Source organism: Plantibacter sp. T3 (assembly GCF_902506515.1).
Taxonomy (GTDB): domain Bacteria; phylum Actinomycetota; class Actinomycetes; order Actinomycetales; family Microbacteriaceae; genus Plantibacter; species Plantibacter auratus.
Genome location: NZ_LR733286.1, coordinates 1464383 through 1694303, shown reverse-complemented (window position 1 = coordinate 1694303; position 229921 = coordinate 1464383). Strand labels below are relative to the sequence as shown.

Below are 229921 nucleotides of genomic sequence, written 5' to 3'. Positions count from 1 at the left end.
GAGCGACGACGGGCGATCACGAGCGCCAGACCACCGACGAGGAGCAGTGCGGCGAGCGCCGCGTTCCCCCACGGCTCGGCACCGGTCTTGCTCAGGCTGCCGTCCTGGCTGCCGCCGGCCGTTCCCGAACCGGTCCCGCCGCCCGCGCCGGGCTGGGTGCCCGGGTCGGTGCCGGGGTCGACCGCCGCAGCCTGCACGACGATGTCCTGCCAGCCGATGACGTTGCCGTCGGCGTCCTGGACGACGAGGCGGTGAGCACCGACCGGGGCGTCCTCAGGAACCGTGACCTGCACGTTGCCGTCCGCGTCGACCTGCACGAGGCCGTCGCTGACGAGGATCGGGTCGGAGTGCAGCCAGACGCTGACCCAGGTGCCGGCGTACTCCTTGCCGACGTGGATCGTGGCGAGCTTGCCGATGATGAAGTCGGTGATCGCCTTGATCAGGTCCTTGAGCGCCTGGATGAGCGCGGACTCCGGCGCGGGCGTCGGCGGCGTGACCACCGGCGGCGTCGCGACCGTGAGCGGCACCGTCAGCGTCGTCCCCGACTCGAGTGCCGTGAGGCGCACCGTCGCCGCGCCGTCAGCGGTACCCGCCGGGACGGTGAAGGACACCGTCGCGGCCCCCGCGGTGACCGGGACCGTCCCGATCGGCGAGCCGTTGAGTTCGATCGCCAGCGAGGTGTTCACCGGGCTGCCGGTCGAGGTGAGGTCGAGCTTCGCGACGTCGAACGAGACCGTCTTCCCAGCGGCGACCGCTGCGGTCGGCGCGTTCGTGACCTGCACGCTCTGCCGGGCGAAGTCCGGGGACACCGGGCTGTTCGCCGTCAGGTAGGCGATCCACGCGTCGCGGTCGACGAGACCGGAGTCGCGCGTGTCCGTGCCGTTCGCGAACTCACGGAAGTTGTCGCCACCCTGCAGCAGGAAGCTGAAGGAGCCGATCCGGTAGCTCTTGCTCGGGTCGATCGGCGCACCGTTCACCGTGATGCTCGTGATCCGCTGTCCCTGGGCCTTCGTGGGGTCGAACGTGTACTGCACGTTCGACGACAGTCCGAGCTGCAGGTACGGACGGGACGGGACGTTCCCGGCCGCGTCGAGCTGCCACTGCTGCTCGAGCACGGTCTTGAACTGTGCACCCGTGAGCGAGGTCGTCCACAGGTTGTTGAGGAACGGCAGCACCGCGTTCGCCTCGGCGTACGTGATGTCGCCCGCGAGGATCTCCTCACGCATGCCACCCGGGTTGACGATGCCGATGTCGGCTCCGCCCCGGTCGGCACTCGAGAGCGAGGCGCGGAGCGAGTCGGCGACGAGCGCACCGAGCGTCGACTCGGCGCCGCGGTCGTCCTTCACCCCGTTGTTGAACGCGCGGGTGATGTCGGCCTTCGCCTCACCGATCTTCTGGTTGCCGATCTCCGCCGCGACCGCGAGGGCCTTGTCGGTGATCGTCTTGACCGTCGCGACCGCGGGGAACTGCTTGACCAGGTCGGCTTCGGCCACCGTGGTGCGTGCGACGTTCTTCGCGGTGTAGGCGGTGACGTCACCCGACGCGCGGTCGACGGTCAGCGTGATCTGACCGATGAACTCGCCGTAGCTGCCGGTCTGGAGCACCGGGCGGGTCTTGCCGGTCACGCCGGGGATCGGAGCGTCCCACGCGTACTGCTTGTGCGTGTGGCCGGTGAAGATGGCGTCGACGTCCGCGCTCGTCGTGGTGACGATCTCGGTGAAGGCGCTCTGTTCGGCGAGCTCCTGCTCGAGGGTCGCGCCGTCCGGCGTGCCGGCTCCAGCACCCTCGTGGTACTCCGCGACGATGACGTCCGCCTCACCGTTGGACTCGTCGCCGTCGGTCAGCTGAGCCGCGACGCGGTTCACGGCCTCGACCGGGTCACCGAAGTCGAGGTCGGCGATGCCGGCGGGCGACACGAGCGTCGGCGTCTCCTGCGTGATGGCGCCGACGACGGCGACCTTCACCCCGTCGATGTCGAGGATCGTGTACTCCTGGAGCGCGGGCTGCTTCGTGCCCTTCTCGTAGACGTTGGCACCGAGGTACGGCCAGGCCGCGTTCTTCCCGTCGGCCATGACGCGGTCGACGAGGTCGCCGTAGCCCTGGTCGAACTCGTGGTTGCCCACCGCGGAGGCCTTCAGACCGAGCGCGTTCAGCACGTCGATCGTCGGCTGGTCCTGCTGCGCCGACGAGGCGAAGAGCGAGGCGCCGATGTTGTCACCAGCGGAGATGAACGCCGTCTGGTCGGGCGCGAACATCGCCTTGAGCTGCTCGATCGTGCCCGCGAACTTCGTCGTGTTGGCGTCGATCCGACCGTGGAAGTCGTTGATGTTGAGCAGGTTGACGGTCGCGGACTCGCTCGCGTCGGCGCTGATGCCGACGATCACGGGGTCGTGGTCGCTCGAGCGGAACATGTCCGGCACGTTGAAGTCGGTCACGTTCGCGTTGTAGCGAGAGTACTCGAGGGCGATCGACTCGACGGAGTTGATGTTCCACACGTCGGCACCGGTGACGCTCTGGTCGGCTTCCGGCGACGCGAAGATGTGGTCGAGGGATCCGACCGCGCCTTCGTATGCGTAGGTGTACTCGCCGGTCTTGGCCTCCTGGCTGATGTAGCCGGCGTCGCGGAGCACGTCCAGCGGGTCCTCGGCGTCGTAGGAGTTGAAGTCTCCGACGAGGAAGACCTTCTTCGTGCCGACATCCTTCGAGACCGTGTCCGCGAAGGTCACGAGGGCCTTGGCCTGACGCGTGCGGTCGCCGGTGAAGGCGCCCTGCCCGGTGTTGGCGTTGTCACCGGTGGCCGCTGCCGAGGTGCTCTTCGACTTGAAGTGGTTGGCGATCACGAGGAACGTCGCGGCGTCGTCCGCACCCTTGGGCTTGAACGCCTGCGCGTCGGGCTCACGGGCGTTGTCGAAGGCGGGCGAGTCGAGCAGGATGCGCGATTCACCGACGGTCTCGACGGTGGCGGACTTGTAGATGAAGGCCGTGCGGATGACGTCCTCGTCCGTGGGGACCTTCGCGGGCGAGGGGACGAACGTCCAGGTGCCTGCACCGGCATCGGCGTTGAGCGCCGCGGTCAGCGTCTTGACGGCGTCGTCGCGGTCGAGCCCGATCGAGGCGGAGTTCTGGATCTCCTCGAGCGAGACGACGTCGGCGTCCAGGGCGTTGATCGCGGAGACGATCTTCGCCTGCTGACGGGCGAGGCTCTCGGCCGTCGCCGCGCCCCGGACGCCACAACCGGCGGCGTCGGAGTTGTTCACCGTGGTCTTGCCGCCCTGACGGTCGGTGTAGAAGGTGCACCCGGTCCGGGAGTCACCGGTGGTGGCGAAGTAGTTGAGGACGTTGAAGGTCGCGAGGGACACGTCGCCGCCGACACCGCGAGGCGAGGTGGAGCGCGTGTTCTCGAACGTGGCCGGCTGCACGGTCGCCGTGTTGGCACCGGTCAGCTGCTGCGTGGGCTGGAACTTCCAGTTGCTGTTGCGGAAGTCGAAGACGACCGGAGCGGTGAAGTCGACGGCGGCACCGACCCGGACGGGCGCGGTGGTCGAGACGTACGGGAGCGGGATGCCCGTGTTCTCCGCCTTCGAGAAGTCGACGGTAGAGCCGTCGTCGAGGACGACCTTCTCCGCCGGCACACGGGCCGCGGCTGCGAGCGCCTCAGCGGAACCGGGCTTGCCGAGGACCGTCGGCGTGACGAACGGCGTCGTCGATGCCGCGAGTGCGATCTCGCCGTAGCGGTTCGTGCTGTAGGTGTCGGTGACCGTGTAGTCGCCGGCGGGGGCGAGCAGCATGCCCTCGAGGCGCTCGCGCTCCTCGTCGGTCGCCGGGAAGGCGACACTGGCGGCGGTCGGCGCGGCGACGCCGGTGGCGTCGAGTGCCGTGACGGCGGCCGCGTCCGTGACCTTCAGCTGCGTCAGTCCGTAGTACTCGTCCACGACGCCGGTGACCTGCAGGTACTGGCCGACGGTGACGGAGCCGACGGTGGCCGGCGAGTAGACGAAGACACCGTCGGACGCGAGGTGCGTCGCGGGGTCGATCGCTCCGCCGGTGCCCGCGGTCTGCAGGTAGTAGCCGTTGAAGCCGCCGGTCGGGAAGCTCGCGGTGACGAAGCCCGTGGTGGTGACCGTCTGGCCGACCATCGTGCTCGCGGCACCGGTGCCCTGGATTTCCGCGATCGTCGCCGTACCGGGCTCGACCGGGGTGGTCGGGTCGGTGGGCTCGGGGGTCGGCTCCGGCGTGGGCTCGGGGTCGACCGGGGTGTCGCCGGCGCTGTTCTGCGGCGTGACCGTGTCGCTGAGCGTGAAGTCGGCGGCGTTGCTGTCGGTGTCGGCGAAGGTGGTGCGCACGATCGACTGCGGAACGGTGTTGCCCGACGGGGACGGCGACGCGGCCGTCTCGAAGGTGTTCGACGTGCCGTAGCCGAGGAGGTCGACGACAGCCGGGTCGCCGACGACGGAGCCGGGCGTGAGCGTGACCGCAGTGGTCGAGGCGACGAGCGCGAGCGTGCCGTTCTGGCCCTGGGGGCTGAGGGTGCTCGTGACGTCGGGGGTCGGCAGGGCGACGCCGTTGGCGCCGTTCGAGGAGCCGGAGACGAGGTAGTAGCCGCCGGCCGCGATGGAGCCGGTGAGTGGCACGACGGTGGACGAGGCGCCGACGCCGTCGAGCTTGCGGTACTGGATCGACCAGCCGCTGACGTCGACCACCGCGTCGCTCGGGTTGTAGAGCTCGACGAACTTATTCAGGTAGGGCGCGTTCGCGCTCCCGCCCGAGAGGTAGGCCTCGTTGATGACGACACCGAGGCCGTCGGTCGAGGCGACGGCTGGTGTCGCCACGAGGGGCGCGGCGACGAGCCCGGCAAGGGCGGCGAAGGCGGACAGCCTCCACGGGTGTTTGAACGACATGTGGCTCCGAATCGAGGGCCGTCCTCGTTCGGAGCGCGCGACAACGCACCCCCATTCGAGGCACAGACGATGGGTAGTGCCTCACAAGCTAACCGACATGCGTGACGGAAGACCACCGCGAATGTGAACGGCACGTAAATCCGGGCCTGCTCATCTGAGCACGGGCTTCGCGCTGGAAACGAAGGAAAGCGCTGATCAGCGCGGCATTGTGAACGGTCTCATCGGTCACTCCGACGAGCACCAACCTTCAAGCTGTGGTTCAGAGCAGCTTGAGCATCCGCGTGTTACCGAGCGTATTCGGCTTGACCCGCGCGAGGTCGAGGAACTCCGCGACACCTTCGTCCGAGGAGCGCACGAGCTGTGCGTAGACCTCGGGTGGGACGATCTCCTCGCCGATCTCCTGATAGCCGTGCCTCGTGAAGAAGCCGGTTTCGAAGGTCAGGCAGAACAGGCGACGCAGACCGAGCTCGACCGCGTCGTGCTCGAGGCGCTCGACGAGCGCGTGGCCGACCCCGGTGCCGAGGTGGTCTGCGGAGACGGCGAGCGTGCGGACCTCACCGAGGTCCTCCCAGATGACGTGCAGCGCGCCGCAGCCGATGAGTTCGCCGTCGGGTGTCTCGGCGACGCGGAACTCCTGGACCGCTTCGTAGAACACGACGTCGTCCTTGCCGAGGAGGATGCGCTGCTGCACGAGTGGTTCGACGAGCGCCTGGATGCGGCGGACGTCGCTCGTGCGGGCGCGACGGACCACATACCCCTGCTGAGCCTGCTCGACCATCCCGCCTCCTCCTGTCAGAACCTCCGAGAAGTCTACTGACGGCAGCGCGGTGCTCCCGACCGAGCGCGGATTGGTGGGCGCCAGCGCGGTGCGCTCGAGCGAGCGCTGCCGAAGCGGCGTGAGCGCTACCCAGCCGCGCGAGCGCGGGCCTCCGGAGGGGCGCGCTCGGTCCGGTGGGGCGCGCTCACGTCAGCGCACCGCGCTGGCTCCGGACACCGGAGTGACGGCACCGGATCACGAGGGGCGGATCAGTGCCAGGACCTCGGGCCCGCGGTGCCGGCCGGGTAGGTGTCGATGGACACCTCGTCCTTGCGCCACGCCTTGAGCACGGGCGCGACGATCCGCCAGCATTGCTCGGCCACGTCACCGCGCACCGACAGGGTCGGGTCTCCCTCGAGGATGCTCGACAGGACCTCGCCGTAGGCGCTGAGCTGCCCCGCCTGGAGTTCTGCGTGGAGGGCGACCGGGTCCAGTTCGAAGGGGTCGTCCTCGCCGTTGATCATCAGGTCGAGGTCGAGCGACGCCGGCTTCAGGCCGATACGGAGCCGCGCCGGGGTCTTCATGCCGTGCAGGCCGGACGGGAGGTGCGGCACCGGCTTGAAGGTGAAGACGATCTCCTGACGGGTGTCCGCCAGCGCCTTCCCGGACCGCAGCACGAACGGGACACCGGCCCAACGCCAGTTGTCGATCGCGAGGGTCATCTCGGCGAGCGTCTCCGTGTGGTGCGACGGGTCCACGCCCTGCTCGTCGATGTAGGCGGGCAGCTTGCGGTCGCCGATCGTCCCGGCGCCGTAGCGTGCACGACGACTCTCCGTGCCGTTCGCCTTCCACGGACGGGTCGCCCGCAGCACCTGGGCCATCCCGCCGCGCAGATCCTCGGCGTCGACGCTCGCAGGTGGCTCCATGGCGGCGAACGCGAGGACGAGGAGCAGGTGACTCTGGATCATGTCGATCAGGGCGCCCGCACGGTCGTAGTATCCGGCGCGACCCTCGAGGGCCAGCTGCTCGTCGAAGACGATGTCGACGCGTTCGACGTTGTCGGCGGAGAGGAGCGGTTCGAAGATGCGGTTCGCGAAGCGGAGGCCGAGCAGGTTGAGGACCGTCGACTTGCCGAGGAAGTGGTCGACGCGGAACACCTGCTCCTCCGGCACCAGGTGCTGGAGCAGGCGGTTGAGCGAGCGGGCGGAGGCGTAGTCGGTGCCGAACGGCTTTTCGAGGGCGAGCATGATGCCCTTGGGGAGCTCCAGCTTCCGCAGCGCCTTGCACGCGAGCAGGGTGATGGCGGGCGGCAGGGCGAAGTAGAGCGCGACGTTCGGTCCGGCTGCCGCGAGGACGCGTTCGAGCGACGCCGGGTCGGAGACGTCGGCCTGCACGTAGGTGGTCTCGGCGACGATCGTCTCGGCGAGCTTCGACGGGGCGTCGGCGAACGCGTTCCCGACGCGCTTCCGCCAGGCCTCGTCGCTCGACTCGGACCGGTCGACTCCGATGAGGCGCACCGCCTCGCCGCGCGGGGAGCCGAGGAGCGACGCGAGTCCGGGCAGCAGGAGCCTGGCCGTGAGATCGCCCCCGGCACCGAGGATCACGAGGGTTCGAGGGGCGGAGGATTCCGAGGTGGCGGCGGTCATGCGGCGATCCTACGCGGTGCGCCGACGAGGTCGCGCGGCCTTGCACCCTCCCGAGGTCCGCCCCACCCCGGCTCAGTGCGGTGCGCTGACGCGAGCGCGAGGGTGTGGGCGTCAGCGCGGTGCGCTGACGCGAGTGGCGCGGTATAGGCCTCGCCGCGGGTCAGGGACGTGGGAGCGACCCTCCGGAGACCCGCGCTCACGCGCTGGACCCGCGCTCACGTCAGCGCACCGCGCTGGCGACCGACCACAGCACACCCAGGCAGGCAGGCAGTACTGTGAGCGCATGCGACTCGGAGTCCTCGACGTGGGATCGAACACCGTCCACCTGCTCATCGTCGACGCCCACCCGGGAGCCCGGCCGATCCCCCAGTCGTCGCACAAGTCGGTGCTGCGACTCATGCGATACCTCACGCCGGATGGATCGATCAGCGATGAGGGCGTCGCGGTCATCCTCGAGTCGATCGGTGCAGCCGCAGCGATCGCCCGCGAGAGCGGCCTCGACGAGCTCCTTTCCATGGCGACCTCGGCCATCCGTGAGGCGACGAACGGGCCGGAGGTCCTCGCCCTCGTCGAGGAGCGGACCGGCATCGCCCTGCAGGTCCTGTCCGGCGACGACGAGGCGAAGCTCACCTTCCTCGCCGTCCGCCGCTGGTACGGCTGGTCGGCCGGCGAGATGCTCCTCCTCGACATCGGCGGCGGCTCACTCGAGATCGCGGCCGGCGGCGACGAGTACCCCGATGTCGCGATCTCCCTCCCGCTCGGCGCCGGACGCTCCACCGTCGGCTTCCTCCACGACGACCCACCGACCGCCGCACAGCAGGAGGCGCTCCGCCTGCACGCCCGCGAGGTGCTCGCCGCGGCACTCCCCGCGTTCGCCGAGGAGCCCGACGCCCATCACGTCGTCGGGTCGTCCAAGACCATCCGCTCCCTCGCACGCCTCGCAGGATCGGTGGCAGACGGGATCGGTGGCACCGAACGATCGCTGCTCCGGCGCAGCCAGCTCGACGACTGGATCCCCCGGCTCGCCCGCATTCCGGCTGAGGCCCGCCCCGCGCTCCCCGGGATCACCGCCGACCGCACGTTCCAGATCGTCGCCGGCGGCATCGTCCTGTCCGAGGCGATGGCCGCCTTCCGCGTCCGCGAGCTCGACGTCTCCCCCTGGGCGCTCCGCGAGGGCATCATCCTCCGGTACCTCGACCGCCTCGGCTGACCGCCACCGTTCGCTCGCCCAGGTTCGGGCGCTCCAGTGCTCGCGCGCCCGGAGATGGGCGAACGAACACCCCTGACACGACGAAGGCCCCCACTCCGCGGAGTGGGGGCCTTCGGTGACTCGGGACTACTCGCCCGTGATGGCGAGGTCCGGCGTGGCCGAACCCGTACCGAGCGACGCCTGCGCGTTGACGCCGGCACCGACCGACTCACCACGAGCCGAGGTCGTGAAGGCGAACGCGCCGTTCACGAAGTCGACGTGCACGTGGTCGCCGGCGTTGAGCTCGCCGTGGAGGATCTGCTCGCTGAGCTGGTCCTCGACCTCGCGCTGCATCGCACGACGCAGCGGACGAGCACCGAGGGTCGGGTCGAAGCCGACCTCGATGAGGCGCTCCTTCGCCGGCAGCGTGAGCTCGATCGTCATGTCGCGGTCGAGCAGACGCTCCGAGAGACGCTTCGTGAACAGGTCCACGATCTGCAGCAGCTCCGGCTTCGACAGCTGCGGGAACACGATGATGTCGTCGACACGGTTCAGGAACTCGGGCTTGAAGTGCTTCTTCAGCTCCTCGTTCACCTTGCCGCGCATGATGTCGTACCCGGTCGAGGCGTTGCCCTCGATCTGGAAGCCGACCGGACCACCGGCGATGTCACGAGCACCGAGGTTGGTGGTCATGATGATGACGGTGTTCTTGAAGTCGACGACGCGACCCTGACCATCCGTCAACCGGCCCTCTTCCAGGATCTGGAGGAGCGAGTTGAAGATGTCGGGGTGGGCCTTCTCGATCTCGTCGAAGAGCACGACGCTGAACGGCTTGCGACGCACCTTCTCGGTGAGCTGGCCGCCCTCTTCGAAGCCGACGAACCCGGGAGGAGCACCGAACAGTCGCGAGACCGTGTGCTTCTCGCCGTACTCCGACATGTCGAGGGAGATCAGCGCGCCTTCGTCGTCGAACAGGAACTCGGCGAGCGCCTTCGCGAGCTCGGTCTTACCGACACCCGTGGGGCCGGCGAAGATGAACGAGCCCGAGGGACGCTTCGGGTCCTTGAGGCCGGCACGCGTGCGGCGGATGGTCTTGGAAAGCGCCGAGATGGCCTCCTCCTGACCGATGACCCGCTGGTGCAGCGCCTTCTCCATGAAGACGAGTCGCGAGGACTCCTCTTCCGTGAGCTTGAAGACGGGGATGCCGGTCGCCTGGGCGAGGACCTCGGCGATCAGACCCTCGTCGACCTCGGCGGTCGTCTTGACGTCGCCCGAGCGCCACTGCTTCTCGAGGCGCAGACGCTCGCCGAGGAGGTTCTTCTCCTCGTCGCGGAGCGACGCCGCCTTCTCGAAGTCCTGCTCCTCGATGGCCGTCTCCTTGGCCTCGCGGACGCCGGCGATCTTGTCGTCGAACTCGCGCAGCTCCGGGGGGCTCGAGAGGATCGACAGACGCAGGCGTGCACCGGCCTCGTCGATCAGGTCGATGGCCTTGTCGGGCAGGAAGCGGTCGGAGATGTACCGGTCGGCGAGGTTCGCCGCCGAGACGAGCGCGCCGTCGGTGATGGACACCTTGTGGTGTGCCTCGTACCGGTCGCGCAGCCCCTTGAGGATGTTGATCGTGTGGGGCAGCGACGGCTCCATGACCTGGATCGGCTGGAAGCGACGCTCGAGTGCGGCGTCCTTCTCGAAGTGCTTGCGGTACTCGTCGAGCGTGGTGGCACCGATGGTCTGGAGCTCACCGCGAGCGAGCAGCGGCTTGAGGATGGAGGCCGCGTCGATCGCGCCTTCGGCGGCACCGGCACCCACGAGGGTGTGGATCTCGTCGATGAAGACGATGATGTCGCCGCGGGTGCGGATCTCCTTGGTGACCTTCTTCAGGCGCTCCTCGAAGTCACCGCGGTAGCGGCTGCCGGCGATGAGCGAGCCAAGGTCGAGCGAGTACAGCTGCTTGTCCTTCAGCGTCTCCGGGACATCGCCCTTGACGATCGCCTGGGCGAGACCCTCGACGACGGCGGTCTTGCCGACGCCGGGCTCACCGATGAGGACCGGGTTGTTCTTCGAGCGACGGGAGAGGATCTGCATGACCCGCTCCATCTCCTTGTCGCGACCGATGACCGGGTCGAGCTTGTTGTCGCGCGCGGCCTGCGTGAGGTTACGGCCGAACTGGTCGAGGATCTGCGACCCGCCCTGTGCCTGCTGCTCACTCTGGTTGCCGCCGACCGGGGCTGCTTCCTTGCCCTGGTAGCCGGACAGCAGCTGGATGACCTGCTGGCGCACGCGGTTGAGGTCGGCACCCAGCTTCACGAGGACCTGGGCTGCGACGCCCTCGCCCTCGCGGATGAGGCCGAGCAGGATGTGCTCCGTGCCGATGTAGTTGTGGCCGAGCTGCAGCGCTTCGCGCAGGCTCAGCTCCAGCACCTTCTTGGCGCGCGGCGTGAACGGGATGTGTCCCGTCGGCTGCTGCTGGCCGGTGCCGATGATGTCGGTGACCTGCTCGCGCACGGCATCGAGGGAGATCCCGAGGGACTCGAGCGCCTTGGCGGCGACTCCTTCTCCCTCGTGGATGAGGCCGAGCAGGATGTGCTCGGTCCCGATGTAGTTGTGGTTGAGCATCTTGGCCTCTTCCTGGGCCAGGACGACGACACGACGCGCACGGTCGGTGAATCTCTCGAACATGATCACTCTCCTCCGGCACCGGGCAGGGTGGTGATGCCGTTAGTAGGAGCGTAACGACCGCCGCAGCTCTCTTCGCCCCTGTTCGCCGTGGGCGTGATGCGCGGCCACCGGGAACGCCACAGCGCACGTGCACCGGGCACGTGCGCTGCGGGTGTCGGAGGATCGCGGCTCGGTCAGACCGGGAACCGGACGGTCGCCGCGAGGGCGCCCCCGCCGGGGACGTCGTCGGCGCGGACGGCGAGGATCCGAGCGTCGGAGAGCAGCGCCCGGCGGAGGATCTCGTCGATCACGCCGTAGTTCGTCGCGTCGGCGTCGTCGGCGAGCGTGACGACACCGGTGGTCTCGTCGACCGTGCCCGGCAGGTTGCTGTCGATGTCGACGAACAGGGTGTCGACCGCGTTCGCCGTCGCGGCGCGTGCCACGTCGCCGAGGTCGGTCACGGCACGGCCGTTCGACGCGCGGGTGCCGAACTCCTCGCACAGTGCGTGCAGTTCGGCGGCGTACAGCTCGTCGAGGATCGGGCGGGCCGCCGCGGCGAGCTGCTCGTCCGAGCGCTCCTGCTGATTGCCCTCGATCTCGGGCTTCACCAACTGCTTCGAGGTGCACACCGATCGGAAGATCCCGGTCATCGGCTCGGCTCCGGCGAGGATCAACGGCTCCTTCGAATTCGCGAGGATAGGGGCGAGCGCCTTGTCGATCACCTGTGCATACTCCTGCATCCGGATCTTCTGGCCCTCCGACCCCTGGATGCGTCCGAGCTGCTCCCGACCGTTCGATCCACGCCCACGGATGGAGTCCACGTGGGCGGCCGCCGCGACGTCGTCGGGGATGTCCAGTTCGATGCTCGTCGCCGGGAGGTCCCGTGCCACGGCGACGAGCCGCACGCCGCTCTGCGCCAGGGCGAGCACGTAGGCGGATTGCGGGAACGTGAGGGCGCGCATGAGCGGCTTGATGTAGAAGCGGTCGGAGACCTCGTTGCACGAGCGCAGGACGTTGGGCACGCGGAAGTACCTGGTCGTCGACGGGCTCACGAAGATCGCGAGGCTCGACGACAGGTACCGCAGGAAGTCGGGGTCTTCGAGGAGCCGATCGATCTCGTCGGTGAACCGGCTGACGTCGGTGCGGTCCGCCCCGGCCGACGCCAACTGTTCGACGGCCTGTTTCACCTGGTTCTTCAGGTCGAGCCGGATGTGGCTCGTGTCCGCGGGGTTGGTGCTCGTCTCGAGGTAGATCGACACGCTCGACGCTTCTCGGGCGGTCGCGAGCTCGACGATGTCGGAGCGGGTCGGAATATCGGTGTGGTGCACTGATGCCTCCTTCGATCGCGTCAGGCGAAGGGTCGACCGGGAGCAGGCGACGCCGTCGTGGGCCTGACTTGACCCCAGTATAGGGAGCACCCACCCCTCGATCCGGGGTCGATTCTGCGGACATTCGGAGCCGGGTCGGGCCGCAGGACCTCGATCCCGCGGCCCGACTCACGGCCTCGTCACTCGGTCGTGACCGGTCCGTCCGGCGGCTGCTCCGGTGCGACGAGGCGTCGCGTCCGCCGCAGCGCGAGGACGAGCAGACCGGCGACGACGAGCAGGCCGGCCGCGAGGAGCGCGCCGGTCGTGAGCCCGGCGCCGGTGACGGCGAGCGGACTCGCGGTGTCCCGGCCGGTCGTGGCCTCCGGCGCACCCGGCGTCGCGCCCGGTCCCTCCGGAGCCGGGCCGGTCCCGGGCTCGGTCGCGATGAGACCGCCGTTCCAACGGAGGTCCTCGCCGTCGGCTCCACTCGGCGACGGGTCCGCGATCACGATGTCCGCCATGACCCACTCCGCCGGGTCGATCGCGGAGTTCCGGAGATCGTCGTCGCCGACCCGAGGCGACGTGGCGTCGGCCATCAGGTCGTCTGGGAGTCGCACGTCGATCCGGTAGGCACCGGAACGGAGCGCCTCGAACCGGTACTGCCCGTCGGCGTCGGTCGTGACAGTCCGGGTGACCGGCTCCCCGCGCTTGTCGGTGCCGGTCAGTTCGAGCTCGACGTCTGCGACACCAGGCCCCGGCGTCCCGTCGAGCCCGTCGTCGTCGAGCCCGTTCGCGTCGAGATCCCACCAGATGCGTTCGCCGAGCGCCGAGCTCACCAGCTGAGCCGCGACCTGAGGCGATTGTGCGCCGAGCGATTGCGTCGCGGAGTGCACGACGGCGTCGTTCACGAACCGGGCGTCGACCGCGGCACCGGTGGTCGTCAGCTCGTAGTCGACGACCACCGGCGCGAACGGCGCGAGCTCGGCGACGGTGGCCTCGATCGCGGTCGCCTCTGCGATGGACGCCGGGCAGCCGGTCATGCCGAACTCGTCCGCCGCGCACCACCGCGCTCCGTCCGGCAGGGTGCCGAAGCCGTCGTCGACGACGGGGTCGACGTTGCTCGCGACCGCATCACCGGGGGCCGCCGTGTAGCGGAGGTCCGCTCCGTCCGACGAGGCCGAACCCGCCAGGACGCCCTGCCCGGTCGAGCCACGTTCGTCGCCCGGGTACGGGAGGACGTCGATCATCCGCACCTCGCGCTGCACCGCCCCGGCGCTCATGTTCCCGAAGACGACGTCGACCTCGACCGCGTCGCCGAACTCGACGACGGACCGGGCCACGTGCTTGTCGATCTGCAGTCCGGATGGGGTGGTGACCACCATCGACTGCCAGGAGTAGTGGGAGTCGAGTCGTCCTGGCTCCGCGGGGAAGTCCGTCAGGGACCCCGGGTCGTCCGGACTCGCGACGATCGCACGATTGAGGAACTGTCCGACGGAGAACCGGTCCGAGACCGCGATGTAGGCGATCACCGGCTCGGCTCCCTGTCGGATCCGCCCGAGGTCCCAGGTGAGGAGCGTGCTGCCGTCCGCCTGCGGGACCACGGTCGTGGCCGCCGGGGTCGCCGAACCCTCGTCGAAGAGGAATCCGGCCGGCAGGGAGTCCGTGACCGTCACGGCGTCGGCTCGATCGGCCACCCCGTCGGGGGTGATGATCTGCGGACGCACATCGAAGGTGATGGGTGAGCCAGCCGCGATCGGTGCCGGAGCGCCAGGCGCGACCTCCGGTGAGGTGGCCCGCTTGTTGAGCGTGACCGCCGCGTTCGCGGCGACCAGTTGATCGCCACGGGGGTACTGTGCGTTGCCCTCGGACGCGCGGTACCGGCCGTGCCACCATCCGTCCTCCACCCAGGCGGTCGCCGACTCCCGGTCCGGACCGTTGCCGGAGGACTTGATGCTGTAGGTCTCGGTGATCATGGTGCCCACGTCGAGGCCCTGTCTGGCCTGCAGTTGCACCCACAGGGTCACGCTCGTGCGAGGAGGGAGCTCGCCGTCGACGGGACGAAGACGGACCTTCGTGATGTCGTCGGTGTCGACGAGTGACGGGTCGGCGATCCAGGTGTCGTCGGCGTCGTCGCAGGTGGTCGCATCCATCTGCGCCTGCCGGGTCTCGGCGTCGGCCGCGGCGTCGACGCTGGGCGTCGTCCCGTACTCGACGATCACAGCCCCGGCGGTTGAGCGGAACTCTGCAGGGTCTCCTCCGCCGGGACGCTCACCGACCTGCTGGGTGGCCGGGTCGAACACCGCGCAGAGCACGGCGCCGGTCAGGGGGCTCGTCGTGGTGTTGTTCCAGGCGACGGTCTGCTCGAACCGCTGGCCGCCGGCGACAGGCCCGTCGCCGGAGCCGGCCGTGCTCTGTCCGGGCACCATGCGGTTGTCGGTCCGGCGGTCCGAGTACCGGCTCGCGTGGTCTCCGCCGCCGGTGCGCTGGGCGATCGTCGCGGTGGCGACGTTGTCCGCCAGCGGCTCCGGAGCGTTCGGCAGAGGCGACCCGTCCGCGGCGACACCCGTCACGCGGAGATCGGCGAGGTCCAGCCGCACGGGCAGGGCGCCGTTCGCCGGGACGTCGTCCTCGGGCACGAACACGCCGAATCGTCCAATGGCGAGGTAGCCCTGCGCCGTGATCGCGGAGCCGGAAGCGGACCGCGAGGGGATGTGGTCGCCGCTCAGGTCGGCCCCACTGACCGTGACGAGGACGGAACGGCCGTCGGCTGCCGGCTCGCAGGTCCAGGTCCCGGAATCCGAGACCGCGTCGTCGCCTCCGCCCGCCGCCTTCGGGAAGACCGCGGAGTCGAAGGCCCCGGTGAGACAGCTCTGCGGCACCGGCCTCCCCTCAGGGTTGACGGTCGCGAGCCGCGCGCCGGCTGGATACCCGTTGAGATCGATGACGAAGGTGACGTCGCCCACGACGTTCCCGGATCCGCGAGCGCCGCGTCCCTCATCGGTGCCGAAATCGGTGATCGAGAGGTAGGTGTCGTGTGCGATGTACCAACCCACGGTGCCGTCCTGCTCCTGCACGCCGTCGACGACCGGCCCCCGTCGGACGCCGACGTTGACGCGCGGGCCGCTGCTCACCACCAGATCCGGTGCGGTCGTGCTGGCCCGGATCTCGGACCCGTCGGCGGCGTCGGCGGCGATGATCTCGATACCGTCCTGCGGCGCGCTGATGACGGTGCCGTTCGCCGGCGCGGTGGTGAGCATCGCGGTGAGCTCGATGGCGCTCACGGAGTTCGGGAGGACGTCGGAGCGGACGCAGTCGAGGACGGCGCGGTCGGGACTGACCGTCGATCCGGCGACGCAGTACCCCGGCAACTGATCGACGGTGGGCCACTGCAACCCTTCGGGCAGCCGCTGTCGGACGACCACCCGGTTGTCGCGGGCGGCCCCGCGCAGCTGCGCCTCGATCGTGTATGTCACGGCGTCGTGGGACCGCAGCACCGCGTCGTCGGCTGAGACGTCGAGCCCCGGACCGGGCGCCTGATCGAAGGGAACGCTCCCGGTGGCGGTCCGCTGCAGCGAGGTGTTGAGGCCGAGCGACTGGGTCGCGGCGGCAGCGGGAGTCGAGGTGGTGTCCGGTGCCGTGACCGGCAACATGGCGCCACCGGTGACGGCGACGATGGACAGGGCGCCGAGCGCCCTGCGGAAGAGGATGGTGTTCACGTGGGTCCGACCTTCTGGAGGAGAGGGGGCCGTCACACGATACACAAATTGGTCGACTGATATGTGGAATACGCAAGAATCCCGACGATGTAAGACGGATGTTGGGGCCGGGTCATGTGCGGTGGACCGGCGGAGGAGGGTGTCCGCGGCGCGGACGGCTCCTTCGGTCGGATCGCCCGGCCGCGGGCGCCAGCGTCTACTGCAGCGCGGACGTCAATCTGGCGAGGTTGTCGAGCACCGTCGACCGGAGGGGCTGCTTCAACCATTCCGCGAGCGTCAGTTCCTTGCTGATCTCCCGGTACCCGTCCTCGACGCCGCGCATCTCCTGAACGAACTCGCGCCCGCGGACCATGAGCGAGACCTCCAGGTTGAGACCGAAGGAACGCATGTCCATGTTGCTCGACCCGATGACGGCGACGTCGTCGTCGATCGTGAAGTGCTTCGCGTGGAGGATGTACGGCGCCGGGTACTGGAAGATCCGCACGCCGGCTCGCAGGAGCGCCTCGTAGTAGGAGCGCTGCGCGTGCCAGACCATCGCCTGGTCGCCGATCTCCGAGACGAACAGGTCGACCGGCACACCACGCTGGACCGCCGTCGTGACCGCTGCGAGCAACGACTCGTCGGGCACGAAGTACGGACTCGTGATGACGATGCGCCGCTGTGCCGCGTAGATGAGGGTGAGGAACAGCTTGAGGTTGTTGTCGCCGTCGAACCCCGGCCCGCTCGGCACGACCTGCAGCTCGAGGTCGCCCACCGGTCGGGCCTCGAGCAGACCGACCTCATGAGACAGGACGTCGCCCGTCTCGCTGTACCAGTCGCTTAGGAAGATCGTGTTGATCCCCGCGACCCCGGGGCCCTCCACCCGCGTCATGAGCTCCTGCCACTGGAGACCCCGCTTGATGTTGCCCGGCTTGTTGTAACTCCGGTCGATCATGTTCTGCGAGCCCATGAACGCGACCGCGCCGTCGACGATCACCATCTTGCGGTGGTTCCGGAGGTCGGGACGTTGGAACTTGCCCTTGAACGGTTGGAGCGGCAGCATGAGCGCCCACTGGGCACCCATCGCGGTGAGGCGTTTCAGCGTGTGCTTGTAGTCGGGGGTCCGCCAGCTCGCGAAGTGGTCGAGCAGCACCCGGACCGTGACGCCGCGGGCCACCGCGCGCTCGAGCGCGTCGAAGAACGGCTTCGTGGTGCGGTCGCAGGTCAGGATGTAGAACTCGACGTGCACGAACTGCTCGGCACGGTCGACCTCGTCGGCCATGGCATGGAGCGAGGCCTCGTAGTCACCGATGAGACTCGCGGTGTTCCCGCCCTGCAGCGGCATCGACCCGAGGTTGCGGTTGAGCGTCACGACCGACCGGAACCAGGCCGGGGCGTTCGACGTCAGGTTCGCCTTGACGAGGTCGCGGGTCGTCTGGCGGATGTAGACGTTGATGTCGTACTGCTTCCGCCGGCGCACCCGTGGGAGTTTCGGATTGCCGATGAGGAGGAAGGCGATGACACCGACGTACGGGATGAGGAAGATCGCGAGCAGCCAGGCCATCCCCGCGGTCGGGCGCCGGTTGCGCGGGACGACGATCACCGCGATGACACGGATGATGAAGTCCAGGACGAGGGCCGTGATGCCCAGCCAGTTCCAGGAGAACTCGATCGTCATGTCGCCCATCCGCTCAGCTGCCGAGGCTCCAGCCTACTGACCATGCCGGACAGCTGTGGGGCGACATCGCCACGTGATACGGGCGGGTCAGACCTCGCGAGGGGCGGAGGGCTCGACCGGCGGGAGACCGAGCTTCGCGCGCTGCTCCGCCTCGACCTGCGCGTACGCCTTGCGCTCGTTGCGGTCGGACCGCAGGATGGCGCGCATCACGACCCAGAAGATGATGCCGACGACCACGGTGGGCAGCAGCGACCAGAGCGCGTTGAGCCAGTAGTCTTCGATCACTCCTCAATCGTACCGCCCTTCGACAGGCTCAGGGACCGGAGAGTGGGCTCAGGGACCGGAGAGTGGGCTCAGGGACCGGAGAGTGGGCTCAGGGACCGGAGAGCTGGCTCAGGGACCGGAACGAAGCGGTGGTGCGATCCCGAACGGGCGCGCAGCCGGCTCAGGAGCCTCCGGCGAGGGCACCCCACAAGCCGCTGACGACGAGGTACAGGCCGATCCCGCCGACCACGATCCAGATGGTGATGCGCGCCGTCGTCGGCCCCTGTTTCTTCGGGTCCTGGTGGTCGCCGGGGTCCATCATGCTCATCGTCGCGCCTGACTGTCGGTGGTCGTGCTGCCGGGTGGCCGCTACTTGACCAGGGGGAAGAGGATCGTCTCGCGGATGCCGAGACCGGTCAGCGCCATGAGGAGTCGGTCGATGCCCATCCCCATGCCTCCGGACGGCGGCATCCCGAACTCGAGCGCCCGCAGGAACTCCTCGTCGAGACGCATGGCCTCGACGTCGCCCTGTGCGGCGAGCTTCGCCTGCTCGATGAAGCGTTCGCGCTGCACGACCGGGTCGACGAGCTCGGAGTAGCCGGTGGCGAGCTCGAAGCCGCGGACGTAGAGGTCCCACTTCTCGACCGCGCCATCGATGGAGCGATGGGCGCGCACGAGCGGGCTCGTGTCGACCGGGAAGTCCATGACGAAGGTCGGGCGCTCGAGGCCACCCTTGACGAAGTGCTCCCACAGCTCCTCGACGTACTTGCCGTGGATGGGGTGCGGGACCTCGACGCCCTCACGCTCGGCGAGCGCCTTGAGTTCCTCGATCGGCGTCTGCGGCGTGATCTCGACACCAGCGGCGGCCGAGAGGCTCTCGAACATCGAGATGCGGTCCCACTCGCCACCGAGGTCGAACTCCGTGCCGTCGGCCCAGGTGACGACGTGGCTCCCGCTCGTCGCGAGCGCGGCGTTCTGGACGAGGGTCTGCGTGAGGTCGGCCATGGTGCCGTAGTCGCCGTAGGCCTCGTACGCCTCGAGCATGGCGAACTCGGGGCTGTGCGTGGAGTCGGCGCCCTCGTTGCGGAAGTTGCGGTTGATCTCGTAGACGTGGTCGATGCCGCCGACGACGGCGCGCTTCAGGTACAGCTCGGGCGCGATGCGCAGGTAGAGCTCGGTGTCGAACGCGTTCGAGTGGGTGACGAAGGGGCGGGCCGAGGCTCCACCGTGCATGACCTGGAGCATCGGCGTCTCGACCTCGACGAAGTCGCGCTCGGTGAAGGTCTGGCGGAGGCTGGCCACCGTCTTGGCCCGGTCGAGCACGTTCTTGCGCGCCTGGTCGCGGGCGATGAGGTCGAGGTACCGGCTCCGGACCCGCGTCTCCTCGTTCAGCTCGTTGTGGAGATTCGGCAGGGGCAGGATCGCCTTCGCCGCGATGGTCCACTCGGCCACCATGATCGACAGTTCGCCGCGGCGGCTGGAGATGACCTCGCCGGAGACGAAGACGTGGTCGCCGAGGTCGACGAGTTCCTTCCAAGCGGCGAGCTGTTCGTCGCCGACGCTGGCGAGGCTCACCATCGCCTGGATGCGGCTGCCGTCACCCGACTGCAGGCTGGCGAAGCAGAGCTTGCCGGTGTTGCGCAGGTGCACGACGCGGCCTGCGACGCCGACCGTGACGCCCGTCGCCTCGTCGGGCTGGAGCTCACCGAATCGGGCGCGCACCGCCGGGATCGTGTCGGTGATGGGGAGGGTGACGGGGTAGGCGCCACCGGCACCCGACGTCGCCTCGTCGATGAGGCGCTGGCGCTTCGCGAGCCGGACGGCCTTCTGCTCGGAGAGCTCTGCCTGCTCTGCTGCGTCGTCGATCGGCTCTGGCGTCGTGTCAGTCATGCGGTGGGATTCTCCTCGTGCGGTCACTGGAGTTTACCGGGGACCGTGCGGGCCGCGCGCACGGCCGGTTTCCTATGAACCGGCTATCGACGCCCTGACAAGGGTCTGCGAACAACCATTCGGAGGACATCGCCGGGTACCCGGGCCGTGCTTGGCTCGAAGGACAGGAGTCCCGATCGGGGGCACCGACGCCGGAAACGAACTCGAAAGGCTCGTCATGACGACGCTCTCCGACCACCAGCACACCGACCACCGCGAAGCCACCACCGTCCCACCGGTACCGGCCTCCCCCGCCGCGCCGCGCGGACAGGCGGGGATCGACGCCGGTCTCCTCCTCCTTCGCCTGGCCCTCAGCGTGGTCTTCGTCGCGCACGGGCTCCAGAAGTTCCTCGTCGACTCCATCCCGGGCGTCGCCTCCGGGTTCGGGGGCATGGGCATCCCGGCTCCAGAGGTCGCGGCGGTCGTCGTCGCCGGTCTCGAGGTGGTCGGTGGCCTGCTGCTCATCGTCGGCCTCGGCACGCGCATCGTGGGCGCCCTGCTCGCGGTGACGATGGCCGTGGCGATGGTGCTCGTGCACCTGCCGGCGGGGTTCTACGCCGCCGACGGTGGCTTCGAGTACGTCATGCTGCTCGCGCTCGCGTCGCTCGCGCTCACGCTCGCCGGCCCGGGCCGACTCGCCGTGGACGCGCTGATCCGTCGCCGCCGCAGCCGCTGACACGGGCCCGCCCGCCTGCCCGGACTCGGGTGGGCGGGCGGCGGTTCGTCCACTCGGCTAGAGCAGCTCGTCGACGTCGGGCGTGGTCGCCCCGCGCAGCGCCTCGTCGACCGACGACCGCACGAGCGACGACAGGAAGCCGCCGGCGTTCTCCACGCCGATCTCCTGGAGCAGAGCCGTCGACTGCTGCACGACCGCGCGGGAGAAGCTCGCGGCCGTCTCCACCGCTTCGGCGTAGGCCGCACGATCGGCCTCGGCGATGATCACGGGCTCCGCGCCCATCTCGACCACGAGCGCCTGCCCGATCGGTTGGACGGGGGCCGGTGCGGTCACGGCGAACGACGTCTCGTGGAGCCGGGCGAGGTCGAGGCTCGTCCCGGTGAACACCATCGCGGGGTGCAACGCCAACGGGATGGCACCGGCGCGCGCTGCCGGAGCGAGCACCGCCGTCCCGAACCGAGCCGAGGTGTGCGCGACGAGCTGACCCGGCTGCCACGCACCGACCGCCGCGAGCCCTTCGACCAACGACGCGAGTTGCGCATCGGGCACGGCGATGACGACGAGTTCGCTCCGCTCGACCACCTCGGTCGGATCGAGCACCGGCACATCCGGCAACAGGGCGTTCGCCCGTTCGAGGCTCTCTTCCGACACCGCGGTGATGCCGACGATCGCATGTCCGGCTCCCCCGAGCGCCGCTCCGATGACCGGGCCGACGCGACCACTCCCGATGATCCCGACGCCGAGCCTGGCGCTCCGTCGTTCCGCGCTCACGTGGTCCTCCGGTCCTGGTCGGTCGTCGGGAACGGCACGGACGGTGCCGGGCTCTGCTCCTGCCACGGCTCGGCGTGCGCCCGCGTCGTCGGTTCGGTGCCGGACTGCGCCACCGGCTCATCGAGGTAGGGCGCCGTCGCCTGCGCCTCGTCGGGCTGGTGCTCGGGGTCGAAGCTCGCCCACCGGTGGCTGCGGTCGGTCGACTGCGCGACCACGATCGCCGCCGACGCCGCGTCGAACATCCGCACCGCCTCGTCGCGGGCCATGGCCGGGAGCTTGGCGATCACGGGGCCAGGGACCGTGTGCGCGGTCGCGGAGGCGAGGTCGAGCGCGCGCAGGAGCGGCCCCTGGTCGACCCGGATGCTCTGCAGGCGTGCGAGCGGGAGGATGTGGAGTTTGCGCCAGACCACCCCCTGCCGGAACAGCAGCATCCCGTCGCGCAGGGCGTAGCCGGTACGACGCCAGGAGAACCAGTTGATCCATCGCGAGCGGCGGGGCGAGCCCACGAAACCGACGCCGTCGCGTGTGGCGAGGGCCGACTGCAGGGGAGCCCAGGCGCTGCCGTCGATGCGGCCCGCGAGCATCAACTCCACGACCTGGGCGGCGTCCACGAGCGACCCGACCGGCAACACCGTGTTGCTCGTCGCACCCCGAGCAGCCTGCTCCAGTGACAGGCCGGCCTTGTTGATCCGGACCCGCCACCAGCCGAACGGGCGCCAGATGATGGGCTGTGACACCTCGATCGCGTGGATCCGTCCGGGCGGGACGGTGTCGTTCGTCGTCGAGAAGAGCCCGAAGCCGATGCGGACGCCCGAGGGCGTCGCGGCGATGCTGTAGCGCAGCGACTTCGTCACGCTCGACCAGACGAAGGCCCCGAGACTCAGCACCATCGGGACGAGCCAGAACCAGGCCCAGTCCAGCCCGTTGACGAGGAGCACGACGCCGGCCACGACCGAGATCAGGACGATCACGGTGAACGGGCTGAGCAGCGTGGATCCGACCAGGCGTCCGAGCGTCAATCGCACGACGGAGTCCGGCACCGCCTCCTCCGGGTCGAGTTCGGGCGAGATGAAGTCGTCGACGCGCTCGGTGACGAACCGGGACACCCCGCCGGCGCCGTCGGGCACCGATTGCGGCGGCAGGGTCGGGTCGGCCGGGTCGCCGGCTGCGGCGGTCTGCCGGCGTTCGGCGAGCTTCACCCCGCTCGCGAGCGTGAGGACGTCCCGGCGGAGGCCGTCGGCGTCGGCACCGTACAGGTACTCGAGTTTGACGTTCGCGTCCTGGCCCGCGACGCTCACGTTGATGCGGGAGGCCCCGATGAGCCTGGCCAGGAGCGGCTTCTCGATGGAGACGCCCTGGATGCGGTCGAGCTTGGCTTTGCGGTTCGTGCGGAACAGGATCCCGCTGCGCACCTCCACCGCCTCGTCGGTCACCCGGAACGTGTGCATGCGCCATGAGAACCAGAACACGGCGATCACCACGATGAGCCCGACGGCGATCGCGAGGAGCACCCACCCGACGAAGCCGTGGTTGAGGATGTAGTCGATCGGGTCGGTCGGCTGCTCCATCCCCGGAGCGGGGATGAAGAACTCGATGAGTCGCTCGCGGAGGTTCGCGATCACGATGCCGAGGATGGCGACGAATGCGATGCCGCCTCGGAGCAACGGCGTCGCCGGGTGCAGCCGGTGCCACTGCCCGTCGACGAGACTCTGCCCGGCCACCCGCGGGACGATCGCCTCGGCCGTCGGCTTCACCCGAGGACCCGCGGCCGGAGCCTCGAACCGCTCCGGCGGTCCTGCCGCCTGGTGCTCGCTCACAGTCCGGTCCGCCGGCTCTCCGCCACGGCGACCAGATGGTCGCGCAGCCCCTCGGCCTCGGCTTCCGGCAACCCGTTGATCACCACTCCGGTCGAGGCGGAGGCGGTCACGAACTTGAGGTCGGCGAGGCCGAACGCCCGCGAGAGGGGCCCGCGGTTGATGTCGACGAGCTGCATACGCCCGTACGGCACGGCGACGAAGCGCTGCCACATGATCCCTCGGCGGAACAACAGATCGTCCGCGCGCAGTTGGTACCCGATCGATCGGATGCGACGAGGGATGAACGCCGCGGCGATCAGGGAGATCACGGCGAAGGCGGCGAACGGCCACCAGATCCAGGTCCAGTCCCAGACGAGCGCGACGAAGACCACGGCCGCCGTGACGAGCACGAGACCGGCACCCTCGGAGATGAACTCGACGGCGATGAGCTTGCGACTCACGCGTCGCCACTGGGCATCAGGCAGTTCCAGCCGCTTGCCGCTCTGCTCCGCAAGGTCGGCCTGGACCGTCTCCGGCGACGACAGCTCCTCCAGCGGCGTCTCGATCAGCGGCCGCTCGGCGGGCTGATCAGGTGTGGGACGGGGCTCCCCCGGGTGCGGCGTCGTCATCATCATCCTTCGGAACGGTGCAGAACCACTCGGCCACCAAGGCGGCGACGACGAGTGCGACGGATCCCACGATGGACGCGATCACCAGCCACAACGAGCCTATCGCGGGCAGGATCGGGCGGGTCAGGACGAAGAGCAGGATCCCGACGGTCGCCCCGGCCACCAGGGAGCCCGCATGACTCGAGGCCTTCGCGAGCGCGGCGACCCGCATGGCGCGGAACGGATCGATCCGACGGGTGGCGCGACCGGTCGTGCTGCGGCGGATCGGCCAGGACAGGGCGATGAGGATGATCGCGACCGCCACGAGCGAGACCGCGAGGGTGACGGGCGGGATGATCGACGCGCGTCCGCCGGAGACCATCGCGACCTCGACGAGGAAGCCGAAGACGACGCCCACCCCGGCGAGGACGATGAGCGGTGTCGCGGTGGTGCGGGTCACGGGTGCGTGCCGTCGTCGGGGACCACGGAGCCGTCCTTGGCGGCCGCAAGGGTGTCGAGGCGGCCGACGCCGGGCAGCGTCGCGTCGGGGTCGAGGAGCAGCCAGGGCACGACGACGAACCCGCGCTCGGCGGCTCGCGGGTGCGGGACCGTGAGGCGTTCGTCGTCGATCGTCTCGTCGTCGTAGGCGACGAGGTCGAGGTCGAGCGTCCGATCGCCCCAGCGTTCCTCGCGGACGCGGCCGTGCGCGAGTTCGATCCGCTGGAGTTCGTCGAGGAGCGCGTGCGGCTGGAGGCGGGTGCGGACGGCAGCGACACCGTTGAGGTAGGCCGGAGCCGACTCGTCGACACCGGACGACTTGACGGCCGCGCTCGACACGAGCGGCGACGGCCGCACCTCGAGCACCCCGTCGACGGCGGCGAGGTCGTCCACCGCCTGTGCGATCGTCGCGCGGCGGTCCCCCAGGTTGGCCCCGATGGCCACGACGGCCCAGACGGCGCGCGGCTTCGGTGGTCCGGGCCGACGGGCGGGGTCGTGGATCGGTGTGCGCGAGACCATCAGACGGCCCGCCCGGCCTGGGTGCGGTCGGCCTGGGTGCGCTCGATCGTCACCGCCACGTCCGCGAAGGGCACCGTGATGGGGGCGCTCGGCTTGTGCACGGTGACCCGGACCGCCTCCGCGCGCTCGTTCGCGAGCACCACGTCGGCGATGCGCTCGGCCACCGTTTCAATGAGGTCGACCGGGTCGCGCTCCACGGCCGCGACGACCGCCTCGGCGAGCTCGCCGTAGTGCATGGTCGCGCCGAGCTCGTCGCCGCCGGCGGCCGGGCGGAGGTCCAGCGACACGGTGACGTCGATGACGAACTCCTGTCCGGCCTCGCGCTCGAAGTCGAAGACGCCGTGGTGCGCGAACGCACGCAGGCCCGTGAGGGTGATCGAATCAGTCATCGGCTCCACCTTGCCATGCATCGAGGGTATCGAGAGCGAGTCTGGTTGCGGCGACGTCGTGGACGCGCACACCCCAGGCTCCGGCCTGCGCGGCCAGCACGCTCACCACGGCGCTCGGCAGGTCGCGCGCCTCCATCGGGGCGTCCTCGGGGAGGAGCGCTCCGATGAACCGCTTGCGGGACGCACCCACCAGCACCGGGTACCCGAGCTCGCGCAGCAGGTCGAGTCGGGCGAGGATGCGCCAGTTGTGCTCGGCGTGCTTGGAGAACCCCAGGCCGGGATCGACGACGATCCGGCCGGGGTCGACGCCCTGACCGCGGAGGGTCGTCACCCGGTCGTCGAGTTCCCGAGCGACGTCGACCGCCGCGTCGGTGTAGGTGGCGCGGCTCGCCATGTCGGCCGAGTGCCCGCGCCAATGGCTGATGACGCAATCGAGACCGGACGCCGCCATGACGCCCGGCATGCGATCGTCGGCGAGGCCACCGGAGACGTCGTTGATGATCGAGGCACCGGCGTCGGCCGCAGCACGGGCGGTCTCCGCGTTCATCGTGTCGATACTCACTCGCGCACCAGCGGCGGCCAGTGCGGCGATGACGGGTGCGACCCGGTGCTGCTCCTCGCGGGTGTCGACCCGGGCGGCACCGGGCCGGGTCGATTCGCCGCCGACGTCGATGATGGTCGCGCCGGCCGCGATGAGCTCGAGCCCGTGGGCGACGGCGTCGTCGACGTCCAGGTACCGGCCGCCGTCGCTGAACGAGTCGGGGGTGACGTTGACGACGCCCATGATCTGGAACATGCGATCACCCCGCCTGGTCGGCGGACGCGCCGATCAGGACCATCAGCTCGGCCCGTGCAGCCGGATCGGCCAGGGCTCCACGGCTGGCGATGGTGACGGTGGTGCTCGTCAGCTGGCGTGACCCGCGCATCGAGACGCAGCCGTGTGCGGCCTGGAGCACGACGAGGACGCCGCGGGGCTCGAGCCGTTCGACGAGGGTGTCGGCGATCTGCTCGCTCAGCCGCTCCTGGACCTGCGGGCGCGAGGCGAGTGTGTCGACGAGCTTCGGCAGGGCACCGAGTCCGATGACGAGTTCGTCGGGCAGGTAGGCGATGTGCGCCGTGCCGAGGAACGGGAGCAGGTGGTGCTCGCAGACGGAACGGAAGGCGATGTCGCGGACGAGCACGACGTCGCTGGTCGCGCCCTCCTCGATCGGGATTGGGCGCGCCAGGTGCACACCGGCGTCCTGACCGACGCCACCGAAGAACTCGGCGTACGCATCGGCGACACGCGTCGGGGTGTCGGCGAGGCCGTCGCGGGAGGGGTCCTCGCCGATCGCCTCGAGGATCTCGAGGACCGCTGCGGCGATCCGCTCGCGGTCCACGGACGACCGCGAGGCCGAGCCCTGATCGGGCTCGGCCTGCGCGGCTGCGACCGCGTCGTCCGCGGTGTGCTCGCCGTGGGTCATGCGGGCTAGGCGGTCGCCGGTCGCGGCTTCGTCGCGCGGGTGCGCTTGGGCTTCACGGGAGCCTCGGGCTCGGGCTCCGAGCTCACGCCACCGTCGGCCGCACCGGAGTCGATGGGTGCTGTGAAGGACGCGGAACCGACGGCCGAACCCGACCCGACGGGACGCTTCTTGCTGGACAGCCAGACGGGGCGCGGCGGGAGCTTCTTGACGTCCTTGAAGATCTCGGCCAGCTGGTTGTGGTCGAGGGTCTCCTTCTCCATCAGCTCGGCGGCGAGGCGGTCGAGCACGGCCCGGTTGGTCGTGATGACCTGCCAGGCTTCGTCGTGTGCGGCCTCGATGAGCTCGCGGACCTGGGCGTCGACCCGCTGCGCGATCTCCTCCGAGTAGTCGCGCTGGTGGCCCATGTCGCGGCCGAGGAACATCTCGCCCGAGGACTGCCCGAGCTTGACGGCACCGACATCGGTGGTCATGCCGTACTCGGTGACCATCTTGCGAGCGATGCCCGTGGCCTTCTCGATGTCGTTCGACGCACCCGTGGTCGGGTCGTGGAACACGAGCTCCTCGGCGACGCGGCCGCCCATCGCGTAGGCGAGCTGGTCGAGCAGCTCGTTGCGCGTGACGGAGTACTTGTCTTCGAGGGGCAGGACCATCGTGTAGCCGAGGGCACGGCCGCGCGGGAGGATCGTGACCTTCGTGACCGGGTCGGTGTTGTTCATCGCCGCTGCAGCGAGCGCGTGCCCGCCCTCGTGGTAGGCGGTGATGAGCTTCTCCTGCTCGCGCATGACGCGCGTGCGGCGCTGCGGGCCGGCGATGACGCGGTCGATGGCCTCGTCGAGTGCGCGGTTGTCGATCAGCTGGGCGTTGGAGCGCGCCGTGAGCAGCGCGGCCTCGTTGAGGACGTTGGCGAGGTCGGCACCGGTGAACCCGGGCGACTTGCGGGCGACGACCTCGAGGTCGACGCTCGCGGCGAGCGGCTTGCCCTTGCCGTGCACCTCGAGGATCTTCTTTCGGCCTGCGAGGTCGGGGGCGTCGACGCCGATCTGGCGGTCGAAGCGACCGGGGCGCAGGAGCGCGGGGTCGAGGATGTCGGGGCGGTTGGTCGCGGCGATCAGGATGACGTTCGTCTTGACGTCGAAGCCGTCCATCTCGACGAGCAGCTGGTTGAGGGTCTGCTCGCGCTCGTCGTGTCCGCCGCCCATGCCTGCACCGCGGTGGCGACCGACGGCGTCGATCTCGTCGACGAAGATGATCGCGGGCGAGTTCTCCTTGGCCTGCTGGAAGAGGTCGCGGACGCGGCTCGCACCGACACCGACGAACATCTCGACGAAGTCGGAACCGGAGATCGAGTAGAACGGCACGCCGGCTTCACCGGCGACGGCGCGGGCGAGGAGCGTCTTGCCCGTTCCGGGAGGGCCGTACAGCAGGACGCCCTTCGGGATGCGCGCACCGACGGCCTGGAACTTCGCGGGCTCCTTGAGGAAGTCCTTGATCTCCTCGAGCTCCTCGATCGCCTCGTCGGCACCGGCGACGTCGTCGAAGGTCACCTTCGGCGACTCCTTCGAGACGAGCTTCGCCTTCGACTTGCCGAACTGCATGACCTTGTTGCCGCCGCCCTGCATGCCGGAGAGCATGAGCCAGAAGAAGACACCGATGAGGAGCAGCGGGAGGAGGAGTCCGAGCATCGACAGGAGCCAGCTCGGCTGGGGCACCTTGTCGTTGTAGCCACCGGACGGGTCTGCGGCGTCGACGGCCTCGACCACGTCGGCCGCACGGGCGCCGACGTAGTAGAACTGCACCTGCTTGCCGAACTCGTCGTCCGCCTTCGTCAGCGTGAGGTCGACTCGCTGGTCGCCGTCGGTGATGACGGCCTCCTTGACCTGACCCTTCTCGAGGAAGGCGAGACCCTCTTGCGTGGAGACCTCACGGAAGCCGTTCATGCTCATCAGGCTGATGCCGATCCAGAAGACCAGGGCGGCGATGATGAGGTACGGGATGGGACCCTTGAAGAGACGCTTGACGTTCATAAGTTGAGAGGCCGGGGCTGGCCCGTTCCCTTTCTGCAGGAGGGGTCGACGGGCGGAGCCGCGTCGGAAATCAGGCTACCCCCTCGCCGCTGGATGCCTCCCCTGTGTTTGCCGTGGGCTTAACGGGGGTGCGGTGTGAGGTCGGTGGAGTGGTTCAGGCGTAGACGTGCGGGGCGAGGACGCCGACGTCGCGGAGGTTACGGTACTTCTCGTCGAAGTCGAGACCGTACCCGACGACGAAGTCGTTCGGGATGTCGAAACCGACGTACTTGCACTCGACGTGCACCTTGGCGGCCTCGGGCTTGCGGAGGAGCGCGCAGACCTCGATGGACGCGGCTCCGCGCGAGGCGAAGTTCTCGAGCAGCCAGGAGAGGGTGAGGCCGGAGTCGATGATGTCCTCGACGATCAGGACGTGGCGGCCCGTGAGGTCGGCGTCGAGGTCCTTGCGGATCTGGACGACACCGCTCGACTTCGTGCCGGCGCCGTACGAGCTGACGGCCATCCAGTCCATCGAGAGCGGGATGCGGAGTTCGCGCGCGAGGTCGGCCATGACCATGACCGCACCCTTCAGCACGCCGACGAGCAGGACGTCCTTCCCGGCGTAGTCGGTCTCGATCTGCCGGGCGAGTTCGGCGAGCTTGTCGCGGATCTCCTGCTCGGTGACGAGGATGGTCGTGAGGTCGTCGGAAATGTCGCTCTGCTCCATGCGTCGAGTGTATGCGAGATGACCCGGACGCCCGTGCGCCTCCTGCTCGGGGAGCCCCGGTGGTCAGCGGGCCGCGAAGACGATGCGTCCCGCGTGCCGGGACGCCGTCAGGCCGGGCAGGTCGATCGGACCCTGGCCCGCCCAATCGGTGACGAGCCGTGCGACCTCGATCGTCTGCGACCTCGTGAGCGAGACGCCGAACTCGCTCTGCACGATGTACCGGATGATCCGCTGGCGGAGTGCCGCCGGATTGGCGGCGAGTGCCCCGGCGCTGACGGAGATCCCGGCCTCGGCGTGCTCGACGAGCTCCTCGATGGTCTCCTCGATCATCTCCTCGAACGCGTCCGCGTCCTCCCGGGCGGCGTCGGCGGTGCGGGTGAGGGCCTCGGCGATCCCCGGCCCGAGCTCCGCCTCGAGCACCGGCAGGACCCGTTCCCGGACCCGGACCCGCGCATAGGCGTCGTCGGTGTTGTGCGGGTCGTGCCACGGTTCGAGTCCTTCGGCAGCGCACGCCTCTCGGGTCTGGGAACGCCGGATCCCGAGCAGCGGTCGGAGGAGCGCACCGGAGACGGGCGCCATCCCCTGGAGGCTGCCGGTTCCGGACCCGCGAGCGAGGCCGAGGAGCACGGTCTCCGCCTGGTCGTCGAGGGTGTGCGCGAGCAGCACCAGGGACGCACCGACCTCGACTCGCGCGGCGTCGAGTGCGGCGTACCGTGCCGCCCGTGCAGCGGCCTCCGGCCCACCCTCGGAGCCCACCTCGACGACCCGGACGAGGACGGGGTCGAGCCCGAGGGCACGCGCCTGGTCCGCGGCACGCGCCGCGACGTCCGCCGAGCCCGGTTGCAGTCCGTGGTCGACGATCACGGCACCGGCCCGCAGGCCGAGCTTTCCGGCTTCGAACGCGGTCGCGGCGGCGAGCGCGAGCGAGTCGGCGCCACCGCTCAGTGCGACGAGCAGGTCGGCACCGGCGACGTCACGCGACGCCGTGGGCGCCGTGCCCGCGATCGCGTCGCGCACCGCCTTCCGGAGGGCGGCGACGGACGGGTGGAGCGGGGGTCGGACGTCGTTCACGCGGACCACGCTATTGCACCGCGACGAGCGCCTCCCCACACCGTTCGCTCCGGGACGCATCGGTTATGGTTGGTCCTCGTCGGCGACCGCGCCGACTCAACGTCATCCAACCGCGCAAGGAGCAGGCTTATGGCCGAGTACGACGCCGTCATCGAGATCCCGCGGGGCAGCCGCAACAAGTACGAGATCGACCACGAGACCGGTCGGGTCTTCCTGGACCGCGTCCTGTTCACGAGCTTCGTCTACCCCGCCGACTACGGCTTCTTCGAGAACACCCTCGGCGAGGACGGCGACCCGGTCGACGTGCTGGTCCTGCTCGACTTCCCGACCTTCCCGGGCGTCGGCATCAAGGTCCGCCCCGTCGGTGTGCTGCACATGACGGACGACGGCGGCGGCGACGACAAGGTCATCGCCGTGCAGTACAAGGACCCGCGCTGGTCGCACATCCAGGACCTGACCGACATCCCGCAGGCGACGCGCGACGAGATCGAGCACTTCTTCGTCCACTACAAGGACACCGAGCCCGGCAAGTGGGCGCGGATCGACGGCTGGGGCGACGCCGCAGCGGCCGAGAAGATCATCCTCGCGGGCTTCGACAAGCTCAAGGCGGAGGGTCACTGACCCCCTGCGGACCTCCGCACACCGCATGACGAAGCGGCCGGCACCCTCGGGTGCCGGCCGCTTCGTCGTGCGGGTCGCTGCGCTCGGTCAGCCGAGCGGCGCCCCGCGGTCGGCCATGAACGGCTGCGCGTCGATCGCACTGCCGTTGATGCGGACCTCGAAGTGCAGGTGGCAGCCGGTGGAGGCACCGGTCGTGCCGACGTAGGCGATGACCTGTCCGGCGGAGACCTGGTAGCCGACGCCGACCTGGATGCCACCGTTCACGATGTGCGCGTAGCCGGTCGAGACGCCGGAGCCGTGGTCGATGAGGATGAAGTTACCGTACGTGCCGTACCAACCGGCGTAGGTCACGGTGCCGGAGGTCGCCGCGTAGATCGGGATGCCGCAGCCGCCCGCGATGTCGGTGCCGCGGTGGAAGCTGCCTGAGCTGCCGCCGCCCGTGGAGATCGGATCGCGGTAGCCGTAGGTGCCCGAGATGCTGCCGGAGGCCGGGATCGCCCAGCCCTGGCTGCTGAGCTGACCGCCGTCGGCGCTCTCGCCACGCGCGGCCGCTGCCGCAGCTTCGGCGGCCTTCCGCGCGGCCTCGCCGGCTTCGAAGTCCTTGACCGTCTTCGCGGTCGTGTCCTGCAGCGCCGTCAGCTGGGCGTTGAGCGTGACGATCAGCTCCTGGTTCTTCTCGAGCTTCGCCGCCGCCGCGGACGCCGCCGCCTGGGCGGCCTCCATGGCCGCCTGCGCCGCCTGCCGGAGCGACTCGCGCTCGTCGCGGGCGACACCGGCCTGTTCACCGAGCGCAGCCGCGGTGTTGCGCGCGGCGACCGCCTGCTCGTAGACGCCGTTGCTGTGCTCGGCGACCTGGTTCATGTTGCCGAGCTTCGACAGGAGGTCGGTCGCGCCCTTGCTCTCGCCGTCGAGGAAGAGGCTCAGGCTGAGGTCGGCGCCGCCGGAGCGGTAGAGCTGCGAGGCGACCCGACCGGCCTGCTTCGTCGCGGTGTCGGCCTCGGCCGTCTTGGCGTCGGCCTGCGACTGGATCGCGGTGGCTCTGGCGTCGGCCTCGAAGAAGGCCTCCTCAGCGGCCTGGAACTCCGTACCGCGCTTCTCGGCCTCGTCCTGGGCGACCTGCAGCTCGTCCTGCAACTGGACGATGAAGTTCTTGATGTTCGTGACCTCGGCGGCCTTGGCGGCCTCGTTGCCCTTCGCGGCCTGGACGTCGTCCCACGAGGGGTAGTCGGCTGCTGACGCCGGGCCGGCGACACCGAAGGAGCCGACGATCGCGAGCGACATGACGATGGCGGCGGTGAGGCGTCCTCGCCACCGCACGGAGGACACCGATCCGGCGTTGGTCGTCCGGCTTCGGCGCCAAGCGCCGGCAAGCTTCTTGCTCATGAAGTAGGGGCCCATCTCGGTTCGCTGCAGTCACATCGGTCACATCGGTACCACTGTCCACGCTAGCCCGACGGGGGTCGGGACCGGCTGTGGACACTCCCGTCGGCCGCGGCATCCGGGAGTGGTCCACGCCAGAGGCTAACCCCGGCCGGGGGCCGTGGAGTGGTCATTCGGCGCCTGTCGTCACATCCGGCATGGAGCGCCGATCGCTGCTCCGCGAACCCGATTTTGGATTCGGGGGTTTCATCCGTATGCTTGTCGCTCGGTAGTCATGAAGCTTCAGGGCTTCGCGGCCCTATCGTTTAGCGGCCTAGGACACCGCCCTTTCACGGCGGCAGCACGGGTTCGAATCCCGTTGGGGTCACCACCGACTACTGGAAAAACAGCCGCTCGGATTCAGGTATAGTGAGTCTGCGCGACTGCGAGAAGCACCGAGTAACACCAGCATCACCGCAGTTCGCATCACCAGCAATTCAACATGTATGGCCCTGTAGCGCAGTTGGTTAGCGTGCCGCCCTGTCACGGCGGAGGTCGCGGGTTCAAGTCCCGTCAGGGTCGCAAAAGGTCGGAAGCCCTCTCGCAAGGGAGGGCTTCTGCTTTTGAGACATCGTCGCCGTTCGTGCAGCTGATGTACTCGGCTCTGTAGCTCAGTTGGTAGAGCGCACGACTGAAAATCGTGAGGTCACGGGATCGACGCCCGTCGGAGCCACGGAACCCCCACCTAGCTTCTACATGGTGGGGGTTCTTTTTTTGCCCGGATGCCCGCGAACACCCACGCCACCACCCGAGTTGCCACTCCTGGCCCACGGCGGACAGACTCGCACTGTGGAATCGAAACCGTCACGCTGGGTGACCGCCTCCGTACTCGCAGTCCTGCTCGGCACGTCGCTCGTCGCCTGCTCGGACACGCGGTACGGACTGCCACGTGGTGAGGCCGTCGGCACCTGGCGCACTGGGGACACCCGGCTCGAGCTCGCCGACGACGGGACCTTCGAGGCCACCGCCTGGCCCTCGGATGTCCAGTGCAGTCTTGGCGACGACCCCCGCGCGGACGACCCGATCGACTTCTCCGGGACCTGGATGGTGGACAACGAGGGGACCAATCGAGACCTCGTCCTCCATCCCGGCGACGGCGCATGCGAGACGTCCCGGATCACCTCCGACGTGCGGAGCGACGACGGTCTCGCGCGCCTGTGCGTCCACGCCCGCGGATCCTTGTCCGGCCCGGCCGAGAACTTCTTCACCCTGTATCAGGGTGATCCTCCGGAGACCGAGGACCCGGATCGCTGCTTGAACTACTAGCCCGCCCGGGCAGACGAGTCTCGCCCGCCCGATCCCTGAACCCCCTCCGCTCACTGAACCTGTCGAAGGGCGCACGGAGAAGCATCCAAGACCAGCGACACCCATCCGGTCCCTGAGCCTGTCGAAGGGTACTCGTAGGCACTTCGACAAGCTCAGTGACCGGAAGAGGTGCACCCGCACTCACTCCGGTCTCCGCGCAACCTTCCCCGGTCCCTGAGCTTGTCGAAGGGCGCCCGGGAGAACCCCGCGAATCCGGCATGCCTTCTCCGGTCCCTGAGCCTGTCGAAGGGCACACGATCAACTTCCACATCCGAGACGACTCGGCATCTGGAATGTCAGTGGTCCATGGTGGACTGGTTCCATGACCGAGAGCACCTCCGCCGCAGTCCGCGCGGGCGACGAGTACGCCGCGCAGCTCGCGGAGTTCTCGGACGAGTGGGCGGAGCTCCACCGGCAGCAGGCCACGTTGGACGCACGGAAGGCGCGCCTCCTCGCCCGCTCCGCCGCCTACGCCGACGCGCTCGCGGACGCGACGGTCCCAGCGATCTTCCCGCCGGCCGAGCGACTGGCCCTGGCGCGCCGATCCACGTGCGCAGCCCTTGCGATGGCGACCCGCACGCCCGAGCGGACCGTGCAGCGGGCGACGAACGACGCCGAGCGCCTCGTGAACGACGCACCCGCCGTGCTCGCGTCCCTCGAGGCCGGGCGCATCTCGGCCCGGCACGCGCAGACGATCATCGACCAACTCAGCGACGTGCCGACCGCAGGACGGACGGTGTTCCTCGCCGAGGTCCTGCCGGTCGCGGAAGAGTCCACCAACGCGAACCTCCGCAGGCGAGCCCGCGTCCTGCGCGAACGCCTCCACCCCGAGTCCATCACCGCCCGAGCGGTCCGCTCAGAGGCCGACCGCCGGGTCGAGTTCGAACCGGCCGCCGACGGCATGGCGTGGGTGCACCTCTTCACCACCGCGCCGATCGCGCAAGGCATCCTCGAGCGCGTCGAAGCAGCCGCGGCGGAGTCGCGCGCTGCAGGCGACACCCGCACGTGCGCGCAGCTGCAAGCCGACGCCCTGGCGGCACTCGCCCTCACCGGCGTGACCCCGGACGACGTGATGTCGAGCCCGGTGCTCCCGCACCCAATCGAGGTCCAGGAGCACATCAAGCCCACCGTGCAGATCACCGTCCCGGCATTGAGCATGGCCGGTGTCAGCGACGCCCCGGCGACCCTCGACGGATACGGCCCGATCGACCCGGAGACCGCAGCACGCATCGCGGTGAACGCGCCCAGCTTCAACCGGATCCTCGTCCAGCCGGAAACCGGCGCCGTCCTCTCAGCGGGGCGGAATCAGTACCGCGTTCCCGCCGACCTGCAACGCGCGGTCCGCCTCCGGGACGGCACCTGTCGCGCACCAGGCTGCGGCAGACGCGCCCGGGCCTGCGACCTCGACCACTCGGTCGCTTGGGAGGACGGCGGAACGACGGATGTCGGGAACCTCGCCTGTCTCTGTCGACATCATCACCGGATGAAGCACCTCCCCGGGTGGAACCTCGACCACGGACCCGGCGGGGTCCTCGACTGGACGACACCCGACGGCAAACACCACCGGACCGAACCGGACCCCGCACCGTTCTGACCGTTTCCGGTCCCTGGGCTGCGCCGCGCTGAGCTTGTCGAAGTGTCGAAGGGTTCCCGGTGGGCACTTCGACAAGCTCAGTGACCGGGAGAGGTGTGCCCGGAACGATGAGGCGTCCTCCGGGACACTTCGACAAGCTCAGTGACCGAGCGAGGTGTGCCCGGAACGATGAGGAGTCCTCGTGGGCACTTCGACAGGCTCAGTGACCGGGAGAGGTGTGCCCGGAACGATGAGGCGTCCTCGTGGGCACTTCGACAAGCTCGGTGACCGGGGTGGACTGTGCTCGCACGCTTTCGATCCCTGAGCCTGTCGAAGGGCACCTCGGTCGCGCCGGCTCCGTGGCCGGGAACGGTACGGCCGGATCGCTTCGGTCCCTGAGCCTGTCGAAGGGCAGTCGGGGTGCTCTCGCTCGGTGCGCGGGAGGACGTCCGCCGGCTCACATCGTGCACCTCCGTCCGCAAGCCCCAGACATCCGGGGCCGATCCGGACAGACTGGTCGTATGAGTTCTGCAGACGACCGCACGACCGACGGCCCCGACGACGCCCACCGAGTCCCCGCAGGGGTCGACGACGCGACTGTGGAAGCGGTCGGCAAAGTGACCGAGGCGCTCGAAGTGGTCGAGCAGGCGCGCGGCATGCTCTACGGCTTCCATCGCCTGACCGGCAAAGCGGACCTCGCGCTCGGCGAAGCCGCGGACGCCCTGCGCGAAGCCGGACACGACGCCCTCGCCGACCGGATCGACACCGAGCTGGTCGGACGCAATGTCATCGACGGACGCTGGACGTTCCAGATCGTCGAAGACTACGACGGCAACTACTGGGAACCGTTCCGCACGCTCGAGGCGGAGGTCCGCAACGAACTGGCGGGCGGCCGACGCCACCTCGCGGAAGCCGCCATGAAGGAGGACCGCCGCACGCACGGCGCGCCCCACCACGAAGCCACACCGCCGACGGTCTGAAGCCGCACGGCATGAGGGCCGCGTGGCGTTAGGCTCGATCCGATGACCGATGCACCCGTTTCCCGGACGAAGTTCTCCCGCCAACGGGTGATCGTCGGAGCCGCCGAGTTCGCCGACACGTATGGCGCCGACGCCCTCACGCTCGCCGCCCTGGCCCGCGAGCTCGACACCTCGGCACCGGCCCTCCTCAAGCACGTCCGCAGCACCGAGGACCTCCGCGCCGCCGTCGCCCAGCTGGCCCTCGCCCAACTGGCCAGCGGACTCGACATCGCGACGACCAGTCTGAGCGGGTCCCCTGCACTCACCGCGCTGGCCGAGGGGTACCGCCGCTTCGCCCTCGCCTATCCCGGCCGGTACGCCCTCGCGTTCTCGATCGAGGACGTCCGCGCCGACACCGGCGAGCCGGCCGACCGCGAGCTCGTGATGCTCGTCGAACGGGCACTCGCGGGGCGCGGTCTCGACAGTGTGGCGATGACGGACGCCGGACGCATCGTCCGGGCGGCCCTCCACGGCTTCGTGTCCCTCGAGCTCGTCGGCGGCTTCACCCGCGGCGCCGACCCCGCCACCAGCTACGCTGCCCTCGTGGACCTGCTCGACCATTCGTCCGCGCTCGGCTCACGCCACCTCCAGGAGACGCCATGACCAGCACGACCACCACCGCCCCGACCGTCCTCTTCGTCTGCGTGCACAATGCCGGTCGATCCCAGATCGCAGCCGGCTTCCTCGACGCCCTCGCCGGCGACCGGGTCGAGGTGCTGTCGGCCGGGAGCGAACCGAAGGACCGGATCAACACCGTGGCGGTGGAGGCGATGGCCGAACACGGCATCGACATCACCGCAGCCGTGCCCCGCATCCTCACGACCGACGCCGTCCGGGCGTCCGACGCGGTCATCACGATGGGCTGCGGCGACGCCTGCCCGATCTTCCCCGGCAAGCGCTACGAGGACTGGGAACTCGAGGACCCGGCCGGCCAAGGCATCGAGGCCGTCCGCCGCATCCGCGACGACATCGAGGAGCGGATCGCCGCGCTGTTCGTCGAACTCGTGCCCGCCGAGGCGTCCGAGTTCTCGGCCACCATCGGCTCGGTCGCCCACGAAGCGCTCGGCGCGCACGGGTTCACCCGCTTCGAGCAGCTCACGCGGGTCTCCCCCGCCGCCCTGCTCCGCATCCACGGCGTCGGACCGAAGGCCGTCGACATTCTGACCGAAGAACTCACAGCCCGCTCACTCGCCTTCGCCTCCTGAGGACGCCTGCGGCGCGCAACCCCATTGCCCAACGCGACACCAGTCGTATCGTGGTCGTATGAGCAAGCACGCAGCGAACGACGACAACCTCCCCGAGGACCACGAGACCACCGAGGACTCCATCGAGCAGGAGGTCGACGGCGAGGACACGTTCCTCCCCATCGCCGAGCCGACCACCGGTCCCGCTCCCGCCCCGTAACCCGACGCGCCTCCGGGGCCGCGGATCAGGGGCCGACGAGGGCCTGGAGGTCGCGCAGGGAGCCGTCGAAGACGTTCACGTCGATGAACTCCTCCTTGCCGACGTACCCGGGCATCCGTTCCCGGCTGGTGTACTGCCAGAGGTCCCACGCCCGCCCGTCCGACAGGACCGGCGGCGTGACGACCGAGCGGATCCACATCGGGTTCCGCTCGTACGAGCCCGCGAGGAACGCGTCGTAGTACCGCATGGTGGCGTAGATGATCGGCGGCCGACCGTAGTGCTCCTCGAGTGCCGCGAGGAGCGGATCGAGCACGGCGGCGACCCGCTCCGCACTCGGTGGCGTCCGGCAGTAGTCGGCATAGCACTCGAGATCGATGGTGATCGGGAGAGCGCCCGCCGTGACCGGCACGGTGTCGAAGATGTTCTGCGCCTGCGTCTCGGCAGGGCTGTCGAAACTCAGGAAGTGGTACGCCCCGATCAGCAAGCCGGTCTCGTCGGCCGCTCGTTGCGCGCCCGCCCAGTTCGCGGCGAACCGTTCGTCCTGATCACCGGATCCCTCGGTCGCCTTCATGATCGCGAAGTCGATGGGCTGCGCCGCGAGGACGTCCCAGTCGATCTCGCCCTGGTACGAGGAGACGTCGACACCGCGCACCGCGTACGAGGCGGCCAGGATCGCGTTCGGCCGCACCAGCCCCATGGCGACGAGCACCGCGCAGATCCCGCCGATCGCGAGCGTGCCGGCGGCCCCGACGACGATCGGCCACCAGCGTCTCCAGAATCGGCTCATCGACTCACTCTGTCACGTCCCGGCCGTGTCCCGGTGCAGGGCGCCTCAGCGCGGGTAGAGGACGGCTGCCCGCGGGTCGACCACGAAGTCGACGACGTCACCTGTCGACCAGCCCGCGGCCGCGAACTGCTGCACGGCGACGTCGGCGGTGATGACCGCCGAGCGGACCCGGACGACGTCGCCCCTGGGTTCGAGGTCGGTGATCGTCGCCCGGAGGGCGCCTGACGCAGTCGGGCCGCCAGACCCGCCAGCCTCGCGGACCTCGACGCGGGACGGTCGGAACGCGCAGGCGACGGCGACCCCGGCCGGGATCGGGTCGGCCTCCGCGGAGGGGTCGACCTCGACCGCGACCTCCGCTCCATCCGGCAGACGGAGCCCGCGTGCCGTGCGGACGCCCGTCAGCAGTTCGAGTCCCGCGAGGTCCGCGGTGAACGCCGTCCGCGGCCGTTCGAGCACCTCAGCCGTCGGCCCCTGCTCGACGATGCGCCCGGCGTCCAGGACGATCACCCGGTCCGCGAGCGTGTACGCGTCGAGCACCTCGTGCGTCACGAGCACGGTCGTCCGCCCACGCAACTGCTCACGGAGCATGCGGCGCAGGTGGGGCGCGACCGTCGCGTCGAGCGCGGCCATCGGTTCGTCGAGGAGGAGGAGGGCCGGGTCCGGGGCCAGCGCGCGGGCGAGTGCCACCCGCTGCGCCTGGCCGCCGGACAACTCGGCGGGGCGGCGCCTCTCGAGCTCAGACGCCTCGACCTCCGCGAGCCGTCGTCGGGCGATGTCCCGAGCCTCGCCGCGTGACGCACCGGCGACCAGCGGGCCGTAGGCGACGTTGTCGAGCACGGAGCGGTGGGGGAAGAGCAGTGCTTCCTGGGCCAGGAGCGAGATCCCCCGCCGATGCGGCGGCGACCACTGGTCCCGACCCGGTCCACCGACCGCGAAGAGCTCGCGACCGGCGAGGGTCGCGTGACCCGTGTCCGGACGCAGGAGCCCGGCGAGGACCGCGAGCAGCGTCGACTTGCCGGCGCCGTTGGGGCCGAGCACGGCGACGGTCTCCCCCGCGGCGAGGTCCACGGCGAGCTCCCAGTCGCGTTCACGCAGCGTCGCTCGGAACGCCAGGGCCGCCCCGGTCATCGAACCACTCCGGCGACGGTCCGTCCACGGCGGATCGACCCCTGCGCCCCAGCGACGCCGACGACGAGCACGGCCACGACGACGAGGACGAGCGACAGTGCGACAGCGGCGTCGGGATCCGTCTCGCGCTGCAGGTAGATCTCGAGCGGCAGCGTCCGGGTGACCCCCTGGAGGCTGCCCGCGAAGGTGAGGGTCGCCCCGAACTCGCCGAGGGCCCGCGCGAACGAGAGGATCGCGCCCGACACGACGGCGGGCGCGAGGAGCGGCAGCGTGACGGTGCGGAAGACGGTGGTGGGACGAGCACCGAGTGTCGCGGCGACGGCTTCGTACCGCGAGCCGGTCGTGCGGATCGCCCCCTCCAGGCTCAGCACGAGGAACGGCAGGGCGACGAAGGTCTGGGCGAGGACGACGGCGGTCGTGGAGAACGCGATGTCGATCCCGGCGTCCGCGAGTGCCGGTCCGAGCAGGCCGAGCCGGCCGAAGGTGTAGAGCAGGGCGATCCCGCCGACGACGGGCGGGAGCACGAGCGGGAGGAGGACGAGCGACCGCAGCAGACGCTGCCCCGGGAACCGGGTGCGCGCGAGGACGAGGGCGAGCGGCACGCCGAACACGATGCAGAGGGCCGTCGCGAGTGACGACGTCCGCAGACTCAGCCCGAGCGCCGCGACCGACGACTCCGAGCTGACGAGCGCACCGAAGTCCGCCCAGTCCACCCGCAGGACGATCGCGACGAGCGGCAGCAGGACGAACGCCGCGCCGACCATGGCGACGACGACGATCCAGCGGGGCACCCCCGAGCCGAGTCCTCTCACGGGGTCACGGTGCGCCGAAGCCGGCGTCGGCGAGCACCCGCTGTCCCTCGGCGCTCACGACGTACGCCGCGAAGGCCGCCGCGACGGTGGGGTTCGCGCTCCCTGCGAGCGGCGCGATCGGGTAGGTGTTGACGGCCTTCGACGACTCGGGGAAGGTGATGCCCCGCACGGCGTCGCCGGCCGCGATGACGTCGGTCACGTAGACGAGCCCGGCATCGGCCTCGCCCGAGGTCACCTTGCCGAGGACGTCGGTCACCGACGACTCCTCGCTGACCGGGCTCAGCGCGACACCCGAGGCGTCCTCGACGGCGACGGTGGCCGCTCCACAGGGGACCTGCGGCGCGCACACGACCGTCTTGACGCCCGGACGGGCGAGGTCGGCGAAGGTCTTCACACCGGCGGGGTTCGACGAGGGCACGGCGATCTGCAGGACGTTGGTCGCGAAGTCGACCGGATCGCCCTCGACGAGGTCGGCATCGGTCAGCTTCGCCATGTTCTTCTCGTCCGCGGAGGCGAACACGTCTCCGGGAGCACCGTTCGTGAGCTGCGTGACGAGGTCGGAGGAGCCGGCGAAGGTCAGCTCGACGGTCGTACCGGGGTGCGCCTCCTCGAAGTCCTCCGCGAGCGCGGTGAAGGTCGTCTTGAGCGAAGCCGCCGCGTAGACCGTGATGGAGCCGCTGAGCTCGTCCGTCGTGGCCGAGGCGGTGGGTGTCGGCGTCGCGGCGGGGGCGGCGCAAGCGGATGCTGCGAGCAGGACGCCGGTGCCGAGTGCCAGCGCGCTGAACAGTCGGAAGGATCGACGGGGTGCGATGCGGTTCATGAGCTCGCCTTCGGGGTCTCGATGAGGACCGTCGTGGCCTTCACGATGGCGATGGCCGTGGAGCCGAGTTCGAGGCCGAGTTCACGCACGGCCTCACTGCTCATGAGCGACACCACGCGATGCGGGCCGCACTGCAGTTCCACCTGCGCCATGACCGTGTCCATCGTGATGTCGGTGACGATGCCGACGAAGCGGTTGCGTGCCGAGCGTCCGATCTCCGAGGGGTCGACGGGGAGGACGGCGTTCTGCCTGGCCAGTTGAGCGAGCGACAGGCCGTCGACGACGCCACGGCCTGCGTCGTCCTTCGCGCTGACGAGTGCGCCCTGGTCGATCCAGCGACGGACGGTGTCGTCGCTGACCCCGAGGAACAGGGCGGCGTCTCGGATACGGATCTGCGGCATGGAGTCAGGCTAGTGCACGCATTCGCGTTGACACGACCTAGCTGTAACCGCATTCGCGCTTCGGGTCGTCGGCGGCCGACCGGCGCTTCGACCCTCTGCGACGCCCACCGCTCCGAAGCATCCCTATGAAATCACGACTGCTCGCCGCCGTCACCCTGCTCGCCCTCGCCACTGGCCTCACCGCCTGCGCGTCCCCCGGCTCGGGGACCGGCGGCGCCCCGGGCGACGGACCGCTCGTCGCGTTCTACGGCGATTCGTACACCCTCGGCACCGGAGCGAGCGACCCGGCCAACCGCTGGTCCACCGTCGTCAGCGAGGAACGCGGCTGGCGGGAGTTCAACCCCAGCGTCAACGGCCTCGGGTTCGTGAACCACCGCGACCGCTTCGGCGACGGCAGCGGCGACCTGCCCTCCCTCATCATCGCCGAGCAGCCCGACATCGTCTTCGTCACGATGGGGCTCAACGACGCGTTCAGCTTCGACAATGCCGCCGACCGGATCCACGAGCAGATCACGACGGACCTGCAGCGCCTCCGCGACGCGCTCCCGGAGGCCCGCTTCATCGTCGTCGAACCGTTCTGGTACACCGACGAGCGTCCGCAGTCGATCGAGACGATCATCGGCTGGGTGGACGACGCCGCGCAGGAGATCGACGCCGACACCATCCCCGGGGCGTCGCACTGGATCGAGGGGCACCCGGAGTGGATGGCCGCGGACGGCCTCCACCCGAACGACGAGGGATACGCGGAGATGGCTCGCCGGATGGATGCCGAGCTCGAGCGCCTCGGACTCTGACGCCCCGGTGTCCGTCGCCGCTCAGCCCAGGCGGATGCCCCGGTCCGCCATGAACGGGACGGCATCGACGCGCGAGCCGCCGATCCTGACCTCGAAGTGCACGTGGCATCCGGTCGAGGCACCCGTCGTCCCGACGAGCGAGATGTTCTGACCGGCGGACACCCACTGCCCCTCGCCGACGAGGATGCTGCTGTTGTGCGCGTACCCGGTCATGACGCCGCCACCGTGGTCGACGAGGACCCAGTTGCCGTACGTGCCGAGCCAGCCGGCGTAGACCACCGTGCCGGCGTTCGCGGCGTAGACCGCTCGCCCGCAACCCGCTCCGATGTCGGTGCCCGAATGGAACGGGTTGACGCCGGGCACGGGGCGACCGGGTCGCGGTCCGTAGTTGTCGGTGATCCGGCCGGAGATCGGCAGGGCCCACCCCTGGCTCCCGACGGCACCCGAAGCACCGCCACCTCCGCCGCCGCCACCTCCGCCACCGCCCGCGTTCGCAGCGGCCTCGGCAGCCGCGCGTGCAGCCTCAGCCGCAGCCGCCGCGGCTGCAGCAGCGGCGGCCGCAGCCGCCTTCACTTCCTCGCCCTTGCGGTAGTCGGCCTCGGTGGCTGCGCGGTTCTCCTTGAGGACCACGAGCTGGGCCTCGAGCGTCGCGAGGTACTCCTGCTGCTCGGACACGGCGGTCTCGGCGTCGGCACGGGCTGCGACCGCATCTCCGAGCGCGGTCTCGGCTGCCGCGGCGAGCTCGCCGAGGGCGGCCTCGGCGATGGTCGCCTGCTCGGTGAGGAGCGACGCCGTGTTCGCATCGGTCCTCGCCCGGTCGTAGGTGCCGTCCGTGGACTCGCTGAGCTTCGTGATCGTGCTCAAGCGCCCGAGGAGCGACTCCGGCTCCTGGCCGTCGAGGAATGCGGCGGTGCTGAGGTCGACGTTCCCCGACCGCAACCACGCGGCGACGAGCGCGCCGGCCTGGCGCTTGGAGGCCTGTGCCGCGGTCGTCGCGGCGACGGCCTGCTCGCGGAGCGAGACGGCACGGTAGCTCGCCTCGTCGACGGCCAGCTGAGCAGCCTCGTACTCATCGGCACGGAGGACGGCCTCGGCTTCGGCGAGCGCCGCAGCGGCCTTCAGCTGCTGGACGAGCCCTTCGATCTGACCGATGGTCGACTGCTTCGAGGATTCGCTCGAGCGGGCCGCCTCGACGTCCTCCCAGCTGGGGTACTCCGCAGCGGCGGCCGGCTGTGCGAGACCCATCGAGAGGACGATGACTCCGGCGAGGGCCGCGGCGATGGAGGCGCGACGGCGCGCGGGACGGAGGCGTGGCATGGTGCCATCGTGGCAGTGGTCAGCCCTGTTCGGGGGGAGGCTCGCCCGCCTGGGAACGAACCGGCTCCGCCCGGTGGGCGAGCACGAGGTCGAGCAGCCGGTCGGCGATGCTGCGCTTCGATCCGGTCGCCTCACCGACCACCTCGCCGGCACCGTCGATCACGACGACCTCGTTGTCGGGCGTGCCGAAGCCGTTCGTCCACCCCACGCGATTGAGCACGAGGAGGTCGGCGCCCTTGCGTACCGCCTTGGCCCGGCCGAGGGCCAGCAACTCCTCGCGGTCGGTGGCGGTCTCCGCGGCGAACCCGACGACCATCCGTCCCGGCACCCGGGCCGCGGAGAGTCCGGCGAGCACGTCGGGGTTGCGGACGAGTCGCAGGGTGAGCTCGTCGCCGGTGTCGTCCTTCTTGATCTTCCGTTCGGCGATCTCGGCGGCGCGGTAGTCCGCCACGGCGGCCGCCATGACCACGAGCGTCGCGTGGGCCGCCGCGTCCTCCATGGCCGCTGCGAGTTCCGCTGCGGTGCCGACCGGGACGACCCGCAGACCGTCGACCGCATCCGCTTCGGCCGCGACATCGGAGTCCAGGTGCGCCGCGACGAGCACCACCTCGGCTCCGCGCTCGGCGGCGGCCTGCGCGATGGCCAGCCCCTGCCGGCCGCTCGACCGGTTTCCGAGGAACCGCACCGGGTCGAGCGGCTCGCGGGTGCCGCCGGCCGAGACGACGACGCGCTCGGCGCGGAAATCGTCCGGGTGCGCGTCCGTTCCACCGCTGCGTCCGGCGAGCAGCGCCAAGCCGGCGGCCACGATGTCGTCGGGTTCGCTCATGCGTCCCGGCCCCGTGTCGCCGCCGGTCAGCGCGCCGTTCGCCGGCCCGATGACGGCCACCCCGCGCGATCGCAGGAGGGCGACGTTCGCGGTCGTCGCCGGGTGCTGCCACATCTCGGTGTGCATCGCCGGCGCCAGCAGGACCGGCGCCCGGCTGGCCAGGATGGTGGTGCCGAGGAGGTCGTCGGAGAGTCCCGCCGCGAGTTTCGCGAGGGTGTTGGCCGTCGTCGGCGCCACGACGATGAGTTCCGCGCGCTGCCCGAGGGCGACGTGCCGGACTTCGGCGACGCCGTCGTACAGCGAGGTCGTGACGGGGTTCCGGCTGATCGCCTCGAGGGTCGGCAGGCCGACGAACCGGAGGGCGCTCTCGGTCGGCACGACGTGGACGTCGAAGCCCGCGAGCACGAACCCGCGAATGACGCCGACCGCTTTGTACGCGGCGATCCCGCCCGTGATCCCGACGACGACCGTGCGCCCAGCCGCCTCCCGCGATGCGTCCTGCACGCCCATGCCGCCTCCTCGCTTCCGGCGCTCCCGCGCCGGGTCCTCGTCTAGTCTGTCCTAGTCCGGCCGGCCGAGGAGGAACCAGCGTGTGCACCGTCATCATCGACTTCGAGCCGGGGCGCGCGTGGCCGATCGCCGTGCTCGGGCTGCGAGACGAACAGCCGGGGCGTGCCTGGGACCCACCAGGCGCGTGGTGGCCCGGACTCGGTGACAGCGTCCGCGGCATCCACGACCGCGAAGCGGGCGGCGCGTGGCTGGCGACGAACGACGACGCCCCGGGCGGCCCCCGGGCGGCGGTGGTCCTCAACCGACGCGAGGACCTCGACATGCCCGCCGACGGGTGGACCTCGCGGGGCGTGCTGCCGCTGGAAGCCGTCACGACCGGCGTCGACCCGGACGACGCCCGCAGCGCCAGGTCCTGGAACCTCGTGGAGCTGCGTCCTGACCGCGTCACCGTCACGAGCTGGGACGGCACCTCGCCCCGGTCCATCGACGTCGCACCCGGTCTCCACCTCGTGACGCACGAGGGCCCCGACCACCTCGACGTCTCACGGGTCCACCGGTGGCGGCCGGCCTTCCTCGACGTCCCATCGCCCATCGGGCCGCTGGACGGTGCGACGGCCGCGTCCTGGGAGCCGTGGTTGCGCACGTTGCGCTCCACGACGACCGTCCCCGCCGATGCCGACGAGGCGATCGTCCGCATCGACGACCACGACGGCCTGCGCCTCGCCTCGCTCTCGGTGACGGCGCTCTCGCTCGGCCCCGACGGTGCGGTGCTCCGGAACGCCCGACTCGCCGAGCCCGGCCATCTGCCGGAGGAGCTCGTCTGGGAGTGACCAGGACGGCGACGGTCGGCACCCGCCGGGAGCCACGGGACCCGGATCGGACTGCCACCCGTGTGGAGGGCGCCCTGGCGCGCTCGATACTGTTGCAGCATGGCCCTGAACCCCGTGCGACTGCGACTGCTCGAGGCGTTCGACCGCCTCGGTACGATCCGCGCCGTCGGCCGTGAGCTCGACCTCAGCCCCTCGACCGTCTCGCAGCAGCTCTCCGTGCTCGAGGCCGAGACCGGCGCCGCGCTCCTGGAACGACGCGGCCGGACGCTCACCCTGACCCCGACGGGGGCGCTGCTCGTCGAGCGCGCTCGGGCCCTGCTCGCGCAGATGGACGCCATCGAGGTCGAACTGGCCGAGGTCGAGTCCGAGCCGTCCGGCCGGTTCCGCATCGCCGGGTTCGCGAGCGTCATCGCCCCGATCCTCATCCCCGCCGCGCGCTCCCTCGCGCGGCAGTACCCGCGCCTCGAGGTCGAACTCATCGAGGTCGAGCCGCACGAGAGCACCACCGCCGTCCAGCGGGGCAGCTGCGACGTCGTGATCACCGTCGATCAGGAGGACGGGTTCCTCCTCGACCCCTCAGTGCACAGCGTGCCGCTCACCACCGACCCGCTCCTGCTCATCGCGCCGCTCGACCACCGACTGGCCGCGCAGGATCAGGTCACCTTCAGCGAGCTGCAGACGGAGTCCTGGGCCCTCGACGCACCGGGCACCTACCTCGGCGAACTCGTCCCGCTGATCTGTCGTCGCGCCGGGTTCGAGCCGAGGGTGGCCGGACGGTTCACGAGCTACGAGGTCGTCATCGACCACGTGGCGGCCGGGCTGTCGATCGCCGTCCTCCCGGACATCGCGATCGGCTCGCGGACGGACGTCGTGCGGAAGCCCATCGCCGGGATGAGCGAGCGGAAGATCGTCGCGACGGCGCGGAAGGGCTCACTGCAGCGTTCGGCCGTCGCGGCAGCGCTCGCAGCGGTGCAACGGGCCACGGACGAGGCCGTCGCCCGCTGACCCGCCGTGGGACCGGCCGAGCCTCCTGCGGAGAGGATCAGCCGTGGTAACCCGACTTGGCCATGGCGACGAGCGCCCCGACCAGGCCGATGCCGCCGAAGACGGAGATGAGGGCGATCACGCCGATGAGGATGTCGTTCACGGTCATGCACCCATCGTACTGAACCCGACGGGCCCCACGACTAGGGTTGGTCCGTCCCCCGACACCACCCGGAGCAGCACCATGATCACCTCATCGAGCGAGTCCCAGGCTGCCGCCTTCCGCGACGGCCGGATCCCTGCGACGGAGCACCTCGACGCCGACACGGTCGTCATCGCCGTCCCGACCGGCGACCCCGGCAATCCCTTCACCCTCTGCTCGGTCCTCTTCGGCACCGACGGTCGCGCGATCGTCGTCGACCCCGGAACCGACACCCCCGAGGGCCGCGAGCACCTGTTGCGGGAGCTCCGCGGCATCGGGGTGACGACGCTCACGGGCGTCGTCGTGACCCACCTGCACCCCGACCACCTCGGCCTCGCCGGCGCCCTCCGCGACGAGCTCGCCGCACCCGTCCTCATGCACCGTCTCGAAGACGAGGCGGCGGGCTCGACGCCGCCGGGCCCGGCCGACCTCGCCGCAGCATTGGACGAGTGGGGCGTCCCGGCCGACGACACGACCGTGCGCCCCTGGGCCACTGGTGCGACGGCACCCGCCGGGCACCTCGGCGACACCCGTGCGGACCGGACGCTCGAGGACGGCGACCTGCTGACGCTCCCCGGTCGCTCGATCAGGGTCCTGCACACCCCCGGCCATACGACGGGTCACCTTACCCTGCGCGATGAGGACCGCGGCTACCTGTTCACGGGCGACCACGTGCTGCCGACGATCTTCTCGGGGCTCGGGCTCGGCGCGCGCACCTCGGAGAATCCGGTGACGGCCTACCTGTCATCACTCGACCGCGTCCGCGGATACGACGGCGACCAGGTGGTCCCCGGACACGGCTTCCGGTTCACGGGACTCGCGGACCGCTGCGACGAGCTGGCCGCCCACCATCTGCGGCGAGCCGACGAGGTGCGCGCCGTCCTCGCGGACGACCCAGATGCGAGCGTGTGGACCGTCGCCTCCCGCATCGGCTGGTCGGCCGGATGGGACGCACTGACCGGTCTCCTCCGCGTCTCGGCCCTCACGCAGACCGACTGGCACCGGGCGCGCCTTCAGCAGCTCGCCGGCTGACCGTCCGCGCTACCGACTGAGGCCGGCCCACCCGGCTCGACGACGCGCCAGCGCCCGTTCGAAGGCGTAGAGCCCACCGCCGGCCGCCACCCCGGCGGCGAGCACCGCGAACACGACGACCCCGATCGTCGAGGCGAGTCCGATGGGTGCGGCGATGAGGCCGCCGACGATCAGGACGAGGAAGGCCGCACCACCACCGGCGATCCAGGCCCGGTGGACCGGGCCCCGCTCGCCCCAGTGGTCGAGGATGCCGAGCGCCAGCAGCGCACCGACCGCCCCGACGGCGGCGAGCATCCCTCCGACGAGTCCACCGACGAGGACGGCGATCCCGCCGAGATCGGCCGGATGCACCGAGACGGTCCCGACCGTCCCGAAGAGCTCTGCACCGGCCGCGAGGGCCGCTCCGGCGACCGCTCCGACGCTGACGGCGAGGCCGAACAGCGGGACGACACGGAGGAGGGACCAACCCGGGTCCGCTGCTTCATCGAACACGTCCATGGCTTCGACCGCCTCCTGCGCGCCTCGTCGTCGACGGCGCTTGGCGCTCAGCGTGGCATGTCGGTGCGTGGTGCCCCAGGGCGTTGCGCGCGGAGGAGGAGCGGGTGTAAGGCTGCGGCGTCTGCTACCAGCCGCGCGTGCCCGGGGCGCCCTTGAACGGCCCGACGATGCCCGGCGTGATCCATCCGCCGTAGAAGTCGCCCTCCTGCGCCTGCACCGGCACTCCGTCGACCTCGCAGGCGTCCATGCGTCCCGGATAGACGGCGATCATGCCGAACAGCGGCGCGTATCCCGGACGCGGATCGGGGTAGGTCCACGCGGCGGCACCGGCGACCGCGTCGCCCACCCGCACGTCGAGGTAGTGGGCCTCGCCCTTGAACTCGCACATGGTCGTCCCGTCGACCGGCACCAGGACCCCCGGCGAGAAGTCCGCCGCCGGGACGTAGTACACCGGCGGGTGGCTCGTCTCCAGGACCCGGACCGCGGCCGTCGACTCCGCGATGACCGTGCCGCCGAACCGGATCACGACGCGCTCGTCGCGCGGCTCGACCCGCGGCGGACGCGGGTACTCCCAGACGGACTCCTCACCGGGTCCGGGCTGGACGGGCAGGGGGCGGCGGAATCGCGAGGAGTCGGGCATCTCACCATGCTGCCCGGTCCACCTGAGCGACGACCGCGAATCAGGCGCGCCGGCCCACGGTCCGGAGCGCGAGCCAGAGCAACCAGGCACCCGCCGCCGCATACCCGATCAGTAGCAGCACGACGGCCGTCGACCCGAGGTCGTAGACGACGGGGATCACCGGCGAGCCACCGACGCCGGCGTCCGTCGACTTCCCGTTCGCGGTCAGGAGGGCCAGGACGAGCAGCACCGCGGCGCTCGCGAGGATCGGTCCGCCGGTGGCCCAGACCTTCTGCTTGGTCGTCCAGGCGCGCGACCGCCACAGCATGACCATGCCGGCCACCCAGCCGACGAACGGCACGACGAGCCCTCCGAGCATGACGAACAGGGCCGCCGTGACCGCGAACCCGCGGCGTTCGAGGAGCTGCTCCGCGAACGGCCGGTCGTCCTCGGGTGGGCGGGCACCCTCCTCGTCATCGTGTCCGATCACGCGCTCCTCCTCGTCGACGTCGCGCGGACGTGCATCCGTTCACCCTGCTTGCCGAACAGGCTGAGGAACTCCACCGCTGCGGCCTCGGCCCGGCCGAACCAGTGCGGGACGCGGGTGTCGAACTCGGCGACCTCTCCCGCGGTGAGCACGATGTCCTGGTCGCCGAGGAGGAGCCGCAACCGACCGTTGAGGACGTAGAGCCACTCGTAGCCCTCGTGGACCTTCTGCGTCTCGGGCGTCTGCGGGCCGTCGCCGCCGTGGATGATGCTCTTGAACGCGTGGAGGCCGCCCGATCGGCGCGTCAGCGGCACGATCGTCTGGCCGTACCGCTGGACGGGCTTCAGGTGGACGCGGGGATCACCCGTCTGCGGAGCACCGACGAGGTCGTCCAGGGGTACCTGGTGCGCCTTGGCGAGTGGCAGGAGCAGCTCGAGGTTCGGTCGGCGCTGGCCCGACTCGAGCCGGGAGAGGGTGGAGACCGAGATGCCCGTCTCAGCCGACAGGGCGGCGAGGGTGGTGCCGCGATGCTGCCGGATGGCTCGCAGCCTCGGCCCGACGGCATCCAGGACGCCGTCGATGGACCGTTGCTCGTCGTGTGCATGCGCCATGGGTCGATTCTCGCTCGCACGTTGCCGCTTCGGCAAGTGTTCTTGCCACTTCGGCACCGCTGGGCGCACCCTGGACACCTCCCAGCACGTCGACCGAACGGAACGATCCATGAGCACTCCCGTCACCCCAGCACCCACCACCGACCTCGTCGACGCCGTCATCGTCGGCGGGGGCGCCGCCGGGCTCAGTGCAGCCATCATGCTCGGACGATCACGACGGTCCGTGATCGTCGTCGACGGCGGCGAGCCCCGGAACGCGCCCGCCGACGGCATCCACGGTTTCCTGACCCGAGAGGGCACCCCGCCTCGCGAGCTCCTGCGCCTCGGCCGCGCGGAGGTGGCGTCGTACGGCGTCCGCGTCGTCGACGGTCAGGTCGTCGATGCGAGGCGTGACGATGACGGCTTCACCCTGACGACGGCGGACGGCGCGATCCTCCGAGGCCGCCGTCTCCTCATCGCCACCGGCACCGCCGACGAGCTCCCGTCCATCCCCGGCCTCTGGGAGCGGTTCGGCCGCGACGCCCTCCACTGCCCCTACTGCCACGGCTGGGAGGTCCAGGACCGCGTGATCGGTGTCCTCGGCACGAACGCGGAGGCCGCAGCCCATCAGGCGCAGCTGTTCCGGCAGCTGAGCGACCGGGTCGTCGTGCTCCGCAACACCGCGGGCGCCTTCACGGCGGAGCAGGAGGCGGCGTTCGCGGCGCGGGGCATCGAGGTGGTCGACGGCGTCGTGGAGCGGCTCGAGATCGCCGACGACCGGCTCGTCGGCGTGCGACTGGACGACGGCCGCACCGTCCCCGTCGAGGCGCTGGCCGTGGCCCCGGTCAACCGGGTGCGCGCCGACGCGTTCACCGGTCTCGGGCTCCACACGCGACCGCACCCGCGTGGGGCCGAGTTCGGTGACGCGATCGGCGTCGACGAGCTGGGCGCCACCTCGGTGCCGGGTGTCTGGGCGGCCGGAGACGTCACCAACCTGCGTACCCAGGTCCTGCAGGCGGCGGCCGCCGGATCGATGGCCGGCGCGATCATGAACGCCGACCTCGTCCAGGAGGACGTGCGCCGAGCCCTCGCGAAGCGGTAGAACCACCACTGTCGCGCGAGACGCGGACATGGGACGATGACGGCACGGGGGCAGGGGCTCCCGTGCCGTCTCCGTTCCGACGAGGAGAGACATGCCGGGTGCACCCACAACGATCGACGACTACCTCGCCGCGCAACCCACCGACGCCGCGGACGCCATCGAGGAGATCCGACTCCGCGTCCACCGCATCGTGCCTGGAGTCACCGAGGCCATCCGCTACGGCATGCCGACGTTCATGCTCGACGACCGCTACCTGCTCTACCTCGGCGCCTGGAAGCACCACATCGCCCTGTACTCGATCCCGCCGTTCGACGGCCCCCTCCAGAACGCCGTCGCCGACTACCGGGCGGCGAAGGACACGCTGCAGTTCCCGTTCAGCCGGCCGATCCCCTTCGAGCTCATCGATCGGATCGTCACGGAGCTGTTGGAGCGGCGTCGAGCGGCGGACGCACGCCACGAGCACTGAGGGAGCGCGACGCGTCGCCGCCCTTCGACAGGCTCAGGGACCGGGGAATGGTGCTCAGGGACCGGGGAATGGTGTTCAGGGACCTCAGGGCAGGATCGCGCCGGCACCCTGCGCCAGCCAGAGCCCGACGGTGGCGAGGGCGACCGTCAGCGGGGCGACCACGAAGCCGAGCGCGATGAACCGGCCCCAACCGAACTCGACGTCCGCCGCGGTGAGCCGCGCGTGCCAGAGCAGCGTCGCGAGCGCCGCCCACGGGGTGATGAGCGCGCCCGCGTTCACGCCGATGAGCAGTGCCGCGAAGCGCACGGGGTCGCCGGCCACCGGCTCGAGGGCCAGGTACGCCGGGAGGTTGTCGACGAGGTTGGCGCTCGCCATGCCGACCCCCGCCAGCTGCAGGAGCGCCAGGAGCGAGTCGCCGGTCCCCGCGATGGACGCGAGCGCCCGCGCGAGCCCGAGGGCGTGAGCCGCCTCCACCACGAGGAACAGTCCGGAGGCGAGCAGGACGAGCTGCCACGGAACGAGCGCCGGACGGAGCGCCCCGGGACGCCGGATGAGGAAGACGACCACCAGGATCACCGCCGCACCGACCGCAGACATCCACACCGGGATGCCGGACACCAGCAGCGGCAGGAGCACGAGCACCACGAGCCCGGACGTCCACAGCAGCACCCGGTCGTCGTCCCGCGCCTCCACGTCCACCGTGTAGGCACCTGCGAGCTGACGGCGGTACACGATCGCGAGGACCACGCAGGGAACCACGACCGCGATGATCGCGGGGACGACCATGAGCGCTGCGAATCCGCCAGGGCCGAGCGGACCGCCACCCGACGCCGTGGCGGCCTCGTCGATCGCGTGCTCCGCGAGGAGGTTGGTGAGGTTCGACACCGGCAACAGCAGCGACGCCGTGCACGCCAGCCAGACGGTGGTCAGGGCGAACGGCACCGGCGACAGCCCGGCATGCCGCGCGAGGGTGATGACGACCGGCGTCAGGAGGACGGCCGTGGTGTCGAGCGAGAGGAAGACGGTGCTGAGCGTTGCCAGCGCGACGACGAGCAGCCACAGCAACCAGGTGCTCCCCCGACCCCAGCGCACGAGCCGCGAGGCGACGAGGGTGAACAGGCCGGCGTCCGCAGCGAGTTCGGCGACGACGGTGATCGCGACGACGAACAGGAGGATCGGCCAGACGCGGTCGGCGATGCCGAGGGCCTCCGGGGCGGGGAGGACACCGGTGAGGATCGCGATCGTCCCGATGACGAGCAGCACGAGGCCGAGCACGGCACTGCGCACGAGGCCTCCTTCACCGCCGGTCCGTCGGTGCGCTGTCGCCCGCTCGGCAGTCGATCATACGACGGCTCGCCGACCGCGTGCTCCCGCGCTCGTCGACGGGTGTCAGGCCCGCACCCAGCGCCCGATGAGTTCGAGCAGGGCGGGCTCGGCATCCGCCGCCGCTTCGATGCTGGAGAAGGTGACGACACCGCGGTCGGGCGCCGCCCACACCACGAGTCCGGAGGGGTCGTCGAACCGGAAGGCGTCGGTGTCGTCCCGCTGATGCGCGCCCCGGTGCAGGATGATCCGGATGCGGTTCGCCGGGTGCAGGGCGAAGGTGACGCGGTCCTCGCCGTCGTAGACGAAGCTCGGCGCCTTCCACTTGAGGTGCTCCGAGATGCCCTCGTCCGAGGCCATGATCGCCTCGCGCAGCCGCACGACCGCCGGCTTCAGCTGGTGTGCGAGGGAGACGAGGTAGGCGTCGACCTCGGCGGAGCTCATGGGATCAACCCGTCGGGCGACCGACGTAGGGTGCGACGTCGCCGGATCCCCAGATGCCGCCGACCCGGGTGCCGGCCCGCTCGTTGGCCGCTTCGACGATCTGGCCGTTCCCGAGGTAGATGGCCACGTGGTAGTAGTCGTAGCCGCTCGACCAGAAGATGAGGTCGCCGCGCTGCTTCTGGCTGTAGGGCACGAGGCGTCCCTGCGACTGCATCGTGTAGTACTGGTTCGTCGCGGAGTGCGTCCCGATGCCGCTGCCGTAGGCCGCGCGGGTGAGCCCCGAGCAGTCCCAGACGTTCGGGCCGGAACCGCCGAGCTGGTAGCCCTTGCCGACCTGAGCGAGCGCGAAGGCGATCGCCGACTCGACGCCGGCGGAGTCCGGAGGTGCGACCGAGCCGCCGCCACCACCGCCGGACGCGCCGCCGCCACCGCTCGATCCACCGCCGCCGGACGAACCGCCGGACGACGCAGGAGGGGTGTTGGCCGCGGCTGCCGCCGCCGCTGCAGCCGCTTCCGCCGCCTGACGAGCGGACTCGCCGGCTGCGTACCCGCGCTCGGTCTCGGCGGTGGTGTTCTTCAGGGAGGCGAGCTGCGCGTAGAGCTGGTCGGCCTGCTGCTCCTGTGCAGCCACCGCTGCGGACGCCGCCGCCGAGGCACTCTCCGCCTCGTCGTACTTCGTCTGCGCTTCGCCCTCGAGGCGTTCGCGTTCCGTCTTCGCGACCTCCGCCTGGTCGGTCAGGCCGCTCGCCGCGTTGCGGTCGGTCACCGCCTCGGCGTAGCTCGCGGCGTTCCGTTCGCCCAGCTTGTCCATGACGGACAGCCGGGACAGCAGGTCGTCGGACTTCCCAGCGCCGAGGACGAGGTCGAGCGAGACGTCGCCACCGCCGCCACGCGACAGCTGCGCGATGAGCGCACCGGCGCGCTGCTTCGAGACCTTGGCGGCGGCCGCAGCGGCCTCGGCCTGCTCGCGCAGCGCCGACTCGCGGGCGGTCGCCTCGGTCACGGCGTCCTGCGCCTGACGATAGGCCTCGGCGGCGATCTGCGCCGTGCGGAACGCGGCGTCTGACTGCTCCTGCAGCGAGGTGATGAGTGCGGTGATGTTCGTGATCTCGGCGGCCTTCGCGGACTCGCTCGACTTGGCCGCTTCGACATCGGCCCAGCTCGGGTAGTCGTCCGCGTGGGCCGGTAGGGCACCGACCGTGAGTGACGCCGTGACGACGCCGACGGAGAGGGCCATCGCCAGCCAGGGACGGCGGCGGCCGTACTGCGCACCGGGCGTTCGTGCGGGGGTCATCATTCTCCAGTCCGACGACACGATCACGGCGACCTCGGCGGGTCGCGGCCGTCATCCTGTCACAACAGTCACAATAGAAACTTTGATCACACTAGCCACTCTCGTCCCGGAGCACCAGCTCGAATCCCCCCGGACGGGGCACGGGCGTGCTCAGATCGGCCCCGCCCTTCGACAGGCTCAGGGATCGGTGTTGCACGGGAGGCTCAGGGAGCGGTTGTGCAGGGCAGCCTGGGGACCGCTGTCGACGGGCGGCCCGGCAGGCAGGTCAGGCGGGTTCGACGTCCTCGGGCGACCAGCGGGCGGACTCGCCCGAACGGATGATCGCGAGCAGCTGCGACCGCAACGCCGACTCGTCGGGCAGCTCCGGGAAGACGTCGGCCTCGAGCCGGTGTGCCGCCAGCCAGGCCTCATCGCCCGCGGGCGTCCGGCTCACCACGTGACGACGACGGTCGTCGGCCGCGGCGATGCGCTCGATGTGGCCGGCCCGCTCCAGCCGGTCGAGCGTGCGTGACATCGTCTGGTTCTGCACGCGGGCTCGTCGGGCGAGCTCCTTCTGACTGGCGGGGCCGCTGTCGAGCAGGTGCAGGACGATGAGACCGGCATGCGTGACACCGATGCCGTCGAGGGCCTGCTGCCAGGTGTGCTCGATCAGTCGGGACGCCGTGGACAGGAGGCGTCCGGTGGGCCAATCGGCCATGGGATCGCGGGCGGCGTCGGCGATCACGCCATCGGTCGCGCGCGCTCCATCCATGGCACCAATGTAGTCGCTGAGCGTACTGCCGAGCCGCCACCCATCCCCGGCGTGACGTCGGCAGTGGGTGCTGTCCCCCACCGGGCGGCGACGAGAGCGACCGACGAGGTCCGTCGTCATCTTGGCCGATGACGACGGAATCGCGCGTCGAAGGACCCCCACACCCCCAGCATTGGGGGCGGCGACCCCCCTGGAGTGGGGGATCCGCCGATGACCCCCGCTTCCTACAGTTGAGGGATATCCAAGGGGGACGCTCATCTCGACCGGTTTCACCGGTCGGTCGTGGGCACACGAGCGACGTCGCGTTCTCCGCGGGCGGCCCGAACCGCCCTTGCGCATCGCGCACCCGAACCGCACCCGAACCCCTCAAGTGGATAGCAACCCAATGACGACGTACCCGAACCGCCGTCGGTCCTCCCGACAGATCCGTCCGCGCACCCGAAGCGCGGCGTTCGCCCAGTTCCGCTCCGAGGGGTCGACCCGAGCATGAGCGCCGACGTGAACGACAACGCCTTCCCGATCACGGGACCCATCGCGCTCGTCCGACGCCGAGCTGCTGCGCTCGGCGCGGAGTCCTCCACCGTCGCGGTCAAGTCCATGACGCAGCGCGAGTGGTCGAAGCGATACCGTCGCTGGCTCATCCTCACCGACAGCGTCATCGCACTCTTCGCCGTCTCGGCCGCCTTCGTCGTGCGGTTCGGCGACGACCCGGTCGGCCCCGAGGCCCAGCAGCTCTACATCCTGCTGTCGGGCGTCATCGTGCTCGTGTGGCTCGCCTTCCTCGGCTTCACCAGGACCCGGGACAGCCGCATCATCGGTTCCGGTGTCGCCGAGTACAAGCGCGTCGTCAACGCCAGCGCGTTCGCCTTCGGCATCCTCGCCATCGTCTTCTTGATCCTGAAGATCGACATCGCCCGGGGCTACTTCATCCTCGCGCTCCCCGCGGGGACACTCGCGCTCCTCGCTTCCCGCTGGATGTGGCGCAGATGGCTGCTCAGCCGTCGTCGCGTCGGTGAGTACACCGCACGGACGGTCGTCGTCGGCCGGCGTGACGATGTCGCGTACGTCCTCGAACAGGTCGCCAAGCAGCACAGCATGAGCTACACCGTCGTCGGTGCGGCCGTGGTCGACCAGGAGACGGCCGAGCCGTTCTCGAGCCGGGGAACCTCGGTGCCGGTCATCGCGCACATCGACGGCGTCGCCCAGGCCGCCGCGAACCTCACCGCCGACGCGGTCATCATCGCCGGCCCCGTCGACGGCGGCAGCGACTACGTCCGCCGACTCGGGTGGGACCTCGAGGGCACGGCGACCGAGCTCGTGCTCGCGGCCCGACTCACCGACGTGGCCGGGCCCCGCATCCACTTCCGCCCGGTGGAGGAGCTGCCGCTCATCCACGTGGAGATCCCGCAGTTCGAGGGCGGTCACCACATCATGAAGCGCGCACTCGACATCGGGCTCACGAGCCTCGGGATCCTCCTCATCTCGCCAGTGCTGGCCCTCGTCGCCCTCGCCGTCAGGCTCGACAGCCCGGGCCCGGTCCTCTTCCGGCAGGAACGCGTCGGCAGGAACGGTGAGCGCTTCACGATGTTCAAGTTCCGGTCCATGGTCACCGACGCCGAAGCCGCCCTCCCCGCCCTCATGGCGCAGAGCGAGGGCAACGGCGTGCTCTTCAAGATGAAGAACGACCCGCGCATCACGCGCGTCGGTCGCATCCTGCGCAAGTACTCCCTCGACGAGTTGCCTCAGCTGTGGAACATCCTCACCGGCGACATGAGTCTCGTCGGGCCCCGGCCGCCGCTGGCGAGCGAGGTCGCCGAGTACGAGAAGGACGTCCACCGGCGTCTGCACATCAAGCCGGGCCTCACCGGCATGTGGCAGGTCTCCGGACGTTCCGACCTGACGTGGGAGGAGAGCGTCCGCCTGGACCTCTACTACGTCGAGAACTGGTCCATCACGGGCGACCTGATGATCATGTGGCAGACCGTCAAGGTCGTGCTCAAACCGGTCGGCGCGTACTGATGTCAGGACTTCTGTCGGTGATGCCCCCAAAGCGAGGGGTGTCCTGCGAAAAGAGGACAAATCCCCTTCCAGAGGGGGCAACACTTCGATACAGTCGTCACCATCACCGCCCGCAGTCACCCGGCGAGTCACCCGAAAACGGCTCGATCGCACAGCTGCTCACTGGCGAGACCCGCACACCCGAACCCTCCCGCGACGCACTGCAGCGACGACTTACCCGAGCCGTCGGCGCATCACGTCCGGCACCGTGCGCGCCTCGCCACGATTCCCGCACTCCGGCACCCGTCCGGTCGCGGAACACCCGAACCCGGGCGCGCCTTCGTCGCCCGACCGCTCACGACCGCTCACCCGAATCAGCGATCGTCTGCAGCGCCCACATGAGAACACAAGGACCGGCATGACCCGAACTGCCCCCATGACTCAGCCCACGGAAGACCCCGACGTCGCCGAGCGGTACTCCGACATCGTCGCCCGTCTCGCCGGTGCACAGAAGAAGCGGACGCGAGGCGCTCCGGCGTACTCGATCTACGTCAACCGCAAGGCGGGTCGCTACCTCGCCGCGGCGGCGTACCAGCTCGGTCTCACGCCGAACATGGTCACCGTGATCAGCGCGGTCTTCACGTTCAGCGGCATCATCATGCTCGCGACCCTGCCCCCGACCATCGGTCTCGGTGTCGGCGTGTGGCTCTGTCTCGCGATCGGGTACGCCTTCGACTCGGCCGACGGCCAGGTCGCGCGACTGCGCGGCGGCGGATCACCGTCCGGTGAGTGGCTCGACCACGTCATCGATGCGACGAAGATCTCGTCCCTCCACCTCGCCGTCCTCATCAGCGCGTTCCGGTTCTTCGAGCTGCCGACCCCTGCGCTACTGCTCATCCCCATCGGCTACTGCGTCGTGGCGGCCGTCGCGTTCTTCGCGATCATCCTCAACGAGCAGCTCAAGCGTGTCTACGGTGCCGACCCGGCTCCGGAGAACGGCCACAGCACCATCCTGCGCTCGCTGCTCGTCATCCCGACCGACTACGGCTTCCTCTGCCTGATCTTCGTGCTCCTGGGTGCCCCGCAGGTGTTCTTCGCCGCCTACACCCTCATGTTCCTCGCCAACGCCGGCCACCTGCTGCTCGCGTCGGTGAAGTGGTTCCGTGACATGGAGCGGCTCGGCTCGGTCGGGACCGCGTCCGGCGGCCAGCCCGTCGCGCTCGGCCGGTGACCGCCATCGACGCATCGGAGACCACCCTGGACGCTCACGAGCTCGCCGGCACCTCGGCCACCGATGCCGGTCAGACGGTCCTCATCGCGAATCCGTCGGGCGACGTCTACGGGTCGGACCTGCAGATGCTCGAGAGCATCAGCGCGTTCGTCGGGCGCGGGTACCGGGTGATCGTCGCCCTCCCCGCCGACGGCAAGCTGGTCCCGAGGTTGCTCGCCCGCGGCGCGGAGGTCCGGTTCGTCCCCTTCCCCGTCTTGCGGCGGGCCAACGCCTCGCTGGGCGGCGTCGCCTCGCTCGCGATGGAAGGCCTGCGCTCCGTCCGCTTCCTGCGGAGGGTCATCGAGGAGATCGCGCCGACCGCGGTCTACGTCAACACGGTGACGCTCCCGTGGTGGATCCTCGCCGCACGCCTGACGCGCACACCGGTCGTCTGCCACGTGCACGAGGCGGAGACCGCGGACGGCAGGCTGGTCCGGTTCGCCCTGAACTCGCCGCTGATCCTCGCCGACGCGCTCATCGTCATCAGCCGCGCGGCGGTCGAGGCGACCACCACGGCCGCACCCGGGCTCGCCAGGAAGGTCCGGCTCGTCTTCAACGGCGTCGCCGGCCCCGACGTCGATCCCACGCCGGCGCCGATCGGCTCCGAACCGCATCGACTCGCGATCGTGGCCAGACTCTCCCCGCGGAAGGGGCCCGACATCGCGCTCGACGCGGTCGGGATCCTGCGCCGTGCCGGGCGCGATGTGCGGATCGAGATCGCGGGCACGCCGTTCGAGGGGTACGAGTGGTTCGAGCAGCAGCTCCGGGACCGTGCCGACCAACCGGACCTCCGTGGCGCGGTCACCTTCTCCGGCTACGTCTCCCCGATCTGGCCGGCGTTGGAGCGCGCGCACCTCGTCGTCGCCCCCTCGCTCCGGGAACCCTTCGGCAACGCCGTGGTCGAGGCCCAGCTGGCGCTGCGACCCGTCGTCGCATCAGCAGCGCTCGGTCATCTGGAGAGCATCGAGGACGGCGCGACCGGCCTGCTCCTGCCGGCGGGTGACGCCGAGGCCATGGCCGCAGCGGTCGCCGAGCTCCTCGACGATCCGGGCCGGAGCGCACGGATCGCCGACCGGGCCCGCCGCTCGGCGCAGGAGCGCTTCTCCCCGGAGCGCTACCGATCCGAGATCATCCAGGTGGTCGAGTCCGTCCGGCGCGTCCGCGTCTGACGGCGGGGTCACCGACCGGCCGACGCACCGACCACACGAGGAACGGCCCCTGGCATGCCAGGGGCCGTTCCTCGTGTCAGCTGGGCTCGCGCCCGATCACACCCCGAAGAACTCGTCGACCAGGCGGCGCGTGCTCTGGATGTTCTGCCGGCTGGAGGCGCCGAACACCATCGACTCGATGTTCGGCTGCTCGGAGAGCCATTCGATCGCCTCGCGCGGGGGGATCGCGCCGGACGCGTAGACGGACATCGCGACGGCACGGAACCGACGCTCCTCGAGTACCCGCTGGTACCCCTCGATACCGCCCGACATGCGGAAGCCGATCTTGTTGATGTTCGAGCACACGATCGGGTTCTCGAGGCCCGCCTCGTCCAGGGCGTCGAGCAGGAGCGGCAGGTTCATCGTGATGAACCCGGGCTGCGCGTGGTACTTCGTGCGCACGTGGTGGTCGAAGATGGCGAACGCATCCTTGAACCCGAGGCCGAGCAGGAGGTCCACGACGACGTTCTGCAGCCAGATCACCGGCGTTTCGACTCCGCGGAACATCGCCATCTCGGCGTCGATGAGCAGCGTGATGATCCCCTCGACGTCCTTCGTGGCGAACGCCTTGCCGCCACGCAGGGCGGCGTTCATGAGGCCCTCCTCAGGCAGGAAGCGCTTGAGCGCGCCGAGCATGCCGTTCTCCGTGACGGCGTCCGCGTACTTGTGCGCGTACGGCATGCACGGTTGGAACGTGAAGTCGGCGTACCGCGTCGGGTCGAGCCGTACCCGCTCCGCGACCTCGGCGATCCGGTCGTGCGTGGTGCACATGAACGAGGTGATGCCCTCGTCGTACGCGACGTCGAGCACGTCCATGATCGCGCCGGTGTCCTGGAAGCGCATGGCCTGGGCGCGCGCCTTCTCCTCCGACATGTGGTTGACGCCGAAGAACTGGTTGTCTCCGAACAGGAGCCGGGGAAGCTTCGGGGCAGCGGTCGCGGCCGCGCCGGTGTGGGTCTCTACGCTCGTCGCCATGGGAGGAGGCCTTTCTTCTTCGCGACGGGAGCGGGTGCGGCCGTCGCGGCTCGGGTGGACGGGCCTGCCGCCGCGTCGATGGTGAGGAGTTCGAGGACGTGGTCGGTGGCGGCCGCGCTGGTGAAGGAGTTCGTCCCCAGCACGGCGCCCTCGACGACCCGGGTGACGAAGTGGTCCAGCTGTGCGCTGTACTCCTCGCCGCGCAGGTAGTACCAGACCTCGTCGGTGAGCTCGGTGGTGTACTTGACGTTCCAGCCGGTCTCGTAGCCCTCGATCTCGGGCGCGGTGTCGCGCAGGTAGACCTGGCATTCCTGCCGGTCCGCGTGGATGCGACCGGCGGTCCCGGTGATGGTGATCTGCGTGGTCATCTTGCGGTAGGACTCGTCCGACCAGTTGACGGAGAGCTGCGCGCTGACGCCGGCGTCGAAGAACAGGGTCGAGAAGACCTCGTCCTCGGTGTGCTCGGAGAACACGCTGCCGAGGACCGTGCCGCCGACGCCGATCGGCTCGCCGGCATACCAGGTGAGGAGGTCGACGGGGTGGGCGGCGTAGTCGTAGAGGCAGCCACCGCCCTCGTTGCGGTTGCTCCGCCAGGTGGAGCCGCGCGATTTCAGCACGACGGGACCGTAGGCCTCCGCCTGGATGTGCGTGACGCGACCGATGGCTCCGAGGTCGAGCAGACGCTTGACCTCGCGGAACGCACCCACGAAGCGGTTGTGGTACCCGACCTGGGTCACGACGCCGCGACGCTCGGCGAGTGCGGCGAGTTCATCGGAGTCGGCCGCGCTCAGGCTGAGCGGCTTCTCGCAGAAGATGTGGAGACCGCGCTCGAGCACCGACTTCACCATGGGTGCGTGGAACTTCGTCGGGGTCGCGATGATGACCGCGTCGAGCTCGACCGCGGCCAGCATCTCGTCCACCGAGGTGAAGGTCTTGAGACCGGTGTACTTGCCGAGGACGTCGAGGATGTAGCCGGTCGAGTCGACGACCGCGTCGACGCTCACCCACGGGTGGGCCTTGATCATGGCGAGGTGGGAGAGGCCCATCTTGCCGAGACCGATCACGCCGACCCGCACGCGGGCCGTCTCGATGGGCACTTCCGCGGCCGGGGCGTTCGTTTCAGACACGTGCGACACGTGCACCTCCAAGGTAGGTCTGCAGGACGGTTTCGTATTGGCCGGCGACGTGCTCCCAGGTGAACTCCTCGGCGTGCCGCGCGGACGCGGCGGAGGACAGGGCGGCGCGGCGGGCGGGGTTCTGGAGCAGCTCGCCGATCCGTGCGGCGGCATCACGGGCGGTGGTGAAGTAGAGGGCGCCGTCGCCGGCGACCCATCGGTTGTACGGGTTGTCGTGGGCGATCACGGCGTTCCCGGCGGCCATCGCCTCGACGAGCGAGGGGTTCGTGCCGCCCACGGTGTGCCCGTGGAGGTAGCCCAGCGCGTGGAATCGGAGGGCGGCGAGCTCCTCGGGGTCGTAGACCGACCCGACGAACGCGACCTCGTCACTCGCGGCGTCGACGACCGCGCGGTGGTACGGGTCCGTCTCCGGGGTGTAGGTGCCGAAGACGGCGAGGGTGACGCCACGTCGTTCGGCCGAGAACGCCTGCACGAGCTCCAGGATCGTGTTCTCCGGGATCGGGCGGCAGATCAGCGTCAGGTACTCCCCCGGCGTCAGCCCGTGAGCCGTCAGCGGAGCGACGGGTGCCGAGTCGACCCGGTGTGCGCCATAGGTGATCGTCGTCAGCTTCGACCGCTTCGCCTTCTTCGCGAGGTAGGTCTCGATCTCGGGGTGGTCGGCGATGAGCGTGTTCCCGACCCAGCACGCGATGCGTTCGTTCACGTAGAGGATCGCCTGCTTCATGAAACCCCAGCGTGCCCGTGACCATTCGATGCCGTCCATGTTGATGACGTTCGGGATGCCCTTGAGGCGCTGCAGGACGTTGAAGACGGCGGTGTTGTAGCCGAACGTGAGGCAGACGTCGTCGAACCGCGAGGCGTGTCTGATCGACTTCAGGTCGAACAGGGAGGTGCCCTTCCACCCGTCGGGGCCGACGGGGATCGTCACGCGTTCGATGCCGCGCCACTCGTCCTCGACGATCGGCCCGTGGCCGTCGGACTGGCAGTAGACGATGACGCGCCACCCCTGATCCCGGAGGAAGACGGCGATGTTCTCGGCTGCCGTCTCGAACCCGCCGTAGGCCGCCGGGATCCCGTGCGTGCCGAGGATGCGAACCGTCGGCTGCCCATCCTGCTCGGGATCGTTGTCATCCCCCATGTGGTTCATCCCTCCTCACTGCTACCCGCGCGTGGCGCGCCGCGCCGGTGCGCACGAGGAGCAGTCGAGCTGTCATGTCAATGTATCGGGTGAAATCCGCCAGGTGGCGGCTTTTCAAGGCGATGTTCACCCCCAAAACCGGGGGCATGTTGCCCCTCGTCCGGATCGAAGGATGCGTCTAGAGAACCTTCGGGTCCGCCAGGACAGCGTCGTTCTCCACGCGTGATCGCCCCGCGAACGCAGCCGACGCGACCGCCCGCTCAGGCGCGTACACGACGAGCGAGTGGAAGACGAAGCGGATCACGAAGGCGACGACGAGCGTCACCGCCGTTGCAACGACCGCCGAGACATGGCCCGATTCGACCATCAGCGCGACGACCGGGATGCGGATGGCCGCCTCTGCGTTGTTGAAGGCGAACGACTTGAGCAGCCGTGATCGGAATGCGCCGGCGGACGCTCGCATGTCGGCGAAGACGAAATGTTCGAGGAGGAGGAAGTTCCCAACGATGGTGAGCTCTGCCGCGATGATCGCCGCCCAGACGTACTCGATCCCCCACAGCGTCAAGAGGAAGACGAGCGCGAGGTTGGCCACGGCTCCCAGCGCCCCGATGAGCGCAAAGGCCGACATCCGTCCGAAACGAAGCATTCCGAGCTGGACGAGGAAGTGCACGCCCTGCAGGACGCTGGCCTTGGACTCCCCTCCGAAACGCTCTGCGAACTCGAACGGCACCTCGGCGACGCGTGACTGGCGACGCGCGAGGATCTCCAGCAGGATCTTGAACCCGCGCGGCTGTAGGGACGAGGCGTCGATCGCCGTCCGGTTGACGAGGAAGAAGCCTGTCATCGGATCGCTGCAATCGCGGAGCCGTACCGGGAACATCGCCTTCGTCACCAGCGTCGACGCCTTCGAGACGAGGGTCCGGACCCAGCTGGACAGGCCATCCGCACGGCCGTCACCGACGTACCGCGACGCCAACACCACATCCGCATCGCCCTGTGACGCCCGAGCGAACAGCTCGGGGATGATCTCCGGAGGATGCTGGAGGTCTCCGTCCATGACCAGGCACCAGTCCGAAGCGGCGAGTTCGAACCCGGCGAGGACTGCGCCGCCGAGCCCTCCGCTGGGACGGTCGCGATGCAGCAACCGCACGGGCATCCCGGAACGGGCGGCCACCGCGCGGACGACGTCCGGGGTGTCGTCGCTGGAATCGTCGACGAAGATGAGCTCGCCGCTGATGCCAGCCTCGGCGAGCACGCGCTCGACCCGACCGACGAGCTCGGCGACGTTCGGCGCCTCGTTGTAGGTCGGCACGATGATGGACAGCTCCACTCGGGCTGCTGAAACCATGGGTACCTGCTTCGGGTGTGCGGGCTCTCCGATGGAGCGCTTCGGCGTGGACGTCGGGTGCTTCCGGCTCGCTCGCTTCGACGGTTCGGGTCGTCGGCGGCGTGGTTCAACGCTATGTCACGGGTCCGTGGCGGGCAATCGGTTGATTACCCCCAATACCGGTGTGATTTGGGCAGCCGTCGGCCGGATGGGAACGGACCGAGGATAGTCTGACGAACAGTCCGGCCCTTCCGTCGGACGGAGCCCAGTCCCGGATCGGAGGTCGCTGATGTCCCCTGTCACGACACCAAGCGGGCTGTCCACCAGCCAAGACGAATTCACCCGTTCCCGGCAGCGCAGAGCAGCGACGCCAGCCGTCATCGTCGGCGTAGCGATCGCGATCAGCATGGCGAACGCGTCGAACGTGTCGTTCTGGACCGACGAGGGCATCACTCTCTCAGCTGCTTCCCGGACGCCGGCTGAGCTGTGGCGGATGCTCGGGCAGGTGGACGCCGTCCACGGGGTCTACTACGCGTTCATGCACCTGTGGCTCGGCCTGTTCGGATCGAGTGAGTTCGCGGCTCGACTCCCGAGTGCGCTCGCGGTCGGCGCCACCGTGTTGGGTGTCTGGGCGCTGACCCGTCGCCTCACCGACGCGCGAACTGCAGCGGTCGCGAGTGCCATCGCCGCGCTGATGCCGCGTCTCACGTGGGCGGGGATCGAGGCTCGCCCGTGGGCGTTCACCGCTGCCGTCGCGGTCTGGGCCACCTACCTCGTGCTGCGCGCCCTCGAACGCCCGTCATGGCGGGCGTGGACACTGTACGCCGCGGTCGCAGGGTTCGGCGTTGCCCTCAACATCTACGTGGTCCTACTCATCGCAGGCCACGGCATCACCGTGCTCTTCCTGAGACCATTCTCGCTCCGGCGGCTGCTCACGTTCTGCGGCGCCGCGGGTTGCGCAGGGGTCCTCGGAGTACCCGTGATCCTTACGGCCACGGGTCAGCAGGGGCAACTCGGCGTCGACGGCGAGCAGCGACCGCTCGAGCTCGCCCGACGCCTCCTCGTGAATCAGTGGTTCCTCGGTGAGACGCCCACCGCCGCGGCGACGAGCCGCTGGCTCGACCTCGGTTGGCGAGGAGCGAGCGTCGTCCTCGCCGTGATCTCGTGGGGGTTGATCGTGGCGGCGATCGTGTCGCTCCTGCGTGACCGCGATCCGCAGCAGCGGCTGGCGCTCGCCCTGCTCGGCCCGTGGCTCGTCCTCGGCCCGACCCTGGTGATCGCCTACACCTTGGTCGACTCGCCGCTGTACTCACCCCGCTACTTCACCTACACGGCACCGGCTGCCGCGATGATGATGGCGATCGGCATCACCTCCGTCCGACCGAGCGCCCTCCGATCAGCGATCGCCGTGGTGATGATCGCGTGTCTGCTGCCGATCGCCGTGTCGCAACGCGTACCCGGCGCGAAGAGTGGGAGCGATTGGGCGGAAGCGGCCCGCATCATCGAACGCGATGCCACGCCCGGCGACGCCGTGTACTTCTCCCCCCGGTACGCTCCGGTCGACGGCGTGTCGACCTGGACCAGTCGCCGCATGGCGTACGCATACCCGGCCCCGTTCGCCGATCTCGACGACCTGACGCTCCTCACAAGCGGAGCGGCAGACGGCACCCTCGACGGCACGTCGTCGACGCTCGACGCAGCCGTCGAGCGGCTCGAGCGCCACGAGGTGGTCTGGGTCGTCACCGGCCGCCAGTCACCGGAGGCGACCGCTGCCGCGGATCGGAAGCTGCTCGCCCGACTGGGCTATGTGGCGACCGAGGACTGGGCCGGAACGCGGAACACGGTCACCCGCTACGAACGTCTGTGACCCCTGCTTTGGGGCTCAACAGTCCGCCGGCAAACGGATACGTTTTTCTCCGGGCGACATCGGCGTCGACCCGTCCACCGGCTCGCCCCATGTGCGCGCGCCCCACATCCCAGACGAATGAGCCCATGCAGCAGACGCCAGCACCGCCCCGTGACGAGTGGGCCGAGCGATCAGCCCGTGGACACGGCGACCAGCGACCGAACGCCATGAGCGAGGTCGCCGGCTGCCAGTTCCGTCTCGCGGATGATGTCCGAGTGCCGCACCCCGCGCTCCGTGTGCGCATCTCGGATGTCGAAGCCGTCGACACCCCGACGCCGACGACGGACGGACGGCATGGCGAGGCCACGCCGACGGTGCAGCACATTCGCCAGCACTCGGATTCGCTCCGCACCCGGCCCGGCATCCGCGATGCGGTCGAGCTCCTCTGGGAGCGGTTGCAGTCGAACGAGCTCCACGGCCTCGAGCAGCGTGAACGTACGCGTCCGCGCCGACGGGTCGAGGCGAGCGACGTGGGCTCGCTCTTCGGCGCTCGCGGTCAGGATGAGGTCCGCCTCGAGGATCTGCTCCGGCGTCAGCAGGCGGGTCCGATGCGCCGCAGCGAACGCAGCGCCGCCCAACGGCATGAGCCTGCGGTGCACCTCGGAACAGATGGCCCGCTCGACGGCACGCGTGCCAGCGCTCCGAACGCCGATCTCGTCGCCCAGCCCGGCCCGAAGCGACGGCCCGAGCAGGAACTCCATGAGTGGAGAACGACACACGTTCGCGTGGCAGACGGCGAGCACGCCCGGTGAAACCATCGACACTCTCGCCTCCTGAGAACGGCCTACAGTATACCAACGAGCCGCCGGCGTCCCGATCGCGACCGCCGGCACAGCTTCCACCTGGGGGAACCAGCATGACACTGCACGAGTATGTCCAGACGCTCCGAAAGCACATCTTCGTCATCGCAGCCCTCGTCGTCCTCGGGGGTGTACTCGGATACGTCTACGCCAAGACACAGGTGCCGATCTATCGGTCGACGAGCAGCGTGCTCTTGTCCGCCGAGCGAGGAGAGAGCACCTCCGAACTGGTGCAGGGCTCCAGCTATGTGCAGAGCCTGGTGCAGACGTACGCCCTGATGAGCGAATCCAATCTCGTGCTCGCACCGGTCATCGGCGAGCTGGACCTCGACATGACGGTGTCGCAGCTGAGTAAGGCCGTGTCGGCCGACTCCCCGCTCAACACGGCGATCATCGAGGTCTCGGTCGAGAACTCGGACCCGGCGCTCGCCCAGAAGATCAACGCATCGGTTGCGAACTCGCTCGCCGCCGCAGTCGCGGAGGTGTCTCCCCAGGACGCCCAGCAGCGCCCGACGGTCCGCCTGACGAGCATCAACTCCGCCACGCTCCCGATGTTCCCGATCTCGCCCAACACGGCGCTGCTCGCCGCCATCGGAGCGGCGCTCGGGCTCGCCGTCGGCGTTGCGTTCGCGTTCGCCCGCCGAGCGCTGTCCACGCGGATCGTCGATGCGGAGGATCTGGCGCAGATCACCCCGACCCCACTCCTCGGCGAGATCGCCGAGGCCAAGCGCGGGACCTCCCTGGTCGCCACCCTGCGGACGAATCAGCACGGGATCGTCGCGGAATCATTCCGCAACCTGTCGGCGAACGTCAGGTTCGCGAACATCGACACCCCGCTGCGCTCGCTGGTGGTCACGTCGGCACAGCCGGACGAAGGCAAGAGCTCCGTCGCCATCGGCCTCGCCCTCGAGCAGGCGGAGGCGGGTCAGCGCGTCCTCCTCATCGACGCCGACCTCAGGCACCCGTCGATCGCCGGCTACACCCAGCTCGAGGGCGGCGTCGGACTCACCTCGGTGCTGGTCGGCGGGGAGAGCCTCGCCTCAGCCATCCAGCCGTGGGGGAGCGACAATCTCGACGTGCTCACGGCCGGGACGGTGCCGCCCAACCCGAACCAGCTCCTGGCTTCGTCGTCGATGAAGTCGCTCCTCGCGACTGCTTCGGAGCGATACGACCTGGTGATCGTCGACTCGGCCCCGGTGATCTCGGTCACCGACGCACTCTGGCTCGGGAACATGGCCGACGGTGTGCTGTTGGTCGTCCGGGAGCGGTTCACGAGGCACCGCCACCTGGCGAAGGCGGCGACCGCCGTCGAGAGTTCGCACTCCACTCTCGTCGGAGTGGTCCTGAACCGGGTGAAGCGAGGCGATCGCGACAGCAAGTACTACACGAGCGAGAAGGAGTCGCGCGAAAGCTCCAAGCGCTTCCTCGCCGCACGCGCCGGTCGCTGAGCCGTGACCGTCGCGTCGACGCTCGGACCGGTCGGGATCCTCCCTCCCGGTCGAGCTCCGGCACGCTCCGGCACCGTCGAAGTCTGGTTCGCCGGAGCGCTGTGCGTCCTCGCCGGCGCTCGTTTCCCCCGGTACGAGGAGATCTTCGCGATCGCGGTGATCGCGGTGCTCCTCATCCCACTCTGGCTCCCCGCCTTGTCCCGGTACCGGGGAGCACGCCTCGCCGTCGGCCTCGGCGTCCTGGCGGTGCTCTCGGGCATCACCCTCACCGGGCTCGCCGCAAGTGACCACACGACGTCCGAGCGTCTTCTGATCATGACGTCGGCCCGGATCCTCGGCATCGTCGTGTTGATCGGCCTGCTCCTTTGGGCGCGCCTCCGTCTCGGAGCCCCGCTCGTCGCGGTCCTCTTCGCACTCGGAATGCTAGCCGTCCTCCCGCTCCAGGGCTTCGAGGCACTCAACCCGTGGAAGTTCAGCCTGTCGGTACCCATCGCCATCCTGCTCCTCGGCCTGTCGTGGTTGCTCGGGCGCCGCTGGCTGGACATCGTCGCGCTGATCGGACTCGTCGGAGTCAGCGCGCTTAACGACTCACGGTCCGCTGCGGCGATGTTCGCCCTGGCGGCCGCAGTCGTGGCGATGCAGCGCATCCGCCTCTTCGAAGGCCGCCGGCGGGTCTGGTGGGCGCTCGGCAGACTCGGCATCATCGGGTACCTCGTCTTCCTCCTCGCCCAGGCCGCGATCCTCGAAGGGTACCTGGGCGTCAGTACGCAGCAGCGGACGCAGGCTCAGCTTGAACTCACCGGCTCGGTCATCCTCGGCGGTCGACCCGAGCTCGGGGCATCGGTTGCGCTCCTCACGCAGCAACCGTGGGGCTACGGCTCCGGCACGACGCCGTCGATGTTCGACGTCCTCGTGGCCAAGTCCGGGATGGCGTCTCTCGGCTACGATCCGAACAACGGCTACGTCGAGCGCTACATGCTCTCTCCGAGTTTCGAGGTCCACTCGATCCTCGGAGACGTGTGGATTCTCTACGGCGCCCTGGGGCTCGTCTGGCTTCTCATTACCATGGGGTTCGTCTTCTACGGCGTCGCGTTCAGACTCACCGCTCGACGGATCAGCGGGCTCGAGGTGTTCCTGGCGACGCGGATGGTGTGGGACCTGTTCTTCAGTCCGCTCTACAGTTCGGTCTCGACCGTCATCCTCTTCATCGTCGTCGTCCTCGTCCGCAGGGCAGGACCCACGCAGGTCGCAGCGCCTCGGAGGCTCGCTTCGTGAACATCATCAAGTCCATCGGAGCGAAAGCGTTCACGATGGCGCTCGCGCTCGTGTGCGGCCTGACGACGACGCGCCTCCTGATCACTGACGCGGGCGCAGCGCAGTACGCGCTCTACACGCTCCTCATTGCCCTACCGAACCTCATCGGTTTCACCGACCTGGGCTCGGGTGCGGTCGTCGTCAACCGAGTCGCCCGCTCGGACGACCCGCGTCGAGACCCCCTGCTGGTCGGTGAGGTGACGACGGTCGGTCGCATCATGATCGGGTTCGCCGCAGCGGCGATGGTGCTCAATACCGTCATGCTGACGACCGGCCTGTGGCAGTCGTTCCTGGGCGAGGCGGGCGACCTCACCCATGCACCAGTCGCAGCCTTCCTCTCGATCACCGTGTTCTGCCTGGGGATCCCGCTCGGGATCTGGACGAGATTACTCATCGGCCTCCAGCGCAATCACATCCTCATCCTGATCCAGGGTGCTCAATCGCCGCTCACGCTGTTGGCGGTGTGGTTGGTCCTGCAGTTCGACGCGCCGTCGCTCTATCCGTTCCTCGCGGTCTTCGCCCTGATCGCCGCCTTCCTCGTCGTCCTCACCGGGTTCCTCGTGACCTCGCGGCTGGTGAGCCCACTGATCGGGACAGTGGCGCGGCGAGTGCCGTTCCCCCGCGCCTACCCTCGCGTCCGGGTGATGGACATGGGCTGGCCGATGCTCGCCCAACTGCTGACGACGCCACTCGCGATGCAGTCCCAGCGGTTCATCCTCGCCCAGTTCGTCACCACCATCGCCCTCGCCCAGTACGCCATGGCAGGTCAGTTCTTCTTCGCCCTCCAGGGACTCGTCAGCGCGGTCGGGCTGACGCTCTGGCCCCGCTACACGCGCGCCCGCGAGCTCGGTACGTCGGTGACAGGACCGTTCACCATGGCAGCGTACTTCGCCGGCGGTGTGATCGTGTTCACGACCGGGATGCTGATCGCCGGACCGTGGATCTTCGCCTTCATCTCGGACGGAGACGTCCACGTGCCGGTGGAGGTCATCCTCGCCTTCGGCGCGATGGTCGCAACACAGGCGGCGCTCTACCCGCTCGGCATGTTCCAGATGGACACGGCCGGCGTGCGCTTCCAGGTCTTCCCGGGGCTGCTCATGGCCGCGATGACCGTCGCCCTCGCCTTCGCACTGACCCCTGTGATCGGCACGGTCGGGCCACTCCTGGCGAACACGTTCGCGGTGCTCGTCTGCCAGATCATCCCGTACGGGTACCGCATCATCCGCCTGCGCCGAGTAACGGCCTGAAGGACACTGCGACCGGACGGACCGTCGACTCCCGCAGGTCGAGGGCGCGCTGTGACCGACGACGCGTCAGGGCGCTGCCGGCCACCCCGTCTCACGGGTACGCGCCCCGCGACGGACCGGGATGGGCAGCGGTGGTGCGGTAAGGACGAGCACGGCGCGGCGCGACACGGTACGGCGAGTACGACACGCGGCGCGACACGACATGGAGCAACGCAGAACGGCCCGGCGTGAGCCGGGCCGTTCTGCGTTGCTCCATGTCGGGTTAGGAACCAGTCACGGTGAAGTCGTTCACCGCGAGCGTGGTGGCACCGTTCACGGAGGCACCGGACACGTAGGTGATGATCCCCACCGCACCCGCGGCCTGCAGCGCGGGCGTGCTGTCGGTGGCGCTCACCTGCCAGGCCGAAGGCTCCGCTTCGGCGTCCCGCCAGACCTTCGCGGCGATCGTCGTCGGTGCGGTCCCCGACACGGAGAGCGACACGTGCAGCTGCTGACCCGCGACGTAGGCTCCACCGGGAAGCACCACGCTGTCCCCAAGTTGGGTCTCGTCCTTCAGGACCGAGACCCGCACGAGCCCTGCGGCATCGAGACGAACCCGAGCCGAGTAGGTCGAGTTGCCGATCTTCCGGCCGGCAACGGTGATGCTGTGCGAGCCTCCAGCAGGTGCCTTGTCCACCGAGAACGTGGTCTGCACGAGGGCGTTCGTGAGGGCCACGCCGGTGAGCGTCACGCTGCAGGTCTGCGAGGCGACGGCGGTGATCTTTCCGACGCCGTTAGCGACGCTGTAGCTACCGGCGGGGCCGGTCGTGGACCAGGCGCCACCGGTCTCGGCGGACCCCCAACCGCTGGTAGACGTCCGGTTGTCGAAGTCGTCGACGACTGCCGGAGCCTGAACCGGCGGATCGACCGGCGGGTCCACCGGCGGATCGACCGGCGGATCGACCGGCGGGTCCACGGGCGGCACGACCACCGGCGGTGCGGTGACGGTCGCCGTCTGCTGTGTCGTGGTCGAAGCACCGGCGTTGTCCGTGACCGTGAGCTTCACGGGATAGGCCCCGGCGGCGAGGAAGGTGTGCTGGGCCGTCGGCCCGGTGGCCGTCCCGCCATCGCCGAAGTCCCACGAGTAGGACGAGATCGTGCCGTCACTGTCCGTCGACGTCGTCGCATCGAAGGTCACCGCGAGATCCGTCGCGGCCATGGTGAACGCCGCGGTCGGTGCGACGTTCGGAGCCGGAACCGGTGGGCTGACCGGGCCAGCGGCCGGCTTACTCGCTTCGAACCGCTCGATGCGGAGCTTGGCCGTCGCCGAAGCTGAAGCACTTGACATGTACGTGATCAGTCCCATCATGCCGGCCGACTGCATGGAGGCATCTCCGTCCGTCCCGCTGAGCTGCCACGTGCTCGGCTCGGCCGTTCCGGCTTTCCACACCTTCGCGCCGAGCGTCGTCGGACTCGCACCGGTCACCTTGACGCTGAGGTTCAGACGGTCTCCGGGGGCGTAGACGATGTCGATGAGCTGCGAGCCCACGATCTGCACCTCGTTGCGGAGGAGGAAGAGGCGGACCTGCCCGTTCGCCTCCCAACGGACGCGGGCCGTGTACATGTTGGCCCCGACCTGACGCCCGATGAGACCGACGTAGTACCCGGGGCCGGTTCGGTCGACGGAGAAGGTCGTCGAGACGATCGCATCGTCCGTGGAGACGCTCGCCAGTCGAGCCGTGCGGGTGTCGAGCTTGTTGACCGAGACGATCCCGCTTCCGTCGCCGACCGTGTAGCTCGAGACCGCACCCTGCAACGACCAGGCTCCGCCGGTCGTGGCAGTCCCCCAACCGCTCGCGCTCGTCCGTTCGAACTCGTCCAACGCCACGGTCGTGGCGGATGGAGTAGCCGTCGTCGTCACGGTGCGCTGCACCGTCCCGGTCGCTCCGCGGTCGTCCGTCACCGTGAGGGTCACGGTGAACGTCCCCGCCGCCGGGTAGGTGTGGCTCGGGTTCGCCCCGGTCGCCGTCCCTCCGTCCCCGAAGGTCCAGGCGTAGCTTGCGATCGAACCGTCAGGATCGACCGAACCGGTCGACGAGAACGTCGCGACGAGCTGATTGACCGTCGAGGTGAACGCGGCAGTCGGCGTCGTGTTGGGCGGGAGTGCCGGTGCGACGGTCCGGGTCGTCGAGGTGTTGGCACCTCGGTTGTCCGTGACGATGAGCGTCACGGTGTAGGACCCGGGCGCCGTGTAGTTGCGGGTGGTCGTGGCTCCGGTACCCATCGTCCCGTCACCGAAGTCCCAGGCGTAGGAGACGATCGTGCCGTCGGGATCCGCCGAGGTCGTCGCGTCGAACGATGCAGTCATCTGGTTCACCGAGGTGGTGAAGGCTGCTACCGGAGGGGTGTTCGGCGGCAGCGCCGCAGCGACGTCCTGCGTTGTCGTCGCCGAGCCGCCCCGATCGTCCGTCACCGTCAGCGTGATCGTGTAGGTGCCGGCCGCGTTGTAGCTGTGGCCGGTCGTCCGTCCCACACCGGTGGTCCCGTCGCCGAAGTTCCAGGAGTAGCTCGCGATCGTCCCGTCCGGGTCGGTCGACGCGCTGGCGTCCACGGTGACCATCAGATTCTGCAGGCTCGTCGTGAACGACGCCGTCGGAAGGACGTTCGGAGCGACGACGGTGACGGGCGCCGTCGTGGTCGCAACCTTGCCCAGGTCGTCGGTCACCGTCAGCGAGACCTGGTAGGTCCCGGCCGCCGTGTAGGCATGGGACGGCGCGGATTCGGTGGACGTCTGGCCGTCTCCGAAGTTCCAGGAGAAGCTGGCGATCGTCCCGTCGCTATCGGACGATGCGGTCCCGTCGAAGGCGACGGACAGGCCGTTGGGCAGCGACGTGAAGGACGCGACCGGTGCGACGTTGACGCGGCCCAGCGTGCCGAGACTGAAGTGGGCACCGATCTGCTCCGGCGTGAGTACCTTGGAGTAGACCGCGACCTCGTCGAGTGACCCGCGGAACCAGTTGTCACCGCCCCAGGTGCTGTCACCGCCGATTCGCCAGTATCCCGTGTAGTCCTGGGCGTTCGTCTCCGCGCCACTCGCGACGAGTGCTCCGTCCACGAAGAGCCGCATCCCTGCACTCGACTGCTCGGCGACGACGTGGTGCCAGGTGTTGTCGTTGTAGGCGGAAGGCGAGGACACGATGATCGTGTTGCCGGTGTAGACGCCGAAGTTCAGACGCCCGTCGTCGGTCATGTACACATGCCGGTCGTAGGAGCTCGATGTGCCGTTGACGGAGTTGTTACCGAAGCCGATGAGCTTCCCGCCCCGGGTCGTCGAGGTCTTGAACCAGGTCTCAAGCGAGTACGTCCGGGGGTTGTTGAACTGCTGGTTCGAACCGACACCCGAGTTCCCGTCTGGCGAGAAGGTCGCCGCCGTGTCGGAGGTTCCCGCGATGGCTCCGGCGGTCTGCTTCACCACGTCGCCCCAGTAGGTTCCGCTGTTCCCGGAAGGGCCGGAGTCGATTGCGGTGTTCCCACCGCTCTCACCCAGACGCCAGTAAAGGTCCGGGTCGAGCCCGAACACGCTGGCTCCGTAGCTGTCCGCAGGAGCCGACGGCACGGTCGACGTCTTCCCCGCAGCGGTCCAGTGCGCGTCGATCTGCGCTCGGGACAGCGCTGTCGGGTACACGGCCACATCGGAGACGCTGCCGTTCAGGTAGGACGAGCCGACGTTCGGCCAGCCGCCGGTGTTGTCGCCACCGACCCTCCAGTACCCGGTGTACCCCTGCCCACTCGTCGTGTCGGTCCGTGCTGCGACGCGCTTCCCGTCGAGTGAGAGCGTCATGCCCTCTGGGCTCAGTGTTGCGGCGACGTAGTGCCACTGCCCGTCGTTGTATGCCGTCGAGGTTTGGACAGTCCGCACACCGCCGGGATGCACGCCGAAGACCACTCGCCCGCCGTTGTCGATGTAGACGTGACGGTCGTAGTTGTTGGAGTCGCCGGTCTTCGCGTTGCCGAATCCGACGATCTTGCCGCCCTGGGTGCTGGTGGTCTTGAACCAGGCCTCCACCGTGAACGTGTCGGGCGCGGTCTCACTCGAGCCGGGGGCGGCGTACGAGGACGAGGTGCCGCTGAACGAGGTCGCCGAGTTCGCCTGAGCACTGTTGCCACCCGGCACACCGCGTTCGGCCGGCGCGTTGACGGTCACATCACTGCCGCCTGCCCAGTCGTATCCGGTCGAACCGGTCTCGCCCAGCGGCCAGTAGTGGGTCGGCGAGGCGTCGAGGACAGCGCCGTTGTAGGTCGAGAACGTGGAAGCACCGGTGGCGGTCGCCGGGACCCAGGTCGACGTGTTCGTCGAGTTACCGTACTGGTCCAGCGCCTTGATCCGATAGTTGTAGGTCTGACCCGCGACGACCTGCGTGTCGGTGTAGGTCAGCGGGGGCTGGGTCCAGAAGTTCGAGTTCGCGGTCGTGGTGTAGATGGGCGTCGTGTTGCCCTTGTCCTGGCGGAACAGCTGGTAGGTGAGCGTCGTGTCGTCCGGGTCGTAGTTCGCCGGCCAAGAAACACGGACCTGATTCGCGCGGAAGGAGACGGCGTTGAGCTTCCAGGTGTCGCCCCACACCTCGGGAGCCATCTTGTTCGGAGCCTTGTCCTTGGTGACGAACCGCACGAGGCCCTGCTGACGAACGCCTCCTGCGCGAGTGAACTCACCGCCGTAGAGGATGTAGTCGCCGGACCCGACGACGCTCCATCCGGCTTGCGAGAGGCCGGTCTTCGTGCCGACCTGCCAGGTCGGGAACCAGTGCAGGAGGTCTGGGCGAGGCTGACCGGTGAAGCTGCGGTATCCGTAGGGGTCCGGGGTGATCGTTCCGGTGGCCTCCGCCGAGAACGCCAACGAGTGGTGGAAGACCCACGGGTCGGGTTGCGGGAACGCACCGATGTTCCCGCAGTAGTGGGCGTGGCCCGCGGTGTAGACGACGCCCTTCAGGACGTTGATGGAGTAGGTGTCTCCGTGACAGTCCTCCATCCAGGTGAGGGTGCCATCGGTCCAGGACGCCTTGAACGCCCCCTCGAAGTCGTCGTCGGTCTTGCTCCCGCCGAAGTCGTACCCCGTGCCGTAGACGGAGGTGCCGTCACTGGCGAGTGAGTACATCGCCGAGTTCTCACCGGCGTTGCGGAGGACGCTGTTCATCGCCCAGGGCATGGTCGCGCCGGTCACGGCGTCGATGGCGGCGATACCGCGACCGGGATTCGTTGACCCGTTCGTCGAGGTGAACGAGCCGGCCACGACGATCTTGCCTCCGTCAGGAGAGATCACGAGCGCTCGGACGCCGTAGCCACCCGCGAGTGTCGCGCTGAAGGGCAGCAGCGCGCCGGTCGAGCTGTTCAGCGCCGCGACGCGGACACGCGCCGTTCCGTTGATGTTCGTGAAGTCTCCGCCGATGTAGACCGTGGAATTCGTCGCGACGATCGACTGCACCTTGGCGTTGACGATTGGCGCGAACGTCGTGATGAGCGCACCGGTCGCAGCGTTGAACGCGGCGACGCGGTTGCGGGTGACACCGTCGATCGTGCGGAAGCTTCCACCGACGTACACCTTTGTGCCGTCCGGTGTGACCGCGACACTGGTCACGGCTGCATCCGCGATCGGTGCCCAGTTCGTCATCACGCCGGTGTTGATGTTGTACGCCATGAGGTTCTTGCGGACGACCTCGCTCGTACCGAGGGCGGCACCGGCCGGACGCGCCTTACCGAAGTCACCTCCGACGAAGACCGTGGAGCCGGCAACCGCCTGGCCCCAGGCGACACCGTCCATCTGCGCCGTCGGCAGGGCGTCGGCCGAGACCGTCGCGGGGGCGGGAACAGGCGCTGGCGCCGGCTCAGCGGCCTGCGCGACCTGCGGGATGAAGACCAGCGTGGCTGCGATGACGGCAGCGGTGCCGATCGCGGTCATTGCTCTCCGGACGAAGCCGTGCGGCGGGTGGGACGCGCTCGTGGGCGTGGTCAGCTTGGACAATGTCGTTCCTCGTCATCCGTAACAAAGCATGATTCGTTAGCGGTAACACAACAACCCGAACTGCGTGCGCCCTCGTGGGATGGTAGAACGGCGGGAGTGTGCGGGACAAGGACACGAATCACCCCAAAGCGAGCCATCCCCGAACAGGGGACAGCAGGGGCGTCATCGAAGACGTCGTCAGAACGGAGCGGTCGCGTCGCCCTGGAAAACGAGTGAAGGCTGTCCCGCCTGGTAGTCCAGCGTGATCTTCACATCGGCGCGATCGGCCTCGGGGATGGCGAAGATCAGGACCGCCTCCTGCGTGCCGCCGGGCGCGATCACGCCGGCGAACGGCTTGCCACCAGGCTTGACGAGCAGGTTCGCCGGCGTCTCGTCCGGACCCGAGTAGGCGTTCACCGCGATGAACGCAGTGTCGAGATCGGCGGAGGTGCCGTTCGTCAAGGCGATCGTGACCCGGATCGACGGGCCCGAGATGTCCCCGGCGCCGACGGCCTCCCCCTGGATGCTCTCGAGCTTGGTGATCGCCGCGCCGACGCCGGATGCTGCGACAGCTGCCTGGTCGAGACCGACCGGGTCGAGCTCGGGCAGCACCTCGCTGGCACCGCCGTCCGACGGGCTGACCGACGGGTCGGGCGTGGCGGACCCCGCCGATGAGGATCCTGTCGACGATCCTGGTCCGGACGGGTGGGCGGCCGGGCGCACCAGGAACCAGATGCCGATTCCGATGACGACCACGACGACGATCGCGATGCCGATCAGCACCCTCCGACGGACTACCGGGTTCATTGCTGCTCCACTTCCTGGGACGGCCCGCTCTGATCGGCCGTCACGCTCTCAACATAGGGCCCAGTCCGGGCCAGGGCGAGCTTGAGCAGCCGACGTCCAGCCAGGAAGCCACGTGCACCCGCCAGGATCGGTTTCGGCGAGCGCAGGAACTGGCGCTTCCCGCCGCGGAGCAGGATCTCCCAGGATGCACTCCATGCACTCCTCGACCACGACCGCATCCCCGCAGCGTCGAGGTGCCCCGACGCGTACCGGAATCGGTTCACAATGTTGTAGTAGTAGTAGGTCGTCGACTTCGCCCGGTCTCCACCGACCCGTCCGGCGACGTGTGTCCCACCCTCGTCGTGGATCGCGACGGCTCGCGGCTCGAACCGGACGGCGCCGCCGAGTGCGAGGATGCGGTGACTGAGATCGACATCCTCCCAGTAGAGGAAGTACTCCTCGTCGAAGCCACCGACCGCTCGCCACAGCTCGACCGACATCACGAGACAGGCTCCCGTCAGCCAGGGACGATCGGTCCTCGACAACGTCTGGTTGTCGAGACGGCGCATGCGCCCGGTGTCGACGTCGAGGACGTGCCCGCGCGACCAGACACGGCCGTCGGGTCGGCGGATCTCCGGGCCGAGCAGCGAGTGAGGCGACTGCAGCGCCGCAGTCACCAGCACCTCGGTGTTCCCCGCATCGATCGACGCGTCGGGGTTGAGCAACAGCAGCGTCTCGGTCCGTGGATCGCCGATCGCCGCAGCGACGCCGAGGTTCATCCCTCCGCCGAACCCAAGATTGGCGACGGGTTCGAGGACCGTCCACCCGTGCTCGGCGCCCAGGTCTCGGACGGCCATGCGCTCGTCATCCGAGGTGGCGTTGTCGACCACGACGAACAACGCCTCGGGCAGTTCCGACTGCACCTGCACGAGGTTTGCCCTGAGCAAGGTCGAGGAACCGTAGTTGACGACGACGACGGCGAGTCCCCTGCCTCGATACCCCTCGGGCACTGCGCACCTCCATGATCGCCCGTGCTCGGGTAGCCTGGCGAGCGGTAGTATACGTCGACCACCCTCCTCCCGCTCTCCGGCCGACCCGAATCGCCGCGAGCCGACCGGGGCCGATCCGCCGAGTCGCTTGCGCGCACGGCCGCCTCGATCGCCCTTCCGACCCGACCACTGCGAGGACATTGATGAGCCGCCGACTGCGTGTGATGCAGGCGTTCAAAGCCCCCCGGGCCACGACCAACCCGTACATCGTCATGCTCGACGAGGCGCTCGGCTCGGCCGACGGCCTCGAGCACCTCCGCTTCTCCTGGGGCTCGGCGATCTTCGGACGCTACGACGCGATCCACTTTCACTGGCCGGAGGCGAAGTTCGGCGGGGCGTCCCGTCTCCGCGCGATGGGGAAGCGGTTCCTGTTCGCCGCGCTCCTCGCACGTCTGACCTGCTCGCGGGTCGCCATCGTACGGACGATGCACAACATCGAGCTCCCTCAGGGGATGCCGCGGTGCGAACTCGCCATGATCCGACGGCTGGACCGACTGACCACGCTCCGTATCGCGCTGAACCCCACGACGCCGATTCCGGCCGACGCCGCATCGGAGACCATCTTGCACGGACACTACCGCGACTGGTATGCCTCGTACCCGCAGCCGCCCGCGCTCCAGGGCAGGCTCGGCTACGTCGGACTCATCCGCCGGTACAAGGGCGTCGAGCTCCTCCTGCAGGCGTTCGCCGAGGCCAGAGCCTCCGACGACGCGCTGTCGCTCTCGGTGAGCGGCAAACCGTCGTCGACGGAACTCACCGCGACGATCACGGAGCTCGCAGGTGCCGGTGTCGAGCTCGACCTCCGTTTCCTCTCCGACGCCGAGCTGGTCGCAGCAGTGTCGCGGTCCGAACTCGTCGTCTTGCCCTACCGGTTCATGCACAACTCGGGTGGAACACTCGCTGCGCTGTCTTTGGACCGCCCGGTCCTCATTCCGGAGAACGACACGAACCGCGCGTTGAGCGCGGAGGTCGGAGCGGGGTGGGTGCATCAGTACGCGGGCGATCTCGATGGAGCGACGCTCCGCAGGACGATGGACGAGGTCCGCCGGCTCGCGCGAGCTGATCGCCCCGACCTCTCCGCTCGCGACTGGGACGCGGTGGGCGCCCAACACGTGCGGGCCTTCCGGCGGGCTGTCGCAATCCGTCGCGGTCGCTCCTACACCGGGTCGGCGCGCTCCGTTGCGCCTGTCCGCAAGCAAGCATGATCCGATCGTCCTCGAGAGGAGCCCGTCGATGAGACGAGCCGCGTTCACCGTTAAGACCGTCATCGGGGCACGCAGCAGTCGCGCGGCCCTCCGGGAGTTCCGAGCGAACGACACCCTCGAGCCGACGGCTCTCGCGTCGCTGCAGGCCGAGCGGTCGATCGCGCACGCCCGCTTCGCCTTCGAGCACACCACGTTCTATCGCGACTGGTATTCGGCTCACGGTGTCACGGGCGAAGACTTGCGCGATCCAGCTGCGTTCTCCAGCCTGCCCCTGCTCGACAAGGAGACCGTCCGCGAGCACTTCGACTCGATCCGTTCAGACGAGGCCACTCCGGAGACGAGCACGGTCTCATCGACCGGCGGGAGCACCGGCCGGCCGCTTCGTCTGCTTCGCGACCTGCGGTTCCCAGCGCGTGCGCTCGAGTGGCGACTGCTGCGGTGGTGGGACGTCCGGCCGTGGGAGGACCGCGGCATCGTGACGAGGCATGTGTTGACCGGTCGCGCTGCAACGAGCCACAACCGCCAGTGGTGGCCGTCGAAACGAGTCGAACTCGACGCGCAGCGGATGGACTCGTCATCGATGGCCGCGTTCGTGGCCGAGTGGAATCGCGTTCGTCCACCGTTCCTCCTCGGGTACGTCGGTGGCGTGCTCGAACTCGCGCGCTACGTCGAGCAGTTCGGGCCGCACTTCGCACCGCCTCGCGCCATCGCGCTGACGGCAGCACCGCTCGGTCCGGCCGCCCGTGCCGAGATCCAGAGCGCCCTCGGAGCTCCCGCGTACGACCACTACCGCTCGGCTGAGGTGCCCTGGATCGCCGGAGAGGGTCCCGCCCAGGACGGCCTGTACGTCTTCGACGACGTCCGTCGCGTCGAGATCCTGCGAGCCGACGGAACCCCCACCGCAGTGGACGAGACCGGCGAAGTCGTCGCCACCGACCTCACGAACCGCGTCTTTCCGCTGATCCGCTACCGGATCGGCGACACATCTGCGCGGCTCGACGGTCCCGGGGCGGACGGCTTCACCCTCACGCGCATCGCGCCGGTCGGCGGACGGACGTCCGACGCCCTCCGGCTCCCCAGTGGAGTCACGATCTCGGGGGCCCTCGGGCACATCTTCGACGATGCACCATGGGCGGTCCGCCAGTTCGAAATCGAACAGGCGGAGGACTTCTCCGTTGTCCTGCGCTGCATCATGAAGCCGGTCGACGACGCTCCGGCCGCCCTGGAGACCGCGGTGTCGAAACTCCGCGCGGCCACGCTCGGTGAGGTCCCCGTCACGGTGAGCGTCGTCGACACCATTCCTCACGTGGGCGGGAAGATGCGGTTCATCCGGAGCAGTGCGCCGCATGCTTGAGACCCGCTCGGACGACACTCCGCTCTCCGCTCTCATCGCGGTCCCCACCTTCCATCGGCCGACCGAACTCGCGCGCATCCTCCGGGCAATCGCAGTGTCCACCGGTGCCGCTCGCACGGACTTCCCCCTCGTGCAGGTGGACATCGTCGTTATCGACAACGACCCCGAAGGGAGTGCACGGGCGATCGTCGAATCCTCCCCCGGCTCACCGCGGTACGTCGTCGAACCTCGCGCGGGACTCGCCGCGGTGCGGAACAGGGCGCTCGACGAGGCGCGCGATCACCGACTGCTCCTGTTCCTCGACGACGACGAGGAGCCGACACCCGCCTGGTTCGGCGCGATGGTCTCGGCCTGGCTGACGTTCCGACCCGCAGGTGTCCTGGGCCGTGTCGTCTCGGTGTTCGAGGTCGAGCGGAACGCCTGGTTGATCTCCGTCCGAGCCTTTCTGCGTCCCGCGAGGCAGACGGGTGATCGTCTGCGAGCCGCCGCGACGAACAACCTGCTGCTCGACCTGCATCGCATCAGGACCCTGGGACTGCGCTTCGAGCCGACCATGGGCCTCAGCGGTGGCGAGGACACGCTATTCACCACATCCCTCACGCAGGCTGGGGAGACACTCGTCTGGGCCGATGACGCTGTCGTTCTCGACCACATCCCGGCTGATCGGATGAGTCGCCGCTGGGTGTTGACGAGGGCGTTGCGTGGCGGAACGGTAGATGCCGCCGTCGAACGACAGCTCGCGTCGGGACGGCTGGGCCAGGCACGGGCGGCCGGCGTATCCGCGGCGCATGGCCTCGTCCGTGTCCTCGGAGGATCGGCGCGAGTGGCTCTCGGTGTCGTCACCCGGAGTCTGCGCCACCGGGCTCGCGGCGAGCGCGCGGTCGCTCGTGGAGCGGGAAGGTTCCTGGGCGCCTTCGGCTACACCTATCAGGAATACGCACGCCGGGCGAACCGCTCGTCGTGAGATCAGGCGCGGGCTATGGTGTCGGCCCGAGCGGCGTCACCCCGCGGTGGGCGACAGGATCGCGCCGAGGTGCGCGCACATGACCTGGGTGGTGAACCCCTCCTCGACCACGCGGCGGCCTGCTGCCCCCATCGCCGCTGCGCGGGTCGGGTCATCGAGGAGGCTGATCAGGCGATCGGCCATCGCCTCGGCGTCCCCGACGGGTACGAGGTGTCCCGTTCGACCTTCCGCCACGTACTGCGACATCCCCGGCGTCCCCGTGTTCACCACGGGTCGTCCGGTCGCGAGTGCTTCCAGCGTCACCGTCATTCCAGAGACGTGCAGGTTCGATCGAGTGGCTGTAGCCACAACGCTCGCCGTCTCGTAGAGCTCGCGCAAATCGCGGTGCGACATCCGCTGTACGATCTCGATGCCGTCCGGGGCTTCCGCCGCGGAGGTCTGCACGATGATCTCCGCCTCTGGTCGGGCTTCCCGCACGCGAGCCAGCGCGCGGAAGAGCGTCTGAGGATCGCGATCGCGATCGTTGCCGATGCTGACGACCCGCGGCCGATCCGGAAAAGGGCGAGGGGAGAAGAACTCAGCGTCGACACCGAACGGCACGGCGACAACGCGCGGTCCATCAGCCCCCAACACGCGGCGCAGCGGTTCGACCTGCGCCTCGCTCAGTACCCACAGCGCTTCGGCGCGCCGCAGCACGTCGACGAGCCGGCCGGGGACCGTGCCTCGTTCGACCATGTCGGTGAGCCAGATGACTCCTGACACGAACCGTTCGTGCGGGTGCCCGACCTGCAGTCGGAAGGCAGCATTCTCGTCCCACGTGAATGCGAGTCCCGCGCGCGGACGAGGTCCGATCCCGAGACGCGAGCGGAATCGTGCGAGCCGCCCAGGCGCTGACAGGTCCACGAGTGACACCGGGGCGACGTCGCGGAGCCCGTCGAGCCCGTAGGGCCAGACACTCGGCACCTCGCCCCGGCCATGGCGCTGCTCCCAAGCGCTCGCAGAGCGCTCGGCGGGAACACCCCAGGTCAGGAGGCGATCGGTGCTCTGAGGTTCGGACACCGGACCAGGATAGCCGGATGCTCTCGCCGGACCACTCGGTGAACGCGAAACCCCATCAGCCCCGTCCGGGTGCCACTCGAAAGTGGACTCGGCAAGCGCTGATGACCCTCATAGGCTCGCAAGAGGCCCGATGGATGTGCCGAATGCCGGAGTCGATCCCGACGGCCCCGTGCGCACACCACCACGAGCATGCCAGGGGGCAGACCATGACGGATCGCAGTGCAGTCGGACGCGTCGGCTACGCAGCAGGCGCCTTCGACCTCTTCCACGTCGGGCACCTGAACATCCTCCGTCACGCCAAGAGCGCGTGCGACTACCTCATCGCCGGGGTCGTCTCGGACGAGCTGCTGCGCACCCGAAAGCGCATCGAGCCCATCGTCCCGCTGACCGAGCGTCTCGAGATCGTCCGCCACATCGGCTTCGTCGACGAGGCCGTCGAGGAGACCTGGGAGGACAAGCTCCAGGCGTGGGAAGCGCTCCGGTTCGACATCTTCTTCAAGGGCGACGACTGGCGCGGGACCGCCGAGGGCCTCCGGCTCGAGGCGGAGTTCGCCAAGGTCGGCGTCGAGGTCGTCTACTTCCCGTACACGATGAGCACCTCGAGCACGGCACTCCGCCGTGCACTCGCCCAGCTCGAGGAGCAGCGCGAGCTCGACACGACGCTCGTCCAGGCCTGACACCCGCCGCACCCCTGCGCCCGTTCCGCCGCCGCGGCCTCGCTCCCGTTCGCCACGACAGCGAGGTACTGTTGGACGGATCGACTCACAGGGCGGTGGACACATGACGAAGGCTCGGCAGGCGCTGCTCGCACGCCTCACCGGTTCGCTGCCCGTCCACGGCTCGATCGTCGGTGTCGCGACCGAGGAGCGCACGGTCGTCATGACCTACGGTGACGGTCCGAGCCCCGACGGCACGCCAGGCGTCCTCGACGCCCTCGCCGAGGCAGGCGCGACCGCGACGTTCTTCGTCCTCGTCGGCCGCGCGCGGAAGCACCCCGAGCTCCTCGAACGCATCATCGCCGGTGGGCACGAACTCGCGCTGCACGGCGACGACCACGTGCGCCTCACCGACTTCTCCGAGGAGGCGGCCTATCGGCGGACCCTCGCGGCCAAGCAGGAGCTCGAACAATTGAGCGGCCAGCCGATCGAGTGGTTCCGGCCACCCTACGGCGCGCAGAGCATCGAGACCTGGCAGGCCGTCAAACGAGCCGGCCTGCAGACGGTGCTGTGGACGGCGACCGCCTGGGACGTCAAGGACGTCGGCGAGCACGAGCGCGTCGCCCACGCCGTCCGGCACTGCCACCAGGGCTCGATCCTGCTCGCCCACGACGGCTTCGCCGGCCCGGCCGACGGCGTCGACGACGGCCCGGAACCCGAGGTCGACCGCGGCGCGCTCGCTGCCGAGCTGCTGAGTGGTTTCGCCCGCGAGGGCCTCGTCGGCCGCTCGCTCGGCGAGGCCCTGCGGGTGGGCAAGGCCGTCCGCCGGGCACGCTTCACGGAGTGATCACCCCCGGTCCCTGAACCGACTCCGGTCCCTGAGCCGACCCCGGTCCCTGAGCCTGTCGAAGGGCGTCCAGGTCCGGCCACCCTCAGTCCTTCGCGAAGCGGTCCGTCGCGTCGATGAGCGCCGACAGAATGCCCGGCTCGTCGAAGGCGTGCCCCGCGTCGGGGACGATCGTGAAGTCCGCCTCCGGCCACGCCCGGTGCAGGTCCCAGGCGGTGAAGACCGGGGTGCACATGTCGTAGCGGCCCTGGACGATCACGCCGGGCACCCCGGCGAGCTTGCCGGCGTCGCGGATGAGCTGGTCGGGTTCGAACCAGCCCTTGTTCGTGAAGAAGTGGTTCTCGATGCGCGCGAACGCCACCGCGAAGTGCGGGTCGGTGAACCGCGCGACGGTCTCCTCCTGCGGGAGCAGGGTGATCGTCGAGGACTCCCACCGCGACCAGGCGACGGCCGCCGGCCCGTGGACGGCCGGGTCCTCGTCGAACAGGCGCCGGTGGTAGGCCTCGATGAGGTGACGGCGTTCGCCGACCGGGATCGGCTCGAGGTAGCCCTCCCACAGGTCGGGGAAGACCGCGGAGGCACCACCCTCGTAGAACCAGTCGAGCTCGGCGTCGCGCAGCGTGAAGATGCCTCGGAGCACGAGCTCGGTGACACGCTTCGTGTGTTTCTGCGCATACGCGAGCGCGAGCGTCGAGCCCCAGGACCCGCCGAACACCATCCAGCGCTTGATCTTCAGCGCCTTCCGGAGGACCTCGAGGTCGGCGACGAGGTGCCAGGTGGTGTTCGTCGACAGGTCGGCCGCGGGGTCGCTCGCGTGCGGGGTGCTCTTGCCGCAGCCGCGCTGGTCGACGAGGACGATGCGGTAGCGCTTCGGGTCGAAGAGTCGACGGTGGATGGGGCTCGTCGCGCCGCCCGGGCCGCCGTGGAGGAACACGACGGGCTTGCCGTCGGGGTTGCCGGAGGTCTCCCAGTACAGCGACTGCCCGTCGCCGACGTCGAGCATGCCGGTCTCGTACGGCTCGATCTCGGGATACGGCTCACCCATACGGTCCACTTCCTCCTGTGTTCACGACACGTGTCTCATCTAGCATGCCGCACCCGGCACGCCGGTCAGAGCTGGTCGGCCGACACCGAGAAGGTGTCGCACGCGGACGGACCGGACTGGTAGCCGGTCATGAACCAGCGCTGCCGCTGCTCGGCCGAACCGTGGGTCCACGCCTCGGGGTTCACCTGGCCGGTCGCGGCCTCCTGGATGCGGTCGTCACCGACGGCCGCCGCGGCGCTCAGCGCGTCGTCGATCTCCTGCTGGGTCACGGGCTTCAGGAAGGCGACCCCCTTCGCATCCTCGGTGTCCGATGCCGCGGCGACCCAGGCACCGGCGAAGCAGTCGGCCTGGACCTCGATGCGCACGGAGTCGGAGGCCGGACCCGTACCGCTGCGGTCGGCGCGGTCCATGATGCCAGTGAGCGCCTGGATGTGGTGACCCCACTCGTGGGCGACGACGTACATCTCGGCGAGCGGTCCGCCGGAAGCGCCGAAGCGGTCGCGCAGTTCGGCATAGAAGCTGGTGTCGATGTAGATGGTCTGGTCCGGCGGGCAGTAGAACGGGCCGGTGGCGCTCGTGGCGGCACCGCAACCCGTGTTCGTCTGCTGGTCGAAGATGATGAAGTCGGCTGGCGAGGTGTAGTCGACGCCGAGCGCGGGTAGCTCCTCGGCCCAGTAGGCGTCGAGCGACGAGTAGGCACCGCCCATGCGGCAGTCGACGTTCGCGTTCGCGTCGGCACCGGTCTGGCATTCGTCGGAGAGCTGGCTCTCCTCCTGCTGGCCCCCGCCGATGCCGCCGCCGCCGAGGATGCCCGACACGTCGACCCCCAGGAACTGGGAGATGAGGGCGATCACGATGACACCGACCGCGCCGCCACCGACGGCGATGCCGGTCGTGCGGCCCCGTCGCTTGACCTTGTTCCCGCTGATGTCGGCGTTGTCGTTGAACGTCATGTCGGCACCCTACCGCTCAGCGCGAGGTGAGGCATATCGTCGCCGGACCCTTGCGCGGACGACGATGTGCCTCCCGTCAACCGCGCGTGGTCAGCGGGACTTCTTCGTGAGCGTCTTCTCGTCGACGGGCGCGTCGCCCGAGGCACGGAGCTCGGCGAAGTAGTCGGCGGCCTCCTGCTGGCGCTGCGCCTCCTGGCCGGTCGCGATGGGTGCGCGCACATGCTCGGGGGCGAAGCCGAACGCTTCGACGAGGTCGAGGGCGTGCGGACGCAAGCGGGCGATGAGGCGGTCGACGTAGGCGCTGACGGCCTGACCGCGCTGCGGGGAGAGGCGCCCGTGGATGAGGTACCAGGCAAGGTGCTTCTCGATGAGCGAGAGCCCGAAGAGGTCGTGCACCCAGGTCAGCACCTGCTTGGTGCCGGGGTCCTGGATCTGCTCGACACCCTCGGTGAACGCCTCCCACTGGAGGAGCTCGCCATGAGCGCGCGCCGCCTCGATGAGCTCGTTCTGGTGCGCGTTGAACAGGTCGGACGCGGCCTGCTTGGAGAGCTTGTTCGCTCCGCGCAGCTTCGTCGCGACCTCGGCGATCATCGACTCGACGCGCTCGGTCAGCAGCTCGCGCTGGACGTTCGTGTCGCGCAGCTGGCTCACCGAGCGTGCGGTGGACCCGAAGTCCTTCACGGTCTGCGCGAGGCTCCGGAGTCCACTGCTGTGCACGGCGCGGTCGGTCGCCTGCTCCACGACGTAGCGGGCGAGCGCACCGGCGTCGACCTTCGCGAACTTCCGGCTGTAGTCGGTGAGGAGGCGCTTGGCGACGAGCTGCAGCAGCACGTTGTTGTCGCCCTCGAACGTCGCGTAGACGTCGAGGTCGGCGCGCAGGCCGGTGAGGCGGTTCTCTGCGAGGAAGCCGTTGCCACCGCACGCCTCGCGCGCCTCCTGGAGCGTGTCGAGCGCGTGCCAGGTCGACAGCGGCTTGAGGGCCGCCGCGAGGGTCTCGAGGTCCTGACGGTCGTCGTCCGAGTCGGCCTTGCCGCTGAAGACCTCGTCGAACTTCACGAGCAGCCGGTCGTGGGCGAAGATCTGCGCGTACGTCGTCGCGAGGCGCGGCAGGAGCCGGCGCTGGTGGCGCTGGTAGTCGAGGATGACCTCCTCCTGGGTGTCGCTGCCCGCGTTGAACTGCCGACGCTCACTGCCGTAGGTGATCGCGATCTGCAGGGCGAGGGCGGAGGCCGACGTCGCGGCTCCGTCGAGGGACACCCGGCCCTGGACGAGCGTGCCGAGCATGGTGAAGAAGCGACGCCCGGGGCTCTTGATGGGCGAGGAGTAGGTGCCGTCCTCGGCGACGTCGCCGTAGCGGTTGAGGAGGTTGGTGCGCGGCACGCGGACGCCGGTGAAGTGCAGCCGGCCGTTGTCGATGCCGTTGAGCCCGCCCTTCAGGCCGTCGTCCTCGCCGCCGATCCCGGGCAGGAATGCGCCCTCGTCGTCGCGGATGGGCACGTAGAAGCAGTGCACGCCGTGGTTCACACCGTTCGTGATGAGCTGCGCGAACAGGGTCGCCGCCTTGCCGTGCACGGCCGCGTTGCCGAGGTAGTCCTTCCACGCCGCGCGGAACGGGGTGTCGATGACGAACTCCTGGGTCTCCGGGTCGTAGGTCGCGGTCGTCGCGATCGAGGCGACGTCGGAGCCGTGACCGGACTCCGTCATCGCGAAGGCACCGGGGACGTCGAGGTTCATCGCGCCGGGCAGGAACGCGTCGTGGTGCGGCTCGGTGCCGAGGTGCAGGATTGCCGCACCGAAGAGGCCCCACTGGACACCGGACTTGATCTGGAGAGACGGGTCGGCGAGGAGGAGCTCCTCGAACCCGGCGATGTTGCCGCCGTGGTCGTCGGCGCCGCCGAGGCGCGTCGGGAACGCCTTGAGCACCTGGCCGTTCTCGACGAGGAGCTTCAGCTGGTGGAAGACGCGGTCGCGGTGGTCGTCCATCGACTGGCCCTCGATGCGCTGCATCTCCGGCTTCGCGGCGAGCGCGCGAGACGCGAGACGCGCCTCCGGCCAGGTGCCGAGCAGCTGGTGCGCGAGCGCCGGGACGTCGATCCGCGCGTCGGACGGCGCCACCTCGACCGTCGCTGCCGTGGTACCGCTGACGCTCGTCCGGATCGCTGTATCGACCATCGCTGTGTCCTGCCTTTCACCCATGAAAACCTCCCACAATGGTAGGACTGTCATAACGATGGGTGAAAGCGCCTGTGGGATGTGGACAAGGGCCCGCCCGATCGTCGTCGATCGACTTGGTCCTCCCCCACAGCTGTCGCAGCTCGCTCCCAGGAGCGGCGTCAGGCGTTGGCGGCGACGACCTCGATGAGCGCCTGCCCGTAGGCGTCGAGCTTCTTCGCACCGATGCCGCTGATGCCGTCGAGCGCACCGAGCGAGTCGGGCTTCGCCGTCGCGACCTCGCGCAGCGTCGCGTCGCCGAAGACGATGTAGGCGGGGACGCCCTGCTCCTTCGCCACCCCGGCGCGCCAGGCACGCAGGGCCTGGAACAACTCGGCCGCGGCCGGCTCGAGCTCGGCGTTCGCGCTCGACGAGCGCGAGGACGACCTCGACGAGGAGCGGGCGGCACGTTCCGGCTCGCGACGCATGGCCACCGGTCGGTTCCCTGCGAGCACCTCGGCGCTCCCGTCGGTGAGGCCGAGCGTGCCGTACTCGCCGACGGTGGCCAGGAGGTCGCGTGCGAGCAGCTGACGGACGACGCCGCGCCACTCCTGGTCGCTGAGGTCCTCGCCGATGCCGAAGGTCGCGAGTTCGTCGTGCCGCTGCTGGGCGACGCGGTCGGTCCGCTTGCCGCGAAGGATGTCGATGATCTGCCCAGCGCCGAAGGACTGGTTGCGCTCGCGCTTCAGGCGCACGATCGTCGAGAGGAGTTTCTGCGCCGGCACGGTGCCGTCCCAGGTGACCGGGGGTTCGAGACAGGTGTCGCAGTTGCCGCACGGCGTGGAGGGCTGACCGAAGTAGCGCAGCAGGTTGACCCGGCGGCAGTCGACGGTCTCGCAGAGGGCCAGCATCGCGTCGAGGTGGGCGCTGAGGTTGCGCTGGTGCGCGAGGTCGCCCGGTGATTCCGCGATCATGCGCCGCTGCTGGACGACGTCCTGCAGGCCGTAGGCGAGCCAGGCGATCGACGGCTCGCCGTCGCGCCCCGCACGGCCGGTCTCCTGGTAGTAGCCTTCGACGCTCTTCGGGAGGTCGACGTGGGCGACGAAGCGGACGTCCGGCTTGTCGATCCCCATGCCGAAGGCGATGGTCGCGACGACCACGACGCCGTCCTCGCGGAGGAAGCGTGACTGCGCAGCCGCTCGAACGGAGGCGTCGAGTCCGGCGTGGTACGCCACGGCGTCCACCCCGTTGTCGCGCAGGAGCTGCGCCGTCTGCTCCACCGTCTTGCGGCTGAGGCAGTAGACGATCCCGGCGGTGCCGGCCGGCTGTTCCTTCACGAACGCGACGAGCTGCTTGCGGACCTCGTTCTTGCCGACGATCCGGTACTGGATGTTCGGGCGGTCGAAGCTCGAGACGAAGTGCTTCGCCTCGCCGAGATGGAGCCGCTGCGTGATCTCCTGGTGCGTCGCGTCGGTGGCGGTCGCGGTGAGCGCGATGCGCGGGACGTCGGGCCAGCGTTCGGCGAGCTCGCCGAGCATGAGGTAGTCGGGGCGGAAGTCGTGCCCCCACTGCGACACACAGTGCGCCTCGTCGATCGCGAGCAGGGCGATGGTGCCCTGGCCGAGGAACCGCCGGGTCGCCTCGGAGCTCAGGCGCTCGGGCGCGACGTAGAGGAGGTCGAGCTCGCCGGCGAGGTAGGCCTGTTCGACCCGCGAACGCTCAGCGGGATCCTGCGTCGAGTTGAGGAACGCGGCACGGACGCCGACGGCGAGGAGTGCGTCGACCTGGTCCTGCATGAGCGCGATGAGCGGGGAGACGACGATGCCGGTGCCCGGTCGGAGCAGGGCGGGGATCTGGTAGCAGAGGCTCTTGCCCCCACCCGTCGGCATGAGGACGACCGCGTCGCCGCCACCGGCGACCTGCTCGATGATCTGCTGCTGCTCGCCGCGGAACGCGTCGTACCCGAAGACGGTGTGGAGTGCCTCCTGCGCCGTGGCGAACTTCTGGCCGGCCGCACGGGCAGCCACCGGAGCCGCTGCGGGCGGAGCGCCTGGAGCGGACGCGACCGCTCCACTCCCCCACGCGACACCACCGCCGAGGTACGCGTCGTCGGGCGGTGGGGCGTCGAAGTCGTCGGGAGCGTCCGCGTCGTCCGGGATCCAGTCGGGTTCGGTGCTCCAGCTCATCCGTCGATCGTAGCCGCAGCAGCTGACACCCCGGTGCCCCTCCACAGGAACGGATCCGAAGAATTTCGCTCCTCTTAATGCGCGACCCCGTCCGACACGCGATCGGATCTTTTTCCAAACCACCCCCGTGGGGGCTCCGAAGTGTCATCGAGGGCCGGTTCTGAGAGGCACTCGACAACCGGTCCAAACCTCATCAAAGGAGAATCACATGCGTACCATCAAGCGAAACCACATGGCAGTGCTCGCACTCGCCGCCGTCGCGACCTTCGGCCTCGCAGCCTGTTCCAGCGGCTCCAGCTCCGACAGCGGTTCCTCGATGGAGCCGAGCTCCGCTCCCACCGAGTCGATGGCTGCAGACCCCGCAGCGGACCTCGTCGGCTCGGGCTGCGCCGCCTACGCTGACGCCGTCCCGGACGGTGCTGGCTCCGTCGCCGGCATGTCGGCCGACCCGGTCGCCGTCGCCGCGTCCAACAACCCGCTGCTGACCACGCTCACCGCTGCGGTCTCCGGCCAGCTGAACCCCGACGTCAACCTCGTCGACACGCTGAACGGCTCCGAGTTCACCGTCTTCGCCCCGGTCGACGACGCGTTCAAGAAGATCGACGCCGCGACGATCGACAGCCTCAAGACGCCTGAGGGCGCTGCGACGCTGACCTCGATCCTCACGTACCACGTGATCCCCGGCCAGATCGCTCCGTCCGACATCGACGGTGAGCAGACCACCGTCGAGGGTGGAACCGTCAAGGTCGAGGGCTCGGGTGACAACATCACCGTCAACGGTGCCAAGGTCATCTGCGGTGGCGTCAAGACCGCCAACGCGACCGTGTACCTCATCGACTCGGTGCTGATGCCGCCGGCAAAGTAGCCGACCGCGGGTTCACCCGCACGCTACACCGGTAACAACGGAACAGCCCCGTCATCCTCTCCAGGATGGCGGGGCTGTTCCGTTGTGTCGGGACCGGAACCCGCTCGCCCGATCCTCCCCCGGTCACTGAGCCTGTCGAAGTGCCCACGAAGCACCTCGCCATCCGAGGACACCATCGACCGGACCGCCCTTCGACAAGCTCAGGGACCGAAGCGTGTCACCTCCCCCGGTCACTGAGCCTGTCGAAGTGCCCACGAAGCACCTCGCCATCCGAGGACACCATCGACCGGACCGCCCTTCGACAAGCTCAGGGACCGAAGCGAGTGACCTCCCCCGGTCACTGAGCCTGTCGAAGTGCCCACGAAGCAGCTCGCCATCCGAGGACACCATCGACCGGACTGCCCTTCGACAAGCTCAGGGACCGGGCGGGGTGGCGCTCAGAGAACGCACCGCGGTGCCGGCCCAGGGACCGGACGGGGTGTCGCTCAGGGACCGGAACGGGTGCGGCTCAGGGCGCGGAGGTGTCCGTGCCCTGGTCGTCCGAGGTCGGCTCCGGCTTCCGCCGGGTCACGAGCAGCACGCCGATGCCGGCGATGAGGACGACGCCGATCGCGCCGACGATCCACCACACATCGCCACTGAGCCCGCCGGAGGACGACTCAGGCTCGACGCCACCCGCCTCCGACGAGGGCTCGACCGTGGAGGCACCGCTCGTCGCGCACGCGGGCTTCGCACTCCCCGCGGCGAGTTCCTGGCCCTCGGCCGGCGCCCACTCGAAGGTGTAGCTGCCCGACAGCGGGTGGCCGTCGGTCGAGACGAGCTGCCAGACGACGGTGTACTCACCCGCTTCACCGAGCTGCAGCGGCATGACGAGCGCAGGGCCGTTCACGGCTGCGCACGCGGTGCCGTAGTAGAGCCGCTCGTCGCCGGGACCGGTCACCTGGATCTGGTTGGACTGGCCGGCTTCCCCGAGGTCGAGCAGGTTGTCGTTCGTCGTGATGACGAGTTGCTCCGGCTGTTCGGTGATCGTCGAGCCCTCGGCCGGCGTCGTCGAGATGATGCTGTTGTGCGCTGAGGCCGGCTGGGCCACGGCGAGCACCGCCGCGACCGCGAGGAACGCGGTCGCAGCGGTGCCGACGAGACGGCGACGACGGGAGACCGTCATCAGGCCTGGCGCTTCGCGTCGGACGCTGCGCGGCGTGCGGAGGCAGCGATGACGATGCCGGCGGCACCGACGACGAGACCGGCGATGCCGAGCACGCGGCCCAGCACGTCGGTGGTGCCGGCGTCGGTCGAGGCAGCGGCCTCGGTGTGGTCGCCGTCACCGTCGTCGTCCATGGCGGCACCACCGTGGTGGTCGCCGGCCTCGGCAGCGGTCACGACCACGACCGGCGCCGGTGACTCGAGGTCGTCCTCGGTCTGACCGTCCTTCGCGACGTCGGTCCAGTCGGTCTGACCGACCTCGCACGTCTGCGTCACGGGGAAGACGAGCGTCTTGCCCTCGGCGTCGGCCGGCAGCTGGACCTGGAAGGAGACGGTGTCGCGGTAGCCGTCGGCGAGCGGCGTCTTGGCCGTGTAGACGACCGTGCCGACGCGCTCGGCGAGCTGCTCACCGTGACTGTCGGTGATGGGCTTCGCGAGCGGGGCCATCTGCTTGTCGATGGTCCAGTTCGGGTTGACCGTCGGCGTCACGGCGTTGATCTCCTCGGGGATCTCGAAGGAGAGGCTCGTCGTGGGCGAGCCGTCGCAGCCGTGACCGACGGCGAAGCTCAGCACCGTGTAGGAGCCGGCGGCCGTGGAGGTCGGCGTGACGCTGACGTGGGCGCTGGCGGCGAGCGGTGCGCCGACCGCGAGGAGCGCTCCGGCGCCGATGGCGATGGCACCGAGCACGGCGGGCTTGCGGAAGGTCGGGCGGGGGGTGGTTGCGTTCATGATCGTCCTGTCGACTGATCCGCACGGCGTCGAGCGTGCGGAAAGGGGATGGTCACGCCGGATGGCGCGCCGAAGGGTGCTGCTGCGCTGCGGCCGACCCGGCCCCGCACGGCACCCGTCCCGGTCGGAGGGTGGTGCGTCGGTCAGGCGGCGGCGAGAGCCGGCGGACCGCGGTGTCGCAGGTGGAGCAGGACCACCCCGAGGTTGCGCGGACGACGGTTGACCCGGACCCAGCGCACCCGACGGGGCGCGGGGACGAGGTGCGTCGGTGCCGCACGGCGGGCGAGGATCCGGACGGTCAGCGCGGCGAGCGCTGCGAGCGTCGCGCGTTCCGCGAACAGGATGGCTGCGATGGTCGCGACGGCCGCGACGAGGTGCGCCGCCCACATCGTGGTGTCGCCGTGGGTGTGCGCCGCGGTGACGCCGCCGGTCGCGAGTTCGACGACCCCGTGCCGGTGCCAGTCGGCGGGGCCGGTCGCACTGCCGGATGCGACCGTGGCGCTGACGGTGCTCGGGACGAGGGTGAAGAGCGCGTGGTAGCCGAGCTGACTCACGAGCACGGAGGCGACGACCCCGAGTGCGGTGATGCGGCGGCCGGCGAGGAGGACGCAGACCAGGACGGCGAAGGTGCCACCGACCAGGAGGACGAACGCGGACGGCGCGGCGGCCCCGCCGATCGTGTGCGAGAGGGCGGCGGCGAAGGTGGCGAACGCGGCTGCGGCGGTGCCGCGGGCGACACGGGCCCACCGTTCCGTCATGCGATGCCTCCGGGAGAGCGAGCGGACCAGGTGTCGACGCTCGTGCACAGAGCCTACCCGAGCGTCGCCCTTCGACAGGCTCAGGGACCAGGGAGCGGGTGCTCAGGGACCGGGGAGGGGGTGGTCAGGCACCAGGGAGCGGGCGCTCAGGCCCCGGTGTCGGCGACGAACAGCAGCACGATCGAGGCGATGGAGCAGACGACGCCGATGCCGAAGGTCACGCCGAAGAGCAGGCGGAGTGCTCTCGTGTGATCGGCCGTCCGGCGGAAGCGTGCGCGCGACGGTTCCCGGCGGGCGTAGAAGACGTTCGGCTCCTCGGGGTCGCGCAGGGCGTCGAACTCCGCATCCGTGACGGGTCGTGAGTACAGCTCGGCCGCCTCGGTCATCCAGCGGACCTCGCGCCCCGGACCTCGATCGACGTCCCCGCCGCCCGCGTCCTCCGGCAGGTCCACGATGACCCCGTGCGTCTCCACCCAGCTGCCGTCCGCGGCCCGCGCGATGAGCATGACGAGCAGCACGACGACGGCGCTGCCGAAGCCGATCCAGGTGAAGACCTCGAAGACGAGGCCGAGGAGATCGTGGGGGTCCACGATCACATGCTATCCGGCGGGCGGACCCACGATCCTGACGGGCTCCCTCAGACGGACTCGGGTCGCTTCTGCCGCATGGGCTCGGCCGGCTGGTCCGGACCGTTCCAGACGCCGATGATGCCCCAGGCGACCGCCGCGATCGGGACGGCGAGGACCGCGCCGACGATGCCGCCGAGGATGGTGCCGGCGGTCAGGGCGAGGAGGACGACGAGGGCGTGCAGCTTGAGCGAGCGTGCCATGACGACGGGCTGGAGGAAGTTGCCCTCGAGCTGGTTCACGAGCACGACGATGCCGACGACGATGAGGGCGGCGCCCGGACCGTTGGCGACGAGCGCGACGAGGGCCGCGAGGACGCCGGCGGCGGTCGCACCGACGATCGGGATGAAGGCGGTCAGGAACACGATGACGCTGAGCGGCAGGGCGAGCGGGACCCCGATGATCGCGAGGCCGATGCCGATGCCGATCGCGTCGACGGCCGCGATCGTCGCGGTGCCGCGCACGTACCCGCCGAGGGTGTCCACCGTCTTGCCGCCGATGCGCTTGGCACGGTCGTACGCGGTTCCGGTGAAGGGGCGGAGCAGGAACTCCCAGAGCCGCGGCCCGTCCTTGAGGAAGAAGAACAGGACGACGACCATGAGCACCAGGCCGGTGAGGAAGCTCGCCGTCGCGGAGACACCAGCGAGCGCCCCGCTGCCGAACTGGCTCGAGGTGAGGAAGTCGACCGCGGTCTGCTTGGCGTCCTCGATCTGCTTCTCGTCGATGTCGAACGGCAGGGTGCCGAGCCAGTCCTGCAGCTGCCCGAAGCCCTTCGAGGCGGAGTCGACGAGGTCGTCCCACTGGCTGCGAACGGCCCAGACGATGAGCCATCCGATGCCGCCGAGGACGACGAGGATCGAGACGAGGGCGATCCAGGTGGCGAGGATCGAGGGGAGCCCCTTCGACCGCATCCACCGCATGAGCGGGTAGATCGCCGAGGCGAGGATGAGTGCGATGACGACGGGGATCATCACGAGGGAGAGCTGGGTCAGCGCGAAGACGATCAGCGCGGCGACCGCGACGATGGCCAGCGTCTGGATGCTCCGGGTCGCGAACGTGCCGATGCGGTCGTGCCAGAGTCCCCGGGCGAGCGGCTCCGGTGCGTCCTCATGCTTGTCGAACAGGCCCATGGGATCCCCAATCTCGGCAGCGGCGGAGCCGGACGGGCCCCGCGCCCAGTCAACCACGTCGGTGCGGGCCGAGGTCAGGCCGAGCGGGAGTAGCGTTGTCCGTGATAAGGAGGCGCTCATGACGAGACTCGACGCCGACCCGGTCCCCAGCGTCTGCCACGCACCCGACGGATCCGGAACGAGACTCCTCGAGGCCCGCGAGGTCCCCCTCGGCGGCGTCCGCGGCTTGAGCGTCCATCGCACCCTCCCGCAGCGCGAGCTGCCGATGATCGGCGCCTGGTGCTTCCTCGACCGCTTCGACGAGGACCGGTCGCTGATGCGCGTCCTGCCGCATCCGCACACCGGCCTGCAGACCGTGACCTGGCCGCTCGTCGGCGACATCCGCCACCGCGACAGCGTGGGCAGCGACGTGGTCGTCCGCCCGGGCGAGCTCAACCTCATGACGAGCGGTCGGGGCGTGTCGCACTCCGAGTTCTCGGTGGGCGAGGAGGCGGCCGCCATGCACGGCCTCCAGCTGTGGGTGGCGCTGCCGGAGACCGCCGCCTCGGTGCCGGCGGCGTTCGAGCAGCACACGGACCTGCCCGTCCACCGCGCTCCGGGCTTGGAGGCGACCGTCCTCGTCGGCACCCTGGGCGGGGTGACGTCGACCGCGACCGTCCATTCGCCCCTGCTCGGTGCCGACGTGACACTTGAGGCCGACACCGTCGTCGAGGTGCCGGTGGATCCGTCCTTCGAGCACGGCGTCCTCGTGATCGACGGGGTACTCGAGGTCGGCGGCGTCGAACTCGGCTCCGGCCCGTTGCTCTACCTGGCGCCCGGGTGCGATCGCCTCGAGCTCCGGAGCGCGACCGGTGCCCGCTTCGTGCTCCTCGGAGGGACGCCGTTCCCGGAGGAGCTGGTCATGTGGTGGAACTTCGTCGGTCGCAGCCATGAGGACATCGAGTCCGCCCGGGAGGACTGGGAGGCGGGGTCGCCGCGCTTCGGGTCGGTCGCCGGCCACGGCACGGACCGCATCCCTGCGCCGCCCTTGCCGAACGTCCGTCTGACCCCGCGCCGACGCTCGATCTGATCGCCCGGACGGGGCGCTCGGGACCCCGTTCCGAGCGGTGTCGGTCGGCATCTCGACGGGCTGATAAAGGATAGGCTGTCCTCAGGAGATCGGCTGCTCGTGAAGGTGGGCTCATGCAACGTCTGAGTACGCGACTGCTGCTGACCTGCGCCGCCATCGGCGTCGGCGGCGGCCTCGTCTTCGTCGTCTCCGGGTATGTCGGCGGCACGATCTCCGCGACCGCCCCCGTGCTCTACGGCCTCATCATCGGCGTGTACTTCCTGCCGGGCGTCGTCTCGCAGGCGCTCCTCCGACGTGGTGGCGTGGCCCTCATGACCGGGCTCACCGCCGGCCTCGTCTCAGCGGCGTTCAGCCCGCAGTGGTTCTTCCGGTACTTCGGCACCGGCCTCGCGATCGGGCTCCTGCAGGAGATCCCCTTCGCCGTGTCGCGTTACCGCGTCTGGAGGGCCTGGGTCTTCTACCTGGCAGCGGGCATCGCCGGACTCGTCTTCGGCGGCTCCGTGCTCGTCGTCCTCGGGATCGAGCATTTCGCACCCCTCGCCCAGACGGTCTACATCGCGCTCTTCGTCCTCAGCCCGATCGCCTTCACCGCGCTCGGGCGGGCGGTCGCAGCAGCCCTCGCGAGAGCCGGTGTGGGGCGGTCCATCGCGAAACCCCTGCAGCGCGACCGCGGCTCGGCCGGCACGCGGGCCTGAGTGGACCCCGTACCGCCGACGCACCCCGCCACCGTCGTCCGGCGGGTGCGCATCCGCCACGACGAGCGTGAGGAGTGGACCCCGGACGACGTGTCGTTCCAGGTCGCACCCGGTGAGGTTGTCCTCCTGCTCGGGCCGAGCGGCTCGGGGAAGTCGACGCTCGCGCTGGCCCTCAACGGCCTCGTCCCCCACGCCGTCCCGGCCGAGTTCGAGGGTGCTGTGGTCACCGGCGGGCTCGACACGGCCACCTCGACGGTCGCGCAGTTGAGCGAGCACGTGGCGATGGTGTTCCAGGACCCCGACGCGCAGATCGTCACCGGAACGGTCCTCGACGAGGTGTGCTTCGGCCCGGAGAACCTCCTGCTCCCCGTCGAGGAGGTGCTGTCCCGCGCCGAGCGCGCGCTCCGGCAGGTCGGGCTCTGGGAGCGCCGGGCTGAGAACCCCGACCGACTCTCAGGCGGAGGCCGACAGCGACTCGCGATCGCCTGCGCCCTGGCCATGGGGAGCGACCTCCTCGTCCTCGACGAGCCGACGGCGAACCTCGATCCGGTCGGGATCGAGGAGGTCTACGCCGCCCTCCGTTCACTCGTCTCCGGACCCGACGGCGTCGGGAAGCGGCACGCGATCCTGCTCGTCGAGCACAACCTCGACGCCGCCATCGACCTCGTCGACCGGGTCGTCGTCCTCGATCGCGACGGGCGGCTCGCCTTCGACGGCCCGACCCGCGACGTCCTGCTCGGACACCTCGACGAACTCCTCGCGATGGGTGTCTGGCTCCCGGTCGCGACGCTCGCGGCCCTGCGACTGCGGTCGGCCAGTGTCGCGTTGCCGGACCTCCCCCTGACACCCGCCGAGCTGACCGCCGCACTCGACGCGACCGCACTGCCGACGCCGCCGACAGCACCCGTCGCCCCGGTCACCGCAGAGCGGTCGGTGGCGGTCCGCGTCGACCGGCTCAGCGTCGAACGCGGTCGCGGCCGCCGGCGCACCCCGATCCTCCACGAGGTGAGCCTCGAGGTCGGGACGGGCGACTTCCTCGCGGTGATCGGGACGAACGGTGCCGGCAAGACGACGCTGCTCCAGGCGATCGCCGGGGTGGTCCGGCCTCCCCGCGGCCGCATCGACGTCGGCGGGATCGACCCGGGGCGCAGCGACGTCCGGACGATCGCGGCACACATCGGCTTCGTCTTCCAGAACCCCGAGCACCAGTTCATCGCTCACACCGTCCACGACGAACTCGCGCACGGCCTGCGGATCCGGGGCGTCGACGACGCCGAGATCGAGCGGCGCGTCGACGACCTGCTGCGGCGGTTCGGCCTGGAATCCGCACGCGACGTGCACCCGTTCCTGCTGTCCGGCGGCCAGAAGCGACGGCTGTCCGTCGGGAGCGCCCTCATCGCCGGAGCTCCGGTGCTCGCGCTCGACGAACCGACCTTCGGTCAGGACCGGGCGCGGGCGAACGAGCTCCTGGACCTCCTCGCCGGACTCAACGCGCAGGGCACCACGGTCCTCGTCGTGACCCACGACCTCCAGCTCGTCGCCGATCACGCGAGTCACGTCGCGGTGATGGCCGGCGGTCGCCTGCTCGCCCACGACACGACCGCCGCGGTCCTCGGCGACGACGAGCTCCTGCGCCGCGCGGGGCTCCGCCCACCACCGCTCGCCCAGGCGATGCGCTCGCTGGTGAACCACCCCGACTGGCGGCTCCTGTCGAGACTCGACGACCTGCCCGGGGCGGCCGCCCGATGAGCGCCACGACGATCGACCCGTACGCCTCGAGCACGGCACCGGCCGGTCGATTCCTGTACCGGTTGAACCCGCTCGCGAAGCTCGGCGCTCCGCTCCCGGTGATGATCCTGCTCGCGTTCACGAGGGACCCCGTCACGCCGGCGCTCTTCATCGCCCTCGCGGTCGTGGTCATCCTCGTCGGGGCCCGACTCACGCGGACGGTCGCCCTCCTGCTCTTCGTGGCGCTGCCGCTGCTCGTCTCGATCATGTCGTTCAGCTTCGGCCTGTGGACCGACCCGAGCCGCGTCGACCAGTCCGTCCTGCTGTTCCAGGTCGGCGACTACCGGTTCTTCCTCGGGGCGCTGCTCGTCGGCCTCGCAACGGCACTGCGACTCGCGGCCCTCCTCCTCCTCGCCTGCATCGGCGGCCTCACCTCGACCGGTCCTGAGTTCGTGCGCGCGATGATCCAGCAGCTGCACGTGCCCTACCGGATCGGGTACACGGCGCTCGCCGCCTACCGGTTCGTGCCGCGGTTCGGGCACGAGCTGGAGGTCATCCGTTCCGCCCACCGGGTCCGCGGCATGGCCGAGGGTCGCGGACCGATCGCCGCCGTCCGCCGGGCCGCCGGCACCGTCGTGCCGCTGCTGGCCGGTGCCATCCGTCACGCGGAGCGGGTCGCGCTCGCCATGGACTCCCGCGCGTTCGGCGCCCATCCGCAGCGGACGGAGCGGACCCGCATCCCGTTCCGCACCCGAGACTGGTGCTTCATGGTCGCCTTCTGGCTCGTGAGCGCCGCTCTCCTGTGGTGGAGCCTCACCGCCGGTCCGGGTCCCGTCATCCGGAACTGATCGTCCGGAGTCACCCGCAGCACTCGAACGTATGTTCTAATGGAGGCATGCGGTGGAGCGGACAGGAACTCGGGGTTGAGACGACGTCGGCGCTGCCGGGCCTCGCGAAGCTGAACAACCTCGTGCGCAGCGTCCAGACGCCCGAGTTCGCCGGGATCACCTTCCACGAGGTGCTCGCGAAGTCCGCACTCAACCGCGTGCCCGGCCAGTCCGTGATGCCGTTCGGGTGGACCATCAACCCCTATCGGGGCTGCTCCCATGCCTGCGTGTACTGCTTCGCCCGACCGACGCATTCGTACCTGGACCTCGATGCCGGGAAGGACTTCGACTCGCAGCTCATCGTCAAGGTGAACGTCGCCGAGGTCCTCGAGAAGGAGCTCGCGAAGGCGAGCTGGGGCAGGCACCCGGTGGCACTCGGCACGAACACCGACCCGTACCAGCGCGCCGAGGGCAAGTACCGGCTCATGCCGGGGATCATCAAGGCCCTCGCCGACTCGGGAACACCGTTCTCGATCCTGACGAAGGGCACGCTGCTTCGGCGCGACCTGCCCCTCCTGGCCGAGGTCGCTCAGCGCGTACCGGTCGACCTCGCGATGTCGATCGCCATCTACGACGACGAGCTCCAGCAGTCGATCGAACCCGGCACCCCGACGGCGGCGGCCAGACTCGCGACCGTCCGCGCGGCTGCCGACCTCGGCTTCGACGTCGGGGTCTTCATGATGCCGATCCTCCCCTACCTGACCGACACCGTCGACCACCTCGACCTCGCCCTGTCGCGCATCCGCGAGGCCGGCGCGAGCACCGTCCTCTTCTCGACCCTGTACCTGAAGGCCGGCGTCAAACCCTGGTTCATGCAGTGGCTGTCGCGGGAGCACCCCGAGCTCGTCGACCGCTACACCTCGATGTACGCCGACGGCGCCTACGCCCCGAAGGAGTACCGGAAGTGGCTGGCGGCGCGCATCCGCCCGATGATCCGCGAGCACGGGCTCGAGCGCGGCACCGAAGACCCCGCCACCGGGGGTGTCCGCTCGTCGGCGCTCGGCATGCTGCGCGACGGGTACGGCGAGCGGGCCGAGCTGCGCAAGCGGGCCCCTGAGTTCGTCACGACCGGCCTGCAGGTCCAGCCGACCCTGTTCTGACCGAGAGCGTCAGGCGTCGGGGATGAGCCGCTTGCTGAGCAGCGCGACCTCGTCGGTGCCGTACCCGAGCGCCTCGTAGAACCCGATCACCCGGTCGTTGCCCGTCCGGACCATGAGGTTGATCTTCGGGCACCCGAGTCCGATGAGCAGGCGCTCGGCCTCGGCCATGAGCTCCCGACCGAGTCCACCACCCTGCTGCGCCGGTGACACGGCCAGGTAGTGCACCCATCCGCGGTGGCCGTCGTACCCCACCATCGCGGTGCCGACGACGGCACCGTCGGCATCCGCCCCGACGAGGAACAGCTCGGGCTGCGTCGTCAACTTGCGCTCGATGTCCTTCGCCGGATCGTTCCACGGTCGGGTGAGACCGACGATGCTCCACAGGGCGATGACGGCGTCGGTGTCGGCTGGGGTGAACGGACGGATCTGCATCGTTCCAGTCTTCCGCACCCGTCTCCCGTCCGATGCACAGGCACGCGTACGACCGCCGTCGATACAGTTGGTCACCCGAGCATCGACGAACGGACGCGTATGAGCATCGACCCTGGGCTGGAACCGGCCGCCGACGACACCCGGTCGGACGACCAGCCCACGCCGATCACCGTCGACACCGGCAGCGGCCCGGTCACCGGACGCAGCGCAGACGGTGTCTCAAATTTCCTCGGCATCCCGTATGCGGCGGCGCCGTTCGGCGACGACCGGTTCCGCCTCCCCCAGCCGGTCGAACCCTGGGACGAGCCGCGGGACGCGACCCGGCCCGGCGCCACCGCCCCGCAGGCCCCGTATGCCGGCGCGGTCGGCGACCTCCTCTCCACGGTGACCGTGCCGGGGAACGAGATCCTCAACGTCAACGTGTGGACACCGACCGAGCCGTCGACCGCCCTGCGCCCGGTGATGGTCTGGATCCACGGAGGCTCGTTCGTCCACGGCTCCAACGCGCTCGACGCCTACGACGGCACCGCATTCGCTCGCGACGGCGTCGTCCTCGTCTCCGTCAACTACCGTCTCGGTTCCGAGGGGTTCTCGGTGCTCGACGACGTCCCGCTGAACCTCGGCATCGCCGACCAACTGGCGGCCCTGACCTGGGTCCAGGACGAGATCGCCCGGTTCGGCGGCGACCCCGACAACGTCACCGTGTTCGGCGAGTCCGCGGGCGGCGCCTCGGTGGCGACGCTCCTCACCCACCCGGACGCTCCAGCCGTGATGCGCCGGGCGATCATCCAGAGCGGGCCACTGGAGGCGCAGACGCGCGAGCGGGCGGGCCGCATCTCGAAGCTCATGGCGAAGGATCTGGGGGTCCCCACCACCCGAGCAGGCTTCCGACGTGTTCCACCGGAGGGGCTCGTGGCCGCGCAGGAGCGGGCCATGGCGGGCGGCAACCCGCTGAACGGCGGCGCCGGCTTCGCGGTCGCGACGGCCGCACCACTCGTACCGGACAGTCCGTTCGACGCGTTGCTCGCCGGACGGGCGGCCGGCATCCCCATCCTCATCGGCAGCACGACGGAGGAGTACCGACTGTGGTTCGTTCCGACGGGACTCCTCCCGACGATCAAACGCATCCATCTGCTCGCCGCACGCCTCAAGCTCGGGATCCCCGCGGCGACGGTCCGCACCTTCCGACGGAACCGTCCGAGGGCCTCGACCGGGGAGATCCTCGGCGCGATGGCGACGGACGTCCTGTTGCGCGTGCCACTCAACCGGGTCGCCGACGCGCGTGCAACCGCGGGTGCGGACACGTGGGTGTATGAGTTCGCTTGGCGGAGCCCCGTCGGCGAGGACGGGCACGGTGCCCTCGGAGCCGCCCACGCGATGGAGATCGGCTTCGTCTTCGACCACCTCGACTCCCCGGAGGCCGTCCGGATGGCCGGCCCCTCGGCCCCGCAGTCGCTCGCGACCGCGATGCACGACGCCTGGGTCGCGTTCGCGAAGGCGGGCGACCCGGGCTGGCAGCGTTGGGACGCCACCCGTCCGGTCCGGACCTTCGACGGGGTCGACGACGCCGTCGTCCTCGCGCCGCGCGACGACGAGCGGGCGGCCCTCACCCCCTGACACGCGAGAACGCCCGCCGCGCGTGAGCTCGGCGGGCGTTCCTGATGCGGTGCGGACTACGCGGTGGCGATGTCCTCGACGAGCTGGTCGCCGGGGGCGGCGTCGTCGAACGCGGCCTCGATCTCAGCGCGGTCGAGCAGTTCGGTCATCCGGCGGCGACGGGCCTTGGGGATGATCGTGACGACGCGACCGATCTTGCCGGCACGGCCGGTGCGGCCGGCACGGTGCAGGTACGTCTTGTACTCGTCCGGGGCGTCGGCCTGCACGACGAGCGTGATGTCGTCGACGTGGATGCCGCGGGCGGCGACGTCGGTGGCGACGAGCACGTTGACCCGACCCGAGGTGAGCTTCTCCAGGTTGCGCGTGCGGCGCGCCTGGTTGAGGTCGCCGTGGAGCGAGACGGCGGGGATACCCGCCATGCCGAGCTGCTCCGCGAGACGCTCGGCGTACGCCCGGGTGCGGGCGAACACGAGGGTCTTCTCGGTGCGGTTGACGAGCTCCTCGATGAGGCGGTCCTTGCCCTTGTGCTCCACCACCAGCACGCGGTGGTCGATCGTGGAGGACGCCTGGTCCTCACCGGCGACCTCGTGCACCGACGGGTTCGGGAGGAACTCGTTGACGAGGGCTGCGACACCCTTGTCCAGGGTGGCGGAGAAGAGGAGCTTCTGGCCGTCGGGCGCGGTGCGACGCAGGATGCGCTGCACGGGCTCGAGGAAGCCGAGGTCGCACATGTGGTCGGCCTCGTCGAGGACGGTCACCGTGACCTGCGAGAGGTCGAGGCGACCCTGCTCGATGAGGTCCTCGATGCGACCGGGCGTACCGACGATGATGTCGACGCCGCGCTGCAGTGCGCCGACCTGGCGACCCTGCGGGACACCGCCGTAGATCTGCGTGGTGAAGAGGCCGACGGCGCGCGCGATGGGCTGCACGGTGCGGTCGATCTGCAGGGCGAGCTCACGCGTCGGGGCGAGGATGAGGGCGCGGGGCTTGCGACCCGGCTTGCGGTTCTTGCCGCCACCGTTCTCCATGAGCTTCTCGACGAGCGGCGCACCGAAGGCGATGGTCTTCCCGGAGCCGGTGCGGCCACGGCCGAGTACGTCGCGGCCCGCGATGACGTCCGGGATGGTCGCCGCCTGGATCGGGAACGGGCTGTCGGCGCCGAGCTCGGCGAGGGCACGGACGATGTTGCCGCCGAGGCCGAGGCTCTCGAAGGTCACACCCTCGACGTCGCCGGCCTGGATCGCGTCGGCCTCGAGGCGCTCGAGCACCACGTCGTCCTGGGGCGTGTAGGAGCCGGCGTCGCGCTTCGGGTAGTAGTCGCTGCCACGGCCGGCGTCGGACGCGCCGCGGTCGTCGAACGAGCGCTTCGGGCGGTCGTCGAAGGACCGCTTGGGGCGGTCGTCGTACGAACGCGCGGGGCGGTCCTCGAAGGAACGCTTGGGACGGTCGTCGTACGAACGCGCGGGGCGGTCGGTGCGGTTCGCCTGACGCGGGTCACCCTGACGGGCCGGGCGGTCACCGTAGGACGGACGCTCGGTCCGCTCGCCACGGTTGTACGCGGGACGCTCGGTGCGGTCACCGTACGAGGGACGCTCCGTGCGCTCACCCCGGTTGTAGGCCGGACGCTCGTTGCGGTCGCCACCACGGTTGTACGCGGGACGGTCGTTCCGGTCGCCGTACGAGGGACGCTCCGTGCGCTCACCCCGGTTGTACGCAGGACGCTCGGTGCGGTCGCCACCACGGTTCGAGGCCGGGCGGTCGTTCCGGTCGCCGTACGAGGGACGCTCGGACCGCTCACCCCGGTTGTACGCAGGACGCTCGTTGCGGTCGCCACCACGGTTCGAGGCCGGGCGGTCGTTCCGGTCGCCGTACGAGGGACGCTCGGACCGCTCACCACGGTTGTAGGCAGGACGCTCGTTCCGGTCACCGTAGGAGGGACGCTCGGTCCGCTCGCCGCGGTTGTACGACGGGCGCTCATTGCGGTCACCGTACGAAGGACGCTCGGACCGCTCACCACGGTTGTACGCGGGACGCTCATTCCGGTCGCCACCACGGTTGTACGCAGGACGCTCGTTGCGGTCGCCGTACGAAGGACGCTCAGTCCGCTCACCACGGTTGTACGCAGGACGCTCATTGCGGTCGCCACCACGGTTGTGCGCGGGACGCTCGTTGCGGTCGCCACCACGGTTGTACGCGGGACGCTCGTTGCGGTCGCCGCGGGGTGCGCGGTCGCCGCGCTCCTCCGACTCGAAGCGGGCGGCGCGCTCGGCACGCTCGTCTGCGTTCCAGCGAGACTTCTGCGGCGCTCCACCGGCGTCGGGACGGTAGCCGCGGTGGCCTTCGCTCTTGCTGCCGGACTTCGCGCCGGGGCGTGAGCCGAAGGGCCGCTTGTTCTCGCCGTACTTGGACTTGGGGTCGAAGTTCTTGGCCGGGCGTTTGCCGGCGGGGGTGTTGTTCTTGGGCATGGAGAAATGCTTTCCGGGTTATAACTCGTTCGCATGAACAACCTGCATGACTCACACAGCGCCATCCGAAATCTCGGCTGCGCTGCGGCATGCTCATACCCGGGCGATCACTGGCCGGGGCCGTCCACATCATGTGTGTGTTCGCGGAGTTCTCTCCGACGAAACCGGCCCACCAGACTGACATAACCCTCCGCGGTACAAACGCGGTGTCTAGAGCCGACTCACCTACGTTACCCGATCCACCCTGAGAAGTCACGGAGCATCGCTCCCAGGCAGGCGCGCGGCGGCGTGGCAGCATGGGTGCATGCCCAGCCCCATCGAGGATTACGCCCTCATCGGTGATTGCCACACCGCCGCGCTCGTGTCGTCGGAGGGCAGCATCGACTGGCTGTGCCTCCCCCGGTTCGACTCGCCGTCGATGTTCGGTGCGCTGCTCGGCACCGAGGACCACGGCTGCTGGACGGTCCGGCCCGCCGACGCTCGGGCGACGGCGAGCCGCGCCTACCTCGACGACACTTTCGTCCTCGAGACCGTCTGGACGACTCCCGACGGGCAGGTGCGCGTGACCGACCTCATGCCCCACGGCGACCGCCGGGCGGATGTGGTCCGCCGGGTCGAGGGGCTCAGCGGCACCGTCGCGGTCGACGTCGAGGTTCGCCTCCGCTTCGGGTACGCCGACGCGATCCCGTGGGTGCGGCAGCTCCCGGACGGATCCGGGATCGTCGCGGTCGCCGGCCCCGACGCCGTCGTGGTCCGCGGCGTGCACCTGACGGCATCCGACCACGCCCACTCGGCGACCGTCGAGGTCTCCGCGGGCGACACCGTCGACCTCACCCTCACCTGGTACCCCTCGCACCGCGAGGTGCCGGACCCGGTCGACGTCGGCCCGCGCATCGACCACACGATCGCCTGGTGGCGCGACTGGGCGTCCCGCTGCGATCCCGCCGACGAGTACGAGGAGGCGGTCGTGCGGTCGCTACTCGTCCTCCGCGCCCTCACGCACGAGGACACCGGGGGCATCGTCGCCGCCGCGACCACGAGCCTGCCGGAGTCGTTCGGGGGCGTCCGGAACTGGGACTACCGCTACGTCTGGTTGCGCGACGCCTCGCTGACCCTCGAAGCCCTCATGCAGCACGGCTTCACCGAGGAGGCGCACGACTGGCGCAGGTGGCTCCTCCGGGCGATAGCCGGTGACCCGAACGACCTGCAGATCATGTACGGCCTCGCCGGCGAACGCCACCTCGTGGAGGAGGAGCTCGACAGCCTGCCCGGCTACCTCGGTGCCGCCCCCGTGCGCGTCGGCAACGGCGCCTACACGCAGTACCAGGGCGACGTCTTCGGGTCTGTGATGATCGCCCTCGACGAGGCGCGCTCGGTCGGTCTCGCGGACGACGACTTCTCGTGGAGCCTCCAGCGCGCGCTGCTCGGCGTCCTCGAGGAGCACTGGAACCGCCCCGACCGCGGCATCTGGGAGGTGCGGGGCGACGAGCAGCACTTCACCCACTCGCGCGCCATGATCTGGGCGGCGCTCGACCGCGGCGTCCGAGCGGTTCGCGAGCACGGCATGGACGGGCCCGTCGAACGTTGGGAGGCCCTGCGCGAGACTCTCCGCGAGACGATCGAGCGCGAGAACGTCGACCACGCACGCGGGTGCTACGTCCAGCACGCCGGGACGACCGAGGTCGACGCGTCGCTGCTCGTCCTCGCGCAGATCGGCTACGTGGCGCCCGACGACCCGCGCATGCTCGCGACGGTGGCCGCGATCGAGGAGGACCTCCTCCAGGACGGTCTGCTCCTGCGCTATCGCACGACGAGCGGGGTCGACGGTCTGCCGGGCGACGAGCACCCGTTCCTCGCGTGCTCGTTCTGGCTCGTGCAGCAGTACGCGGCCTCGGGCCGACTCGACGACGCCCGCGAGCTGATGGACCGGCTGCTGTCCTTCCGCAACGACCTGGGCCTGCTGTCCGAGGAGTACGACGTGCAGCAGGCGCGGCAGGTCGGCAACACCCCGCAGGCGCTCTCGCACCTCACCCTCGTCCGAGCCGCCGACGCCATCGCCGCAGCCACCGCCACCCCCTCCACCAGCCCGCGAACTGTCACCAAACGCTAGTCACGGGCCCCGGAACTAGCCTCAAGTGACAGTTCGCGGGCAGGTGGAGGGACGTCAGCGGGTGAAGCGGGCCTCGCGCTCGTCGGAGGCGGCGAGCGCTATCCGGGTGCGGAAGTTCTGCGAGACCTGCTCGGGCAGGGCATCGAGCGGGAACCACCGCGCCTCGGAGTTCTCGCCGTCAGCCGGATACGGCTCGCCCGACTCGTAGCGGCATCGGAACACGAGGTCGATGTACTGCGTGATGTCGCCGTTGTCGTAGACGTTCTGCGGGAGCACCTGCACCTGGGAGAGACGCTCGGCGACGGCGACCACGGCCGCCTCCTCGAGGACCTCGCGCTCCGCCGCGACCGCGGGCTCCTCGCCCGGGTCGATGATGCCGGTGACCGGCGTCCACGCCCCGTTGTCCTGTCGCCGGACGAGCAGGACCTCCGCCTCGGGCGTCCCGAGACCGCGCAAGACGACGGCGGTCACCCCCGTCAACCAGAGGGGCGCGTGCCCGATCCGCTCGCGGAGGGCCAGTACGAAGTCAGGAGTCGCCATGCCTCGACTCTACGGGGGCCACAGCGGGACACGAGATCGAAACACGAGTGCGGTCTACTGGGCGCATGGAACACGATCCCATCACCGTCTCGATCGAGCGACGCGTCAACCCGGCGTCGATCTCCGAGGCCACCATCTGGGTCCAGGCCGGCATCAACCTGGCGAACCGATACCCCGGCTTCCTCGGCTCCGGCTGGGTGCGCGCCGGCGCCGAGAGCGACGTCTGGTACATGCTCTACCGCTTCGCGGACGAACAGACGCTCACCGACTGGGAGGAGTCGAAGGAACGCGCCTGGTGGCTCTCGAGCGGCCGCGAGTTCATGGAGCAGTCCCGCGTCGAACGGCGCAGCGGGATCGAGGGGTGGTTCGACGCGCCCGACGGGATCCTCCGCGTCGAGGAGGCCGAGCTCTCCGGCGACCCGGACCCGATCCCGCCGGCACCGCCGCGCTGGAAGCAGGCGGTGAGCATCTGGTTGGGCTTCTTCCCGCTCAACCTCGTCTTCACCCTCCTCGTCACGGCGCTCGTGCCCGGTTGGGAACCGCTCGGCGTGTTCCTCCACGTGCTCATCTCGACGCTCATCCTGACGCCGATCATGACCTACTGGCTCCTGCCACTCGTCACGAGGCTGCTGCGGCCCTGGTTGACGGCTCCGCGACGAAGCGGGCGCACCGCAGCCTGATCCGGTGCACTCGGACGGCGCTGCGACCTCAGGCGTCCTCCGCCTTGGTCTGCTCTCGGAACTGGCTCGGGCTGAGACCGGTGTGCGCGACGACCGCTCGACGGAGGTGCGCCTGGGAGTGGTAGCCGCAGCGGGCCGCGACCTCGGCGATCGACAGGCCCCGGTGGTCGGGGTCCGAGAGGAGGGCGAGCGCGAGCTGCACCCGCCGCTCGGCGATCTCGCCGGCGGCGCTCGTGCCAGAGCCTTCGAACACCCGTTGCAGGGACCTGGTCGACATGTTGAAGCGACGCGCCAGCGTCTCCGGTCGCAGCTCCCGCTCGGCGAAGGACGCCGCGATGTGCTCGATGATCCGGAGCCGGAGCGGAACCCGGCCGGCCTCACCCTCGGCCCGGAAGAGGTCGTTCTCCGCGTAGAGCGTCGCGAGCATCGTGTCGATCACGCGGCAGAGTCTGAGCTGTGCGGCGCCGCCGATCGGTTCGAACGCGGAGATGACCTCCACGAGGAACGCGGCGCTCCCCCGCAACAGGGGCGACGGCGCCAAGGGGCCGAGGGCGCTGGTCGGGGCGATGCCGAGGCGGCGAAGCGCACGCATCGGCACGAACACGTACAGATAGGTCGCGTGGTCGTGGATCGTCGTCCGATACGTCTCGGCGCCCTCCGTGAGCGTTCCGGTCCCGGGGAGCAGGTCGAGTTGCTGTCGTCCGTGGACCAGGCTGGCCGCACCCTCGATGAGCATCACGATCGTCGCGACCGGCTCATCGAGCCCGTAGGCGTCGGCGAGGACGTCGAACGTCCCGGGCCCGACCGTGTTGCGATGGAGGACGTACTCGCCGAGCACGACCGAGTCGACGGTCATCGAGAACCGGTCGGGGTCCACGTCCACGAATCGCAGCGCGCCCGACGCCTCCTGCATCCCGGTCGCACCCTCGAACCGTCGTGTGGTCACGCGGCCGCGCGCAGGGAACCGACCGGATAGGCCATCATCAGGTGCGGGCATCATCGGACCCTTCGAAGAGTTCATCCACCCTCGCACAGGGTTCCGTCCGAATCGAGGGGTTGCCAGCCGCATCGCACGGTGGTCGGCGATACTGGACTGATGATCTCCGCTGACCTCGCCCGAGCGCTCCGCACCGCCGGCCTGCGCTGGACCCCCGAACCCGGCGACCGCTTCACCATCGATGGCGGCGAGCTCGCCGGCGACGTGTTCACGGTCAGCGAGATGACCGTCGAGGTGCACGAGCACCCGGGTGGCCGCAGCTTCGGCTTCAACGGCACGACCGAGTGGGCGTTGGACTCCGTCGACCAGGAGGAGACGCTCTGGCTGCCCTCGGAGCACCAGCTGCGCGCTCTGCTGCGCGGCTCGTTCCGGTCACTCGAACGCGCGGTCTCCCCCGCTGCACCGACCGACGGTGAGCCGACCCTCGACGACGAACTCGACGTCCTCCTGTCGCTCGGCGACGCCGAGGCGTACACCGTCGTGGTCGAGCTCGGCGGCGAACTTCGACGGTTCAGCGCCGCGACGGCGCCCGACGCGTATGCGACCGCACTGCTCGAGCTCATCCTGCGCTCGGTCGCCTGACCACGGTTCCGGAGCCGCCCGCACGCTCCGCCCGCCCGCTCCGCCGAGCGCTCAGCGACCCCGGATCCGCCGCGACAGCTCGGCCGCCGCCGGGTGGATCTCGCGGGCCAACCACGCCGGGTCGAGCCCGGCATCGGCGTCGTACGTGACCGCGATCGCCGCCGCCGGCCACCCCGTGTGGTCACGGACGACCACCCCGACACTCGCGAGGCCGAGCGTCACCCCGCCGGCCTCGCGCGCATACCCGTCCTGCGTCGTCTGGGCGAGGACCTGGCGGAGTTCGCGGTACCGCTTCGGCCCGTGGCCGGTGCGGTCGACGAACGCCGCCTGGTCGGGGAACAGGGCGCGCAGCTGGCCGGCCGGGAGCGCGGCGAGGATCGCGCAGCCGCTGGCGGTCAGGTGAGCCGGGAGGCGCACACCGACGTCGGTGACGAGGTGCGGCCGACGCGGTGCCCGCTCATCCACGATGTAGAGCACGTCCCGGCCGTGCAGCACGGCGAGATGCGCGCTCTCGCCCACCCGGTCGACCAGCTCGGCGAGCAACGGGCGCCCGAGCATGCTGAGCGGCTCCTGGCGGGCGTACCCGCCGGAGAGTTCGAAGGCGGCGACCCCGAGCCCGTAGCGACGGGCTTCGGGCAGGTGGACCACGAAGCCGTGCTCCTGCAGCACGCTGAGGAGGTGGTAGACCGTCGATCTCGGCAGGTCGAGCGCCGAGGCGATCGCCGCGGCCGGAAGCGGGCCGCGGGCGCCGGCGAGATGGCTCAGCACGCGCAGGGTGGCGTCGGCTGCCGGGACCTGACTCACCGTTGACCTCGTCTCCGCGGCTCGGACGCGGCCGCCTGGTCGTCCATGTCTGTCATCCCAGACACGGACGACTCTACGCGCACCGCCGCGGTCGGCGTCCGGGTGTTCCATCGGAACATGGACATCCAGCCCGGCGCGACCCCGACCACCAGCGACCCGACGACCTCCGGTCGCTCGTATCCCCAACCCGCCGGCCCGGCCTCGGTCTCCCTCGGCGCAGGGCCGCTGTCGATCGACGAGGTCGTCGCCGTCGCCCGACACGGCGCGCGGATCGACCTCGATGGCGCGGCCCTCGACGGTGTCGCCGCATCCCGTCGGATCATCGAGGCGCTCGCCTCCGACCCCGAGCCCCACTACGGGATCTCGACCGGGTTCGGTGCGCTCGCGACCACGTTCATCGAGCCGGCGCGCCGCGCGCAGTTGCAGGCGAGCCTCGTCCGCTCGCACGCCGCAGGCAGCGGCGAGGTCGTCGAGCGGGAGGTCGTGCGTTCTCTCATGACGCTGCGCCTCTCGACGCTCATGACGGGCCGCACCGGGGTGCGGATGGAGACGGTCCGCGCCTACGCGGCGATGCTGAACGCCGACATCACCCCGGTCGTGCGCGAGTACGGGTCGCTCGGCTGCTCCGGCGACCTCGCGCCCCTCGCACACTGCGCGCTGGCGGTGATGGGCGAGGGCGAGGTGACCGATGCGTCCGGGCGCACGCGCTCCGCTGCGGAGGCGCTCGCGGACGCCGGCCTCAAGCCGGTACAGCTCGCCGAGAAGGAGGGGCTCGCGCTCATCAACGGCACCGACGGCATGCTGGGGATGCTCGCGCTCGCCGTGGACGACCTGCGGATGCTCTTGCGCACAGCCGACGTCGCCGCGGCGATGAGCGTCGAGGGCCTGCTCGGCACGGACGCGGTGTTCGCCGCAGACCTGCAGGCCCTGCGCCCGCAGGCGGGTCAGGCCGAGAGCGCCGGGAACCTGCGGTTGCTGCTCGACGGCTCCCCGATCGTCGCGAGCCACCGGGGTCCCGAGTGCACCCGGGTGCAGGACGCCTACTCACTGCGCTGCGCCCCGCAGGTGCACGGTGCCGCCAGGGACACCGTCGACCACGCCGCGATGGTCGCCGAGCGGGAGCTCGCGAGTGCCGTCGACAACCCGGTGCTCACGCCGGACGGGCGGGTCGAGTCGAACGGGAACTTCCACGGCGCCCCGGTCGCCTACGTGCTCGACTTCCTCGCGATCGCCGTCGCCGATGTCGCGTCCATGTCGGAGCGCCGCACCGACCGCTTCCTGGATCGGAGCCGGAGCAACGGCCTCCCACCGTTCCTCGCGCACGAGGTGGGTGTCGACTCGGGCCTCATGATCGCCCAGTACACGGCGGCCGGCATCGTGAGTGAACTGAAACGGCTGGCGCACCCGGCGTCCGTCGACTCGATCCCGTCCTCCGCGATGCAGGAGGACCACGTCTCGATGGGCTGGGCGGCGGCGCGGAAGCTCCGTCGGGCGATCGACGGTCTCGGCCGCGTGCTGGCGATCGAGGTCATGACGGCGGCCCGTGGCCTCGACCTGCGCAGCCCGCTCGAGCCGGCCGTCGGCACCGGGGCGGTGCTCCGCCGGGTGCGTGAGCAGGTCACGGGTCCCGGACCCGACCGGTTCCTCTCCCCCGAGATCGAGGCGGTCACCGCGCTGGTGCAGTCGGGCGAGGTCGTGCGGGCGGTCACCGGCGCGGTCGGCGATCTCCGCTGAGTCGGGCGTCACACGACGAAGCCCTCGGGCGCCGGTGACGGCGTTCCCGAGGGCTTCGTGTCGAGGGGCTCGAACCTCAGCTCATCGACCGAGCGGGAGGTGGTCGATCACGGCCACTGCGCGCGGCGGCGCTTCGGCCGTTCGGTGCCCGAAGACGGCTCAGTCCCGGGTGCCGGGTCGGCATCGGGCTTCGGCTCAGCGTCAGGCGTCGGCTGGGTGTCGCTCGTCGGGCTGGAGTCAGCAGGGAGCTCGGACTTCTCCGCCGCCTCAGCCTCTCCGGCCGGCTCCGTCTCCAGGATCGGCTCGGGCTCGGCGACCGGCTCAGCCGTTGCTTCCGGCTCAGGCCGCACCGCAGGGGCTACGTGCTCGCCGGAATGAGCGACCTCGTCCGCAGGGCCTTCGGAGACCGCGTCGGGAAGGGTGATCGCTTCGGTGCGCGGCAGCTCGTCACCCGTCGCCACATGCGCCCCGTGCACCTCGTGGGCTTCGTGCACCTCGTGCGCGGCGGGCCGCGTCATCGGTCGATCCACCGCCGACTCACTCGGCGCAGCGACCTGCGGCTCGAGTGCCGCATCCGAGTCCGTGGGAGCCGCATCGGCAGGATCGGCGTCGGCAGCAACCGAATCGATCGGGGCCTCCTCCGCCGGTTCCGCGTCAGCGGGAGTGGCGCGATCTGGAGCCGCGTCCACCGGAGCCACATCCGCCGAGGCCGACGGAACGGATGCGTCAGGCACGCTCGGCGCGGTTGCAGCGCTTCCGCCACCGGCGCCGACGAGGACCGGCTCCTCCGCGGGGACAGTCGCGGCCCGCGGCCCCTCGATCGCGGCGACCGTGCGCGCCGTCGGCTTCGGCTCGGCTGCAGCCCGCCGCTGCTCGCGACGTTCGCGGAACCCCTCGACGAGGTTGTAGAGGGTGGGGAGCACGACGAGCGTCAGGATGGTCGAGGAGACGAGCCCGCCGATGACGACGATCGCGAGCGGCTGCGAGATGAAACCACCGTGTCCGGTGATGCCGAGTGCCATCGGGGTGAGGGCGAAGATCGTCGCGAGCGCCGTCATGAGGATCGGACGGAGCCGGCGTGCGGCACCGTGCTCGACGGCCTCGATCACCGTCATGCCGCGGCGCCGGTACTGGTTCACGAGGTCGACCAGCACGATCGCGTTCGTCACGACGATACCGATGAGCATCAGCACGCCGATGAGCGACGGTACGCCGAGCGGCACGCCCGTGATGATCTGGAGCCCGATCGCGCCGGTCGCGGCGAACGGTACCGACACCAGCAGCAGGAGCGGCTGCCGCAGCGAACGGAAGGTCGCGACCATGATGACGTAGACGATGAGGATCGCGGCGAGGAGCGCGAGGCCCAGCTGTCCGAACGCGTCGCTCTGCGATGCCGTGACACCCCCGAGGGTCGCCGTGGTGCCGGCGGGCAGCTTGACGTCGTCGATCGCCGTCTGCACCTCGGCGCTGGCGGTACCGAGGTTGTCGCTGCCCGGAGTCGCGCTGATCGTGGCTGAGCGCAGCCCCTTGACGGTCGAGATCGTCGCGGGTCCGTCGACCTGCGAGACCGTCGCGAGGGTGTCGAGGCGTCTCGGGCCGGTGGCCGTCGGGACCTCCGTCGCCGCGAGGGCGTCGACGGTGGTCGGCGGGTCCTGGGCGTCGACGTAGATGGTGAGCGTGGTGTCGTCGATGACGATGGAGCCCACCGTCGTCGGCTGCATGAGCTGCGAGACGTACGCACCGAGCGCGACCTCGCTGAACCCTGCTGCGGCGGCGGCGTCGCGGTTGACGGCCACCTGGACGTAGGGCCGCGATTCGCTGAGGTTGCTCGTGACCTGGTCGATGCCGTCGAGACCGGTGACGGCCTGCTGGATCGCGTCGGCGGCCTCCGCGAGATCGCTCTGCCGTGCGGAGGTGATGTCGATCTCGATGTCGCTCGACCCGCCGAAGCCCGCGGACGCGGCGACCTCGATCTCGCCGACGTCGTCGAGCCCGGACAGGTCCTTGCGGACCGTCTTCTGGAGTGCCGTCTGGTCGGCGTCTTCGCTCGTCGTGATCGAGTAGGTGATGGCTCCGCCACCGCCGCCCGAGAACGCGTCGCGCAGGGAGCTTCCGCTCGACCCGATCGAGAGCTGGACGGTGTCGATGCCGTCGATGTCGCGCAGCTTCGTCTCGACCTGCTTCGCCGCCGCGTCCTGAGCGTCGAGGCTCGTGCCGACCGGCAGGGTCTGCGTGACCGTGAGGGTGTTCTGGCCGGAGTCACCGAGGAAGTTGGTCTTCATGAACGGCGTCAGCGCGAAGGTGCCGACGAGCACGAGCACCGAGAGCAGCAGGGTGGTGACCGAGTGCTTGAGGGTCCAGTGGATGATCGGGAGGTAGGCCTTCTGGAGCCGTGACGGCTTCTCGAGGTCGTCTTCGTCCTGCACGCTGACCCGGCGCTCGCGTCGGCTCCGGACCGGTCCGCTCGTCGCGTCGGACGGCGCTTCCTCCGCTGCGGCTGCGGCTGCGAGGCGCTGGGCCTTCGGGGCGCGGAGGAACCAGTAGGCGAGCACGGGCACGATGGTGAGCGCGACGAGGAGCGACGCGAGCAGCGCGATCGTGACGGTGAGGGCGAAGGGTCGGAAGAGTTCTCCGGTGACGTCGCCGACGAACGCGATGGGCAGGAACACGGCCACCGTGGTGATGGTCGAGGCGGTGATCGCGCCTGCGACCTCCTGGACGGCGCTCAGGATCGACCCGGCGCGCTGTGCACCCGTCCGATTGTCGCCGAACGAAAGGTGTCGCTTGATGTTCTCGATGACCACGATCGAGTCGTCGACCACGCGCCCGATGGCGATCGTCAGCGCGCCCAGCGTGAGGATGTTGAGCGAGTACTCGGCGACCTGGAGACCGATGAAGGTGATGAGCACGGACGTCGGGATGGAGATCGCCGTCACGAGCGTGGCCCGGACGTCGAGGAGGAACACGAGGATGATCAGCACCGCGAAGACGAGGCCGAGCAGGCCTTCCGTCGTCAGGGCCTCGATGGACTGCTCGATGTAGGGCGCCTGATCGAAGACGACGGTGAGCTTGGCGTCGGAGCCGATGGTCCGCTCGAGCTCGGGAAGGATGTCGCGCACGCCCTGCGAGACCTCGACGGTGTTCGCCGCGGGCAGCTTCGTGACGGCGATGGTGAGCGCCGGCTCGCCGTCGACGCGCGAGATCGACGTGATCGGGTCGTCGCTCAGGGCGACCGTCGCGACATCGCCGATGGTCAGGACGGAGCCGTCGGCGGCGAGGGCGCCCGTGATCGGCAGTGCGGCGATGTCGTCGACCGAGGTGAGCTTCGTGCCCGTCTGCACGGAGAACGTCTTGTCGCCTTCGGTGATGTCGCCCGCAGGCTGCAGGGAGCCGTTCTGCTGCAGCGTCGTCCCGATGACCCGGCTGGTCTGCCCCGCGAGGGCCAGTTTGGCGTCGTCGGGGGTGATCGTGACCCGCTTGCCCACCTCACCGACGATCGCCGCGTCGCGGACGCCGTCGACGTCCTTGATGTCGGGGACCACGGAGCTCGAGAGCACCTCGGCCAGGGAGTCCTGATCGGCCGCACCGGACACGGCGATCTGGATGACCGGGAGGTCGTCGATGCTGCCGCTGACCACCTGCGGGTCGACGGTGTCGGGCAGGGTCGACTTGATGCGGTTGATCGCCTGGGTGATCTTCTGCTCGGCGGTGGCGAGGTCCGTGCCGTAGGTGAAGGTCGCGCTGATGAGGCTCGAGTTCGTGCTCGACGTCGCCGAGGTGGACTCGATACCGGGCACGCCCTGGATCGCGGTCTCGATCGGGGTCGAGACGTCGTCGTTGACGACCTCGGGTGCCGCACCCGGGTAGCTCGTGATGATCGCGAGCTGCGGGAACTGGACCGACGGGATGAGCTCCTGCTTGAGGCCGCCCACCGCCAGGACGCCGAACACGGCGGCCACGATGGTGACGAGCGCGATCAACGCGCGGTTCTTCATGCTGAGGACGGAGAGCAGGTGCACGGAGCCGCTTTCGGTTGTTGCGAGAGGTGCGGACGCTGTAATTATGTCACCGCACACCCGTCCGACGGCGGTCTCGCGCGGAGGCTGGACACGGCACGCACAAGCACTGCGTGTGGAGCGGTGTCACGCTCGTCGGCGACGAGATCAGACGACGTCTTCGAGGTAGTCCAGAGCCGGCACGTGCCCGAACATCGCGGAGTGCCAGGTCTGCGTCAGCAGCTCGACCGCCTGCTCGGTCTGGGCCCACGGATAGCTGATCGGGATGCGAAGGTAGCGCTCGAACGCCCCGTCGATCCCGAACCGTGGCCCGGCGACGATCACGAGCCCGTGGCTGCGAGCCGCGAGCGAGAGCTGCGATGACGCGGCCTCGCCGAGGTTCACCCAGGTGGCGATCCCACCGTCGACCCGCGGCACGGTCCACTCGGGGAGGCGGTCGGCCAAGAGGTCGACGAGCCGGTCGCGGGTCTCGCCGAGCGCGACGCCGCGCCGGGCGACGATGCCGTCCATCGCTGGCATCAGCTGCTGGACGGTCAGCTGGTCGAGGATCGGGGTGCCGAGATCGCCCAGCGAGCGTGCCGAGACGAGCTTCCTGATCGTGCCGCGCTCGGCCCGGATCCACCCGATGCGGAGGCCTCCCCAGATCGTCTTGCCCACCGAACCGATCGTGATGATCGACGCCGGCGCGCCCTGGAGCGCGGCGAACGGGGTGCCGTCGAGGCCCTCGTCCGTCGGCCGGTCGATGTCGAGCTCGGCCGTGGTCTCGTCGATCACGAGCACCGTCCCGTGCCGCTCGGCTGCTGCTGCGACCCGTCGGCGGGTCTCGAGCGGCATCGACGCCCCGGTCGGGTTGTGGAAGTCCGGCATGAGGTACGCCATCGCGGGGCTCGTGCGCTCGAACCACTGCTCGAGTTCGCGGACGTCCCAGCCGGTCTCCGAGGAGACGGTCGCGGCGCCGAGCCTGGCCCCGGCCGCCCGGAGCGCCTCGTAGGCGTGGGGATAGCTCGGCATCTCGACGAGGACGCGGTCACCTCGGCTGAGCAGGGTGCGTGCGATGAGCGCGATCGCGTGTTGGGCCCCCACGGTCACCATGATCTCGTCGGGGTCGGTGGGCAGCCCGCGCGCGGTGTAGCGGTCGGCGATGGCCTGCCGCAGCTCGGGCATGCCGACGAGGTCGTAGTCGAAGTCGTGCATGTACCGCGGCAGTTCTGCGGCGGCGGTGGCCACGGCGTCGATGATCTCGGGGCACGGCGGGACGGCCGCCTTGCTGAAGTCGAGGAACCCGCCCTGTGGCACGGGAGCCAGCGCAGTGGGCGCCGACGGCAGGAGGGTGACACTGCCCGAACCGCGGATGCTGCGGAGGTAGCCGGCCTCGCGCAGTTCGCGGTACGCCGCGGTGACCGTGGTGCGGCTCAGCGCGAGCCGATCGGCCAGTTCCCGCTCGGCCGGCAGACGGGTGCCGACCGGGATGCGTCCGTCGAGGACGAGGAGTCGGATGCGGTCGGCGAGACCGCGGTATGCGGGCGCAGCGGTCTTCCACTGCCCGAGCAGGGCGGCGAGCGATCGGGCACTCAGGGTGATGGAAGCCATTGAACCACGATACCCAGATTGGCCTCTAGCGCCAAAGCCAATCGTGCAATTGGATTGTCCACCATGACCCGTCGTGTGCTCCAACTCCTCATCGGCCTCTTCCTGTACGGCATCGCCATCGCGATGATCGTGCGCGGTGCGGTCGGCGTCGCCCCGTGGGACGTCCTCACCCAGGGACTCAACCTGCGGACCGGCCTGAGCTTCGGACTCATCACGATCATCGTCGGCGGGCTCGTGCTCCTCGCCTGGATACCGCTCAAGCAGCGGCCGGGTGTCGGCACCGTCCTGAACGTCCTCCTCGTGGGGCCCTCGGCCGACATCGGGCTGGCGTTCATCCCCGCGGACCTCGACCTGTGGGCGCGCATCCTGCTGTTCGCCGGCGGACTGCTCCTCCTCGGCGTCGCCTCGGGCCTCTACATCGGCGGCAACTTCGGCCCCGGCCCGCGAGACGGCCTCATGACCGGCATCCACCGCGTCACCGGGTGGCCGATCTGGGTCGGGCGCACGGGCGTGGAGCTCGTGGTCCTCGGCATCGGGTGGCTGCTCGGCGGGAACGTCGGCATCGGAACGGTGGTCTTCGCCGTGCTCATCGGCCCGATCTGCGGCTACACGATCCCGTTGTTCCGGATCGCTCCGCGGACGGAGCACTCGACCACCGCCGTGGACGAGGCTGTGCTCGAGGGCGACACCCCGCCGTCGAAGCCGATCGTCGACTCCCCGGCCAACTGAAGCCACCCTTCGACAGGGAGGGATTCCTGCCCTTCGACAGGCTCAGGGACCGCCCCCTGTCGAAGGGCCGATCCCTCAGGGCTTCGCCACCGCCACTGCGCCCGTGTGGTCGTCGACGCTCATCGTCGCCTCGTCGAACCGCGAGCGACCGGAGAGGACCTCGCCGACCTGCACCCGGTCGACCTCCTTCACCCACGTGCCGATGATGATCGTGGCGACCGCGTTGCCGGTGAAGTTCGTGAGCGCACGCGCCTCCGACATGAAGCGGTCGATGCCGACGATGAGGCCGACCCCGTCGACGAGGTCGGGCCGGTTGGCCTGCAGGCCGCCGGCGAGGGTCGCGAGACCGGCGCCGGTGACGCCCGCGGCGCCCTTCGACGCGATGATCATGAACACGAGGAGCGAGATCTGCTCCCCGAGGTTCATCGGGACACCCATGACGTCGGCGATGAAGATCGACGCCATGGTGAGGTAGATCGCGGTGCCGTCGAGGTTGAAGGAGTAGCCCGTCGGGACGGTGATGCCGACGACCGGCTTGGAGACACCGAGGTGCTCCATCTTCGCGATGAGTCGCGGCAGCGCAGCCTCGGAGGAGGAGGTGCCGACGATGAGGAGGTACTCACGGCCGAGGTACTTCATGAGCTTGAAGATGTTGAAGCCCGTCGCGAGGCGCAGGACGCCACCGAGCACGACGACGATGAACAATGCGCAGGTGATGTAGAACGCGATCATGAGCGTGGCGAGCCCGACGAGTGCACTCGCGCCGGCGGACCCGGTCACGGCGGCGATCGCGCCGAACGCTCCGATGGGCGCGATCCACATGATCATCGCGAGCACCCGGAACACGAGCGCCTGGATGAGCTTGATGCCGCGCAGGATCGGTTCACCCGTCGTCCCCATCTTCTGCAGGCCGAAGCCGACGAGCAGGGCGACGAAGAGGACCTGCAGGATGTTGCCGCCGGTCAGCGAGGACACGAGCGTCGTGGGGATGATGCCGAGGATGAACTCGGTCGTGCTCTTGGCCTCCCCCTCCACCTGGTAGCTCGTCTCGGCGAGGTTCAAGCCGGCGCCCGGCTGGATGAGGTTGCCGACGACGAGGCCGATCGCGAGGGCGAAGGTCGATATCACGATGAAGTACAGCAGCGCGAGCCCGCCGACCTTGCCGACGGTCGCGGCCTTCGCGATCGACCCGACGCCGATCACGATGGTGCAGAAGATGACCGGGGCGATCATCATCTTGATCAGCGCCACGAAGGCGTCGCCGATGGGTTTGAGTCCCTTCGCGAACTCCGGGGCGGCGAGTCCGACGACGATGCCGGCGAGCACCGCGACGATCACCGCGAGGTAGAGGTAGTGGGTCTTGTCCAGCCGTTTCAGGGAGGAGAGCGTCATTGCCATTCCGGATCCGTTTCGTCGGCCGCGTCAGTGCGGCAGCGGGTGGTCGATCGACCCATGCTGCGACCACGCCGGCGGATCGATCGGGTTGTGGTCGTAGTGACCGCTTGTGGTCGTACTGGTCGCGGTCGGCGACGCCTGTGGCCGTCGTCACCCCCGATACTTGAGGGGTCGACGCGACGGAGCAGACGGAGGTGACGCGATGGCCGGTCGGTCCAGGAGCATCGCCTCGCGACTCTTCCTCGTGCAGCTCGTCGCGGTCGTCGCGATGACGCTCGTCGCCGGCGTCCTGCTCTGGTTCCAGGCCCGCACCGAGACCGAGGACCGCGCGGTCGCGAAATGCCTCGACGTCGCGAACGGCGTCGCGGACAACCCCTACGTCGTCGCGCAGCTCGGCTCGGATCGCCCGTCCGACGCGCTCCAGCCCTACGCCGAGGCGCTCATGCGCGACACCGGTGTCGACTTCGTGACGATCATGGCTCCGGATCGCACCCGGTACACGCACCGCGAGCGCGACCAGATCGGCAAGCCGTTCATCGGCACGATCGGACCGGCGCTCGAGGGACGGACCTTCACCGAGACGTACACGGGCACGCTCGGCCCCTCCGTCCGCGCCGTCGCACCCATCCGTGACGACGCCGGCGAGGTCGTCGCCCTCGTCGCCGCAGGCGTCACGGTCAGCAACGTGTCCGAGACCTTCGAGACCCGGGTGCCGTGGTTGCTCGGAACGGCTCTGCTCGTGCTCGTCATCGGCGCGATCGGCTCCTGGACGCTCCGCCGCTACCTCGCACGGGTCACCGGGTCGCGCGGACCGGAGGACCTCGCCAGGATGTTCGACTACTACGAGTCGGTGCTCCACTCGGTGCGGGAGGGGCTCGTCCTCGTGGACCGCCACCGCCGTCTCGTGCTCGTCAACGACCAGGCGTCCGAACTGCTCGGGCTGCCCCTCGGCGAGCGTTCCCCGGGAGCGGCGCCGGTCGACGAGCTGCCGATCGACGCCGGCCTGCGCGAGCTCCTCGCGAGCGGACGCCAGGCCGTGGACGAGATCCACCTCACACGCGACCACGTGCTCGTCGTGAACCAGGAGTCGGCGGTCGGTCCGGGCGAGACGGCAGGCCCGCACCCGCGTGGGTGGGTGATGACGCTGCGCGACCACACCGAGATCGAACACCTGAGCGGCGAGCTGGCGTCGATGCGCACGATGAGCGACGCCCTGCGCTCGCAGACCCACGAGTTCGCGAACCGGCTGCACACGATCGTCTCGCTCATCGAGCTCGACCGGCGGGAGGAGGCGCTCGACCTCGCGGCGCAGGGACTCGGAGCGAGTCAGCGGTTGACCGACCGCGTGCTCGCGGCGGAACAGGAGCCGGTGATCTCGGCGCTGCTGCTCGGCAAGACGGCGCAGGCGGCCGAGCAGGGGGTCGAGCTGCACCTCGAGAGCGACCCCGCGCTCGGACGCGTGCGCGTCGACCCGGCCGTGATCGTCACCATCCTCGGCAACCTCATCGACAACGCGATCGACGCGGCGTCCGGCGATCGCCCCTGGGTGGAGGTCTACCTCGGGCAGGGGCTGCCGGACGACCTCGGCGCCGGGCGGTCCGACGACGCCGAGACGACGGAGCTCGTGATCCAGGTGACCGACAGCGGACCGGGCCTGCCCCCGGAGGCGCTCGACCTCGCGTTCGTACGCGGCTGGTCGACGAAAGAGCCCGGCCGATACGGCCGGGGGTTCGGTCTCGCGCTGGTCCAGCAGGCGGTGACACGACTCGGCGGCACGATCGAGGTCGTCCGCGAGCCGTCCTCGGCGTTCGTCGTGACGCTGCCGGCCGCGGTCGGCGTCCGGGACGAGGCAGGCACATGAGCGAGCGCATCCGGGTCCTGGTCGTCGAGGACGAACCGATCACCCAGCAGGCCCATGCGTCCTACCTGCGCCGCGTCGAGGGCTTCGAACTCGCCGCCGTGGCGGGCGATGCGGCCACCGCGATGCAGGCGCTGCGGGCAGCTGCGGCCCACCGCTCCCCCGACGACCGGATCGACCTCGTCCTGCTCGACCTCAACCTGCCGGACGCGCACGGTCTCGAGCTCTGCCGACGCATCCGGACGGCGGGTATCGACGTCGACGTCATCGCCATCACCGCGGCCCGTGATCTCCGGATCGTCCGAGCGGCGGTCTCGGCGGGCATCGTCCAGTACCTCATCAAACCGTTCGCGTTCCCCGCGTTCGCCGACAAGCTGGAGGCGTATCGCTCCTTCCGGCACACGATGTCGGCGGAGGGCTCGGTCGCGAGCCAGCACGAGGTGGACCTCACCCTCGCCACGCTGCGAGCGCCGTCCTCCCGCCCGCAGTTGGCGAAGGGACTCTCGGAGGACACCCTGCGTCTGGTCTCGGACCTCCTCCGGCAGGCCACCGGACCGCTCTCCGCGAGCGAAGCGGCGGCCGCCGGGTCCCTGTCACGGGTGACGGCCAGGCGTTACCTCGAGTACCTCGCCGAGACGGGCGCCGTCGAGCGGTCGCCGCGCTACGGCACCCCGGGGCGCCCGGAGCTCGAGTACCGCTGGCGGTGATGCCGCCCCGATCTCCGCCGCTCGACGGAGACCGGCTCGACGGCGGATCAGTCAGCCGACGGATGTCGGCTGAGCGGCTGGTTCGTAGGCTCGGATCATGACCTCCGCGACGACGTCCACCGCCCGCCCCGCCCTGATCGACCCCGTCGTCATGAGTGCGATGACCGGCGCCGGAGTCGGCCTCGGTTTCGCCGTCGCCCTCGTCGTAGCGGCTCTGCTCGGCATCCCCTTCGGCCTCCCGCTCGCGATCGCTCTGCCCTCCTCCATGCTGCTCGCCGTCGGTGCCGCAGTCCTCATCACCCGCCGGCGCAACCGGGTCGGCTGAGCGTCGGATGGCTGTGCCGCGCCCGGTCTCCGAGCGTGTCGACGGTCAGCCCGGGTTCACCACCGCGTACACCTGGTACCAGTCGCCGAAAGCGGAGACCGGTCGGTCGGAGCCGTTCAGCATGATGTCCTCGCCCACCGAGTTCGTCTCGCCCGTCGACGGGTCGTAGATCTCGTACTTCCCATCGTGGAAGCCGACGATCAGCACGTAGTGCTGCGGGATGGTGTTGTCGCCAGGGCCGACGAGCAGCGGGACGGGCGTCCCGTCGTTCGCTGCCGCCGCGGCTTCGGTGAGTGCCGCTCCTCGGCCCGAGTCACCACCTAGGGCGTTGGTCCAGTCGATGTGGTAATCGGTGCCGGTGCGGTCGGACTCGTTGACCGCGCCGCCCGGTGCCGTGCCCGCGACGTTCGGGTAGTCGATCGGGCCGGGGAACAGGTCGTTCGCGCGGTCCTGCACGGTCTGCTGCAGGAAGGTCATCCGATCCTCCGTGTCCAGACCGGCTGCGTCGGCGAGGTCCAGTCCCCGGAGGTAGTCGGGCACATGGCCGTCGAGGAGCTCACCAGTCCGCAGCCAGTAGGCGAGGAACGGATCTGACTGGGCGGCGAGGGTGATGAGCATCGTCGACCCGCAGGTCTTGTCGTTGTACTGGTCGAAGGTCTCGCCGTTCACCGTGGCGTCACCGTTGTCGCCGACGCCGAGGTTCGTGAGCTCGTCGATCATGCGCTGGCGTTCGCCGGGCTGAGCGTTCTTGATCGCGTCGGCGAGGGCGAGCACGGAGGAACTGCCGGCGCCGGTGGCGATCGCACTCATGAGGAGGGCACTGACGGCAGGATCGCCGGACTCCTCCATCGCCGCGAGGATGCGTTCGCGTTCGTCGTCGCTCATCGCGTTCCAGTTCTGGACGTAGTTCGCCCACTCGGTCTCGGAGAGGACCGAACTGTCGGGGTCGCCGTTCGGGAACTGCGTCCGCGAGACGAGGACGTCCAGCCGCGTCTGACCCACGGGCACCTCGACGCCCGCGAGCACGGCGTAGCCCTCGGAGTCCGACAGTGCCCGCTGCAGCGCCTCACCGGCCGCCCATGCGTCGTCGTAGGCGTCGTGGCAGACGGACACGCCGTCGAGGATCTGGCCGGCCCCGCGGATGAGGTCCGAGAGCACACCGGCGACCTCTCCGGCTCCGGTGATCGGGTTCGTCATCGCCCACGGGTTCACGGAGATGTTCCCGATGGTCCGGTGGCCGTCGCGGATGCTGTCGGCACCCGGCTGGTGTGCGGTGCGCGCCGAGGTGATGGCGTCCGCGTAGTCTCGGAGGCCGCTGGCCCCGGATCGGAGCCCCTCGATCTCGGTGCCGACGAGGGTGTCGACGGACGCCAGGACCTGCGTCGCGCTCGCGCCGGTCACGCCGACGAGGGCGTCGGGCAGGCTCGACGCGGTGACGGTGGAGAGCGTGGTCTGGATCGCCTCGGCGGCGATCACCGCGTTCTCGTACTGCTCCGCGAGCCCGTCGATGGTGGCCGGGTCACCCGGCGGCGGGGTGTCCGCGAACGTCGAGGATCTGGGGATGAGCCCGACCGCGCGATCGACGAACGAACCGATCGACGTGATGAAGCTCAACGGGTCGCCGCTCAGCGAGCCGATGAAGGTGGCGAGCACGTCGATCTCGGCTGAGCTCTTGGTGCGGAGTTCGGAGAGGTTCATGGTCGGTCCTTGTTTCCGGTGGTGCTCCTGGTCGCGGCGAGGCCGGAGAGGAGCTGCAGGACGACGGTCTGCAGCTTGGCGACCGCGCGCAGTTCGGCGGCCGTCTCCGCACTGTCGGCTCCTCGGCGACGCGCGTCGAGGAGGGCGTCGAGCAACACCACCCCCGCCTGCTCGTCCGTCAGCATGCCGGCGCCGAGGCCGATGACGGCGTCGAGACCGGCCGTGCGGACCACACTCGCGACCTGCTCGGTGACGCCGGCGGGGACGCCGGCACCTCGGAGTTCCGCGGCCAGCGACGCGACCCGCGCGCCGGTCTCGGCCCGCTCGGCCGCATCACGGCGGTCGGGCTGAGCAGCCGTGCGTGTCCGGGCCGGCGGCGACGGCGCGGTCATGAGGCGTCCTCGGCGAGCGCCGCATCCGTACCGGCCATCGTGTCCGCGACGTTCTGCATCCACCGCGCGAAGTCGTCGAGCGTCTTGCCCGCCTCCGTCATCTCGGTCCGCCACGTCAGTTCGAAGGCGGCGGCGCTCGTGGCCACCTGCTCGTCGAGGAACGACGTGTCGAGGCACGTGGAGAAGATCCCCGTCGCGCTCGACGCCGCCCCGGCGACCGCTTGGACGACCGCCGCCAGGCCCGCATCGTCCACCTGCATCGTGCCGCTCATGGTTCCCCGCTCTCCGGTGCTGTTCGCGCTGCCCGGCCGATCCCGGTGATGCGCCTGATCCGATGGCTCCACCCTGTCCCAGCCGGCTCCCCAAGACGATGGGCAGCACTCCCCATAGCCCGGTGGGCGTCGGACCTGGCGCACGACGGGGCGTCGGTTACGGTGAGGGTGACGCGTCCACCCGGGCGCCGCGGAAGGGGCCGTCATGCAGCAGATCCATCGTCGCCTCGCGACCGTGTCGTTGACCATCCTCGTCGCGGCGCTCTGTTGCACGGGATGCGGCCTGTCGTCGACCCCCGTCGTGGCGGACGAGACCGACGTTGCCCGGCTCACCGCGTTGGCCGATGATCCGCTTTTCGCGGACGGCAGCGTCACCGGGCCACGGGTTCCGGACACCTCGGCCAACGTCAGTGTGCAACGCGGGGCGATCACGGTCGACGACCTCTGGCCGACGGACGTCACCGCGGAACCAGGAGTGAGCGGGCCCGCCTGGCCTGCCGCCACCGCCATGTTGGCCCAGCTGCGCGAGGCAGGTTGGCGACCGGTGGCCGTCTCCTGCGAGCTGGATCGGTCGTCCGGGCTGGAGGGCGCGACGGTGTACGCCACGAAGGAGTTCGACGACTTCACCGCTGCGCTCGAGGCCGAGGTGAGGCCTCCGTCCTCGAAGCTCGTCGGGTACGTACCCTTCCATGCGGAGGCCGACGACCCGTGGTCGGCGCGCTCGGAGGTCCCGGCCGGGTCGAGTTGCCTCGACGGCGACGGACCGCCGAGCGACGAGGGGTCCGTACCGGACGACCTGGCCATCGCTCCCTGGTACTGAGCGGCCGCCGATCCCAGGGTCGACTCAGGGTGATCCCGGAGGTTCCAGGGGTTGCCATGCACCGAGACGCGATATATCGTGAATTCTAGTTCAACGCGATATATCGCGATCACTCGGAAGGAACCGCACCATGGCACAGGAGAAGTGGATCATCGCTCCCGGCGAGAGCCGCATCATCGACCTCGAACTCGTGAGACGACTCAAGGTCGGCCTCATCGGCGGCCAGGTCGACATCATCGGACACGACGAGCGCGGCGCCCGCATCGAGGTGGGGGCCGTCACCGGCAAGGACCTCAAGATCACCATCGACGGCGACGTCGCCGAGATCGACCACCCGCAGCTGCGCTGGGACAACTTCCTCGAAGTGTTCTCGAACTTCGGCGCCAATCGCGCCACGGCCCAGGTCAGTGTCCTCGTCCCCCGCGACATCGCCCTGACGTTCGGTGTCGTCAGCGCCAGTGGACTGGTCGCAGGCCTCACCGCAGACGCCAAGCTCAACACGGTGTCCGGCGACCTCGTGGCCGACCGGATGACCGGGCGACTCGACCTCAACTCCGTGAGCGGCGAGCTCACGGTCCAGAACCACACGGGTCGCATCCAGGCGCACACGGTCTCGGGCGACGTCACCGTCTCCGGCGACATCACGCGCGCCTCGATCGACGGCGTCTCCTCCGACCTGCTCCTCGACATCCACGGTGCGTGCGAGCAGCTCGACCTGAACACCGTGAGCGGCGCGATCACGGTCCGCCTCGACGAGGAGCTCGCCGCGCGCTACACGGCGAACTCGGTCGGCGGCCGCCTGGCGATCGACGGCGTCGTCCTCAAGGGACTGCGCGGTGGTGGGTACAACTCACACACCGGTGCCCTGTCCGGACAGTTCGCCGAGGTGCGCATGAACACCGTCGGCGGCGCGGTGACCGTCCTCCGCCGGCCGGCTGCCGAGCCGGCGGGCGCGGCCACCACCGCAGGGAGCGAGGCAGGCGCATGAGCCCCGTCTTCGCCCACGGCAGCCTGCGGCTGTACCTCCTGAGCCTGCTCGACGAGTCGCCGAAGCACGGCTACGAACTCATCCAGGCGCTCACCGACCGGAGCGGTGGCACCTACAGCCCGAGCGCCGGCACCATCTACCCGCGCCTCGCGAAGCTCGAGGAGGAGGGACTCGTCACGAAGACGAGTGACGGCAGGAAGACCGTCTACGAGATCACCGAGGCGGGCCGGGCGGAGCTCGCAGCACGGGCGGGCGAGCTCGACGGCATCGAGGACCAGCTCACCGATTCCGTCCGTCGCATCGCCGACGAGGTCCGCAGCGGGGTCACGGCGGCCATGAAGAGCCTCCGGGCCGATCTCGCCTCCGCCGCGCGCGAGGCGAAGCAGTCCGCGAAGCCCGGTCCGAGCTGGACGTCGACCGCCGAGGAGAGCGCCGACCAGAAGGTGCAGGGTCGCCTGGCGCTCCACGAGACCGACGTGTCGATCAACGAGTTCCGGCAGGCGGTCCGAGCCGAACTCCGCGAGCACGTCGCCCGTGGGGGCGTGCTCGACGACGACACCGTGTCGGCCCTGCGTGCCGACCTCGTCGCCGTCCGCGACCGCCTGCGGGAGCGCCTCCAGGGCTGAGCACCCCGACACGCAGGCCGAGACACGGAACCGCCCGGCCCCTCACGGGAATCGGGCGGTTCCGTCGATACGGCGCGTGCGGTCGGCCTACCGTGCGGCGCCGGCCAGCGAGCCCGTGGTCGCCGCCGAGTCGTAGATCACGCAGGTGACGAGCCGGTCGTCCACCCCGTTCCAGCTGGCCTCGGTCGGCGTGTAGTAGTTGAACTCGAGGCTGGAGTCCTCGTAGACGATCCCGACGAACGCCTGGAACTGCGCGTAGCAACCGTCGTCGGCCTGCTGCGTGACGGCCTCCTCGCCGGGCCACTCGTCGCCGGTCAGCGTGACCTCGCCGTACACCTCGTACTGGTGCGGCTCGGAACAGGGCACGGTCGGCACCTCCGTGACCTCGTCGGACGACGACTCGTCGTTCAGGCAGTCGCCGACCGAGAGGGTGAAGACGTCCGTGGTGCCTCCACCGACGATCTCGCCGGACTGCGCATCCCGGGTCTCGGCGGGCTTCGGGAGGATGCCCTCCACGACACTGCAACCGGAGAGCGTCAGGGCCGCAGCGAGAGCGGCGAGGGCGAGCGGGAGAAGACGACGGCGAGCGGTCACGATGAGGGTCCTTGAGGTGGGTGTCGATCACGAGCGACTGTTCAGGCTCACAGCCAGGCAACAGCCGTCGATCAGGATATTGGTCGACCATCCGGGTCCGCCACTCCCCCGCTCGATGAACACTGCGTCACGGTCGGGTGACGATGCCTGTCCATCCAGCTCATCCCCGCTTGACTCCGGTTCCCGAAGGAGTAATATCGCCGCTCGTGACAACTGAGGGTCGAGAGCCCGGGACAGAACCACGATCGGCAAAACGCTGGTTGATCGGGGACCCGCTGCCGACCGACAACCTGGAGGGCCAGCTCCTCCCCAAACGCCTCGCACTGCCGATCTTCGCGAGTGACGCGTTGTCGAGTGTGGCGTACGCGCCGCAGGAACTCCTCATGATCCTGACGCTCGGCGGGCTCGCCTTCCTGAGCTTCGCGCCGTGGGTCGCGGCGTGCGTCGTGATCCTGCTCGTGGTGGTCGTCGCGAGCTACCGACAGCTCATCAAGGCGTACCCGTCGGGTGGTGGCGACTACGAGGTCGCCCACCGGAACCTCGGCGAGAAGGCCGGCCTCGTGGTCGCCTCCGCGCTGCTCGTCGACTACGTCCTCACGGTCGCCGTGTCGGTGGCCTCGGGCGTCGACAACATCATCTCCGCGATCCCCGGGCTGAACCCCTGGCGCGTCGAGCTGGCCGTCGGGTTCGTGCTCGTCCTCATGGCCGTGAACCTCCGCGGCGTCCGGGAGTCGAGCAAGGCCTTCGCGATCCCCACCTACTTCTTCATCGCGAGCGTGCTCGTCATGATCGTCGCGGGACTCGCCCGCACGTTCATGGGCGACGCCCCGGTCGCCTCGAGCGCCGCGTTCACCGTGCAGGGCGAGAGCCTCACCCAGGCGGCGTTCATCCTGCTCCTCCTGCGCGCCTTCTCCTCCGGTTGTTCAGCGCTCACCGGTGTCGAAGCCGTCTCGAACGGCGTCCCGGCGTTCCGTCGCCCGCAGATCAAGAACGCCCAGAAGACGCTGGTCCTCATGGGCGGCACCGCGATCGTGCTGTTCGTCGGCCTCACCGCGCTCGCCCTCATCTCCCGCGTGCACTACGCCGAGAACGCCTGTCACCTGGAAGGGTTCGCGGACTGCGCGACGACCCCGCAGCCGAGCCTCATGGCACAGGTCGCGACCGCGGTGTTCGGTGCGAACAGCATCCCGTTCTTCCTCATCCAGGCGGCGACCGCGTGCGTCCTGCTCCTCGCGGCCAACACGGCGTTCAACGGCTTCCCGCTGCTCGGCGCCGTCCTCGCGCGCGACTCCTACGCGCCGAAGTCGCTCAACACCCGTGGCGACCGCCTCGTGTTCTCGAACGGCATGATCATCCTGGGTCTCGCCGCATGCGCGATCCTCGTGGTGTACCAGGCGAACCTCACCCAGCTCATCCAGCTGTACATCATCGGGGTGTTCGTGTCGTTCACCCTCGGCCAGACGGGCATGGTGAAGCACTGGCTGCGGATGCTGCGGGAGGGCTGCGACAACCGCGGCTCCGTCTACCGGGGCCTCGCGATCAACGCGTTCGGCGCCCTGCTCACGGCGAGCGTCCTCATCGTCGTGACGATCACGAAGTTCACCCATGGCGCCTGGCTCGTCTTCGTGCTCATGCCGATCCTCTTCGTCCTCATGCTCGGCGTGAACCGCTACTACCGCGACGTCGAGAAGGAGGTCGAGGTCGACCCGACCACGACCTTCGGCGCGACCGGCGACCACGCGATCGTCCTCGTCGGCAAGATGCAGAAGCCGATCCTCAAGGCGCTGGACTACGCGATCGCCGCCAAGCACGACAGCCTCGAAGCGGTCCATATGTCGATCGATCCGGAGGCCACGAAGCTGCTCGAGCAGCAGTGGATCGAACAGAACATCCACGTGCCGCTCGTCATCCTCGAGTCGCCGTACCGCGAGTTCGCGATGCCGCTCGCGAAGTACATCAAGGCGCACCGTGCCGAGCACGGCGCCGAGGTCGTCACCGTCTACATGCCGCAGTACATCGTCGGGCACTGGTGGGAGAGCCTCCTCCACAACCGACGGGCGTCGCGGATCCGCAACCAGATCATGCTCGTCCACGGCGTGACCGTCGCCCTCGTCCCCTGGCTGCTCGACTCCTCCGAGCTCATCTACGGACGTCGGTCACGGCCGCTGCCCGGCCAGGAACGACGTGGCGAGATCGTCCGCGTCAAGAAGCCGATCGAGCGGAAGCCGCACATCGACCGCAACACGGGGCAGCCCCGCTCCTGATCGGCCACGCGCTCCCGCGACGGCGTGAGGGAGTTGTCGCAGACTGACAGACTGGGGACATGTTCACCTGGGGTCTCTCGCTGCTGTTCCTCGCGGCCGTCTTCGGGACGCTCTCGATGGCCCGCCTCATCGCCGCGAACCCCGACTCGCCGCTGCCGATGTGGCAGGGCCGCCCGCAGCGACTCCCGCAGTTCACGATCATCCTGCGCGGCCTGTCGGGCGGACTCGGGGTCTTCGGGGTCTTCCTGCTGTGGTCGGAGATCGGATTCTGGAGCATCCTGCTGCTCATCGTCGCCCTCGGGATCCCGATCGTGCTGAACCTCCGGCACAACCGCCGCTTCGAGGCATAACCGCCGCGTCCGTTCGCCCATAGTTCGGCGAACGAGCGGCTAGGCGAGGAGCGAACCGAGCCCGTAGCCGACCAGGGCCGCGACGACCGACGCGACGAGCATGCCCAACGCGTTCGTCAGTCCGGCCCGGGAACGTCCGTCGTGGAGCAGCCGGACGGTCTCGACACTCGCCGTGCTGAACGTCGTGTACCCACCGAGCAGCCCGCCTCCGAGGACGAGCCGCCACGGCTCGTCGACGACCCCGCCGAGGGCCAGCGCGGTGACGAGGCCGAGCAGCAGCGACCCGCTGACGTTGATCACGGTCGTGCCCCACGGGTAGGCGCCGCCCACACGGGAACGGACGATGCCGTCGACGACGAAGCGGGCCGCGGCACCGACACCGCCGGCCGCCGCGATCGCGAGGAAGAGCCAGGGCGTCACGAGCGGCCACCGCCGATCCGTCGGGCGAGGACGATGCCGCCCCAGCTCGCCAGGGCGCCCAGCACGACGCTCCCCACCGCGTACAGCACCCCCACGAGGGCGCTCCCCTCGATGAGGAGGACACTGCTGTCGGCCGCGAGCGCGCTGTACGTCGTGAAACCGCCGAGGACGCCGGTGCCGAGGAAGAGGCGGAGATCGCGTCGACGGCCGGCGTCGGGCCCGCGTCGGAGGAGCGACTCGAGGAGGAGACCGAGCAGGAAGGCGCCGACGACGTTGATGCCGAGGATGGCCACGGGGAGACCACCGATGGGCGGGATGGCGAGGGAGATCGCCTCGCGGGCACCCGTCCCGATCGCGCCACCGAACGCGACCATCGCGATCGTGGCGGGTTGGAGGTGCGGGGCCCGTGTGCCCGTCGGAGCGGCCGTCACCGCAGGTCGCCGGCGGGGGCGTCCCAGAGTGGTTCGTCGGTGGCGCTGGGCGCGAGTGGGACCACGATCACCGGACGCGCCTGCCGATGGGCCAGCGTCGCGGCGACGGAACCGTTGAAGAACTCGAGGATGCCCTTCCGGAGGCCACGCTCCCGGGTTCCGACGATGATCGCCCGCGCGCACACCGAATCGGCGAGTCGGCCGAGGGCACGCGCCGGGTCCCCGGCGAGCTGGGTCAGCTCCCACACCACGCCGGTGTCGTCGAGGAGACGATGCGCCGTCGCCTCCAGGCCGGGATCGGCGGGCTCCGGTTCGAAGTCGTGCAGATCGGCGTCGAACGGCAACGACGTGACGGTGCCGTCGACGTTCTCGACCACGACGAACCGGCTCGCGTCGACGTGGGCGAGGACGAGCCGGCAGGCGAAGGCTTGCGCGAACGACGCCGCCTCGACGAGCACGGTGTCGGGCTGCCCCGGCGTGACACCGACCACGATCGCGGTACCCCGCTGCGCTTCGCTCATGTCGTCACTCCCCCTTCGTACGCTTCGCGGCGGCCTTGGCCGCCTGCTTCGCCGCCCGCACCTGCGCGAGCGACTCCGGGTCGACGATGTCGGCGACGGACCGGAGGCTGCCGTCCTCGCCGTAGGGCGCCGAGGCCGTCCGCCAGTCGGCCGCGTCGAGCCCGTACTGCTTGCCGAGGAGCGCGAGGAAGATCTTCGCCTTCTGCTCACCGAACCCCGGGAGGGCGAGCAGGCGCTTCAGGATCTCCGGGCCATCGGGCGCGTCGCGCGTCCAGATCGCCTCAGCGTCGCCGTCCCAGTCGTCGACGATCGCGGCGCAGAGCCCCTGCACCCGGCCGGCCATGGAACCCGGGAATCGGTGCACGGCGGGACTCGTCTTGAAGAGGGAGGCGAACGCCTCGGGTTCTTCCCGCGCGATGGTGGCCGCGTCGAAGGAACCGAGTCGGTCACTGATCTTCAGCGGGCCGGCGAACGCGGTCTCCATCGGCACCTGCTGATCGAGCAGCATGCCGACGAGCAGGGCGAGCGGGTCGGTCGACAACAGGCGGTCGGCGTCCGCATCTCCGGTGATGTGCAGGGTTCCGGTCATGGGTCCATCGTCCCACCACTCGACGTCCTGGCCCAGCCCCGTTCCGTCGCGGTGTCGGCATCGGTGCCCGGCAGACCGTCTCCGTACGAGCGCCCCGTCCACGGGCGGCATGGTAAGCTCAACGCTAGTCTTTATCGTTCCCTGGTAGGCGAAAGCCCCGGACGCCCCGCAAGCGCGGCCGGTCAGAAAATCATGAGGGGGTCTCGCATGGGTCGTGGCCGTCAAAAGGCAAAGCACACGAAGATCGCTCGTGAGCTCAAGTCGTTCAGCCCGGACGTGAACTACAACGCGCTCGAGCGCGAGCTCACGGGGCACTCCGTCGACCACCCGGGCACGGGCGTCGACGAGAGCTACGACGACGAGATCGCCAAGTGGGCTGAATACGCCGAGAAGTACGCCGACGGTGAGGCGAAGGGCGCGTAGGCGCGCCCTTCGCACCGTTCCGGCGCGCCCCTGCATCGGCGGTTCGCCCTCGCTCCAGCACCTCGCGGCTGGGTGACCTCTCAGACGACTGTTGGCAAATGGAGTTCTCGCTGGGCGGAGACTAGCCTGGACGGATGAACACCGACGAACTCCGCGTTGCCGCCAAGAAGCGCCTGAAGGCGCAGCACGATTTCAAGCAGTTTCTCGCCGTCTGGGGTGCGGTCTCCGTCCTCCTGATCGTCATCTGGCTCCTCACCGGCGCCTGGGGATACTTCTGGCCGATCTGGCCGATCTTCGTCATGGGCATCGCCCTGGTCTTCGTCGGACTCGACGCCTACGGTCCGTCCAAGCACATCACCGAGGACGCCATCGACGCCGAGGTCGCGCGCCTCGTGAACCAGCAGCAGCAGCGCGCTGCCGCTCGTGAGGCCGCTTCGCAGCCGAACGCCACGCAGGCACCGTACGCCGGTCAGAGCGGTTACGAGCAGCACCCGTACCAGGCGGGCCAGACCGGCCAGGCGCCGGTGTACGACCCCGCACAGTACGGGCAGACGACCGCCTACGACACCTCGCAGTACGCGGGTGGCCAGACGGGCGGCTACGGCACGCAGCAGACCCAGCAGGGCTCCCAGGCGACGCAGCAGTACGGCGCCTACCAGGCACCAGCGACCGAGTCTCCGAACCCTGAGGCGCCGGCAGCGGAGCCCACCTCAGACTGGGTGCGCGCCGCCGAGCCCACCCCGACCGAGCAGTTCGCCGCGGTCTTCTCCGGCACCGACCGCGCACCCGAGGCCGCAGCCGCGCCGGACACGTCCGCTGAACCGGCCGAGTCGATCGTCCTCGAGTCGACCTCCACCGGCGACGCCGAGACCGTCGCAGCCGCCGCCGACGAGACCGAGGCGCGCCTCGCGAGCGACGAGACCGGCCCCGCCGACACGACCGGACGCGACGAAACCGTGTCGGCCACTGCACCGGCCGCGGCCGTGAGCGCGCCCCGCACCTCGACCAGCCGGTCGACGACGACGCGTTCGACGACGGCCCGGAAGCCCGTCGCCAAGACGACCACGTCGGCGACGGCCGCGGGCACCACCGTCCGCAAGACGAGTTCGACGCGCGCCACCACCGGTTCGACGACACCCAAGGCCGCAGCAGCCAAGACCACGACGCCGAAGGCCGCAGCCACGAAGGCACCGACGACGAAGACGACGGGCGCCGCAGCGAAGCCGGCCACCGCGAAGGCACCGGCGAAGCCGCGCACCACGAAGCCGAAGGCGGCCCCCGCGGCCACGCCGGCGCCACTCGAGCAGCCCGGTACGCCGGAGTAGCAGCCGGTTCCTGAACGACGAAGCGCGCGATCCCCTCGGGGCTCGCGCGCTTCGTCGTTCAGGCGGGACTCAGGAGAGCTGCGAGCGCTCCACCCACTCGAGGTACTCGTCGGAGACGGTCCCGGTGATGTACTCGCCGGTGAAGCAGCTCATCTCGAGGTCGCTGATGCCGGAGCCCTCGAGGATGGCGGCCTTCATGTCGGCGACCTCCTGGTAGATGAGGTTGTCGGCGCCCAGCTCGCGGGCGATGTCGGGGATCTTCTTGCCGTGTGCGACGAGCTCCTGGCGGGACGGCATGTTGATGCCGTACACGTGGGGGTAGCGGACCGGCGGTGCGGCGGAGGTGAAGGTCACCTTGTTGGCACCGGCGAGACGCGCCATGTCGACGATCTCCTTCGACGTCGTGCCGCGGACGATCGAGTCGTCGACGATGAGGATGTTCTTGCCCTTGAACTCCGAGCCCATCGCGTTGAGTTTCTGACGGACGCTCTTCTTGCGCTGCGCCTGGCCCGGCATGATGAAGGTGCGCCCCACGTACCGGTTCTTGTAGAAGCCCTCGCGGTACTCGATGCCGAGCTTCTGGGCGACCTGCATGGCCGCTGGGCGGGACGAGTCCGGGATCGGCATGACGACGTCGATGTCGCCCATCGGCGTGTACTCGGCGATGGTGTCGGCGAGCCGGTTGCCGAGACGCAGTCGGGCCTCGTAGACCGAGATGCCGTTCATGACGGAGTCGGGGCGAGCGAGGTACACGTACTCGAAGGAGCACGGAACGAGCCGCGGGTTCTTCGCGCACTGCCGCGAGTACAGCTCACCCGAAGCGGTGATGAAGACGGCCTCGCCCGGGGCGATCTCGCGGACGATCTCGTAGCCGCCGGCTTCGAGGACGAGCGACTCCGAGGCGACCACCCAGTCGTTGCCGACCAGGCCCGTCTGGCGCTTGCCGAGGATGAGCGGGCGGATGCCGAACGGGTCGCGGAAGGCGAGCAGGCCGTGACCGGCGATGAGGGCGATCGTCGCGTAGGACCCCTCGACCCGCTCGTGCACGTTCTCGACGGCGTTGAACACCTGGTCGGGATCGAGGTCGAGACCGCTGATCTGCCCCTGCAGCTCCGTCGCGAGGACGTTGAGCAGCAGCTCGGTGTCGCTCGTGGAGTTCACGTGGCGGCGGTCGACGTGGAACAGGTCCTTGCTGAGCTCGCGGGTGTTCGTGAGGTTGCCGTTGTGGATGAGCGTGATGCCGTAGGGCGCGTTCACGTAGAACGGCTGCGCCTCGCTCTCGTTGGCGGCGTCGCCCTTCGTCGCGTAGCGCACGTGGCCGAGGCCCATGTTGCCGAGGAGCGAGCGCATGTCGCGGGTGCGGAAGGCTTCACGCACCTGGCCCTTGGCTTTGACCATGTGGAAGGTGCTGCCGTCGGCGGTGGCGATGCCGGTGGAGTCCTGACCGCGGTGCTGGAGGAGCAGGAGGCTGTCGTAGACCTGCTGGTTGGCAGGCTCGGTTGAGACGATGCCGACGATGCCGCACATGCGTGGGGACTCCTTGGGGTTCGTGCTGGGCGAGTGACGGAACGGAGGAAGGTGTGCCGGAGCGGTGCGACTAGTCGCGGTAGGCGCCCACGAGGCGGACGGCACCGCCGTCGACCCCCTTGGCACCCTGTTCGAACGCGCTGAGGTCTGCGGCGGCGTCGCCGAGGTGCACGGTGCCGACCTGCCAGGTCGCGATCCCGTCGGCCTCGAGCGCGGCCGTGACACCGGCGGCGACCGCCGGCGAGACGACGGCAAAGAATCCGACGCCCAGGTTCCAGGTGCCCTCGCTCGACTCGAGCGAGGATCCGGCCAGCTCGCTCAGCGTCCGGAACACCGGCGACGGGCTCCAGGTGGAGCGGTCGACCTCGGCCCAGGACCCCTTGGGCAGGACGCGCGCGAGGTTGGCGGCGATCCCGCCTCCGGTGACGTGGCTGAGCGAGTGGACGCCACCCGCGAAGGCCGGGGCGTCGAGCAGCCGCAGGAGGGGCAGGGTGTAGAGCCGCGTCGGCTCGAGGAGGGCCTCGCCGAACGTCGTGCCGAGGTCGTCGCTGTGGTCGGCGTAGCCGACGCCCGCCTGGGCGAGGATGTGCCGCACGAGGGAGAAGCCGTTCGAGTGCAGGCCCGAGGACGCGAGTGCGAGGACGACGTCGCCGTCCTCGACGCGGTGCTCACCGAGGATGGCGTCCGCCTCGACCGCACCGGTGCAGGCGCCGGCGACGTCGTAGTCGTCGACCCCGAGGAGTCCGGGGTGCTCCGCGGTCTCGCCGCCGATGAGCGCCGTCCCGGTGTCGGAGCAGGCCTGGGCGATGCCCGAGACGATCGAGGCGATGCGCTCCGGGTGGACCTTGCCGCAGGCGATGTAGTCGGTCATGAAGAGCGGCTTCGCCCCGACCACGACGATGTCGTCGACGACCATGCCGACGAGGTCCTGGCCGATGGTGTCGTGCTTGTCGATGGCCTGGGCGATCGCGACCTTCGTGCCGACGCCGTCGGTCGACGTCGCGAGCAGGGGCCGACGGAAGGCGGTGAGCGCCGAGACGTCGAACAGGCCGGCGAACCCGCCGAAGCCGCCGAAGACCTCCGGACCGTGCGTCTTCGCGACGGCGGCCTTCATGAGCTCGACGGCGCGGTCACCGGCTGCCGTGTCGACACCGGCCTCCCGGTAGCTGGTGGATGAGGTCATGACCGTCCTGAACCTTCTGCGATGGGTGGATTCGGGGGGCCGGACTCACCTGGCTCGGCACTGACGGAACCGTTCGGTTCCGCGTCGGCCGCGGGGGTCCCGGCTGGATGCACGTCAACTCTATCCGCTGCGACGATCCGCGTCCGTCGCGCCATGGAACGGTCGATGAGGAGACCGACGACGAGGGCGATCGCACCGAAGACGACGACGCACACGAGCAGGAGGAAGCCGAACACCTGGGTGAGCGAGTAGTCGGCGCTCCCCGGGAACGCGAAGGTGAGGATGAGCGCGGCGATGATGCCGACGAAGACGCCGATGACGAGGAACCGCCAGTAGCGCGGCGACCGGCGCACCGAGACCGAACCGGAGGAGTACACGGTTGCGACCTCGGTGTCGGGCTCGGTCGAGGGCGTCGGACCGGTCGGTTCGGATGGGTGCTGAGCTTCCGGTGCTGGCTGCCCGGTGGCGTCTGTCATGCCTCCATTCTCCCCCACGATCCTGGGCATCGTGAACCGATGGTGAACGGCCGCGGTCGACATGCCGACGGGTACGATCGAGCGGTGGACACGACGGGGACCGAGACGACCGATCCCGCTCCGATCCCTCCCGACGACACCCTGCTCTCGGCGGTCGAGTCCGCCGCCGCCGACGCCGGGTTCACGCTCGAGCCGGAGCAGCTGGAAGCGGCGAGGCGTCTGGCGTCACTCCGGATCGGCGAGGACCGACCCGGGCACCTGTACCTGTGGGGTGCGGCCGGGCGGGGTAAGACCTGGCTTCTCGACGCGTTCTTCGAGGCGCTCCCGACGCATCGGAGGCGTCGCGTCCACTTCCACTCCTTCTTCCGCGGGCTGCACGCCGCGATCCACCGGGTCCGCACGGAGGCCGCCGACGCCGCTCGGGCGACGGGTGAGCCGGGCGCCGGGTCCCGCGCGGCGGCCGGAGCGGTGACGAACGCGGTCGAGCAAGCGGTCGACGAACTGCTGGACGAGGTGGACGTCGTGCTCTTCGACGAGTTCCAGGTGCACGATCCCGGCGACGGCGCGCTCATGATCCGGCTGCTCGACGCGCTCTTCGCCCGACAGGTGACCCTGTTGACGAGCTCGAACTCCGCGCCGCAGGATCTGCTGCCGGACCCGGCTCACCACCACATCTTCGAACCCGGCATCGCCCTGATCGAAGCGAACATGCAGGTGCTCGAACTCGCCGGCTCGACCGACCACCGTCGCAGCTCCCCGGTCAGGCACGGCGACGGCTTCGCCCGCGGCAGCTGGTCCATCGCCGGCGAGTCCGCGGACGCCCACCTCGCGGCACTCGGCCTCCACCGTCCGGGGCCAGGCGAGGCGACGACGCTGACGATCAGTGGCCACACGTTCCAGGCAGCCGCCGCGCGCGACGGCGTCCTCTGGTTCGCCAGCGCCGAACTCATCGAGCGTCCGACCTCGGTCGGCGACTACCTCGCCTGGGCGGCGGACGACGGCCGGTGGGTCCTCGACGCCCTGCCCGAGTCCCACGCCCTCACCCGGGAGGCGCGCGCCCGATTCGTCCACCTCGTCGACGCCCTGTGCGATCTCGGCGTCGAACTCCACGTCGTGGCCGCCACCGACCAGGAGACCTTCATGACCGATCCCGCCCTCGGACCGGAGGGGTTCGCCCGCGACGCGGTCAGGACGCGCAGTCGGCTCGCCCTCCTCCGCGAGATCCACTGACAGCAGTCAGTTCCCGGCGAGCACGGCCCGCTCGATGGCACGGTCCAGTCCGACGACGGGCCGGTCCGGGCGCTGCGGCGCCACGCCGCCGAGTGCCTGCAGCCACACCCAGGTGTCGGCGACGGTCTCGGTGACCGGACGACGACGGAGACCCGCCGCAACCGCACGCGAGACGTCACCGTGATGCATCGCGTCGGCGTCCGGTCCGGTGGGTAGCCAGACGGGCAGTTGGGTCCAGGGCTGGATCCCGGCCGCGAGCACCCGCTCCTGATCCACCCAGCGGAGGGTCGCACCCGACCCGGTCGCGGCGACGCAGGCGTCGAGCAGCTCCCCCAACGTCGTCGCCCGCGGCTCGCTGACGACGTTGAACGCACCACTCGCGCCCGTCGAACCGGCGGCGAGGAGGAAGGCCGCGAGATCCCGCGCATCGATGTACTGGATGGGGTCGGAAGCGGCACCAGGGGCGAGCACCTCACCGCCCTCGGCGATCCGCGCCAGCCACCAGGGCAGTCGTCCGATGTTCTCGTGCGGGCCGAGGATGAGGCCGGCTCGCGCCAGGACCGCTCGGTCGCCGAACGCCTGGACGGCGGCCAGCTCACCGCCGCGCTTGGCACGGGCGTAGTCCGCGAAGCCGTCGTCGTGCGCCGACCCGTCGACGACCGGCGCGTCCTCGGCGGCGCCGGCGGGCAGCGGGTCGGCGTAGACCGAACGGCTCGAGACGTAGACGTAGCTCCCGACCCGGTCCGCCAGCAGCGCGGCCGCGTCGCGGACGGCGACCGGAGCCCATGACCAGGTGTCGACGGCGAGGTCCCACGACCCGACCCGGAGCGCGTCGAGTCCGCCGGGCATCGTCCGGTCGCCGTGCAGCACGGTGACCGCGTCCGACGGCGAGGAACGGTTCGTACCGCGATGGAAGACGGTGACCTCCCAGCCGGCGGCGACGGCCTCGTCGACGACCGCTCGCCCGACGAACTCCGTCCCGCCCAGGACCAACAGCCGATTCGTGCTCATGCCTCCATCACAGCGCACGAGGCGGTGATGCACCACCCCGGTTCGCTGGGAGCAGCGAGCAGTGCGCGCGAGCGGAGCTCCGTCCGCGGACTACTTGCGGCTGTGCTCCAGCGAGCCGGCGCGCATGGCGGCCTCATCGTCCAGGTCGACGCGGGAGGCCACGTAGTAGCTGCTCCACTTCGCCGCGTGATAGGCCGGGTTCATGACGAACCAGTAGGCACGTCGCTTCCAGCTGTACTGGGGGTCGCGGACGATCCGCTTCGCGTCCCGAAGGGCGCCGAAGACGGTGTACCCCACCTGCCGGAACCGACTCAGCCGCGTGATCGGCTTCCCGATCCGACGCAACGCCGTCGTCTCGTCGAAGATCCGCTTCCGGTACTCGTCGAGGGTGAGGTCGTTGGAGTGGACGACCCAGCCCCGCGGTGCGTACGCCTTCCGCAGTCCGGCCGCGATGATGTCGGCGCCGAAGGCCATGTCCTCGGAGTACGGGAGGTCGCGGTACGGGATGTCGCCGAGCAGCAGGTCGCGGCGCGTGGCCGAGTTGACGTCGGAGTAGAACGCGAGGGCGTCGAGCAGTCCGCCGTTCCCGTCGGCGAAGCCGTCGTTCGCGAAGACGGTCGTGCCGAAGTCCGGCCCGAAGTTGTGGAACACGTCGTGGATCTCGTACTTGAGCAGCGGGAAGCAGTTCGGGCGTGCGATCTGCTTGCCCATGACGGCGACGACGTCCATGCCGTCCGGGTCCAAGGGTGTGGTCAGCTCGTGCAACCAGCGGGAGTCACCCGGGATCGCATCGTGCGTGAGGTAGGCGACGTACTTCCCCCGGGCGAGCCGGGCGGCGAGCTGGCGGGTCCGGCCGTGGCCGAACTCACTGTTCGGGATGACGTGCAGCCGGACGTCCGGGTGGGCGGCGACGATGTCGAGCGTGCGGTCGGTGGAGCCGGAATCGATGACGAGGGTCTCGTAGGTGCCGTCGTAGTCCTGGCCTTCGATCGCCGAGAGGATCTGCTCGAGATACCGCTCGCCGTTGTACGTGGGGATGACGATCGTCGCGTCGAGCGTCGTCTCGGCTGGGGCGTCGATGTCAGAGGTCACCGCACCAATGTACCCGGACCGTCAGCGCGGCAGCAGCAGTGGCACGAGGCCAGTGAGATCCGCCCGCTGGCCGGACGCGTGCACCGTGCCGCCGGCCATCGCCGTGGTCCAGTCGATGCGGCCGGAGGCGAGCGCGAGCCAGGTCGGTGCGTCCATCTCGATGACGTTCGGCGGCGTGCCTCGGGTGTGGCGGGGGCCCTCGATGCACTGCACCGCACCGAACGGCGGCACCCGCACCTCGACGGTGTTGCCGGGCGCCCGCTCGACGAGGAGCTCCAACAGGTATCGGACCGCGGTCGCCGTGTCCGTGCGCGACGCCGGTGCGTCCCCGAGCGCCTGCTCCAGGGCTGCGCGACCGACGGCGTCCGTGATCCTGGGTCTGGCCATGCATTCGAGGCTAGGCCATTGCGCCTTAAGCTAGACGGGTGAAGATCCTCGTCCTCGGTTCCGGTGCTCGCGAGCACGCCATCATCAAGGCTCTCCTCTCCGAAGAGGCCGGGCACCACATCATCGCCGCGCCCGGCAACGCGGGCATCGCGGGGGATGTGACCGTGGTCGGAATCGACCAGGAGAACCCTTCGATCGTGCGCGACTTCGCCCGCGACGAAGCGGTCGACCTCGTCGTCATCGGGCCCGAGGCCCCGCTCGTCGCCGGCGTCGCCGACAAGCTGCGCGCCGCCGGTATCCCGGTCTTCGGCCCCAACCGCTCGGCGGCCGCACTCGAGGGCTCGAAGTCCTTCGCGAAGCGGATCATGGACGAAGCCGGCGTGCCCACCGGTCGCGCGGTCCGCGCCGAGGACCTCGACGCAGCGATCGCCGCGCTCGACGACTTCGGTGCCCCGTACGTCGTCAAGGCCGACGGCCTCGCGGCGGGCAAGGGCGTTCTCGTCACCCACGACCGCGACGCGGCCATCCAGCACGCCACCAACTGGCTCGGCTACGGCGGCGTCCTCGTCGAGGAGTTCCTCGACGGCCAGGAGGTCTCCCTGTTCTTCATCACCGACGGTGAGACGGTGCTCCCACTCTCCCCCGCGCAGGACTACAAGCGGCTGCTCGACGGCGACGCCGGCCCGAACACCGGCGGCATGGGCGCCTACTCCCCGTTGCCCTGGCTCGACAACCGTTTCGGGAGCGAGACGGCCTTCGTCGACGAGGTCCTCGAGACCGTCGCCGTCCCCGTCGTGCGGCAGCTGGCGTCGGAGGGCAACCCGTTCCAGGGCCTGCTCTACGCCGGCCTCATCCTCACCGAACGCGGGATCCGGGTGATCGAGTTCAACGCGCGCTTCGGCGACCCGGAGACGCAGGTCGTCCTCCCCCGGCTCGTCACGCCGCTGTCGACGCTCCTGCTCGGCTCGGCCACCGGCACGCTCGGCGAGCAGCCGCGACCCGCGTTCGCCGAGGCGAGCGCGGTGACGGTGGTGCTCGCGAGCCAGAACTACCCCGAGACACCCGTCACGGGCCGGAGCATCACCGGCCTCGACGCCGCCGTCGCCGTCGAGGGGGTCCACCTCGTCCACGCGGCCACGGCCGACGTCGACGGCGGGCTGGTCGCCACCGGCGGCCGCGTCCTCAACGTCGTGGCGCTCGGATCCACGTTCCCGGAGGCACGCGGACGTGCGTACGAGGCGCTGTCGCGCATCGAACTCGAGGGCGGTCAGTACCGCACCGACATCGCCGCACGCGTCTCCTGATCGCGGCCCGGATGAGCGCCGCAGCGGGAACCGGGTCGTCGGCCGTCGTCGAGAGTCACGACGGCACCCGACTGCACGTGGACGTGATCGGCGACGACGCCCTGCCACCCCTCGTCGTCCTCGCCGGTGGTCCGGCGCGCCACCCGGTCTACCTCGGTGATCTCGGCGGCCTGAGCACCAGGCGTCGCCTCATCGTGCTGCACCAGCGCGGGGTCGGACGGTCCGAGAGCGGATCGTCGACCGCTGCGGCGAGCTGGCCGGAACTCGCCGAGGACGTCGAGGCCGTGCGTCGCTGGCTGGACGTCGACCGCCTCGAACTCCTCGGGCACTCCGCCGGCACCCGCGTCGCCGTGAGCTACGCCGCGCGCTACCCGCACCGGCTCGACCGCCTGTGCCTCATCACGCCGCCCGCCACGTGGCTCGTCGACACGGACGACGACAGCGCGGAGATCATCGCGCGGCACGCGGCGGAGGACTGGTACCCCGGCTTCCTCGAGGCGCTGCCCGCGCTGCTCGCGGCGCCGGACTCCGCTTCGGGGAACCGGCTGTTCCCGGCGGTGGCGCCCATCGCCTGGGGCGAGTGGGACGACACCGCCCGCGAACACGAGCGGCTGGGCGCCTGGCATCCGGCCGCGCAGGACGCGTTCGTGCACACGCCCACGATCGACGAGGTCGAGGACATCCGCGACGCCCTCCGCACCGTGACGGCTCCCGTCCTCGTGGTCGCGGGCTCCGAGGACGGCCTGACGGGACTCGCGCCCGTCGTCGACCTCGCGAAGCGGTTCCCGCTCGGCCAGGCCATCGTGCTCGACGGGTGCGGACACTACCCCTGGGTGGAGCAGCCGCGATCCTTCGCCGCCGCCGTCCACGGCTTCTTCCCGATCGGCTGACCGGTGCGCAGCGTCGATCTGACCTTCGACGAGGCCCTCGAGGCTGCCGTCCGCGACCGCTGGCACGCGCTCCTCGACCTCGGCATCAGCAGTCTCGCCACGCATCGCGGTGCGAGCAACCGTCCGCACGTCACGCTGTCGGCCGGCGAGGAGCTCGAGCTCACCGGGAGGCCGGCCTTCGCGCCGTTCGCCGTCCGACTCGGGGCTCCGCTGCTGTTCCCGCGTCGCTCGGGCGCCGTCCTCGCGCTCACGGTGATCCCCACGCGTGAGCTGCTGGAGCTGCACGGACGTGTGGCCGGCGACGTCACCGGTGCCTTCGAGCACACCCGGCCCGGCGCCTGGACACCCCACGTCACGCTCTCCCGACGCGTCCTCGGCGAGCAGACCGCGGCGGCACTCGACGGGCTCCGGTCGCTCGGCGACCTCCCGTCCGGGCTCGTCACCGGGCTCCGGTTCTGGAACGGCGACACCAGGACGGTCACGGACCTCCTCGGCCCGTGACCGTCCGGTGTCGCCGTGTCGGCGGAGCCGCTACTCGGCTTCGGACCGGGCGGTCACGGCAGCCGCGGCGACCGCGGCGGCCTGTCCGTGCTGGGTCTCGGGGGTCGACCAGGCGGCCGCCTTCGGCTTCTGGAAGAGCAGGACCACGACCGCGCCCACGAGCGCGAGTGCTGCCGGGAGGAGCAACGACTGGGCCATGGCGGTGGTGAACCCGGCGTGCAGGAACTCCGGCAGCTCGCCACCCGTCACCTCGCTCACGCCACCGGCCGCCCCACCGGGTGCAGCGGGCAGCTCGGCCGCGAGGCGTCCCTGGATGAGCGCGGCGATGGCCGCACTGCCGAGGACGGCTCCGATCTGACGCGTCGTGTTGAACACGCCTGAGCCGGCACCGGCCTGGTGCTGTGGGAGCCCCCGGGTGGTGAGGTTGGAGACCGGGCCCCACATGAAGCCGTTGGCGAGGCCGAGGACGGCACTCGGGAGGAGCAGCATGAGGATCGGCTGCTCAGGCGTGAGGAGGATCGAGTACCAGCCGAGCGCGAGGGCCAGCAGGAGGAGCCCCGCGAGGGCGAACCACTTCGGGTTCACCCGGTCGATCGCCCGCCCGACCACGGGCGCGAGCCCGGCGGAGAGCACGGCCATCGGGACGAGCATGAGCGCGGACTGCGTCGGGGTCAGGCCGCGGACGGTCTGGTAGAAGAAGACGAGCGGCAGCGACATGCTCGTGATCGTGAACCCGATCGTCGAGATCGCGAGGTTGCCGACCGAGAAGTTGCGGTCGCGGAACAACGCCAGCGGGAGCAGCGGCTCGCCCTTCATGACGGCCTGCCACACGACGAACAGGCCGAGGACGACGACACCGGCGATGATGAGGCTCCACACGGTGATCGGACCGGTGATCGTGCCCCAGTCGTAGCTCTGGCCCTCCTGGATGCCGAACACGAGGAGGAACATCCCGAGCCCGCTCAGGACGACCCCGAGCACGTCGAACTTGTGCGGGTGCGTGGCGAGCGCGGGGACGTTGCGCCAGACCATGATGAAGCCGATGACACCGACGGGCACGTTGATGAAGAAGATCCACTCCCAGCCGAAGCCGTCGACGAGCACGCCGCCCAGGATCGGGCCGACGAGCGTCGCGACACCAGCGGTCGCTCCCCAGAGACCCATGGCCGCACCGCGGCGGTCCGGCGGGAAGATGCGGGTGATGACGGCCATCGTCTGCGGGGTCATGAGCGCGGCGCCGAGACCCTGCACGACGCGGGCGACGATGAGCATCTCGATCGAGCCCGACAGGCCGCACCAGAGTGAGGCGAGCGTGAAGACGACGAGGCCGATGAGGTAGAGGTTCTTCGGGCCGAAGCGGTCGCCGAGACGGCCCGTGATGAGCAACGGCACCGCATAGGCGAGCAGGTAGGCGCTCGTCACCCAGATGACGTTGTTGATGCCGGTGTCGAGGCCGCGCATGATCGCGGGGTTCGCCACGGACACGATGGTCGTGTCGATGAGGATCATGAAGAAGCCGATGACGAGCGACCAGAGCGCCGGCCAGGGGCGCACGGCCCCTGGCGTCGGACCGGAGACGCCCTGGGAAGGCGTGGTGGGGGTGGTGGACATGATGTCCCTTTCTGCACGGAGGACGGGTTCGCGTTCGGGACGCGAGGATGAGCGGGACCGCCGGCCGGACTGGTCGGTCGTCCCGGAGGTTCAGGTGGAGGGTGTCGGCTGAGCGGACACGGGCGGGGTCGCCGCCTGCTCGTGGAGTGGCGCACGGGTCCCCGGCACGTGCCAGGCGAGTGCGCCGTCGGCGATCTCGGCGAGGAGCGATTCGAGGTGGGTGATCTCGGCGCGCAGCATGGCGGCCGAGTAGGGGACGTTGATCCAGTACACGCGCGGGATCCCGCGCTCGAGCGCCCACGTCATGCGGCGATCGAGGTCGGCGAGCTCGGCCTGCTGCCGGAGGATACGGGTCTCGAGCAGCATCCGCACCTCCTCGGCGCCCAGTTCGTGCGCCTCGGACAGCGCGAGCCCGAGCTCCGGGTACTCGTTCGTGGGGGTGCTGAGCAGCTCGCGCAGCCGCTCCCCCAGCAGGTGCCGGCCGAGGTCGGTGATCTCGAAGGTGGTGCGCTCGGGCCGGGCTCCCTCGCGGTCGGTCCCGGAGGCGAGCACGAGACCGTCGGCCTCGAGTCCGTAGACGGCGCGGTAGAGCGAGCCGGGGCTCACCTTGACGACGCGATCCTCCTGGCGGTGGAGCGCGAGTTGGTACATCTCGTAGGGGTGCATGGGGCGCTCGGCCAGGTAGCCGAGCGCGGCGACGGCGAGCAGTCCGAGCGGCTTGGTCTTGCCCATGACCCTCCCATCACTCCACGCGAACTATTCCACGTGGAATATACGCGTACCGCCCTGAGGTCGCAAGCCCTGGCGACCGACCCGGCCACGGCCGATGCACGATAATGAACGAGTGAGCGCACCCTCGGAGACCAACGCCTGGAACCACGTCTACTCGGGCAAGGTCCGCGACCTGTACGAGCCGGCCGCCGGGCCCGACGACCTCTTGCTCGTCGTCGCGAGCGACCGGGTGAGCGCCTTCGACCACGTGCTCGAGCCGGGCATCCCCGGGAAGGGCGATCTGCTCACCAGTCTGAGCCTCTGGTGGTTCGACCAGCTCCGCGAGGTGCCGAACCATCTCGTCCCCGATCACGAGCTCGACGCCGCGGGTGTCGCGGTGTCCAGCATCCCGGCGGAGTTCGCCGGTCGGGCGATGCTCGTCCGCAAGCTCGACATGTTCCCCGTCGAGTGCGTCGTCCGCGGCTACCTCACCGGCTCCGGCTGGAAGGAGTACGTCGCGAACCGCACCGTCTGCGGCATCCCGCTGCCCGACGGCCTCCGCGACGGCGATCGCCTGCCCGAGCCGTTGTTCACCCCCGCGTACAAGGCGCCGCTCGGCGAGCACGACGAGAACATCTCGTTCTCCCGCATGGTCGAGCTCATCGGCGAGGACGACGCGGTCGCGCTGAAGGACCTGTCACTCGGCATCTACGAGACGGCATCACTGACGGCGGAACGCCACGGCGTCATCCTCGCCGACACGAAGTTCGAGTTCGGCCGCAACCCGGGGACCGGCGTCATCACGCTCGGCGACGAAGTGCTCACCTCCGACTCCAGCCGGTACTGGGACCGCGACGTCTACCTGACGAGCGACGACCCCACCGCACGGATGGCGAGCTTCGACAAGCAGATCGTCCGCAACTGGCTGGCCCACAACTGGGACCAGGACGACCCGTCGACACCCACGCCTCCGACCCTGCCTGCCGAGATCGTCACGCAGACGGCCGACCGCTACCGCGAACTCCTGGAGCGCCTCACCGGCAGCGGGCGCTGACCACCGGAACCATCCGCATCGCGGAGGTGCCGGTCAGCTCGTCTTCCGACGGGCGCGGAGCCGAGCGTTGTCGGCCAGGATGGCCTGCGCATCGGGCAGCGGCCCCTCCGGCACGATGACGCCCATGAGCGTGGCCGTCTTCTCGAGTGCGTCGCGTGCATCGTCGGCCGCGAGCCGCGCCTCGACGAGATCGCAGGAATCGTCACTGCCCACCTCGCTGCGGGTGCCGCTGCGCTCCACGAGCTCGCGCTGCAGGCGCTCCGCGGTGGCGTACATGCGCGTCAGCGTCCAGAGTGAGGTCCACGGGAGGTCGTCGCTCAGCCCGATGAGGTGATCGTTGACCGGGTCGATCCACCGCGACGGCTGGTGCCCGCCGTCCAGGCGACGACGACGGTTGCGTCGTTCGGCCGACACGAGCAGGAAGACGGCGACGAGGATGGCACCGAGCAAGGCACCGACGACGTCGAATCCGGGCACCCACTCCGGGTCGAAGCCGGGGAGCGACACTGACGAGCGTTCGTCGTGGACGAGTGACCACTCGACAAGCACGCCCACCGTCGCGCCGATGACGAAGCCGCTGAGCAGGAGGAATGCACCGAGCAGGAGCGTGATCCTCCGCCGCAGCTGGTGACCGCGCTGTTGATCCTCGGTGAGCTCACCTCGTTCCGCGAACGGATCCACGACCATGAGGCGACCACCGACACGGACCACACCAGGGTGGCGAGTCGTGACCGTCATGGCCCGAGGATACCCCACAAGGTGGGTCATGCGGCGGGATTCACGAGCCGAGATCGGCGGAAATCCGGGGTGGATCGGCCGTCGTGACCCCCGGAATGGGGGCGCTCGAAGAGGTCACGTCGCCCTCGGACGCCGTCGCCGAGACCTCGACCCGATCCCGCGAGGCTCGCCGGAGGGTTCGAGCCGGCTCGCGTGACCTCCCGCGGGTCGTTCAGGGTCGGACACCGACGCGCGGGAAGGCGCCCGATGCAGCTGCGACGAGCGCCTCGTCGACGTCCTGCAAGGGGAACTCCGGGCCGACGAGTTCGGCGAACGGATACCGACGCCACGCACCGGTCAGGAAGTCGACCGCGCGTGCCAGATCCCGCGGTCGGTAGTTGTGTGCGCCGCGCACCGTGAGGAGGCGTCGGACGATCCGTTCGGCGTCGATGCCGAGCGGCGCACCGGGCGACACGCTGCCGACGAGGACCGCCGTCCCGCCGATCGACAGCGACGCGATGGCGGCATCGACGGCACGGGCGTCGCCGGACATCTCGATGGCCACCGGGAATCCCTCAACGCCCGCCGCCAGGTGCGCGGCGTCGAGGTGCTCGGCGGCGCCGATCGTGGGGTCGACGGTCGCGATGGCGCCGAAGCGACCGGCGAGCAGCCGGCGGGCGGGGTCCGGATCGCTCACGACGACGCGCGCCCCGGCATCGGTCGCGATGGCTGCGACCGTCAGCCCGAGCATCCCGGCGCCGGTCACGAGGACCGCCGTGCCGGGCAGGTCGTGCCCGGCCGCATCCAGTGCGGCGATCGCGGTGGCCGTCGCGCAGGACGCCGGCGCGAAGACGGCGGCGGGCGGCGTCTCCCCCACGATCACGATGGCCGTGCCCTCGAGGAGTTCGACGTGGGTGGCGAATCCGCCGCTCAGCTCCCAGCCGCGGTGGACCCGGTCGTGCCCGTACTTCGCGAGCCGGCGGCACTTCTGCTCCAGGCCGGCGGAGCAGCGGTCGCAGACGCCGCAGCTCACGACGACCGACCACACGACCCGCATCCCCGCGACGAGGACCGTGCCGTCCACCGCGGTGACGGGTCCCCCGACCGCCACGACGCGTCCCACCTGTTCGTGCCCGAGGACGAGCGGCGTGGCGGCGTCGCGGTGCCCGAGGACGGTGTGCACGTCGGAGCCGCACACGGTCGCCAGTTCCACCTCGACGAGGACGTCGCCCGGCCCGAGCGTCACCCCGGGCACCGCCATCGCCTGGTGCGGGTGCCCCGGCCCCTGCCAGACCATCGCGATCGGCGACGGTCTGATGAAGACGTCGTTGCCCTCGTGCGCGGTGAGCGTCGTGTGCATGGTTCCCCCGGTCGGTCGTTCAGTCGAGACCGAGCAGCGCGGGCAACTCGGCGATGCTGGTGATGATCTCGTCGGCGCCCGCCTCGAGCAGCGTCTCCTCGTCGTGTGCTCCGGTGAGCACCCCGACGACGAGCCCGGCGCCGGCGTTCACCCCGGACAGCATGTCGCTGGCCGTGTCGCCGACGACGACCATGGTGTCGACGGCGCTCGCACCGAACCGGAGGAGCGCCGTCAGCGGCAGGTCCGGCGCTGGACGCCCTCGACCGGCGTCGGCGGGCGACAGGGCGTCGTCGGCGAGTTCGGACCACCTGAGGCTCGCGAGGAGCGCGTCGCGCGTGGCGGGGGCGAACCCGGTGGTGAACACGACGCCCATGCCGAGCTCGCGGAGCCGCCGCACCGTGTCCTCGGCTCCGGCGATCGCCTCGACGCGCCCCTCGCCGACGAGTCGCTCGTAGGCCTCTTCGAAGGCGGCGTTGCCGGAAGCGGCTCGAGCCTCGTCGCCGTCGGTCAGCATGAGGAACACGTCGAGCTTCGACTGGCCCATCGTGTCGCGGACGAGCTCGATGGCCGCGTCGAGCGCGTCCTCGGTGTCGATGCCGATCGTCTCGGCGGCGACGCGGAAGGCGTCCTCGACGACGCCGTCGTCCGAGACCGTCGTCCCGGCGAGGTCGAGGACCACCAGTTCGAGCAGGAGGTCGTCCTCGTGCGCGTCGTCGAACCCGCCTTCCAGCTCGTCGAGGTCGGTCTCCACGTCGTCGTCGAGGTGGGGCGCCGCGGTGCTGTCCTGCTGGGGTCGATCGATGCTGGTCACGAGAGGCCTTTCTGAAGGTGGGCTGATGCGGCACGGATGCTGGTCGGCTGCGCCGGCGAGAAGGTCGGGCCGAGGTGCTCGGCCACGGCCAGCTCGCCGAGCGCGGGTCCGGTGGTCATCCCGATGCCCGTGGTCGCGGCGACCACGCGGACGCCCGGGGTCGGTTCGTCGATGAGCAACTCCTCCGGGGCGGTGGCGTAGACGCCCTGCCAGCGTTCGAGGACGTCGAGCCTGGTCCCGAACAGCGTGCTTCCAGCCCGCAGGAGTTCGTCGAAGGCGTGCTCGGACTGGAACGGGGAGACCGCTTCGCCGCGACTGTGGGTGTCGCCGAGGATGATCGAGCCGTCCGGCAACTGGGTCGCCATGAGGTTGACGTCGAGCGAGGCGAGCCCGGGGTGGTCCTGCTGCAACCGCTCCCGGAGTGCCGGGATGGCGGGCGAGTCGGCGAATCCCGCGTAGCGCAGGAGCGACCACCCGGTCAGGAGCGGCGCCGGCATCGGCATCGGGAGTTCGGCGCGCACCCGCACCATGTCGAGCGCGCATCGACGGACGACCGCCCGCTCGGCCAGCTCGGGGAGGAGCGTGTCGATGTCGTGGTTCACCGCGACCACGGTGAGGCCTGCGGCGATGACCCCGCGGCTGGTGTCGACGAAGCCGGAGCGCAGTCCGGTCACGGTCGTCCGGCGTCGGAACTCGACACCGCGGCGTTCCAGGTACGCCGCGACGGCGCCCAACGCCTGACGCGGGTTCACCTGGAGGTCGCGTGGCAGCCAGGCGCCGCCCACCACGTCGTCGGCACTGATCGGCACCTCCTGCAGGAACTCGGCCGCGTCGTACAGGCGGACGTCGGCCGCAGCTCCCGCCTGGGCACGGGACGCAGCGAAGTCCTCGAGGACGCGCAGCTCGTCGAGGTGCCGGGCGACCACGTGCGTGCCCGAGCGCCGGACCCACAGCCCAGCGTCCTGCTCGAGTCGCTGCCAGATCTCCGCCGAACGCGCGGCGAGGCGGGCGGCGAGCCCGGCCTGCGGCGTCGCGGCCAGATGACCGAAGTTGCGGACCGACGCACCCTGGGCTTCGGCCGAACGTTCGACGACCACGACCTCGGCACCGGCGTCCACAGCGGCGAGCGCCGCGGACAGCCCGACGATGCCGGCTCCGACGATCACGACGTCCGCGCGATCGGCCGAGGCACCGAGCGAGCCGACGCCGAGGCCGACCCGCGGCGCCGACACCCCGCCGCTCATCCGTCGTCCGTTCACGAGAACACCCTCCGCATCCACATGGCGATGCCCTCGACGACGAGGACCACCGCGAGGATCATCAGCACGATGGCCGTGACCTGGTCGTAGTTCCCACCCTGGTCCGCCTGGATCAGGTAGTAGCCGATGCCGCCCCCGCCGACGATGCCGAGCATGGTCGCGGCGCGGATGTTCGTGTCGAGCGTGTAGAAGGTGTGCCCGACCAGTGCACGGGCGCCCTGCGGGAGCGTCGCGGCGGCGTAGACCTGTGGGCGCGTCGCGCCGACGGCGGTCAGCGCGCGTTCCGGTCCGGGCGCGACCTCCTCGAAGGAGTCCGCGATGAGCTTGCCGAGGAGGCCGATCCCGCAGATGCCGAGCGCGAGCGTCCCCGCCTGGGCCCCGAGCCCGGTGACCACGATGAGGAGGATCGCGAGGATGAGCTCCGGGATGCCGCGGATGCCGACGAGCGCGAACCGGGCGCCGGTGCGGACACCGCGGTTCGGGGCGACGTTCCGTGCGGCGAGGGACCCGATGACGATCGAGCAGACGAGGGCGATGAGGGTCGCCGCGAAGGCGATCGCGACGGTCTCGAACATGGCCTCGACCATCTGCTCCGTCGTGCGCATGCCGAACGACGGAGGCCAGAGTCGGACGAGGACGTCTGGGGCCTTGGCCCAGAACGTCACGAGGTCGCCCCACTGGATGTCGGACACGACGACGCCCCAGACCACGACCGCCACGGCGAGCCAGGCACCGACGGTGTCGCGGACGCGGGCCGGCGTCCACGGACGCTTCGCTGCAGCGGCGATCCGGGACTCGGCGCTCGGAGAGGCGACCGTGCGGCTGCTCCCACCCGCCGCACGACGTGCCTCCCGGCCCGCGGCCACCCGACGCACGACGCGGTCACCGAGTCCACGTCCGGTCGGCTGCACCCCGAGCATCACGGTCCGCACGGTGCTCGACACGATCTCCATGACGACGCACAGCGCGAAGATGACGATCGCGAGTCCGATGCCGAGCGAGTAGTCGAGGGATTTGAACGCGAGCGACAGTTCACGGCCGAGGCCGAGGACGCCGACGTAGCCGAGGAGGACCGAACCGCGCAGGTTGATGTCGCCGCGGTGGAGGACCGTGGCCACCCAGGACGGGAGGACCTGCGGCAGGACACCCGAGGTGAACTCCTGCAGCTTCGAGCCGCCGGCCGCCCGGATCGCGAGTCGTGGCCCCTCGTCGACCTGCTCGATCGCGTCCGCGAAGAGCTTCGAGATCATGCCGACGGAGTGCAGCCCGATCGCGATGATGCCGGGCAGCGAGCCGAGCGAGAACATGAGCACGAGGATCATCGCGATGACGACGTCCGGCACGGCACGGCTGAGCACGCCGACGAACCGACCGACCGCGCGCCAGGCCGGTCCCGGGGTCGTGTTGGCGGCCGCGAGGTACGCGACCGGGATCGAGAGCACCGCAGCGAGGACGGTGCCTGAGATGACGATCCCCAGGGTCAGGGCGGTGAGTGACAGCAGTTCCCCGGGCGGCGGGAACGTGATCGTGCCCACCCGGTTGAAGAAGTTGACCGCGTTGCCCCAGCTCGCCACCATGTTCGGGATCGAGATCCCGACCTCGAGGAGCGAGTAGACCGAGAACGCGAGCAGCGCGATCAGCGTGAGCACGGCGGCGATCGTCTGCGGTCGGAGCCGACCGACGGGAACGGGTCCGGAGAGTCCTGGCGGGCGGCCGGCGGGCGGTGCCGTCTTCGCGGGTGCGGTGACGACCATCAGCGGGTCCTGCCCGGTCGACGGAGCTCGTCGGGCTCGCGGCCGTCGACATCGGCGTCGAACTCCCACTCCGGGTCGTCGGGCAGTTCGTCCTCGCCCACGCGCTCCTCGACACCGAGCAGGCCGCGGAGGTCGTCGTCGGGGTCGCCGAGCAGCTCGTCGGTCTCCAACTCCACAGCGATCGCCTGCAGCTCACGGGTGCTCGTCGCGACCCGGCCGTAGATCTCCATCACCTCGGTCTTCGACAGGCCGTCGGTCGTGGTGTCGAGGACCACCTCGCCGTGGCGGAGACCGACGATGCGGTCGCCCCAGGAGAGCGCGAGGTCGACCTGGTGCAGGCTGCACACGACGGTGAGTCCGCGGTCGATCGCGATCTCGCGGATGAGGGCCATCACCTGCTCGCTCGATTCCGGGTCGAGGGAGGCGACGGGCTCGTCGGCGAGGAGGATCTCGGGGTCCTGCATGAGCGCTCTGGCGATGGCGACGCGCTGCTGCTGACCGCCGGAGAGGGTGTCGGCGCGCTGGTAGGCGCGCTCGAGGAGCCCGACGCGGTCGAGGTGACCGAGCGCCTTCAACTTCAGGGTGCGGCCGTAGCCGAGGATGCCGAGACGTGGTCCGCGGACGCCCGCCAGCGAACCGGTCAGGACGTTCTCGAGGACGGTGAGCGACGGGACCAGCTCGAACTGTTGGAAGACGAACCCGACACGGGCGCGGAGCCGGCGCAGGGCACGCTGTCCGAGGGCCGGCACCTCGTCGCCGAGGACCGAGACCGACCCGGCGGTGGGCCGCTCGAGACCGTCCAGGTGACGGAGGAGCGTCGACTTGCCGGATCCCGACAGACCGAGGAGGACGACGATCTCACCACGGCGGATGTCGAGGTCGACGCGCTGCAGCGCGACCGTGCGGTCGAAGCGCTTCGTGACCCCGCGAAGACGCACGAGCGGTTCCGCTTGGTCGGGTGCGGTGTGACGCGCCTGCTGCTCGGTGACGCTCATGACTGCTGCCTCTCGTGAGGTTGATGGTGGTGCGGATGTCGCAGCTCGACAGGCTCGGTGACCGGGTACCGGAGCACCGGTCACTGCCCTTCGACAAGCTCAGGAACCGCTTGTCGAAGGGCGGGACTGGCGCTCAGGTCAGGCCTGGCACTGCTTGGCGTTGGTCTTCTTGCAGATGTCGCGGATGGTGTCGTAGTACGCGTCGTCGACCGGCGAGGTGCCGTAGAAGGTCGCGCGGAAAGCGTCGCTGTCGGCGCTCTTCACGCCGGAGTCGATGATCTGGTCGATCGTGACCTCGGACAGGGCCTTCTCGAGCTTCTCCTTCACGTCGGCGGGCAGCGAGTCGGACTCGACGATCGGCGCACCGGGGACCATCGTGCGGTCGATGACCTTCACGCCGTCGTTCTTCTCGACCTCGGAGTCCTCGGCGAAGCCCGCCTCGCACTCGACGCCCTCGGCGGTCTTCGTCACCGAGACGTCGTGCTTGCCGGCGAAGACCGGGGTGATGTCCTTCTCGGGGTCGATGCCGGCCTCGAGCAGGTTGTAGCTCGGGAACAGGTACCCGGACGTCGAGGACGGGTCCACGAAGCAGACCTTCTTGCCCTTGAACTCCTCGATCTTCGTGATCGACGAGTCCTTCGGGACGATCGCCTCGGAGTAGTAGCCCGGCTCCTGCCCCTTGACGGTGATGATCGACGAGATCGGCGTGATCTTGGCCCCGTTGTTGAGCGCGGTCACGTAGGTGAAGCCGGAGAAGGAGGCGACGTCGATCTTCCCGGCCACGGCCGCCTCGATGAGGGCCGCGTAGTCGGTCGACTCGTGGTACTCGACCTTCTTGCCGGTCTCCTTGGCGATGTAGTCCATGAGCGGCTGGTAGTTGGTCTGCGTGTCGACCGAGTCGGGGACGACGCCGAAGACGAGGGTCTGGTCGTCGACCGCGAAGGTCCCGGCCGCGGCGGAACCGGTGTCGCTGGCGGTGGCGCTCGAGCAGGCGGCCAGGCCGATCGAGAGGAGGGCGGCGGCGCCGAGCGCAGCGACGCGGGTGAGGGAGAGCTTCATGTGCTGGGACGTACCTTTCAGAAGGACCGATGCACCCGCCCGCTCCGCGCGTGGCTCCGGTGGATCGGAACCGCGAGTGACCGACGCGGGCACTGCTGTGTGCCGTACGTGTGATCACGCTACGAGCGGCGCCCGAACAGGGCCGGGCCTCCCGGTGAACAGGAGGTGAAGCCCCGCGGAAGGATCGATCAGGCAAGCCACGGCCGTCGTCCGCCGAGCCGCCTAGACTGCTGGAATCCGCCCATCCGAGCAGCAGAGCAGGTGAGTCGTTTGCCCCTCGACCCGATCTTCGTCGAACGAGCGCGGACGCACCGCGCCTACCTCATCTCGACCGCACTCGAGCAGGCGAAGGCCTTCTTCCTGCGGCCGAAGACGACCACCGTCGCGCGCCCGAAGCCCGCTCCCGCGGCGGACCCGAAGGCGACCTCCCCGAAGGCCGCCGGACCGAAGGCGAAGCCTTCGAGCCCGACGGCGAAGGCAACCACCGCCGCACCCCGCCGCAAGAAGACGCGCGCACAGCACCGCAAGGCCGCGCGGAACTGGGACAAGAAGGAGCTCGCGACCGTCGGCGTCCCGGGCCCGGAGCTGCGCATCGAGGAGCACACGATCCCGGTCGCCGGCTTCCCCGACGTCCGGATCCGGCTCTACCACCCGCCGACGGCCGACGGCGACCAGGCGGTGCCCGCGGTCCTGTCGTTCTTCGGTGGGGCGTTCCGCATCGGCGGGATCGACTACCCGACGACCGACGCGGGGTTCCGTCGTCGGGCGGCCGACGCCGGCGTGGTCATCGCCGCCGTCGATTACGCGCTCGCTCCCGAGCACCGGCACCCGACCCAGCTGGAGCAGGCCCACGCGGCGCTCGAGTGGCTGTTCGCCGAGGCCGCGACGCTCGGGATCGACTCGGGGCGGATCGCCGTCGCCGGGGTGTCCGCCGGCGGCAGCATCGCGGCGGCGCTCACGCTCGTGAATCGTGAACGCGGCCGGCTGCCCATCCGGCTCCAGCTGCTCGAGGTGCCGGTCACGGACCTGACCGGCGGCCACATCGACCTCCGCCCCGTGCGGGAGATGGGCATCCCGAGGATCTTCGCGATCAAGGAGCTCCGTTCCGTCGCGAAGACCTACCTCCTGGATCGACGTCAGGCGAAGGAGCCGCACGCGTCGCCCCTCCTCGCGCGGTCGCACGCGGACCTCCCCCGCGCCGTGATCCTCACGGCCGAGTACGACCCGCTCCGCGGCGACGGCGCGGCCTACCTCGCCGCGCTCCGGGCCGACGGCGTCGACGCGAGCGGGACGATGTACCTGGGCGCGACGCACGACACCCCCATCTTCGGCGGCGTGCTCCCTGCGGCCCGCCGCTGGCACGACGACGTCGTGACCGCCCTGCGCTCGCTCCACGACTGAATCGACGCGACATGCCGGCAGCGGCCCGCGTGACCGCTGCCGCTGCACCGTGCGGCACCCCGCGCTGCGTCAGCAGGAGAGCAGACGACCGACGTTCTCGTTGAGGACGCTCACTCCGCCGAGCAACGTGACGTTCGACGCGTTGGCCCGGAGGACCGCGTTCGTCGTCGGAGGGATGCAGTACTGCCTGGAAAGGTAGAGCGGCGCGTGTTTCAGGGCGGCGAGGGCGCCACCCGTCAGTGCATCGGCGAAGTCGCTCCCGGTGGCCAGGTAGAACGTCGCGGGCGAGGAGTCCTTGAAGAACTCCGAGTTGATGACCACCGCGGTCTCGAACCGGTCGGACCCCGCCAGTCGGATGACGTTCCCGGCTCCCTCCTGGCTCCCGATGCCGTCCGCGATGCCCTGCGACACCGACACCGTGCCTCCCGCGATGTAGACGCTCTTCACGTCCATGGCGGCCAGACGACCGAGCGTGGCGGCGTCGGCGGTCGGTGCGGTGCCGTCGACGAGCAGCATGGGTCCTGCGTCGGAGATCGCCGCCGCCCCGGTGAGCGCATCGGCGAAGCTGAGTCCGGTGGCGATGAACGCCTTGTCGGCTGCCGGGAAGACCTCGCTCGCGACCGCCAACGAGGTCGCGAAGCGGTCGTCGCCCGCGTACCGCACGACGGGTGCGACGGTACTGAGCTGCGCGAGCGCCGCTGCCGAGACGGCTTGTTCACCGCCGACGACCTTGATGGTCTTCGGCTTGAGACGACGCAGCTCGGTCATCACCGCCTCGGGTACGGCATCGGCGAGGGTGAGCAGCACCGGGCCGTTCTCCTTGGCCGCTGCAGGCGCTGCCGACAGGGCGTCCGGCGCGGAGAGCGCGTTGGCCACGTAGGCGACGCCGGCGTTCCCGCTGGGGAACGCTCGTTGCGACACGGCGACGGCGGTGCCGAAGCGATCGGAGCCGGCCAGCCGGTCGACCGGGGCCCATCCGTTCCGGGTGAACGTGTCGGCCTTCGCGAGGTTCACGTCCACGGCACCGGAGAACCCGGCCACCACGCCGCGGCTCGAGTACTGCCACATCGACCAGTCGGACCAGTTCCGGGTCAGCTGCGGCGAACCGTTCGGCGCCCCGTTGTTCGAGCCCCACACCGCAACCCACAACGGGTGGCCGGCGTTCGCGACCGCACTCCAATCGCCGTTGTTGACCGCGTTCTGGTTGAGGTAGATGAGCACCTTGAGGCCGGGGTAGCTCTGCTGCACACGCTGGATCCACTCCATGGCCTGCGCGGGCGTGTACGCCGCGACGCCGTCGATGGCCTCGATGTCGAGCGCGACGACCTCGCCGATGCGGATGTCGCTCTGTGCGACGAAGTAGTCCGCCGCGGCTGTCGGCGTGAGACCGTTCTTGTCGCCGTTCATCCAGTAGTGACCCACGAGGAGTCCTGCGGCTCGCGCACGGGCGAGTTGCGCACGGTAGGCGGGCGCGACGTAGGGGCTGTCCGAGGCGTTCCCGCCGCCCATCTTGATGATCGTGAACTGCCCACCCGCCGCCTTGAACGCCTGGAGGTCGATGTTGGTCTGCGACGTGGCGATGTCGATACCGAAGAGCTGGCCGTCGGCGCGGGCCGGGACGCTCGCCTCACCGAGGGGCGCGGGCGCCACTCTGCGCTGCTGTTCCTCCGCTCGAAGCTCGGCTCCCATGCCGTCCTCGACGGCGACCGGTTCGCCCGACGGGGTGTCGCTGTCGGCTGACGCCGCGGGCGCGATGCCGACCGATGTGGCGAGCAGCGCCATCACCACCACCGAGAGCACGCCAGCCGATCGGGACCGCCAGAATTTCGTCATCGCCTCACCAAACATCCTTCGTCGTCTCCGGGCTCCGTGTCGGCCCGCGGGCCGCTTGGAGAGGCCGCATTTCGTACATTATGGTCCGAGCGGCTCGCCGGGGGCCGCATTCCAGGTCGATCGGGGCGTCGAGACCCCCTTGCGGCGCGACGGCCGGTGACCCGCGACCGGAGTGGGCCGCGTCGCCGCGCCGACCGGCTTCCCCTCGGGCCCGAAAGCTGGAATCGTGTCGGCATGGACGCCCACGAGATCCGCAACGCCTACCTCGACTTCCTCGAACGGAACGGCCACGCGCTGATCAAACGGGCACCGCTCGTCCCGCGGGGCGACACGAGCACCCTGTTCAACGGCAGCGGCATGCAGGCACTCCTGCCGTACCTCCTCGGTGAGGAGCACCCCGACGGGCGGCGGCTGACCGACAGCCAGCCGTGCGTCCGTGCCCAGGACATCGAGGACGTCGGCGACAACCGACACACCACCTTCTTCGAGATGCTCGGCAACTGGTCGCTCGGCGACTACTTCAAGGAGACGCAGATCCGGCAGTTCTTCACCTTCCTGGTCGACATCGTCGGGCTGGATCCGGAGCGGATCTCCGTCACCTGCTTCATCGGCGATCCCGCGAACGGCATCCCACGCGACGACGAGGCCGCGTCGATCTGGGCGTCCGTGTTCGCCGAACGCGGGGTCTCCAACGGGATCGCGGAGATCGGCTCCCAGGCCGACGGCGACGCGCGCGGGGTGCGGCCCGGAGAGCGGATCTTCTTCTACGACGGCGGCGAGAACTGGTGGTCCCGCGGCGGGTCACTCGAGGGCACCCCGATCGGCGACCCGTGCGGCCCCGACAGCGAGGTGTTCTACGACTTCGGCCCCGAGTTCCAGGATCCGTCCTACGGCCTCGCGCATCCCGCGAGCGACGGCGGACGGTTCATGGAGATCGGCAACCAGGTGTTCATGCAGTACCGCCGACGCGAGGACGGCTCGTTCGAGGAACTCGCCAGACGCAACGTGGACTTCGGTGGCGGCCTCGAACGCATCGCCGCCGCGTCGATCGACTCCGACGACGTCTTCCGCATCTCGCTCCTGTGGCCCATCGTCGAGCGACTCCAGGAGCTCACCGGGAAACGCTACGAGGACGAGACCGCCGCCATGCGCATCATCGCCGACCACCTGCGGGGTGCGACCTTCCTGGCCGTGGACGGCGTGCGTCCGTCGAACAAGGAGCAGGGCTACGTCATGCGGCGGCTGCTCCGACGGGCGATCCGGCTCGCACTCTCGCTCGACCTCCACGAGAACTTCTTCGGTGAGATCGTGCCCGTCATCGCCGGCTTGTACGCCGACGACTACCCGGAGGTGGCCGCCGCCCGCGACGAGGTCGTCGCCGTCCTCGTCAAGGAGGAGCAGTCGTTCCGACGCACGCTGGGCGCAGGCCTCCAGATGGTCCAGGGGTACGCCGGGCGGGTCATGACGGGACACGACGTGTTCCGACTGTCGGATACGAACGGCTTCCCGAAGGAGCTGACCATCGAGGAGGCCGGGCGCCTCGGCATCGAGGTCGCTTCCGGCTGGGAGGCGGAGTTCGCCGCCGCGCTCGCGGAGCAGCGTGCGCGGTCCCGCGGGGCGACGCACCTCGGCGCCGCCGGCCTCCCGGGCGGCGACACCGCCTGAGGGTCGGCCTCCGCTCAGTCGCGCTTGAGCATGTCGATCCCGGCGCCGGCGAACTGGCGGAGCGTCGCGTCCGGCAGGAACGCGCGGGTGAGCGCCGCGGCGATCCGCGTGAGGTCGCCCTCGTCGCGGTACAGGAGGTAGATCGGCTCCGATCGGGGGTTGAACTTCTGCTTGAACCGGTGGAGGGACGAGAAGCCGTACACCGGCTCCAGGATGCCGCTGAGCTGACCCAGCAGGTGCGCGATGCGCCCCTCGTCGTCCTCCACCCGGTGCGCGAGCGGCGCGCCCGAGAGCGAGAGGATCTGCGCGCCCTCTTCGGCGAAGACCTTGGCCGAGGAGGCGATGAGGAACTCCATGACCGAACCGAAGCCCTCTTCGCGTCGCCGCATGAGGTCGAGCGTCCACCCGCGGTGCTCGCCGTCGGGGCCGAAGACCGGAAGCCAGCTGAGGAAGCCGTCGACGTCGCCGTCCGGTGAGATCGCGAGTGCCAGACGGACCTCGGGGTCGTCGGCCTCCTGCAGGGTCCCGAGGGTGAACCGCATCTCCGGCAGACCCTTGTCGCCGACCCAGCCCTCGGAGATGGCGCGGATCTGCTGCCGGACGCCCCACGTCTCGGCGGCGTAGGTACTCATGCGGAAGACCATGCCCTCGCGCTCCGCCTTGTTGAGCGCCGTGCGGATGTTCGACCAGGCCTTGCCGGTGAACGCGAGACCGGGGAGGTCGACGATCGTGTCGTCGGCGATGATGAGGTCGCGCCATCCCTCGGGCATCGCGTCCTTCGTCGCCTGGCTGGAACTGAAGAAGCACGGGATGAGGGAGTCGCGCTCGGCCGCCTGGACGAACTCCTCGACGCTCGCTCGGAGGTGCTCCGGCGGGCCGAGCGGGTCGGCCAGCACGATCGCGACACCGGCGTGCTTCTGGTAGGGCACGAGGCCCACCGAGGTGCGGAAGTACTCCATGCCGTCCCACGTGGCCATCCAGGAGAGCGAGCCGCCGCCGTCGGTCCGGATGAGCGCGCGGGCGTCGTCCGCCGACGGCAGGTCCTGCTGCTGCTTCCGCCCGACGCCGAGCTGCCGGCGTCGGTGGGACGAGAACGCGCTGCGGGTCGCAAGGAGGTAGACGAGGAAGGCGAGCCAGAGCACGGACGTCGCCAGGAACACGTCGGTGTCGCCCCAGTCGATCGGGAGCTCGGCGGGGTCCAACGGAGACAGCGCCAGGTACAGGACCGCGACCAGGACGTTGAGGATCGCCCAGACGACACTCAGCACCCACGCCCAACGGCGACCGAGCCGCAGGCCGTTGGCGACCAGGATGATCACGACCGTGTCGATCGCGACGTCGAGCCACGGGCCCTCCGCCGGAGCGGTCGGACCGAACGGGCCGTTGGTCGGCACGAGCAGGGCGACGATCTGGACGACGCCGAGGGCCACGCTCGTCGTGAACGCGAGCAGTCGGCGCTCGCGGACGCTGGCCCGCTGGATGCGGAAGGAGCGGTTCACCGCGAGGACGAAGAGCACCGCGAAGGCGTGCTCGAGGTCCGCGAGCGAGCCGATGAAGAGGACCCCGATCGCGGCGTAGGACGCGACGATGATCCAGCCCCGCTGCCGCCAGGGCGAGGCGAAGAGCGACACACAGGCGGCGAAACAGGCCATCGTCCCGCCGGACGGACCGACGTCGAGCATCCCGGCGAGGCTCGTCGCCCACGGCCAGGGCAGCTGACTCGCGGCCCAGAGGAACCCGGCGGTGGCGAGGACGGCGACGAGCTGACCGGCGGCGAAGGTGATGAGCGCCACCTTCGATCCCCGCCACCACTCCAGCAGTCCGACCCAGGCGAATCCGATCACCGCGAACACGTAGGCCCAGGGCTCCACGACGAGGAACGTCCCGGTGACGGCGGTCCACCAGCGCCCGGCCTCGAAGGCGGGCAAGCCGTAGGCGACCGCGTCCCACCACGGTTGCGCCGTCGTCGACTCCCAGAGGCCACGCCCGACGACCCCGACGACGAGGACGACCAGCACCAGGGCGATCGTGACCGGCACCCGGCCGACCACCGTTCGTATCCTCATGCGCGCTGCCCCCTTCGTGGTTCCACGGAGCACACGCGCGCCGTGCGGTCGAGGCTACAGAACGGCCGCGCGGGACCGCAACGCATCGCCGTCCGGCAGGCTGACCAGCCCGAGCCAGAGCAGATGTCACCGAGTGTGGTCCGGCTCCGTCGAGCGGAGTGCACGGCGCCGCAGATTCCGGGCGACCATCGACCCGGTCAGCAATGCGACTGACGCGACCGCACAGACGATCAGGCTGATGCCGAGGAGCATTCCCGGGGTGAACACCTGCAGTCCGAGCAGGCTTAGACCGAGCATCAGGAACGCACCGATGGTGTTGCCCGTGCCCATGAGGGCGTTCATGGAGGACAGCAACGCTGCAGGCGCGCGCGTTTGCAGCGAGAACACCAGCGAATTCGAGTACAGGAACAGCGGGAAGGGCAGGATGACGACGAGGAGGACGCGAATCAGGCTGTCGAATGCGACGATTCCACAACCGATGAGGGCGATCAGGCACAGCAGCGCAGGACTCATCCAGGTCCGGTGAGACAGGCGTCTCCACGCGGCGTTCGCGGCGATGTTGACGCACTGGAAGAGCACGAAGATCAGTCCGAACCATGCAGCGGTCAGGCCTGAATCGAGAAAGACCATCTGCCACATCTGAAAGAACGGCGTGAATGCCAACTGCGTCAGGGCGACGAGGAGGACCGCTGACACGATGTAACGATCCTCTCGTAGCGATGCGAGAAGTCGTGGCGGCGGCTCCATTCTGGATCGGCGAACCACTGCTGTTTCCGGCAGGCAGAATGCACCCCAGACTGCCGAACCGACGAACAACGCGACCGACAGGACGTACACGTCGGACGCGACAAGCGGATACAGCACTGTCGTCGCACTGGCGCTAGCGATCGTGGCGCAGAGCACCACATTCCGATCGACGACGAAGAACCTGCGGAACGCTTGGTCATCCTCGCGGAGCAAGGTTGCGAAATGGATGTCCATCGTCGAGCCGTTGAGTGCCATGCCCACGGCGTAGATCGCCCAGGCGCTGCACATGGCTGCGAGCCCGTCGCCGCACCAGACGATGCTGTATGCCACGCCCACGACGAGGATCGACAGCACATACAGGCGCTTGCGCGAGTACCTGTCAGCGAGCAGTCCAGCCGGGAACTGGGTCACCGTGAGAACGACCATGTAGATCAGCTGCGTCCAGATGATCGTGTCGAACTGGAGGCCTTTCTCCAACAAGATCGGCGTCAGCACCGCCTGCGGAAGCACACGACCGATGGTGAAGCCGGCACTCACGCCGAAGTACGCACTCATACGCACGCGAAGGTCCCTCTCCATGACGGGAACGGGCGGAGCAGCCAGGAGCGACCGCTCCGCCCGTTCCAGTGATCCACGGCGTAGAAGCGTTGCGGTGCATACGACCAGCTCCGGTCACACCGAGCCTAATATATATGTTGCTCACGGCGAGCGGTTGACCGGGATCCCCACCCACCATCCGGAGCCTGCTCGCAGGCCACGCTCGGCCACGGCGGGCGAACGAGGATCGGGGCACGCTGTGACGTCAGCGTGAAATGACCGAACCGGAGGCTCCCAGGCTGACCAGCGCGAGCCAGAGTTCGGCCCGAGCGGCGAAGGTGTCGAGGGGTCGCCCGAGCACCTGTTCGACCCGGGTGATGCGGTTGCGGAGCGTGTGTCGATGGATCCCGAGTCGCCGCGCGGCGGGCTCCCACTGCCCGTTCGCCTCGAGCCAGCCGCGGAGGCTCGGCACGAGGTCGGAGCCCTCATCGCGGTCGACGCGGAGCACGGGCTCGAGCAGTTCCTCGGCCACGGCGGCGGCGCGGACGGGGTCGAGCAACCCTGCCATCCCCGCTGCGGCGAGCGCCCCGAACCGTACGACGGCCTCGCCGGCGGAGACGGCGTGCTCGTGTGCGGAGACCGCCTGCTCGATCCCCGTCGTCAGTTCAGCGAGCGCGACGGCTCGGGAGAGGCCGAGCCGCCGAGCGGGGGCCGCCGCGATCACCGCCTCGACCGCCCGATCGACGTCCGTCTCGGTGTCCACCTCGGCCGCTGCGAGGAGGAGGACGGGCCGTCCGTCCTGCTCGGCGACGAAGAGCGAACCTGGACTGAGCGTCTCGGCCCGTTCCAGCTCGGTGAGGAGTGCCTCGCGTGCTGCGGTCGGCCCGGAGCAGACGCCGACGCGAACCGCTCCGGTCGGCAACGGCGTACCGAGCTGTTCGGCGACCTCACGCGCCGCGGTGGTCTGTCCGGCGCGGAGCAGCTGCCAGACGCCGGTGCGCAGCGAGCGCCCAGCCCGTCCGAGCGCGCCGCCCTGCTCGAGGGTGAGCCCGGCGATGGCGACGACGGAGGTGACGACGCTCTGGGCTGCGGCGTCCAGGGGGCCGTCGGTCCCGGCGATGGCGAGGACACCCCGGAGGTCCCCACGCCGACCGAGGGTCTGGAGCGAGACCGTGCGGGTGCGGCTCGCGAGCGTCGCACCCGACCGCTGCCCGCGGCTGAGGAGCATGGTGGCCTCGCCGGCCACCCGCTCCAGGAGGCGCTCGGTCTCGGGACCGGCGGTGGGCCCGTCGCCCGCGATCGCCACCGGGGTCGCATGCGCGTCGAAGAGCACGACCCAGGCACCGAGCGACCGCGCGAGTTCGGTGACGACGGCGGCCGTCGCGTCGGGGCGGAGCGCGGCGAACGCGATGGCGCGCTGGGCTCCCAGGGCCCAGGCGTCCCTCGCCCGCGCCGCCTCAGTGAGGAGGTCGGACGCGTACCGGATGACGGCGATGAACGGCGTGCGGTACGGAACCTCGATGAGCGGCATCCCGTGCGCCGCGCAGGCCTCGGCGAGTTCCGGCGGCGTCCCGGCCGTGATCACCTCAGTACCGAACCCCAGTCCGGCGACACCGGCGTCGCCGAGACGGGCGACGTACGCCTCAACCTGCGTCGTCGACACCGCGGTCCCGAACTGCGTCCCCGTCGTGAGCAGCACCTGGTCGGCGAGGAGGAACGGCGTGGGGTCCGGGAGGTCGGATCCGGAGACCCAGGCGATCTGCCGGTCGAGCGCACCCTCGGTCCCGGCCACCACGAGCTTGAGGCCGAGCGCGCGGTGGTCGAGGAGGTCCTGCAGCGTCGGCGCCATGGCGTGAGTCTACGCATGGATGCCGAATCGTCCAACCGATGCCGCTGGCATGGACAGACTGTCGACTGCCCCGAGGCGGACCGCTGCCTAGCCTGGGTGCACTGCTCGCGGACGACCTCGGCGCCCCCGCCGGACGCGGCAGCCGAAGGAGTACCGATGACGAGCAGCACCGCAGCCCCCGCGCCCTCCATCCTCGGCGGACCCTCGCTCCCCCAGGAACGTCGCCTCGTCACCGCCATCCCCGGACCGATCTCCGAGGAACTCATGGCCCGGAAGCACGCCGCGGTCGCGTCCGGCGTCGGCACCACGATGCCGGTGTTCGCGGCCGGCGCGGGCGGTGGCGTCCTCGTCGACGTCGACGGCAACTCCCTGATCGACCTCGGGTCCGGCATCGCCGTGACCGGTGTGGGCAACAGCAACCCGCGCGTCGTCGAGGCCGTCACCCGACAGCTGCAGGAGTTCACCCACACCTGCTTCACCATCACCCCCTACGACTCCTACGTCGAGGTCGCCGAGGCGCTCAACCGCCTCACCCCCGGCGACCACGCCAAGCGGACGGCACTGTTCAACTCGGGCGCCGAAGCGGTCGAGAACGCGGTGAAGATCGCCCGCAGCCACACGAAGAAGCAGGCGGTCGTCGCCTTCGACCACGCGTACCACGGCCGCACGAACCTGACGATGGCCCTCACCGCGAAGTCCATGCCATACAAGAGCGGCTTCGGCCCCTTCGCCTCCGAGGTGTACCGTGCACCGCTGTCCTACCCCTTCCGCGACGGCGGACTGACCGGCCCCGAAGCGGCGCAGCGCGCGATCACCCAGATCGAGAAGCAGATCGGCGCCGACAACCTCGCGGCGATCATCATCGAACCCATCCAGGGCGAGGGCGGCTTCATCGTCCCGGCGGACGGCTTCCTGCCGGCCCTGCTCGACTGGGCCCGCGCGAACGACGTCGTCTTCATCGCCGACGAGGTGCAGACCGGCTTCGCCCGCACAGGTGCGATGTTCGCGTCCGAGCACTTCGACATCGTGCCCGACCTCATCATCACTGCCAAGGGCATCGCGGGCGGCCTGCCACTCTCCGCCGTCACCGGACGAGCGGAGATCATGGACGCCCCGCACGCCGGCGGCCTCGGCGGCACCTACGGCGGCAACCCACTCGCCTGTGTCGCTGCCCTTGCGGCGATCGAAGCGTACGAGGAGGAGGACCTCGCAGCCTCGGCCCGGGCGATCGAAACCCGTATCGTCGACCGCTTCACCGCGGCACAGGCCTCCGACCCCCGCATCGGCGACATCCGCGGGCGCGGCGCCATGATGGCGGTCGAGTTCGTCGACCCAGCCACCGGCGAGCCCGACGCCGCCCTCACAGCACGCGTCGCGAAGGCCGCCCACCAGGCCGGGGTCATCGTCCTCACCTGCGGCACCTACGGCAACGTGGTCCGCTTCCTCCCGCCGCTGACCATCCCCCTCGAGCTGCTCGACGAAGGACTCGACGTCGTCCTCGAGGCGCTCGCCGCGAACTGACGGCGCGCCCGCCGGTCCCTGAGCCTGTCGAAGGGCCGCCCTTCGACAGGCTCAGGGACCGAGGCGGCCCCGCCCTTCGACAAGCTCAGGGACCGATGTGGTCGTCCCCGAGCTTGTCGAGGGGCATGCACGCTGAAACACTGTGACCGACGGCACCGACACCACCAAGGAGCTCCACCCATGACCGACGCACGTGAAACCGATCTGCTCGCCAAGGTCCCGAACGGCCTGTTCATCGGAGGCGTCTGGCGCGACGCGACGGAGGGCGCGACGCTCGACGTGAGCGACCCGTCCACCGGCGACGTCATCAAGACGATCGCGGACGCCTCGGTCGCCGACGGCACCGCGGCCCTCGACGCAGCCGTCGCCGCCCAGGACGAGTGGGCGGCGACCGCTCCCCGCACCCGCTCGAACATCCTCCGGAAGGCCTTCGACCTCCTCCAGGAGCGCCGCGAGGAGTTCGCCCTCCTCATGACGCTCGAGATGGGCAAGCCCCTCGCCGAGGCGAACGGCGAGGTCACCTACGGTGGTGAGTTCCTCCGCTGGTTCTCCGAGGAGGCCGTCCGCATCTCCGGACGCTACGGGTCGAACCCCGAGGGCACCGGCATGATGACCGTCTCGCAGCACCCCGTCGGTCCGTGCTTCCTCATCACGCCGTGGAACTTCCCACTCGCGATGGCGACCCGCAAGATCGCCCCGGCGCTCGCCGCCGGCTGCACGGTCGTCGTCAAGCCCGCCGAGCTCACGCCGCTCACGACCCTGTACTTCGTGAAGCTGCTCGAGGACGCCGGGCTCCCCGCCGGCGTCGTGAACGTCATCACCACCTCCAGCTCCTCCGCAGTGTCCGGCCCGATCATCGCCGACCCGCGGCTCCGCAAGCTGAGCTTCACGGGCTCGACGGCCGTCGGCCAGAAGCTCATCGAGCAGTCCGCGAAGAACGTCCTCCGCACCTCGATGGAGCTCGGCGGCAACGCCCCGTTCGTGGTGTTCGAGGACGCCGACCTCGACAAGGCCGTGGAGGGTGCGATGGCCGCCAAGTTCCGCAACATCGGACAGGCGTGCACCGCAGCGAACCGCTTCATCGTCCACCGCGACGTCGCGGACGAGTTCGCGCAGCGCGTCACCGAGAAGGTCAACGCGTTCCGCATCGGTCGTGGCACCGAGGACGGCGTGACGATCGGCCCGCTCATCGACGACCGCGCGGTCACGAAGGCGAAGACCCTCGTGGGCGACGCCGTCGAGCGCGGTGCCGAGGTCCTCACCGGCGGCGAGGCCGTCGACGGCCCCGGCACCTTCTTCCAGCCGACGGTCGTCACCGGGGTCGTGCCGGGGTCCGACATCCTCCGCGAGGAGATCTTCGGCCCGGTCCTCGCGATCGTGCCGTTCGACGACGAGGACGAGGCCGTGCGGCTCGCGAACGACACCGAGTACGGGCTCGTCTCCTACGTGTTCACCACCGACCTCGCCCGCGGACAGCGCATGATCGGCCGCCTGCAGACCGGCATGATGGGCCTCAACGTCGGCGTCATCTCGAACGCCGCTGCACCGTTCGGTGGCATCAAGCAGTCGGGTATCGGTCGCGAAGGCGGGCTCGAGGGCATCCACGAGTACCTGTACACGAAGTACACCATGACGCCCATCGGCTGACCGCCTTGGTCGGCACAACGGAAACCGTCGCCGATCGTCGATCCGACCGGCGACCTCGCCATCCCCGGTTCCATCCGACCGCCGGATCCGCCATACTCGACTATCGGCGCCGGTCCCGAGCACCAGCCGACACCCGCACCACCCGGCCCCGAGCACCACCCGGTCACCCGAGCACCACTCCGGCCCCGAGCACCACCCCGGTCACCCGAGCACCACCCGGTCCCTGAGCTTGTCGAAGGGCCACGAACAGGAAGACACCTCATGAGCGCTATCGAACGCGACGTCGTCATCATCGGCGCCGGGGCCTCCGGGCTCACGGCCGCCACCAAGCTCCGCGCGGCGGGCCTGTCCGTCGCCGTCCTCGAGGCGCGCGACCGCGTCGGTGGTCGCCTCTGGACGAACCACATCGACGGAGCCATGCTCGAGCTGGGCGGCCAGTGGGTCTCCCCCGACCAGACCGCGCTGCTCGCCACGCTCGAGGAGCTCGGACTCGACACCTACTCCCGCTACCGCGAGGGCGACAGCGTCTACGTCAATGCCGAGGGCGTGCGCACCCGCTTCACGGGCGACATCTTCCCCGTCGCCGAGTCGACCGCGGCCGAGATGGAGCGACTCATCACCCTGCTCGACGAGCTCGTGGAGGAGGTCGGTGTCACCGAGCCGTGGGCGCACGCCCGGGCGAAGGAGTACGACCGCATCTCATGGAGCGCCTGGCTCGCCGAGCAGACGAACGACGTCGAGGCACGCGACAACATCGCCCTCTTCATCGCCGCCGCGATGCTCACGAAGCCCTCCCACTCCTTCTCGCTCCTGCAGGCGCTGCTCATGGCGGCGTCCGCCGGCAGCTTCACCCACCTCGTCGAGGCCGACTTCATCCTCGACAAGCGCGTCGTCGGCGGCCTGCAGCAGGTTCCGATCAAGCTCGCCGAGGCCCTCGGCGACGACGTCCACCTGTCCTCGCCCGTGCGTCGCCTCGAGTGGTCCGACGCCGGCGTCTCGGCCGAGGCGGACAGCGTGACGGTCAACGCGCGGTACGCGATCGTCGCCGTCCCGCCGAACCTCTACTCCCGCATCGACTTCCAGCCGCCGCTGCCGCGCCTCAGCCACCAGATGCACCAGCACATGTCGCTCGGGCTCGTCATCAAGGTCCACGCCGTGTACGAGACGCCGTTCTGGCGTGAGGACGGCCTGTCGGCGACCGCGTTCAGCCCGTACGAGCTCGTCCACGAGGCCTACGACAACACGAACCACGAGGACCCGCGCGGCACGCTCGTCGGGTTCGTCTCGGACGAGCGCGCCGACGAGGTCTTCAAGCTGAGCGCCGAGGAGCGCCGCGAGCGGATCCTCACCTCGCTGTCCCACTACTACGGCGAGCAGGCCCTCTCGCCGGTCGTCTACTACGAGAGCGACTGGGGCAGCGAAGAGTGGACGCGCGGCGCGTACGCGGCGAGCTTCGACCTCGGCGGGCTGTCGCGCTACGGCGCCATGCAGTCGACGCCGGTGGGCCCGATCTACTGGTCGACGAGCGACCTCGCCGCCGAGGGCTACCAGCACGTCGACGGCGCGATCCGCAAGGGCGCCGACACCGCGGAGGCGATCATCACCCGCCACCAGGCGTAAGCGTCTCCCGGTTCCTGAGCCTGTCGAAGGGCCTCGGTCCCTGCCCTTCGACAAGCTCAGGAACCGCGTGTCGAAGGGCGCTCCGCTCCCCGCCCACCACTTCCGGTCCCTGAGCTTGTCGAAGGGCCACCCCCGTCGATACCCTGCACCAACGAAACACCCGCACACCGCCGTGCATCCTGGTCCCGGTTCCTTAACCGGCGGTTCCTGAGCTTGTCGAAGGGCAGGAACCGCCATCACACGCTCGCACCCGATCGAAAGCGAACACCAGATGAGATACATCGTTGGCTACACCGATACGCCGGCGGGACGCGACGCGCTCGCGCTCGGCATCCGGATCGCTCGGACCACCGGCGCCCGGCTCGACATCGTCCTCGTGCTCGCGAACGAGGAACGCCCGACGATCACCCCGGCCGATCCCGGCTACGAACGGTTCCTCCGCGAGACGGCCGACCGCTGGCTCGCCGAGGCGCTCGACGCGGTCCCCGCCGACATCACGGCCAAGACGCACCTCGTGTACGACGAGTCGTTCGCGGAGGGCCTCTTGGAGGCCTCCCGCATCCTCGAGGGCGGGCTCATCATCATCGGTGCGGCGCGCGGCGGACTCCTCGGCCGGTTCACGCTCGGCAGCGTCGCGAACACGCTCCTGCACTCGGCGGTCGTCCCGGTCGCCCTCGCTCCGGTCGGCAGCCGCGACCTCCTCGACGCGCAGCCCACCGGCGGCACGGTCAGCCGGATCACCTGCGCGATCGGCACCCGTGCCGGCGCGCACCAGCTGCTCGACGCGGCGATCGTCGTCGCCAAGAACGCGGTCATCCCGCTCCGTCTGGTCTCGCTCGTCGCGCTCGACCAGCCCGAGGGCGCCGAGCACGCCGAGGCGACCGCCCGGGCCGAGTCGCACGCGGCGGAGGTCCTCGCCTACGCGACCGAGCACCTGCCGAAGGACATCGACGTGACCACCGAGATCGCCTCGGGCACCCGCATCGAGGACGCCGTCTCGCACCTCGAGTGGAAGCCCGCGGAGATCGTGCTCGTCGGTTCCAGCCGACTCGCCACCCCGAAGCACCTCTTCCTCGGCTCCACGGCGGCGAAGATGCTGCGGGAGCTCCCCGTACCCATGGTGGTCGTGCCCCGCGACTCCGTGCTGACCCTCGGAGACCCGACATGACTCCTCCCGAAACCACTCCCCCGCGCGACGTCGCCCACCCCGAGACCACCGCGACGGGCGCCCTCTCCAAGAAGGGCCTCGGCGCCGGCACCGTCGGCCTCCTCGGCGCGATCGTCATCGGCATCTCGTGCATCGCCCCGGCGTACACGCTGACCGGTGCCCTCGGTCCGACCGTCGCGGAGGTCGGCACCCACGTGCCGGCCATCTTCCTCGTCGGCTTCATCCCGATGCTGCTCGTCGCCTTCGGCTACCGGGAGCTCAACAGCCGCATGCCGGACTCCGGCACGTCGTTCACCTGGGCGACGCGCGCGTTCGGCCCGTGGGTCGGTTGGATGGCCGGTTGGGGCCTCATCGCCGCGACCATCGTCGTGCTCTCGAACCTCGCGGGCATCGCGGTCGACTTCTTCTACCTGATGCTGTCGCAGATCTTCCAGAACCCCGACATCGCCGGCCTCACGTCGAACCCGTTCATCAACGTCATCACCTGTCTGGCGTTCATGCTCGGGGCGACGCTCATCTCCTACCGCGACATGCAGACGACGCAGAAGCTGCAGTACGTGCTCGTGGGCTTCCAGTTGCTCGTGATGGTGCTGTTCGGCATCGTCGCCTTCGCGCACGTCGCGGGCGGGGACGCGTTCGACGCCCTCCCGATCTCGCTCGACTGGTTCAACCCGTTCGCCGTTGGGTCGTTCAGCGCCTTCGCCGCCGGCCTCTCGCTCTCCATCTTCATCTTCTGGGGTTGGGACGTCACGCTGACGATGAGCGAGGAGACGAAGGGGTCGAGCTCGACGCCAGGCAAGGCCGCCACGGCCACGGTCGTCATCATCGTCGTCCTCTACCTGTTCCTGTCGGTCGCGCTCATCAACTACGCGGGCGTCGGCGACGGCGAGTTCGGGCTCGGCAACGAGGACATCCAGGGCAACGTGTTCTTCTCGCTCGCGGGGCCCATCCTCGGTCCGCTCGCGATCCTCGTGTCGATCGCGGTGCTGTCCTCCTCGGCCGCCTCGCTGCAGTCGACGTTCGTCTCCCCCGCGCGGACCCTGCTCGCGATGGGGCACTACGGCGCGCTGTCGCCGAAGTTCTCGAAGGTGCACCCGAAGTTCTTCACGCCCGGCTACGCGACGATCGTCTCCAGTGTCGTCGCGTCGGTGTTCTACGCGGTGATGCGCTTCATCTCCGAGGACGTGCTCTGGGACACGATCACGACCCTCGGCATGATGATCTGCTTCTACTACGGCCTGACGGCGTTCGCGTGCGTCTGGTACTTCCGGAAGCAGTGGTTCTCGAGCGCACGGAACTTCTTCTTCCAGTTCTTCTCCCCGCTCGTCGGCGGTCTCATCCTGGGCGTGCTCTTCTTCACCACGATCATCGAGAGCGCCGACCCCGACTACGGCAGCGGGTCGAACATCGGCGGTGTCGGGCTCGTGTTCATCCTCGGCATGATCATCATCGTGGCGGGCATCGTCATCATGCTCATCCAGGCGAAGCTCCGACCGGACTTCTTCCGCAACAAGACGCTCGCCCGCGGCATCGCCGGCGACGCGAACGAAGCGGACGCCGCCCTCCCGGAATGACCCGCTGACCACGACGCCCGTCCGACGCACCTCGTCGGCGTCGCGTCGTGCGCTCGGCGCTAGACTGTTCGCATCCCCGCCGCGTCGCAACGAAAGAGACCTCCGTGCCGACCATCGTCGTAGAAGTCATGCCGAAAGCCGAACTGCTGGACCCCCAGGGCAAGGCCGTCGCCGGCGCCCTCGCGCGTCTCGGCAAGAGCGAGTTCACCGATGTCCGCATCGGCAAGCGCTTCGAGCTCACGGTCGACGGCCCCATCACCGACGCCACGCGCGCCACGGTGCAGCAGATCGCCGACGACATCCTCTCGAACGCCGTGATCGAGGACGTCGTGGCCATCCACTACCCCGAGGGCTCCGAGGCATGACGACCCGTATCGGTGTCATCACCTTCCCCGGTTCGCTCGACGACCGCGACGCTCAGCGCGCGGTCCGCATGGCGGGTGCCGAGCCCGTCGCGCTCTGGCACGGCGACCACGACCTCCAGGGTGTCGACGCCGTCATCCTGCCGGGTGGCTTCAGCTACGGCGACTACCTCCGTGCCGGCGCGATCGCCGCAGTCTCGCCGATCATGACCGAGCTGAAGGACGCCGCCGGCAAGGGCATGCCGATCCTCGGGATCTGCAACGGCTTCCAGATGCTCGTCGAGGCACACCTGCTGCCCGGTGGCCTCATCCGGAACGCCCACCAGCAGTTCATCCGTCGCGACCAGCTGCTCACGGTCGAGAACGCCGACACCGCCTGGACCCACCAGTTCTCGAAGGGGCAGGAGATCACCATCCCGCTCAAGAACGCCGACGGCGGCTACATCGCCGACGCCGAGACCCTGGCGCGCGTCGAGGGCGAGGGCCTGGTCGCCTTCCGCTACGCGGGCGTGAACCCGAACGGTTCGCTCGACGACATCGCCGGCCTCACGAACCCGGCCGGCAACGTCGTCGGGCTCATGCCGCACCCCGAGCACGCGATCGAGCCGGGCTTCGGTCCCGACACCCCGCTCGCCATGCGCTCCGGTGTCGACGGTCTCGCCTTCTTCACGAGCGCTGTGCAGGCCCTCCAGGCGGTCTAGCAAACACCCGTCGTCTTCACGCCCGTCCCGATCCGTCGGGGCGGGCGTGTTGCGTCGGTGGAGGGATCCCGCAGTGCCGCCCAGGTCCCTGAGCGCTGCCCCGGTCCCTGAGCTTGTCGAAGGGCGGCCCGCACCACCGGCTACCATCGACACTGGTCGGACCAATCGAGGGGGCAGCATGGCGGAGCCGCTCGAAGCGCTCGTGGCGAGGCTCGTCGAACTGGCCACGCCGGAGCCCGGCACCACCGCGCGGCGCCTGCCTCCGGAACGCGAGCTCGGCGAGGCACTGCAGATGAGCCGCGGCGCCCTTCGCGAACAGCTCGCGGTCCTCGAACGGCTCGGCTTCCTCCACCGCACCCAGGGTCGGGGCACCTCCATCGACGCTCCGGGCGACGACTTCGTCCGCAGTTGGTTCACCATCTCCCGTCAGCTGGGCTACCTGTCCGACGATCAGTTCGCCCGCTCGCGCATGATGCTGGAGGAGACCGTCGCCGAGGCGGCCGCCGGGCTCGTCACCGACGAGGCGGTCGCGGTGCTGCGCGACGACGTCGACCGCATGATCGCCGCGACGCTCGCCGGGGATCACGATGCGGCGCTCGAGGCCGACGTCGACTTCCACAGCCGACTGAACGCCATCGTCGACGACCCGATCTTCCGACTCATGCACGAGGGCTTCAGTCACGTGCTCCGCGAGACGATCCGGCAGCGTCGACTCCGCGCGATCGAGGTAGAGCAGCCGGACGAGCGCGGCGTCCGGCGGACCGACAGCGTGCACTACGCCGTCGTCGACGCCCTGGCCGCTCGAGACGCCGAGGCCGCCCGACGCGCGATGCGCCAGCACTTCGAGGACTGGTTGCGGCTCGAAACGGACGACGGCGCGAGCTGACGCGTCGCGACCCCGACGCCGTTCGGCAACCTCAGCCGATCCCTGAGCCTGTCGAAGGGCCCGCGGAACACATCCAAACCGGCGCACCCTCCCACTCACCAACCCCGTCGACGAGCAACCCTTCCCCGCTCCCTGAGCTTGTCGAAGGGCCAACGATGGAACCCCACGAGTCCGGCCGCACCCCTCCGGCCTCCGAGTCTGTGGAAGTGCCCACGTCAGCACTTCGACAAGCTCAGTGACCGGAAGAGGTGCGCGCGAAAACCTTCCGGTCCGTGAGCCACCCTCGCCGGTCCCTGAGCAACCTCCTCCGGTCCCTGAGCAACCCCCTCCGGTCCCTGAGCCTGTCGAAGGGCACACGGATGAACCCCGCGAATCCGGTATGCCCCCTCCGGCCCCTGAGCTTGTCGAAGGGCACGCGGAGAACCTTGCGAATCCGGTACGCCTCCTCCGCTCCCTGAGCCTGTCGAAGGGCCCACGGGTGAACACCGCGAACCCGACATGCCTCCTCCGCTCCCTGAGCCTGTCGAAGGGCACACGGATGAACCCCGCGAATCCGGTATGCCCCCTCCGGTCCCTGAGCCTGTCGAAGGGCCCACGATCAACTTCCACAACCGCTTCGACTCAGCATCTGGAATGTCAGTGGTCCGTGGTGGACTTGTTCCATGACCGAGACCACCTCCGCCGCGATCCGCGCGAGCGACGAGTACGCCGCGCGGCTGGTGGAGTTCTCGGACGAATACGCGGAGATCCAACGGCTGCGAGCAGCGCTCGATGCACGAGAGGCCCGGCTCCTGGCCCGCTCCGCCGCATACGCGGACGCCTTCGCAGACGTCACGGTCCCGGCGATCTTCCCGCCGGCGGAACGGCAGGCGCTCTCCCGCCGGTCGACCTGCGCAGCCCTCGCGATGGCGACCCGCACGCCCGAGCGGACCGTGCAGCGGGCGACGAACGACGCCGAACGCCTCGTGAACGAAGCCCCAGCAGTGCTCGAGTCCCTCGAGGCCGGGCGCATCTCGGCACGGCACGCGCAGACGATCATCGACCAACTCAATGACGTGCCGACCGCGGGGCGGGCGGCATTCCTCGCTGAGGTCCTGCCGGTTGCGGAGGAGTCCACCAACGCGAACCTCCGCAGGCGAGCCCGCGTCCTGCGCGAACGCCTCCACCCCGAGTCCATCACCGCCCGAGCGGTCCGCTCAGAGGCCGACCGCCGGGTCGAGTTCGAACCCGCAGCCGACGGCATGGCGTGGGTGCACTTGTTCACCACGGCGCCCATCGCGCAGGGCATCATCGAGCGCGTCGAAGCAGCCGCCGCGGAGTCACGCAAGGCGGGCGACACTCGCACCTGCGCTCAGCTGCAGGCAGATGCCCTCGCGGCGCTCGCGCTCACCGGAGTAACCCCAGAAGACGTGATGTCGAGCCCGGTGCTTCCGCACCCGATCGAGGTCCAGGAGCACATCAAGCCCACCGTGCAGATCACGGTCCCGGCCTTGAGCATGGCCGGCGTCAGCGATGCCCCGGCGACGCTCGACGGCTACGGTCCGATCGATCCGGAGACCGCAGCACGCATCGCGGTGAACGCCCCAAGCTTCACCCGGATCCTCGTCCAGCCAGAGACGGGTGCGATGCTCTCCGTCGGACGCAACCAGTACCGCGTTCCCGCTGACCTCCAGCGCGCGGTGCGCCTCCGAGACGGCACCTGTCGGGCGCCAGGATGTGGGAGACGAGCCAGAGCCTGCGACCTCGACCATTCCGTGGCATGGGACGACGGCGGGATGACAGATGTCGGCAATCTCGCTTGTCTCTGCAGACATCATCACCGGATGAAGCACCTGCCCGGATGGAACCTTGACCACGGGCCCGGCGGTGTGCTCGAGTGGACGACACCCGACGGGAAACACCATCGAACGGAACCGGACCCCGCACCGTTCTGACCCCCGCCGGTCCCTGAGCCCGTCGAAGGGTTCCTCGTGGGCACTTCGACAGGCTCAGTGACCGGGCTGGCCTGTGCTCGCACGCTTTCGGTCCCTGAGCCTGTCGAAGGGCACTCGGGTCGCGCCGCCTCGATGAGCGGGAGAGGTTCACCCGGATGGCCCGGTCCCTGAGCCCGTCGAAGGGCAGCCGAGCCGCGCCACCTCGGCCATCGGGCTAGGGTTCCCCGAATCACCCTCGATCGCTGAGCTGCGCCGCAGTGCGCCTGTCGAAGGATCCTCGGGGGCATTTCGACAAGCTCAATGGCCGGAAGGAGCCGCGTACCCCGTGTCGACGGGCAGCCGGGCGCCCACCACCGGGCGCTTGCCCGTGTCGACACCGGCGGCTACGATTGGTCCAACCAATCCACCGGAGGACGCCATGGCATCGACGCCACTGCCCGCACGCACCATCACCTTCGTCGGCGTCGGCGCGATCGGCCTGCCGATGGCCACCCAGCTCGCCGCGGCCGGCCACCGGGTAACGGGCGTCGACCCCTTCCCCGCCGCACGGGGACGCGCGGCCGACGCCGGCATCAGCGCGGTCGAGTCGATCACCGAGGCGCCACAGGCCGACACCGTCGTGGTCATGGTCGCGACGCCCGACCAGCTCGCCGAACTCGTCACCCTCGCCCTCGCCGCCACCGATCCCGCCGGCCAGACCTGGATCATCATGAGCACCGTCGGTCCCGCCTCCGTCGTCGAGCAGGCCGCTCGCCTCGAAGCCGCGGGCGCAGCGGTCGTCGACGCCCCGGTCACCGGCGGCGTGGCACGCGCCAGCACCGGCGAGCTCACCATGTTCGTTTCCGGATCCCCCGTCGCCACCGCGGCCGCAGCGGAGCCGCTCGCCGCCCTCGGCACCGCCAGGATCGTCGGCGAAGCGATCGGCGACGGCCAAGCGATCAAGGTCGTCAACCAGCACCTCTGCGCCGTGCACATCGCCGCGGCCGCCGAAGCCCTCGCCCTCGCGTCCTCGCTCGGGCTCGACCCGGCGGCCGTCCTCCCCCTCGTCGAGTCCGGTGCAGCCGCGTCCTGGATGCTGTCGGACCGCGGACCCCGCATGCTGCAGGACACCGATGCCCCGGTGATGAGCCGCGTCGACATCTTCGTCAAGGACACCGGCCTCGTCGCCGATGCGGCGAGCGCCGCCGGAGCCGCGACCCCCGTCCTCGACGCAGCGCGCGAACGCTTCCTCGCCGCTGCGGCGTCCGGCCTCGGCGCACGCGACGACTCCCGAGTGATCGAGACCTACCAGGATGCCGGCCACCCCCGCCAGGAGACGCACGCATGAAGACCCTGATCCTCGACGACGGCACGTCGCACCGCCCAGGAGCCCCACGCATGACGCCCCAGCCCCTCGGAGCCGCACGTTCCACCACCCAGGAGGCCGACGCATGAAGACCCTCATCCTCGACGACGACCCCACGGGCACGCAGTCGGCCTCCGGCGTCGACGTCCTGCTGGAGTGGGACGCCGACCTCATCGAGCAGGCCCTCGGCGGAGCCGACGCGGTCTACCTGCTCACCAACACCCGCGCCGTCCCGGAGGACGAGGCCGTCGCGCTCCTGGAACGCACCCGCGAGCAGGCGGCGGAGGCCGGCCGTCGTCTCGGAGAACGCATCCACATCGTCCTCCGAGGTGACTCGACCCTGCGCGGGCACGTGTTCCCCGAGACCGCCGTCTTCACCGGGGACCGCAGCGTCATCGTGTTCGTCCCGGCCTTCCCGGAGGGCGGGCGCACGACGATCGACGGCACCCACTACGTCCGGATCGGTGACGAGACACTGCCGGCCCACGAGACGGAGTACGCCCAGGACCCCGTGTTCCCGTTCCGCTCGGGACACCTGCCGGACTACGTGCGCGAACAGTCCGGGCGGGAGGCCACCCACTTCGGTCTGGCGGGCCTCCGCGACGGCGCCGCCGAGTTCCGTGCAGCTCTCCGCGAAGCCGTTCCCGGAACGGTGCTCCTTCCGGACGCGGAGACGGGAGACGACGTCCGGATCATCGCGCAGGCCATCACGGCGGCCTGGGCCGACGGAGCCGACGTGGTCGTCCGGTCAGCGTCACCCCTCGCTGCGGCCATCGCGGGCGTCGAGAGCGACGGCCTCCTCCCCTCGCCGCTCGTCACGAAGCCGGTCGCCGCGCTCCTCGTCTGCGGCTCCCACACCATCGGTGCGACTCGACAGCTCGCGCCCGTCGAGGCGGCGTTCGGCCCCGCCGAGATCGTCCCCACGAGCGACGCCCTCCAGGATGCCGTCGCCACCGGACGGGCCGTGGCGGAGGCCGCTCGAGCGAGACTCGCCGCGACGGGGTTCGCCGCGATCTCGTCCGAGCGGGAACGGGACGCCTCGCACAATACGCTCGACCACGGCGAGCGGGTGATGACCGCACTGACGTCGGCGACCGCTGCGCTCCGAGGATCGGTGGAGGTCGTCGTGTCGAAGGGCGGCATCACCTCCGCCGAGGTCGCCCGGGTCGGCCTCGGCGCCAGGCGCGCACGCGTCCTCGGGCAGGTGCTGCCCGGGGTCTCGGTGTGGAGCGTGGTGACGCCCGAAGGCGAGGAGAAGCTCTACGTGGTCGTCCCGGGGAACGTCGGTGACCCGTCGACGCTCGTGGACGTCCTTGAGGCGGTCGGGCGGAGCGTCTAGCGTCCGAGGATCTCCGACGCGTTGTGGTCGATCCACGCCATCAAGGGCATCAGGTGCTCGTTGAGGTCGCGACCGCGGTCGCTCAGGCTGTACTCGACACGGGGCGGGATCTCGGGGTGCGCGACGCGGACGACGAGGCCGTCCTCCTCGAGCGTGCGGAGTGTCTGGGCCAGCATCTTCTCGCTGATGCCCTGGACCACCCGTCGCAGCTCACCCCAGCGATGGGTGCCGTCGGACAGCGCCAGGAGGACGAGGACGCCCCACTTGCTGGTCACGTGGTCGAGCACCGTGCGCGAGGGGCAGGCGGCGGGCAGGATGCCGTCGGTGAATCCGGGGCGTCTTCCCAGCTGCGTGTCTACGCTTGTCATGACTCATTCCTTACTCATCGGACAGTAGCTTACCTCAAAGTGGGTACTGCAGATCGGGAAGTAATGTGATCGGAAGCGGGTTCCTCCTCAGCGAACCCCATCGAAAGGACCCTCACATGTCTCTCGTCGTCACCGGAGCCACCGGCCAGCTCGGCCACCTCGTCGTCGAGCACCTGCTCGCCCGCGGCACCGATCCCGCCACCATCGTCGCCACCGGCCGCCGGACCGAGGCACTGGCCGATCTCGCCGCACAGGGCGTCCGCACCGCGAAGGTCGACTTCACCGACCCGGCCACCCTCGACGCCGCCCTAGAGGCCGGCGACACCCTGCTGCTCGTCTCCGGGAGCGAGGTCGGCCAGCGCGTCGCCCAGCACGCCGCCGTCATCGACGCCGCCAAGCGCGCCGGCGTCGCCCGCCTCGTCTACACGAGCGCGCTCCGGGCCGACACCTCCCCGCTGATCCTCGCCCCCGAGCACAAGGCGACCGAGGAGCTCATCCACGCGTCCGGCCTCCCCTTCACCATCCTCCGCAACGGCTGGTACACCGAGAACTACGGCCAGTCCGTCGACCAGGCCAAGGCGACCGGATCGTTCGTCGGGAGCGTCGGCGACGGTCTCGTGTCGAGCGCGTCGCGCACCGACTACGCGGAGGCGGCCGCCGTCGTCCTCACCACCGAGGGCCACGAAGGGAAGGCCTACGAGCTCGCCGGCGACGTCGCGTGGTCGCACCCCGAGCTGGCGCAGGCGATCGGCGAGGTCGTCGGCCGCGAGGTCGTCTACCAGGACCTCTCCCCCGAGGACCACCTGCAGGCGCTGCTGGCCGCCGGTCTCGACGAGGGCACCGCGGGATTCGTCGTCGCCCTCGACGGCAACACCCGTGACGGACTCCTCGCCGACGCGAGCGGCGACCTCGGTCGACTGATCGGGCGTCCGACCACGCCGCTGGTCGAAGGACTGCGCACGCTCGTCGCCTGAGCCACGTCGACACCTCCTGCAATCAGCCGGGCCCGGAGCGCTTGCTCCGGGCCCGTTCGCGTGCACTGACGCTTCGGCTGAAGGATTCCGTTGCAGAAACGCGATCGGACGCACGAATCCGTCACCTCGATCCGGGTTATGCTCTCGATACCGCTAGCGCGCCGAGGATGACGCGCCGGCCAGACGGCACCACCGACGCTTCGAGCAGGTGATATGACGAGCAACGCGGACACGGTCTTCACCGGAGGCACCGTCTTCCGGAACGCCCTGCTCACGCCGCAGACCGGAGCCGTCGCCGTCTCCGACGGCCGGATCGTCGCCCTCGACGCCGCCGCACACGCGGCGATCGGTCCCGACACCGAGATCGTGGACCTCCGAGGCGGTCTCCTGCTCCCCGGCTTCGTCGACGCGCACGTCCACCCCGTCGAGGCCGGACTCGAACAACTCGCGTGCGACCTGTCGGCCGAGCGCACACCCGAGGGGTACCTCGCCACGATCGCGGCCTACGCCGAGGCCCACCCCGAGCGCCCGTGGATCGTCGGCGGCGGCTGGCAACAGGCCGCCTTCCCCGGCGGCACCCCGCTCGCCGCTGACCTCGACCGGGTGGTGCCGGACCGCCCCGTCTTCCTCCAGAACCGCGACCACCACGGCGCCTGGGTGAACACCGCGGCACTCCGCCTCGCCGGCATCGACCACACCACACCGGACCCCGCCGACGGCCGGATCGAGCGGGACGCGGACGGCACCCCGAACGGCATGCTCCACGAGGGTGCCCGTTCGCTCGTGTCCCGGTTCGTCCCCGTCGACACCGGCGGGGACGTCGCGGCCGCCCTCATCGCAGCCCAGCAGACCCTCCACAGCTTCGGCGTCACCGGCTGGCAGGACGCGATCGTCGGTGACTACGGCAGCCACACCGACACGAGCGACGCCTACCTGCAGGCGATGGCGGACGGGTCGCTCACCAGCGACGTCGTGGGCGCGCTCTGGTGGGACCGGGATCGTGGACTCGAGCAGATCGACGACCTCATCGCACGCCGCGACGTGATCGCACGCCGCGCCGCAGCCCTCGGGACGACGACCGGGCGCTTCACCGCGGGCACCGTCAAGATCATGCAGGACGGCATCCCCGAGAACCGGACCGCCGCGATGATCGACCCCTACCTCCGCACCTGCCACTGCGGAGACACCGCGCCCGAGCGCGGCATCTCATTCCTGGAGCCCGCGACCCTCGTCGAGGCGGTCACGAGGCTCGACGCCGCCGGATTCCAGGTCCACTTCCACGCGATCGGCGACCGGGCGGTCCGCGAGTGCCTCGACGCCCTCGAGGCCGCGCGGGAGCGCAACGGCGAGAGCGACAACCGGCACCACATCGCGCACGTGCAGATCGTCCACCCCGACGACCTGCCGCGGTTCGCCCGACTCGGCGTCACGATGAACATGCAGGCGCTCTGGGCCACGTGGGAGCCCCAGATGGTCGAGCTGAACCTGCCCCTGCTCGGCGAGGAACGCGCCTCCTGGCAGTATCCGTTCGGCGATGCGGCACGACTCGGCACCCTGCTCTGCGCCGGATCGGACTGGCCCGTCACGACCCCCGACCCGTGGCAGGCCCTGCATGTGGCGGTCAACCGGACGCTCCCGGCCGACGATCCCGACCACCACCCCGAACCGCTCAACCCGGGACAGTCGCTGACGCTCGGGGCGGCGATCGCCGCGTACACGCACGGGTCCAACCGGATCGACCACCGCGACGACACCGGAGTGATCGAGGTCGGCGCCGTCGCGGACCTCGTCCTCGTCGATCGCGACCCGTTCGCCGGCCCCACCACCGAGATCGCGCACACCAGGACCGTCGGGACCTGGATCGCCGGACGCCGCGTCTTCACCTCCACCACCACATCAACCGAGCAAGGAACCTGACATGAAGAACCGATACCTGCTCCCGGCCGCACTCACGGCCGCCGCCGCGCTGCTGCTCACCGGCTGCGTCAACAACGAGGTCGCCACACCCGACGCCACCGGCTCAGCTGCCGCGGTGACCGTCGACAAGGCCGCCGAGGCACTGCTCCCCGACGACATCCGTCAAGCCGGCAAGCTCATCCTCGGCACCGACGCGACCTACGCGCCCAACGAGTTCAAGGACGCGAACGGCGACCCGATCGGTTGGGAGATCGAGCTCGCCGACGCGATGGCCGGCAAGCTCGGCCTCACCACCGACTACCAGGTGGCGAAGTTCGACAACATCATCCCGAGCATCACCGGTGGCAAGTACGACGTCGGGCTGTCGTCCTTCTTCGACACCAAGGAGCGTCAGCAGCAGGTCGACATGGTCGACTACTTCACGGCCGGGATCCAGTGGGCGACCCTCGCGGGCAAGTCCGTCGACCCCGACAACGCCTGTGGGCTGAAGGTCGCCGTCCAGAACGGCACGACGGAGGCCCTCGACGACGTCCCCGCCAAGTCACAGGCCTGCACGGACGCCGGCAAGCCCGCGATCGAGGCCCTCGGCTACGACACGCAGGACGAGGCGACGGCAGCGGTCACGCTCGGCCGCGCCGACGCGATGACCGCCGACTCCCCGGTCGTGCAGTACGCCGTCCAGCAGAGCGACGGGAAGCTCGAACTCTCCGGTGACGTCTACTCCACGTTCCTCTACGGCATGCCGATCGCCAAGGACCGTGGCGACCTCGGCAAGGCCCTCCAGGCCGCCCTGCAGTCCCTCATGGAGGACGGCACCTACGGCTCGATCCTGAGCAAGTGGGGCGTCGAGTCCGGCGCCATCGACAAGATCGACATCAACGGCGCGACGAGCTGACCATGAGCGACTCCAGAACCACCGGAACGGCGTCCGCGCCCCCGGTGCCGTTGAAGGTCGTCAAGCTCCGCCATCCGTGGCGGAACGTGTTCGCCGTCATCATCGTGCTCTTGCTCGTCGCCTTCGTGGTCGACGCGGCGACGCGGCCGGCGTACGACTGGCCGGCCGTGGGCAAGTACGTCTTCGACCGGCGGATCACCATGGCAGCGCTCATCACGCTGCAGCTGACGGTGTACTCGATGATCGGCGCCATCGTCCTCGGCGTCGTGCTCGCGATCATGCGACTGTCGCCGAACCCGGTGCTCAAGGCCATCGCATGGGGCTTCGTCTGGCTGTTCCGCGGGACGCCGGTCTACGTGCAGCTGGTCTTCTGGGGCCTGCTCGCGACGATCTACCCGACGCTCAACATCGGACTGCCGTTCCTCCCGCCGATCGCGCAGCTGCCGACGGACGCCGCGCTGAACACCTTCTGGATCGCCGTCATCGGGCTGGCGCTCAACGAGGCCGCCTACATGTCGGAGATCGTGCGCGCCGGTCTGCTGTCGGTGGACCGCGGACAGGAGGAGGCGTCGACGGCGCTCGGGATGAGTTGGGCGCAGACGATGCGGCGGGTCATCCTGCCGCAGTCGATGCGGATCATCATCCCGCCGACCGGCAACGAGGTGATCTCGATGCTCAAGACCACCTCGCTCGTGACTGCCGTCCCGTTCACGCAGGAGCTCTACACGAGGTCGCGGGACATCTCGTCCGAGACGTTCAACCCGATCCCGCTGCTCATCGTCGCGTCGCTCTGGTACCTGCTGTTCACCTCGATCCTGATGGTGGGTCAGTACTTCCTGGAGAAGCGGTTCGCGCGCGGGCTCACCAGGATCGACGCGGGGGCACCGGTCACGACCGAGGCCATCCAGGTCCAGGAGGCCGAGGCGCGCGCCAAGCAGAGTCCTGCCGACGGCGAGAGCGGAGAACGACGATGACGATCACGGACACGACCGACATGGTCCGCGCGGAGGGCGTGGTGAAGTCCTTCGGCTCGAACACGGTCCTCAAGGACATCTCGCTCACGGTACGACGCGGCGAGGTGATGTGCCTGGTCGGGCCGTCGGGCTCCGGCAAGTCGACCTTCCTGCGCTGCATCAACCACCTGGAGCGGGTCGACGGCGGACGGTTGCTCGTCGAGGGTGACCTCATCGGATACCGCGAGCGGGGTGACAAGCTCTACGAGTTGAAGCCCAAGGAGGCGGCGAAGCAGCGGCGCGACATCGGCATGGTGTTCCAGCGGTTCAACCTGTTCCCCCACATGACGGCGCTCGAGAACATCATCGAGGCACCTATGCAGGTGAAAGGCCAACGGCGCGCGGTCGCCGAGCAGCGCGGCCGGGAACTCCTGGACCGGGTCGGTCTGAGCGACAAGGCGGCGGCGTACCCCGGCCACCTGTCAGGCGGTCAGCAGCAGCGGGTCGCGATCGCGCGGGCCCTCGCGATGGACCCGAAGCTCATGCTGTTCGACGAGCCGACCTCGGCACTCGACCCGGAGCTGGTCGGCGAGGTCCTCGACGTCATGAAGGGACTCGCGAAGGACGGCATGACGATGATCGTCGTCACGCACGAGATGGGGTTCGCCCGGGAGGTGGCCGACTCGCTCGTGTTCATGGACGGCGGCGTCGTCGTGGAGACGGGAGCACCTCGCGAGGTGCTCGCCAACCCGCAGCACGCCAGGACGCGGGCGTTCCTCTCGAAGGTGTTGTGAGCACGAACGCCGCCCGCTCCCCCAGACTGGGGCGAGCGGGCTGCGTTCCACCCGAGGACGGGCGGGCGAAGGGGCTCAGTGGAGCTTCTTCTGGACTTCCTTCTGGGCCTTCGCCGTGGCCTTCTTCGCGTTCTTCACGGCCTTCTTGCGCGCCTTCTCGACGCGAGGGTCGTTCCAGAACTCTTCTGCGGCGTGCTTGATCTCGCGGTACCGGGTGCGTCCGGCCTTCGCGCCGAGCGTGTAGGCACCGAAGGCGATGAGGCCGACGATGATGAGGAGGATCTTCTTACCCATGGTGTTGCTCCCTCTCCCACGGATCGCCGTGGGGCGTTGATGTGTCCCGATGGTTCTTCCCGCGACACTGGCATTCTGCGACGCGCGGCTGCGGATCAGCCGATTCGGACGGGGGCTTGCAATTGCGCCGGCACGTCCGGATCAGTGACGGTCACTGGAGGACGCGCTTCGGCTTGGCGGCGCGGAAGTCGCCGCCGACCTCGACGAGGACGGGGAGCTCGACGCCGAGCAGGCGGTCGAGCGACTCCACCGCCGTGCTGACGGTTTCCACCGCCGTGCGGGGCGAGACGCCGCGCCGGCAGGTGACGGCGACCTTGAGCGCCTGCGCCCGGTTCACGTCCCAGGCGGAGACGCGGACGGATGAGAACGCTTCGGTGTCGTCGAGCGCATCGCCGAGCGCGTTGGCCGCGACGTCCGTCTCGAGCACGATGTCGCCGTGCTCGACGGTCGCACGATGCACGACGCCGGAACGGCCACGACCCTGACGCAGGACGAACGGGATGAGCAGGGCGGCGACGATCACGAGTAGCACGATCCCGACGATCGGGACGATCGGGACGAGGACCGGGGCCGTCTGTCCGGCGTCCGCGCCGGGCGCAGCGGCGAACGGGTTCCAGGCGAACCAGCCGTCGATCGTGTCGAGCACCGCGTCACGGTTGTCGCGCCACCAGTCGGCGACGACGGGCACGGTGACGACGGCGAGGGCCGCCGCCCCGATCACGACGAACACGAGTCCGATGAGGAGGATGAGCAGACGGTTCAGTCCGCGGTTGGTGGAGTTCACTGTCCGACCTTCCCGTTCGACGAGATGGAGGTGGTCGCCCGGAGCGACGGCTGCAGGCCGAACGCGTCGAGGTCGGCGGCGACGGCGCGGTCGACCTCGGACCGGTCGACGGGCATGCCGCTGGCGGGGGTGATCCGGATCGCGGCGCTCCGCCGGCCGACGGCCACGGAGGTGCCGTCAGGATGCGTGGCAGCCGTCGTCGAAGCGCGCTGTGCGAGGGCCGACGCGATGACCTCGTCATCGACGACCGCGAGTACGCGCCCGGTCGACAACAGATGGCGGTGACGACGCCCCGGTCCGAGCGCGATCCCGATGAGGACCACCCCGAGCAGGAGCACAAGTGCGCCCGCGACGGCGAGGATGACGGGCTGCGTCGTCGGCAGGCTGGCCGCGGCTCCCGGGATCTCACCCGGGGCGACGAGGAGCGGGCGGACGCCGATGAGGGCGAGCACCGTCTCCACGGCGATCCAGAGCGCGACGAGCACGAGCAGGACCGCGAGGAGGATCGCGGCGGTCGAGCGCGGCGAGTGCAGTTCGCGGCGAGCCAGGCGCCGGAGCACCCGCGTCGGGCCGGTGACCGGGGTCGTGGCTGTGGGGGTCATGACACGCGTCCTTCCTGGTCGATCTCGAGTCCGCTCACGCGGATGGAAACGCGCGAGACGCTCGAACCGGACAACTGCTCGACGCGAGCGGCGATGGCACCGGTGGCGGCCGAGACCCGTTCGACGATGGAGCCCCCTGAACGCTGGAGCGCGTCGGGGGTGGCCGAGACGCGCGCCAGTGGGATCGCGCGCATCGGCGAGGTGACGATGAGCGCGAGTGCACCCCGGTCGTCGGCGAGCTCGACCTTCACGCGTCCCGCCGGGACCCCGAGCGATTCGGCCGCGATGTTCACGGCGACGTGCTCGAGGGCCTTCGCGGTGATCCGCGTCCGGCCCGGCCCGCCGTGCGGGTGCACGCCGGGAGCTTCGGCGACCGAGGGGACACCCCGGTCGAGGACGGCGGTGGTCATGACGAGACGCGCTTCCCGCGGACGGCGTCGACGATCGCGTTCAGGTCGGTCTGGCCGGTGACGATGCGGGCCACGAGGGCGCCGATCCCCATCGCGACCGCGACGAACACGAACGCCCAGAACCCGAAGGCCACCCAGCTGAGTGCGAGGACGGCACCGATCAGGATGCCGGTGTTGGTGGCGGTCACTGGACTCGCGCCTCGGCGTTCTGGTCCTCGTCGTCGGACGGGATGAAGACGTCGCTGACGGTCACGTTGACCTCGGTGACCTCCATGCCGACGAACTGCTCGATCGCGCGGATGATGGAGGCGCGGACCTCACTCGCGACGGCCTGCAGGTCGACCGGGTAGTCGGCGACGATCACGACGTCGACGGCGACCTGGGTCTCGCCGACCTCGACGCGGATGCCCTGCGACAGGTCGGAGGAGCCGATGGCGTCGCGGATGGCACCGAAGGCACGGGCTGCGCCACCACCGAGGGCGTGCACGCCGCGGACCTCGCGGGCTGCGATGCCGGCGATCTTCGCGACCACGCCGTTGTCGATGACCGTCTTGCCGTGGGTGTTCGTCTGCGTGGCGGCGTTGTTCTCGCCGACGACACCCTTCGTGACGGTGGGCTTCGGGGAGTTGGTGGTGTTCGACATGGTGTTGCCCTTCCTGGTTCGTCTCGAGCGAGCGGTTGATCGCTTCGTTGGTGATAGGACGCAACCATCGCACCGATCGTCACGGTCGATCTCGAAGCTCGTGAAGAGACCGCGAATCAGGCACCGCACCGTGACGAATCGGCGTCGACCTCCGACGCCCATCCGAGGATCTGTTCGTCGCCGCGCGCCGCTAAGATTGGTGGGTCCGGCATCCCACCACTTCCTTTGGAGTCCTGCCCTCGTGACGACCACCACCCCCACCAGCTCCGCCGTCGCCGACACCGTCGAGAACGCCGTCGCGACACCGGACCGAGAGCAGCCCTACGGCGCCCTCGGCCTGAAGGCCGACGAGTACGCGAAGATCCGCGAGATCCTCGGCCGTCGTCCCACGAGCGGCGAGCTCGCCATGTACTCGGTCATGTGGAGCGAGCACTGCTCCTACAAGTCCAGCAAGATCTACCTGCGCCAGTTCGGCCAGAAGGTCACCGACGACATGAAGAAGAACCTCATGGTCGGCATGGGCGAGAACGCCGGCGTCATCGACGTCGGCGAGGGCTGGGCCGTGACCTTCAAGGTCGAGAGCCACAACCACCCCTCCTACATCGAGCCCTTCCAGGGTGCGGCCACGGGCGTCGGCGGCATCGTCCGCGACATCATCTCGATGGGTGCCCGACCGGTCGCCATCATGGACCAGCTCCGCTTCGGCGACATCGACCACCCCGACACCGCGCGCGTCGTGCACGGTGTCACCGCCGGCATCTCCTCCTACGGCAACTGCCTGGGCCTGCCGAACATCGGTGGCGAGACCTACTTCGACAAGGTGTACCAGGGCAACCCGCTCGTCAACGCCCTGTCGGTCGGTGTCCTGCGTCACGAGGACCTCCGCCTCGCCAACGCCTCGGGCGTCGGCAACAAGATCGTCCTCTTCGGTGCCCGCACCGGTGGCGACGGCATCGGCGGCGCCTCCATCCTCGCGTCCGACTCCTTCGACGCGAACGGCCCGACGAAGCGTCCGGCCGTCCAGGTCGGCGACCCGTTCGCCGAGAAGGTGCTCATCGAGTGCTGTCTCGAGCTCTACCGCGACAGCCTCGTCGAGGGCATCCAGGACCTCGGTGCCGCCGGCATCTCCTGCGCCACGAGTGAGCTCGCGGCCAACGGCGACGGCGGCATGTTCGTCGAGCTGTCGCACGTGCTGCTGCGCGACCCCTCGCTGACGCCCGAGGAGATCCTCATGTCGGAGTCGCAGGAGCGCATGATGGCCGTCGTCGAGCCGGGCAAGCTCGACGCCTTCCTCGCCGTCACCGACAAGTGGGACGTCGAGACCTCGGTGCTCGGTGAGGTCACCGACACCGGCCGCCTCGTCATCAACTGGCACGGCGAGGAGATCGTGAACGTCGACCCCTCGACCGTCGCGGTCGACGGCCCGGTCTATGAGCGCCCGGTCGCGTACCCCACCTGGATCGACGCCCTGCAGGCCGACTCCGCGTCGGCCCTCCCCCGCACGGACGCCCCTGCCGAGCTGGAGCAGCAGTTCCGCTCACTCCTCGGCTCGGCGAACCTCGCCGACAAGAGCTGGATCACCAACCAGTACGACTACTACGTCATGGGCAACACGGCGCTGTCCTTCCCCGACGACGGCGGCATGATCCGTGTCGACGAGGAGTCCGGCCTCGGCTTCGCCATCGCAACCGACGCGAACGGCCGCTACTGCCAGCTCGACCCGCGCCAGGGTGCACAGCTCGCGCTCGCGGAGGCCTACCGCAACGTCGCCGTCACCGGTGCCGTCCCGGCCGCCGTCACCGACTGCCTGAACTTCGGCTCGCCGGAGAACCCCGAGGTCATGTGGCAGTTCTCCGAGGCCGTCGCCGGCCTGTCGGACGCCTGCCTCGAGCTCGGCGTGCCGGTCACCGGCGGCAACGTGTCGTTCTACAACCAGACGGGCGACGTCCCGATCTTCCCGACGCCCGTCGTCGGCGTCCTCGGCGTGATCGACGACGTCGCGCGCCGCATCCCGAGCGGATGGCAGGACGAGGGCGACAACCTCTACCTCCTCGGCACCACGTCACTCGAGCTCGACGGCTCCGCCTGGGCCGGGACGATCCACGACCACCTCGGTGGCCTGCCGCCGAAGGTCGACCTCGCCGGCGAGAAGACGCTGGCCGAGCTGCTGCACGCCGCAGCTAAGGAGGGCCTCGTGTCCTCCGCCCACGACCTCTCCGACGGTGGTCTCGCCCAGGCGCTCGCAGAGAGCGTCATGCGCTTCGGTGTCGGTGCCCGGGTGTTCCTCGGCGAGCTGCTCACGCGCGACGGCGTCGACCTCACGACGGCGCTCTTCTCCGAGTCCACCGGACGCGTCATCGTCTCGGTGCCGCGCGAGGACGACGTCAAGTTCCAGGGTCTGTGCGAGGGCCGCGGCTACCCGGTGCTCCGCATCGGCGTGACCGACGCCTCGGCCGTCGGCGACGCGACCGAGCCCGCCCTCGAGATCCAGGACGTCCTGACCATCCCGGTCTCCGAACTGCGTCGGGTGTCCAAAAGCGTCCTCCCCGAGCGGTTCGGCCCGGTCATCGGCTGAGCGACCCGCCTCCACACAGCCCCTGCGCCCGACGGCGTGGGGGCTGTGTCGTTTCTGGATGGGGTTCGAGACGCCGGGTGGGCGGATACCCGAAACCCACCCACCCGACTCACCACCGGGCGCTCGAGCCAGGAACCCGAATGTCCTGACCGGCGTCTCCGGCAGTGGTGTCGCAAGCGACGACTTCAGCATATCAGCATTTGGAATGCTTCACGGAAGCGTCGCGGCCATGCCCCACAGTCGTTCCACGGCCAGTTCCGCGGCGATCGCGTCCCCCTCCGCGACCGCGTCCCGGAGGATCGGGAAGTCCACCGCGAGTGACGGCCAATCGAGCCAGTCGGTGTCGGCGGTGACCTCGAGTTGCGGCGAGAGCAGCGCGAGTGCGTCGCGAGCGGTCGTGACCAGGATGCGATTCGGGCAGAGGGCGACGAGATGGTCCATGAGCGGCCACGAGAGCTCGGCGTAGGCGACCGGGTCCTGCAAGCCGATCACTCGCGACACCTCGTCCAGCTCGGCGACGAGCGCCGCTCGGTCGGCGTCCTCGAGGACGGGCACGGTCACCCGCGTCACGCCGCCCAGCAGCGCCCCGAGCGTCTGGAAGAGATGGATCCGCCGATGGCGGGGCCTGCTGGCCGTCGAGTCCGTCGACATGCGTCCCACCTTCCTGCCGCTCCGGGGTGCGCCCGTGCGCGCCAGGATAGCAAGGCCCGGCGCACTCGGCTGCACCTGTGCATCCGGCATGTTCACCAACACATGAGGCACAAAACTATCCAACACACCTTGGATATCGGTATTCTGAACTGGTCATATCCCAGCTCGACGATCGGAGTCCCATGCCTGTTCCCAAAACCGTCGAGACGAGCCCTCGGAAGCTCCTGCGCGACATCGTCTTCGAGCAGCTCCTGACCGCGATCGAGGACGGCACCCTCGAGCCCGGCGAGCGCCTCAACGACGAAGAGCTCGAGAAGTGGCTCGGCGTCTCGAGGACCCCGATCCGCGAAGCGATCAGCAAGCTCGCCGACATCGGACTGGTCGAGACCGCACCGCAGCGGTACACCCGAGTCGCGAAACCCACCGCCGAGCAGTACGCCGAAGCACTGCGCCTCCTGAACGGCTTCCACGAGCTCAGCGCACGGTGGAGCATCCCGCAGTTCACCGACGAGGACGTCGCGGCGTTCCGCGAGCTCGGCGACGCGGTGCTCGCGGACATCGAGGCGCGTGACAAGCACGTCCTCCGGTCGTCCTCCGCCTTCGCCGACTTCATGGTCGAGCGTTCGGGCAACTCGCTGCTGCAGCAGGTCGCCCGTCAGATGAACACCCGGGTGACCTACACCTCGCTGCCGACGATCGACTTCTTCCAGTGGGACATCTTCGCCGCGTACGTCACCGGGCTGGTCGCGGCCGCCGAGGCACGCAGCGCCGAGGACGCCGAGCGCGTCATGCGCAAGCAGGCCGCGGCCACCGACGCCTTCCTCGAGCAGGTCATCGCCGCCGGTGGAGGACTGCCCGCCGCGAGCTAGCCGGCGAACAGGGCCATCGAGCCGCAGAGCGTCACAGAGCCGCCTCCCGATCGGGAGGCGGCTCTGCACGTTGTACGGTGGACCGTCGGTCGCGTGACCGCGCATCATCTGGCAACGGACCCGATCGGAGCACTGCAGTGGGGATCCTCCTCTGGCTCTTCGACGCGACGTTCAGGGTCGGCGACCAGGTGGTCCTCTGGCGGGAGGTCGTCGGCAACCTGTTCGGCCTGGCGAGCGCCCTCGGCGGCATGCGTCGCCGTGCCTGGGCCTGGCCCGTCGGCATCATCGGCAACGCACTCCTCCTGACCGTCTTCCTCGGCGCGGTCTTCCACACGCCGAACCCGACCAACCTCCTCGGGCAGGCGGGCCGCCAGCTCATGTTCATCGTCGTGTCGGTCTACGGCTGGGTGCAGTGGCGGCGGGTCGAGCGGGTCGAGACGACGACCGGTCCGGTCGCCGTGATCCGGCCCCGCTGGGCCGGGTGGCGGGTGAGACTCGTCCTCGTCGGCCTCCTGCTCGGCGGCACGCTGGTCCTGATCCCCGTCTTCCGGGCACTCGGCTCCTACGAGCCGGTCTGGGCCGACGCCTGGATCTTCATGGGCTCCCTGCTCGCGACCTGGGGGATGGCGAAACGCTGGGTGGAGTTCTGGCTCATCTGGGTCGCGGTCGACCTGGTCGGCGTCCCGCTCCTGTTCGGCGCCGGGTACTGGGTCTCGGCGTCGATGTACCTGTTCTACGGGGCGTTCACCCTCGCCGGATTCTTCGTGTGGGCACGGGGCGAGCGCGTCGTCACGGCGCGCTGAGCTGACGCCTCGGTGCCGGCGTCCGGGTCGCTCGGCGGGAACGTGACCGTCACCACCAGCCCGCCCTCCGACCGCGCGGTGAGCTCGAGCGAAGCCCCGTGCACCTCGGCGATGCTCTCCGCGATGGCGAGTCCGAGCCCACGTGACCGCTCCGGTCCGCGCGCGACCCGGCCGCCGGCGCGATAGAACGGTTCGGTGAGCCTCGCGACCACGTCCGCCGGGATCGACTCCCCGGAGTTCTCGACCCGGAGGACCACCGCGCCGCCCGCGGGACCGCCCGACCGGCGCACCGAGACCCGCACGAAGCCGCCGTCGACGTTGTGCCGGACGGCGTTCTGCAGGAGGTTGCCGCACAGCTGGTGCAGCATGGCCTCGTCGCCCCAGACCGCGAGGTCCTGCACCTCGGCCGTGCAGTCGAGCCCGCGCGCTCGAGCCGCGGAGGCGGCGGCGACGCAGGCCTCGGAAGCCAGCTCTCCGAGTGCCACGGTCTCACCCCGCAGCTCCGAGTGCTCGAGGTCGGCGAGGTCGAGGACGGCCTCGACGGTCTGGATGCTGCGCGTGTTCGTCTCACGGAGCCGGGCGATCAGTCCCCTGAAGGTCTCGTCGTCGAGGTCGTCGCTGGTCGCCGCGACGTCGAGCATCGCCTGGGTCGTCGCGAGCGGGGTCCGCAGCTCGTGCGAGGCGTTCGCCGCGAACCGTTGGTGGGCGCGGAACGACCGGTCGAGCCGGTCGAGCATGTGGTCGAAGGTGTCGGAGAGGTCGGTGATCTCGTCCCGCGGGCCGGCGAGGGCGACCCGATGGTCGAACGATCCGGTCGCCGCCCGCTGCGCGGCCACGTTGATCTCGTGCAGCGGACGCAGCAGCCGGCCCGACAGGATCCAGCCGCCCCACGCGCTCGCCGCGGCGAGGATGACGAGCACGATGAGCGACCAGACGAGGAGGGTGTTCAGGATGTCACTCTGGTCCGAGACGACGAGTGCCGCTGCACCGTTCGCCGAGGTCAGCCCCTCGGCCAGCTGGTAGGTGGCCGCCCCGGCGACCTCGCTCGGCACGGTCGCCCGCCAACGGGTCGCGCCGTCCATGGCCGCATCGGCCCGCACCGCGGTGATCGCGTACGTCGGGACGTACCGCATGAAGGCGTAGATGAGCGCGAGCATGATCGAGCCGGCGACGGTGAACAGCAGCGCGTACGTCAGCGTCAAGCGCATACGCACTGTCAAGCGGTTCGGGCGGCTGAGCAACCCCGCGGCGTCGGAACGGGGCATCAGTCGCCCTCGATCCGATAGCCCGCGCCCGGGACGGTCGTGATCACCCACGGCGAGCCGAGGCGTCGGCGGAGGTTCGAGATGGTCACCCGGATGGTGTTCGTGAAGGGGTCGACGTTCTCGTCCCAGGCCTTCTCGAGGAGGGTCTCGGCGCTGACGACCCCGCCGTCGGCGAGCAGCAGCTGCTCGAGGACCGCGAACTCCTTCCGCGAGAGCTTCACGTACACGCCGTCGCGGAAGACCTCTCGACGGAACGGGTCGAGTCGCACTCCGGCGCGCTCGAGGACCGGAGGGCGCGACTCCGCCGTGCGCCGGGCGAGCGCGCGGAGCCTGGCCACGAGCTCTGGGAACTCGAACGGCTTCGCGAGGTAGTCGTCTGCTCCGAGCCCCAGTCCCGACACCTTGTCATCGAGACGGCGAGCAGCGGTGAGCATCATGATCCGGACACCGGGGTGCCCGACGACGACTTGCCGACAGACGTCGTCACCGTGGGTGCCCGGCAGGTCCCGGTCGAGGAGCAGGACGTCGTAGTCGTTGATCGTGAGCGCCTCGAGGGCTGCGTCGCCATCGTGGACGAGGTCGGCGGCGATGGCCTCCTGGCGGAGACCGGCTCGGATCGCCTCGGCCAGATAGACCTCGTCCTCGGCAACCAGGACGCGCATGGGGGTTCCTCTCGGGTGGGGTGGGGTGGTGATGACACGGGGAGCGTACGGAGGCCGGTCGAGCATCCCCCGAATGTCGGTTATCTATGCTCCCGGGCCGCATGTTCAGAGAACGTCAACGTTTTCCTTGACGCCCGGGCAACGCGCCGCCGAGTGGACTGGTCGTCACCAGTCAGCCCACCCAGAGGAGTGCAGATGTCCGACACCGCCACCGCCCGTTTCACCCGCCGCCCGTTCGGCACGCTCGCCGCACTGATCGCCATCCCGATCCTCGTGGGATCGTTGGCCGCGTGCGCATCGGGCTCACCGGGATCCGAGTCCGGCTCGAAGACGCCGTCCACGGTTCAGAGCTTCGAGGACTGGCAGCTCGCCTTCGCCTCCTGCATGCGCGACGAGGGCGTGGACATGCCCGACCCCAGCAAGGACGGCTCAGGTGCCGCGATCAGTCTCGGCGACGCGGACCAGGAAGCCTTCACGGCTGCGTCCAAGACGTGCACCGACAAGCTCGGCGCCCCGCCCGCACCGTCGGGCGGCGATGTGCCCGTCTCGGACCGGTTCGACGAGCAGCTCCAGATGGCCGAATGCTTCCGAGAGAACGGCATCGACGTCCCCGACCCGGTCAAGGGCGAGGCGATGAGCATTCCGAGCGACGTCCCTGAAGACGTACTCGACGCCTGCGGACTCGACCTGAGCAACAGCAGTTCACTCGGTTCGACCGGCCGATGAGCGCCCGTCGTCGAATCATCGCAGCCCTCTGCGTCGGCGCCGTCCTGATCTCGGGCGGCGCCGTCGCGAGCATCGCGATGCTCTCCTCCGCCGAGGCGTCCAACCAGGAGGAGCCGTCGAACACCGTCCGGACGGGCACCGCGCCGATCACGACTGGTGACCTGGCCGGTACGACCCAGGCCACGGGCACGCTCGACTACGCCGACCAGCGGACCATCGGTGGCGGAGCCGGCATCGTCACGGCGGTACCGGCCCCCGGCAGCACGGTAGCGCTCGGCGGCACCCTCTACGCCGTCGACAACGTTCCGGTGACGCTCCTCCACGGGCCGCTCCCCGCTTGGCGGGCGTTCGAGTCGGGCATGGGCGACGGGCCGGACGTCCAGCAGCTGGAACAGAGCCTCGCGGCGCTCGGGTACTTCGACCGCGAACCGGACGGTGAGTTCGCCGCGTCGACGGCGCGCGCCATCGAGCGCTGGCAGAAAGCCCTCGGCGTCGAGGAGACCGGACGCCTGGAGCTCGGATCGATCGTCTTCATGCCGGGCGACGTCCGGATCGCATCGGTCGACGCCGCGGTCGGCACCGCCGCATCCGACAAGGTCGTCACCGTGTCATCCCTGAACAAGCGCATCGACGTCCCGCTGAAGCTCGCGGATCAGCGTCTCGGTGTCGTCGGGACCAAGGTCGACGTCAACCTCCCCGGCGGACAGCGGACCACCGGCACGGTCACCGACGTCGGCGTCCCGACCGAGTCGGATGCGGACGGACAGAAGAAGGTCACGATCCCGGTCGGCATCACGCTCGACGATCCGGCGGCCGCAGCCGAGCTGCAGCGCGCGACCGTGACGGTGGGCTTCCCGACGGAACGACGCGAGAACGTCCTCTCCGTCCCGGTGGAAGCGCTCATCGCGATCGACGACGAGACCTTCGGCGTCGAGGTCGTCGAGGGGAAGGGGAAGCGCCGTCAGGTCCCCGTCACGACGGGCCTGTTCGCCGATGGTCGCGTCGAGGTCTCGGGTGACGGCATCCGCGAGGGCCTCGACGTCGTGGTGCCGGTCTCATGACCGACGCCGCGACGACATCGGCAGCGGTACCGCCACCGCCGGCCGGACCGCCGATCATCCACCTCGAGGGGGTCACCCGTGAGTACGGCGAGCCACCCACCCTCGCGCTCGCGGGCGTCGACCTGACGATCGATGAGGGCGAGTTCGTCGCCATCGTCGGGCCGAGCGGCTCCGGCAAGTCGACGATGCTCAACCTCATCGGGACCCTCGACCGGCCCACCGGCGGAACCGCCCGCATCGCGGGCTCGGACGTCGGACGCCTCTCCGATGCGAGGCTCTCGGCCCTCCGTGCGTACCGCATCGGCTTCGTCTTCCAGCAGTTCCACCTGGCCGACGGCTCGACCACGGTCGACAACGTCGCCGACGGCCTCATCTACGCAGGGGTCCCCCGAGCCGAGCGCCGCCGCCGAGCGGTCGTCGCCCTCGAACGCGTCGGCCTCGGACACCGTCTCGGACACCGCCCGACGCAGCTCTCCGGTGGTGAACGCCAACGTGTCGCGATCGCGCGCGCCGTGGTCGGTGACCCGCCGCTGCTCCTCGCCGACGAGCCCACCGGCAACCTGGACTCCGTGTCCGGGGCGAGCATCGTCGAACTGCTGCACGAACTCCACGCAGCGGGCACGACCATCGTCGTGATCACGCACGACGCCGAACTCGCCGCGCGACTCCCCCGCCAGGTGGCGATCCGCGACGGCCGCATCGTGAGCGACTCGGGGCGGGCCGCATGAACGAGCACCGCGTGCACCCCGACCACGACCGCCGCTCTCGGTTGCTCGGTCGCGACGTCCTCCGGCTCGGGACCACGGGCCTCCGGGCGCGCCCGACGCGCGCCGTCCTCTCCGCGTTGGGGATCGCGATCGGCATCGCGGCGATGATCGCGGTCGTCGGCATCTCCTCGTCCAGTCAGGCGAAACTGCAGGCGCAGCTCTCGGCTCTCGGGACGAACCTGCTGACCGTCCGACCGGGCCAGAACCTCTTCGGCGAGGCGGCGACCCTGCCCGCGAACACCGTCGGCAAAGTGGGGCTGGTCGACGGTGTGGAACGGGCCGGCTCGGCCGCCGTGCTGAACGGCGTGCTCGTCTACCGCAGCAGTCTCATCGACCGGGCGTCGAGCGGCGGACTCGGCGCGGCAGCGGTGACGGAGAGCCTGCTGGACGTCGTGGGCGGCACCCTCGCCACCGGGGAGTGGCTGAACCGGGCGACCGGGAGCTACCCCGCCGTCGTCCTGGGGTCGAAGGCCGCGGAACGGCTCGGGATCGCGACGGTCGGCTCGATGATCCAGCTCGGCGATCAGTACTTCACCGTGGTGGGCATCCTGGATCCGCTCGACCTCGCCCCGGAACTCGACACCACGGCGATGATCGGCGAGACCGTCGCCGCCGAACGTCTCGGGTACGACGGCAAACCGACGACGGTGTACGAACGGTCCTCCGACGAGCGCGTCGAGGCCGTCCGTGAGCTCCTCCCCCGCACCGTGAACCCGGCGGCGCCCGAGGAGGCCGAGGTCTCCAGGCCGTCGGACGCCCTCGCCGCCAAGCAGGCCGCCGATCAAGCCTTCACCGGCCTCCTCCTCGGACTCGGTTCGGTCGCCCTGCTCGTCGGTGGCATCGGTGTCGCGAACACGATGGTCATCTCGGTCTTGGAACGACGACGCGAGATCGGTCTCCGTCGCGCCCTCGGGGCGACGCGGGGCCACATCCGGTCCCAGTTCCTCACCGAGGCGCTCCTGCTCTCCGCCCTCGGCGGGGTCGCAGGCGCCGCACTCGGCACCGGCGTCACGAGTGTCGTCGCCGCACTGAACGACTGGCCGACCGCCGTGCCGCCCGAGGTGCTGCTCGCGGGCATCGGCTCCACCCTCCTGATCGGGGCGATCGCCGGCCTCTACCCGGCGATCCGGGCGGCCAGGACGCCACCGACCTCAGCCCTCAGCGGCTGAGTCGGGGCCGCCGCCTGACTGCTCCGACGTGGGCCCGTTCCAGGAGACCCTGGATCGGGCCCGCGCGGCCGGGTAGCGTGCAGCCCATGGACATCAGACTCGAGAACGTCGGGATCGCGGTCCGCGACCTCGAGGCGACGATCGCCTTCTTCACCGACCTCGGCCTCACCGTGGTCGGCCGCGACACGGTGAGCGGCGAGTGGGCCGACACGGCCGTGGGCCTCGACGGCAACCACGCCAGGATCGCCATGTTGCAGACCCCGGACGGTCACGGTCGCCTCGAACTCTTCGAGTACCTCCACCCGGCAGCGATCGAGACGGAGCCGACGCGTCCGAACGAGATCGGCATGCACCGGGTCGCGTTCGCCGTCGACGACATCGACGAGGCGCTGGCGATCGCCGCACGCCACGGCTGCCATCCGCTCCGCGGTGTGGCGGACTACCAGGGCGTGTACAAGCTCAGCTACGTGCGCGGACCGAGCGGCATCATCGTCATGCTGGCCCAGGCGCTGCAGCCGGATCGAGCCGGCGAGTCGGCCTGACGTCAGTCGGTGATCGACTCCGTGAGGGCGCGGACGATGGCCGGGAGCGTGCGCATCGCGAGCTCGCGCGGTGAGCCCTCGTCGCCGTCCGGGTCCATGAGCACGGCCGTCTGGATGGCCGACTCGTAGAGGGCGACGACGATGTTCGCGATGTCGGGCGTCGGGATCGTGAACCGGACGTGTGCGAGTCCGGCCGCCTGGTCGAGCCATGCGGCGAGCTGCTGACCCGCACTCTCCTGGTGCTGGAGGTAGCGGGCTGCGACGTCGGCGTCGCGCATCGCCAGCATCCGGAACTCCGACTGCACGAGGCACCAGCGGCGGTCGTCCGGCTGGAGCTCGAGGAAGGCACGGATCAGGGCCTCGAGCGAGCCCTCGGTGTAGCGGCCCGCCGCATCGAGGAGCGACGGGCTGACCGCCTGCAGTCCGGCCTCCAGACGATCGAGTCGGAGCTGGTTCTCGCGTGACTCGAGGGCGAAGAACAGCTCCTCCTTCGAGTCGAAGTTGGAGTAGAAGGCGCCGCGGGTGAAGCCCGCGCGCTCACTGATCTGCTCGACCGACGCCGCGTGCACGCCGAACTCGGCGAAGACCTCGTAGGCGGCGTCGACGAGTCGCTCGCGCGTCCGCTGCCGACGCGCAGACTCGACCGGCGCTTCGTCGCTCGGGGACTCGACCGCTTCGTGCACGCGCATCCTGACACCTTACTGACAGCTCGACCGACTTCTTGCCGATACACCACTGTATCCAATACAGTCGTGTATCGGATACACCGCTGTATCGATCCTGTCCGAACATCTCCGTCGGCTCGCCTGCAAGCAGCGCCGACCTCTTTAGGAGCGACGCGTGTCCTCACTGCTCTACACCCTCGGCCGCTGGGCGTTCGGCGCCCGCAAGCTCGTGCTGATCCTCTGGATCGCCGTGCTCGCCCTCGCCGGTGGCGGCGCGCTGCTCTTCAATCAGGGGACCGACAACGCCTTCTCCATCCCCGGCACGGAGTCGCAGGAGGCGCTCGACTCGCTCGACCACACCTTCCCGCAGGTGGCCGGTGCCTCGGCGCAGATCATCGTCGTCGCACCGAAGGGCGACACCGTCGAGGACGCCGGGGTCCGGTCGGCGATCGACGACGCCGTCACCGCCCTGGGCGACATCGGGCAGGTCGAGCAGGCGGTCTCCCCCTTCGACGAGAACGTGACGGGGGCGGTCTCGGAGGATCAGCGGGCGGCGCTCATCTCGATCCAGTTCGACGGCGCGCAGACCGACATCACCGCCGCCACGATCAGCGACGTCGAGGACGCGGAGGCGAGCCTCGCGAAGGCCCTCCCGGCCGGCGCCGAGTCGTCCCTCGGCGGGCAGCTCTTCAGCAACAGCCTGCCGACGTTGAGTGTCATCGAGCTCGTCGGCGTGGTCGTCGCGCTCGTCGTCCTCATCCTCACCTTCGGCTCCTTCCTCGCCGCTGGCATGCCGCTCATCACCGCACTGCTCGGGGTCGGCATCTCGATGGCGCTCATCTTCGTGGCGACGGTCTTCGGACCGATCTCCTCCACGACACCGATGCTCGCGCTCATGCTCGGCCTGGCCGTCGGCATCGACTACGCGCTGTTCATCATCTCGAGACACCAGGACGGCCTGCGCAGCGGGCTCGACCCGGCCGAATCAGCTGCCAGGGCGACCGCCACGGCCGGCTCCGCCGTCATCTTCGCGGGCCTCACGGTCATCATCGCCCTGCTCGGGCTGGCGGTCGCGAACATCCCGTTCCTCACGACGATGGGTGTCGCCGCGGCTGTCGGTGTCGCGATCGCGGTCGTCATCTCGCTCACCCTCATCCCGGCCATGCTCGGCTTCGCCGGCGAACGCCTCCGGCCCAAGGCGAGGCCTGCCAGCAAGCGCGCGGCGGCTCGGGGCGCTGCCGCTGAGCACCACCACGCGGTCCCTGAGCTTGTCGAAGGGCAGCAGGACTCGGTCCCTGAGCCGCACACCGCGGTCCCTGAGCCTGTCGAAGGGCACCCCAACCGCTTCTTCCTCGGCTGGGTGCGCGGCGTCACGCGTCTCCCCATCGTCACGATCGTCGCCGTCGTCGCCGTCTTGGGCGCCCTCGCCATCCCCGCCCTGTCACTCCGACTCGCGCTCCCCGACGCCGGTTCCCTGCCGGAGGGCGACGGAGCCCGCACGACATACGACCTCGTCTCCGAGCACTTCGGTGAGGGCTTCAACGGGCCGCTCATCGTCACCGGCGGCATCGTCGGCAGTACCGACCCGCTCGGACTCATGGCCGACCTCAAGCAGGAGATCGAGGGACTCGACGGCGTCGCCGCCGTCCCGCTCGCCACCCCCAACGCGACGGCCGACACCGGGATCATCCAGGTCATCCCGAGCGGCAGTCCCGACTCCCAGGCGACGAAGGACCTCGTCGCCGAGATCCGAGGACTGCACCAGTACTTCCAGGACGAGTACGACGTCGACCTCCAGGTCACCGGGTTCACGGCCATCGGGATCGACATCTCCGACCGCCTCGGCGGCGCCCTCCTCCCCTTCGGTCTGATCGTCGTCGGCCTGTCGCTCGTGCTCCTGACGATGGTCTTCCGCTCCATCTGGGTGCCGATCAAGGCGACCCTCGGCTACCTGCTGTCGGTCGCCGCGTCGTTCGGCGTCGTGGCCCTCGTCTTCGAGCACGGCGTGTTCGCCGAGGCCCTCCACGTCGCGAGGACCGGTCCGGTGATCAGCTTCATGCCGATCATCCTCATGGGTGTCCTGTTCGGACTCGCGATGGACTACGAGGTCTTCCTCGTCTCCCGGATGCGCGAGGACTTCGTCCATTCGGGACTCGCGAGGCGATCCGTCGAGACCGGCTTCCTCGGCTCGGCGAAGGTCGTCACCGCCGCCGCCGTCATCATGTTCGCGGTCTTCGCCGCCTTCGTGCCGGAGGGCGACACGAACATCAAACCCATCGCCCTGGGGCTCGCGGTCGGCGTCTTCGTCGACGCGTTCATCGTGCGCATGACCCTCGTGCCGGCGGTGCTCGCGCTCCTCGGCGACCACGCCTGGTACCTGCCGAAGTGGCTCGACCGCATCCTGCCGTCCTTCGACGTCGAGGGCGAGGGCCTGCAGCGCGAACTCGAGCTGCGCGAGTGGCGCAACGGTGACGAGGTCGCCATCGCCGCCGCCGGGGTCACCCTGGCCGGTGCGAACGGCCCGCTGTACGAGGACGTCGACACGACGGTCGCCGTCGGTGGCGTGCTCGCGGTGCAGGGCGCGCGCCCGGTTTCGGTCACCGCCCTCCTGCTGACGCTGGCCGGTCGCCTCGAACCCGACCACGGCCGACTCAAGGTCGCCGGTCTGGTCCTGCCGGTCCGCGCCGGGGCCGTCCGGTCCCGCGTCGCGTACGTCCGTCTCGACCACGGCGAACCCGCCGGGACGCTCGCTTCGGCGCTGGCCGAACGCCCGGCCGTCATCGTCCTCGACGGGGTCGACACCGTGCCGGACGACGACACGAGACGCGGACTGTACGAGCACCTCCTGACGGCGACCAGAGCCGCGGAACGCTCGCGTCGGCCGCTCACGATCGTCGTCGGCACCGCGGACGCGTCCTCGCTCGCCGACGTCCTGCCGACCACGGCGCCGGAGGTACTCGACCTCGACCGCGCCGCCACCTCCTCAACTCCCACCGCCATCGCTGAATCGAAGGTCGACGCATGAGCACCATCCTGAACCGCCTCGAACGGGCCCGCTCCGGCAAGGGCATCACGGTCGTCTCGATCATCGGCCTCATCCTCGTGCCGCTCGTCATCGCCGGCGGACTCGTCTGGGCGCTGTGGAACCCGGCGGAACGACTCGGTCAGGTGACCGCCGCCATCGTGAACGACGACAAGCCGGTGACCGTCAACGGCCAGACCGTGCCGCTCGGACGCCAGCTCTCCGCGGGCCTCGTCGACGGCGACCAGAAGACCAACTACACCTGGGTCATCACCGACGCGTCCGACGCGAAGGCGGGCCTCGCCGACGGTTCGTACACGGCCGTCGTGACGATCCCGGAGAACTTCTCGAAGGCGGCGACCTCGTTCTCCGGCGACGCCGCCGACGCCGAGCGCGCCCGCCTCGACGTGACGACGAGCGACCGCAGCAAGCTCGTCGACGACGCCATCTCCCAGACGATCACGCAGACCGCGGCCTCGCTCCTCGGTCGGCAGCTCACCACCACCTACCTCGAGAACGTCTACGTCGGGTTCAACACCCTCCACGACCAGCTCGGCGAGGCCGCCGACGGCGCGAAGCAGCTGTCGACGGGCGGACTCTCGCTCGCGCAGGGTGCGCAGCAACTCGCGAACGGCACCACGCAGCTCGCCACGGGCGCGACGCAGTTGTCGTCGGGTGCGACGCAGCTGAGTGACGGCGTGGATGCGCTGGCCGACGGCGCCACGCAGCTCTCGTCCGGTGCGTCGCAACTGAGCGGCGGAGCGAGCCAGCTCGCCGGTGGTGCCGCGACACTGAACGCCGGGGCGCAGGGTGACGGGACGACCGAGAACCCGGGGCTGGTCGGTGGAGCGGCGGGGATCGCCGGCGGCGCGAACGACGTGTCCGCGGGGCTCGCCGACCTGTCGGCCGGCGCCCAGGGTACCAAGCAGCTCACGGCCGCGGTGGCCGCGCAACTCGCGTCGCTCACCGCCGAGTGCGCTGCGTCCGGAGCTTCCGCGACGTACTGCGCTGACGTCGCGGCGGCGAGTGGACTCGCCACCACGGTCGCGAGCGGCGGACCCGTCGGCGCGGCCACGGACTACCCGGGCACCGCATCACTGGCGGACAGCACCGCCGAGGCCGCCGGTGGTGCGGCCGGTTTGGCGGCAGGAGCGACGCAGTTCTCCTCCAAGATGCCCGCCCTCGTCGAGGGCATTGCGCAGCTCAACGCGGCGGCGGCCCAGATCGCCGCTGGTGCGTCCGGGCTCGCCGACGGCGCCTCCCAGGCCGCCAGCGGCACGGCGCAGTTGCAGACGGGTGCGTCCGCCCTCGCCGACGGTGCCGGTCAAGCGGCCACGGGTACGACCCAGCTCGCCGACGCGTCGAACCAGCTTGCTTCGGGCGCCGGAACGTTGTCCGGCGGGATCACCTCGCTCGCGTCCGGTCTGCAGAGCGCGGTCGACAGCCTGCCGACCTACACGAGCTCCGACCGGCAGACGCTCGCGGACGTCGTCGCCGACCCGGTCTCGGCCGGCGATTCGGCGACGGTGTCCTTCGGCACGAACAGCGCTCCCTTCTACGCCGTCCTCGCCCTCTGGCTGGGTGCGCTCGCGAGCTTCCTCGTGCTGCGGCCGGTCCCCTCGCGGGCGTTCGGGTCCACGCGGTCCTCGTTGCGGCTCGCACTCGGTGCCTTCGTGCCGGCGGGGGCGATCGGGATGCTGCAGGGCCTGCTCGTCGCCGTGATCACCGCACCGCTGCTCGACCTGGACCCCTCCGGGTGGACCGCCTTCGCCGGGATCGCCGTGCTCGCGGGCCTCGTGTTCGCCGCGGCAAACCAAGCCCTCAACGCCCTCTTCGGCGGTGCGGGACGGTTCATCTCGATGATCGTCGCCATCATCGGCCTGGCGACCGGGATCATCGCGACGGTTCCCCAGGTGCTCGACCAGATCCTCACCTTCCTGCCGATCGCACCGGCGCTCGTTGGCCTGCAGGCGATCGCGATCGGCGACACGGGAGCAGCGGCCGGCGTCGTCGGTCTCGTCCTCTGGCTCCTCGGATCGCTTGCCGCGACGACGTTCGCGATCGCCCGGGCGAGGACCACGTCGGTGAAGGCGCTCGTCCCGGCCGCCGCCTGATGCCCGGCGAGAACCCCGCCGGTAGGCTGGGGTGATGAGCAGCAGCGAAGACCGGGAACTGGCCGAATGGGGCGAGCAGCGCAAGCGTCGTCAGCGGCTCGTCGCCTGGGTCCTCGTCGTCGCGCTCGTCCTCGGTGGAGGCGGCGCGACCGTCCTCGGCTTCATCTTCAACTAGCCCCGCCCTCCCTGCCCGGTCGCCAGCGCGGTGCGCTGACGCGAGCGCGCCCCACATGCGCGAGCGCGGGTCTCCGGAGGGTCGCGATCACGCCCTGGACCCGCGCCCACGCCGGGACGGAGCATCTCGGATCAGCGCACCGCGCTGGCGCCGGAACCCGACGTCTCGGGTCAGCGCACCGCGCTGACCGTCGTCAGGGTCGGGCGTCGTGCAGGTCTCGCTGCTTGACGATGCGCTCCGGGTTCGCAGGGCGCATACCGACGATGATCTTGCCCCGCGCGTGCAGCCGCTCGAGATCCTCGAACGCGTCGATGATCAGGTCGAACGGGTAGAACGCCGAGACGACGACCTTCAACGCGTGGTCGGCGGCGTACTCCGCGAGGCGTTGCAGCTGCTTCGTGGCGTGCGCCGAGAACTCCTCGTCCGGCTCCAGCGCGGCGAGCTCGATGGCCTTCCGATCCTCGCTCGACCGGTACTTCTCCGGCGGGACGCCGAGTTCGAAGGCGAGCTCCTGGCCGTCCTGACCGAAGTTGTCGATGAACGCCGTCACGCCCTCTGGCGCGAGCTTGCGGATCCGATCCGCCATGCCCTCGCCATAGACGACCGGCTTGACGCCCTGCTCCCGCAGGAAGTCGTGATTGCGCTCACCGCACGTGCCGATGACCCGCACGCCCGCGAACTTCGCCAGCTGCGCCTCGATGTTCCCGACCCCACCGGCCGCCGCCGAGATGACGAGGGTGTCACCCTGCTTGAGGTGCAGCCCGTCGAGCGTGTCGAGCGCCGTCAGTCCAGCGAGGTAGAGCCCGCCGGCCTCCTCCCAACTCACCCGTTTCGGCTTGCGGACGAGCGACGCCGCCGGGACGACGACCTGGGTCGCGTGCGCGCCGCGGACGGCGTGACCGATCACCTCGTCGCCCCGCTTCCAGCCTTCGACACCGGTCCCGACCTCGCGGACCAATCCGGCGAAGTCGCTCCCCTGCCCCGTCGGCAGCTCGATCGGCACCGTCTCGGCGAGGTGCCCCTCGCGGACGAACGCCTCGATGTGGTTGATGCCGCTCGCGAGGACGTCGACCACGACCTCGCCCCATCTGGGATGCGGCATCTCGGACTCGATGAACTCGAGTACGTCGGGCCCGCCGTAGCGGGCGTAGCGGAGTGACCTCGTCGTCTGCTTCGAACCGAACATGGTTCATCATCCACCTGGTGTTCGCTAGACGGTCGAACTATCAGCTGGCTTGCAGGTTCGATGGTCGAACCGTCATGACGACGCCCGCTCGCCCAGGCGTGGGCGAACGGACGTCGGGTCACCCGAAAGTGGCCGGGTGGTACGGGGTCAGCCCTTCACCGCTCCAGCGGTCAGGCCCTGCACGATGTACCGGCTCGCAAACGCGAACAGCACCATCGTCGGGATGATCGTCAGCACGGCGGCCGCCGACATGGAACCCCAGTCGATGTTGTAGCTCGTGATGAAGCCGTTGAGCGCCGTCGGGATCGTCTTGTTCGCATCGCTGTTGATGAGCGTCACCGACAGGAACAGCTCGTTCCAACAATTCACGAAGTTGAAGATGAACGCCGCCACGATCCCGGGCTTCAGCACCGGGACGAGCACCCGGAAGAGCGCGCCGAACCGCGAGCAGCCGTCGATCATGGCCGCCTCCTCGAGGGCGTCGGGGATGTTCTCGAAGAACCCTCGGAGCATGACGGTGCAGAACGGGATGCACACCGCGATGTAGATGAGGATGAGCCCGAACCGGTTGTCGACGAGCTTGAGCTGCGTCATCAGCAGGTACAGCGGGCCGAGCGCGATGAACGACGGGATCATCTGCGTGGCGAGGAACGCCAGCAGGATCGCCCCCTTGCTCCGGAACTCGAACCGCGCCAACACGTATGCCGACAGCATCGAGATGAAGGTCGCCACGACGGCTGCGATCGTCGCCACGATGAGGCTGTTGACGACGTAGGTGCCGAACTGCGCCTTGCTGAACAGGCCGAGGTAGTTCTCGATCGAGAACACCTCCGGCCAGTACGTCAGCGGGTAGGAGAAGATCGCGCCCGGCTTCTTGAACGAGGTGACGACGATCCAGTACAGCGGGAACACCGTGATGACGAGCCACAGCCCGAGGAAGAGGAACTTGACGACCTTCGCGGTCCGTGTCTCCTGGTCGATCATGCCTTCACCTTCTTCTCACGCATGGACAGCAGGTAGAACGCGGTGAACACCAGCAGGATCGCGACGACGATGAGGCCGATCGCGGAGGCCCGGCCGTAGTCGCCGCGCTGGGTGGTCGCGATCATCCAGGTCGTCAGGATGTGGGTCTGGTTCGCCGGACCGCCGCCCGTCATGCCGTAGATGATGTCGGGGAAGTTGAAGATCCAGATGACGCGGAGCAGCACCGTGAGGGCGAGCGTCGTGCGGATGTACGGGATCGTGATCTGGAAGAGCATGCGCGCCTTGCCCGCGCCGTCGAGCGCCGCGGCCTCGAAGAGGTCCTCCGGCACCGACTGCAGGGCGGCGAGGATCATGATCGCGAAGAAGGTGACGCCGTACCAGACGTTCGCGACGATGACGGCGAACATCGCGGTGTTCGGGTCGGCCAGCCACGGGATCGGGGTGTCGATCAGCCCGACCTTCTGGAGCAGGTCGTTGATCACGCCGAACTCGCTGTTGAACATCCAGCGGAACAGGATGCCGATGAGGAAGCCCGAGATGGCCCACGGGAAGAAGATCATCGCCTGGTAGAGACCGCGGAAGCGGAACTTCCGGCGCAGCCACAGGGCGATGCCGAAGCCGATGACGAACTGCGGGACGATCGACGCCACCACCCAGAGCACGGTGTTCGCGACGACCTTGCCGAAGGCGGGGTCGGCGAAGACGGCCAGGAAGTTGGCGAAGCCCACCCAGGAGGTGTCGGTGAGGTTGGCGAGGTTCCAGTTGCGGAACGCCATCTGGGAGCCGGCGATCATCGGGTAGTAGATGAAGATCGCCACGAAGATGAACGCGGGGGCGAGGAAGGCGAGGAGGCCGAAGCCGCGGCGCACCGTGAAGGTGCGCCGCCGACGCCCGCCGGCGGTCCGCGAGGGACCGGCCGGGGGTGTCGGGGTCGCACGCTGCTGCATGCGACCCGCTTCGTCAGTGGTGGTCGTCATGGACGGTTACTCGCTCTTCCACTTCTCGGTCCAGTACTCGTCCCAGCCCGCGAGGAGCTTCTCCGGCGTCAGCTGGCCGATGAGGACCTGCTGGATCTCCGAGTCGGACTTCTGGATCCATTCGGTCCACCAGGAGGAGCCGCGCGGCTGCGTGACGCTCAGGTAGGTGTCCGGGTTCTCGTTCATGGTGACGTAGCTGGCCCACGGGCCGGTCTTGTAGAAGTCGCTGTCCGCCGCGCTCTTGACGATCGGGACGAGGCTGTTCTCCTGGGCGAAGGTGGTGGCCTGCTTGTCCTCGGAGAGGAACTCGATGAGCTTCGCGGCCTCGGCTTTGTGCTCGCTCGACGCCGCCGTGCCCCAGCCCGCGGTCGCCATGGGCTGCGCGGCCTTGCCGGTCGGACCGGTCAACAGCGGAGCGGTGCTCCACTGCTCGGCCGTGATCGCCTCGGACTGCTCGACGGTCGCGATGACCTCCGGGTCCTGCAGGAGGAACGCGGTCGAACCGTTCGAGAAGCCTTCGACCATCTCGGGGTAGCCCCACGCGACGGACGACGGCGGCGAAGCCTCCTTGAAGAGGTCGAAGTAGGTGTTGACGGCGTCGAGCGCCTCCGGTGCGGAGAAGATCGTGTCGCCGTTCGTCAGCTTGAACGCGTTCTCGGTGTCGAGGTCGTCGGCGACGTAGGCCTCGATGGCCGCGACGACGTTGCTGTTCGCGTTGGTGCCGCCCCGGAAGGCGTAGCCGAACTGGTTCTTCGAGGGGTCCTGGATCGCCGAGGCCTGCTCGAGGAGGTCGTCCCAGCTCGTCGGGGGCCCGTCGAAACCGGCTTCCTTGATGAGGTCGGTGCGGTAGAACAGGCTCAGCCCGTAGAAGCCGTAGGGCACGTAGTAGACCTTGCCGTCCTCGCCCTTCGCGTACTTCGTCGCGTTGTCGGTGAGGTCGTCCCAGCCCTTCCAGTCCTCGAGCTCGCCGCTCATGTCGTCGAGCCAGCCGTTGGTGGAGAAGGGGCCGACGGTGATGTCGCGGACCTCGAGCACGTCGACGCCCGAGCCGGACTGCAGCATCTGGGTGATCTTCTGGTCGGCCTGGTCTGTCGGCGGCGAGATGAGCTCGACCTTGATCTTCGGGTTGTCTGCCTCGAAGTCCGCGATGAGCGACTTCAGGACCTCGGTCCGGGCGGGGTTGGTCAGGCTCTCGACCATCTGCAGGGTGACGGTGCCGTCGCTCGCGCCGCCGGCACAGGCCGACAGGGCGAGGCCGGTGACGACGGACAGGCCGATGGCTGCCGTTGCGCGTGACTTCCTCATGCTCGCTTCTCCTTTGAGTGGTGCTGGTGGGGGTGCTGCGGGGGTGGGTGCGGTGGTGCTGGTGTGGTGGTGTCGGGTCGGGCGGTTCCGCGCTCAGCTCGTGGCCGCGCGCTCCTCGTCGGCCCATCGCGCGAGCACCGGGACGGCGTGCTCGGCGAAGTGTTCGAAGTCCTCGGGGGTGTTGTAGACGTGGGTGGAGAGTCGGACGTAGCCGATCCCGTCGAGGCTCGTGAACGCGCCCTCGACACCGAGCTCGGCGGAGACGCGGTCGCGGAGGCCGTCGGCGGTCGCGTGGGTCGTCGCAAGTCCGGTCGGGAGCTTGACGAGCCGGAGGGCGTTGACGGGCATGCCCACGTCGACGTGGCTGTCCTCGCCGGTGATGGCGGTCACGGCGTCGGCGACCACCTCGACGGCGTAGTCGGCGAGCTCGGTCATGTAGTCCCTTGCGGCCGACCAGCCCCACATGTCCTCGATGAACCCGAGCGAGGTCGCCGCGGCGAGGTAGCTCGTGACGTCGACCGTGCCCTGGGCGTCGAAGCGCTGCGGGAACGGGTACGGCGAACCCCAGGAGTCGATGAGCGGGTAGAGCTCCTGCGCGAGCGGGCTGCGGGCGACGAGGACGGCGGCACCGCGCGGGGCGCACCCGAACTTGTGCAGGTTGCCGACCCAGAAGTCGCAGTCGAGGTCGCGCATGGGATCGGCGTACAGGCCGGGGACGTGCGCGGCGTCGACGAGCGTGGGGATGCCGGCGGCACGCGCGGTGGCGGCGATCTGCTGGACCGGCAGGAGTCGGGCGGTCGGCGAGGTGATCTGGTCCATCACGATGAGGGCCGTGCGGTCGCTGAACTCGGCGACGACGGCGTCGTGGGCGGTCTGCGCGTCGGCGTCGAGCGGGATGCGGGCGGTCCGGACGGTGCCGCCCCAGCGACGCGCGAGTCGCTCGGCCCCCATCGTGACGGCGCCGTAGCCGTGGTCGGTGACGATGATCTCGAGGCCACGCTGCACGGGGAGGCTGGAGAAGACGACGCTCGCTCCGGCGCTCGCGTTCGGAACCATGGCGAGCTGGTCGACGGACGCCCCGAGGAAGTCGGCGATCCCGACACGGGCCGCGCCGACCTTGGCCGGGAGGGCCGGGAACCAGGTGAGGGGTGCCGCCTCCATCTCGCGGCGGAGGGCCTGCTGGTGCTCCTGCGCGACGATCGGGACCGCCCCAAAGGATCCGTGGTTGATGTGACGCTTGGTCGGATCCAGCGTCCACCCGGCCGTTGCCGGTCGGCCGTCGCCGAGCGTGAGCGGCGCTGGCCGTGCGATGGTGCGAGTGTCCACAGTGACGTTCCTCCGAGTCGATTATGCAGTGGATTGTCCGATAACCATAGGGGCAACGTTTGATGACTTGGGTTTCTGTCGTGTTACAAGTGATCACCCAGGTCGTTTCGGGATCAATTCATCGGATGACTTGACGTTCGAGCATGGATTCATCGGACGTCTCGCAGTCCTGGGCGGCTCGCGGATCACCGGCGAGTGCCCGCTACGATGGCGGGACGACCCCTGAGGAGGAGCCGCATGTCCGCAGTCGACACCGCGTTCCACGGCCTGCGACACATGATCGCGTCGGGACGGCTCGCGGCGGGGCAGCGGTTCCCGGCCGAGAATGAGCTCTGCGACGAACTCGGCGTGTCCCGCGGGTCCCTGCGTGAGGCCGTCCGCATGCTGGCCGCCCTCGGGATCATCGAGTCGCGGCACGGCTCGGGCACCTACGTGTCGATGCTCCGGCCCGAGGAGATCATCGGCAGCCTGTCGCTCACGGTCGACCTCCTCCCCCTCGACGGTCTCCTGCAGATGTACGAGCTGCGGCGGGTGCTCGAGACCCATGCCACCTCGCAGGCGGCTGCTCGCGCGAGCGACGAGGTGCGCGCGGAACTCGCCGAACTCGTGGAGGCGATGGAACGGACGACCGACCCCGCCGAGTCGAGCGAGCTGGACCACCGGTTCCACGAACTCATCGCGCGGACGGCCGGGAACGCCACGCTGACGGCCCTGCTGCAGGTCTTCCGGTCGCGCTCGCGTGCCTACGACGTCTTCAGCCTCCCCGCCGGCGACGAGCTGCGTCGCGTCAGCAACCGCGGACACCGGGCGATGACCGAGGCGATCCTCTCGCGCGACCCCGTCGGGGCGGCCGGGGCGGCGTCAGCGCACGTCGCGCAGACCGAGGAGTGGTTGCGGGTCCTGCAGCCGCCGGCGACCCCCGCCGACTGAGGTCTGGTTGCGCCAGCGCGGTGCGCTGACGTCAGCGCGGGTCTGTGGCGCGAGCGCGGGTCTCCGGAGGGGTGCGCTCAGCGCCATGCCCTGCGGTCACGCCGGTTGAGGCGCAGTCACGCGAGCGCACCGCGCTGGGGCCGATTCCCCGGCGCTCGTGCCAGGGCGGTGCGCTGACGACTGTGGTCAGGAGGTCGGGAGGATGGGCGTGCCGATGAGCCGCTCGAGGTCGGTCCAGAGCGCCGACGCGACGTCTCGATCGGTCGTGATCGCTGCCGGGGTCTGTCGGACGGCGTCACCCTTCGTCAACCACCGGGGACCGTAGAACCAACCACCGTCGGCCGCCTCGTCGGTGACCGCTCGGAGCGTCGGCTCGGCACCCCGCTGTTTGCTCTGCGCGTAGACGGACTGCAGGGTGTCGGAGAAGCGGCGCCCGCGGGTCGGCTCGTTGACGCCGGGGACGCGACGGTCGAGTCCGTTGACCGAGTAGCCGGGGTGCGCGACGAGTGCTCGGACGGTGCTGTGCGACGCCGCGAGCCGACGGTCGAGCTCGAAGCCGAGCGATGAGAGGGCGATCTTCGACTGGGCGTACGCCTGCCAGCCGCTGTACCCGTCCCGCAGTTGCAGGTCGTCGCCGTGGAACCGGACGAGCAGGGTGGAGAGGCTTCCGAGGAGCACGACGCGCGGCGCGGAATCGTGCGCATCCGCCGTGCGCTGCAACACCGGCAGGGCCTCGGCGAGCAGGGCGGCGTGGCCGACGACGTTCGTCGCGAAGACCAGCTCGATGCCGTCGCCCGTCTCCTGCCGTTCCTTCGGCATGTGCACCATGCCGGCGTTCGCGACGAGGGCGTCGAGACGGTCGAGGTCCGCGAGTCGCTCGCCCGCCTCGCGCACCGAGTCGAGCGAGGAGGTGTCGAAGGGGAGGTGACTGAGTCGGGCATCGGGCACCTTCACCCGGATCGCCCGCATCGCCGCCTGCGTCTTGGTCGCACTCCGCGACGCGAGAACGACCTCCGCGCCCGCTCGCGCGAGCCCGAGGCTCGTCCAGAAGCCGAGGCCGGCGTTCGCTCCGGTGACGAGGACGACGCGTCCGGTCTGATCGGGCAGGGAGTCGGCGTTCCAGGTCATGGACTCATGATGGCGCAGGACGCTGGACACCGCCCGAAGAAGCACCACCCCTTGCCCTGGTTCACCCGAGGTGTCAGCGCGGTGCGCCGACGTGACCGCGCGCGAATCGAGCCGAGCGCGGACGAACGGGCCTGACCGCACACGAACGGGCGTGACCGCGGGCCACACGCGTGGGCGCGACCCTCCGGAGACCCGCGCTCACGCCACAGACCCGCGCTCGCGTCAGCGCACCGCGCTGGCGGAACGGAACACGCGGGATCAGTGCTGGTTGGCGAGACGCTCGTGGTGGTGGATGACCTCGGCGACGACGAAGTTGAACCACTTCTCGGCGAAGGCCGGATCGAGGTGCGACTCCTCGGCGAGCGCCCGAAGACGGGTGATCTGCCGCTGTTCGCGCGCCGGGTCGCTCGCAGGCATGTCGTGCTCGGCCTTCAGGCGACCGACCTCCTGGGTGCACTTGAACCGCTCGGCCAGCAGGTGGACGAGTGCCGCGTCGATGTTGTCGATGCTGCTCCGCAGGCGGCCCAATCGCTCGGTGGCCGCCTGGGCGTCCGCCGCAGCGGCGCCGGTCGTGGGTTCGGGTTGCTGCTCGGCCTGGCTCATGCGAAAACTCTAGCAACGCGCCAGGGACCGGAGACGGGTCGCCGGGCGATCCCCCAGCCGGTTCACCGCGGATCCTCGACGAGACATCCCGCCTCGAGGTGCACCCGCGCGTCGGCCTCCGCGACCGCGACCGGATCATGCGTCACCTCCACCACCGTCGCGCCACGGTCGGCCTCCGCCCGGAGCACCTCGCGGATCGCCAGCCCGGCAACACGGTCGAGGCCGACGGTCGGCTCGTCGAGCAGCAGCAGGTCGGCCTCACGCGCGAGCGCCTGCGCGACGAGGACCCGCTGGCGCTGCCCGCCCGACAGCTCACCGAAGGAGCGCCCGGCGAGGTGCAGGACGTCGAGGCGGGCGAGGCTCTCGTCGACGATGCGTCGGTCCCCAGCCCCGAGTCGACCCCACCAGCGACGCAGCGTCGGCCAGCGTCCCATCGACGCGACGTCGCGCACCGTGACCGGGAAGCGCTCAGGCACGGCACTGCGTTGCGGGACGTAGGCGGCCGACCGACCGTCGAGGCCGTCGACGCCGCCCGAGGTCGGTCGGTGGAGGCCCGCGATCACCGCGAGCAGCGTCGACTTCCCCGCTCCGTTCGCCCCGGTGACGACGGTGATGGCGGCCGCCCCGACCTCGGCTGAGATCCCGTGCAGGACGCGCGCGCCGTCGTACTCGGCCGACACGTCGTGGAGTCGGATGCCGGACACGACGGGCCGTCCCGACATCGGAGGGCGAGGGGTGCTCGTCGCGGATCGCATGTCATCACCCTATCAATACTGAGAATCATTTTCATGTAGAGTGCTCGACCATGACCTGGATCACCGAGCCGTTCACCGCGGCCTTCCTCCTGCGCGCCCTCGTCGGCGGTCTGCTGGTGGCGGCCGTCTGCGGTGTCGTGGGCACCTGGGTCGTCCTCCGCGGCCTCGCGTTCCTCGGGGAGGCGATGGCCCACGGCATGCTGCCCGGCGTCGCCACCGCGGCACTCCTCGGCCTGCCGCCGGTCGCCGGCGCGGCCGTCAGTGCGGTCGTGATGACCGCCGGCGTCAGCCTCGTCTCGCGGCGCGGCAGGCTGTCCCACGACACCTCGATCGGCCTCCTCTTCGTCGGCATGCTGGCCCTCGGGGTCATCATCGTGTCGTCGAGCAGATCGTTCGCCACCGACCTCACGGCGATCCTCTTCGGCGACATCCTCGCCATCCGGCCCGCGGACCTGGTGGGCCTCGCCATCGCCCTCCTCGTCACCGTGGGCGTCGCGGTCGCCTTCCACCGCCCGTTCGTCGCGCTCGCCTTCGACCGCCGGGTCGCTCAGACCATGGGCCTCCGGCCGCGACTCGCCCACGCGATGCTCGTCGGCCTCGTGACCCTCGCGGTCGTCGCCTCGTACAGCGCCGTCGGCACCCTGCTCGTCGTGGCCCTCCTCCTCGGGCCGGCCGTCGCCGCGGCCCACTGGGCGCGTCGCATCCCGCTCATCATGCTGCTCGCCACGGGTTTCGGCGGCCTCGCCGTGCTGCTCGGCCTGCTCCTCTCCTGGTACGGCGACACCGCGGCCGGAGCGTCGATCGCCGCCTGCTCGATCCTCCTCGCCACGGTGTCGTGGGGCGCGCGGGCGCTCGTCGGACGGCTCCGGCGGCCCACCGACCGACACCTCGACCACCCCGACGACCACCTCACCGAACCGACCCATCTGGAAAGCGCACCGTGCACCGACTCCTCCGACCGACCATCCGACCAGGCGGCATCCGCCCGACCGACGACCGGCTCCCCCGCGCCACACGCACCGCGCTCGCTCTCGGCACCCTCGCACTGACCCTCACCGCCTGCGCGCCGCAGGGGTCGGCATCACCCGCAGCAACGGCCTCGGACGAACCGCGCGGACACGGCTACGTCGAGGGCGCGAGCGAGCTCCCCGAACCGCAACTGCACCTCGCGACCGCCGACGTCGACGGCACCGTCGAGCTGACCGACCTGCTCAGCGAGGAGCGCACGACGCTCGCCGAGCTCGGCCCGATCTCGGCGCTCACGGGCGACGGCCGGTTCGTCGCCGCGCAGTCCGAGCCCGCCGGCACCGTGACGATCATCGACACCGGTGTGTGGACGGTCGACCACGAGGACCACCAGCACTACTACCGCGCCGAGGCGCGGGTCGTCGGCGAGATCGAGGGCGACGGACCAGCGACGATCACCGCCGGTTCGACGACCACCGCCGTGCGGTTCGCCGGTTCGGGCGAGACACTCCTCCTCGACACCGCCGCACTCGGCACGGGCGACATCACGCAGTCCGGTCGGATCCGGACCTCGCCCGGTGCTCCCGGGATCACCGTGCCGATCGGCGAGACGGTCGTCGCGACCGACGGGACCGGCAAGCTGCATCTCCATGGCATCGACGGCGACCTCCTCGACCCCTCGTCGGCGTCCGTGACCGCTGCCGACGCTGTGCTCGCCGGGTGCACCGATCCGGCCGGCAGCATCACGACCAACGTCGGCGTCGTCATCGGCTGCGCGGAGGGCGCGCTCCTCGCCGTCGTCGACCGCAGCTCGAGCGAGGCCGACCCGGTACCCACGTTCGAGGCGATCCCCTATCCGCAGGCTGTCGCCGCCGCCGACCGCGCGACGTCCTTCCACGCGCGTCCCGGCCGTCCGACGGTCGCCGCCGTCGCCGGCACCTCCGGCGCATGGCTGCTCGACACCCGCGAGCGTAGCTGGGCGCTGCTGCCGACCCCCGCACCCATGCAGCTGGTCACCGCCGTCGACGACCGCGACCAGCACGTCGTCGGCCTCACGACGACCGGCGACCTCCTCGTCATCGACGGTGCCACCGGCGCCGTGACGGGGACCGCGGCCGCACTCGTCGGTGCAGCCGACCTCGCCACCGGCGTCCAGCTGGAGGTCGACCAGAACCGCGCCTACCTGAACACCCCGGGCACGCGCACCGTCTCCGAGATCGACTACGGCGACGCCGCGCGGATCGCCCGCACCTTCACCTTCGACACGGCACCGGCGTTCCTCGCCGAGACGGGACGCTGACCATGCGAGCGACCATCCCCCGGACGACCGTCCTCCTGCGCACGACCGCCGTCCTCACGGCCGGCCTCGTGCTGGGCACCGGCCTGACGAGCTGTGCGGCGAGCGCCGACGACCGCCCGCTCGTCGTCGTGACCACGAACATCCTCGGCGACGTCGTCGGTGAACTCGTCGGCGACCAGGCCGAGGTCCTGACCCTCATGCCGCCCGACGCTGATCCGCACTCCTTCGAGATCTCCGCGCGGCAGGCGGCGCGCATCACCGGTGCGCAGCTGCTCGTGTCGAACGGCCTGGGACTCGAGGAGGGACTCACCCAGCACCTGGAGACCGCGGCCGACGAGGGGGTACCGATCGTCGAGGCCGGCTCGCTCGTCGACGTCCTCGAGACCGCGTCCGGCGCGACCGATCCGCACTTCTGGACCGACCCGACGCAGATGGCGTCGGTCGTGGACGGGGTCACCGAGGCATTGCTCGAGGAGATACCCACGCTCGACGCGGCCGAGCTGCAGGCGAACGCCGCCACGTACACGGCCGAGCTCGAGGCGCTCGACGCCGAGATGGCCGAGGCGTTCGCCGCCATCCCGGCTGAGCAGCGGAAGCTCGTCACCAACCATCACGTGTTCGGGTATCTCGCCGCCCGCTACGACTTCCAGGTCATCGGCGCCGTGATCCCGAGCGGCACCACGCTCGCGGCCCCCAGCGCCTCGGACCTCGACGAACTGTCTACCGCGATCGAGGAGGCCGGCGTCCGGACGATCTTCGCCGACTCCTCGCAACCCGACCGGCTCGTGCAGGTGCTCGCCGACGAGGCGGACGTCGACGTCGCCGTCGTCCCGTTGTTCACCGAGTCGTTGACCGCCGAGTCGGGCGACGCTCCCACTTACCTCACCATGATGCGCGCGAACACCGAGCGCATCGCCACCGGACTCTCGCCCTGAGCGGGCGTCCACGAACCGATAGGAAACCATGCAGCAGCACCACCGCAGTCCCCTGGCTCCGCGCCTGAAGCGCGGCCGGGTCCCGTTCCTCGCCGTCGGCACCGCCGCGGCCCTCCTCCTCACCGGATGCTCGACCGCGAGCGGCTCCGCGCCCGACCCGAGCGCGTCGACCTCCGCCGACCCGCAGCGTCGGATCACCCTGACCTACGACGGCGGCCTCCTCGTCCTCGACGCTGCATCCCTCGAGGTGGTCGGCGACCTCCCACTCGACGGGTTCAACCGGGTGAACGCCGCCGGCGACGGGCGGCACGTGCTCGTCACCACGACGAAGGGCTTCCAGGTCCTCGACACCGGGACGTGGACGGACGAGGACGGCACCTCGAAGCAGGCCGACCCGGTCCTGACCGACCTCGTCTTCCCCGCCGACACCGCAGGCCACGTCGTCCGTCACGCCGACAAGACCATCCTGTTCGCCGACGGCTCCGGCGACACGACGATCTTCGACAGCGCTGACCTCCTCGAAGCCACCGACGAACTGCCCGAGACCGAGACGATCCCGTCGGAGGCCGCGCACCACGGTGTCGCCATCGAGCTCGAGGACGGCACCGTGCTGTCCACGATCGGCACCCCGGACGCCCGAACCGGTGTCCGGGTGCTCGACGACTCGCGCACCGAGATCGCCCGCAACGAGCAGTGCCCGTCGGTGCACGGTGAAGGCACCGTCAAGGACGAGGTCGTCGTGTTCGGCTGCAGCGACGGCGTGCTCGTCTACGACAGCGGCGTCTTCACGAAGATCCAGGCGCCGGACGCCTACGGGCGCACGGGCAACCAGTACGTCAGCGAGACGTCCTCCATCGCGGTCGGCGACTACAACAGCGACCCCGACGCCGAGGGCTACGACCTCCGCCAGCTCGCGTTCACCGACACGGTCGCGAAGACGACCAAGATCGTCGACCTGCCGGAGGGCGTCGGCTACACCTGGCGCGACGTCGCGCGAGGGCCGAGCGACGAGGTTATCGTGCTCGGCAACGACGGTTCGCTGCACATCCTCGACGAGCAGACGGGTGCCGTCACCAACACGATCAAGGTCATCGACGCCTGGGAGCCGCCGGCTGAGTGGCAGGACGCCCACCCGGCGCTCGTCGTCCAGGACGGTGTCGCCTACGTGACCGACCCGGCGACGAAGTCGATCCACGCCGTGGATCTCGCGTCGGGCGACATCACGACGGGTGAACTGCCCGGCGTCCCGAACGAGATCGCGGTCGTCACGGGCTGACCCGACCTCACCGAGAGCGCCCGTTCCGTCCTCCCCGCGTCATGCAGGGGACGGAACGGGCGCTCCCGTCGTGCGGGCCGGGCGGTCAGACGCGCTCGGGCGCTCGGAGCACCCCGGAGACGACTGGACGGGTCGCGCGAAGGGCCGCCCACACGAGCCCGATGCCACCGGCGAAGCACCCGACGATGACGAGGACCGACAGCGGGGCGAGGATGACACTGATGCTGGCCATCGGCAGGACGAGGAGGACGCCCAGTCCGGCCGAGCCCAGCGCGACCACCCGCAGGGGCAGCATGACCGCGCGACCGCGAGCCCGTTCCATGACGTCCCGCGGCACCCCCAGGCGGTCGAGGCTGACGTACAGGTCTCGCCGGTCGAGGACCGCCGACGCCTGGTTCACCCCGACGGAGCACGCGACCATGAGGAACGACGCGACGAGCGTGATGATCACGCCGGTGCGGATGTCGTCGATGAGGATGGCGCTCTCACGGTCGAGGTCGGAACCTCCGGCGGCGTCCATGAGCGCCACCCCGGTCCCGGCGACGACGGCGACGAAGCTCGTCATCGCCACGCCACTGACCTGACGCCACGCCGCCTTCGGCGACTCCAGGATCGTGCGGGCAGCGAGGAGCCGCTCCGGTGTCTTGGCACGCTTGGCCGACCCACGGCCGATCACCCCGACGACCCAGGGGCCGATCAACCCGAGCACCCCGACGCCGGCAGCGAACCCCACCCCCAGGACGGCGATCATGACGGCGACCTCCTGCAACCCCGTCACGACGGAGAGCATGCCGTAGGCGACGATCACGACGACGACCCCGACGACGATGCGCAGCCAGTGCACGGTCGGCGCCTGCTGCTTCGTGCGGACGCCGAGCGGGCTCACGTTCACCGCGCGGAGACCGATGGCGGCACTCGCTGCTGCGAGCAGCACGACACCGAGGATCACCGCGGCGATGATCGGGACACCGACCCAGACGCCCTCGACCCCGATCGGGGAACCACCGAACGGGATGAGCCCGACGAGCGGCAGCATGCCGAGGTACAGCAGGATCCCGGCGAACGCACCGAGGAGGGCGACCCCGGCCGACTCGAGGACGGTCATCGCCGTGACCGTGCCGGGTGTCGCGCCGAGGAGTCGGAGGGTGGCGAGTCGGTCGTCGCGGCGCCGGGCGGAGAGCCGCGCGGCCGCCCCGCCGAGCGAGCCGAGCGGGACGAGCAGCAGGGCCAGCGCCAGCACACTGAGCACCTGGTAGATGAAGGCCGTCTCACCGGTCCACCGCCAGAACATCATCGCGCCGCCGAGCACCGTGAGTACGAGAGCGGTGGTCACGGCGAACGCGACCGCCGGGAGCACGATCGTCGCAGGGCTCTGCGCGCCCGGGCGGGCGAGCATCCAGGTGAGACGGACGACGGGACTGCGACCGCTGCCGGCGGGGACCGGGATCCGGGTCGGTGCGACCCCGACTGCGGCGGTCACGGTCGGGCTCCGTTCGGGACGACGCCGGTCGCCTGACCCGGGTGGGCCTGCGGCGGGTACGGCTGCGCAGCGGGCTGGGCGTACGGCTGCGGCGGGAACGGCTGCCCGGCGGGCTGCTGCTGGTACGGGGGCTGCTGCTGGTACAGGAGCTGCTGCGGCGGGTACGGCTGCTGCACCTGCTGCGGCACGGGTGCCTGCCCGGTCGCGAACTGCTGCGGCGGGGTCGGCGCGCCGACCCCGCCCGGCTGCCCGACGATCCGACCGTCGGCCAGGCGGATGGTCCGCGAGCACCGCGCGGCGACCGTCTCGTCGTGCGTCACGAGGACGAGCGTGCGTCCCTGCCCGGTCGTCGCGTGGAGCAGGGCTCCCATGACATCGGCTGAGGTCCGGGAGTCGAGCGCGCCGGTCGGCTCGTCGGCGAAGACGATGGGGGCACCGGTCACCTGGGCGCGGGCGATCGCGACGCGCTGCGCCTGACCACCGCTCAGTTCGCCGATCCGTCGGGTCTCCATGCCGGCCAGTCCGAGGGCGGCGAGCCACGCCGCCGCGCTCGTTTCAGCGGCGATGCGCGGTGTCCCGCCGAGCATCAGCGCGATGGCGACGTTCTCGACGGCGGTCAGCTCGGGGATGAGCAGGCCCTGCTGGAAGACGAAGCCGAAGGACTCGCGCCGCAGCTGCGACCGGTGCCGTTCGTCGAGCTGGTCGACGCGGACGACGCCCGTCGGGGTGCTGAAGGCGATCGAGCCGGTGTCGGGGGTGACGATCCCGGCGAGCGCATGCATGAGCGTGGTCTTGCCGGAGCCGGAGGCACCCATGATGGCGACCGACTCACCGGGGAGGATGTCGAGGTCGACGCCGGCGAGGGCGACGGTCGGCCCGTACTGTTTCGTGAGTCCGCGTGCGGAGAGGATCGAAGTGTTCATGCTCCCATCGTCGGCGGCAGGTGTCCCTCGGCGCGTCGGCCGGGCGATGCAAGCTCCGCCGCCCGGGTCATCCGCGAGGTGGACCCGGCGTGGACCTCGCGGTCAGTTGCCGCGGCGGCGGTACTGGGCGAAGACCGCCGCGTCGGCTGCCCAGCCCGCACCGAGGAACCGGAGGCCTGTTCCGGCGTCGGTCCCGTCGGTTCCGGCCGCGGGCGCTTGCGTCGGCTCGACCGAGGCGGTGAGGTCGACCCCGGCAGCGCCGGCGGCGACGTGTGCCGTAGCGCTGACGCGCTCGGCGACCACTCCCTGCTCCGCGGCCTCGTCGCGCCGGCTCGGCATCGGCTCCGTCAGCGGGACCGCCCGCAGCGGTGCGGTGACCCGGGTGTGGACGGCGTGCGAACGGGTGATCGATGACATGTTCCCATCGTCCTGAACCCGAGCACCCGGCACATCCCGCAGTCGGGTGATCCTGCAGGGCCCGGTCTCATCCTCCGGTACCACGACAGCTGTCGGGCAAACGGGCGGTGGGCAATACGCTTGCGGCATGACGAGTGCACCCCATCGCCACCAGCCGCTGCGTCCGGCGGCACGTCAGCAGCGGGTCCGGTTCCGTGCCCATCGCCCGGCCGAGGTGACGACCACCGTCAGGACCACCCTCCAGCGCCCCTTCGCGATCGGCTTCGTCGGAGCACTCGGTGCCCTCGCGGCCATCCTGCTCGTCCTCACCCTCGGCTCACTGTCGACCATCCTCGTCTCCATCGCCGTCGGCCTCTTCATCGCGCTCGGCCTCGACCCTGTCGTCGTCCGGCTCGAGGCACGCGGCATCAAGCGCCCGTTCGCGATCGCGATCGTCTTCGCCGTCTTCGCCGTCCTGCTCGCGCTCCTCCTGGCCCTCGTCATCCCCGTCGTCACCCGGCAGGCCGTCGAACTCGTGAGCAACGCCCCGACCTTCCTGACCGGCATCCAGGACCAGGAGTGGTTCCGGTCCCTGAGCGACTACCTCGGTCCGGGCGTCGACCTCCAGGGCGCGCTCGACTGGCTCTACGGGGTGGCCGCCGACCCGAAGACGTGGGTCGTCCTGGCCGGCGGCGCCCTCAACCTCGGCGTCGGCATCGCGAACGGCTTCTTCGGCGGCTTCATCGCCCTCGTCCTCGCGCTCTACTTCCTCGCGTCCATGCAGGCGATGAAGAACGCCTTCTACTCCTTGGTGCCCCGTCGCTCCCGGCCGCGCGTCGTGTCGATCACCGACCAGATCACCGCCTCGATCGGCGGATACGTGAGCGGCATGGTGGTGCTGGCCGGGATCAACGCCGTCCTCGGGCTCATCATGATGCTCATCGTCGGGGTGCCGTACGCCGGGATCCTCGCCGTCGTCATCTTCTTCGTGACGCTCATCCCGCTCGTCGGCTCGATCATCGCGACCGTCGTCGTCGCGACCGTCGGGCTGTTCGACTCACCGACGACGGCACTCATCGTCATCGTCTACTACCTGGTCTACATGCAGATCGAGTCGTACGTGCTGACGCCGCGGGTCATGAACAAGGCGGTCGCAGTACCCGGCGCCCTCGTCGTCATCGGCGCGATGGTCGGCGGTTCGCTCATCGGGCTGCTCGGCGCCCTCGTCTCCATCCCGGTGACGGCGTCGATCCTGCTGATCATCAAGCAGGTCGTCGTGCCACGGCAGAACGCGAAGGCGTAGCCCTTCGACAAGCTCAGGGACCGGTGGTGGGCTCAGGGGACCGGTGGTGGGCTCAGGGGACCGGTGGTGGGCTCGGGGACCGGTGCTCAGGCCGCCTGCACCGGGACGGGACGACCGGCGAAGCGGACGCGGACGGACTCCCCCGCCTCCAGTCGTTCCGTCGCACCGTGCTGCACCGCGACCAGCGTGCCGTCCGGCAGCTCGACGGTCGTGCGACGCACCGGCCCGAGGAAGCTCGACGTGAGCACGACCGCAGCGGACCCGACCGCGGGCTCCGTCGCGTCGGTGAACACGACGTCCTCCGGCCGCACGAGCGCGACGACGGCCCCGTCCCCCCGCTGCTCGCCGATCACCGGCAGCACCTGCCCGAGCACCTCGACGCCACCGGGCACGAGCACACCAGCGATCCGGTTGCTCAGGCCGATGAACTCCGCGACGAACGGCGACGACGGCCACGAGTAGAGCTCCTCCGGCGTCCCGATCTGCTCGATGACACCGGCGCGCATGACGGCGACCCGGTCGGCGACGGCGAGCGCCTCCTCCTGGTCGTGCGTGACGAAGAGGGTCGTGATCTGCAGCTCCGACTGGATCCGACGGATCTCGTCGCGCAGCTGGACGCGCACCTTGGCGTCGAGGGCGCTGAGCGGCTCGTCGAGGAGGAGGACCCGAGGCCGCGTGACCAACGCCCGGGCGAGGGCGACGCGCTGCTGCTGCCCGCCCGAGAGCTGGTGGGCGTAGCGGGCGGCGAGGTGGCCGAGGCCGACGAGGTCGAGGCTCTCGGCGGCACGCGTCCGTCGCTCGGCCGCGGGCACCTTCCGCATGCGCAGGCCGAACTCGACGTTCTCGAGCACCGTGAGGTGTGGGAACAGCGAGTAGGACTGGAACACCATGCCGAGGTCGCGCCGGTTGGTGGGCACGGACACGACGTCGACGCCGTCGATGAGCACGCTCCCCGAGGTGATGTCCTCGAGTCCCGCCAGGCTGCGGAGCGCGGTCGTCTTCCCGCACCCCGACGGCCCCAGCAGCGCGACGAACTCGCCGGGCGCGAGGTCGAGGCTCACGCCGTCGAGGGCGCGGGCACCCGAGCCGTAGTCCTTCACGACGCGATCGAACCGCACCGCTGCGCCGGCCGGGCGTCCGTCTCCGGGCGTCGCTGCCGGTGCCGACTGGTCGATGGTGGTCATGGTGTCTCCCTGATGCGTCGGATCGATCCGACGCGGCCGATGATGAACAGCAGGACGAATGCGAAGGCGAGCGCCAGCAGAGCGAAGGCCACCGCGACGAAGGGGTCGCTCTTCGACACCTGCACGAGCGAGGTCTGCAGCGTGTTGCGTCCGAGGAGCGAGGCGATCGTGTACTCGCCGAGGACGACGGCGACCGAGATGACCGACGCTGTCAGCACGCCACGACGCAGGTTGGGCAGCAGGACGCGGACGAGGACGGTCCCCCAGCCGGCGCCGAGCGTGCGCGCGGCCTCGGCGAGGGTGCCGACGTCGACCGACTGCAGGTTCGCGGCGATCGCCCGATAGGCGTACGGCAGCACCGTGATCCCGTAGGCGAACGCGAGCGTCCACGGCGCACTGCCGAGGAGCCTGGCCACGACGGAGTAGACCGGTGCGAGTCCGACGACGAGCACGATTGCCGGGACGGTGATCGGGATGATGCAGACGAACTCGAGGACGCGCTGCAGCTTCGGGAAGCGGAGCTTGACGAGGATCATCGTCGGCAGCAGGAGCACCACGACGATCAGGACCGTCACCGCGGCGAGCACGACGGAGTTGCCGATGCCTTGGAAGAGCACCCGGTACTTCCGCGAGTTCTCCGGGTCGAGGATTGCGGCCCAGTGCCCGAGGTCGTGGCCGCCGTCGATCCCGGCGCGCAGGGTGAACTCGACCATCGACAGGATCGGGACGGCGAACACCACCGCGACGACGACGAGGATGATCCGGCTCGCGAGCTTGGACGGCGTGGCCGAGTCGCCGACGGCGCTCATCGCTGCCACCGTTCCGTCCGCGCCTGCAGGGCGGAGTAGGCCGTCATCATGACGACCATCACGACGATCATGCCGATCGCGAGCGAACCGGCGAGGTTCTCGCGGCCGAGGACGGTCTCGCTGATGAGCGCACCGCGGATCTGCAGCGGCACGATCTGCGCACCCTGGCTGATGAGCGCGGCGGCGGTCGCATAGCTCGAGAACGCGTTCGCGAACAGCAGCAGGAGCGACCCGAGGAAGGAGGGGGCGAGGATCGGCATCGCGATGCGGGTCCAGTAGGTGAAGCGCGTGCCGCCGAGGGTCGCGTTCGCCTCGGACCAGGTGCGCTTCAAGCCCTCCATCGCGGGCATGAAGGTGATGACCATGAGCGGCACCTGGAAGTACAGATACGGCAGGAGGAGGCCCGGGACCTGGTAGAGCCAGACGCCGTCGGCGAAGAGGTCGACCCCGAGGCGGTCCTTGAGGAACACGGTCACGAGCCCCTGGATGCCGATGGTCGCGATGAAGGCGAAGGCGAGCATGACGCCGCCGAACTGGGCGAGGACACTCGAGGCCGCATCGACGAAGGTGCGGATGAGCCCGTCGGGTCGGACCGCGAGGAGCGCGTAGCAGACGAGGGCTCCGATGACGGCTCCGGCGACCGCGGTGACGGCGGAGACCCAGAAGGAGCTGGCGAACGCCCCGAGGACCGCCGGCTCGGCGAGCGCCGTGAGGTTGTCGAGCGTGAACGCGCCGTCGCCGTCGAAGAAGCCGGTGGCGAGGGCGAGGAACGTCGGGACCGCGAGGAAGAGCAGGGTGTACAGGGCGAACGGCGTCAGGCCGAGGAGCGCCCAGCGCGGACGGCGGCGGGGGCGCGCCTCGGCGGGGGCGGCCGAAGCGTCCGATGCGTCGGTCGGCGGGAGCGAGACGGCGGGGCCGGCGTGTGCCGACCCCGCCTCACTCCGCCGGGTGGCGGAGGTGGTCATCAGGAGATCGCTGCCGCCCACTTCTCGGCGAGCAGCGAGGTGGCCTGCTCGGTCTGCTCGGGCGTGAACTGCACGAGGTCGGCGGGCATCTCGCCCACGGCGTCGAGCGCCTTCTGGTCGACGGTGTCGGCCTCGACCATCGCGGCGAGGGTCGACGGGTACGCGCCGGCGGCGAGGTACAGGTTCTGCGCCTCGGGGCTGAAGATGAACTCCTGCCAGAGTCGCGCGGCCGCGGGGTGCGGGGCGTCCACGTTGATGGCCTGGTTGTAGTAGCTGCCGACGGCCGAACCCGGGAGGACGGTGGTCTTCCAGTTGCGCTGGCCCTCGTTCTCGGTCGCCGCGGCGAGGTTGTTGTAGCTCCAGTCGATCACGACGGGGGTCTCACCCGAGGCGATGGTCGCGGGGGTCGGGTCGAGGGGCAGGAAGTTGCCCGCCTGGTTGAGCTTCTGGAAGAAGTCGACACCGGGCTGGATGTCGTCGGCCGAACCACCGGACTGCAGGGCGGCGAGGTAGACGCCGGCTGCGGCGGCACCGGCCTGGGTCGGGTCGCCGTTCAGCGCGACCTTGCCCGCGAACTCGGAGCCGAGGAGGTCGTCGAGCGACTTCGGTGCCGGGACGGCGTCCGCGTCGTAGCCGATGGAGACGAGACCGGTGTAGTCGTAGACCCACAGGCCGGTCTTCTCCTTCGAGCCCTCCGGGATGTCGTCCCAGTTGGCGACCTGGTACGGCGCGAACTGGTCGAGGTTGTCGAGGGCGACGGCGGAGCCGAGGTCGAAGACGTCGGGAGCGGTGTCCTGGCCCTTCTGGTTCTTCGCGGCCGTGATCTCCTCGGCGCTCGAGACGTCGGGGTCGGCCGAGTTGACCGTGATGTCGTACTTGTCCTCGAACGCGGAGATGATCTTCCCGTAGTTCGCCCAGGTGTCGGGGAGGGCGATGACGTTCAGCTGGCCCTCGGCTTTCGCCGCCTCGACGAGCGCGTCCATCCCGCCGAAGTCCTCGGCGGAGGTCGCCTGCTTGGCGTCGACGTCGGAGCCGGCTCCGGTGTCCGCTCCGGCGGAGCATGCGGTGAGCGCGGTCGCTGCGAGCGCGACGATGGCGAGGGCGGTCATACGCCTGGTGTTCACGGTTCCTCCAGTGACGTCGGCGGCCGCCCGTGCTGTCGGGCCGTCGGATACCGCGTCCGTCGTCTGGAGGACAAGCTAGGGTCGCGACGTAGCGCGATCGGGGCCTGCCGGTGTCGCGCAGGTGAACAGTGCCCGTCGCCATCGCCCAGGCCCACCTCCGGTCCCTGAGCCTGTCGAAGGGCAGGGGTGACGCCGGGGACCGCCCTTCGACAAGCTCAGGGACCGGGCGGGGGTCTGAGGGACCGGGCGGGGTCTGAGGGAC

At 70.0% G+C, this 229921-nt stretch carries 203 protein-coding genes, 3 tRNA genes and 2 pseudogenes (1 of these 208 only partly in view); 92 read left to right on the top strand and 116 right to left on the bottom strand.

All coding sequences use genetic code 11. From position 1 onward, the window contains the following. The 3 genes from GV015_RS08165 to GV015_RS08155 form a co-directional block, all read right to left on the bottom strand. Positions 1-4898, bottom strand: partial view of an ExeM/NucH family extracellular endonuclease gene (locus GV015_RS08165; protein WP_159877847.1) — the 5' portion only. The gene continues 16 nt to the left of window position 1, outside the view; the window shows 4898 of its 4914 coding nt (coding positions 1-4898); its start codon is at positions 4896-4898; the stop codon falls past the left edge of the window. 259 nt (positions 4899-5157) lie between these two features. Further along, entirely contained in the window at positions 5158-5676 is a 519-nt protein-coding gene (locus GV015_RS08160; RefSeq protein ID WP_124768749.1) for an amino-acid N-acetyltransferase, read from the bottom strand. A 248-nt stretch (positions 5677-5924) separates the two neighbouring features. Further along, on the bottom strand, positions 5925-7301 hold the full coding sequence (locus GV015_RS08155; RefSeq protein ID WP_159877846.1) for a glucose-6-phosphate dehydrogenase: 1377 nt from the start codon (positions 7299-7301) through the stop codon (positions 5925-5927). 283 nt (positions 7302-7584) lie between these two features. On the opposite strand from GV015_RS08155, the gene GV015_RS08150 reads away from it, so the two are divergent. After that, positions 7585-8511, top strand: a complete 927-nt coding sequence (locus tag GV015_RS08150) for a Ppx/GppA phosphatase family protein (RefSeq protein WP_079705168.1) — start codon at positions 7585-7587, stop codon at positions 8509-8511. A gap of 126 nt (positions 8512-8637) precedes the next feature. On the opposite strand, the gene GV015_RS08145 is transcribed toward GV015_RS08150, so the two are convergent. The 7 genes from GV015_RS08145 to lysS all read right to left on the bottom strand — a co-directional run bounded on the left by GV015_RS08145 (position 8638) and on the right by lysS (position 19979). Next, positions 8638-11166 carry an ATP-dependent Clp protease ATP-binding subunit gene (locus tag GV015_RS08145; protein ID WP_064294324.1) on the bottom strand — a complete coding sequence of 843 codons (2529 nt, stop codon included), beginning with the start codon at positions 11164-11166 and terminating at the stop codon, positions 8638-8640. Positions 11167-11339: 173 nt separating this feature from the next. Continuing rightward, entirely contained in the window at positions 11340-12473 is a 1134-nt protein-coding gene (locus GV015_RS08140) for a hypothetical protein (protein ID WP_079705167.1), read from the bottom strand. Between the two features lie 179 nt (positions 12474-12652). Next, positions 12653-16168, bottom strand: a complete 3516-nt coding sequence (locus GV015_RS08135) for an SdrD B-like domain-containing protein (protein ID WP_159877845.1) — start codon at positions 16166-16168, stop codon at positions 12653-12655. 196 nt (positions 16169-16364) lie between these two features. Then, positions 16365-17834, bottom strand: a complete 1470-nt coding sequence (gene cls / locus GV015_RS08130) for a cardiolipin synthase (protein WP_137242235.1) — start codon at positions 17832-17834, stop codon at positions 16365-16367. 78 nt (positions 17835-17912) lie between these two features. Then, a complete protein-coding gene (locus GV015_RS08125; protein WP_194718988.1) occupies positions 17913-18110 on the bottom strand; it encodes a hypothetical protein in 198 nt (65 codons plus the stop codon). A 160-nt stretch (positions 18111-18270) separates the two neighbouring features. Then, positions 18271-18417 (bottom strand): hypothetical protein, encoded by a 147-nt coding sequence (locus GV015_RS08120; RefSeq protein ID WP_153303387.1) that lies wholly within the window; start codon positions 18415-18417, stop codon positions 18271-18273. Between the two features lie 41 nt (positions 18418-18458). Next, positions 18459-19979 carry a lysine--tRNA ligase gene (gene lysS, locus GV015_RS08115; protein ID WP_159877844.1) on the bottom strand — a complete coding sequence of 507 codons (1521 nt, stop codon included), beginning with the start codon at positions 19977-19979 and terminating at the stop codon, positions 18459-18461. Positions 19980-20196: 217 nt separating this feature from the next. Here lysS and GV015_RS08110 point away from each other — a divergent pair, with 217 nt between their 5' ends. Then, on the top strand, positions 20197-20694 hold the full coding sequence (locus GV015_RS08110) for a DoxX family protein (RefSeq protein ID WP_159877843.1): 498 nt from the start codon (positions 20197-20199) through the stop codon (positions 20692-20694). Between the two features lie 57 nt (positions 20695-20751). Here the strand turns inward: GV015_RS08110 and GV015_RS08105 are convergent, their stop codons facing one another. From GV015_RS08105 to tilS, 11 genes are all read right to left on the bottom strand, one after another. Further along, positions 20752-21465 (bottom strand): Rossmann-like and DUF2520 domain-containing protein, encoded by a 714-nt coding sequence (locus GV015_RS08105; RefSeq protein ID WP_079705162.1) that lies wholly within the window; start codon positions 21463-21465, stop codon positions 20752-20754. Next, a complete protein-coding gene (locus tag GV015_RS08100) occupies positions 21462-23282 on the bottom strand; it encodes a PH domain-containing protein (RefSeq protein ID WP_159877842.1) in 1821 nt (606 codons plus the stop codon). Before GV015_RS08100 ends, GV015_RS08105 begins: the two co-directional genes overlap by 4 nt. Next, on the bottom strand, positions 23279-23890 hold the full coding sequence (locus GV015_RS08095; protein WP_159877841.1) for a PH domain-containing protein: 612 nt from the start codon (positions 23888-23890) through the stop codon (positions 23279-23281). The genes GV015_RS08100 and GV015_RS08095 overlap by 4 nt, the downstream gene beginning before the upstream one ends. Continuing rightward, on the bottom strand, positions 23850-24329 hold the full coding sequence (locus GV015_RS08090; RefSeq protein WP_086474548.1) for a DUF3180 domain-containing protein: 480 nt from the start codon (positions 24327-24329) through the stop codon (positions 23850-23852). The genes GV015_RS08095 and GV015_RS08090 overlap by 41 nt, the downstream gene beginning before the upstream one ends. Beyond that, positions 24326-24886: a 2-amino-4-hydroxy-6-hydroxymethyldihydropteridine diphosphokinase gene (gene folK, locus GV015_RS08085; protein WP_079705158.1), complete on the bottom strand. Its 561-nt coding sequence runs from the start codon at positions 24884-24886 to the stop codon at positions 24326-24328. The genes GV015_RS08090 and folK overlap by 4 nt, the downstream gene beginning before the upstream one ends. After that, positions 24886-25275: a dihydroneopterin aldolase gene (gene folB, locus GV015_RS08080; protein WP_079705157.1), complete on the bottom strand. Its 390-nt coding sequence runs from the start codon at positions 25273-25275 to the stop codon at positions 24886-24888. The genes folK and folB overlap by 1 nt, the downstream gene beginning before the upstream one ends. Continuing rightward, positions 25268-26071 carry a dihydropteroate synthase gene (folP, locus tag GV015_RS08075; RefSeq protein ID WP_079705156.1) on the bottom strand — a complete coding sequence of 268 codons (804 nt, stop codon included), beginning with the start codon at positions 26069-26071 and terminating at the stop codon, positions 25268-25270. Before folP ends, folB begins: the two co-directional genes overlap by 8 nt. A gap of 4 nt (positions 26072-26075) precedes the next feature. After that, complete coding sequence (gene folE / locus GV015_RS08070) at positions 26076-26738, bottom strand: GTP cyclohydrolase I FolE (RefSeq protein WP_159877840.1); 663 nt, start codon at positions 26736-26738, stop codon at positions 26076-26078. A gap of 5 nt (positions 26739-26743) precedes the next feature. Next, positions 26744-28762: an ATP-dependent zinc metalloprotease FtsH gene (ftsH, locus tag GV015_RS08065; RefSeq protein WP_079705154.1), complete on the bottom strand. Its 2019-nt coding sequence runs from the start codon at positions 28760-28762 to the stop codon at positions 26744-26746. A 154-nt stretch (positions 28763-28916) separates the two neighbouring features. Next, entirely contained in the window at positions 28917-29468 is a 552-nt protein-coding gene (gene hpt, locus GV015_RS08060) for a hypoxanthine phosphoribosyltransferase (RefSeq protein ID WP_064294334.1), read from the bottom strand. A gap of 63 nt (positions 29469-29531) precedes the next feature. After that, complete coding sequence (tilS, locus tag GV015_RS08055) at positions 29532-30539, bottom strand: tRNA lysidine(34) synthetase TilS (protein WP_236555373.1); 1008 nt, start codon at positions 30537-30539, stop codon at positions 29532-29534. A 129-nt stretch (positions 30540-30668) separates the two neighbouring features. Between tilS and GV015_RS08050 the strand changes: the two genes are divergently transcribed. After that, positions 30669-31160, top strand: coding sequence for an inorganic diphosphatase (locus GV015_RS08050; protein ID WP_079705152.1), 492 nt, complete (start codon positions 30669-30671; stop codon positions 31158-31160). Between the two features lie 87 nt (positions 31161-31247). Here GV015_RS08050 and GV015_RS08045 read toward each other — a convergent pair whose 3' ends face one another. After that, positions 31248-32543 carry a M23 family metallopeptidase gene (locus GV015_RS08045; RefSeq protein WP_079706224.1) on the bottom strand — a complete coding sequence of 432 codons (1296 nt, stop codon included), beginning with the start codon at positions 32541-32543 and terminating at the stop codon, positions 31248-31250. 291 nt (positions 32544-32834) lie between these two features. Here GV015_RS08045 and GV015_RS08040 point away from each other — a divergent pair. The 9 genes and pseudogenes from GV015_RS08040 to GV015_RS08000 all read left to right on the top strand — a co-directional run bounded on the left by GV015_RS08040 (position 32835) and on the right by GV015_RS08000 (position 37880). After that, positions 32835-32910 (top strand) — tRNA-Glu (locus GV015_RS08040). A gap of 117 nt (positions 32911-33027) precedes the next feature. Then, positions 33028-33101, top strand: a tRNA-Asp gene (locus GV015_RS08035). 78 nt (positions 33102-33179) lie between these two features. Then, positions 33180-33252: transfer RNA gene (locus GV015_RS08030), tRNA-Phe, on the top strand. 116 nt (positions 33253-33368) lie between these two features. Then, positions 33369-33845, top strand: coding sequence for a hypothetical protein (locus GV015_RS08025; protein WP_159877837.1), 477 nt, complete (start codon positions 33369-33371; stop codon positions 33843-33845). Between the two features lie 361 nt (positions 33846-34206). After that, positions 34207-35478, top strand: coding sequence for an HNH endonuclease signature motif containing protein (locus GV015_RS08020; RefSeq protein ID WP_159877835.1), 1272 nt, complete (start codon positions 34207-34209; stop codon positions 35476-35478). 500 nt (positions 35479-35978) lie between these two features. Continuing rightward, a complete protein-coding gene (locus tag GV015_RS08015) occupies positions 35979-36437 on the top strand; it encodes a hypothetical protein (protein WP_064294389.1) in 459 nt (152 codons plus the stop codon). A gap of 42 nt (positions 36438-36479) precedes the next feature. Beyond that, positions 36480-37079 carry a TetR-like C-terminal domain-containing protein gene (locus tag GV015_RS08010; RefSeq protein ID WP_159877833.1) on the top strand — a complete coding sequence of 200 codons (600 nt, stop codon included), beginning with the start codon at positions 36480-36482 and terminating at the stop codon, positions 37077-37079. Then, positions 37076-37486, top strand: a pseudogene (locus tag GV015_RS08005) (arsenate reductase ArsC); the annotation flags it as partial. The gene GV015_RS08010 and the pseudogene GV015_RS08005, both read left to right, overlap by 4 nt. A 253-nt stretch (positions 37487-37739) precedes the next feature. After that, a complete protein-coding gene (locus tag GV015_RS08000) occupies positions 37740-37880 on the top strand; it encodes a hypothetical protein (RefSeq protein WP_159877829.1) in 141 nt (46 codons plus the stop codon). Positions 37881-37905: 25 nt separating this feature from the next. Here GV015_RS08000 and GV015_RS07995 read toward each other — a convergent pair whose 3' ends face one another. The 5 genes from GV015_RS07995 to GV015_RS07975 are packed head-to-tail and all read right to left on the bottom strand — an operon-like array spanning position 37906 to position 41828. Beyond that, on the bottom strand, positions 37906-38667 hold the full coding sequence (locus GV015_RS07995) for a GH25 family lysozyme (RefSeq protein ID WP_159877827.1): 762 nt from the start codon (positions 38665-38667) through the stop codon (positions 37906-37908). A gap of 45 nt (positions 38668-38712) precedes the next feature. Beyond that, complete coding sequence (locus GV015_RS07990; RefSeq protein WP_159877825.1) at positions 38713-39795, bottom strand: sulfate/molybdate ABC transporter ATP-binding protein; 1083 nt, start codon at positions 39793-39795, stop codon at positions 38713-38715. Next, positions 39792-40559 (bottom strand): ABC transporter permease, encoded by a 768-nt coding sequence (locus tag GV015_RS07985; protein WP_124770124.1) that lies wholly within the window; start codon positions 40557-40559, stop codon positions 39792-39794. Before GV015_RS07985 ends, GV015_RS07990 begins: the two co-directional genes overlap by 4 nt. Positions 40560-40611: 52 nt before the next feature. After that, positions 40612-41427, bottom strand: a complete 816-nt coding sequence (gene modA, locus GV015_RS07980) for a molybdate ABC transporter substrate-binding protein (RefSeq protein ID WP_159877823.1) — start codon at positions 41425-41427, stop codon at positions 40612-40614. Then, on the bottom strand, positions 41424-41828 hold the full coding sequence (locus GV015_RS07975) for a molybdopterin-binding protein (RefSeq protein ID WP_159877821.1): 405 nt from the start codon (positions 41826-41828) through the stop codon (positions 41424-41426). The genes modA and GV015_RS07975 overlap by 4 nt, the downstream gene beginning before the upstream one ends. 125 nt (positions 41829-41953) lie before the next feature. Here GV015_RS07975 and GV015_RS07970 point away from each other — a divergent pair, with 125 nt between their 5' ends. Next, entirely contained in the window at positions 41954-42622 is a 669-nt protein-coding gene (locus GV015_RS07970; RefSeq protein ID WP_159877819.1) for an SGNH/GDSL hydrolase family protein, read from the top strand. A 21-nt stretch (positions 42623-42643) separates the two neighbouring features. On the opposite strand, the gene GV015_RS07965 is transcribed toward GV015_RS07970, so the two are convergent. Both GV015_RS07965 and coaBC read right to left on the bottom strand, forming a co-directional pair. Next, positions 42644-43939 carry a M23 family metallopeptidase gene (locus tag GV015_RS07965; RefSeq protein WP_159877817.1) on the bottom strand — a complete coding sequence of 432 codons (1296 nt, stop codon included), beginning with the start codon at positions 43937-43939 and terminating at the stop codon, positions 42644-42646. A gap of 19 nt (positions 43940-43958) precedes the next feature. Next, entirely contained in the window at positions 43959-45275 is a 1317-nt protein-coding gene (coaBC, locus tag GV015_RS07960) for a bifunctional phosphopantothenoylcysteine decarboxylase/phosphopantothenate--cysteine ligase CoaBC (protein ID WP_159877815.1), read from the bottom strand. 80 nt (positions 45276-45355) lie between these two features. Here coaBC and GV015_RS07955 point away from each other — a divergent pair, with 80 nt between their 5' ends. From GV015_RS07955 to GV015_RS07945, 3 genes are all read left to right on the top strand, one after another. Next, positions 45356-46105: an NRDE family protein gene (locus tag GV015_RS07955; RefSeq protein ID WP_159877813.1), complete on the top strand. Its 750-nt coding sequence runs from the start codon at positions 45356-45358 to the stop codon at positions 46103-46105. Between the two features lie 99 nt (positions 46106-46204). Further along, on the top strand, positions 46205-47110 hold the full coding sequence (locus tag GV015_RS07950) for a LysR family transcriptional regulator (RefSeq protein ID WP_124768724.1): 906 nt from the start codon (positions 46205-46207) through the stop codon (positions 47108-47110). Between the two features lie 223 nt (positions 47111-47333). Next, entirely contained in the window at positions 47334-48323 is a 990-nt protein-coding gene (locus GV015_RS07945; protein WP_159877811.1) for an MBL fold metallo-hydrolase, read from the top strand. 9 nt (positions 48324-48332) lie between these two features. Here GV015_RS07945 and GV015_RS07940 read toward each other — a convergent pair whose 3' ends face one another. From GV015_RS07940 to GV015_RS07925, 4 genes are all read right to left on the bottom strand, one after another. Next, positions 48333-48821 (bottom strand): hypothetical protein, encoded by a 489-nt coding sequence (locus GV015_RS07940; RefSeq protein ID WP_086474566.1) that lies wholly within the window; start codon positions 48819-48821, stop codon positions 48333-48335. A gap of 124 nt (positions 48822-48945) precedes the next feature. Beyond that, positions 48946-49461, bottom strand: a complete 516-nt coding sequence (locus GV015_RS07935) for a DUF427 domain-containing protein (protein WP_079705137.1) — start codon at positions 49459-49461, stop codon at positions 48946-48948. A gap of 40 nt (positions 49462-49501) precedes the next feature. Continuing rightward, positions 49502-49930 carry a hypothetical protein gene (locus GV015_RS07930; protein WP_159877809.1) on the bottom strand — a complete coding sequence of 143 codons (429 nt, stop codon included), beginning with the start codon at positions 49928-49930 and terminating at the stop codon, positions 49502-49504. Beyond that, the gene (locus tag GV015_RS07925) at positions 49927-50538 is read right to left on the bottom strand and encodes a helix-turn-helix transcriptional regulator (RefSeq protein ID WP_079705135.1); all 612 of its coding nucleotides are present in this window, start codon (positions 50536-50538) and stop codon (positions 49927-49929) included. Before GV015_RS07925 ends, GV015_RS07930 begins: the two co-directional genes overlap by 4 nt. 109 nt (positions 50539-50647) lie before the next feature. Here GV015_RS07925 and GV015_RS07920 point away from each other — a divergent pair, with 109 nt between their 5' ends. Together GV015_RS07920 and GV015_RS07915 are read left to right on the top strand one after the other, a co-directional pair. Further along, entirely contained in the window at positions 50648-51619 is a 972-nt protein-coding gene (locus GV015_RS07920; protein ID WP_159877807.1) for an NAD(P)/FAD-dependent oxidoreductase, read from the top strand. Positions 51620-51710: 91 nt separating this feature from the next. Then, positions 51711-52085: an iron chaperone gene (locus GV015_RS07915; protein WP_124768721.1), complete on the top strand. Its 375-nt coding sequence runs from the start codon at positions 51711-51713 to the stop codon at positions 52083-52085. 84 nt (positions 52086-52169) lie between these two features. Here GV015_RS07915 and GV015_RS07910 read toward each other — a convergent pair whose 3' ends face one another. The 4 genes from GV015_RS07910 to GV015_RS07895 all read right to left on the bottom strand — a co-directional run bounded on the left by GV015_RS07910 (position 52170) and on the right by GV015_RS07895 (position 55897). Further along, positions 52170-53372 (bottom strand): SLC13 family permease, encoded by a 1203-nt coding sequence (locus GV015_RS07910; protein ID WP_159877805.1) that lies wholly within the window; start codon positions 53370-53372, stop codon positions 52170-52172. A gap of 102 nt (positions 53373-53474) precedes the next feature. Further along, entirely contained in the window at positions 53475-53852 is a 378-nt protein-coding gene (locus GV015_RS07905) for a DUF1801 domain-containing protein (protein WP_159877803.1), read from the bottom strand. A 4-nt stretch (positions 53853-53856) separates the two neighbouring features. Beyond that, positions 53857-55146, bottom strand: coding sequence for a C40 family peptidase (locus tag GV015_RS07900; protein WP_236555372.1), 1290 nt, complete (start codon positions 55144-55146; stop codon positions 53857-53859). A gap of 265 nt (positions 55147-55411) precedes the next feature. Continuing rightward, positions 55412-55897, bottom strand: a complete 486-nt coding sequence (locus GV015_RS07895; protein WP_197977384.1) for a MarR family winged helix-turn-helix transcriptional regulator — start codon at positions 55895-55897, stop codon at positions 55412-55414. 486 nt (positions 55898-56383) lie between these two features. On the opposite strand from GV015_RS07895, the gene GV015_RS07890 reads away from it, so the two are divergent. The 3 genes from GV015_RS07890 to GV015_RS07880 all read left to right on the top strand — a co-directional run bounded on the left by GV015_RS07890 (position 56384) and on the right by GV015_RS07880 (position 60334). After that, positions 56384-57916, top strand: coding sequence for a sugar transferase (locus GV015_RS07890; RefSeq protein ID WP_192004585.1), 1533 nt, complete (start codon positions 56384-56386; stop codon positions 57914-57916). A gap of 415 nt (positions 57917-58331) precedes the next feature. After that, the gene (locus GV015_RS07885; RefSeq protein ID WP_079705129.1) at positions 58332-59126 is read left to right on the top strand and encodes a CDP-alcohol phosphatidyltransferase family protein; all 795 of its coding nucleotides are present in this window, start codon (positions 58332-58334) and stop codon (positions 59124-59126) included. Then, a complete protein-coding gene (locus tag GV015_RS07880; RefSeq protein WP_201299376.1) occupies positions 59123-60334 on the top strand; it encodes a glycosyltransferase family 4 protein in 1212 nt (403 codons plus the stop codon). Before GV015_RS07885 ends, GV015_RS07880 begins: the two co-directional genes overlap by 4 nt. A 96-nt stretch (positions 60335-60430) precedes the next feature. Here GV015_RS07880 and GV015_RS07875 read toward each other — a convergent pair whose 3' ends face one another. The 4 genes from GV015_RS07875 to GV015_RS07860 all read right to left on the bottom strand — a co-directional run bounded on the left by GV015_RS07875 (position 60431) and on the right by GV015_RS07860 (position 64970). Beyond that, positions 60431-61348 (bottom strand): hypothetical protein, encoded by a 918-nt coding sequence (locus tag GV015_RS07875; protein WP_159877801.1) that lies wholly within the window; start codon positions 61346-61348, stop codon positions 60431-60433. Continuing rightward, on the bottom strand, positions 61333-62475 hold the full coding sequence (locus GV015_RS07870; protein ID WP_197977383.1) for a Gfo/Idh/MocA family protein: 1143 nt from the start codon (positions 62473-62475) through the stop codon (positions 61333-61335). The genes GV015_RS07875 and GV015_RS07870 overlap by 16 nt, the downstream gene beginning before the upstream one ends. Then, the gene (locus tag GV015_RS07865) at positions 62468-63622 is read right to left on the bottom strand and encodes a DUF1972 domain-containing protein (protein ID WP_201299375.1); all 1155 of its coding nucleotides are present in this window, start codon (positions 63620-63622) and stop codon (positions 62468-62470) included. The genes GV015_RS07870 and GV015_RS07865 overlap by 8 nt, the downstream gene beginning before the upstream one ends. A 178-nt stretch (positions 63623-63800) precedes the next feature. After that, positions 63801-64970, bottom strand: a complete 1170-nt coding sequence (locus tag GV015_RS07860) for a glycosyltransferase (RefSeq protein WP_236555370.1) — start codon at positions 64968-64970, stop codon at positions 63801-63803. Between the two features lie 268 nt (positions 64971-65238). Between GV015_RS07860 and GV015_RS07855 the strand changes: the two genes are divergently transcribed. Further along, entirely contained in the window at positions 65239-66816 is a 1578-nt protein-coding gene (locus tag GV015_RS07855; protein ID WP_159877797.1) for a glycosyltransferase family 39 protein, read from the top strand. Positions 66817-66986: 170 nt separating this feature from the next. Here the strand turns inward: GV015_RS07855 and GV015_RS07850 are convergent, their stop codons facing one another. Next, positions 66987-67613, bottom strand: coding sequence for a hypothetical protein (locus tag GV015_RS07850; protein ID WP_236555563.1), 627 nt, complete (start codon positions 67611-67613; stop codon positions 66987-66989). Positions 67614-67711: 98 nt separating this feature from the next. On the opposite strand from GV015_RS07850, the gene GV015_RS07845 reads away from it, so the two are divergent. Genes GV015_RS07845 through GV015_RS07835 form a run of 3 tightly spaced genes read left to right on the top strand, consistent with a single transcriptional unit; the run spans position 67712 to position 71664 of the window. Further along, complete coding sequence (locus tag GV015_RS07845) at positions 67712-69103, top strand: polysaccharide biosynthesis tyrosine autokinase (RefSeq protein ID WP_159877793.1); 1392 nt, start codon at positions 67712-67714, stop codon at positions 69101-69103. Between the two features lie 3 nt (positions 69104-69106). After that, positions 69107-70378, top strand: coding sequence for a hypothetical protein (locus tag GV015_RS07840; protein ID WP_159877791.1), 1272 nt, complete (start codon positions 69107-69109; stop codon positions 70376-70378). After that, positions 70375-71664, top strand: a complete 1290-nt coding sequence (locus GV015_RS07835; RefSeq protein ID WP_159877789.1) for a lipopolysaccharide biosynthesis protein — start codon at positions 70375-70377, stop codon at positions 71662-71664. Before GV015_RS07840 ends, GV015_RS07835 begins: the two co-directional genes overlap by 4 nt. Positions 71665-71926: 262 nt before the next feature. On the opposite strand, the gene GV015_RS07830 is transcribed toward GV015_RS07835, so the two are convergent. The 3 genes from GV015_RS07830 to GV015_RS07820 all read right to left on the bottom strand — a co-directional run bounded on the left by GV015_RS07830 (position 71927) and on the right by GV015_RS07820 (position 79434). After that, complete coding sequence (locus GV015_RS07830; protein ID WP_159877787.1) at positions 71927-77596, bottom strand: PKD domain-containing protein; 5670 nt, start codon at positions 77594-77596, stop codon at positions 71927-71929. Between the two features lie 240 nt (positions 77597-77836). Then, entirely contained in the window at positions 77837-78445 is a 609-nt protein-coding gene (locus GV015_RS07825; protein WP_159877785.1) for a hypothetical protein, read from the bottom strand. Beyond that, positions 78442-79434: a glycosyltransferase gene (locus GV015_RS07820; protein WP_159877783.1), complete on the bottom strand. Its 993-nt coding sequence runs from the start codon at positions 79432-79434 to the stop codon at positions 78442-78444. Before GV015_RS07820 ends, GV015_RS07825 begins: the two co-directional genes overlap by 4 nt. A gap of 182 nt (positions 79435-79616) precedes the next feature. Here GV015_RS07820 and GV015_RS07815 point away from each other — a divergent pair, with 182 nt between their 5' ends. From GV015_RS07815 to GV015_RS07805, 3 genes are read left to right on the top strand one after another with little or no spacing between them, the layout of a single operon-like run. Further along, the gene (locus tag GV015_RS07815) at positions 79617-80678 is read left to right on the top strand and encodes a glycosyltransferase (RefSeq protein ID WP_159877781.1); all 1062 of its coding nucleotides are present in this window, start codon (positions 79617-79619) and stop codon (positions 80676-80678) included. A gap of 28 nt (positions 80679-80706) precedes the next feature. Further along, positions 80707-82032, top strand: a complete 1326-nt coding sequence (locus GV015_RS07810) for a phenylacetate--CoA ligase family protein (protein WP_159877779.1) — start codon at positions 80707-80709, stop codon at positions 82030-82032. Further along, positions 82025-82996, top strand: coding sequence for a glycosyltransferase family 2 protein (locus GV015_RS07805; RefSeq protein WP_159877777.1), 972 nt, complete (start codon positions 82025-82027; stop codon positions 82994-82996). Before GV015_RS07810 ends, GV015_RS07805 begins: the two co-directional genes overlap by 8 nt. Before the next feature lie 36 nt (positions 82997-83032). On the opposite strand, the gene GV015_RS07800 is transcribed toward GV015_RS07805, so the two are convergent. Further along, positions 83033-83731 carry a glycosyltransferase family 4 protein gene (locus tag GV015_RS07800; protein WP_236555369.1) on the bottom strand — a complete coding sequence of 233 codons (699 nt, stop codon included), beginning with the start codon at positions 83729-83731 and terminating at the stop codon, positions 83033-83035. A gap of 530 nt (positions 83732-84261) precedes the next feature. On the opposite strand from GV015_RS07800, the gene GV015_RS07795 reads away from it, so the two are divergent. Together GV015_RS07795 and GV015_RS07790 are read left to right on the top strand one after the other, a co-directional pair. After that, positions 84262-84732, top strand: coding sequence for an adenylyltransferase/cytidyltransferase family protein (locus tag GV015_RS07795; protein ID WP_079706219.1), 471 nt, complete (start codon positions 84262-84264; stop codon positions 84730-84732). Positions 84733-84835: 103 nt separating this feature from the next. After that, positions 84836-85558 carry a polysaccharide deacetylase family protein gene (locus GV015_RS07790; protein WP_159877775.1) on the top strand — a complete coding sequence of 241 codons (723 nt, stop codon included), beginning with the start codon at positions 84836-84838 and terminating at the stop codon, positions 85556-85558. A gap of 85 nt (positions 85559-85643) precedes the next feature. Here the strand turns inward: GV015_RS07790 and pip are convergent, their stop codons facing one another. The 4 genes from pip to recQ all read right to left on the bottom strand — a co-directional run bounded on the left by pip (position 85644) and on the right by recQ (position 91893). Further along, positions 85644-86603: a prolyl aminopeptidase gene (pip, locus tag GV015_RS07785; RefSeq protein WP_159877773.1), complete on the bottom strand. Its 960-nt coding sequence runs from the start codon at positions 86601-86603 to the stop codon at positions 85644-85646. 65 nt (positions 86604-86668) lie between these two features. Further along, complete coding sequence (locus tag GV015_RS07780) at positions 86669-87556, bottom strand: neutral zinc metallopeptidase (protein ID WP_086474588.1); 888 nt, start codon at positions 87554-87556, stop codon at positions 86669-86671. A 90-nt stretch (positions 87557-87646) separates the two neighbouring features. Then, entirely contained in the window at positions 87647-89728 is a 2082-nt protein-coding gene (locus GV015_RS07775) for an acyl-CoA dehydrogenase (protein WP_159877771.1), read from the bottom strand. A 161-nt stretch (positions 89729-89889) separates the two neighbouring features. After that, the gene (recQ, locus tag GV015_RS07770) at positions 89890-91893 is read right to left on the bottom strand and encodes a DNA helicase RecQ (RefSeq protein WP_159877769.1); all 2004 of its coding nucleotides are present in this window, start codon (positions 91891-91893) and stop codon (positions 89890-89892) included. A gap of 208 nt (positions 91894-92101) precedes the next feature. On the opposite strand from recQ, the gene GV015_RS07765 reads away from it, so the two are divergent. Beyond that, a complete protein-coding gene (locus GV015_RS07765) occupies positions 92102-92758 on the top strand; it encodes a fasciclin domain-containing protein (RefSeq protein ID WP_079705110.1) in 657 nt (218 codons plus the stop codon). Positions 92759-93266: 508 nt separating this feature from the next. Here GV015_RS07765 and GV015_RS07760 read toward each other — a convergent pair. The 5 genes from GV015_RS07760 to GV015_RS07740 form a co-directional block, all read right to left on the bottom strand. Then, complete coding sequence (locus GV015_RS07760) at positions 93267-93923, bottom strand: copper resistance CopC family protein (protein ID WP_159877767.1); 657 nt, start codon at positions 93921-93923, stop codon at positions 93267-93269. Then, the gene (locus GV015_RS07755) at positions 93923-94690 is read right to left on the bottom strand and encodes a YcnI family protein (RefSeq protein ID WP_124768700.1); all 768 of its coding nucleotides are present in this window, start codon (positions 94688-94690) and stop codon (positions 93923-93925) included. Before GV015_RS07755 ends, GV015_RS07760 begins: the two co-directional genes overlap by 1 nt. 143 nt (positions 94691-94833) lie before the next feature. Then, entirely contained in the window at positions 94834-95448 is a 615-nt protein-coding gene (locus tag GV015_RS07750) for a hypothetical protein (protein WP_159877765.1), read from the bottom strand. A gap of 146 nt (positions 95449-95594) precedes the next feature. Further along, on the bottom strand, positions 95595-96038 hold the full coding sequence (locus tag GV015_RS07745; RefSeq protein WP_159877764.1) for a DUF3592 domain-containing protein: 444 nt from the start codon (positions 96036-96038) through the stop codon (positions 95595-95597). 47 nt (positions 96039-96085) lie between these two features. Continuing rightward, on the bottom strand, positions 96086-97204 hold the full coding sequence (locus tag GV015_RS07740; RefSeq protein ID WP_159877762.1) for an AI-2E family transporter: 1119 nt from the start codon (positions 97202-97204) through the stop codon (positions 96086-96088). Between the two features lie 118 nt (positions 97205-97322). Here GV015_RS07740 and GV015_RS07735 point away from each other — a divergent pair, with 118 nt between their 5' ends. From GV015_RS07735 to GV015_RS07715, 5 genes are all read left to right on the top strand, one after another. Beyond that, positions 97323-98273, top strand: coding sequence for a pirin family protein (locus GV015_RS07735; protein ID WP_159877760.1), 951 nt, complete (start codon positions 97323-97325; stop codon positions 98271-98273). A 113-nt stretch (positions 98274-98386) separates the two neighbouring features. Next, entirely contained in the window at positions 98387-98968 is a 582-nt protein-coding gene (locus GV015_RS07730) for an ECF transporter S component (RefSeq protein ID WP_079705103.1), read from the top strand. Further along, positions 98969-100717 carry an ABC transporter ATP-binding protein gene (locus GV015_RS07725; protein WP_159877758.1) on the top strand — a complete coding sequence of 583 codons (1749 nt, stop codon included), beginning with the start codon at positions 98969-98971 and terminating at the stop codon, positions 100715-100717. It begins immediately after the preceding gene. Next, on the top strand, positions 100714-101544 hold the full coding sequence (locus GV015_RS07720) for an energy-coupling factor transporter transmembrane protein EcfT (protein WP_159877756.1): 831 nt from the start codon (positions 100714-100716) through the stop codon (positions 101542-101544). Before GV015_RS07725 ends, GV015_RS07720 begins: the two co-directional genes overlap by 4 nt. A gap of 47 nt (positions 101545-101591) precedes the next feature. After that, complete coding sequence (locus GV015_RS07715) at positions 101592-102683, top strand: Rv2578c family radical SAM protein (RefSeq protein WP_159877754.1); 1092 nt, start codon at positions 101592-101594, stop codon at positions 102681-102683. Between the two features lie 9 nt (positions 102684-102692). Here GV015_RS07715 and GV015_RS07710 read toward each other — a convergent pair whose 3' ends face one another. Continuing rightward, on the bottom strand, positions 102693-103115 hold the full coding sequence (locus GV015_RS07710; RefSeq protein WP_159877752.1) for a GNAT family acetyltransferase: 423 nt from the start codon (positions 103113-103115) through the stop codon (positions 102693-102695). Between the two features lie 99 nt (positions 103116-103214). Here GV015_RS07710 and GV015_RS07705 point away from each other — a divergent pair, with 99 nt between their 5' ends. Then, a complete protein-coding gene (locus GV015_RS07705) occupies positions 103215-104732 on the top strand; it encodes a carboxylesterase/lipase family protein (RefSeq protein WP_159877750.1) in 1518 nt (505 codons plus the stop codon). 56 nt (positions 104733-104788) lie between these two features. On the opposite strand, the gene GV015_RS07700 is transcribed toward GV015_RS07705, so the two are convergent. Further along, complete coding sequence (locus GV015_RS07700) at positions 104789-107197, bottom strand: DEAD/DEAH box helicase (RefSeq protein WP_159877748.1); 2409 nt, start codon at positions 107195-107197, stop codon at positions 104789-104791. Positions 107198-107441: 244 nt separating this feature from the next. On the opposite strand from GV015_RS07700, the gene GV015_RS07695 reads away from it, so the two are divergent. Then, positions 107442-109307, top strand: a complete 1866-nt coding sequence (locus GV015_RS07695; protein WP_256377223.1) for a glycoside hydrolase family 15 protein — start codon at positions 107442-107444, stop codon at positions 109305-109307. A gap of 54 nt (positions 109308-109361) precedes the next feature. On the opposite strand, the gene GV015_RS07690 is transcribed toward GV015_RS07695, so the two are convergent. Further along, positions 109362-109847 (bottom strand): NUDIX domain-containing protein, encoded by a 486-nt coding sequence (locus GV015_RS07690; RefSeq protein ID WP_159877744.1) that lies wholly within the window; start codon positions 109845-109847, stop codon positions 109362-109364. A 65-nt stretch (positions 109848-109912) separates the two neighbouring features. Here GV015_RS07690 and GV015_RS07685 point away from each other — a divergent pair, with 65 nt between their 5' ends. Next, a complete protein-coding gene (locus GV015_RS07685) occupies positions 109913-110527 on the top strand; it encodes an antibiotic biosynthesis monooxygenase (RefSeq protein ID WP_137242301.1) in 615 nt (204 codons plus the stop codon). A 28-nt stretch (positions 110528-110555) separates the two neighbouring features. On the opposite strand, the gene GV015_RS07680 is transcribed toward GV015_RS07685, so the two are convergent. After that, complete coding sequence (locus tag GV015_RS07680) at positions 110556-111473, bottom strand: AraC family transcriptional regulator (protein ID WP_159877742.1); 918 nt, start codon at positions 111471-111473, stop codon at positions 110556-110558. A 150-nt stretch (positions 111474-111623) separates the two neighbouring features. On the opposite strand from GV015_RS07680, the gene GV015_RS07675 reads away from it, so the two are divergent. Further along, positions 111624-112106 carry a hypothetical protein gene (locus GV015_RS07675; protein ID WP_064294230.1) on the top strand — a complete coding sequence of 161 codons (483 nt, stop codon included), beginning with the start codon at positions 111624-111626 and terminating at the stop codon, positions 112104-112106. 51 nt (positions 112107-112157) lie between these two features. Here the strand turns inward: GV015_RS07675 and GV015_RS07670 are convergent, their stop codons facing one another. Further along, complete coding sequence (locus GV015_RS07670) at positions 112158-112910, bottom strand: IclR family transcriptional regulator (protein WP_079705092.1); 753 nt, start codon at positions 112908-112910, stop codon at positions 112158-112160. Between the two features lie 45 nt (positions 112911-112955). Between GV015_RS07670 and hutH the strand changes: the two genes are divergently transcribed. Then, the gene (gene hutH / locus GV015_RS07665) at positions 112956-114644 is read left to right on the top strand and encodes a histidine ammonia-lyase (RefSeq protein ID WP_236555368.1); all 1689 of its coding nucleotides are present in this window, start codon (positions 112956-112958) and stop codon (positions 114642-114644) included. Positions 114645-114751: 107 nt separating this feature from the next. Here the strand turns inward: hutH and GV015_RS07660 are convergent, their stop codons facing one another. After that, positions 114752-118663, bottom strand: a complete 3912-nt coding sequence (locus GV015_RS07660; protein WP_159877740.1) for an efflux RND transporter permease subunit — start codon at positions 118661-118663, stop codon at positions 114752-114754. A gap of 144 nt (positions 118664-118807) precedes the next feature. Then, positions 118808-120250 (bottom strand): PLP-dependent aminotransferase family protein, encoded by a 1443-nt coding sequence (locus GV015_RS07655; RefSeq protein ID WP_159877738.1) that lies wholly within the window; start codon positions 120248-120250, stop codon positions 118808-118810. Positions 120251-120313: 63 nt separating this feature from the next. On the opposite strand from GV015_RS07655, the gene GV015_RS07650 reads away from it, so the two are divergent. Beyond that, positions 120314-120979 (top strand): YitT family protein, encoded by a 666-nt coding sequence (locus GV015_RS07650; RefSeq protein ID WP_064294226.1) that lies wholly within the window; start codon positions 120314-120316, stop codon positions 120977-120979. 75 nt (positions 120980-121054) lie between these two features. On the opposite strand, the gene GV015_RS07645 is transcribed toward GV015_RS07650, so the two are convergent. Continuing rightward, complete coding sequence (locus GV015_RS07645; protein ID WP_159877736.1) at positions 121055-122377, bottom strand: cation:dicarboxylate symporter family transporter; 1323 nt, start codon at positions 122375-122377, stop codon at positions 121055-121057. Between the two features lie 199 nt (positions 122378-122576). On the opposite strand from GV015_RS07645, the gene GV015_RS07640 reads away from it, so the two are divergent. From GV015_RS07640 to GV015_RS07630, 3 genes are all read left to right on the top strand, one after another. Continuing rightward, positions 122577-124235 (top strand): sensor histidine kinase, encoded by a 1659-nt coding sequence (locus tag GV015_RS07640; RefSeq protein WP_159877734.1) that lies wholly within the window; start codon positions 122577-122579, stop codon positions 124233-124235. Further along, on the top strand, positions 124232-124939 hold the full coding sequence (locus GV015_RS07635; RefSeq protein ID WP_159877732.1) for a response regulator: 708 nt from the start codon (positions 124232-124234) through the stop codon (positions 124937-124939). The genes GV015_RS07640 and GV015_RS07635 overlap by 4 nt, the downstream gene beginning before the upstream one ends. A gap of 97 nt (positions 124940-125036) precedes the next feature. After that, a complete protein-coding gene (locus GV015_RS07630; RefSeq protein ID WP_159877730.1) occupies positions 125037-125264 on the top strand; it encodes a hypothetical protein in 228 nt (75 codons plus the stop codon). 45 nt (positions 125265-125309) lie between these two features. On the opposite strand, the gene GV015_RS07625 is transcribed toward GV015_RS07630, so the two are convergent. The 3 genes from GV015_RS07625 to GV015_RS07615 are packed head-to-tail and all read right to left on the bottom strand — an operon-like array spanning position 125310 to position 127626. Further along, positions 125310-126962, bottom strand: a complete 1653-nt coding sequence (locus GV015_RS07625) for a hypothetical protein (protein ID WP_159877728.1) — start codon at positions 126960-126962, stop codon at positions 125310-125312. Next, entirely contained in the window at positions 126959-127354 is a 396-nt protein-coding gene (locus GV015_RS07620; RefSeq protein ID WP_159877726.1) for a hypothetical protein, read from the bottom strand. Before GV015_RS07620 ends, GV015_RS07625 begins: the two co-directional genes overlap by 4 nt. Beyond that, positions 127351-127626, bottom strand: coding sequence for a hypothetical protein (locus GV015_RS07615; RefSeq protein WP_124768679.1), 276 nt, complete (start codon positions 127624-127626; stop codon positions 127351-127353). The genes GV015_RS07620 and GV015_RS07615 overlap by 4 nt, the downstream gene beginning before the upstream one ends. Positions 127627-127831: 205 nt before the next feature. Between GV015_RS07615 and GV015_RS07610 the strand changes: the two genes are divergently transcribed. The 3 genes from GV015_RS07610 to GV015_RS07600 all read left to right on the top strand — a co-directional run bounded on the left by GV015_RS07610 (position 127832) and on the right by GV015_RS07600 (position 130060). Next, entirely contained in the window at positions 127832-128446 is a 615-nt protein-coding gene (locus GV015_RS07610; RefSeq protein WP_159877724.1) for a hypothetical protein, read from the top strand. A gap of 130 nt (positions 128447-128576) precedes the next feature. Beyond that, positions 128577-129434, top strand: a complete 858-nt coding sequence (locus GV015_RS07605; protein WP_159877722.1) for a DUF4097 family beta strand repeat-containing protein — start codon at positions 128577-128579, stop codon at positions 129432-129434. Next, positions 129431-130060 carry a PadR family transcriptional regulator gene (locus GV015_RS07600; RefSeq protein ID WP_124768676.1) on the top strand — a complete coding sequence of 210 codons (630 nt, stop codon included), beginning with the start codon at positions 129431-129433 and terminating at the stop codon, positions 130058-130060. The genes GV015_RS07605 and GV015_RS07600 overlap by 4 nt, the downstream gene beginning before the upstream one ends. An 87-nt stretch (positions 130061-130147) precedes the next feature. Here GV015_RS07600 and GV015_RS07595 read toward each other — a convergent pair whose 3' ends face one another. After that, on the bottom strand, positions 130148-130654 hold the full coding sequence (locus GV015_RS07595; RefSeq protein WP_229940073.1) for a septum formation family protein: 507 nt from the start codon (positions 130652-130654) through the stop codon (positions 130148-130150). A gap of 260 nt (positions 130655-130914) precedes the next feature. On the opposite strand from GV015_RS07595, the gene GV015_RS07590 reads away from it, so the two are divergent. Together GV015_RS07590 and GV015_RS07585 are read left to right on the top strand one after the other, a co-directional pair. Next, positions 130915-132918, top strand: coding sequence for an amino acid permease (locus GV015_RS07590; protein ID WP_371416544.1), 2004 nt, complete (start codon positions 130915-130917; stop codon positions 132916-132918). 59 nt (positions 132919-132977) lie between these two features. Then, the gene (locus tag GV015_RS07585; RefSeq protein WP_124768674.1) at positions 132978-133268 is read left to right on the top strand and encodes a hypothetical protein; all 291 of its coding nucleotides are present in this window, start codon (positions 132978-132980) and stop codon (positions 133266-133268) included. A 39-nt stretch (positions 133269-133307) separates the two neighbouring features. On the opposite strand, the gene crcB is transcribed toward GV015_RS07585, so the two are convergent. The 4 genes from crcB to GV015_RS07565 are packed head-to-tail and all read right to left on the bottom strand — an operon-like array spanning position 133308 to position 135229. After that, positions 133308-133688 carry a fluoride efflux transporter CrcB gene (crcB, locus tag GV015_RS07580; RefSeq protein ID WP_159877718.1) on the bottom strand — a complete coding sequence of 127 codons (381 nt, stop codon included), beginning with the start codon at positions 133686-133688 and terminating at the stop codon, positions 133308-133310. Further along, positions 133685-134119, bottom strand: a complete 435-nt coding sequence (locus GV015_RS07575) for a CrcB family protein (RefSeq protein WP_371416543.1) — start codon at positions 134117-134119, stop codon at positions 133685-133687. Before GV015_RS07575 ends, crcB begins: the two co-directional genes overlap by 4 nt. Then, on the bottom strand, positions 134116-134640 hold the full coding sequence (locus GV015_RS07570) for a universal stress protein (RefSeq protein WP_159877716.1): 525 nt from the start codon (positions 134638-134640) through the stop codon (positions 134116-134118). The genes GV015_RS07575 and GV015_RS07570 overlap by 4 nt, the downstream gene beginning before the upstream one ends. 4 nt (positions 134641-134644) lie before the next feature. Further along, positions 134645-135229 (bottom strand): HhH-GPD-type base excision DNA repair protein, encoded by a 585-nt coding sequence (locus GV015_RS07565; protein WP_159877714.1) that lies wholly within the window; start codon positions 135227-135229, stop codon positions 134645-134647. A gap of 207 nt (positions 135230-135436) precedes the next feature. Here GV015_RS07565 and GV015_RS07560 point away from each other — a divergent pair, with 207 nt between their 5' ends. Together GV015_RS07560 and GV015_RS07555 are read left to right on the top strand one after the other, a co-directional pair. Then, positions 135437-135652 carry a DUF3073 domain-containing protein gene (locus GV015_RS07560; RefSeq protein ID WP_064294210.1) on the top strand — a complete coding sequence of 72 codons (216 nt, stop codon included), beginning with the start codon at positions 135437-135439 and terminating at the stop codon, positions 135650-135652. Between the two features lie 134 nt (positions 135653-135786). Next, on the top strand, positions 135787-136977 hold the full coding sequence (locus GV015_RS07555) for a 2TM domain-containing protein (RefSeq protein WP_159877712.1): 1191 nt from the start codon (positions 135787-135789) through the stop codon (positions 136975-136977). 69 nt (positions 136978-137046) lie between these two features. Here GV015_RS07555 and purF read toward each other — a convergent pair whose 3' ends face one another. The 3 genes from purF to GV015_RS19035 form a co-directional block, all read right to left on the bottom strand. After that, on the bottom strand, positions 137047-138504 hold the full coding sequence (purF, locus tag GV015_RS07550; protein ID WP_159877710.1) for an amidophosphoribosyltransferase: 1458 nt from the start codon (positions 138502-138504) through the stop codon (positions 137047-137049). A gap of 70 nt (positions 138505-138574) precedes the next feature. After that, the gene (purM, locus tag GV015_RS07545) at positions 138575-139687 is read right to left on the bottom strand and encodes a phosphoribosylformylglycinamidine cyclo-ligase (RefSeq protein ID WP_159877708.1); all 1113 of its coding nucleotides are present in this window, start codon (positions 139685-139687) and stop codon (positions 138575-138577) included. After that, on the bottom strand, positions 139684-140163 hold the full coding sequence (locus tag GV015_RS19035) for a DUF2273 domain-containing protein (RefSeq protein WP_201299373.1): 480 nt from the start codon (positions 140161-140163) through the stop codon (positions 139684-139686). Before GV015_RS19035 ends, purM begins: the two co-directional genes overlap by 4 nt. A gap of 84 nt (positions 140164-140247) precedes the next feature. Here GV015_RS19035 and zapE point away from each other — a divergent pair, with 84 nt between their 5' ends. Beyond that, complete coding sequence (gene zapE / locus GV015_RS07535; protein ID WP_159877706.1) at positions 140248-141393, top strand: AFG1/ZapE family ATPase; 1146 nt, start codon at positions 140248-140250, stop codon at positions 141391-141393. 6 nt (positions 141394-141399) lie between these two features. Here the strand turns inward: zapE and GV015_RS07530 are convergent, their stop codons facing one another. The 3 genes from GV015_RS07530 to GV015_RS07520 form a co-directional block, all read right to left on the bottom strand. Beyond that, a complete protein-coding gene (locus GV015_RS07530; RefSeq protein WP_079705070.1) occupies positions 141400-142404 on the bottom strand; it encodes an NAD-dependent epimerase/dehydratase family protein in 1005 nt (334 codons plus the stop codon). 90 nt (positions 142405-142494) lie between these two features. Then, positions 142495-143496: a glycosyltransferase family 2 protein gene (locus GV015_RS07525; protein WP_159877704.1), complete on the bottom strand. Its 1002-nt coding sequence runs from the start codon at positions 143494-143496 to the stop codon at positions 142495-142497. A 21-nt stretch (positions 143497-143517) separates the two neighbouring features. After that, positions 143518-143883 (bottom strand): sterol carrier family protein, encoded by a 366-nt coding sequence (locus GV015_RS07520; RefSeq protein ID WP_064294203.1) that lies wholly within the window; start codon positions 143881-143883, stop codon positions 143518-143520. A gap of 38 nt (positions 143884-143921) precedes the next feature. On the opposite strand from GV015_RS07520, the gene purD reads away from it, so the two are divergent. The 3 genes from purD to GV015_RS07505 are packed head-to-tail and all read left to right on the top strand — an operon-like array spanning position 143922 to position 146578. Further along, the gene (gene purD, locus GV015_RS07515) at positions 143922-145187 is read left to right on the top strand and encodes a phosphoribosylamine--glycine ligase (RefSeq protein ID WP_159877702.1); all 1266 of its coding nucleotides are present in this window, start codon (positions 143922-143924) and stop codon (positions 145185-145187) included. An 11-nt stretch (positions 145188-145198) separates the two neighbouring features. Next, positions 145199-146077 carry an alpha/beta fold hydrolase gene (locus tag GV015_RS07510; RefSeq protein ID WP_079705067.1) on the top strand — a complete coding sequence of 293 codons (879 nt, stop codon included), beginning with the start codon at positions 145199-145201 and terminating at the stop codon, positions 146075-146077. A gap of 3 nt (positions 146078-146080) precedes the next feature. Then, complete coding sequence (locus GV015_RS07505; RefSeq protein ID WP_159877700.1) at positions 146081-146578, top strand: 2'-5' RNA ligase family protein; 498 nt, start codon at positions 146081-146083, stop codon at positions 146576-146578. A gap of 30 nt (positions 146579-146608) precedes the next feature. Here GV015_RS07505 and GV015_RS07500 read toward each other — a convergent pair whose 3' ends face one another. Together GV015_RS07500 and GV015_RS07495 are read right to left on the bottom strand one after the other, a co-directional pair. Continuing rightward, the gene (locus tag GV015_RS07500; RefSeq protein WP_159877698.1) at positions 146609-148189 is read right to left on the bottom strand and encodes a DHA2 family efflux MFS transporter permease subunit; all 1581 of its coding nucleotides are present in this window, start codon (positions 148187-148189) and stop codon (positions 146609-146611) included. Positions 148190-148279: 90 nt separating this feature from the next. Beyond that, positions 148280-148921 (bottom strand): PadR family transcriptional regulator, encoded by a 642-nt coding sequence (locus tag GV015_RS07495; RefSeq protein WP_159877696.1) that lies wholly within the window; start codon positions 148919-148921, stop codon positions 148280-148282. A gap of 94 nt (positions 148922-149015) precedes the next feature. Between GV015_RS07495 and GV015_RS07490 the strand changes: the two genes are divergently transcribed. Next, positions 149016-149954: a phosphoribosylaminoimidazolesuccinocarboxamide synthase gene (locus GV015_RS07490; protein ID WP_079705063.1), complete on the top strand. Its 939-nt coding sequence runs from the start codon at positions 149016-149018 to the stop codon at positions 149952-149954. A gap of 33 nt (positions 149955-149987) precedes the next feature. Here GV015_RS07490 and GV015_RS07485 read toward each other — a convergent pair whose 3' ends face one another. From GV015_RS07485 to GV015_RS07455, 7 genes are all read right to left on the bottom strand, one after another. Continuing rightward, a complete protein-coding gene (locus GV015_RS07485; protein WP_159877694.1) occupies positions 149988-150692 on the bottom strand; it encodes a hypothetical protein in 705 nt (234 codons plus the stop codon). 211 nt (positions 150693-150903) lie between these two features. Then, positions 150904-152031 (bottom strand): zinc-binding dehydrogenase, encoded by a 1128-nt coding sequence (locus tag GV015_RS07480; RefSeq protein WP_124768656.1) that lies wholly within the window; start codon positions 152029-152031, stop codon positions 150904-150906. 19 nt (positions 152032-152050) lie between these two features. Further along, positions 152051-152842, bottom strand: coding sequence for an HAD family hydrolase (locus GV015_RS07475; protein ID WP_236555367.1), 792 nt, complete (start codon positions 152840-152842; stop codon positions 152051-152053). Then, the gene (locus tag GV015_RS07470) at positions 152839-154101 is read right to left on the bottom strand and encodes a TIGR03364 family FAD-dependent oxidoreductase (protein WP_236555366.1); all 1263 of its coding nucleotides are present in this window, start codon (positions 154099-154101) and stop codon (positions 152839-152841) included. The genes GV015_RS07475 and GV015_RS07470 overlap by 4 nt, the downstream gene beginning before the upstream one ends. Beyond that, entirely contained in the window at positions 154098-155855 is a 1758-nt protein-coding gene (gene phnE / locus GV015_RS07465) for a phosphonate ABC transporter, permease protein PhnE (RefSeq protein ID WP_159877692.1), read from the bottom strand. The genes GV015_RS07470 and phnE overlap by 4 nt, the downstream gene beginning before the upstream one ends. Next, complete coding sequence (gene phnC / locus GV015_RS07460; RefSeq protein ID WP_085511842.1) at positions 155855-156850, bottom strand: phosphonate ABC transporter ATP-binding protein; 996 nt, start codon at positions 156848-156850, stop codon at positions 155855-155857. The genes phnE and phnC overlap by 1 nt, the downstream gene beginning before the upstream one ends. A gap of 138 nt (positions 156851-156988) precedes the next feature. Next, the gene (locus GV015_RS07455; RefSeq protein ID WP_159877690.1) at positions 156989-157909 is read right to left on the bottom strand and encodes a phosphate/phosphite/phosphonate ABC transporter substrate-binding protein; all 921 of its coding nucleotides are present in this window, start codon (positions 157907-157909) and stop codon (positions 156989-156991) included. Positions 157910-158170: 261 nt separating this feature from the next. Between GV015_RS07455 and GV015_RS07450 the strand changes: the two genes are divergently transcribed. Next, the gene (locus GV015_RS07450) at positions 158171-159310 is read left to right on the top strand and encodes an alpha/beta hydrolase (RefSeq protein WP_236555365.1); all 1140 of its coding nucleotides are present in this window, start codon (positions 158171-158173) and stop codon (positions 159308-159310) included. 69 nt (positions 159311-159379) lie between these two features. Here GV015_RS07450 and GV015_RS07445 read toward each other — a convergent pair whose 3' ends face one another. Further along, a complete protein-coding gene (locus GV015_RS07445) occupies positions 159380-161143 on the bottom strand; it encodes a cell wall-binding repeat-containing protein (protein ID WP_159877688.1) in 1764 nt (587 codons plus the stop codon). Between the two features lie 234 nt (positions 161144-161377). Between GV015_RS07445 and GV015_RS07440 the strand changes: the two genes are divergently transcribed. Then, positions 161378-162808, top strand: a complete 1431-nt coding sequence (locus GV015_RS07440; protein ID WP_159877686.1) for an alanine--tRNA ligase-related protein — start codon at positions 161378-161380, stop codon at positions 162806-162808. Between the two features lie 14 nt (positions 162809-162822). On the opposite strand, the gene GV015_RS07435 is transcribed toward GV015_RS07440, so the two are convergent. From GV015_RS07435 to GV015_RS07425, 3 genes are all read right to left on the bottom strand, one after another. Continuing rightward, positions 162823-164874 (bottom strand): bifunctional lysylphosphatidylglycerol flippase/synthetase MprF, encoded by a 2052-nt coding sequence (locus GV015_RS07435; RefSeq protein WP_159877684.1) that lies wholly within the window; start codon positions 164872-164874, stop codon positions 162823-162825. Between the two features lie 126 nt (positions 164875-165000). Continuing rightward, complete coding sequence (locus tag GV015_RS07430) at positions 165001-166176, bottom strand: MFS transporter (RefSeq protein WP_159877682.1); 1176 nt, start codon at positions 166174-166176, stop codon at positions 165001-165003. 247 nt (positions 166177-166423) lie between these two features. Then, complete coding sequence (locus tag GV015_RS07425) at positions 166424-168007, bottom strand: PucR family transcriptional regulator (RefSeq protein ID WP_159877680.1); 1584 nt, start codon at positions 168005-168007, stop codon at positions 166424-166426. A gap of 156 nt (positions 168008-168163) precedes the next feature. Here GV015_RS07425 and gabT point away from each other — a divergent pair, with 156 nt between their 5' ends. The 11 genes from gabT to GV015_RS07370 all read left to right on the top strand — a co-directional run bounded on the left by gabT (position 168164) and on the right by GV015_RS07370 (position 182104). After that, positions 168164-169528, top strand: a complete 1365-nt coding sequence (gene gabT / locus GV015_RS07420) for a 4-aminobutyrate--2-oxoglutarate transaminase (protein ID WP_159877678.1) — start codon at positions 168164-168166, stop codon at positions 169526-169528. A 180-nt stretch (positions 169529-169708) separates the two neighbouring features. Beyond that, positions 169709-171175 carry an NAD-dependent succinate-semialdehyde dehydrogenase gene (locus GV015_RS07415; protein WP_159877676.1) on the top strand — a complete coding sequence of 489 codons (1467 nt, stop codon included), beginning with the start codon at positions 169709-169711 and terminating at the stop codon, positions 171173-171175. A 261-nt stretch (positions 171176-171436) separates the two neighbouring features. Continuing rightward, a complete protein-coding gene (locus GV015_RS07410; RefSeq protein WP_159877674.1) occupies positions 171437-172795 on the top strand; it encodes an NAD(P)/FAD-dependent oxidoreductase in 1359 nt (452 codons plus the stop codon). 271 nt (positions 172796-173066) lie between these two features. Continuing rightward, positions 173067-173963 (top strand): universal stress protein, encoded by an 897-nt coding sequence (locus tag GV015_RS07405; protein ID WP_159877672.1) that lies wholly within the window; start codon positions 173067-173069, stop codon positions 173961-173963. Beyond that, the gene (locus GV015_RS07400; RefSeq protein WP_159877670.1) at positions 173960-175537 is read left to right on the top strand and encodes an APC family permease; all 1578 of its coding nucleotides are present in this window, start codon (positions 173960-173962) and stop codon (positions 175535-175537) included. The genes GV015_RS07405 and GV015_RS07400 overlap by 4 nt, the downstream gene beginning before the upstream one ends. Before the next feature lie 104 nt (positions 175538-175641). Further along, positions 175642-175902 carry a phosphoribosylformylglycinamidine synthase subunit PurS gene (purS, locus tag GV015_RS07395; RefSeq protein WP_064294182.1) on the top strand — a complete coding sequence of 87 codons (261 nt, stop codon included), beginning with the start codon at positions 175642-175644 and terminating at the stop codon, positions 175900-175902. Next, a complete protein-coding gene (purQ, locus tag GV015_RS07390; protein WP_064294181.1) occupies positions 175899-176600 on the top strand; it encodes a phosphoribosylformylglycinamidine synthase subunit PurQ in 702 nt (233 codons plus the stop codon). The genes purS and purQ overlap by 4 nt, the downstream gene beginning before the upstream one ends. A 178-nt stretch (positions 176601-176778) precedes the next feature. Beyond that, positions 176779-177486: a FadR/GntR family transcriptional regulator gene (locus GV015_RS07385; RefSeq protein ID WP_159877668.1), complete on the top strand. Its 708-nt coding sequence runs from the start codon at positions 176779-176781 to the stop codon at positions 177484-177486. A gap of 662 nt (positions 177487-178148) precedes the next feature. Next, the gene (locus tag GV015_RS07380; RefSeq protein WP_159877666.1) at positions 178149-179420 is read left to right on the top strand and encodes an HNH endonuclease signature motif containing protein; all 1272 of its coding nucleotides are present in this window, start codon (positions 178149-178151) and stop codon (positions 179418-179420) included. Between the two features lie 418 nt (positions 179421-179838). Then, on the top strand, positions 179839-180747 hold the full coding sequence (locus GV015_RS07375) for an NAD(P)-dependent oxidoreductase (protein WP_159877664.1): 909 nt from the start codon (positions 179839-179841) through the stop codon (positions 180745-180747). Positions 180748-180850: 103 nt separating this feature from the next. Then, positions 180851-182104 (top strand): four-carbon acid sugar kinase family protein, encoded by a 1254-nt coding sequence (locus GV015_RS07370; protein WP_159877662.1) that lies wholly within the window; start codon positions 180851-180853, stop codon positions 182102-182104. On the opposite strand, the gene GV015_RS07365 is transcribed toward GV015_RS07370, so the two are convergent. After that, the gene (locus tag GV015_RS07365; protein ID WP_064294176.1) at positions 182101-182472 is read right to left on the bottom strand and encodes a helix-turn-helix domain-containing protein; all 372 of its coding nucleotides are present in this window, start codon (positions 182470-182472) and stop codon (positions 182101-182103) included. The two genes, GV015_RS07370 and GV015_RS07365, sit on opposite strands and share 4 nt — an antisense overlap. Positions 182473-182588: 116 nt before the next feature. On the opposite strand from GV015_RS07365, the gene GV015_RS07360 reads away from it, so the two are divergent. From GV015_RS07360 to GV015_RS07340, 5 genes are all read left to right on the top strand, one after another. Next, positions 182589-183446: an SDR family oxidoreductase gene (locus tag GV015_RS07360; protein ID WP_159877660.1), complete on the top strand. Its 858-nt coding sequence runs from the start codon at positions 182589-182591 to the stop codon at positions 183444-183446. A gap of 213 nt (positions 183447-183659) precedes the next feature. Further along, complete coding sequence (locus GV015_RS07355) at positions 183660-185363, top strand: amidohydrolase (protein ID WP_159877658.1); 1704 nt, start codon at positions 183660-183662, stop codon at positions 185361-185363. A gap of 1 nt (position 185364) precedes the next feature. After that, complete coding sequence (locus GV015_RS07350) at positions 185365-186258, top strand: ABC transporter substrate-binding protein (protein ID WP_192004516.1); 894 nt, start codon at positions 185365-185367, stop codon at positions 186256-186258. A gap of 2 nt (positions 186259-186260) precedes the next feature. Further along, positions 186261-187232 carry an amino acid ABC transporter permease gene (locus tag GV015_RS07345; protein ID WP_079705041.1) on the top strand — a complete coding sequence of 324 codons (972 nt, stop codon included), beginning with the start codon at positions 186261-186263 and terminating at the stop codon, positions 187230-187232. Beyond that, complete coding sequence (locus GV015_RS07340) at positions 187229-188005, top strand: amino acid ABC transporter ATP-binding protein (protein ID WP_274598595.1); 777 nt, start codon at positions 187229-187231, stop codon at positions 188003-188005. The genes GV015_RS07345 and GV015_RS07340 overlap by 4 nt, the downstream gene beginning before the upstream one ends. Before the next feature lie 75 nt (positions 188006-188080). Here GV015_RS07340 and GV015_RS07335 read toward each other — a convergent pair whose 3' ends face one another. The 6 genes from GV015_RS07335 to GV015_RS07310 form a co-directional block, all read right to left on the bottom strand. Beyond that, positions 188081-188299, bottom strand: a complete 219-nt coding sequence (locus GV015_RS07335) for a hypothetical protein (RefSeq protein WP_064294172.1) — start codon at positions 188297-188299, stop codon at positions 188081-188083. A gap of 151 nt (positions 188300-188450) precedes the next feature. After that, the gene (locus GV015_RS07330; protein ID WP_159877656.1) at positions 188451-189083 is read right to left on the bottom strand and encodes a hypothetical protein; all 633 of its coding nucleotides are present in this window, start codon (positions 189081-189083) and stop codon (positions 188451-188453) included. After that, entirely contained in the window at positions 189080-189685 is a 606-nt protein-coding gene (locus GV015_RS07325) for a DUF6286 domain-containing protein (protein ID WP_137242342.1), read from the bottom strand. The genes GV015_RS07330 and GV015_RS07325 overlap by 4 nt, the downstream gene beginning before the upstream one ends. Further along, positions 189682-190095, bottom strand: a complete 414-nt coding sequence (locus tag GV015_RS07320; RefSeq protein WP_079705038.1) for a hypothetical protein — start codon at positions 190093-190095, stop codon at positions 189682-189684. The genes GV015_RS07325 and GV015_RS07320 overlap by 4 nt, the downstream gene beginning before the upstream one ends. Beyond that, positions 190092-190283, bottom strand: coding sequence for a DUF2273 domain-containing protein (locus tag GV015_RS07315; RefSeq protein WP_056008790.1), 192 nt, complete (start codon positions 190281-190283; stop codon positions 190092-190094). Before GV015_RS07315 ends, GV015_RS07320 begins: the two co-directional genes overlap by 4 nt. Further along, on the bottom strand, positions 190280-190738 hold the full coding sequence (locus GV015_RS07310) for an Asp23/Gls24 family envelope stress response protein (RefSeq protein WP_079001390.1): 459 nt from the start codon (positions 190736-190738) through the stop codon (positions 190280-190282). The genes GV015_RS07315 and GV015_RS07310 overlap by 4 nt, the downstream gene beginning before the upstream one ends. Before the next feature lie 241 nt (positions 190739-190979). Between GV015_RS07310 and purL the strand changes: the two genes are divergently transcribed. After that, positions 190980-193313 (top strand): phosphoribosylformylglycinamidine synthase subunit PurL, encoded by a 2334-nt coding sequence (gene purL / locus GV015_RS07305; RefSeq protein ID WP_085511863.1) that lies wholly within the window; start codon positions 190980-190982, stop codon positions 193311-193313. Positions 193314-193523: 210 nt separating this feature from the next. Here the strand turns inward: purL and GV015_RS07300 are convergent, their stop codons facing one another. Then, complete coding sequence (locus GV015_RS07300; RefSeq protein WP_159877654.1) at positions 193524-193964, bottom strand: FCD domain-containing protein; 441 nt, start codon at positions 193962-193964, stop codon at positions 193524-193526. 182 nt (positions 193965-194146) lie between these two features. Here GV015_RS07300 and GV015_RS07295 point away from each other — a divergent pair, with 182 nt between their 5' ends. Together GV015_RS07295 and pnuC are read left to right on the top strand one after the other, a co-directional pair. Continuing rightward, positions 194147-194833, top strand: a complete 687-nt coding sequence (locus GV015_RS07295; protein WP_159877652.1) for a GntR family transcriptional regulator — start codon at positions 194147-194149, stop codon at positions 194831-194833. A gap of 137 nt (positions 194834-194970) precedes the next feature. Next, positions 194971-195636 (top strand): nicotinamide riboside transporter PnuC, encoded by a 666-nt coding sequence (gene pnuC / locus GV015_RS07290; protein ID WP_159877650.1) that lies wholly within the window; start codon positions 194971-194973, stop codon positions 195634-195636. On the opposite strand, the gene GV015_RS07285 is transcribed toward pnuC, so the two are convergent. Then, positions 195567-196838, bottom strand: coding sequence for a cell wall metabolism sensor histidine kinase WalK (locus GV015_RS07285; protein WP_159877648.1), 1272 nt, complete (start codon positions 196836-196838; stop codon positions 195567-195569). The two genes, pnuC and GV015_RS07285, sit on opposite strands and share 70 nt — an antisense overlap. Positions 196839-196900: 62 nt before the next feature. Beyond that, positions 196901-197563 (bottom strand): response regulator transcription factor, encoded by a 663-nt coding sequence (locus tag GV015_RS07280; protein WP_159877646.1) that lies wholly within the window; start codon positions 197561-197563, stop codon positions 196901-196903. Between the two features lie 195 nt (positions 197564-197758). Between GV015_RS07280 and GV015_RS07275 the strand changes: the two genes are divergently transcribed. The 5 genes from GV015_RS07275 (at position 197759) to GV015_RS07255 (ending at position 201828) form a co-directional block, all read left to right on the top strand. Beyond that, positions 197759-198289, top strand: coding sequence for a hypothetical protein (locus GV015_RS07275; RefSeq protein ID WP_159877644.1), 531 nt, complete (start codon positions 197759-197761; stop codon positions 198287-198289). Next, positions 198286-199350: a peptidoglycan-binding protein gene (locus tag GV015_RS07270; protein WP_159877642.1), complete on the top strand. Its 1065-nt coding sequence runs from the start codon at positions 198286-198288 to the stop codon at positions 199348-199350. The genes GV015_RS07275 and GV015_RS07270 overlap by 4 nt, the downstream gene beginning before the upstream one ends. Beyond that, positions 199347-200078: an ABC transporter ATP-binding protein gene (locus GV015_RS07265; protein WP_159877640.1), complete on the top strand. Its 732-nt coding sequence runs from the start codon at positions 199347-199349 to the stop codon at positions 200076-200078. Before GV015_RS07270 ends, GV015_RS07265 begins: the two co-directional genes overlap by 4 nt. After that, positions 200075-201286, top strand: coding sequence for an ABC transporter permease (locus GV015_RS07260; protein ID WP_159877638.1), 1212 nt, complete (start codon positions 200075-200077; stop codon positions 201284-201286). Before GV015_RS07265 ends, GV015_RS07260 begins: the two co-directional genes overlap by 4 nt. An 86-nt stretch (positions 201287-201372) precedes the next feature. Further along, positions 201373-201828, top strand: coding sequence for a VOC family protein (locus GV015_RS07255; RefSeq protein ID WP_159877636.1), 456 nt, complete (start codon positions 201373-201375; stop codon positions 201826-201828). Positions 201829-201830: 2 nt separating this feature from the next. Here the strand turns inward: GV015_RS07255 and GV015_RS07250 are convergent, their stop codons facing one another. Beyond that, positions 201831-202517, bottom strand: a complete 687-nt coding sequence (locus GV015_RS07250; protein ID WP_159877634.1) for a TetR/AcrR family transcriptional regulator — start codon at positions 202515-202517, stop codon at positions 201831-201833. Between the two features lie 151 nt (positions 202518-202668). Here GV015_RS07250 and GV015_RS07245 point away from each other — a divergent pair, with 151 nt between their 5' ends. Genes GV015_RS07245 through GV015_RS19030 form a run of 3 tightly spaced genes read left to right on the top strand, consistent with a single transcriptional unit; the run spans position 202669 to position 207804 of the window. Then, complete coding sequence (locus tag GV015_RS07245) at positions 202669-205518, top strand: MMPL family transporter (protein WP_159877632.1); 2850 nt, start codon at positions 202669-202671, stop codon at positions 205516-205518. Next, a complete protein-coding gene (locus GV015_RS07240; RefSeq protein WP_159877630.1) occupies positions 205515-207629 on the top strand; it encodes a YhgE/Pip domain-containing protein in 2115 nt (704 codons plus the stop codon). Before GV015_RS07245 ends, GV015_RS07240 begins: the two co-directional genes overlap by 4 nt. Positions 207630-207663: 34 nt before the next feature. Then, positions 207664-207804, top strand: a complete 141-nt coding sequence (locus GV015_RS19030) for a hypothetical protein (RefSeq protein WP_194643820.1) — start codon at positions 207664-207666, stop codon at positions 207802-207804. Positions 207805-207997: 193 nt separating this feature from the next. On the opposite strand, the gene GV015_RS07235 is transcribed toward GV015_RS19030, so the two are convergent. The 5 genes from GV015_RS07235 to GV015_RS07215 form a co-directional block, all read right to left on the bottom strand. Then, complete coding sequence (locus GV015_RS07235; RefSeq protein WP_159877628.1) at positions 207998-208990, bottom strand: NADP-dependent oxidoreductase; 993 nt, start codon at positions 208988-208990, stop codon at positions 207998-208000. Positions 208991-209137: 147 nt separating this feature from the next. Further along, positions 209138-209974 (bottom strand): carbohydrate ABC transporter permease, encoded by an 837-nt coding sequence (locus tag GV015_RS07230; protein WP_085511878.1) that lies wholly within the window; start codon positions 209972-209974, stop codon positions 209138-209140. Beyond that, entirely contained in the window at positions 209971-210951 is a 981-nt protein-coding gene (locus tag GV015_RS07225; RefSeq protein WP_236555364.1) for a carbohydrate ABC transporter permease, read from the bottom strand. Before GV015_RS07225 ends, GV015_RS07230 begins: the two co-directional genes overlap by 4 nt. 6 nt (positions 210952-210957) lie before the next feature. After that, positions 210958-212256: a sugar ABC transporter substrate-binding protein gene (locus GV015_RS07220; RefSeq protein ID WP_064294151.1), complete on the bottom strand. Its 1299-nt coding sequence runs from the start codon at positions 212254-212256 to the stop codon at positions 210958-210960. A gap of 93 nt (positions 212257-212349) precedes the next feature. Continuing rightward, on the bottom strand, positions 212350-213582 hold the full coding sequence (locus tag GV015_RS07215) for an aminotransferase class V-fold PLP-dependent enzyme (protein ID WP_159877626.1): 1233 nt from the start codon (positions 213580-213582) through the stop codon (positions 212350-212352). A gap of 237 nt (positions 213583-213819) precedes the next feature. On the opposite strand from GV015_RS07215, the gene GV015_RS07210 reads away from it, so the two are divergent. Continuing rightward, entirely contained in the window at positions 213820-214512 is a 693-nt protein-coding gene (locus tag GV015_RS07210) for a FadR/GntR family transcriptional regulator (RefSeq protein ID WP_159877624.1), read from the top strand. A 186-nt stretch (positions 214513-214698) separates the two neighbouring features. Here the strand turns inward: GV015_RS07210 and GV015_RS07205 are convergent, their stop codons facing one another. From GV015_RS07205 to aztA, 3 genes are all read right to left on the bottom strand, one after another. Continuing rightward, positions 214699-215640 carry an SDR family NAD(P)-dependent oxidoreductase gene (locus GV015_RS07205; RefSeq protein ID WP_159877622.1) on the bottom strand — a complete coding sequence of 314 codons (942 nt, stop codon included), beginning with the start codon at positions 215638-215640 and terminating at the stop codon, positions 214699-214701. 258 nt (positions 215641-215898) lie between these two features. Then, a complete protein-coding gene (locus GV015_RS07200; RefSeq protein WP_064296108.1) occupies positions 215899-216243 on the bottom strand; it encodes a chorismate mutase in 345 nt (114 codons plus the stop codon). Between the two features lie 62 nt (positions 216244-216305). After that, complete coding sequence (aztA, locus tag GV015_RS07195; protein ID WP_201299372.1) at positions 216306-216998, bottom strand: zinc ABC transporter ATP-binding protein AztA; 693 nt, start codon at positions 216996-216998, stop codon at positions 216306-216308. 50 nt (positions 216999-217048) lie between these two features. On the opposite strand from aztA, the gene aztB reads away from it, so the two are divergent. From aztB to aztD, 4 genes are read left to right on the top strand one after another with little or no spacing between them, the layout of a single operon-like run. After that, positions 217049-218047 (top strand): zinc ABC transporter permease AztB, encoded by a 999-nt coding sequence (gene aztB, locus GV015_RS07190; protein WP_159877620.1) that lies wholly within the window; start codon positions 217049-217051, stop codon positions 218045-218047. Beyond that, positions 217939-219264, top strand: coding sequence for a hypothetical protein (locus tag GV015_RS07185; protein WP_236555363.1), 1326 nt, complete (start codon positions 217939-217941; stop codon positions 219262-219264). Before aztB ends, GV015_RS07185 begins: the two co-directional genes overlap by 109 nt. A gap of 2 nt (positions 219265-219266) precedes the next feature. After that, a complete protein-coding gene (gene aztC / locus GV015_RS07180; RefSeq protein ID WP_159877618.1) occupies positions 219267-220199 on the top strand; it encodes a zinc ABC transporter substrate-binding protein AztC in 933 nt (310 codons plus the stop codon). A 28-nt stretch (positions 220200-220227) separates the two neighbouring features. Next, a complete protein-coding gene (gene aztD, locus GV015_RS07175) occupies positions 220228-221475 on the top strand; it encodes a zinc metallochaperone AztD (RefSeq protein WP_159877616.1) in 1248 nt (415 codons plus the stop codon). Positions 221476-221560: 85 nt separating this feature from the next. On the opposite strand, the gene GV015_RS07170 is transcribed toward aztD, so the two are convergent. From GV015_RS07170 to GV015_RS07160, 3 genes and pseudogenes are all read right to left on the bottom strand, one after another. Continuing rightward, positions 221561-222955: an FtsX-like permease family protein gene (locus GV015_RS07170; RefSeq protein WP_229940344.1), complete on the bottom strand. Its 1395-nt coding sequence runs from the start codon at positions 222953-222955 to the stop codon at positions 221561-221563. A gap of 245 nt (positions 222956-223200) precedes the next feature. Then, positions 223201-223878 (bottom strand): annotated as a pseudogene (locus GV015_RS07165) (ABC transporter ATP-binding protein); the annotation flags it as partial. A gap of 102 nt (positions 223879-223980) precedes the next feature. Beyond that, on the bottom strand, positions 223981-224295 hold the full coding sequence (locus GV015_RS07160; protein ID WP_086474678.1) for a hypothetical protein: 315 nt from the start codon (positions 224293-224295) through the stop codon (positions 223981-223983). A gap of 127 nt (positions 224296-224422) precedes the next feature. On the opposite strand from GV015_RS07160, the gene GV015_RS07155 reads away from it, so the two are divergent. Then, positions 224423-225577, top strand: coding sequence for an AI-2E family transporter (locus GV015_RS07155; RefSeq protein WP_124768621.1), 1155 nt, complete (start codon positions 224423-224425; stop codon positions 225575-225577). Between the two features lie 86 nt (positions 225578-225663). On the opposite strand, the gene GV015_RS07150 is transcribed toward GV015_RS07155, so the two are convergent. Genes GV015_RS07150 through GV015_RS07135 form a run of 4 tightly spaced genes read right to left on the bottom strand, consistent with a single transcriptional unit; the run spans position 225664 to position 229644 of the window. Then, positions 225664-226761, bottom strand: coding sequence for an ABC transporter ATP-binding protein (locus GV015_RS07150; RefSeq protein ID WP_159877612.1), 1098 nt, complete (start codon positions 226759-226761; stop codon positions 225664-225666). Beyond that, entirely contained in the window at positions 226758-227570 is an 813-nt protein-coding gene (locus GV015_RS07145) for an ABC transporter permease (protein WP_159877610.1), read from the bottom strand. The genes GV015_RS07150 and GV015_RS07145 overlap by 4 nt, the downstream gene beginning before the upstream one ends. Next, positions 227567-228535, bottom strand: a complete 969-nt coding sequence (locus GV015_RS07140; RefSeq protein WP_236555362.1) for an ABC transporter permease subunit — start codon at positions 228533-228535, stop codon at positions 227567-227569. The genes GV015_RS07145 and GV015_RS07140 overlap by 4 nt, the downstream gene beginning before the upstream one ends. Then, positions 228535-229644, bottom strand: a complete 1110-nt coding sequence (locus GV015_RS07135) for an ABC transporter substrate-binding protein (RefSeq protein ID WP_159880163.1) — start codon at positions 229642-229644, stop codon at positions 228535-228537. The genes GV015_RS07140 and GV015_RS07135 overlap by 1 nt, the downstream gene beginning before the upstream one ends. Positions 229645-229921: the final 277 nt, after the last annotated feature.

Bases quoted from the DNA above. Each gene is read 5' to 3' on its own strand.
- GV015_RS08160 (WP_124768749.1), bottom strand. From the start codon at position 5,676: ATGGTCGAGCAGGCTCAGCAGGGGTATGTGGTCCGTCGCGCCCGCACG.
- GV015_RS08155 (WP_159877846.1), bottom strand. From the start codon at position 7,301: ATGACCGCCGCCACCTCGGAATCCTCCGCCCCTCGAACCCTCGTGATC.
- GV015_RS08150 (WP_079705168.1), top strand. From the start codon at position 7,585: ATGCGACTCGGAGTCCTCGACGTGGGATCGAACACCGTCCACCTGCTC.
- GV015_RS08145 (WP_064294324.1), bottom strand. From the start codon at position 11,166: ATGTTCGAGAGATTCACCGACCGTGCGCGTCGTGTCGTCGTCCTGGCC.
- cls (WP_137242235.1), bottom strand. From the start codon at position 17,834: ATGGGCGACATGACGATCGAGTTCTCCTGGAACTGGCTGGGCATCACG.
- GV015_RS08120 (WP_153303387.1), bottom strand. From the start codon at position 18,417: ATGAGCATGATGGACCCCGGCGACCACCAGGACCCGAAGAAACAGGGG.
- lysS (WP_159877844.1), bottom strand. From the start codon at position 19,979: ATGACTGACACGACGCCAGAGCCGATCGACGACGCAGCAGAGCAGGCA.
- GV015_RS08110 (WP_159877843.1), top strand. From the start codon at position 20,197: ATGACGACGCTCTCCGACCACCAGCACACCGACCACCGCGAAGCCACC.
- GV015_RS08095 (WP_159877841.1), bottom strand. From the start codon at position 23,890: ATGACGACGCCGCACCCGGGGGAGCCCCGTCCCACACCTGATCAGCCC.
- folK (WP_079705158.1), bottom strand. From the start codon at position 24,886: ATGGTCTCGCGCACACCGATCCACGACCCCGCCCGTCGGCCCGGACCA.
- folB (WP_079705157.1), bottom strand. From the start codon at position 25,275: ATGACTGATTCGATCACCCTCACGGGCCTGCGTGCGTTCGCGCACCAC.
- folP (WP_079705156.1), bottom strand. From the start codon at position 26,071: ATGTTCCAGATCATGGGCGTCGTCAACGTCACCCCCGACTCGTTCAGC.
- folE (WP_159877840.1), bottom strand. From the start codon at position 26,738: ATGACCCACGGCGAGCACACCGCGGACGACGCGGTCGCAGCCGCGCAG.
- ftsH (WP_079705154.1), bottom strand. From the start codon at position 28,762: ATGAACGTCAAGCGTCTCTTCAAGGGTCCCATCCCGTACCTCATCATC.
- hpt (WP_064294334.1), bottom strand. From the start codon at position 29,468: ATGGAGCAGAGCGACATTTCCGACGACCTCACGACCATCCTCGTCACC.
- GV015_RS08050 (WP_079705152.1), top strand. From the start codon at position 30,669: ATGGCCGAGTACGACGCCGTCATCGAGATCCCGCGGGGCAGCCGCAAC.
- GV015_RS08045 (WP_079706224.1), bottom strand. From the start codon at position 32,543: ATGAGCAAGAAGCTTGCCGGCGCTTGGCGCCGAAGCCGGACGACCAAC.
- GV015_RS08020 (WP_159877835.1), top strand. From the start codon at position 34,207: ATGACCGAGAGCACCTCCGCCGCAGTCCGCGCGGGCGACGAGTACGCC.
- GV015_RS08015 (WP_064294389.1), top strand. From the start codon at position 35,979: ATGAGTTCTGCAGACGACCGCACGACCGACGGCCCCGACGACGCCCAC.
- GV015_RS08010 (WP_159877833.1), top strand. From the start codon at position 36,480: ATGACCGATGCACCCGTTTCCCGGACGAAGTTCTCCCGCCAACGGGTG.
- GV015_RS08000 (WP_159877829.1), top strand. From the start codon at position 37,740: ATGAGCAAGCACGCAGCGAACGACGACAACCTCCCCGAGGACCACGAG.
- GV015_RS07995 (WP_159877827.1), bottom strand. From the start codon at position 38,667: ATGAGCCGATTCTGGAGACGCTGGTGGCCGATCGTCGTCGGGGCCGCC.
- GV015_RS07990 (WP_159877825.1), bottom strand. From the start codon at position 39,795: ATGACCGGGGCGGCCCTGGCGTTCCGAGCGACGCTGCGTGAACGCGAC.
- GV015_RS07985 (WP_124770124.1), bottom strand. From the start codon at position 40,559: ATGGTCGGCGCGGCGTTCGTCCTGCTGCCGCTCGTCGCGATCGTCCTG.
- modA (WP_159877823.1), bottom strand. From the start codon at position 41,427: ATGAACCGCATCGCACCCCGTCGATCCTTCCGACTGTTCAGCGCGCTG.
- GV015_RS07975 (WP_159877821.1), bottom strand. From the start codon at position 41,828: ATGCCGCAGATCCGTATCCGAGACGCCGCCCTGTTCCTCGGGGTCAGC.
- GV015_RS07970 (WP_159877819.1), top strand. From the start codon at position 41,954: ATGAAATCACGACTGCTCGCCGCCGTCACCCTGCTCGCCCTCGCCACT.
- GV015_RS07965 (WP_159877817.1), bottom strand. From the start codon at position 43,939: ATGCCACGCCTCCGTCCCGCGCGCCGTCGCGCCTCCATCGCCGCGGCC.
- coaBC (WP_159877815.1), bottom strand. From the start codon at position 45,275: ATGGGCGTGCAGGACGCATCGCGGGAGGCGGCTGGGCGCACGGTCGTC.
- GV015_RS07950 (WP_124768724.1), top strand. From the start codon at position 46,205: ATGGCCCTGAACCCCGTGCGACTGCGACTGCTCGAGGCGTTCGACCGC.
- GV015_RS07945 (WP_159877811.1), top strand. From the start codon at position 47,334: ATGATCACCTCATCGAGCGAGTCCCAGGCTGCCGCCTTCCGCGACGGC.
- GV015_RS07940 (WP_086474566.1), bottom strand. From the start codon at position 48,821: ATGGACGTGTTCGATGAAGCAGCGGACCCGGGTTGGTCCCTCCTCCGT.
- GV015_RS07935 (WP_079705137.1), bottom strand. From the start codon at position 49,461: ATGCCCGACTCCTCGCGATTCCGCCGCCCCCTGCCCGTCCAGCCCGGA.
- GV015_RS07925 (WP_079705135.1), bottom strand. From the start codon at position 50,538: ATGGCGCATGCACACGACGAGCAACGGTCCATCGACGGCGTCCTGGAT.
- GV015_RS07920 (WP_159877807.1), top strand. From the start codon at position 50,648: ATGAGCACTCCCGTCACCCCAGCACCCACCACCGACCTCGTCGACGCC.
- GV015_RS07915 (WP_124768721.1), top strand. From the start codon at position 51,711: ATGCCGGGTGCACCCACAACGATCGACGACTACCTCGCCGCGCAACCC.
- GV015_RS07905 (WP_159877803.1), bottom strand. From the start codon at position 53,852: ATGAGCTCCGCCGAGGTCGACGCCTACCTCGTCTCCCTCGCACACCAG.
- GV015_RS07900 (WP_236555372.1), bottom strand. From the start codon at position 55,146: ATGACCCCCGCACGAACGCCCGGTGCGCAGTACGGCCGCCGCCGTCCC.
- GV015_RS07895 (WP_197977384.1), bottom strand. From the start codon at position 55,897: ATGGATGGAGCGCGCGCGACCGATGGCGTGATCGCCGACGCCGCCCGC.
- GV015_RS07890 (WP_192004585.1), top strand. From the start codon at position 56,384: ATGAGCGCCGACGTGAACGACAACGCCTTCCCGATCACGGGACCCATC.
- GV015_RS07885 (WP_079705129.1), top strand. From the start codon at position 58,332: ATGACTCAGCCCACGGAAGACCCCGACGTCGCCGAGCGGTACTCCGAC.
- GV015_RS07875 (WP_159877801.1), bottom strand. From the start codon at position 61,348: ATGGCGACGAGCGTAGAGACCCACACCGGCGCGGCCGCGACCGCTGCC.
- GV015_RS07865 (WP_201299375.1), bottom strand. From the start codon at position 63,622: ATGGGGGATGACAACGATCCCGAGCAGGATGGGCAGCCGACGGTTCGC.
- GV015_RS07860 (WP_236555370.1), bottom strand. From the start codon at position 64,970: ATGGTTTCAGCAGCCCGAGTGGAGCTGTCCATCATCGTGCCGACCTAC.
- GV015_RS07855 (WP_159877797.1), top strand. From the start codon at position 65,239: ATGTCCCCTGTCACGACACCAAGCGGGCTGTCCACCAGCCAAGACGAA.
- GV015_RS07850 (WP_236555563.1), bottom strand. From the start codon at position 67,613: ATGGTTTCACCGGGCGTGCTCGCCGTCTGCCACGCGAACGTGTGTCGT.
- GV015_RS07845 (WP_159877793.1), top strand. From the start codon at position 67,712: ATGACACTGCACGAGTATGTCCAGACGCTCCGAAAGCACATCTTCGTC.
- GV015_RS07830 (WP_159877787.1), bottom strand. From the start codon at position 77,596: ATGACCGCGATCGGCACCGCTGCCGTCATCGCAGCCACGCTGGTCTTC.
- GV015_RS07825 (WP_159877785.1), bottom strand. From the start codon at position 78,445: ATGAACCCGGTAGTCCGTCGGAGGGTGCTGATCGGCATCGCGATCGTC.
- GV015_RS07815 (WP_159877781.1), top strand. From the start codon at position 79,617: ATGAGCCGCCGACTGCGTGTGATGCAGGCGTTCAAAGCCCCCCGGGCC.
- GV015_RS07810 (WP_159877779.1), top strand. From the start codon at position 80,707: ATGAGACGAGCCGCGTTCACCGTTAAGACCGTCATCGGGGCACGCAGC.
- GV015_RS07805 (WP_159877777.1), top strand. From the start codon at position 82,025: ATGCTTGAGACCCGCTCGGACGACACTCCGCTCTCCGCTCTCATCGCG.
- GV015_RS07800 (WP_236555369.1), bottom strand. From the start codon at position 83,731: ATGGTCGAACGAGGCACGGTCCCCGGCCGGCTCGTCGACGTGCTGCGG.
- GV015_RS07795 (WP_079706219.1), top strand. From the start codon at position 84,262: ATGACGGATCGCAGTGCAGTCGGACGCGTCGGCTACGCAGCAGGCGCC.
- GV015_RS07790 (WP_159877775.1), top strand. From the start codon at position 84,836: ATGACGAAGGCTCGGCAGGCGCTGCTCGCACGCCTCACCGGTTCGCTG.
- pip (WP_159877773.1), bottom strand. From the start codon at position 86,603: ATGGGTGAGCCGTATCCCGAGATCGAGCCGTACGAGACCGGCATGCTC.
- GV015_RS07780 (WP_086474588.1), bottom strand. From the start codon at position 87,556: ATGACGTTCAACGACAACGCCGACATCAGCGGGAACAAGGTCAAGCGA.
- GV015_RS07775 (WP_159877771.1), bottom strand. From the start codon at position 89,728: ATGGTCGATACAGCGATCCGGACGAGCGTCAGCGGTACCACGGCAGCG.
- recQ (WP_159877769.1), bottom strand. From the start codon at position 91,893: ATGAGCTGGAGCACCGAACCCGACTGGATCCCGGACGACGCGGACGCT.
- GV015_RS07765 (WP_079705110.1), top strand. From the start codon at position 92,102: ATGCGTACCATCAAGCGAAACCACATGGCAGTGCTCGCACTCGCCGCC.
- GV015_RS07760 (WP_159877767.1), bottom strand. From the start codon at position 93,923: ATGACGGTCTCCCGTCGTCGCCGTCTCGTCGGCACCGCTGCGACCGCG.
- GV015_RS07755 (WP_124768700.1), bottom strand. From the start codon at position 94,690: ATGAACGCAACCACCCCCCGCCCGACCTTCCGCAAGCCCGCCGTGCTC.
- GV015_RS07750 (WP_159877765.1), bottom strand. From the start codon at position 95,448: ATGACGGAACGGTGGGCCCGTGTCGCCCGCGGCACCGCCGCAGCCGCG.
- GV015_RS07740 (WP_159877762.1), bottom strand. From the start codon at position 97,204: ATGGGCCTGTTCGACAAGCATGAGGACGCACCGGAGCCGCTCGCCCGG.
- GV015_RS07735 (WP_159877760.1), top strand. From the start codon at position 97,323: ATGACGAGACTCGACGCCGACCCGGTCCCCAGCGTCTGCCACGCACCC.
- GV015_RS07730 (WP_079705103.1), top strand. From the start codon at position 98,387: ATGCAACGTCTGAGTACGCGACTGCTGCTGACCTGCGCCGCCATCGGC.
- GV015_RS07720 (WP_159877756.1), top strand. From the start codon at position 100,714: ATGAGCGCCACGACGATCGACCCGTACGCCTCGAGCACGGCACCGGCC.
- GV015_RS07715 (WP_159877754.1), top strand. From the start codon at position 101,592: ATGCGGTGGAGCGGACAGGAACTCGGGGTTGAGACGACGTCGGCGCTG.
- GV015_RS07710 (WP_159877752.1), bottom strand. From the start codon at position 103,115: ATGCAGATCCGTCCGTTCACCCCAGCCGACACCGACGCCGTCATCGCC.
- GV015_RS07705 (WP_159877750.1), top strand. From the start codon at position 103,215: ATGAGCATCGACCCTGGGCTGGAACCGGCCGCCGACGACACCCGGTCG.
- GV015_RS07700 (WP_159877748.1), bottom strand. From the start codon at position 107,197: ATGCCCAAGAACAACACCCCCGCCGGCAAACGCCCGGCCAAGAACTTC.
- GV015_RS07690 (WP_159877744.1), bottom strand. From the start codon at position 109,847: ATGGCGACTCCTGACTTCGTACTGGCCCTCCGCGAGCGGATCGGGCAC.
- GV015_RS07685 (WP_137242301.1), top strand. From the start codon at position 109,913: ATGGAACACGATCCCATCACCGTCTCGATCGAGCGACGCGTCAACCCG.
- GV015_RS07675 (WP_064294230.1), top strand. From the start codon at position 111,624: ATGATCTCCGCTGACCTCGCCCGAGCGCTCCGCACCGCCGGCCTGCGC.
- hutH (WP_236555368.1), top strand. From the start codon at position 112,956: ATGTCTGTCATCCCAGACACGGACGACTCTACGCGCACCGCCGCGGTC.
- GV015_RS07655 (WP_159877738.1), bottom strand. From the start codon at position 120,250: ATGGCTTCCATCACCCTGAGTGCCCGATCGCTCGCCGCCCTGCTCGGG.
- GV015_RS07650 (WP_064294226.1), top strand. From the start codon at position 120,314: ATGACCCGTCGTGTGCTCCAACTCCTCATCGGCCTCTTCCTGTACGGC.
- GV015_RS07645 (WP_159877736.1), bottom strand. From the start codon at position 122,377: ATGGCAATGACGCTCTCCTCCCTGAAACGGCTGGACAAGACCCACTAC.
- GV015_RS07640 (WP_159877734.1), top strand. From the start codon at position 122,577: ATGGCCGGTCGGTCCAGGAGCATCGCCTCGCGACTCTTCCTCGTGCAG.
- GV015_RS07635 (WP_159877732.1), top strand. From the start codon at position 124,232: ATGAGCGAGCGCATCCGGGTCCTGGTCGTCGAGGACGAACCGATCACC.
- GV015_RS07630 (WP_159877730.1), top strand. From the start codon at position 125,037: ATGACCTCCGCGACGACGTCCACCGCCCGCCCCGCCCTGATCGACCCC.
- GV015_RS07625 (WP_159877728.1), bottom strand. From the start codon at position 126,962: ATGAACCTCTCCGAACTCCGCACCAAGAGCTCAGCCGAGATCGACGTG.
- GV015_RS07620 (WP_159877726.1), bottom strand. From the start codon at position 127,354: ATGACCGCGCCGTCGCCGCCGGCCCGGACACGCACGGCTGCTCAGCCC.
- GV015_RS07615 (WP_124768679.1), bottom strand. From the start codon at position 127,626: ATGAGCGGCACGATGCAGGTGGACGATGCGGGCCTGGCGGCGGTCGTC.
- GV015_RS07610 (WP_159877724.1), top strand. From the start codon at position 127,832: ATGCAGCAGATCCATCGTCGCCTCGCGACCGTGTCGTTGACCATCCTC.
- GV015_RS07605 (WP_159877722.1), top strand. From the start codon at position 128,577: ATGGCACAGGAGAAGTGGATCATCGCTCCCGGCGAGAGCCGCATCATC.
- GV015_RS07600 (WP_124768676.1), top strand. From the start codon at position 129,431: ATGAGCCCCGTCTTCGCCCACGGCAGCCTGCGGCTGTACCTCCTGAGC.
- GV015_RS07585 (WP_124768674.1), top strand. From the start codon at position 132,978: ATGTTCACCTGGGGTCTCTCGCTGCTGTTCCTCGCGGCCGTCTTCGGG.
- GV015_RS07570 (WP_159877716.1), bottom strand. From the start codon at position 134,640: ATGAGCGAAGCGCAGCGGGGTACCGCGATCGTGGTCGGTGTCACGCCG.
- GV015_RS07565 (WP_159877714.1), bottom strand. From the start codon at position 135,229: ATGACCGGAACCCTGCACATCACCGGAGATGCGGACGCCGACCGCCTG.
- GV015_RS07560 (WP_064294210.1), top strand. From the start codon at position 135,437: ATGGGTCGTGGCCGTCAAAAGGCAAAGCACACGAAGATCGCTCGTGAG.
- GV015_RS07555 (WP_159877712.1), top strand. From the start codon at position 135,787: ATGAACACCGACGAACTCCGCGTTGCCGCCAAGAAGCGCCTGAAGGCG.
- purF (WP_159877710.1), bottom strand. From the start codon at position 138,504: ATGTGCGGCATCGTCGGCATCGTCTCAACCGAGCCTGCCAACCAGCAG.
- purM (WP_159877708.1), bottom strand. From the start codon at position 139,687: ATGACCTCATCCACCAGCTACCGGGAGGCCGGTGTCGACACGGCAGCC.
- GV015_RS19035 (WP_201299373.1), bottom strand. From the start codon at position 140,163: ATGACAGACGCCACCGGGCAGCCAGCACCGGAAGCTCAGCACCCATCC.
- GV015_RS07530 (WP_079705070.1), bottom strand. From the start codon at position 142,404: ATGAGCACGAATCGGCTGTTGGTCCTGGGCGGGACGGAGTTCGTCGGG.
- GV015_RS07520 (WP_064294203.1), bottom strand. From the start codon at position 143,883: ATGGCCAGACCCAGGATCACGGACGCCGTCGGTCGCGCAGCCCTGGAG.
- GV015_RS07510 (WP_079705067.1), top strand. From the start codon at position 145,199: ATGAGCGCCGCAGCGGGAACCGGGTCGTCGGCCGTCGTCGAGAGTCAC.
- GV015_RS07500 (WP_159877698.1), bottom strand. From the start codon at position 148,189: ATGTCCACCACCCCCACCACGCCTTCCCAGGGCGTCTCCGGTCCGACG.
- GV015_RS07495 (WP_159877696.1), bottom strand. From the start codon at position 148,921: ATGGGCAAGACCAAGCCGCTCGGACTGCTCGCCGTCGCCGCGCTCGGC.
- GV015_RS07490 (WP_079705063.1), top strand. From the start codon at position 149,016: ATGCACGATAATGAACGAGTGAGCGCACCCTCGGAGACCAACGCCTGG.
- GV015_RS07485 (WP_159877694.1), bottom strand. From the start codon at position 150,692: ATGACGGTCACGACTCGCCACCCTGGTGTGGTCCGTGTCGGTGGTCGC.
- GV015_RS07480 (WP_124768656.1), bottom strand. From the start codon at position 152,031: ATGCACACGACGCTCACCGCGCACGAGGGCAACGACGTCTTCATCAGA.
- phnE (WP_159877692.1), bottom strand. From the start codon at position 155,855: ATGGTCGTCACCGCACCCGCGAAGACGGCACCGCCCGCCGGCCGCCCG.
- phnC (WP_085511842.1), bottom strand. From the start codon at position 156,850: ATGAGCGTCACCGAGCAGCAGGCGCGTCACACCGCACCCGACCAAGCG.
- GV015_RS07455 (WP_159877690.1), bottom strand. From the start codon at position 157,909: ATGAAGCTCTCCCTCACCCGCGTCGCTGCGCTCGGCGCCGCCGCCCTC.
- GV015_RS07445 (WP_159877688.1), bottom strand. From the start codon at position 161,143: ATGACGAAATTCTGGCGGTCCCGATCGGCTGGCGTGCTCTCGGTGGTG.
- GV015_RS07440 (WP_159877686.1), top strand. From the start codon at position 161,378: ATGGACGCCCACGAGATCCGCAACGCCTACCTCGACTTCCTCGAACGG.
- GV015_RS07435 (WP_159877684.1), bottom strand. From the start codon at position 164,874: ATGAGGATACGAACGGTGGTCGGCCGGGTGCCGGTCACGATCGCCCTG.
- GV015_RS07430 (WP_159877682.1), bottom strand. From the start codon at position 166,176: ATGAGTGCGTACTTCGGCGTGAGTGCCGGCTTCACCATCGGTCGTGTG.
- GV015_RS07425 (WP_159877680.1), bottom strand. From the start codon at position 168,007: ATGGCGCCGACGCTGCAGGACCTCCTCGACCACCGCGCGCTCGGCCTC.
- gabT (WP_159877678.1), top strand. From the start codon at position 168,164: ATGACGAGCAGCACCGCAGCCCCCGCGCCCTCCATCCTCGGCGGACCC.
- GV015_RS07415 (WP_159877676.1), top strand. From the start codon at position 169,709: ATGACCGACGCACGTGAAACCGATCTGCTCGCCAAGGTCCCGAACGGC.
- GV015_RS07410 (WP_159877674.1), top strand. From the start codon at position 171,437: ATGAGCGCTATCGAACGCGACGTCGTCATCATCGGCGCCGGGGCCTCC.
- GV015_RS07405 (WP_159877672.1), top strand. From the start codon at position 173,067: ATGAGATACATCGTTGGCTACACCGATACGCCGGCGGGACGCGACGCG.
- GV015_RS07400 (WP_159877670.1), top strand. From the start codon at position 173,960: ATGACTCCTCCCGAAACCACTCCCCCGCGCGACGTCGCCCACCCCGAG.
- purQ (WP_064294181.1), top strand. From the start codon at position 175,899: ATGACGACCCGTATCGGTGTCATCACCTTCCCCGGTTCGCTCGACGAC.
- GV015_RS07385 (WP_159877668.1), top strand. From the start codon at position 176,779: ATGGCGGAGCCGCTCGAAGCGCTCGTGGCGAGGCTCGTCGAACTGGCC.
- GV015_RS07380 (WP_159877666.1), top strand. From the start codon at position 178,149: ATGACCGAGACCACCTCCGCCGCGATCCGCGCGAGCGACGAGTACGCC.
- GV015_RS07375 (WP_159877664.1), top strand. From the start codon at position 179,839: ATGGCATCGACGCCACTGCCCGCACGCACCATCACCTTCGTCGGCGTC.
- GV015_RS07370 (WP_159877662.1), top strand. From the start codon at position 180,851: ATGAAGACCCTCATCCTCGACGACGACCCCACGGGCACGCAGTCGGCC.
- GV015_RS07365 (WP_064294176.1), bottom strand. From the start codon at position 182,472: ATGACAAGCGTAGACACGCAGCTGGGAAGACGCCCCGGATTCACCGAC.
- GV015_RS07360 (WP_159877660.1), top strand. From the start codon at position 182,589: ATGTCTCTCGTCGTCACCGGAGCCACCGGCCAGCTCGGCCACCTCGTC.
- GV015_RS07355 (WP_159877658.1), top strand. From the start codon at position 183,660: ATGACGAGCAACGCGGACACGGTCTTCACCGGAGGCACCGTCTTCCGG.
- GV015_RS07350 (WP_192004516.1), top strand. From the start codon at position 185,365: ATGAAGAACCGATACCTGCTCCCGGCCGCACTCACGGCCGCCGCCGCG.
- GV015_RS07345 (WP_079705041.1), top strand. From the start codon at position 186,261: ATGAGCGACTCCAGAACCACCGGAACGGCGTCCGCGCCCCCGGTGCCG.
- GV015_RS07340 (WP_274598595.1), top strand. From the start codon at position 187,229: ATGACGATCACGGACACGACCGACATGGTCCGCGCGGAGGGCGTGGTG.
- GV015_RS07335 (WP_064294172.1), bottom strand. From the start codon at position 188,299: ATGGGTAAGAAGATCCTCCTCATCATCGTCGGCCTCATCGCCTTCGGT.
- GV015_RS07325 (WP_137242342.1), bottom strand. From the start codon at position 189,685: ATGACCCCCACAGCCACGACCCCGGTCACCGGCCCGACGCGGGTGCTC.
- GV015_RS07320 (WP_079705038.1), bottom strand. From the start codon at position 190,095: ATGACCACCGCCGTCCTCGACCGGGGTGTCCCCTCGGTCGCCGAAGCT.
- GV015_RS07310 (WP_079001390.1), bottom strand. From the start codon at position 190,738: ATGTCGAACACCACCAACTCCCCGAAGCCCACCGTCACGAAGGGTGTC.
- GV015_RS07300 (WP_159877654.1), bottom strand. From the start codon at position 193,964: ATGTCGACGGACTCGACGGCCAGCAGGCCCCGCCATCGGCGGATCCAT.
- GV015_RS07295 (WP_159877652.1), top strand. From the start codon at position 194,147: ATGCCTGTTCCCAAAACCGTCGAGACGAGCCCTCGGAAGCTCCTGCGC.
- GV015_RS07280 (WP_159877646.1), bottom strand. From the start codon at position 197,563: ATGCGCGTCCTGGTTGCCGAGGACGAGGTCTATCTGGCCGAGGCGATC.
- GV015_RS07275 (WP_159877644.1), top strand. From the start codon at position 197,759: ATGTCCGACACCGCCACCGCCCGTTTCACCCGCCGCCCGTTCGGCACG.
- GV015_RS07270 (WP_159877642.1), top strand. From the start codon at position 198,286: ATGAGCGCCCGTCGTCGAATCATCGCAGCCCTCTGCGTCGGCGCCGTC.
- GV015_RS07265 (WP_159877640.1), top strand. From the start codon at position 199,347: ATGACCGACGCCGCGACGACATCGGCAGCGGTACCGCCACCGCCGGCC.
- GV015_RS07260 (WP_159877638.1), top strand. From the start codon at position 200,075: ATGAACGAGCACCGCGTGCACCCCGACCACGACCGCCGCTCTCGGTTG.
- GV015_RS07255 (WP_159877636.1), top strand. From the start codon at position 201,373: ATGGACATCAGACTCGAGAACGTCGGGATCGCGGTCCGCGACCTCGAG.
- GV015_RS07250 (WP_159877634.1), bottom strand. From the start codon at position 202,517: ATGCGCGTGCACGAAGCGGTCGAGTCCCCGAGCGACGAAGCGCCGGTC.
- GV015_RS07240 (WP_159877630.1), top strand. From the start codon at position 205,515: ATGAGCACCATCCTGAACCGCCTCGAACGGGCCCGCTCCGGCAAGGGC.
- GV015_RS19030 (WP_194643820.1), top strand. From the start codon at position 207,664: ATGAGCAGCAGCGAAGACCGGGAACTGGCCGAATGGGGCGAGCAGCGC.
- GV015_RS07235 (WP_159877628.1), bottom strand. From the start codon at position 208,990: ATGTTCGGTTCGAAGCAGACGACGAGGTCACTCCGCTACGCCCGCTAC.
- GV015_RS07230 (WP_085511878.1), bottom strand. From the start codon at position 209,974: ATGATCGACCAGGAGACACGGACCGCGAAGGTCGTCAAGTTCCTCTTC.
- GV015_RS07225 (WP_236555364.1), bottom strand. From the start codon at position 210,951: ATGACGACCACCACTGACGAAGCGGGTCGCATGCAGCAGCGTGCGACC.
- GV015_RS07220 (WP_064294151.1), bottom strand. From the start codon at position 212,256: ATGAGGAAGTCACGCGCAACGGCAGCCATCGGCCTGTCCGTCGTCACC.
- GV015_RS07210 (WP_159877624.1), top strand. From the start codon at position 213,820: ATGTCCGCAGTCGACACCGCGTTCCACGGCCTGCGACACATGATCGCG.
- GV015_RS07205 (WP_159877622.1), bottom strand. From the start codon at position 215,640: ATGACCTGGAACGCCGACTCCCTGCCCGATCAGACCGGACGCGTCGTC.
- GV015_RS07200 (WP_064296108.1), bottom strand. From the start codon at position 216,243: ATGAGCCAGGCCGAGCAGCAACCCGAACCCACGACCGGCGCCGCTGCG.
- aztA (WP_201299372.1), bottom strand. From the start codon at position 216,998: ATGCGATCCGCGACGAGCACCCCTCGCCCTCCGATGTCGGGACGGCCC.
- aztB (WP_159877620.1), top strand. From the start codon at position 217,049: ATGACCTGGATCACCGAGCCGTTCACCGCGGCCTTCCTCCTGCGCGCC.
- aztC (WP_159877618.1), top strand. From the start codon at position 219,267: ATGCGAGCGACCATCCCCCGGACGACCGTCCTCCTGCGCACGACCGCC.
- aztD (WP_159877616.1), top strand. From the start codon at position 220,228: ATGCAGCAGCACCACCGCAGTCCCCTGGCTCCGCGCCTGAAGCGCGGC.
- GV015_RS07160 (WP_086474678.1), bottom strand. From the start codon at position 224,295: ATGTCATCGATCACCCGTTCGCACGCCGTCCACACCCGGGTCACCGCA.
- GV015_RS07155 (WP_124768621.1), top strand. From the start codon at position 224,423: ATGACGAGTGCACCCCATCGCCACCAGCCGCTGCGTCCGGCGGCACGT.
- GV015_RS07150 (WP_159877612.1), bottom strand. From the start codon at position 226,761: ATGACCACCATCGACCAGTCGGCACCGGCAGCGACGCCCGGAGACGGA.
- GV015_RS07145 (WP_159877610.1), bottom strand. From the start codon at position 227,570: ATGAGCGCCGTCGGCGACTCGGCCACGCCGTCCAAGCTCGCGAGCCGG.
- GV015_RS07140 (WP_236555362.1), bottom strand. From the start codon at position 228,535: ATGACCACCTCCGCCACCCGGCGGAGTGAGGCGGGGTCGGCACACGCC.
- GV015_RS07135 (WP_159880163.1), bottom strand. From the start codon at position 229,644: ATGACCGCCCTCGCCATCGTCGCGCTCGCAGCGACCGCGCTCACCGCA.